181 protein-coding genes and 12 pseudogenes (1 of these 193 cut by a window edge) are annotated in these 230,686 nt (G+C 61.9%); 87 read left to right on the plus strand and 106 right to left on the minus strand.

Annotation, left to right across the window (positions count from 1 at the left end; translation table 11 throughout):
• On the minus strand, positions 1-22 hold the 5' portion of the coding sequence (locus tag AABA86_RS10010) for a LysR family transcriptional regulator (protein WP_338306588.1). The gene continues 902 nt to the left of window position 1, outside the view; 22 of the gene's 924 nt are visible here — the first part of the coding sequence; the start codon lies at positions 20-22; its stop codon lies off the left edge, out of view.
• Between the two features lie 215 nt (positions 23-237).
• On the opposite strand from AABA86_RS10010, the gene AABA86_RS10015 reads away from it, so the two are divergent.
• Genes AABA86_RS10015 through AABA86_RS10025 form a run of 3 tightly spaced genes read left to right on the plus strand, consistent with a single transcriptional unit; the run spans position 238 to position 2,473 of the window.
• Positions 238-948: an SDR family NAD(P)-dependent oxidoreductase gene (locus tag AABA86_RS10015; RefSeq protein WP_212250617.1), complete on the plus strand. Its 711-nt coding sequence runs from the start codon at positions 238-240 to the stop codon at positions 946-948.
• A gap of 19 nt (positions 949-967) precedes the next feature.
• Positions 968-1,201, plus strand: coding sequence for a tautomerase family protein (locus tag AABA86_RS10020; RefSeq protein WP_338306589.1), 234 nt, complete (start codon positions 968-970; stop codon positions 1,199-1,201).
• A gap of 30 nt (positions 1,202-1,231) precedes the next feature.
• Entirely contained in the window at positions 1,232-2,473 is a 1,242-nt protein-coding gene (locus tag AABA86_RS10025; RefSeq protein WP_445083455.1) for a YbfB/YjiJ family MFS transporter, read from the plus strand.
• A gap of 18 nt (positions 2,474-2,491) precedes the next feature.
• Here the strand turns inward: AABA86_RS10025 and AABA86_RS10030 are convergent, their stop codons facing one another.
• The 4 genes from AABA86_RS10030 to AABA86_RS10045 all read right to left on the minus strand — a co-directional run bounded on the left by AABA86_RS10030 (position 2,492) and on the right by AABA86_RS10045 (position 8,272).
• Positions 2,492-3,952 carry a flavin-containing monooxygenase gene (locus tag AABA86_RS10030; protein WP_338306591.1) on the minus strand — a complete coding sequence of 487 codons (1,461 nt, stop codon included), beginning with the start codon at positions 3,950-3,952 and terminating at the stop codon, positions 2,492-2,494.
• 160 nt (positions 3,953-4,112) lie between these two features.
• The gene (gene ahcY / locus AABA86_RS10035) at positions 4,113-5,534 is read right to left on the minus strand and encodes an adenosylhomocysteinase (protein WP_338306592.1); all 1,422 of its coding nucleotides are present in this window, start codon (positions 5,532-5,534) and stop codon (positions 4,113-4,115) included.
• Positions 5,535-5,657: 123 nt separating this feature from the next.
• Positions 5,658-6,854, minus strand: coding sequence for a methionine adenosyltransferase (gene metK, locus AABA86_RS10040; protein ID WP_028143345.1), 1,197 nt, complete (start codon positions 6,852-6,854; stop codon positions 5,658-5,660).
• Between the two features lie 62 nt (positions 6,855-6,916).
• Entirely contained in the window at positions 6,917-8,272 is a 1,356-nt protein-coding gene (locus AABA86_RS10045; protein ID WP_212250627.1) for a hypothetical protein, read from the minus strand.
• Between the two features lie 169 nt (positions 8,273-8,441).
• Between AABA86_RS10045 and AABA86_RS10050 the strand changes: the two genes are divergently transcribed.
• On the plus strand, positions 8,442-10,154 hold the full coding sequence (locus AABA86_RS10050) for a caspase family protein (protein ID WP_338306593.1): 1,713 nt from the start codon (positions 8,442-8,444) through the stop codon (positions 10,152-10,154).
• A gap of 172 nt (positions 10,155-10,326) precedes the next feature.
• Here AABA86_RS10050 and AABA86_RS10055 read toward each other — a convergent pair whose 3' ends face one another.
• From AABA86_RS10055 to AABA86_RS10080, 6 genes are all read right to left on the minus strand, one after another.
• Positions 10,327-11,445, minus strand: a complete 1,119-nt coding sequence (locus tag AABA86_RS10055; RefSeq protein WP_338306594.1) for a cobalamin-independent methionine synthase II family protein — start codon at positions 11,443-11,445, stop codon at positions 10,327-10,329.
• A 24-nt stretch (positions 11,446-11,469) separates the two neighbouring features.
• Positions 11,470-12,186 carry an ABC transporter ATP-binding protein gene (locus tag AABA86_RS10060; protein ID WP_092261064.1) on the minus strand — a complete coding sequence of 239 codons (717 nt, stop codon included), beginning with the start codon at positions 12,184-12,186 and terminating at the stop codon, positions 11,470-11,472.
• Positions 12,179-12,934: an ABC transporter ATP-binding protein gene (locus AABA86_RS10065; RefSeq protein ID WP_212250633.1), complete on the minus strand. Its 756-nt coding sequence runs from the start codon at positions 12,932-12,934 to the stop codon at positions 12,179-12,181. Before AABA86_RS10065 ends, AABA86_RS10060 begins: the two co-directional genes overlap by 8 nt.
• On the minus strand, positions 12,931-13,959 hold the full coding sequence (locus tag AABA86_RS10070) for a branched-chain amino acid ABC transporter permease (RefSeq protein ID WP_338306595.1): 1,029 nt from the start codon (positions 13,957-13,959) through the stop codon (positions 12,931-12,933). Before AABA86_RS10070 ends, AABA86_RS10065 begins: the two co-directional genes overlap by 4 nt.
• A gap of 8 nt (positions 13,960-13,967) precedes the next feature.
• Entirely contained in the window at positions 13,968-14,837 is an 870-nt protein-coding gene (locus AABA86_RS10075; RefSeq protein ID WP_212250637.1) for a branched-chain amino acid ABC transporter permease, read from the minus strand.
• 210 nt (positions 14,838-15,047) lie between these two features.
• On the minus strand, positions 15,048-16,226 hold the full coding sequence (locus AABA86_RS10080) for an ABC transporter substrate-binding protein (RefSeq protein WP_338306596.1): 1,179 nt from the start codon (positions 16,224-16,226) through the stop codon (positions 15,048-15,050).
• 574 nt (positions 16,227-16,800) lie between these two features.
• Between AABA86_RS10080 and AABA86_RS10085 the strand changes: the two genes are divergently transcribed.
• Positions 16,801-17,094: a hypothetical protein gene (locus AABA86_RS10085; protein ID WP_212250641.1), complete on the plus strand. Its 294-nt coding sequence runs from the start codon at positions 16,801-16,803 to the stop codon at positions 17,092-17,094.
• A 72-nt stretch (positions 17,095-17,166) separates the two neighbouring features.
• On the opposite strand, the gene purU is transcribed toward AABA86_RS10085, so the two are convergent.
• On the minus strand, positions 17,167-18,030 hold the full coding sequence (gene purU, locus AABA86_RS10090; protein ID WP_212250643.1) for a formyltetrahydrofolate deformylase: 864 nt from the start codon (positions 18,028-18,030) through the stop codon (positions 17,167-17,169).
• 175 nt (positions 18,031-18,205) lie between these two features.
• Here purU and AABA86_RS10095 point away from each other — a divergent pair, with 175 nt between their 5' ends.
• Positions 18,206-19,045, plus strand: coding sequence for a uroporphyrinogen-III synthase (locus AABA86_RS10095; protein WP_338306597.1), 840 nt, complete (start codon positions 18,206-18,208; stop codon positions 19,043-19,045).
• A gap of 42 nt (positions 19,046-19,087) precedes the next feature.
• Here AABA86_RS10095 and AABA86_RS10100 read toward each other — a convergent pair whose 3' ends face one another.
• The 4 genes from AABA86_RS10100 to AABA86_RS10115 all read right to left on the minus strand — a co-directional run bounded on the left by AABA86_RS10100 (position 19,088) and on the right by AABA86_RS10115 (position 26,729).
• The gene (locus tag AABA86_RS10100) at positions 19,088-19,258 is read right to left on the minus strand and encodes a hypothetical protein (RefSeq protein ID WP_338306743.1); all 171 of its coding nucleotides are present in this window, start codon (positions 19,256-19,258) and stop codon (positions 19,088-19,090) included.
• 135 nt (positions 19,259-19,393) lie between these two features.
• Positions 19,394-20,074: a redoxin domain-containing protein gene (locus AABA86_RS10105; protein WP_212250648.1), complete on the minus strand. Its 681-nt coding sequence runs from the start codon at positions 20,072-20,074 to the stop codon at positions 19,394-19,396.
• A 21-nt stretch (positions 20,075-20,095) separates the two neighbouring features.
• Positions 20,096-23,413 (minus strand): adenylate/guanylate cyclase domain-containing protein, encoded by a 3,318-nt coding sequence (locus AABA86_RS10110; RefSeq protein WP_338306598.1) that lies wholly within the window; start codon positions 23,411-23,413, stop codon positions 20,096-20,098.
• A 181-nt stretch (positions 23,414-23,594) separates the two neighbouring features.
• The gene (locus AABA86_RS10115; RefSeq protein ID WP_338306599.1) at positions 23,595-26,729 is read right to left on the minus strand and encodes a CHAT domain-containing tetratricopeptide repeat protein; all 3,135 of its coding nucleotides are present in this window, start codon (positions 26,727-26,729) and stop codon (positions 23,595-23,597) included.
• A 374-nt stretch (positions 26,730-27,103) separates the two neighbouring features.
• Here AABA86_RS10115 and AABA86_RS10120 point away from each other — a divergent pair, with 374 nt between their 5' ends.
• Positions 27,104-28,366, plus strand: coding sequence for an MFS transporter (locus AABA86_RS10120; protein WP_338306600.1), 1,263 nt, complete (start codon positions 27,104-27,106; stop codon positions 28,364-28,366).
• Between the two features lie 6 nt (positions 28,367-28,372).
• On the opposite strand, the gene AABA86_RS10125 is transcribed toward AABA86_RS10120, so the two are convergent.
• The gene (locus AABA86_RS10125; protein WP_200456135.1) at positions 28,373-29,047 is read right to left on the minus strand and encodes a Crp/Fnr family transcriptional regulator; all 675 of its coding nucleotides are present in this window, start codon (positions 29,045-29,047) and stop codon (positions 28,373-28,375) included.
• Between the two features lie 337 nt (positions 29,048-29,384).
• Between AABA86_RS10125 and AABA86_RS10130 the strand changes: the two genes are divergently transcribed.
• The 6 genes from AABA86_RS10130 (at position 29,385) to AABA86_RS10155 (ending at position 36,723) form a co-directional block, all read left to right on the plus strand.
• Positions 29,385-30,206 carry an ABC transporter ATP-binding protein gene (locus AABA86_RS10130; RefSeq protein ID WP_212250656.1) on the plus strand — a complete coding sequence of 274 codons (822 nt, stop codon included), beginning with the start codon at positions 29,385-29,387 and terminating at the stop codon, positions 30,204-30,206.
• On the plus strand, positions 30,203-32,134 hold the full coding sequence (locus AABA86_RS10135) for a long-chain fatty acid--CoA ligase (RefSeq protein WP_338306601.1): 1,932 nt from the start codon (positions 30,203-30,205) through the stop codon (positions 32,132-32,134). The genes AABA86_RS10130 and AABA86_RS10135 overlap by 4 nt, the downstream gene beginning before the upstream one ends.
• Positions 32,135-32,417: 283 nt before the next feature.
• Positions 32,418-33,311 carry a branched-chain amino acid ABC transporter permease gene (locus AABA86_RS10140; RefSeq protein WP_212250660.1) on the plus strand — a complete coding sequence of 298 codons (894 nt, stop codon included), beginning with the start codon at positions 32,418-32,420 and terminating at the stop codon, positions 33,309-33,311.
• A 3-nt stretch (positions 33,312-33,314) separates the two neighbouring features.
• Positions 33,315-34,388 carry a branched-chain amino acid ABC transporter permease gene (locus AABA86_RS10145; RefSeq protein WP_212250662.1) on the plus strand — a complete coding sequence of 358 codons (1,074 nt, stop codon included), beginning with the start codon at positions 33,315-33,317 and terminating at the stop codon, positions 34,386-34,388.
• Positions 34,389-34,436: 48 nt separating this feature from the next.
• Positions 34,437-35,720 carry an ABC transporter substrate-binding protein gene (locus AABA86_RS10150; protein WP_212250664.1) on the plus strand — a complete coding sequence of 428 codons (1,284 nt, stop codon included), beginning with the start codon at positions 34,437-34,439 and terminating at the stop codon, positions 35,718-35,720.
• Between the two features lie 163 nt (positions 35,721-35,883).
• Positions 35,884-36,723: an ABC transporter ATP-binding protein gene (locus tag AABA86_RS10155; RefSeq protein WP_338306602.1), complete on the plus strand. Its 840-nt coding sequence runs from the start codon at positions 35,884-35,886 to the stop codon at positions 36,721-36,723.
• 65 nt (positions 36,724-36,788) lie between these two features.
• Here the strand turns inward: AABA86_RS10155 and AABA86_RS10160 are convergent, their stop codons facing one another.
• Positions 36,789-37,940, minus strand: a complete 1,152-nt coding sequence (locus AABA86_RS10160; RefSeq protein WP_338306603.1) for an AGE family epimerase/isomerase — start codon at positions 37,938-37,940, stop codon at positions 36,789-36,791.
• A gap of 86 nt (positions 37,941-38,026) precedes the next feature.
• On the opposite strand from AABA86_RS10160, the gene AABA86_RS10165 reads away from it, so the two are divergent.
• The 6 genes and pseudogenes from AABA86_RS10165 (at position 38,027) to AABA86_RS10190 (ending at position 45,187) form a co-directional block, all read left to right on the plus strand.
• Positions 38,027-39,250 (plus strand): phenylacetate--CoA ligase family protein, encoded by a 1,224-nt coding sequence (locus AABA86_RS10165; protein ID WP_338306604.1) that lies wholly within the window; start codon positions 38,027-38,029, stop codon positions 39,248-39,250.
• A 617-nt stretch (positions 39,251-39,867) separates the two neighbouring features.
• On the plus strand, positions 39,868-41,235 hold the full coding sequence (locus AABA86_RS10170; RefSeq protein WP_338306605.1) for a site-specific DNA-methyltransferase: 1,368 nt from the start codon (positions 39,868-39,870) through the stop codon (positions 41,233-41,235).
• The gene (locus AABA86_RS10175; RefSeq protein ID WP_338306606.1) at positions 41,228-41,608 is read left to right on the plus strand and encodes a DUF5681 domain-containing protein; all 381 of its coding nucleotides are present in this window, start codon (positions 41,228-41,230) and stop codon (positions 41,606-41,608) included. The genes AABA86_RS10170 and AABA86_RS10175 overlap by 8 nt, the downstream gene beginning before the upstream one ends.
• A 3-nt stretch (positions 41,609-41,611) precedes the next feature.
• Positions 41,612-43,084: a phage terminase large subunit gene (gene terL / locus AABA86_RS10180; RefSeq protein WP_338306607.1), complete on the plus strand. Its 1,473-nt coding sequence runs from the start codon at positions 41,612-41,614 to the stop codon at positions 43,082-43,084.
• A 602-nt stretch (positions 43,085-43,686) separates the two neighbouring features.
• A pseudogene (locus tag AABA86_RS10185) lies at positions 43,687-44,766 on the plus strand ((Fe-S)-binding protein); the annotation flags it as partial.
• A pseudogene (locus AABA86_RS10190) lies at positions 44,759-45,187 on the plus strand (GlcG/HbpS family heme-binding protein). The pseudogenes AABA86_RS10185 and AABA86_RS10190, both read left to right, overlap by 8 nt.
• Before the next feature lie 671 nt (positions 45,188-45,858).
• Here the strand turns inward: AABA86_RS10190 and AABA86_RS10195 are convergent.
• Together AABA86_RS10195 and AABA86_RS10200 are read right to left on the minus strand one after the other, a co-directional pair.
• On the minus strand, positions 45,859-46,239 hold the full coding sequence (locus AABA86_RS10195; RefSeq protein WP_338306608.1) for a hypothetical protein: 381 nt from the start codon (positions 46,237-46,239) through the stop codon (positions 45,859-45,861).
• A 315-nt stretch (positions 46,240-46,554) separates the two neighbouring features.
• Positions 46,555-47,319, minus strand: a pseudogene (locus AABA86_RS10200) (ATP-binding cassette domain-containing protein); the annotation flags it as partial.
• A 77-nt stretch (positions 47,320-47,396) separates the two neighbouring features.
• Between AABA86_RS10200 and AABA86_RS10205 the strand changes: the two are divergent.
• Entirely contained in the window at positions 47,397-48,434 is a 1,038-nt protein-coding gene (locus AABA86_RS10205) for an IS110 family transposase (RefSeq protein WP_338306609.1), read from the plus strand.
• Between the two features lie 433 nt (positions 48,435-48,867).
• Here the strand turns inward: AABA86_RS10205 and AABA86_RS10210 are convergent, their stop codons facing one another.
• From AABA86_RS10210 to AABA86_RS10235, 6 genes and pseudogenes are all read right to left on the minus strand, one after another.
• Positions 48,868-49,344 carry a nuclear transport factor 2 family protein gene (locus AABA86_RS10210; RefSeq protein ID WP_338306610.1) on the minus strand — a complete coding sequence of 159 codons (477 nt, stop codon included), beginning with the start codon at positions 49,342-49,344 and terminating at the stop codon, positions 48,868-48,870.
• 29 nt (positions 49,345-49,373) lie between these two features.
• A pseudogene (locus tag AABA86_RS10215) lies at positions 49,374-50,064 on the minus strand (helix-turn-helix transcriptional regulator).
• Positions 50,065-50,300: 236 nt separating this feature from the next.
• Positions 50,301-51,658 (minus strand): annotated as a pseudogene (locus tag AABA86_RS10220) (ABC transporter transmembrane domain-containing protein); the annotation flags it as partial.
• Between the two features lie 377 nt (positions 51,659-52,035).
• Positions 52,036-61,770, minus strand: coding sequence for a beta strand repeat-containing protein (locus AABA86_RS10225; RefSeq protein WP_338306611.1), 9,735 nt, complete (start codon positions 61,768-61,770; stop codon positions 52,036-52,038).
• Between the two features lie 767 nt (positions 61,771-62,537).
• Positions 62,538-63,977, minus strand: a complete 1,440-nt coding sequence (locus AABA86_RS10230; protein ID WP_338306612.1) for an HlyD family type I secretion periplasmic adaptor subunit — start codon at positions 63,975-63,977, stop codon at positions 62,538-62,540.
• Positions 63,964-66,090, minus strand: coding sequence for a type I secretion system permease/ATPase (locus tag AABA86_RS10235; RefSeq protein ID WP_338306613.1), 2,127 nt, complete (start codon positions 66,088-66,090; stop codon positions 63,964-63,966). Before AABA86_RS10235 ends, AABA86_RS10230 begins: the two co-directional genes overlap by 14 nt.
• Positions 66,091-66,407: 317 nt before the next feature.
• Between AABA86_RS10235 and AABA86_RS10240 the strand changes: the two genes are divergently transcribed.
• The 6 genes from AABA86_RS10240 (at position 66,408) to AABA86_RS10265 (ending at position 72,749) form a co-directional block, all read left to right on the plus strand.
• On the plus strand, positions 66,408-66,644 hold the full coding sequence (locus AABA86_RS10240; protein ID WP_338306614.1) for a hypothetical protein: 237 nt from the start codon (positions 66,408-66,410) through the stop codon (positions 66,642-66,644).
• A 691-nt stretch (positions 66,645-67,335) separates the two neighbouring features.
• On the plus strand, positions 67,336-68,187 hold the full coding sequence (locus AABA86_RS10245; protein WP_421608477.1) for a YqaJ viral recombinase family protein: 852 nt from the start codon (positions 67,336-67,338) through the stop codon (positions 68,185-68,187).
• A complete protein-coding gene (locus AABA86_RS10250; RefSeq protein WP_338306616.1) occupies positions 68,171-69,313 on the plus strand; it encodes an ERF family protein in 1,143 nt (380 codons plus the stop codon). Before AABA86_RS10245 ends, AABA86_RS10250 begins: the two co-directional genes overlap by 17 nt.
• On the plus strand, positions 69,310-69,888 hold the full coding sequence (locus tag AABA86_RS10255) for a hypothetical protein (RefSeq protein WP_338306617.1): 579 nt from the start codon (positions 69,310-69,312) through the stop codon (positions 69,886-69,888). The genes AABA86_RS10250 and AABA86_RS10255 overlap by 4 nt, the downstream gene beginning before the upstream one ends.
• A 263-nt stretch (positions 69,889-70,151) precedes the next feature.
• Positions 70,152-71,825 (plus strand): recombinase family protein, encoded by a 1,674-nt coding sequence (locus tag AABA86_RS10260; RefSeq protein ID WP_338306618.1) that lies wholly within the window; start codon positions 70,152-70,154, stop codon positions 71,823-71,825.
• Positions 71,826-72,542: 717 nt separating this feature from the next.
• Positions 72,543-72,749 (plus strand): hypothetical protein, encoded by a 207-nt coding sequence (locus tag AABA86_RS10265; RefSeq protein WP_038974429.1) that lies wholly within the window; start codon positions 72,543-72,545, stop codon positions 72,747-72,749.
• A 534-nt stretch (positions 72,750-73,283) separates the two neighbouring features.
• On the opposite strand, the gene AABA86_RS10270 is transcribed toward AABA86_RS10265, so the two are convergent.
• Both AABA86_RS10270 and AABA86_RS10275 read right to left on the minus strand, forming a co-directional pair.
• Positions 73,284-73,421 (minus strand): hypothetical protein, encoded by a 138-nt coding sequence (locus AABA86_RS10270; protein ID WP_338306619.1) that lies wholly within the window; start codon positions 73,419-73,421, stop codon positions 73,284-73,286.
• A 332-nt stretch (positions 73,422-73,753) separates the two neighbouring features.
• Positions 73,754-74,317 (minus strand): D-glycero-alpha-D-manno-heptose-1,7-bisphosphate 7-phosphatase, encoded by a 564-nt coding sequence (locus AABA86_RS10275; RefSeq protein WP_338306620.1) that lies wholly within the window; start codon positions 74,315-74,317, stop codon positions 73,754-73,756.
• 483 nt (positions 74,318-74,800) lie between these two features.
• Here AABA86_RS10275 and AABA86_RS10280 point away from each other — a divergent pair.
• Positions 74,801-75,537: pseudogene (locus AABA86_RS10280) on the plus strand (YqaJ viral recombinase family protein).
• A 1,208-nt stretch (positions 75,538-76,745) separates the two neighbouring features.
• Here the strand turns inward: AABA86_RS10280 and AABA86_RS10285 are convergent.
• The 15 genes and pseudogenes from AABA86_RS10285 to AABA86_RS10355 all read right to left on the minus strand — a co-directional run.
• Positions 76,746-77,318: pseudogene (locus AABA86_RS10285) on the minus strand (IS481 family transposase); the annotation flags it as partial.
• Positions 77,319-77,982: 664 nt separating this feature from the next.
• A complete protein-coding gene (locus tag AABA86_RS10290; RefSeq protein WP_338306621.1) occupies positions 77,983-78,204 on the minus strand; it encodes a hypothetical protein in 222 nt (73 codons plus the stop codon).
• A 564-nt stretch (positions 78,205-78,768) separates the two neighbouring features.
• A complete protein-coding gene (locus tag AABA86_RS10295; RefSeq protein ID WP_338306622.1) occupies positions 78,769-80,727 on the minus strand; it encodes a nucleoside-diphosphate sugar epimerase/dehydratase in 1,959 nt (652 codons plus the stop codon).
• Positions 80,728-81,715: 988 nt separating this feature from the next.
• Positions 81,716-82,627: an arsenate reductase/protein-tyrosine-phosphatase family protein gene (locus AABA86_RS10300; protein ID WP_338306623.1), complete on the minus strand. Its 912-nt coding sequence runs from the start codon at positions 82,625-82,627 to the stop codon at positions 81,716-81,718.
• Positions 82,624-82,860 (minus strand): hypothetical protein, encoded by a 237-nt coding sequence (locus AABA86_RS10305; RefSeq protein WP_338306624.1) that lies wholly within the window; start codon positions 82,858-82,860, stop codon positions 82,624-82,626. The genes AABA86_RS10300 and AABA86_RS10305 overlap by 4 nt, the downstream gene beginning before the upstream one ends.
• Before the next feature lie 700 nt (positions 82,861-83,560).
• The gene (locus AABA86_RS10310) at positions 83,561-84,832 is read right to left on the minus strand and encodes an O-antigen ligase family protein (RefSeq protein WP_338306625.1); all 1,272 of its coding nucleotides are present in this window, start codon (positions 84,830-84,832) and stop codon (positions 83,561-83,563) included.
• Between the two features lie 440 nt (positions 84,833-85,272).
• Positions 85,273-86,448, minus strand: coding sequence for a DegT/DnrJ/EryC1/StrS family aminotransferase (locus tag AABA86_RS10315; protein ID WP_338306626.1), 1,176 nt, complete (start codon positions 86,446-86,448; stop codon positions 85,273-85,275).
• Entirely contained in the window at positions 86,448-87,119 is a 672-nt protein-coding gene (locus AABA86_RS10320) for an acetyltransferase (RefSeq protein WP_338306627.1), read from the minus strand. The genes AABA86_RS10315 and AABA86_RS10320 overlap by 1 nt, the downstream gene beginning before the upstream one ends.
• A complete protein-coding gene (locus AABA86_RS10325) occupies positions 87,064-87,648 on the minus strand; it encodes a sugar transferase (protein ID WP_338306628.1) in 585 nt (194 codons plus the stop codon). Before AABA86_RS10325 ends, AABA86_RS10320 begins: the two co-directional genes overlap by 56 nt.
• Positions 87,645-88,871: a glycosyltransferase family 4 protein gene (locus tag AABA86_RS10330; RefSeq protein ID WP_338306629.1), complete on the minus strand. Its 1,227-nt coding sequence runs from the start codon at positions 88,869-88,871 to the stop codon at positions 87,645-87,647. The genes AABA86_RS10325 and AABA86_RS10330 overlap by 4 nt, the downstream gene beginning before the upstream one ends.
• Positions 88,868-89,953: a non-hydrolyzing UDP-N-acetylglucosamine 2-epimerase gene (gene wecB, locus AABA86_RS10335; protein ID WP_338306630.1), complete on the minus strand. Its 1,086-nt coding sequence runs from the start codon at positions 89,951-89,953 to the stop codon at positions 88,868-88,870. Before wecB ends, AABA86_RS10330 begins: the two co-directional genes overlap by 4 nt.
• 34 nt (positions 89,954-89,987) lie before the next feature.
• Entirely contained in the window at positions 89,988-91,826 is a 1,839-nt protein-coding gene (gene asnB / locus AABA86_RS10340) for an asparagine synthase (glutamine-hydrolyzing) (RefSeq protein ID WP_338306631.1), read from the minus strand.
• Between the two features lie 4 nt (positions 91,827-91,830).
• Positions 91,831-93,138: a lipid II flippase MurJ gene (locus AABA86_RS10345; RefSeq protein WP_338306632.1), complete on the minus strand. Its 1,308-nt coding sequence runs from the start codon at positions 93,136-93,138 to the stop codon at positions 91,831-91,833.
• A gap of 44 nt (positions 93,139-93,182) precedes the next feature.
• The gene (locus AABA86_RS10350; protein WP_338306633.1) at positions 93,183-94,742 is read right to left on the minus strand and encodes a hypothetical protein; all 1,560 of its coding nucleotides are present in this window, start codon (positions 94,740-94,742) and stop codon (positions 93,183-93,185) included.
• A 64-nt stretch (positions 94,743-94,806) separates the two neighbouring features.
• Positions 94,807-95,640 carry a class I SAM-dependent methyltransferase gene (locus AABA86_RS10355; protein WP_338306734.1) on the minus strand — a complete coding sequence of 278 codons (834 nt, stop codon included), beginning with the start codon at positions 95,638-95,640 and terminating at the stop codon, positions 94,807-94,809.
• 299 nt (positions 95,641-95,939) lie between these two features.
• Between AABA86_RS10355 and AABA86_RS10360 the strand changes: the two genes are divergently transcribed.
• The 7 genes and pseudogenes from AABA86_RS10360 to AABA86_RS10390 form a co-directional block, all read left to right on the plus strand.
• On the plus strand, positions 95,940-96,938 hold the full coding sequence (locus AABA86_RS10360; protein WP_338306634.1) for a D-glucuronyl C5-epimerase family protein: 999 nt from the start codon (positions 95,940-95,942) through the stop codon (positions 96,936-96,938).
• 98 nt (positions 96,939-97,036) lie between these two features.
• On the plus strand, positions 97,037-98,455 hold the full coding sequence (murJ, locus tag AABA86_RS10365; RefSeq protein ID WP_338306635.1) for a murein biosynthesis integral membrane protein MurJ: 1,419 nt from the start codon (positions 97,037-97,039) through the stop codon (positions 98,453-98,455).
• Positions 98,456-98,922: 467 nt separating this feature from the next.
• Positions 98,923-100,227 (plus strand): nucleotide sugar dehydrogenase, encoded by a 1,305-nt coding sequence (locus tag AABA86_RS10370; RefSeq protein WP_338306636.1) that lies wholly within the window; start codon positions 98,923-98,925, stop codon positions 100,225-100,227.
• Between the two features lie 3 nt (positions 100,228-100,230).
• Positions 100,231-101,289, plus strand: coding sequence for a Gfo/Idh/MocA family protein (locus tag AABA86_RS10375; RefSeq protein WP_338306637.1), 1,059 nt, complete (start codon positions 100,231-100,233; stop codon positions 101,287-101,289).
• Positions 101,290-101,291: 2 nt separating this feature from the next.
• On the plus strand, positions 101,292-101,873 hold the full coding sequence (locus AABA86_RS10380; protein WP_183232948.1) for an acyltransferase: 582 nt from the start codon (positions 101,292-101,294) through the stop codon (positions 101,871-101,873).
• A 3-nt stretch (positions 101,874-101,876) separates the two neighbouring features.
• Entirely contained in the window at positions 101,877-102,986 is a 1,110-nt protein-coding gene (locus AABA86_RS10385) for a DegT/DnrJ/EryC1/StrS family aminotransferase (RefSeq protein ID WP_338306638.1), read from the plus strand.
• Positions 102,987-103,189: 203 nt separating this feature from the next.
• Positions 103,190-103,935: pseudogene (locus AABA86_RS10390) on the plus strand (IS3 family transposase); the annotation flags it as partial.
• Between the two features lie 52 nt (positions 103,936-103,987).
• Here AABA86_RS10390 and AABA86_RS10395 read toward each other — a convergent pair.
• The gene (locus AABA86_RS10395; protein WP_338306639.1) at positions 103,988-106,348 is read right to left on the minus strand and encodes an FG-GAP-like repeat-containing protein; all 2,361 of its coding nucleotides are present in this window, start codon (positions 106,346-106,348) and stop codon (positions 103,988-103,990) included.
• A gap of 194 nt (positions 106,349-106,542) precedes the next feature.
• Here AABA86_RS10395 and AABA86_RS10400 point away from each other — a divergent pair, with 194 nt between their 5' ends.
• The 3 genes and pseudogenes from AABA86_RS10400 to AABA86_RS10410 all read left to right on the plus strand — a co-directional run.
• A complete protein-coding gene (locus AABA86_RS10400) occupies positions 106,543-106,845 on the plus strand; it encodes a hypothetical protein (RefSeq protein WP_338306640.1) in 303 nt (100 codons plus the stop codon).
• 118 nt (positions 106,846-106,963) lie between these two features.
• Entirely contained in the window at positions 106,964-108,157 is a 1,194-nt protein-coding gene (locus tag AABA86_RS10405; protein ID WP_338306641.1) for a CaiB/BaiF CoA transferase family protein, read from the plus strand.
• A 1,137-nt stretch (positions 108,158-109,294) separates the two neighbouring features.
• Positions 109,295-109,996 (plus strand): annotated as a pseudogene (locus tag AABA86_RS10410) (CoA transferase); the annotation flags it as partial.
• Positions 109,997-110,062: 66 nt separating this feature from the next.
• On the opposite strand, the gene AABA86_RS10415 reads toward AABA86_RS10410, so the two are convergent.
• On the minus strand, positions 110,063-110,935 hold the full coding sequence (locus AABA86_RS10415) for an outer membrane protein (RefSeq protein ID WP_338306642.1): 873 nt from the start codon (positions 110,933-110,935) through the stop codon (positions 110,063-110,065).
• 289 nt (positions 110,936-111,224) lie between these two features.
• Here AABA86_RS10415 and AABA86_RS10420 point away from each other — a divergent pair.
• Together AABA86_RS10420 and AABA86_RS10425 are read left to right on the plus strand one after the other, a co-directional pair.
• Positions 111,225-111,607, plus strand: a pseudogene (locus AABA86_RS10420) (CoA transferase); the annotation flags it as partial.
• A gap of 436 nt (positions 111,608-112,043) precedes the next feature.
• Positions 112,044-112,529: a hypothetical protein gene (locus AABA86_RS10425; RefSeq protein ID WP_338306643.1), complete on the plus strand. Its 486-nt coding sequence runs from the start codon at positions 112,044-112,046 to the stop codon at positions 112,527-112,529.
• 940 nt (positions 112,530-113,469) lie between these two features.
• Here the strand turns inward: AABA86_RS10425 and AABA86_RS10430 are convergent.
• From AABA86_RS10430 to AABA86_RS10440, 3 genes are all read right to left on the minus strand, one after another.
• Entirely contained in the window at positions 113,470-114,972 is a 1,503-nt protein-coding gene (locus AABA86_RS10430; protein WP_338306644.1) for a tripartite tricarboxylate transporter permease, read from the minus strand.
• Between the two features lie 11 nt (positions 114,973-114,983).
• Complete coding sequence (locus AABA86_RS10435) at positions 114,984-115,526, minus strand: tripartite tricarboxylate transporter TctB family protein (RefSeq protein ID WP_212250464.1); 543 nt, start codon at positions 115,524-115,526, stop codon at positions 114,984-114,986.
• Between the two features lie 150 nt (positions 115,527-115,676).
• A complete protein-coding gene (locus tag AABA86_RS10440) occupies positions 115,677-116,651 on the minus strand; it encodes a Bug family tripartite tricarboxylate transporter substrate binding protein (protein ID WP_338306645.1) in 975 nt (324 codons plus the stop codon).
• Between the two features lie 306 nt (positions 116,652-116,957).
• Here AABA86_RS10440 and AABA86_RS10445 point away from each other — a divergent pair, with 306 nt between their 5' ends.
• Entirely contained in the window at positions 116,958-117,311 is a 354-nt protein-coding gene (locus AABA86_RS10445) for a hypothetical protein (protein WP_338306646.1), read from the plus strand.
• A 255-nt stretch (positions 117,312-117,566) separates the two neighbouring features.
• Complete coding sequence (locus AABA86_RS10450; protein WP_338306647.1) at positions 117,567-118,061, plus strand: hypothetical protein; 495 nt, start codon at positions 117,567-117,569, stop codon at positions 118,059-118,061.
• Between the two features lie 40 nt (positions 118,062-118,101).
• On the opposite strand, the pseudogene AABA86_RS10455 reads toward AABA86_RS10450, so the two are convergent.
• Positions 118,102-118,814 (minus strand): annotated as a pseudogene (locus tag AABA86_RS10455) (IS5 family transposase).
• 190 nt (positions 118,815-119,004) lie between these two features.
• Here AABA86_RS10455 and AABA86_RS10460 point away from each other — a divergent pair.
• Positions 119,005-120,440 (plus strand): annotated as a pseudogene (locus AABA86_RS10460) (IS1182 family transposase).
• Positions 120,441-120,791: 351 nt separating this feature from the next.
• Here the strand turns inward: AABA86_RS10460 and AABA86_RS10465 are convergent.
• Positions 120,792-122,186, minus strand: coding sequence for a hypothetical protein (locus tag AABA86_RS10465; protein WP_338306648.1), 1,395 nt, complete (start codon positions 122,184-122,186; stop codon positions 120,792-120,794).
• Between the two features lie 252 nt (positions 122,187-122,438).
• Here AABA86_RS10465 and AABA86_RS10470 point away from each other — a divergent pair, with 252 nt between their 5' ends.
• Together AABA86_RS10470 and AABA86_RS10475 are read left to right on the plus strand one after the other, a co-directional pair.
• Positions 122,439-122,666, plus strand: a complete 228-nt coding sequence (locus AABA86_RS10470; RefSeq protein WP_338306649.1) for a hypothetical protein — start codon at positions 122,439-122,441, stop codon at positions 122,664-122,666.
• A gap of 661 nt (positions 122,667-123,327) precedes the next feature.
• On the plus strand, positions 123,328-125,001 hold the full coding sequence (locus tag AABA86_RS10475) for a hypothetical protein (RefSeq protein WP_338306650.1): 1,674 nt from the start codon (positions 123,328-123,330) through the stop codon (positions 124,999-125,001).
• A 1,854-nt stretch (positions 125,002-126,855) separates the two neighbouring features.
• On the opposite strand, the gene AABA86_RS10480 is transcribed toward AABA86_RS10475, so the two are convergent.
• The gene (locus AABA86_RS10480; protein ID WP_338306651.1) at positions 126,856-127,077 is read right to left on the minus strand and encodes a hypothetical protein; all 222 of its coding nucleotides are present in this window, start codon (positions 127,075-127,077) and stop codon (positions 126,856-126,858) included.
• Positions 127,078-128,653: 1,576 nt separating this feature from the next.
• On the opposite strand from AABA86_RS10480, the gene AABA86_RS10485 reads away from it, so the two are divergent.
• The 5 genes from AABA86_RS10485 (at position 128,654) to AABA86_RS10505 (ending at position 137,631) form a co-directional block, all read left to right on the plus strand.
• The gene (locus AABA86_RS10485; RefSeq protein WP_338306652.1) at positions 128,654-128,959 is read left to right on the plus strand and encodes a hypothetical protein; all 306 of its coding nucleotides are present in this window, start codon (positions 128,654-128,656) and stop codon (positions 128,957-128,959) included.
• A 2,319-nt stretch (positions 128,960-131,278) separates the two neighbouring features.
• Complete coding sequence (locus AABA86_RS10490) at positions 131,279-131,488, plus strand: hypothetical protein (RefSeq protein ID WP_338306735.1); 210 nt, start codon at positions 131,279-131,281, stop codon at positions 131,486-131,488.
• Positions 131,489-131,607: 119 nt separating this feature from the next.
• Positions 131,608-132,072, plus strand: coding sequence for a helix-turn-helix domain-containing protein (locus AABA86_RS10495; RefSeq protein ID WP_338306736.1), 465 nt, complete (start codon positions 131,608-131,610; stop codon positions 132,070-132,072).
• A 1,485-nt stretch (positions 132,073-133,557) separates the two neighbouring features.
• On the plus strand, positions 133,558-136,980 hold the full coding sequence (locus AABA86_RS10500) for an autotransporter outer membrane beta-barrel domain-containing protein (protein WP_338306653.1): 3,423 nt from the start codon (positions 133,558-133,560) through the stop codon (positions 136,978-136,980).
• A 315-nt stretch (positions 136,981-137,295) separates the two neighbouring features.
• Positions 137,296-137,631 (plus strand): addiction module antidote protein, encoded by a 336-nt coding sequence (locus tag AABA86_RS10505; RefSeq protein ID WP_338306654.1) that lies wholly within the window; start codon positions 137,296-137,298, stop codon positions 137,629-137,631.
• A 174-nt stretch (positions 137,632-137,805) separates the two neighbouring features.
• Here the strand turns inward: AABA86_RS10505 and AABA86_RS10510 are convergent, their stop codons facing one another.
• Together AABA86_RS10510 and AABA86_RS10515 are read right to left on the minus strand one after the other, a co-directional pair.
• The gene (locus AABA86_RS10510; RefSeq protein WP_338306655.1) at positions 137,806-138,603 is read right to left on the minus strand and encodes an enoyl-CoA hydratase/isomerase family protein; all 798 of its coding nucleotides are present in this window, start codon (positions 138,601-138,603) and stop codon (positions 137,806-137,808) included.
• Positions 138,604-138,664: 61 nt separating this feature from the next.
• Positions 138,665-139,864 carry a pyridoxal-phosphate-dependent aminotransferase family protein gene (locus tag AABA86_RS10515; RefSeq protein WP_338306656.1) on the minus strand — a complete coding sequence of 400 codons (1,200 nt, stop codon included), beginning with the start codon at positions 139,862-139,864 and terminating at the stop codon, positions 138,665-138,667.
• Between the two features lie 223 nt (positions 139,865-140,087).
• Here AABA86_RS10515 and AABA86_RS10520 point away from each other — a divergent pair, with 223 nt between their 5' ends.
• Entirely contained in the window at positions 140,088-143,099 is a 3,012-nt protein-coding gene (locus AABA86_RS10520; RefSeq protein WP_338306657.1) for an FAD-binding and (Fe-S)-binding domain-containing protein, read from the plus strand.
• Positions 143,092-143,520: a GlcG/HbpS family heme-binding protein gene (locus AABA86_RS10525; RefSeq protein ID WP_166468672.1), complete on the plus strand. Its 429-nt coding sequence runs from the start codon at positions 143,092-143,094 to the stop codon at positions 143,518-143,520. The genes AABA86_RS10520 and AABA86_RS10525 overlap by 8 nt, the downstream gene beginning before the upstream one ends.
• Positions 143,521-144,505: 985 nt before the next feature.
• Here AABA86_RS10525 and AABA86_RS10530 read toward each other — a convergent pair.
• Complete coding sequence (locus tag AABA86_RS10530) at positions 144,506-145,288, minus strand: enoyl-CoA hydratase/isomerase family protein (protein WP_338306658.1); 783 nt, start codon at positions 145,286-145,288, stop codon at positions 144,506-144,508.
• Between the two features lie 168 nt (positions 145,289-145,456).
• Between AABA86_RS10530 and AABA86_RS10535 the strand changes: the two genes are divergently transcribed.
• Positions 145,457-146,848 carry a caspase family protein gene (locus AABA86_RS10535; RefSeq protein ID WP_338306659.1) on the plus strand — a complete coding sequence of 464 codons (1,392 nt, stop codon included), beginning with the start codon at positions 145,457-145,459 and terminating at the stop codon, positions 146,846-146,848.
• On the opposite strand, the gene AABA86_RS10540 is transcribed toward AABA86_RS10535, so the two are convergent.
• Positions 146,845-148,935: a molybdopterin oxidoreductase family protein gene (locus AABA86_RS10540; protein WP_338306660.1), complete on the minus strand. Its 2,091-nt coding sequence runs from the start codon at positions 148,933-148,935 to the stop codon at positions 146,845-146,847. The two genes, AABA86_RS10535 and AABA86_RS10540, sit on opposite strands and share 4 nt — an antisense overlap.
• Positions 148,936-149,170: 235 nt before the next feature.
• Between AABA86_RS10540 and AABA86_RS10545 the strand changes: the two genes are divergently transcribed.
• Genes AABA86_RS10545 through AABA86_RS10560 form a run of 4 tightly spaced genes read left to right on the plus strand, consistent with a single transcriptional unit; the run spans position 149,171 to position 153,454 of the window.
• Positions 149,171-150,145, plus strand: coding sequence for a Bug family tripartite tricarboxylate transporter substrate binding protein (locus tag AABA86_RS10545; protein WP_338306661.1), 975 nt, complete (start codon positions 149,171-149,173; stop codon positions 150,143-150,145).
• A 14-nt stretch (positions 150,146-150,159) separates the two neighbouring features.
• On the plus strand, positions 150,160-150,630 hold the full coding sequence (locus AABA86_RS10550; RefSeq protein WP_338306662.1) for a (2Fe-2S)-binding protein: 471 nt from the start codon (positions 150,160-150,162) through the stop codon (positions 150,628-150,630).
• 2 nt (positions 150,631-150,632) lie between these two features.
• Positions 150,633-152,759: a xanthine dehydrogenase family protein molybdopterin-binding subunit gene (locus AABA86_RS10555; protein ID WP_338306737.1), complete on the plus strand. Its 2,127-nt coding sequence runs from the start codon at positions 150,633-150,635 to the stop codon at positions 152,757-152,759.
• A complete protein-coding gene (locus tag AABA86_RS10560) occupies positions 152,756-153,454 on the plus strand; it encodes a molybdate ABC transporter substrate-binding protein (protein ID WP_338306663.1) in 699 nt (232 codons plus the stop codon). The genes AABA86_RS10555 and AABA86_RS10560 overlap by 4 nt, the downstream gene beginning before the upstream one ends.
• Positions 153,455-153,467: 13 nt before the next feature.
• Here the strand turns inward: AABA86_RS10560 and AABA86_RS10565 are convergent, their stop codons facing one another.
• From AABA86_RS10565 to AABA86_RS10580, 4 genes are all read right to left on the minus strand, one after another.
• Positions 153,468-154,274, minus strand: coding sequence for an SDR family NAD(P)-dependent oxidoreductase (locus AABA86_RS10565; protein ID WP_338306664.1), 807 nt, complete (start codon positions 154,272-154,274; stop codon positions 153,468-153,470).
• A gap of 21 nt (positions 154,275-154,295) precedes the next feature.
• Complete coding sequence (locus AABA86_RS10570) at positions 154,296-155,588, minus strand: TRAP transporter large permease (RefSeq protein ID WP_338306665.1); 1,293 nt, start codon at positions 155,586-155,588, stop codon at positions 154,296-154,298.
• On the minus strand, positions 155,579-156,130 hold the full coding sequence (locus AABA86_RS10575; protein WP_212250135.1) for a TRAP transporter small permease: 552 nt from the start codon (positions 156,128-156,130) through the stop codon (positions 155,579-155,581). The genes AABA86_RS10570 and AABA86_RS10575 overlap by 10 nt, the downstream gene beginning before the upstream one ends.
• 65 nt (positions 156,131-156,195) lie before the next feature.
• On the minus strand, positions 156,196-157,167 hold the full coding sequence (locus AABA86_RS10580; RefSeq protein WP_212250137.1) for a TRAP transporter substrate-binding protein: 972 nt from the start codon (positions 157,165-157,167) through the stop codon (positions 156,196-156,198).
• Positions 157,168-157,459: 292 nt separating this feature from the next.
• Here AABA86_RS10580 and AABA86_RS10585 point away from each other — a divergent pair, with 292 nt between their 5' ends.
• Entirely contained in the window at positions 157,460-158,236 is a 777-nt protein-coding gene (locus tag AABA86_RS10585; RefSeq protein WP_338306738.1) for a cyclase family protein, read from the plus strand.
• 10 nt (positions 158,237-158,246) lie between these two features.
• Here AABA86_RS10585 and AABA86_RS10590 read toward each other — a convergent pair whose 3' ends face one another.
• The 3 genes from AABA86_RS10590 to AABA86_RS10600 all read right to left on the minus strand — a co-directional run bounded on the left by AABA86_RS10590 (position 158,247) and on the right by AABA86_RS10600 (position 160,189).
• Positions 158,247-158,975 carry a Crp/Fnr family transcriptional regulator gene (locus tag AABA86_RS10590; protein ID WP_028142565.1) on the minus strand — a complete coding sequence of 243 codons (729 nt, stop codon included), beginning with the start codon at positions 158,973-158,975 and terminating at the stop codon, positions 158,247-158,249.
• Positions 158,976-159,249: 274 nt separating this feature from the next.
• The gene (locus tag AABA86_RS10595; protein ID WP_283806129.1) at positions 159,250-159,378 is read right to left on the minus strand and encodes a hypothetical protein; all 129 of its coding nucleotides are present in this window, start codon (positions 159,376-159,378) and stop codon (positions 159,250-159,252) included.
• 97 nt (positions 159,379-159,475) lie between these two features.
• On the minus strand, positions 159,476-160,189 hold the full coding sequence (locus tag AABA86_RS10600) for a helix-turn-helix domain-containing protein (protein ID WP_338306666.1): 714 nt from the start codon (positions 160,187-160,189) through the stop codon (positions 159,476-159,478).
• Between the two features lie 153 nt (positions 160,190-160,342).
• On the opposite strand from AABA86_RS10600, the gene AABA86_RS10605 reads away from it, so the two are divergent.
• Entirely contained in the window at positions 160,343-160,660 is a 318-nt protein-coding gene (locus AABA86_RS10605) for a c-type cytochrome (RefSeq protein WP_212250149.1), read from the plus strand.
• A 6-nt stretch (positions 160,661-160,666) separates the two neighbouring features.
• Here the strand turns inward: AABA86_RS10605 and AABA86_RS10610 are convergent, their stop codons facing one another.
• Genes AABA86_RS10610 through AABA86_RS10620 form a run of 3 tightly spaced genes read right to left on the minus strand, consistent with a single transcriptional unit; the run spans position 160,667 to position 163,680 of the window.
• Positions 160,667-161,770, minus strand: coding sequence for an ABC-type transport auxiliary lipoprotein family protein (locus AABA86_RS10610; RefSeq protein WP_338306667.1), 1,104 nt, complete (start codon positions 161,768-161,770; stop codon positions 160,667-160,669).
• A 3-nt stretch (positions 161,771-161,773) separates the two neighbouring features.
• Positions 161,774-162,541, minus strand: coding sequence for an ABC transporter ATP-binding protein (locus AABA86_RS10615; protein WP_212250158.1), 768 nt, complete (start codon positions 162,539-162,541; stop codon positions 161,774-161,776).
• 2 nt (positions 162,542-162,543) lie between these two features.
• The gene (locus AABA86_RS10620; RefSeq protein WP_212250160.1) at positions 162,544-163,680 is read right to left on the minus strand and encodes an ABC transporter permease; all 1,137 of its coding nucleotides are present in this window, start codon (positions 163,678-163,680) and stop codon (positions 162,544-162,546) included.
• Positions 163,681-163,854: 174 nt separating this feature from the next.
• Here AABA86_RS10620 and AABA86_RS10625 point away from each other — a divergent pair, with 174 nt between their 5' ends.
• Both AABA86_RS10625 and AABA86_RS10630 read left to right on the plus strand, forming a co-directional pair.
• Positions 163,855-164,130: a hypothetical protein gene (locus AABA86_RS10625; RefSeq protein WP_028142571.1), complete on the plus strand. Its 276-nt coding sequence runs from the start codon at positions 163,855-163,857 to the stop codon at positions 164,128-164,130.
• Entirely contained in the window at positions 164,131-164,619 is a 489-nt protein-coding gene (locus tag AABA86_RS10630) for a hypothetical protein (protein ID WP_028142572.1), read from the plus strand.
• 11 nt (positions 164,620-164,630) lie between these two features.
• Here AABA86_RS10630 and AABA86_RS10635 read toward each other — a convergent pair whose 3' ends face one another.
• Complete coding sequence (locus tag AABA86_RS10635; RefSeq protein WP_212250162.1) at positions 164,631-167,324, minus strand: bifunctional acetate--CoA ligase family protein/GNAT family N-acetyltransferase; 2,694 nt, start codon at positions 167,322-167,324, stop codon at positions 164,631-164,633.
• Positions 167,325-167,390: 66 nt separating this feature from the next.
• Positions 167,391-168,230: a universal stress protein gene (locus AABA86_RS10640; RefSeq protein ID WP_338306668.1), complete on the minus strand. Its 840-nt coding sequence runs from the start codon at positions 168,228-168,230 to the stop codon at positions 167,391-167,393.
• Between the two features lie 175 nt (positions 168,231-168,405).
• Between AABA86_RS10640 and AABA86_RS10645 the strand changes: the two genes are divergently transcribed.
• The 3 genes from AABA86_RS10645 to AABA86_RS10655 are packed head-to-tail and all read left to right on the plus strand — an operon-like array spanning position 168,406 to position 171,934.
• The gene (locus AABA86_RS10645) at positions 168,406-169,389 is read left to right on the plus strand and encodes a zinc-dependent alcohol dehydrogenase family protein (protein ID WP_338306669.1); all 984 of its coding nucleotides are present in this window, start codon (positions 168,406-168,408) and stop codon (positions 169,387-169,389) included.
• 24 nt (positions 169,390-169,413) lie between these two features.
• Positions 169,414-170,937 carry a bifunctional aminoglycoside phosphotransferase/ATP-binding protein gene (locus AABA86_RS10650; protein ID WP_338306670.1) on the plus strand — a complete coding sequence of 508 codons (1,524 nt, stop codon included), beginning with the start codon at positions 169,414-169,416 and terminating at the stop codon, positions 170,935-170,937.
• Between the two features lie 25 nt (positions 170,938-170,962).
• Positions 170,963-171,934: a CHAD domain-containing protein gene (locus AABA86_RS10655; protein WP_338306671.1), complete on the plus strand. Its 972-nt coding sequence runs from the start codon at positions 170,963-170,965 to the stop codon at positions 171,932-171,934.
• On the opposite strand, the gene AABA86_RS10660 is transcribed toward AABA86_RS10655, so the two are convergent.
• Positions 171,931-173,784: a PHA/PHB synthase family protein gene (locus AABA86_RS10660; protein WP_338306672.1), complete on the minus strand. Its 1,854-nt coding sequence runs from the start codon at positions 173,782-173,784 to the stop codon at positions 171,931-171,933. The genes AABA86_RS10655 and AABA86_RS10660 overlap by 4 nt on opposite strands.
• Before the next feature lie 207 nt (positions 173,785-173,991).
• On the opposite strand from AABA86_RS10660, the gene AABA86_RS10665 reads away from it, so the two are divergent.
• Complete coding sequence (locus AABA86_RS10665) at positions 173,992-174,720, plus strand: CBS domain-containing protein (RefSeq protein ID WP_338306673.1); 729 nt, start codon at positions 173,992-173,994, stop codon at positions 174,718-174,720.
• Between the two features lie 38 nt (positions 174,721-174,758).
• On the opposite strand, the gene AABA86_RS10670 is transcribed toward AABA86_RS10665, so the two are convergent.
• The 3 genes from AABA86_RS10670 to AABA86_RS10680 all read right to left on the minus strand — a co-directional run bounded on the left by AABA86_RS10670 (position 174,759) and on the right by AABA86_RS10680 (position 177,586).
• Positions 174,759-175,217, minus strand: coding sequence for a RidA family protein (locus AABA86_RS10670; protein WP_338306674.1), 459 nt, complete (start codon positions 175,215-175,217; stop codon positions 174,759-174,761).
• 21 nt (positions 175,218-175,238) lie between these two features.
• A complete protein-coding gene (locus AABA86_RS10675; protein ID WP_338306675.1) occupies positions 175,239-176,930 on the minus strand; it encodes a benzoate-CoA ligase family protein in 1,692 nt (563 codons plus the stop codon).
• 137 nt (positions 176,931-177,067) lie between these two features.
• Entirely contained in the window at positions 177,068-177,586 is a 519-nt protein-coding gene (locus AABA86_RS10680; protein WP_212250176.1) for a MarR family winged helix-turn-helix transcriptional regulator, read from the minus strand.
• A 252-nt stretch (positions 177,587-177,838) separates the two neighbouring features.
• Between AABA86_RS10680 and AABA86_RS10685 the strand changes: the two genes are divergently transcribed.
• Together AABA86_RS10685 and AABA86_RS10690 are read left to right on the plus strand one after the other, a co-directional pair.
• The gene (locus tag AABA86_RS10685; protein WP_338306676.1) at positions 177,839-179,014 is read left to right on the plus strand and encodes an ABC transporter substrate-binding protein; all 1,176 of its coding nucleotides are present in this window, start codon (positions 177,839-177,841) and stop codon (positions 179,012-179,014) included.
• 36 nt (positions 179,015-179,050) lie between these two features.
• A complete protein-coding gene (locus AABA86_RS10690) occupies positions 179,051-179,509 on the plus strand; it encodes a cupin domain-containing protein (protein WP_247328833.1) in 459 nt (152 codons plus the stop codon).
• Positions 179,510-179,518: 9 nt separating this feature from the next.
• On the opposite strand, the gene AABA86_RS10695 is transcribed toward AABA86_RS10690, so the two are convergent.
• From AABA86_RS10695 to AABA86_RS10710, 4 genes are all read right to left on the minus strand, one after another.
• On the minus strand, positions 179,519-180,769 hold the full coding sequence (locus tag AABA86_RS10695) for a flavin-dependent oxidoreductase (protein WP_212250180.1): 1,251 nt from the start codon (positions 180,767-180,769) through the stop codon (positions 179,519-179,521).
• Between the two features lie 55 nt (positions 180,770-180,824).
• Entirely contained in the window at positions 180,825-183,176 is a 2,352-nt protein-coding gene (locus AABA86_RS10700) for a bifunctional salicylyl-CoA 5-hydroxylase/oxidoreductase (RefSeq protein ID WP_338306677.1), read from the minus strand.
• Positions 183,177-183,274: 98 nt separating this feature from the next.
• Positions 183,275-184,111, minus strand: coding sequence for an enoyl-CoA hydratase family protein (locus AABA86_RS10705; protein WP_338306678.1), 837 nt, complete (start codon positions 184,109-184,111; stop codon positions 183,275-183,277).
• A gap of 31 nt (positions 184,112-184,142) precedes the next feature.
• A complete protein-coding gene (locus AABA86_RS10710; protein WP_338306679.1) occupies positions 184,143-184,904 on the minus strand; it encodes an SDR family NAD(P)-dependent oxidoreductase in 762 nt (253 codons plus the stop codon).
• A gap of 195 nt (positions 184,905-185,099) precedes the next feature.
• Between AABA86_RS10710 and AABA86_RS10715 the strand changes: the two genes are divergently transcribed.
• From AABA86_RS10715 to AABA86_RS10735, 5 genes are read left to right on the plus strand one after another with little or no spacing between them, the layout of a single operon-like run.
• Positions 185,100-185,915 (plus strand): alpha/beta fold hydrolase, encoded by an 816-nt coding sequence (locus tag AABA86_RS10715; RefSeq protein WP_338306739.1) that lies wholly within the window; start codon positions 185,100-185,102, stop codon positions 185,913-185,915.
• Positions 185,916-185,927: 12 nt separating this feature from the next.
• Positions 185,928-187,217, plus strand: a complete 1,290-nt coding sequence (locus AABA86_RS10720; protein ID WP_338306680.1) for an acyl-CoA dehydrogenase family protein — start codon at positions 185,928-185,930, stop codon at positions 187,215-187,217.
• A 2-nt stretch (positions 187,218-187,219) separates the two neighbouring features.
• Entirely contained in the window at positions 187,220-188,746 is a 1,527-nt protein-coding gene (locus tag AABA86_RS10725; RefSeq protein ID WP_338306681.1) for a class I adenylate-forming enzyme family protein, read from the plus strand.
• Positions 188,743-189,831: an NAD/NADP-dependent octopine/nopaline dehydrogenase family protein gene (locus AABA86_RS10730; RefSeq protein WP_338306682.1), complete on the plus strand. Its 1,089-nt coding sequence runs from the start codon at positions 188,743-188,745 to the stop codon at positions 189,829-189,831. The genes AABA86_RS10725 and AABA86_RS10730 overlap by 4 nt, the downstream gene beginning before the upstream one ends.
• Positions 189,832-189,834: 3 nt before the next feature.
• Entirely contained in the window at positions 189,835-190,827 is a 993-nt protein-coding gene (locus tag AABA86_RS10735; protein WP_212250200.1) for a 3-hydroxybutyryl-CoA dehydrogenase, read from the plus strand.
• On the opposite strand, the gene AABA86_RS10740 is transcribed toward AABA86_RS10735, so the two are convergent.
• The 6 genes from AABA86_RS10740 to AABA86_RS10765 form a co-directional block, all read right to left on the minus strand.
• Positions 190,824-191,870, minus strand: a complete 1,047-nt coding sequence (locus tag AABA86_RS10740) for a peptidase M29 (RefSeq protein WP_212250202.1) — start codon at positions 191,868-191,870, stop codon at positions 190,824-190,826. The two genes, AABA86_RS10735 and AABA86_RS10740, sit on opposite strands and share 4 nt — an antisense overlap.
• Positions 191,871-191,905: 35 nt before the next feature.
• The gene (locus tag AABA86_RS10745; protein WP_445083456.1) at positions 191,906-192,670 is read right to left on the minus strand and encodes an ABC transporter permease; all 765 of its coding nucleotides are present in this window, start codon (positions 192,668-192,670) and stop codon (positions 191,906-191,908) included.
• Complete coding sequence (locus tag AABA86_RS10750; protein ID WP_212250206.1) at positions 192,670-193,455, minus strand: ABC transporter permease; 786 nt, start codon at positions 193,453-193,455, stop codon at positions 192,670-192,672. The genes AABA86_RS10745 and AABA86_RS10750 overlap by 1 nt, the downstream gene beginning before the upstream one ends.
• Positions 193,452-194,297 (minus strand): ABC transporter ATP-binding protein, encoded by an 846-nt coding sequence (locus AABA86_RS10755; RefSeq protein ID WP_212250208.1) that lies wholly within the window; start codon positions 194,295-194,297, stop codon positions 193,452-193,454. Before AABA86_RS10755 ends, AABA86_RS10750 begins: the two co-directional genes overlap by 4 nt.
• Before the next feature lie 123 nt (positions 194,298-194,420).
• Complete coding sequence (gene ilvD, locus AABA86_RS10760) at positions 194,421-196,115, minus strand: dihydroxy-acid dehydratase (protein ID WP_338306684.1); 1,695 nt, start codon at positions 196,113-196,115, stop codon at positions 194,421-194,423.
• A 72-nt stretch (positions 196,116-196,187) separates the two neighbouring features.
• Complete coding sequence (locus AABA86_RS10765; protein WP_212250210.1) at positions 196,188-197,171, minus strand: ABC transporter substrate-binding protein; 984 nt, start codon at positions 197,169-197,171, stop codon at positions 196,188-196,190.
• A gap of 168 nt (positions 197,172-197,339) precedes the next feature.
• Here AABA86_RS10765 and AABA86_RS10770 point away from each other — a divergent pair, with 168 nt between their 5' ends.
• Positions 197,340-198,248: an NAD(P)-dependent oxidoreductase gene (locus tag AABA86_RS10770; protein ID WP_212250211.1), complete on the plus strand. Its 909-nt coding sequence runs from the start codon at positions 197,340-197,342 to the stop codon at positions 198,246-198,248.
• Between the two features lie 25 nt (positions 198,249-198,273).
• Here AABA86_RS10770 and AABA86_RS10775 read toward each other — a convergent pair whose 3' ends face one another.
• The 5 genes from AABA86_RS10775 to AABA86_RS10795 all read right to left on the minus strand — a co-directional run bounded on the left by AABA86_RS10775 (position 198,274) and on the right by AABA86_RS10795 (position 203,312).
• Positions 198,274-198,837 (minus strand): flavin reductase family protein, encoded by a 564-nt coding sequence (locus AABA86_RS10775; RefSeq protein ID WP_338306685.1) that lies wholly within the window; start codon positions 198,835-198,837, stop codon positions 198,274-198,276.
• A 9-nt stretch (positions 198,838-198,846) separates the two neighbouring features.
• Positions 198,847-200,052, minus strand: a complete 1,206-nt coding sequence (locus AABA86_RS10780) for an acyl-CoA dehydrogenase family protein (protein ID WP_445083405.1) — start codon at positions 200,050-200,052, stop codon at positions 198,847-198,849.
• Between the two features lie 150 nt (positions 200,053-200,202).
• Positions 200,203-201,471 carry a CaiB/BaiF CoA transferase family protein gene (locus tag AABA86_RS10785; RefSeq protein WP_338306740.1) on the minus strand — a complete coding sequence of 423 codons (1,269 nt, stop codon included), beginning with the start codon at positions 201,469-201,471 and terminating at the stop codon, positions 200,203-200,205.
• A 241-nt stretch (positions 201,472-201,712) separates the two neighbouring features.
• A complete protein-coding gene (locus AABA86_RS10790; RefSeq protein WP_212250470.1) occupies positions 201,713-202,141 on the minus strand; it encodes a GNAT family N-acetyltransferase in 429 nt (142 codons plus the stop codon).
• Between the two features lie 352 nt (positions 202,142-202,493).
• Positions 202,494-203,312 carry a M23 family metallopeptidase gene (locus tag AABA86_RS10795; protein ID WP_338306687.1) on the minus strand — a complete coding sequence of 273 codons (819 nt, stop codon included), beginning with the start codon at positions 203,310-203,312 and terminating at the stop codon, positions 202,494-202,496.
• Between the two features lie 169 nt (positions 203,313-203,481).
• Between AABA86_RS10795 and AABA86_RS10800 the strand changes: the two genes are divergently transcribed.
• Positions 203,482-204,450, plus strand: coding sequence for a hypothetical protein (locus tag AABA86_RS10800; protein ID WP_338306688.1), 969 nt, complete (start codon positions 203,482-203,484; stop codon positions 204,448-204,450).
• A 3-nt stretch (positions 204,451-204,453) separates the two neighbouring features.
• Here the strand turns inward: AABA86_RS10800 and AABA86_RS10805 are convergent, their stop codons facing one another.
• Both AABA86_RS10805 and AABA86_RS10810 read right to left on the minus strand, forming a co-directional pair.
• Positions 204,454-204,828, minus strand: coding sequence for a hypothetical protein (locus AABA86_RS10805; protein WP_338306689.1), 375 nt, complete (start codon positions 204,826-204,828; stop codon positions 204,454-204,456).
• A gap of 138 nt (positions 204,829-204,966) precedes the next feature.
• On the minus strand, positions 204,967-205,287 hold the full coding sequence (locus AABA86_RS10810) for a hypothetical protein (protein ID WP_445083461.1): 321 nt from the start codon (positions 205,285-205,287) through the stop codon (positions 204,967-204,969).
• Positions 205,288-205,760: 473 nt separating this feature from the next.
• On the opposite strand from AABA86_RS10810, the gene AABA86_RS10815 reads away from it, so the two are divergent.
• The 3 genes from AABA86_RS10815 to AABA86_RS10825 all read left to right on the plus strand — a co-directional run bounded on the left by AABA86_RS10815 (position 205,761) and on the right by AABA86_RS10825 (position 208,214).
• The gene (locus AABA86_RS10815; protein ID WP_212250216.1) at positions 205,761-205,958 is read left to right on the plus strand and encodes a hypothetical protein; all 198 of its coding nucleotides are present in this window, start codon (positions 205,761-205,763) and stop codon (positions 205,956-205,958) included.
• A gap of 134 nt (positions 205,959-206,092) precedes the next feature.
• Positions 206,093-206,437, plus strand: a complete 345-nt coding sequence (locus AABA86_RS10820; protein ID WP_338306691.1) for a response regulator — start codon at positions 206,093-206,095, stop codon at positions 206,435-206,437.
• 241 nt (positions 206,438-206,678) lie between these two features.
• Positions 206,679-208,214, plus strand: a complete 1,536-nt coding sequence (locus AABA86_RS10825) for an FAD-dependent monooxygenase (protein ID WP_338306692.1) — start codon at positions 206,679-206,681, stop codon at positions 208,212-208,214.
• A gap of 122 nt (positions 208,215-208,336) precedes the next feature.
• On the opposite strand, the gene AABA86_RS10830 is transcribed toward AABA86_RS10825, so the two are convergent.
• Positions 208,337-209,089: a hypothetical protein gene (locus AABA86_RS10830; protein WP_212250222.1), complete on the minus strand. Its 753-nt coding sequence runs from the start codon at positions 209,087-209,089 to the stop codon at positions 208,337-208,339.
• 367 nt (positions 209,090-209,456) lie between these two features.
• Between AABA86_RS10830 and AABA86_RS10835 the strand changes: the two genes are divergently transcribed.
• Positions 209,457-210,257, plus strand: a complete 801-nt coding sequence (locus AABA86_RS10835; RefSeq protein WP_338306693.1) for a hypothetical protein — start codon at positions 209,457-209,459, stop codon at positions 210,255-210,257.
• On the opposite strand, the gene AABA86_RS10840 is transcribed toward AABA86_RS10835, so the two are convergent.
• From AABA86_RS10840 to AABA86_RS10855, 4 genes are all read right to left on the minus strand, one after another.
• Positions 210,248-211,885: an AHH domain-containing protein gene (locus AABA86_RS10840; protein ID WP_338306694.1), complete on the minus strand. Its 1,638-nt coding sequence runs from the start codon at positions 211,883-211,885 to the stop codon at positions 210,248-210,250. The two genes, AABA86_RS10835 and AABA86_RS10840, sit on opposite strands and share 10 nt — an antisense overlap.
• A gap of 451 nt (positions 211,886-212,336) precedes the next feature.
• Positions 212,337-212,813: an imm11 family protein gene (locus AABA86_RS10845; protein ID WP_338306695.1), complete on the minus strand. Its 477-nt coding sequence runs from the start codon at positions 212,811-212,813 to the stop codon at positions 212,337-212,339.
• On the minus strand, positions 212,810-213,436 hold the full coding sequence (locus tag AABA86_RS10850) for an imm11 family protein (protein WP_246550575.1): 627 nt from the start codon (positions 213,434-213,436) through the stop codon (positions 212,810-212,812). Before AABA86_RS10850 ends, AABA86_RS10845 begins: the two co-directional genes overlap by 4 nt.
• A 57-nt stretch (positions 213,437-213,493) precedes the next feature.
• Positions 213,494-214,228: a DUF4261 domain-containing protein gene (locus AABA86_RS10855; RefSeq protein ID WP_338306696.1), complete on the minus strand. Its 735-nt coding sequence runs from the start codon at positions 214,226-214,228 to the stop codon at positions 213,494-213,496.
• A gap of 213 nt (positions 214,229-214,441) precedes the next feature.
• Here AABA86_RS10855 and AABA86_RS10860 point away from each other — a divergent pair, with 213 nt between their 5' ends.
• From AABA86_RS10860 to AABA86_RS10870, 3 genes are all read left to right on the plus strand, one after another.
• Positions 214,442-214,906: a GNAT family N-acetyltransferase gene (locus tag AABA86_RS10860; RefSeq protein WP_095425714.1), complete on the plus strand. Its 465-nt coding sequence runs from the start codon at positions 214,442-214,444 to the stop codon at positions 214,904-214,906.
• Positions 214,907-215,180: 274 nt separating this feature from the next.
• Positions 215,181-215,381 (plus strand): hypothetical protein, encoded by a 201-nt coding sequence (locus tag AABA86_RS10865; RefSeq protein ID WP_212250233.1) that lies wholly within the window; start codon positions 215,181-215,183, stop codon positions 215,379-215,381.
• A complete protein-coding gene (locus AABA86_RS10870; protein WP_212250235.1) occupies positions 215,378-215,584 on the plus strand; it encodes a hypothetical protein in 207 nt (68 codons plus the stop codon). Before AABA86_RS10865 ends, AABA86_RS10870 begins: the two co-directional genes overlap by 4 nt.
• On the opposite strand, the gene AABA86_RS10875 is transcribed toward AABA86_RS10870, so the two are convergent.
• The 3 genes from AABA86_RS10875 to AABA86_RS10885 all read right to left on the minus strand — a co-directional run bounded on the left by AABA86_RS10875 (position 215,578) and on the right by AABA86_RS10885 (position 217,110).
• Positions 215,578-215,847, minus strand: a complete 270-nt coding sequence (locus tag AABA86_RS10875) for a DUF6894 family protein (RefSeq protein ID WP_338306697.1) — start codon at positions 215,845-215,847, stop codon at positions 215,578-215,580. The two genes, AABA86_RS10870 and AABA86_RS10875, sit on opposite strands and share 7 nt — an antisense overlap.
• 194 nt (positions 215,848-216,041) lie before the next feature.
• Positions 216,042-216,290: a hypothetical protein gene (locus tag AABA86_RS10880; protein WP_018319193.1), complete on the minus strand. Its 249-nt coding sequence runs from the start codon at positions 216,288-216,290 to the stop codon at positions 216,042-216,044.
• 592 nt (positions 216,291-216,882) lie between these two features.
• Positions 216,883-217,110, minus strand: coding sequence for a hypothetical protein (locus AABA86_RS10885; protein ID WP_212250237.1), 228 nt, complete (start codon positions 217,108-217,110; stop codon positions 216,883-216,885).
• A gap of 130 nt (positions 217,111-217,240) precedes the next feature.
• Here AABA86_RS10885 and AABA86_RS10890 point away from each other — a divergent pair, with 130 nt between their 5' ends.
• Together AABA86_RS10890 and AABA86_RS10895 are read left to right on the plus strand one after the other, a co-directional pair.
• On the plus strand, positions 217,241-217,435 hold the full coding sequence (locus tag AABA86_RS10890; protein ID WP_212250239.1) for a hypothetical protein: 195 nt from the start codon (positions 217,241-217,243) through the stop codon (positions 217,433-217,435).
• Between the two features lie 231 nt (positions 217,436-217,666).
• The gene (locus tag AABA86_RS10895) at positions 217,667-217,993 is read left to right on the plus strand and encodes a nuclear transport factor 2 family protein (RefSeq protein ID WP_338306698.1); all 327 of its coding nucleotides are present in this window, start codon (positions 217,667-217,669) and stop codon (positions 217,991-217,993) included.
• Here the strand turns inward: AABA86_RS10895 and AABA86_RS10900 are convergent.
• Positions 217,971-218,171 carry a hypothetical protein gene (locus AABA86_RS10900; protein ID WP_338306699.1) on the minus strand — a complete coding sequence of 67 codons (201 nt, stop codon included), beginning with the start codon at positions 218,169-218,171 and terminating at the stop codon, positions 217,971-217,973. The genes AABA86_RS10895 and AABA86_RS10900 overlap by 23 nt on opposite strands.
• 177 nt (positions 218,172-218,348) lie before the next feature.
• Here AABA86_RS10900 and AABA86_RS10905 point away from each other — a divergent pair, with 177 nt between their 5' ends.
• The 4 genes from AABA86_RS10905 (at position 218,349) to AABA86_RS10920 (ending at position 221,298) form a co-directional block, all read left to right on the plus strand.
• Positions 218,349-218,669 carry a hypothetical protein gene (locus AABA86_RS10905; RefSeq protein WP_038947871.1) on the plus strand — a complete coding sequence of 107 codons (321 nt, stop codon included), beginning with the start codon at positions 218,349-218,351 and terminating at the stop codon, positions 218,667-218,669.
• A gap of 27 nt (positions 218,670-218,696) precedes the next feature.
• Positions 218,697-219,323: a hypothetical protein gene (locus AABA86_RS10910; RefSeq protein WP_212250256.1), complete on the plus strand. Its 627-nt coding sequence runs from the start codon at positions 218,697-218,699 to the stop codon at positions 219,321-219,323.
• 237 nt (positions 219,324-219,560) lie between these two features.
• Complete coding sequence (locus AABA86_RS10915) at positions 219,561-219,746, plus strand: hypothetical protein (protein ID WP_338306700.1); 186 nt, start codon at positions 219,561-219,563, stop codon at positions 219,744-219,746.
• A 265-nt stretch (positions 219,747-220,011) separates the two neighbouring features.
• Positions 220,012-221,298, plus strand: coding sequence for an NRAMP family divalent metal transporter (locus tag AABA86_RS10920; protein WP_212250258.1), 1,287 nt, complete (start codon positions 220,012-220,014; stop codon positions 221,296-221,298).
• A gap of 12 nt (positions 221,299-221,310) precedes the next feature.
• Here AABA86_RS10920 and AABA86_RS10925 read toward each other — a convergent pair whose 3' ends face one another.
• The 7 genes from AABA86_RS10925 to rocF all read right to left on the minus strand — a co-directional run bounded on the left by AABA86_RS10925 (position 221,311) and on the right by rocF (position 226,070).
• On the minus strand, positions 221,311-221,595 hold the full coding sequence (locus AABA86_RS10925; protein ID WP_212250259.1) for a hypothetical protein: 285 nt from the start codon (positions 221,593-221,595) through the stop codon (positions 221,311-221,313).
• 268 nt (positions 221,596-221,863) lie between these two features.
• A complete protein-coding gene (locus AABA86_RS10930; RefSeq protein WP_212250261.1) occupies positions 221,864-222,373 on the minus strand; it encodes a PRC-barrel domain-containing protein in 510 nt (169 codons plus the stop codon).
• Between the two features lie 397 nt (positions 222,374-222,770).
• A complete protein-coding gene (locus AABA86_RS10935; protein ID WP_338306701.1) occupies positions 222,771-223,193 on the minus strand; it encodes a hypothetical protein in 423 nt (140 codons plus the stop codon).
• A gap of 95 nt (positions 223,194-223,288) precedes the next feature.
• On the minus strand, positions 223,289-223,633 hold the full coding sequence (locus AABA86_RS10940; protein ID WP_018319180.1) for a DUF1236 domain-containing protein: 345 nt from the start codon (positions 223,631-223,633) through the stop codon (positions 223,289-223,291).
• Between the two features lie 126 nt (positions 223,634-223,759).
• Positions 223,760-224,098: a hypothetical protein gene (locus tag AABA86_RS10945; protein ID WP_212250265.1), complete on the minus strand. Its 339-nt coding sequence runs from the start codon at positions 224,096-224,098 to the stop codon at positions 223,760-223,762.
• Positions 224,099-224,418: 320 nt separating this feature from the next.
• A complete protein-coding gene (locus tag AABA86_RS10950) occupies positions 224,419-224,823 on the minus strand; it encodes an MAPEG family protein (protein ID WP_338306702.1) in 405 nt (134 codons plus the stop codon).
• 269 nt (positions 224,824-225,092) lie between these two features.
• Positions 225,093-226,070: an arginase gene (gene rocF / locus AABA86_RS10955; protein ID WP_212250267.1), complete on the minus strand. Its 978-nt coding sequence runs from the start codon at positions 226,068-226,070 to the stop codon at positions 225,093-225,095.
• A gap of 261 nt (positions 226,071-226,331) precedes the next feature.
• Between rocF and AABA86_RS10960 the strand changes: the two genes are divergently transcribed.
• A complete protein-coding gene (locus tag AABA86_RS10960) occupies positions 226,332-226,592 on the plus strand; it encodes a hypothetical protein (protein WP_338306703.1) in 261 nt (86 codons plus the stop codon).
• Positions 226,593-226,606: 14 nt separating this feature from the next.
• On the opposite strand, the gene AABA86_RS10965 is transcribed toward AABA86_RS10960, so the two are convergent.
• Complete coding sequence (locus AABA86_RS10965; RefSeq protein ID WP_338306704.1) at positions 226,607-229,348, minus strand: EAL domain-containing protein; 2,742 nt, start codon at positions 229,346-229,348, stop codon at positions 226,607-226,609.
• A gap of 59 nt (positions 229,349-229,407) precedes the next feature.
• Complete coding sequence (locus AABA86_RS10970; RefSeq protein ID WP_338306705.1) at positions 229,408-230,640, minus strand: FecR family protein; 1,233 nt, start codon at positions 230,638-230,640, stop codon at positions 229,408-229,410.
• Between the last annotated feature and the right edge of the window lie 46 nt (positions 230,641-230,686).

Consider the following 230,686-nt stretch of genomic DNA (forward strand, 5'->3'; position numbering starts at 1 on the left):
TCATCGCATCCAGACGATCCATGCCTACCCGCCGCCCCTTTCAGATTCCGGCCGCAGGCTAGGCGTTCCCCTCCGCGGCGACAACCGTCGCCAGGCGCCGACCCGGCATTCGTACGCGCCGCGAAAGAGTGTCTGCCGGACGGCGTGTCTTCGCGGCCGGGCTACCGCGGCGTACCTCATGACGCAAGCCAGCTGAGTGCTGGCGCAGGTTCTGAAGGTCAACAACAGGAGCCCGTCATGGGTATCGAGCAGAAAGTCGCCATCATCACCGGTGCTTCGCAGGGCATCGGCGCCGCCCTGGTCCAGGGTTTTCGCGATCGCAACTACCGCGTCGTCGCAACCGCACGCTCCATCAAGCCGTCGGGTGACGACGACGTCCTCGCCGTGGCGGGCGATATCGCCGACCGGAGCACCGCCGAGCGTGTGGTTTCGCAGGCCGTCGCCCGCTTCGGGCGCGTCGACACGCTGGTCAACAATGCCGGCATCTTTGTCGCAAAGCCGTTCACGCAGTACACGGCCGAGGATTACGCGGCGGTGATGGGCACCAACGTCGCGGGCTTCTTCCACATCACGCAGCTCGCCATCGCCGAGATGGAGAAGCAGGGTTCGGGTCACGTCGTCCAGATCACGACCACGCTGACCGATCAGGCCAATTCCAACGTCCCCTCGGTGCTGGCCTCGCTGAGCAAGGGAGGCCTGAACGCCGCGACCAAGTCGCTGGCGATCGAATACGCCAGGCGCGGCATTCGCGTGAACGCGGTCTCGCCAGGGATCATCAAGTCGCCGATGCACCCGGCCGCGACACATGCCCAGCTCAACGCACTGCACCCCGTGGGCCACATGGGCGAGATGTCCGACATCGTCGGTGCCGTCCTTTATCTCGAGGGCGCCTCCTTCGTCACCGGCGAGATCCTGCATGTCGACGGCGGCCAGAGCGCCGGCCACTGAGCGTGAGAGGAAGGCCACAATGCCCATCGTCACAATCCAGGTGACCCGCGAAGGAACGACGCCGCGAGCGGCGTCGCTCACCGCGGAGGAGAAAGCCGCGCTGATCAAGGGATCGAGCCAGCTGCTGCTCGACGTGCTCGGCAAGCCGCTCGATTCGACCTTCGTCGTGATCGAGGAAGTCGACACCGACAATTGGGGCTGGGGCGGCCTGCCCGTGCCGGAATTCCGGCGGCGCCGCGCCCAGACCGGATGATCCGCGCGCCATTGAGCGCAGGAGGATGACATGACCAACGCAGATATGAAGCAACAGGTCGAGACCCGGCTGCACCCGCAGCCGGGATCAAACTCAGGGTCAACGTCCCAAAGAACCTGGCGATATGCCGTGGCAGGATTGTCCGCATCACTGGTCGGCCTTGGCCTCGCCCGCTTTTCCTATACCCCGCTGATCCCGGCCCTGATCGCGGCAAAATGGTTCAGCGCATCAGACGTCGTCTATCTCGGTGCGGCGAACCTTGCCGGCTATCTCGCCGGCGCGCTCGCCGCGCGGGCTGTCGCTTCGCACATCGGCGCGGTCCCTGCGCTGCGAACGATGATGCTGCTGGCCACCCTCTCCTTGTTCGCCAGCTCATCGCCGGTATCGTTCACTTGGTTCTTCGCCTGGCGCTTTCTGTCAGGTCTCACCGGCGGCATCATCATGGTGCTGGCGGCTTCCGTCATTCTGCCTCACACCTCACCCGCACGGCGCGGCATCGTCGGCGGCGTGATCTTCGCCGGCGTCGGCCTCGGCGTCGCAGCATCGGGCACGCTGGTGCCTCTCTTGTTGCAACAGGGCCTGCGGCAGAGCTGGTATGGCCTCGGCGCGCTCTCGGCCGTCCTCACGTTCGCGAGCTGGTGGAACTGGCCTACTGACGCCAAGGGCAATGCGGCTCCTTCGCATCAGGCAAAGCCCCATCGAGCCTCGCCCGCCGCCCGTGCGCTGCTGGTCCAGTACGGTCTCAACGCGGTGGCGCTGGTGCCGCACATGGTTTTCATCGTCGACTTCGTGGCGCGCGGCCTTGGCCAGGGAATTGCCGCGGGATCGCACTACTGGGTGCTTTACGGCCTTGGCGCGATCGTCGGTCCGCTCGTCACCGGCCATCTCGGTGACCGGTCCGGGTTTGGACCGGCATTGCGCGCGGCCTTCCTGATCGAGGCGGCCGCTGTGCTGCTGCCGACCGTCAGCACCGCGCCGGTTTCGCTGATCGTATCGAGTGTTGTGGTCGGCGGCTTCACGCCGGGCATCGTGCCCCTGGTGCTCGGGCGCATCCACGAGCTCGTGCCACATTCGGCCGAACAACAGCGCGCGACCTGGAGCCACGCCACTACGAGCTTTGCGCTGTTCCAGGCGGCAGCGGCCTACGGGTTCTCGTGGATCTATGCGCAGACCGGTGGCGACTATCTGGTCCTGTTCGGACTCGGCGGTGCGGCGGTGGTGCTGGCACTGGCGATCGACCTTGGCCTCGCGCTCACTACGCGCAAGGCATAGATGCAGCCCGCGGCGTGATCAGGAATATCGCATCACGCCGTCGTCGATCCGGCCGAAGCGCAAGGAGACGATGTCGAGCGCGTAGTTCTGGTACAGCCGCCACGGCTGCTTCGAGCCCTGCTTCGGCATCTTGGCAACCGAGCGCTGCACGTATCCCGAGGTGAAGTCCAGCGACGGCTGCGCGGTGATCTCGGGGTCGTCGTTGTGCGGCATGCACTGGCGGAAATTGTGCCGGTCCATGTAATTGATGAGACGACAGACATATTCGCAGGTGAGATCGCATTTCAGCGTCCAGGACGCATTGGTGTAGCCGAAGGCCGAGGCCATGTTGGGCACGTCGGCATACATCATGCCCTTGTAGGTCAGCGTGTTGGCGAAATCCACGGCACGGCCGTCGACACTGACGTCGAGACCGCCGACGACCTGGAGCACCAGCCCGGTCGCCGTCACGATGATGTCGGCTGCAAGCTCGCTGCCGTCCTTCAGGCGAATGCCGTCGCGCGTGAACGTGTCGATCTCGCTCGTGACGACGGAGGCGCGCTGCTCGCGGATCGCCTTGAACAGGTCGCCGTCAGGCACCAGGCACAGCCGCTGGTCCCAGGGATTGTAGCGCGGCGTGAAATGGGTGGCGACGTCGTAGTCGGGGCCAAGCGCCATCTGCACGCCCTTGAGGACCAGCTCCTTGACCTTCGCAGGGCGGCGCCGGCTGAGCTGGAAGAAGAACATCCCCCACATCACGTTGCGCCAGCGGATGACATGATAGGCAAGCCGCGTCGGCAGGTTACGGCGGATCTTGTTGGCGACCGGATCCTGCGCAGGGCGCGACACCACGTAGGTCGGAGAGCGCTGCAGCATGGTGACCTGCGCCGCCTTCTTGGCGAGCTCCGGCACCAGCGTCACCGCGGTCGCGCCCGAGCCGATCACCACGACGCGCTTGCCCGCGTAGTCGATGTCCTCGGCCCATTTCTGCGGATGGACGATGCGGCCGGCGAAATCAGCGGCGCCCTTGAACTCCGGCGTATAGCCCGCCTCGTATTTGTAATAGCCCGAGCACATGAACAGGAAATTGCAGGTGAAGCGCACCAGCTCGGTCGCGCCCTCGCCCGTGATGCGCTCGGCCTCGATGGTCCAGCGCGCGTCCGGCGTCGACCACGACGCGCGCTTGACGCGATGGCGGAAACGGATGTGCTTCTCGATGCCGTTCTCGCTTGCTGTCTCGCGCACATAGTTCAGGATCTGCGGCCCGTCGGCGATCGCCTTCGGATCGGTCCACGGCTTGAACGAATAGCCGAGCGTGAACATGTCGCTGTCGGAGCGGACGCCGGGATAGCGAAACAGGTCCCAGGTCCCGCCGATGCAGTCGCGCCCCTCCAGGATGACGTAGCTCTTGGCCGGGCACTTGCTCTGCAGATGATAGCCGGCGCCGATGCCGGATAACCCGGCACCGACGATGAGGACGTCGAAATGTTCTTGTTGCATGGTTTCCTCCGCCGGCGAGGATTGTCGGACCGTCGCCGCTGGCCGTCAATTGGCAATCGGCCGTGCAGCAACTGCAAAGCGAGTTGAATTCCATGCGCCGAAACAACAAAGCCCCGGATCACTCCGGGGCTTTGCGTCGATGCTCGGTCGAACCGGCAGATCAGTAGCGGTAGTGGTCCGACTTGTACGGACCTTCCTGCTTGACGCCGATGTAGTCGGCCTGGTCCTTGCGCAGCTCGGTGAGCTTGACGCCGATCTTGGCGAGGTGCAAGCGCGCGACCTTCTCGTCGAGCGACTTCGGCAGCACGTAGACTTCCTTCTTGTACTTGCCGTCCTTGTTGTTGGCGAACAGCTCGATCTGCGCCAGCGTCTGGTTGGTGAAGGACGCCGACATCACGAAGGACGGATGGCCCATCGCGTTGCCGAGGTTCACGAGGCGGCCTTCCGACAGCATGATGATGCGGTGCTTGTCGGGGAATTCGATCTCGTCGACCTGCGGCTTGATGTTGGTCCACTTCAGGTTACGCAGACCCGCGATCTGGATCTCGTTGTCGAAGTGACCGATGTTGCAGACGATGGCGCGATCCTTCATCGCGCGCATGTGCTCGATGGTGATGATGTCCTTATTGCCGGTGGCGGTGACGAAGATGTCGGCGCGGGGAGCGGCGTCTTCCATCGTCACGACCTCGTAGCCCTCCATCGCCGCTTGCAGCGCGCAGATGGGATCGACTTCCGACACCATGACGCGGCAGCCGGCCTGGCGCAGCGAGGCCGCCGAACCCTTGCCGACGTCGCCGAAGCCCGCGACCATCGCCACCTTGCCCGACATCATCACGTCGGTGCCGCGGCGGATGCCGTCGACCAGCGATTCACGGCAGCCATAGAGGTTGTCGAACTTCGACTTGGTGACGCTGTCGTTGACGTTGATGGCGGGCCACAGCAGCGTGCCGGCCTTCTGCATGTCATAGAGGCGATGCACGCCCGTGGTGGTCTCTTCGGAAACGCCCTGGATGCTCTTGGCAATGGCGGCGAAGTAGCCCTTCGGCTTCTCCTTGAGCTGCTTCTTCAGCAGCGCGAAGAAGACTTCCTCTTCCTCGGAGCCGGGCTTGTCGAGGAAGGCGGTGTCGCCGTTCTCGGCGCGCAGACCGAGATGGACGTACATGGTGGCATCGCCGCCGTCATCGAGGATCATGTTCGGGTGACCGCCGCCGTGCCAGTCAAACAGCTTGGCGGTGTAGTCCCAGTAGTCTTTCAGCGTCTCGCCCTTGACGGCGAAGACGGGAATGCCGGCGGCTGCGATCGCCGCGGCGGCGTGGTCCTGGGTCGAATAGATGTTGCAGGAGACCCAGCGAATGTCGGCGCCGAGCGCCGCCAGCGTCTCGATCAGCACGCCGGTCTGGATCGTCATGTGCAGCGAGCCGGCGATGCGCGCGCCCTTCAGCGGCTGCTTCGGGCCGTACTCCTCGCGGGTGGCCATCAGGCCGGGCATCTCGGTCTCGGCCAGCGAGAGCTCCTTGCGGCCGAAATCGGCGAGCGAAATGTCCTTGACGATGTAATCGGTGAAGCCGGGCTTCGCGTTCATAGTGGGTTCCTGTTTGTTTGGCTCGTCATTCCGGGACGCTCGTGAAACGAGCGAACCCGGAAACCAGCAGTTCGAGATTCCGGGTTCGCCGCTGTTGCGGCGCCCCGGAATGACGCAAGTGACTTAGAGTGCGCGCTTGAGCTGCTCGACGAGGTCGGTCTTCTCCCAGGAGAAGCCGCCCTCGTTGTCGGGCGTGCGGCCGAAATGGCCGTAGGCCGAGGTGCGCGCGTAGATCGGGCGGTTGAGGTCGAGATGGCTGCGGATGCCGCGGGGCGTCAGATCCATCGCCTGCGCCGCCGCCTTCTCGAGCTGCTCCTCCGGCACCTTACCGGTGCCGTGGGTGTCGATGTAGATCGACAGCGGACGCGCCACGCCGATGGCGTAGGCGAGCTGGAGCGTGCAGCGGTCGGCAAGGCCGGCGGCAACGATGTTCTTGGCGACGTAGCGCGCGGCATAAGCCGCCGAGCGGTCGACCTTGGTCGGATCCTTGCCGGAGAACGCGCCGCCGCCATGCGGGGCCGCGCCACCATAGGTGTCGACGATGATCTTGCGGCCGGTCAGGCCGGAGTCGCCGTCGGGACCACCGATGAAGAACTTGCCGGTCGGGTTGATGTGCCAGATCGTCTTCGGCGTGATCCAGTCCTTCGGCAGCGCCTCGCGCACATAGGGCTCGACGATGTCGCGGATCTGCTTGGACGAGATGTCCTCGACCAGGTGCTGATGCGAGACCACGATCTCGCGCACGCCGACCGGCTTGCCGTTCTCGTACTGCACGGTGACCTGGCTCTTGGAGTCCGGACCGAGCACCTTCTCCTTGCCGGAGTGACGGGCTTCGGAGATCAGGCGCAGGATCTTGTGGGCGTAGAAGATCGGCGCCGGCATCAGATCGGGCGTCTCGTTGGTGGCGTAACCGAACATGATGCCCTGGTCGCCCGCGCCCTCTTCCTTGACCTCGCCCGGCTGAAGCGCATCGACGCCCTGGGCGATGTCGGCCGACTGCGGATGCAGCAGGATCTCGATGTCGCAGGTCTTCCAGTGGAAGCCTTCCTGCTCGTAGCCGATGTCCTTGATCGCACCCCGGACGACGCCCTCGATCTGCTCGTTGGTCACCGACTTCGGACCGCGGGTCTCACCGGCGATCACCACCTTGTTGGTGGTCGCCAGGGTCTCGCAGGCGGCGCGGATCTGCCAGGGGTCGATGCCGGCCTTGGGCCCTTCGCGGTAGAACAGATCGACGATCTCGTCGGAGATCCGGTCGCACACCTTGTCCGGATGGCCCTCGGACACGGACTCGCTGGTGAAGAGATAGGACGCGCGCATCAGTAACCCCTTGTTCCGCCGCTAAACCGGCGGGCGTTTGCGATGTTTACCTGTGGATGGTGTCAATCACGCCGGCGCGAGATGACGTAGGATTCGTCGAGAAACCAGAGCCCATTGTACTTCCGCAGCACGTCCCTGGCGGCATCCAGAGTGCGGCCGTTTTGAGTCATTTCTGTCAACCGGTCGTCCTCAATCTGAGCGACATACACCGCCGCATTCCACGCTGCAAAGGCTGTCGAGGTTCCGATGGTGCCGGTTACCTCGTTGGGCAGCGCTTCCATATCATACCTGAAGATCGAGCGGTTATCCGCATATGCATTAAAATTTAAGTCGCGGCCCAACGAACCAAGTTCATACTTAACGGCGCGCAATAGCTCATGACGGCTCACAGCGAAAGGATTTTCTCCGGGCCAGATTGCCTGGATCATTTCCATGCCCGGATCCTGGCCATGGGAGTGGATTCCGATCAGCCGGCCTCCCGGCCGAAGCGCCCGCGCCAGAGGGGCGATGATCCGCTTGGCCCGGAAGTTGACCGAGGACAGGGCCCGGTAGGGCTGGGATGCGATGACGAGGTCGAAATTGGCCTCGGTCTGGCCCGGCCGCGGAATGGTCGAATCCAGCAGAAATCTGTGGTCCTCGCGATAGAGCACTAGGACGACCGGCCGTTCGTACAGCGGCATGGCGGTGCGTGGGCTGATCGCGGCGCGCCAGTTCTGCTCCAGGAACGGTCTCAGCTCCGCGATCTGCTGCTCGAACTCACCTGAAGAGGCGCCCCGCAGCGGGACCTCGTGCCAGACGGTCGCAGCCGCCGCCGCAGGCGATGACGGCGTGAGCCAGGGCGCCTCCGAGTAGAACATGTTGGTGAAGACGAAAACCGACGCCGGATGCTCGAAAATGCGGTCCGGCACCTTCTCCAGCGTCAGGCGCAGGTCCTCGAGGCTGAGCTCCTTGCCGGCGACGTAGAACGGCATGTGCGGGTAGCGCTGATGCGTCGCGCGCAGCACCCGCGCCAGCACCGTGCCGTCGCCGACGCCGGCGTCGAACACGCGCAAGGCCGGCGGGCGCGGATGGATGGAGGAAAGCTCCAGTGCGACCCTGTCGGCGACCACCCGCTTCTCGCTGCAGGTGTGGACGAACAGCAGGTACTTCTGGCGATTCTCGAAGAAACGGAAATTGCCGCGTGGATCGCGCTTTTCGGGCGGCACCTGAAGCCCGCGCGGCGGCGGCACGCCGCCGGCCATCGATGCCGCCATATAGGCCTGGATCCGGTCCAGCGTATCGATGGTGATGCGCTTGCCCTCGCGCAGGCGATGCACCAGCTTCCCATCGTTCACCGCGCGCCGGCCGAACGTCGATTCCGCCATGTCCGCCTTGCGGCAGAACTCGGTGATTTGGCTCAGAATTTCGTCGTTTTTCATGGGTGGGACGCGGTGGGCAGAAAAGTTGGGCTTCGCCTCCTAGCAAAATCTGCCCACTAAGGGAATAGAGGATCAAGGCGTCTCCCCACCGTTCGCGCCGCCGCTAGGCGTGAACCCCTGCACCCCGCCGGGCAACAAACAGGCGCTTCTCTCCGATGGGGCCATCGCCATGCGCCGCCTGCTCGTCGCGCTCAGCCTGCTCGCCGTAACCCTGTGGTCCGCGCCCGCTGTCGCGCAGGCGCGCAACCAGCTTGGGCCGCTCTGCACCACCGACACCACGCCGGCGGATCAGATGATCGACGCCTGCAACAAGATCGTCGCGCTGAAGGTGTTCAAGGGCCCGCAACTCGCGACGATCTATTTCTGGCGCGCGGTCGGCTGGAACAAGAAGGGCGACTACAGCAAGGTCATCGCCGACGTCACCGAGGCCATCCGGCTGCAGCCGAGCCAGGCGGCCTATAATCTCAGGGGCTCGGCCTATTACGACAAGGGCGACTACGATATCGCGATCGCCGATTTCGACGACGCGCTGAAACTCGGACCGCCCAGCGGCATCATCTTCCACAATCGCGGCAACGCCTGGCGCGGCAAGGGCAACTACGCCAGGGCGATCGCCGACTATGACGCCGTGATCAAGGCCGATCCGAAATCCGCGTTCTCATTCCAGAACCGCGGCATCTCGAAGGAGGCGCTCGGCGATTACGACGGCGCGCTCGCCGACATCAACCAGGCGATCCGCTTAGACCCCTCGCTGCCCCAGCCGCTGATCAACCGCACCGCGATCTGGCGCGCCAAGGGCGATCTCGATCGCGCCATCGCCGACGGCAGCGAGGCGATCCGGCTCGCCAGGGACAAGCCGCCGGCCAACATCATGACACCGCCGAACAGCGTGCTGATCTCCGGCTACACCCATCGCGCGCTGGCCTATGAAGCGAAGGGCGACTACGCAAGCGCGCGCGAGAACTACAAGGCGGCGCTCGCGATCGTGGCGTCGGACGCCGGCAGCAAGGCCAGCCAAGCCACCGCAAAGGTGCGGCTGTCGCTGGTGACGGATACGAGCGCCCCGATCCCCCGCGATGCGCCCTCGCCGGCGACGCAGCCGACACCGGCGCCCGTCCCGCAGCAAAAGACGGGCGCAGCGCAGATCCCCTCGCCCGCTCGCGGTGCACGCATGGCGCTCATCATCGGCAACGGCGCCTATGCGCATGTCAAGGCACTGCCCAATCCGGCCAGCGATGCACGCGCTGTCGCCAAGAGCCTGCGCGACATCGGCTTCACCGTGTCCGAGGGCGTCGATCTCGACCGCGCCGCGATGCAGAAGATGACGCGCGACTTCTTGCGGGAGGCCGCGCGGGCGCAGGTTGCGGTGGTCTATTATGCCGGCCATGGCGTCCAGGTCGACGGCCGCAACTACCTCATTCCCGTCGACGTCGAACTCAAGCCCGGCACTGATATGACCGAGGCGATGATCGACATGGACACGATCATGGCGGGCCTCGACGACCAGGTTCGCACCAACATCCTGATCTTCGATGCCTGCCGCAACAATCCCATGGCGCAGCAGGTCGCATCCGCCGGCAGCAGTCGCGGCATCGAGGGCGCTTCGGGTCTCGCTGCACCGACGAGCCTCGGCAGCGGCGCGACGTTAGGGGCCGGCACGCTGATCGCATTCGCGACCGCGCCGGGCCAGGTCGCGCTCGACGGCGAAGGCGCGAATTCGCCGTTCTCCGCCGCGCTGTCTCGCCATCTCGGCACCCCGGGGTTGGAGGTGCAGCAGATGCTGACGCGGGTGCGGGCGGAGGTGGTCTCGAGCACCAAGAACAAGCAGGTGCCGTGGTCGAACTCGTCGCTGCTGGGCGAGGTCTATCTGGCGGAGAAGTGAGGGTGGGCTTGCGCGCTGGTTTTGAACAACGCGCTGTTCGCCCAACACTCAGGTGTCATCGCCCGGCTTGCCCGGGCGATCCGGTATTCCAGAGACTGTCGTGGGATACGGAGAAGCCGCAGCGTACTGGATTCCCCGCTTTCGCGGAGAATGACAGCAGCCACTTGGTATCTCAGTTGCCCCACACTTCCTTCGCGATCTCGACCGCAAGGCTCAGCTTCGCCCACTGCTCTTCCTCGGAGAGAACGTTGCCCTCTTCCGTCGAGGCAAAGCCGCATTGCGGCGACAGCGCGAGCTGCTCCAGCGGGGCGAACTTGGCGGCTTCTTCCAGACGGCGCTTGATGTCGTCCTTCTTCTCGAGCTCGCCGAACTTGGAGGTGATGACGCCGACCACCACGACCTTGTTGCCCTTGGGCAGGAAACGCAGCGGCTCGAAGCCGCCGGCACGGTCGCTGTCATATTCGAGGAAGTAGCCGTCGTAATTGGTGCCGGCGAGCATGGTCTCCGCGACCGGCTCATAGCCGCCCGAAGAAATCCAGGTCGAACGGAAATTGCCGCGGCAGACATGCGTCGTCACCACCATGTCGGCGGGCTTCTCGGCCAGCGCGTAGTTGATGATGCGGGCATAGATCTGCTGGAGACCGTCCGGATTGTCGCCGCGCTCGCGCGCCTTCTGCAGTTCATCCTGCGAGCAAAGATAGGCCCACACGGTGTCGTCGAACTGGAGATAACGGCAGCCGGCGTCGTAGAATGCCTTGACGGCTTTCCGGTAGGTCTTGCCGAGGTCTTCATAGAAGGCCTCGAGATCGGGATAGATGTCCTTGGAAATCGACTTGCGGCCGCCGCGGAAGTGCAGCACCGCCGGCGAAGGGATCGTCATCTTGGCGGTGACGTGGGCCTGGTCGGCGACCTTCTTCAGGAAACGGAAGTGGTCGAGCATCGGGTGGTTGTCGGGGAAGTCGAGCTTGTCGATCACCCGTACCGCGTCGTGGCGGGTCTGCACGCCTGCGAACTGGATGCCGGCGTCAGGATGAAACAGCTCGCAGCCGGTGAGCTTGGCGAGGAAGTCGAAATGCCACCAGGAGCGGCGGAATTCGCCGTCGGTCGCGAGCTTGAGACCGATCGAGGCCTGCTTGTGCACGACCTTCTCGATCTCCATGTCCTCGATCTTGCGCAGATCGTCGGCCGAGATCTCGCCCTTCTCGAGACGGCTGCGGGCTTCCTTGATCTTGGCCGGACGCAGGAGGCTGCCGACCTCGTCGGCGCGGAAGGGGGCTTTGGTTCGCTGCATGTCTTACTCCCTGGACATTTTAGTTTAGTGAGCTGCCGCCCCGGCGACGCCGAGATGGCGTTCCAGGACCGAGGGGTCGGTTTTCAGCGCGGCGCTCGGAGCGTCGTGGACTATCGTCCCGCGCTCCAATATCACAACGCGGTCGGCCAGCCCCAGAATCTTTTGGGCGTTCTGTTCGACGATGATCGAGCAGATGCCGCCGGCCCGCGTGATGCTGCCGATCGCTTTCAAGAGCTCCTCGACGATGATGGGGGCAAGGCCCTCGGTCGGCTCGTCCAGCAGCAGCACTTTCGGGTTGAGGGTCAGCGCCCGGCCGATCGCCAGCATCTGCTGCTCGCCGCCGGAGAGCTGGTTGCCAAAATTGCTCCGTCGCTCCTTCAGCCGCGGGAACATCTCGTAGACCTTCTCGACCGTCCAGGGACCGGGCTGCGCCACCGCGGTCATGTTTTCTTCCACGGTGAGCGAGCGAAAGATGTTGCGCTCCTGCGGCACCCAGCCGATGCCGGCGCGCGCCCGTTGGTCGGGCCGGAGCGAGGTGACATCGGTGCCGGCGAGCGCCACGCTGCCTGAGAAGCGACGGGTGACGCCGACGATCGAATTGATCAGCGTGGTCTTGCCGGTGCCGTTGCGGCCCAGCAGCGCCAGCACCTGGCCCTCGGCGAGGCGCAGGGACATGTTGGGCAGCACCACCGCCTCGCCATAGCCGGCGCGCAACGCCTCGATCGCGAGCAGGTCAGACATTGACCGCCTCCTCGCCGAGATAGACGGCCTTGACCTGCGGATCGCGCGCCACCTGCTCGGGCGGCCCCTCGGTGAGCAGCGCGCCCGAAACCAGCACGGAGATGCGGTCGGCGAAGGAGAACACGAGGTCCATGTCGTGCTCGATCAAGAGCACGGTGACGTCGCGCGGCAGGCTGCCGACGACCGCGAGGATGTCGTGGCGCTCGCTCTCGGGCACGCCGGCGGCGGGCTCATCGAGCAGCAGCACGCGCGGCTTGGCGGCGATCGCGACCGCGATCTCGAGCAGGCGCTGCTTGCCGTAGGGCAGTGTCACGGTCTGTTCGTTCATGACGTCGAGCAGATGGAAGCGCGCGAGCAGATCGGCGATCTCGCCGTTGACGTCGCTGCGCGTCCCCATCCGCCGCCACCAGTCGCCGCCATGGCCGAGCCGCTCGGAAACGGCAAGGCCGATGGTCTCGAGCGGCGTCAGGTCAGGATAGAGCTGGTTGATCTGGAAGGTGCGCGACAGGCCGCGCAGCACACGCTTGTGCACGGGAAGATCGGTGATGTCCTGGCCTTCGAGCAGGATACGGCCCGAATTCGGCTTGAGCACGCCGGTGAGCTGGTTGATGACCGTGGTCTTGCCGGCGCCGTTCGGGCCGATCAGCGCGTGGCGGGCGCCCTGCTCGATCTTCAGGGACAGATCGCGGGTGACGCGCAGGCCGCCGAACTGCTTTTCGAGATTTTGGGTTTCGAGCACGATGGTCATGCGTCGCTCTCCGGCACGGCGACGACGGCCTTGCGTCCCGCAATCTGCCTGATGACCAGATTGGGCACGTACAGCACCCAGCGGTGCAGGCGCTGACGGCCGACCAGCACGATCACGACCAGCACGAGGCCGATCCAGAACTGCCAGTATTGCGGGGTGATGGTGGAGAACACTTCCTGGAGCATGCGGAAGATCACCGCGCCAACCAGTCCGCCGTAGAGGTAACCGGTGCCACCGATGACGAGCACGAGCATCAGGTCGGCGGAGCGCTCGAAGGCAAACACATCGAGCGAGGCGATCGCCGTGGTCTGGGTGAACAGCGCGCCCGCGACGCCAGCATAGAACGCCGCGAGCGTGTAGATCGCGATCAGGCGGCGGTTGACGGGGATGCCGATCGCGGCGGCGCGCAGCGGATTGTTCTTGATCGCGCGCAGCGACAGGCCGAACGGCGAATGCACCACGCGGCGGGCGAACAGGAAGAGCAGGAACAGGACAGCCAGTGAATAGAAGAAGCCGGCCTTGCCGAACATATCGAAGGGAATCTGGCCGAAGATCGACTGCATCTCGATGCCCTGCAGGCCGTCGGTACCGCCGGTGACATTGGAGAAGCGCTCGGCGAGCGCTTCCAGCAGCAGCGCGATGCCGAGCGTCACCATCAGGCGCGTCAGATCGACGCCGCGGATCACCAGGAAACTGGTGGCAAAGCCGAGCACCATCGCGGCAAGGCCAGCGACGATCAGCGCCAGCACGGGCTCGTTCACGATACCTTGAAGCGCGAGAAGCCCCGCGGCATAGGCGCCGACGCCGAAGAAGGCGGCATGCCCGAGCGAGACGATGCCGGCATAACCGAGAATGAGATCGAGCGACATCGCAAACAGCGCCAGCCGCAGGATGTCGGTCATGATCAGATAGCGCGTGGGAAATGCAAAGCCGCAGGCCAGCACGATCAGCCAGAAGGCGACTTCGCCGTAGTGCCATCGCGCGTGGCGCTGGGCGTGATGACCGACGTCGGAGGAAGCGCTCATCGGCGAACTCAACGCGCGGCCGTGCGGCCGAACAGGCCGTTCGGACGCCAGATCAGGATCACGATCATCATGGTGTAGATCACGAAGGGGCCCATCTTCGGCACGTAATATTTGCCGGCGACGTCGCCGATACCGAGCAGGAGCGAGGCGAGGAACGGGCCGGTGATCGAGGACGAGCCGCCGACGGTGACCACGATCAGGAAGTAGATCATGAACTTCAGCGGGAAGTACGGATCGAGGCCGAGGATCTCGGCGCTGAGCGCGCCGCCGAGGCCGGCGAGCCCGCATCCAAATGCGAAAGTGAAGGCGAACACCTGCGGCACGTTGATGCCGAGGCCGCTGGCGGCGCGGGGATCGTCGACGGCGGCGCGCAAGCGGCTGCCGAAACGGGTCTTCGCCAGCACCATCTGAAGCGCGATGGTGAGCAGGCCGCAGATCACGATGATCATCAGCCGGTAACGGCCGATGCCGACGCCGAACAGGTCGAACTGCCCCTGAAGCGCCGCCGGCAGGTTGATGAAGACCCGTGATGACCCCTGGATATAGTCGACGGCGGCGACCGACATGAAGGTCAGGCCGATGGTGAACAGCACCTGATCGAGATGGCTGCGTGCATAGAGGTGGCGGTACAGCGTCCGTTCGAGCGCGATGCCGATCGCGGCGGAGGAGACGAAAGCGAGCGGCAGCGCTGCGAAGAACGGCCAGCCCATCCGGTTGACCAGCACCATGCAGACATAGCCGCCGGCCATGGCGAAGGCGCCATGGGCGAGATTGACGAAGTTCATCAATCCGAGCGTGACCGCAAGCCCGCAGGCGAGCACGAACAGCAGCATGCCGTAGGCAACGCCATCGAACAGGTTGGTGAGGATAGAGGTCATCGCGCGTCGATAATCATCTCAAGTGTAACCGAGGGCTATGCTGCGCTCCCTCTCCCGCTTGCGGGGGAGGGCTGGGGTGGGGGTGCCTCCGCAATGAACGCCCCCAATTTGGAGAGAGCCCCCACCCGGCGCTTCGCGCCGACCTCCCCCGCAAGCGGGAGAGGTGAGCAGAGCGTGCGGCGAGAGCCCGGGATGACGCGCTTGCGCGCGTCACTTCTTGGTCTTGCCGAGATCCTTGACGGCTTCGAAGGTCGCGAACTCGACGTTGTAGAGCTCGCCGTCGACCTTCTCGACCTTGCGGATGTAGATGTTCTGCACGATGTCGCGGGTCTCGGGGTCGATCGAGATCGGGCCGCGCGGGCTCTCCCACTTCTGGCCCTTCATGGCCTCGATCAGCTTGGTGCCGTCGGTGTCGCCATTCGTCTTCTTGAGCGCCTCGTAAATCAGGTGGATGCCGTCATACCCGCTCACCGCCATGAAGCCCGGACGATTGCCGAACGCCTTCTTGTAGGCTGCGACGAAATCCTTGTTCATCTGCGAGGGGTGCGCCGCGGAGTAGAGATGCGCGGTGACCGTGCCGAGCACGGCGTCGCCCATGTTGTTGAGCAGGTCGTCGTCGGTGACATCGCCCGGCCCGATCACCTTGATGCCGGCCTTGTCGAGGCCACGCTCGGCATATTGCTTCATGAAGTTGCCGCCCTGGCCAGCCGGCACGAACACGAAGATCGCGTCCGGCTTGGCATCCTTCATGCGCTGCAGGAACGGCGCGAAGTCGGGATTGGCGAGCGGCGTTTTGACTTCTTCGACCACCTCGCCCCCGCCGGCGGTGAAATTCTGCTTGAAGAAGTTGAGCGCGTCATTGCCCGGCGCGTAGTCGGAGGTGAGCGTCGCCACCTTCTTGATGCCGTTCTTCACGGCCCAGTCGCCGATGATGGTCGAGGACTGCGCCAGCGTGAAGCTGGTGCGCACGATATAGGGCGAGCGCTCGGTGATGATGGAGGTGCCGGCCGCCATCACGACTTCCGGGATCTTGGCTTGCGTCGCCAGCGGCGCGGCCGCCAGCGCGGCCGGCGTCACGCCGAAGCCGGCGATGAAGTTGACCTTGTCGTTGACGATCAGCTCCTGCGCGGCGGTCTTGGTCTTGTCCGGGATCGCGGCGTCGTCCTTGAGGATGATCTCGATCTTCTTGCCGGCGACGGTGTCGCCCTTCTGCTGCATGTAGAGCTTGATCGCGTTCTCGATCTGCTTGCCGGTCGAAGCCTGGCCGCCGGTCATCGGCAGGATCAGGCCGACCTTGACGCTGTCCTCGGCCTTGGCAGACGCAAGGCCTGCAACGCCCGCGATGGCGGCTGCTGCTACGGTGCGTGAAAAAATTCTGCGTTCGAACATCAGATGTCCCTCCCCTTCATTCCTGACCTGTTGTGCGCCAGACCGAGTACCCGGTCCTTGCCGCGCTCTAACCTACGGACAAGCCATGCCGCGCGGCCACATGGCGTCCTCTGCAACCCCGTTGTCAATCGGACGTTGGGCGACCATTCGGCGCAAGCCGCGCGATCGGATCGACGGCGGAGGAGATATTTGTACGATTGTACAAATAAAATGGCCCTGTCAACAAGAAAGCCTTTCGCTGTGCGAGCCGAGTCCCTCCGGGTTGATACTGCACGGTAAGAGCGCCCGGCGGGGACGTGGCTGGAGAAATCCGCCGCCACTTTGCAGAATTCGAACATAAGCCGGACGACGAGATCGAAATTCCCAACTTCGATTGCCCCTGCCGAAAATACGGACTGTATACCGTACCACCTAGAGATACCCAATCAACGCCTAAAATCGCGTATTATTCTACCATTCTGTATACAAAGAAATCCGTCGCCGAATAGGCCAATTTTACTTGTTGAGGACTAGAGTGCGCCGCTGGCGCCCATCGGGCGCCGGTCATCCGCGCCGGTCCAGCTCGACCCAGAAGATGCTCATGCGTATCCGTTTGCCTTCAATCGCTGCCGTCGTTGCCTTGCTGGCTTCCAACCTTGCCGGCTGCGGCACCGTCAACGAAAGACTCTCCGCCGGCATGGGCGACTCCATCCCGCAATGGGCCGGCGGGCTGCCGGCCGATGCCCCGCCGCGAGCGGGCACGCCGCAATACGACGCCTACATGAAGGAGCGCGAACGCAAGCGGCTGCTGCCGGCGGCGGATCGCGAGAAGGAAGAGCAGGCGCAGAAGGGCACGACCGGGACCGCGCCGGCTGGCGCGGTGCGCTAAGGGAGCGAATGGCGAATAGGGAGTGCCGAATATAGCCACCCCTTCTATTCGCTACTCGCCACTCCCTATTCGCTAATCCACAAACACCACGGTCTTGCGGCCGTTGAGAATGACGCGGTCGTCGAGGTGGTAGCGGATCGCGCGGGCCAGCACGCGACGCTCGATGTCGCGGCCCTTGCGGACGAGATCCTCAGGCATGTCGCGATGGCTGATGCGCTCGACGTCCTGGTCGATGATCGGACCTTCGTCGAGATCGCGCGTGACGTAATGCGCGGTGGCGCCGATCAGCTTGACGCCGCGCTCATGGGCCTGGTGATAGGGCTTTGCGCCCTTGAAGCCCGGCAGGAACGAGTGATGGATGTTGATGCAGCGCCCCGAAAGCTGCGCCGACAGATCGTCCGACAGGATCTGCATGTAGCGGGCGAGCACGACCAGATCGGTCCTGGTCTTGGCGACGAGGTCGAGGATCTGTGCCTCCTGCTCGCGCTTGGTCTCCTTGGTCACAGGCAGATGGTGGAACGGAATGCCGCCGAAATCGAGCCCGCCATAGACTTCGCGCGGATGGTTGGAGACGATGGCGGCAAGCGTCATCGGCAGTTCGCCGGTGCGCCAGCGATAGAGGATGTCGACCAGGCAGTGGTCCGACTTCGACACCAGCAGCATCACCTTGCGATGTGCAGCCCGGTCGCGCATCTGCCAGTCCATGCCGAAACGCTCGGCGATCGCGGCAAAGCCGGTCTGCAGTGCCGACAGTTCCACGGCTAGATCGGCCGCGGTGAACACCACGCGCATGAAGAACTTCTTGGTCTCGATGTCGTCGAACTGCTGAGCATCGAGAATGTTCTGTCCGTTGTGGGCGAGAAACGTCGACACCGCCGAGACGATGCCGGGACGATCCGGACAGGACAGGGTCAGGACATATTGATGATCGGGCATGTTGATGAACAGGCTTGGCTCTTGATGAAGGTTTGGGCAAATGAGGCGGAACGGCCCACGATTTGCGCCCTGCTCTATCACCGACGTCCCCTTGCGCCAATCCCAAGACTTGCTTCGACCTGAAGCGCGGAGTCAGGATGAACGGACGATTGCTTTGACTGACCGGAGTACGCCCATGGCCGAGCGCTTGAACGGCTACCGCATCCTGATCCTGGAAACGCGCGAGGAGGCGCAGTTCTCGAAGCTTCTGGCCGAGCAAGGCGCCGATGTCGTGCAATGCCCGATGTTTACCATCCAGGATGCACCGGACCCTGCCCCGATCGAGGCCTGGATCCGCCGCGCCATCGACAGGCCCCTTGACGACCTTGTGCTGATGACCGGCGAAGGCCTTCGGCGGATCATGAAGCTCGCGCGGGCGCGTGGGCTCGACGGCGCGTTTGTCGCGGCCCTCGCCGGATCGCGAAAATTCACGCGCGGGCCGAAGCCCGGCAAGGCGCTGCGTGAGATCGGCCTCGAGGCGCAGCAGACCACGGAGAAGCCGACCACGGAGGGCGTGATCGAGATGTTGGGCAAGCTCGACCTGAAGGGCCGGCGCCTTGGCCTTCAGCTCTATCCCGACAAGGACCATGGCGCGCTGATCGGCGCCCTTGCCGCGCAAGGCGCCGAAATCGACGCCGTGTTGCCCTATGCCTACGATTCCAAGGCGGCGGATGCCAACATCGTCACCGCCATCGACGACATGGCCGCGGGGCGGATCGATTCGGTCGCGCTCACCAATCTCGGCCAGGTCCGCCGCCTGATCGAGGCCGCGAAGGCGCATGGCAGCGAGGCGAAGCTGCGTGCCGGCTTCGACCGGACGCTGATTGCGTCGGTGGGCCCGGCGGTTTCGGGTGAGCTTGCTGCGCATGGACTGCGGACGGACGTCTCGCCGGCCGATGAAGCCTATTTCATGCGGCCGCTGATCTCGGCGATGGCAGCCGCGCTGGCAAAGAAGCTGCCCCGGCAAGGGACGTAAGGGTCCACCCCGGGCACGACACGATGCACGCCGGCATTTCCCTCAGCGCGCGAAGAGGAGCTTCAAACACTGCGATCGCATGCCCGGAAGCGATAGATCGTCACCACTCCCGATGAGCGTTTCGAATTTGGAGATCACGCGGGGGCTCCAGGATCGGGCCCGCTCGATCTCGGCCATCTTGCTTTCGAGGAGCCTTTCCTGAATGTCGGTCATTGTGCGCTCGGACTAATGTGCGCTCGGATTAATCGTTCGTCACGCGCAGGCGTGGTCGCGGAAACGGCGGCACCACCTCGAGCGCACCGAGTCGTGCCCTCTGCGGTCAAGGGCACCACGCCCGCGCGACGATGTCTAGCTCGCCACCTGCGAGGCTGCCGACATCAACTCACCCGGGCTCGGCATCCCGAACATGCGCTGGCCGCCTTCCGGAACTTCTGTAAAGCTCCAGCGCACGACCCCTTCCCGATCGAGCAGGAACTGGCCGAATAGCTGGCCCTGGCCGGTTGCAGCCATGCGCTGATCGGCCTCCATCATCTCGTAGCCATCCTTGTTGTTGAGCTGCTCGGCGGCCGCCAAACGATTCATCGGCCCGGACAATTCTCCGGGAATGTCCACTTGCATGCTCATGACGACATCCATGCCCACCTTGCGCGGCCACTCGGTTTCCTTCTCGGTGAATTCGAGATTGGGCAGGCCGAACGCGCGGTGCGAGACCCGCTCGGGATCGGACGCGGCAAGCAGATTGGGCAACGGGTGATAACGGAAGTAGAGCCGAGCGCGCTCGATCGGCGTATTGACCACCGTCAGACTTTCGACGCCCTTGTCGCGCAGGGCCGCGTCAAGCTGCGCCTGGGCCGCGATATGGCGGCGGCAGAACGGGCAGTGCAGGCCTCGAAACAGGCCGACCAATATCGGACTTTGCCCGCGAAAATCATCAAGCGCGATCTTCCCTTCGCGGGTGATGGCATCCAGCACGATGTTCGGTGCGCGATCACCCGGTTGCAGCGGTCCATCGACATGACGTTCTGACATGGTTGAACTCCTTCACATGACCTAGTCAAGAAATGGCAGTACAATCAGTCCGGCGGGATCAAGCCCGTACCTGGTGCAGACGTCATCGGCCAGCGCGAAATACCGCTCGGCCTCGGGCATGTCGCCGCGATCAAGGTTCAGCGTCGCCAGACCATCATAGCATGGAAAAAGCTGCTGCGGCTCGCCGGTTTCGCTGGCGACCTTGATCGCCTCATTGTAGCAGCGGGCGGCCTGATCGGGCCGGAAATGGCATTGATGGATTTGCCCGAGCACGATCAGGGGCACGGGGAGGTGCTCGCGCTGGTCGAGCGCACGGTCGATCTCGATTGCCTTTTCGGCAGCCGGCACGCCTTCGTCGGTGCATTTGTCCGTAAAGGTGCAACAGGCAACGGCAAAATTGGCGAGAAGACGCGCCTGGAACCCGAGATCGCCAATACGATGGGCGACGTCCAGTCCGCGCCGACAGACCTCCATGGCTTGCGCCGGGTCGACAATCGTGTAGAGCACGCTGAGATTGGTGTAACCGCGGCAGGCCACATTGAGAAGGCCGGCGGCCTCGGCTGCCGCGACACTTTGCTCCACTTCGCGCACCGCATCCTGGTGTCGTCCAAGCCGCGCCAGTGCAACCGCCTTGGTATTGAGAGCCTCGGCAATGGCGCGCGCCGCCTCGAGTCCGGCCTGCTCATCCGCGTCCGCTGGAACGGATCGGGCGTAGCCAAGCGCCTCGTCCGCCCATGTCGCGGCCGCCACGTGATCGCCCATGCGAAACGCGAGACGGCCGCGCTCCTGCAAGAGGTGCGCCCACTCGATCCGTGCATCGGTTCCTCCAAGCAGGTCAGCCGCCTCGGCGTAATGCCTCTCTGCCTTGATCCGTTTGCCGGCGTCCCACAACAACCTGCCAAGCTTGCGAAGGATTCGCGCTTCGCCAATGCGGTCCTCTGCGGCGCGGTGCCCCTCCAGCGCGCTCTGGTAGTGCTCCTCGGCCGTGTTGCGGCGGCCCGCCGCGGCGCAGAGGTCCGCGATCCGCTCGGACAGAACCAGGCGCTCCGGCTCGCACTCCCCGCCGGTCAACAACATGGCGAGGGCCTGCTGGTAGAGACGGATGGCATCGTCATTGGCATAGGTCGCGCGTGCGCGATCGCCGGCCGCGCGCAGATAGCGCGCGCCTTTCGACTTGTGCGCGCTCAGGCTGAAATGACGACCGAGCAGGATGAGGTCCTCGAGCCGTTCGGGTTCGCTGCCATAGAGCCGCTCCAGCGCGGCACCAATCCGTCCGTGGAGCTCGATCCGCCGCTGCAAGAGCAGGTTTTGATAGATCACATCCTGCAGCATGGTCTGCGTGAAACGGTAGGATCGCAGCGAGATCGAATTTGCGCCCGCAACCTCCTCGACAATCTCGGCGTCGCACAGAAGTTCGAGCCCCACTTCGACCTTCGCCGGCCCGGTTGCCGTCGCACCGAGCAGAGCCGCGTCGAAGCGCGGGCCGATCACCGCGGCCTCCTGAGCCAGCCGGCGCACCTCATGCGGCAGCCGGTCCAGCCGCGCCAGCAACAGCGCCTGGATGCTTGCCGGGATGTCGGCGGCGGCCTCATCCGACTTTATCCGCCACTTCGAGCCGTCACGCTCCAAGGTGCCGGCCTCGATGAGACCGCGGATGATTTCCTCAAGGAAAAGCGGATTGCCGCTCGCGCGCTCCAGGATTCGACTGAACAGATTTCCCGGCGGCTCACGCCAACCGTGACTGAAATAGGCCGCGAGCAAGTTTTGTCCGTCGGCGTCACCGAGCGGAAGCAATCGAATGGTCGTGTGGCTGATCCGGCCCGAACCGAACTGATCCAGCTCCAGCATTGGCCGATGCGTAAACAACAGCATCAACCGCGTGCGCTCCAGCCGGTCCATCAGGAACCGCAGCGCCTCGAGGGAGACGGCATCGGCCCAGTGCAGATCCTCGACGATGATCAGAAGCGGTGACAAGGCCAGGCGCCGTTCGAAGACGGTCCGGATCGCAAAGAATATCTGCCGCCGGAGCTGTTCGGGCTCGACGTGCTGCAATGCGGCGTCCGGGCCGCCGAGGCCAAGAACATGGACATAGAGCGGCATCAGCCGCTCTGCCTCTTCGGCCGCAAGGCCAAGCTCCGACAGCGCCTCAGCCAGCCTGGCTTCAGCGGCCGCGGCGCTGGCCTTCTGCGCGATGCCATAGGCGCTGCGCAGCACCGCGGCGAGCGTGCCGTAGGATTGTTCGCCGAGTGGCGAGCAGGCGGCCTGCCGGATCGCCACACCCGCGAAGCGCTCCTCATCGCAGATGCGGGCGACGAATTCGTTCACCAGGCGCGTTTTGCCGATGCCCGCTTCGCCGACCAGCCGCACCAGCTGCGCCGCACCGCCGCACGCGCGATCGAGGCTGCCGATCATGCGGGCAAGCTCGACGTCGCGACCGATCAGCGGCGCACTGAGGCCCAGCGTGTCGAGGCCTCGCGCCGCACGCGGCGTGTCGAGCGGTCCCTTGAGGCGATGGACCAGGACACTGCCCATCTTGCCCTTGAGCGAGACCTCTCCGAGCGATTCATACGAGAACGCATGCCGGGTCAGGCGGTAGGTCAACGGCCCGACCAGCACTTCGTCCGGCGGCGCCATCGACTGCAATCGCTGCGCGGTGTTCACCGTGTCGCCGGTTACCGAATAGGACTTGGCAACGCCCACACCCAGTCCGCCCGCAACCACGTGCCCAGTGTTGATGCCAATGTGGAGCAGCAGCGGTGCGCCGGCGTAGACCTTCGCACGCTCGCTGAGCTGCTCTGTCCGCTTGATCATGTCGAGTGCAGCGCGGACCGCCCGCTCCGGATCGTCCTCGTGCGCTGCTGGAGCGCCGAACAGCGCCAGCAGCGCATCACCGATGAATTTGTCCACGAAGCCGCCAAAGCCTTGCACCGCTTCCGTCAGTTCCTCGAACAATTCGTTCTGAAGCGTCTGCATGACCTCGGGGTCGAGGCGCTCGCTCATCGCGGTGAAGCCGCTGAGATCGGCAAACAGCACGGTAATGGTGCGGCGGTTGGCTTCGCTGTCCAACCTGTCCGGCTGCGGTCGAAATGCCTGGTGAGGGTCGACCGCCGGCGCCAGCGGCGGTGACGACGCTCTGACCGGCGCTGTCGACCGGCCCGGCTGCGCCTGTCTCCCGGCTTCGGGGGCCTCACTGACGAGGGCGCCGCATTTTGGGCAATAGGTGAAATCCGGTGCGCATGCATAGCCGCAGCCGGGGCACGCGTTCGGCTGCTTCGTGCCGCACTTCGGGCAGAAAGCAAAGCCGCTCTGAACCTCGGAACCGCAGCAAGAGCAGTTCATGGGTCAAGACCCCGCGGAAGCCGCGATGACGCGGTCTACTGGGCCTGTCCGATGGGCCCAGTGACCTGGCAAGCATGGGCTCGTCGTCAGGGAAGAGCAAGCGGTGGTTGGTTAACGGCCGCGAGCGCGGCTTCACTCATCCCCGCAACCAGCCGGTTCAGCGCGCCAGCGCGCCGATCGGCTACATGGCGCCGGTCCCCACCAGCACGAAGGGCGCCCATATTGCGGGCTGCGCGGTCTCGCCGCCCTTGCTGATCAGTGCCGAGATCGAGCGACGCAGCGCCTCGGCGCGGCCGATATCGGGATGCGTCTTCATGGCATCGATCGTGCCGGTGGTGATGGCAACCGCGGCGTCGGAGTTCACCGCCCAGTGCGACACCAGCAGCGCGCGCGTGCCGGCATAGAAGAACGCCCGCGCAAGACCGGAGAAGGCCTCCGAATTGGTGGCCTGCCCTCCGGCGGTGTTGCAGGCCGACAGGATCACCCAATCGGCATCGAGCTTGAGGCCGGAAATCTCCGACGACGAGAGATAGCCGTCATCGGTGGACGTCGGCGCCGCTGGCGGGCTGAGGATCAATCCGGGCTCGATCGAGCCGCGCACCTGCCCCGCAAGCGCGCCATGCGTCGCAAAATGCAGGATGCGATATTTCGCGAGATCGCCACTCTGGCCGAGCGCCTTCATCTTCGTCTCGGAGGCGTCGCCAGCGAGGATGACGTCGCCTTTGACGGGCGCAAAGGTGCTGGCCACCGCGCACAGTTCGAGCGCAGTTTCCGGCAGCGGCATCTGCCGCCTGAGCTGCACGATGTCCGCGGTGCCGCCCGACAACGCGTCGACGGCACGCAAGCTTCGTTGTGCAACCTGGGTCGCCTGCGTCGGGAGGACGGCGCAGGTCTGGATCTGGCGCGCCAGCTTGGCACGCGCCACCGCGACATCGCTGCGGCCATCGCCGTCGAGCATGGGGTTGCCGACGCCGAGAAACGGTTTCGACGCCGCGCTCTTGCGTGCGACCTGCCGCAATGCCTTGAGGCTGGAGACGGAGGGCAAGACGGTGGTGGCAGATCGCCTGACCAGCCAGGGTGCCTTCGCGAGGTCCTGGCCGGCAGCCGGCTTCTCGGTCAGCAAGACCTGAAAGGGCAGAGTCGCGAGCGGGCCTGACGGCACCAGGATCAGCTCCTTGCCATCGATGTCGCGCGCGACAGGCCCGAGCAGCGCCTGGTAGAGCGCAAAGGCGCGCTCCTGGTCGAACGGCAATGGCTCATCTGCCCCAAGCGGAGTCTTGCGGCCGAGCTTCTGCGGACACGTGGATGCCTTGTCCAGCCATGCGTCCATATCCAGACCGCAACGCAGGGCGCCGACGGCCTCAGTGAGTTGCTTCTCGCCGAGCTCCACCGAATGCCAGCGTACGTCCGAGCGCGTCACCGTCCAGACGAAGGTGGCGCGCGACGTCGTCGTGAACAGCAACATCGCCTCGTTGGGGCGAAGCTGCTTCTGGGCCTCCTCGATCGCAATCGGCGCCTTGGTGACGAGCGCCGCATAGTCCGGAAACTGCGCAGCGATCGTGCGATCCAATTCCCGGATTTGACCTGAGATGGCCGAGGCTCGGGCACGAAGCGCCTGCTCCGCCGCCGGGTTGCGCGCAGCATCCGCCTGCGAGATCGCCGCCACGAGCATCTTGTCGGTCGCGACCGCCTGCGCGTCGAGATCCTGTCGTTCTCGGACGCGTGCGGCGAGATCCCCGCTGCCATCGGCGATGCGGGCCGACATGCCGGCAATCGCCCGCGCGGCCTGCTCGTCACCGATCCATTGCGCCGCCTCGAACGCCTGCGATCGCAAGGCGGCGGCCTGCCCCGAATTGGCGCTCGCGAGGTTATAGGCGGCTACGATCAGTCCGGGATAGGGATTGGTCTCTTCATGGACCTTTACATCGCCCCGGCTCTCCTGATCGGCGGCGCGGCGGCCGTTCTGGATCGCCACCGCGCGCGCGAACGCGTCGCGAGCCTGCTGCCAATCCTTCAAATCGATATGATGCGCGCCGAGATTGGCGAAGCTATTGGCAACGTCGGGATGCTGCTCGCCGAGAGCGCGCAGACGAATATCCAGCGCGCGCTTCAGCTGCGGCTCGGCCTCATGCGGCCGGCCGGTACTGTCCAGAATGACGGCCAGATTGTTGAGACTGTTGGCGACCAGCGGGTGAGAATTCCCCAGCGCGGCCTCGCGTATCGCAAGCGACCGGCGCGCGAACGGTTCGGCCTCGGTGAAACGATCGGCCTCGCTCATCAGCGTCACCAGATTGTCGAGAGCGATCGCGACATCCAGATGCGCCGGACCGAGCGCCTTCTCGCGGATAGCCAGCGACTTGCGGAACAGCTGCTCGGCCTCCTGCTTGCGATCGAGATGAGCCCAGGCCTCTGCAAGGTTGTTCAACGCCGTCGCCACGTTCGGATGGCCTATGCCAACAGCCTTCTCCTGAATGGCGAGCGCGCGGGTCAGCAGCCCCTCAGCCTCGGCGTCCCGGCCCTCGCGCGAGAACACCAGAGCCAGATTGTTGAGGCTCGCCGCGACATCGGGATGATCGGGTCCGAGCGCCTTCTCCCTGATGGCCAAAGTCCGCCGGGCCAATTGCTCGGCCTCCGGAAGCCGTCCCTGCGCACGGCGGAGCTCGCCGAGATTGTTGAGGGTCGCCGTCAGATAGATGCTGTCCGGACCATGCTGCTTCTCCTGAAGCACAAGCGCTTCGGCAAAACTCGCCTCGGCCTGCTGCAACCGGCCTTGCGCGCGATTGACCTCCGCGATGTTGTTCAGGGTCACCGGGATCATGATGTCAGCCTGACCCGGCGACTTCCGGAACACCACGAGCGCGCGGTTGAACAGGTCGAGCGCCTCGGTCTCCTTCATCTGGCGGTGACGGAGATTGCCGAGCTGCATCCGCGCCAGCGCCGTCGTGAGATGGTCGGGGCCCAGCACGCTCTCGTCGATGGCAATGGCGCGCGACATGTCGCGTTCGGCATCGCCGAGCCGATTTTGGCTGAGCTCGATCTGACCCAGCGTGGCGAGCACCGCTGCGACATCGGGATGATTGGGACCAAGGCTCTTCTCGCGAATGACGAGGGCCCGCCTCAACACGCTTTCGGCCTCAGCGGTCTCGCCTTTCGTCTGGAGCGCCTGACCCAGCACAACCAGCGTGGTCGCGGTCAGGGGCGATTGTCGCCCCGTGCTCTTCTCGGCCTCAATGACGAGCTTCCTGGCAAAGCCGACCGCCTCGCCATAACGGCCCTCCTTCGCCAGCGCCGTAATGCGCTGCATCAGCGCCAACATGTCCTGCGATCCCGCCTGACCCGGCGAGACCATGACGCTTACGAGAAGTACAAAACAAAAAGACTGCGCGGCAAACCTCGGCCACCTTACCCACATGCTGCGATCGCTCCGATCCCCCGCGCCCGCGACCTGTTGGGCCACGGCAAGATGAAGACACTATGACCGCCTCATGCGTCCATGGACGAACCGATCGCAGGAACCAGGGGAAGACATTCGCGCGGACCGGTCACGGACCTGCTGCGGCCGTGCTGATGCAGCCACGCATGGCGGCATGCGGCGGGTCCGATTGACACGCGCGTCGCCAACGCTACGTTGCTGAACGGAAAGAAGAAACAACAAGGCAAGGGAATCGCCGTGACACGCGTCATCGCGTTTTGAGCGCAGCCGCGCGGCCGTCGGCGCTCGCACCATTCCGCATCCGCAACTATCGCTTCCAGTGGCCGTCCGACCTGCTCACCTCCTGGGCGTTCGAGGTCGAGACGCTAGTGCTGGGCTGGTACATCCTGGTCGAGACCGGCTCGGTGCTGCTGCTCACCGTGCTTGCCTCGCTCCAGTTCGTCGGGACATTGGTCGCGCCGGTGTTCGGCATGATCGGCGACCGCATGGGCCATCGCGATCTGCTGGTCGTGATGCGTCTTGCCTATACGGTGCTCTCGTCGACCATCATGGTTCTGGCGCTGACCGGTCGTCTGTCGCCGCTGAGCGTCATGATCATCGTCGCGGTCATGGGCCTGATTCGCCCCTCGGATCTCGGCGTCCGGGGCGCGCTGCTCGCCGAGATCATGCCGGCCGAGCAGCTGGTGGGTGCCATCAGCGTTGCGCGCACGACCCAGGACAGCGCCCGCATCGCCGGCGCGCTGACGGGCGCGGGGCTGTTCGCCGTCCTCGGCATTGGCCTCGTTTACGTGGCGATCGCCTGTCTCTACTTCGCGGCCGCGCTTCTCATGCTGTGCCTGACCCGGCCCAAGAGGACCGTCGTCACGAGCGATCTTCCGGCCAACAGCCATGCGGTGTCGCGGCTGCTGGGAGATCTCAAAGAAGGGATCGTCTACGCCTGGAGTGGCCCGGGAATGCGTGCGGCGCTGTGCGTCGCCTTCCTGGCCAATCTCACCGCATTTCCCTTCACTGGCGGATTGCTACCCTACATCGCCCGGGAGATCTTTCATACCGACCAGACCGGCCTCGGTTACCTCTCGGCGAGCTTTGCGGTCGGCTCGCTGATCGGCTCCATCACGCTGAGCCTCGTCAGCGGAGTGCGCATTGCCCGGCTTCTGATCGGCGCGACACTGGCCTGGTACGCCATGCTGCTGGTGTTCGTCGAGATCAGGACCATGCCGGTGGCGATGGCCTGCCTCGTGCTCGCCGGCATCGCCCAGAGCATGTCGATGATCTCGGCAGCCGTCATCCTGATGCGAACGGCCAGTGCGCACCTTCGTGGCCGCGTGATGGGCGTGCGCATGATGGTGATCTACGGCCTGCCGATCGGATTGCTCGCGGCCGGCAGCCTGATCGACATCATCGGCTATTCCGCGACGGGTTCGCTCTATGCCGCCGCCGGCTTGATCGCGATGCTGGCGATCGCGATCCGCTGGCGCGCCGACCTCTGGCCGGTCCATGCACCCGCCAATGCGCGGTGACCGCGCCTAATCCCCATACCCGCGCAGCCGCTCGATATCGAGGATGGTGACGCCGCCATATTCGAGCCGGAGCAGTCCCTCCTTCTCCAGCCGGTTCAGCGCGCGGTTGGCGTTCTGGCGGGACATGCCCGAGAGTGCGCCGATCTCCTCCTGGGTGATCTCCAGATGCGCGGTCGATTCCGGATAGAGGATCGGGTTGAACAGCGAGGCGATGCTGCGGGCGAGGCGCGCGGTGGCATCCAGGGTGCGGTTGACCTCGAGCATGCCGATGAACTGGCCGAGCCGTTCGTTGAGCTGACGCACCAGAAAGCGGTTGAAGCCGACGCTGTTCTCGAACAGCCACATGAAGGCGCTGCGTTCCATCAGCGCGACGCGGCTGTCGCGTAGCGCGACCACGTCATAGCGGCGCGGCTCGTTCTTGAGCACACTGCCTTCGCCGAACCAGGCCCCCGCAGTCAGCCCGGCGAGGCTGGTCTCCTTGCCGTCCCTGGAGACCCCGCCCATGCGGGCAAGGCCGCCCACCATGCCGGCCCAATAGGCAAAAATATCGCCGCGCATGAACACGGTCTCGCCGGTGCCGTAGGACCGCTCCGTGATTCCGGCGCGCGCGACCTCGATCTCCGCTTGCGTGAGCTCGCGCGACCAGGCGGCCACGCGCTTCAGATGATCTTCTGAAATCATGATCTCGCGGCCAGCCGCACCGTTTCGTCACTCCGCGTTCTGTTGCATTGCAACATGATCATTTCGGCCGCCATCCGACGAAAGATGAAGACCGCTGCCGCCCGGCAAACTTTGTCGCAGAATTGTCAGCCGGGAGACATTTCAAAATAGCGCTTTCCCCTATTGAGGACCACCTCGGACGATGCGGCTTTTGATCCCTGACGGGAACGAGAGTGGCGCGGCTCCGGTCGAGACCATCTGCTGCATGGCCTCACCGGCACCGCCGTACTAGGATCGCTGGGCAGGAACGGACGAAGAGCGCCACTAGAAAGCGCCATCACCGGGAGGGTTTCGTTTGGTGGCTACCAGTCTTGAAGTGCGCGACGTGTCCTTGCGATTCGGTGGCGTCCGGGCGCTGACCGACGTCGGCTTCTCCATCAGGGAAGGCGAGCTGTTCTCGATCATCGGCCCCAACGGCGCCGGCAAGACCTCGATCGTGAACTGTATTTCCGGTCGCTACAAGCCGACCGAAGGCCAGCTGTTCTACCAGGGCCGCGACATCACCGCCCTGACGCCGAACGCCCGCGCCTCGCTCGGCATCGGCCGCACCTTCCAGAATCTGGCACTGTTCCACCATATGAGCGTGCTCGACAACATCATGGTTGGGCGCCACCATCTCCTGAAGAACAATTTCATCACAGGCTCGCTGTACTGGCTCACGGGCGCGCGCAAGGAGGAGCTCGAGCACCGCCGCAAGGTCGAGGAGATCATCGACTTCCTCGACCTCCAGTCGGTGCGGAAGGCGCAAGCCGGCACCCTCTCCTACGGCCTGCGCAAGCGCGTCGAGCTCGCCCGCGCCATGGCGCTGGAGCCGCGTCTCATTCTCCTCGACGAGCCGATGGCCGGCATGAACTTCGAGGAGAAGGAGGACATGGCCCGCTACATCGTCGATCTCAACGAGGAATTCGGGATGACGGTGGTGATGATCGAGCACGACATGGGCGTGGTGATGGACATCTCCCACCGCGTCATGGTGCTGGATTTCGGCAAGAAGATCGCCGAAGGCGATCCGGCGACGGTGCTCGCCGATCCCCACGTCAAGCGTGCCTATCTTGGTGAAGAAGACGAGGTGCTGGTCGATCCGGATGACGCCGCACCCGCGCAGGAGAGCGCGGCATGATGGATTACGCAGGCCGCGTCGCGCAGGCCGACACCTATCCGAAGATGCTCCGGCTCAACGCGAAGGAGCACGGCAACGAAATCGCGTTGCGCGAGAAGGATCTCGGGCTCTGGCGGCTGTTCACCTGGAACGACTACCACACCCGCGTGCGCGACTTTACGCTCGGTCTTCTCGAAATGGGCCTTGGCCGCGGCGACGTCATCGGCATCATCGGCGACAACCGGCCGGACTGGGTGGCGGCGGAAGTGGCGACGCACGCCATCGGCGGCCTCAGCCTCGGACTTTATCGCGATGTGCTAGATGAGGAGGCCTCCTATCTCCTCAACTATGGCGAGGCGCAGCTCGTCTTCGCGGAGGACGAGGAGCAGGTCGACAAGCTGCTCACCCTCGCCGACCGCGCGCCGAAGCTGAAGCACATCATCTATTCCGATCCACGCGGGATGCGGAAATACGACGACCCCAGGCTGATGTCGGCGGAGAAATTCGCCGAGCTCGGCCGGGCACGTGCCACGCGGGAGCCCGAGCTCTACGACAGGCTGGTGGATGCCACCAAGGGCGAGGACGTCGCCATCCTCTGCACGACGTCGGGCACCACGTCCCATCCCAAGCTCGCGATGCTTGCTGCCGGCCGCGTGCTCGGCCACTGCGCGACTTATCTTGCCTTCGACCCCAAGGGCCCGGACGACGAATACGTCTCGGTGCTGCCGTTGCCGTGGATCATGGAGCAGGTCTACGTGCTCGGCAAAGGCCTGCTCTGCCGGATGAAGATCAACTTCGTCGAAGAACCCGATACCATGATGAACGATCTGCGCGAGATCGCGCCGACGTTCGTGCTGTTCGCACCCCGCGTCTGGGAATCCATCGCCGCCGACGTCCGCGCCAAGGTGATGGACGCGACGCCTCTCAAGCAGCGCCTGTTCGACGTCGGCATGAGAAGTGGCCTCTCTGCGCTCGAACAGGGCAAGCGGTCGGGCCTTGCCGACGCGATCCTGTTCCGCGCGCTGCGCGATCGACTCGGTTTCACCCGGCTGCGCTCGGCCGCGACCGGCGGCGCGGCGCTCGGGCCCGAGACCTTCAAGTTCTTCCAGGCCATGGGCGTGCCGCTGCGCACGCTGTACGGCCAGACCGAGCTGCTGGGGGCCTATACGCTGCATCCCGAGGGCAAGGTCGATCCCGACACCACGGGCGTACCTATGTCCGACCAAGTCGAGATCCGCATCGACAATGCCGACGTCCACGGCGTCGGCGAGATCGTGGTGCGACATCCCAACATGTTCCTCGGCTACTACAAGAATCCCGAGGCGAGCGTCGCCGACATCAAGGACGGCTGGATGCTGTCGGGCGACGCCGGCTATTTCAACGCGAACCAGCAGCTCGTCGTCATCGACCGCATCAAGGATCTCGCCGAGACCTCGCGCGGCGAACGCTTCTCGCCGCAGTTCATCGAGAACAAGCTGAAGTTCTCGCCCTATATCGCCGAAGCCGTGGTGCTCGGGGCCGGCCGCGATGCGCTCGCGGCGATGATCTGCATCCGCTACTCCATCATCTCGAAATGGGCGGAAAAGAATCGGCTCTCGTTCACGACCTACAGCGATCTCGCCTCCCGGCCCGAGGTCTATGCCCTGCTCCGCAAGGAGGTCGAGACCGTCAACGCCACGCTGCCGCCGGCGCAGCGCATCTCGCGCTTCCTGCTGCTCTACAAGGAGCTCGACGCCGACGACGGCGAGCTCACCCGCACCCGCAAAGTGCGTCGCAGTGTCATCAACGAGAAATACGAAGGGATCATCGACGCCATCTACCGCGGCGATGCCGACATCCCCGTCGACACCGTGATCCGCTTCCAGGACGGCACCACGCAGCGCGTGCGGACGACACTGCGCGTGGTCGATCTCGGCGGGCACGGGCACATGGCGGAGGCGGCGGAGTGACACGGTCTACCGTCGCGAGCGGTGCTGCCCTTCCCCTCTCCCCGCTTGCGGGGAGAGGCCGGAGCGCGTCAGCGATCCGGGTGAGGATGCGGGTAATCGAGCCTTCGCAAGAGGTCGTCATGCCCGGGCTTGTCCCGGGCATCCACGTTCTTCGTTCTGCGTGGCTAGGCGTGGATGGCCGGGACATGCCCGACCAGGACGCCGTGAAGGCTTTAGCACTCAAACTATCAAGTCATATGCGATTGCCCGGCCGCAAGCGGGGAGAGGCGAAGGACAGCATGACATGAACACCGCCTTCCTCATCCAGCTCCTGGTCAACGGCCTCGTGGTCGGCACGCTCTACGGCGTGGTCGCGATGTCGTTTGTGCTGATCTACAAGGCGACGCAGGTCGTCAACTTCGCGCAAGGTGAATTGCTGCTGGTCGGCGCCTGGGTGTGCTGGGCCCTGCTTGCCAAATATCAGGTGCCGTTCTGGATCGGCATGCCGATGACGCTGGTGTTCATGTTCATGTTCGGCATCGCGGTCCAGGTCCTGATCCTGCGGCCGATGATCGGCGAGCCCATAATCTCCGTGATCATGGTGACGATCGGCCTTTCCACCGTGCTGCAGGCAACGCTGAAATGGATGTTCGGCGTTAACCCGCAGCCGTTCCCGCGCGTGTTCGAGAGCCAGTCGGTCAGCCTGTTGGGCTTACAGATCCAGACCGTCTATGTCATGAGCCTGGTGGTCTCCGTCGCCATGATGATCGGCATGGCCTGGTTCTTCCGCGCCTCCAAATACGGCCTTGCGATGCGCGCCACCGCGTTCAACCAGCAGGTCGCGCAATCGCTCGGCATTTCCGTGAAAAGCGTGTTCGCGATGGCCTGGGCGATCTCGGCGACGGTGTCCGCGGTCGCCGGTGTCGTCGTTGCGGTCGTGAACGGCGTGTCCTCGGGCCTTGCCGCCTACGGCATCAAGGTGTTTCCGGCGGCGATCCTCGGCGGGCTCGACTCCGTCGGCGGCGCCGTGCTCGGCGGCATCATCATCGGCCTGCTCGAGAACGTCGCGCAATATGTCGACAGCGAGTACCTGCACTGGGGCAATCTCTACGAGATCGCGCCGTTCTACGTCCTCATCATCGTGCTGATGATCAAGCCCTACGGCCTGTTCGGCACCCACGACATCGAGCGGATTTGACCCATGGCCGGCCCTGCCCTCATTCCTGCTGGTGATTTCCGCACCTCTTATGCGGCCGACACCACGATCTTTCCGACCACGACCAGCCGCAACTTCGCGATCGCCGGCGTGCTCGCGCTGTGCCTCGTGCCGCAGTTCCTTGGCGGCTACTGGCTCAGCATCCTGATCCAGATCGGCATCTTCTCGATCGCGGCGCTCGGGCTCAACATCCTGGTCGGCTTCACCGGCCAGATCTCGATCGGGCATGCCGCGTTCTTCCTGCTCGGCGCCTTCACCTCGGCCTACATCTCCAACAACGCGCCGATACCGGTGTTCTTCGCGATCCCGCTCGCTGGCGTCGTCACCGCGCTGGTCGGCCTGATCTTCGGCATTCCGGCGGCGCGACTGAAGGGGCTTTATCTCGTCATCGCGACGCTCGCCGCGCAGTACATCCTGCTCGACTTCTTCTCCCGCGCGGAGTGGTTCACCGGCGGCTCGGTGCCGGCGAGCGCGAATCCGTTCTCGATCTTCGGCTACACGTTGCGCGGCGACAAACAGTATTTCTACGTCGTGCTGGCCTATGTGCTGCTCTGCTACATCCTCGTTACCAATCTGATGCGCACACGCGACGGCCGCGCGCTGGTGGCGATCCGCGACCATTATCTCTCCGCCGAGATCATGGGCATCAACCTGACGAAATACCGCACGCTGTCGTTCGGGCTCGCCGCCTTTTTCGCCGGCATCGCCGGCGCGCTCTATGCGCACTACCAGCTCGTGGTGTCGCAGGAGGGTTTCGGCATCGAGCGCTCGATCCTGTTCCTGGCCATGATCATCATCGGCGGCACCGGCTCGATCATGGGCACGCTGATGGGCACCGCCTTCGTGGTGCTGCTGCCGGAGTCCATGGAATTCATCAGCCTGTACCTGAAGGGCGGCGCGATCGACAAGGCTCTGTCGCTCAACACCAACATCACCTTCCTGCGCGAGATCGCGATCGGAGTGATCATCATCGCGTTCCTGATGTTCGAGCCTGACGGGCTCGCGCATCGCTGGCGGCAGATCAAGGCGTACTGGAAACTCTACCCGTTCTCGCATTGAGCGCGGGCAACTAACTTCACTTAAACAATAAACAGGAGGACCCGACCCATGACGATGAAGTCCCTTTTGAGCACCGCATCGCTCGCGATCGCGATCGCCGCATTTTCGGCCGGCGCGCAGGCGCAGATCGCGCTCGGCCATCTCGCCGACTATTCCGGAGGCACCTCCGACGTCGGCACGCCCTATGGCCAGGCCGTCGCCGACACCTTCGCCTGGGTCAACAAGAACGGCGGCGTCGGCGGCAAGCAGCTCAACGTCGACACCAACGACTATGGCTACCAGGTGCCCCGCGCGATCGCGCTGTATAAGAAGTGGTCGGCACCGGACAGCAAGGTCGCCGCGATCATGGGCTGGGGCACTGCAGACACCGAGGCACTGACCGGCTTCCTCGCCCAGGACAAGATCCCCGACATGTCCGGCTCCTATGCCGCGGCACTGACCGATCCGGAAGGCACGAGCGGCAAGGCCAAGCCTGCGCCTTACAATTTCTTCTATGGCCCGAGCTATTCGGACTCGCTGCGCGCGATGCTGATGTGGGCCGCAGAGGACTGGAAGGCCAAGGGCAAGTCCGGCAAGCCGAAATTCGTGCATATGGGCGCCAACCACCCCTATCCGAACGCGCCGAAGGCCGCCGGTGAAGCGATGGCGCAGGAGCTCGGCTTCGAGGTGTTGCCGCCGCTGGTGTTCGCTCTGACGCCGGGCGACTACAGCGCGCAGTGCCTGAGCCTGAAATCCTCGGGTGCCAACTACGCCTATCTCGGCAACACCGCGGCTTCCAACATCTCCGTCCTGAAGGCCTGCAAGACCGCCGGCGTCGAGATCCAGTTCATGGGTAACGTCTGGGGCATGGACGAGAACGCCGCCAAGACGGCAGGCGACGCCGCCAACGGCGTGATCTTCCCCTTGCGCACCGCGGTGAGCTGGGGCGGCGATGCGCCCGGCATGAAGACGGTGATGGAAATCTCCAAGATGTCCGACGCCAGCGGCAAGGTCTACCGTCCTGTGCACTACGTCGCGGCCGTCTGCTCGGCTCTTTACATGAAGGAAGCGATCGACTGGGCCGCCAAGAACGGCGGCGCCACCGGAGACAACGTCGCCAAGGGCTTCTACCAGAAGAAGGATTGGGTGCCGGCCGGCATGGAAGGCGTCTGCAATCCCTCGACCTGGACCGACAAAGACCATCGCGGCACGCTGAAGGTCGATCTCTATCGCACCAAGGTCTCGGGCGCGACCGATGGCGACCTCAACGACCTCATGGCCAAGGGCACGATTAAGCTCGAGAAGGTCAAGACCGTCGAGCTGCCGCGCAAGCCGGAACTGCTGGGCTGGTGAGCCTCACCATCGCCCCAAACACAACTGTCATCCCCCGCCTTGTGCGCCTTGCGCACTGGGGCGGGGGATCCAGTACGCCGCGGCTTCTCAATGAATCTCCGGCGTCTCTGGAATACTGGGTCGCCCGGTCAAGCCGGGCGACGACAGCGGAGAGTTACGAAGCATGACCCAGACCGCAGAAGCTGTTCGAACCACCCCCACCGCCGTCCCAGCGCCGCCCCTCCTCGCCGTGCGCAACATCGAGGTCGTCTATGACGACGTCATCCTGGTGCTGCGCGGCCTCAGCCTCGACGTGCCCAAGGGGGCGATCGTGGCGTTGCTGGGCGCGAACGGCGCCGGCAAGTCGACGACGCTGAAGGCGATCTCGGGGCTGCTCAAGACCGAGGACGGCGAGGTCACACGCGGCGAGATCCTGTTCGAGGGCGAGCGCATCAATGGCATCGATCCCGACAAGATCGTCCGCCGCGGCATCTTCCAGGTGATGGAGGGCCGCCGCATCATCGCCGACATGACGTCGCTGGAAAACCTCAGGCTCGGCGCCTTCACCCGGAGGGACCGCGAGGTCGATGCGGATCTCGACATGGTCTTCAACTATTTCCCGCGCCTGAAGGAACGCACCGGGCTGGCCGGCTATCTCTCCGGCGGCGAGCAGCAGATGCTCGCGATCGGCCGCGCGCTGATGGCGCGCCCGAAGATGATCCTGATGGACGAGCCGTCGATGGGCCTGTCGCCGCTGCTGGTGAAAGAGGTGTTCTCGATCATCCAGAAGATCAACCGCGACCTCGGCGTCACCATCCTCCTGGTCGAGCAGAACGCACGCGCCGCGCTGTCGGTGGCGAGCCATGGCTACATCATGGAGCAGGGCAAGGTCGTGCTCGACGGCACCGCGGACGAATTGCGCGACAACGAGGACGTCAAGGAATTCTACCTCGGCGGCGCCGGCGACCAGCGCAAGAGCTTCAAGAACCTCAAGAGCTTCAAGCGGCGCAAGCGCTGGCTTTGACAAAGCGTTTTCAAGCGAAGTGGGAACCGGTTCGCGTGAAGAAAACGCGTCAAAACAAAAGAGTCTTACTCCAGCACCTGCTCCGCTTCCGTGACTGCGCAGAGAACATGATAGAACGACGACGCGGGAATGGTGTCGATCAGCGACTTGCCGTCGCGATCGAACTGGTCGTACCAGCCGCCCTTCACGGGATGGCTGAGATAATGCCGTTCGAGCCGCACCAGCGCCGCGCGCGCTTCCTCGGCCGCGCCCGCCTCGCCAGATTCGGCCTGCGCGATCCACGCCTTCGCGATCTCGGTCTGCGGCCACAGCCGGCGCGTGCTGCGGCGGATATTGCCGATGTCGTCGCCCTCGTCGATCAGGCAGCCCGTGGCCTCGTCGCGGTATCGGAGCGCGCTCGCAAGCAACTCGGCGCGCCGCTGCCCGGTCGGACATCCCGTGATGCGTTCGAACCCCTTCAGCAGCCAGACCCATTCCGCCTGGTGACCCGGCTCGACGCTGACCGGCTCGATCTTCGACCAGTCCTCCTCGAAATACTCGCCGAGCGCACACTTCCGCTTGTCGTAGAGATTGGCCAGGAACAGCGCGAAGAACTCTCCGGCGCGATTCTGGAACGACAGATCGTGGGTCGCGTCGAAACACGCGATCATCGCCTCGAACAGGTGCATGTGCGGGTTCTGCCGGCGCGGCAGCGACACCGGAAGGCCTTCGTGCACGCCCCCATGCGGCGAGCGGAGATGACCGTCGAGGAAAGCGAGCAGCGCGTCGATCTCGGCACGAACCTGGGCGTCCTGGTCGAGCGCGTAGACGGTCGCGAGCGCAAACAGGATGAAGGCGTGGTCGTAGGCATCGCGCCGGCCGTCAAGCACCGCACCTTCCGGCGTCAGCTGGTGCACATAGCCCGGCTGGCCGTCAGGCGCCTTGGCTGTGGCCAGAAGATGCTCCAGCCCCTTCAGCGCGATGGCGCGGCCCTCGGGGTACCAGCCCGTCTGCGCGGCCTTGGCGTAACAATAGATCTGGCGGGCCTGCACGAACACGCGCCGCGGCGCGGCCGTATCCGCGGTGCCGTCGCGGTGCAGCCGGTCGATGAAACCGCCTGCGGCAGGATCCCAGCCGACGGTCGACCACAGCGGCAGCGCCTCCTCGATCATACGGCCCTTCAGGCGCGCGACGACGTCCGTCGCCTCCTCCGCCGCAATGATTCCTTCGTCCGCCATCGCGTCCTCTCTAGGCCTGGCCAATGGCCGTCTGATACCCACGCCAGCGGCGGCGCGCAACGGATGCCAACACGGAAAGAACAGCCATGACCGCCCACTACGATGCCCGCGAGACGCGCGAACAAGCCGCCCGCGAGGCCGATCTGTTCTCCCGCCTCCCGGAGGTGCTGCGAGCCGCGATGGCCGCCCCGGCCTATGCCGAGCGGCTGAGAGGTCTCGATCCCGCCGCTGTGACCTCCAGAACGGCGCTAGCGGGCCTGCCGGTATTGCGCAAGTCGGAACTGCCCGCCCTGCACAAGGCCTCTGCGCCCTTCGGAGGCTTCGTGGCGGCGGAGCCGGGCTCATTCGCCCGCCTCTTTACCTCCCCAGGCCCCATTTTCGAGCCGGAGGGGCGGCAGGCCGATCCCTGGCGCGGCGCAAGGGCGTTGTTCGCGGCAGGGTTCCGCCCCGATGACATCGTCCTCAACACCTTCAGCTACCATCTCACCCCCGGCGGCTTCATCTTCGACGCGTCGGCGCGGGCGCTCGGCTGCGCCGTGATCCCGGCAGGGCCCGGCAATACCGAACAGCAATTCGAGTTGATCGAGGCCTACCGCCCGATTGGCTACAGCGGCACGCCGGACTTCCTGAAGATATTGCTCGATGCCGCAGCGAGCTCGGGACGCGACGTCTCCTCGATCAAGCGCGCATTGGTCTCGGGGGCGGCGTTCCCGCCCTCGCTCCAGGCCGAGATCAAGGCGCGCGGCATCGACGCCTACCAGGCCTTCGGCACCGCCGATCTCGGCCTCATCGCGTTCGAGACCGAGGCGCGCGAGGGCATGGTCGTGAACGAAGACCTGATCCTGGAGATCGTCAAGCCCGGCACCGGCGATCCCGTAGCGCCGGGCGACGTCGGCGAGATCGTGGTGACGTCGCTCGATCCGCACCATCCCTGGATCCGGCTCGCCCTCGGCGACCTCACCGCAGTGCTCCCGGGCCCAAGCAGGTGCGGGCGCACCAACATGCGCATCAAGGGCTGGATGGGCCGCGCCGACCAGACCGCCAAGGTCAAGGGCATGTTCATCCGCCCCGAACAGATCGCCGAGATCGGCAAGCGTCATTCCGCGCTTGGAAGACTGCGCCTCGTCGTCACACGGCAGGGCGAGACCGACGCGATGACGCTGAAGGCGGAAACGTCGGTTGCGAGCGACGCCCTGCGCGAGGAGATTGCGACAAGCTTGCGTGCCGTGACGAAACTCGGCGGAAGCGTCGAGTTCGTCAGTCCCGGCGCGCTGCCGAACGACGGCAAGGTGATTGCGGACGAACGATGAAACTCCAAATTCCATTCCCTGCGAACAGGGAATTCTGCAGGGAAAATCATTCCAGCGTGCCGGGCCGCGACGCATGAAAACGTGGGAAGTGCCTTGAAATCTTGGGCATTCTCGGCAGAGGAGCGACAAAACTGGAACAGGGAAATGTCCGGTGTAGAACAGGCAATGCACCCGTCCGAAACAGGGACGCGCCAAGGCGCTCAAAGGCAGGCTGATAGGCTCATCACTTCGCCGATTTCAAAATCGGAGCGGCCCGAAGCGATCTAGGTCGATCGTCAGTCATTTCCCCGGCTGGTTCCGCTTGGTCTTCGCGCGGGTGTGGGGCGACCGGAACTTCATCGGCGAGCAGCGTGCAAGCCTGAACTTCCCGAGCCGGTCCACGCCAATTCCGCTTTAGGCGGGCCAAGGGGACGGTGCTGGGTCGGTTGGAAAACCAACCGGCTCGCCCACCCCAACATTGAGGTGATCTCGTTGCGGCTGGATTGGCCTCCTGATCACGGCCACAACCACGCGTTTGAGCCGTCGTCCGGCTCATTTCATCGATGAGAGCGCCCGTCCTTCTGTTACAGAGCCGATATTCCGGTGCTTAGAGGGCCTTTATTTGCGCCGGAGCAGCCATGCCCATCGAAAAGTCGAACTCCCCTAGACTGTGCCTCGACTATCTTCCTGTACAGATGCTGACGAAAAATGCCCGCAATCCCCGCCGCCATCCGCAGCAGCAGATCGATCAGATTACCAAGAGCATCAATACATTTGGAGTGCTCAGAGCGGTCGGCGTCGACGAAAATTTCAAGATCATCTACGGCAACGCGGTCGTCACCGCTGCCCAGCAACTCGGAATATCGGAACTACCGGTCGTCATTATTAGACACTTGTCACCGGCCGAGAAACGGGCTTTCGCCCTCGCCGACAACAAAATCGCCGCCAACGGCACCTGGGATCTGCAACTTCTCAGAGAGGAACTGCAGGTCCTTGTCGATCTGAATTTCGATTTCGACGCGATCGGATTTGACACGCCAGAGATCGATTTGATCCTGGATCAGCCCTCCGAGGACGATGACCGCCTGCCCGAGCTTGGACCTGCCGTGCCGACGGTTAGCAGGCGAGGCGATGTCTGGCGGCTTGGCAGCAACCGGCTGATCTGCGGCGATGCCTTGGACGAGCAAGCCTACAAGACCCTCCTGCACGATCAGCGGGCACGCGCGGTGATCGCCGATCCGCCCTACAACGTTGCCGTCGACGGCCATGTCGGCGGCCGCGGCAGCATCAAGCACCGCGAGTTCGCCATGGCCTCCGGCGAAATGACGCCGCAACAGTTCACCGAATTTTTGACCACGGCCTGTGCGCTCTCCGCCAGATACAGCGTCGATGGCTCGCTGCACTACATATCTATAGATTGGCGGCATTCGTTCGAGCTGTTGACCGCGGCACGACGTGTTTACACCGAGCATAAGAACACCTGTGTCTGGGCCAAGACCAATGCCGGCATGGGCTCGTTCTACCGCTCGCAGCACGAGCTCGTTCATGTGTTCAAGAACGGCACCGCGGCGCACATCAACAACATTGAGCTCGGCGTCCACGGCCGCAATCGAACCAACCTGTGGACCTACCAGGGCATCAACAGCTTTGGCCAGCAACGCGACGAGCTGCTGGCTTTGCATCCCACGGTGAAGCCCGTCGTCATGATCGCCGACGTGATGAAGGACTGCACCCGACGCGGCGACCTTGTCCTGGATCCTTTCGCAGGATCCGGCACCACTGTGATTGCCGCAGAGAAGACTGGCCGCCGCGCCGCTCTGTTAGAAATCGACCCGCTATATTGCGACGTCATCGTACGCCGTTGGCAAAATCACACGGGCCAGGCCGCAATCTGCGTCAGCACTGGCCGTAGCTTTGCCGACCGAGAAGCGGCGGCCGCCGCCCTGACTTACTCGCGGCCGCTTCTGCTGCCTGGCCCCTCTCGCAAGGGAGACGCTCGTGACTGACGATCAAGGGGCGGGATATCACCGCCCGCCTATTTCAGGACGATTTAAGAAGGGACAGTCAGGTAATCCCAAGGGCCGGCCAAAGGGATCGCGCAATCTCAGGACGGACCTGAGCAGCATGATGAAAAGGCGCGTCCAGATTCGCGAGGACGGCGAACCGCGCTTGGTGAGCCGGCAGGAGCTCGTGCTCCTGAGACTGTTTGAACGAGCGGCAAAGGGCGACACCAAGGCCTGCACGCAACTCTTCGGTATGATCATGAAATTCGAGCCAATGGAGCTGTCCCATGCTGAGAGCGCAATCGTGACCGAGCAGGACCAAGAGATTATTGCGGATTTTCTGCGCCGCCATTCCAAAGATGAACATGAAAGGTGAGCAATGCGAACCTGCACCAGAGTCCAACGCGATGCGATTTTACGCAACGACCTTCTTGCGTTCAGCAGGAAGGCCTTCGCTCAGTTGCATTCGGGTGAGCATTCGCCGGAATGGTTTCATGAGTTGATCGCACTGACTTTAAATATGAGCATCGGATTTCCAATAAGGCAAATCATCAACGCACCGCCCCGATCACTGAAGTCATTCCTTGTATCAGCGGCGTGGCCAGCCTTCAGGCTCGGGCAAGACCCCACCCACAAGTTCATATGCGCCAGCTATTCTCAACAGTTGGCGAACTCGCTTTCGGCCAACTGCCGACGAATTATGGAAGCGCCCTGGTACTGTGAGCTATTTCCAACACGTCTCGGCAAGAGCACCGAGGACGAGCTCGTAACAACGAAGGGGGGGTCTCGGTTGGCGATGTCCGTCGGCGGCACCCTCACAGGCTATGGCGCCGACACAATCATCGTTGATGACCCCTTGAATGCAATCGGAGCGACTTCCGACGCGCCGCGCAAGGGCTGTAACGAGTGGTTTGATCGTTCGCTGATGTCGCGCCTAAATGACAAGTCTGAAGGTAGCATCATTGTTGTGATGCAGCGTCTACATCAGCAAGACTTAACCGGTCATCTCATTGAGAAGGGGGGGTGGAATCATCTGGCGCTTCCGGCGCTCGCCGCGCAGGACACAATGATCGAACTGACAAACCGATCTTTCGTTTGGAAAAAGGGCGAGCCTTTACAAAAGAGAGAATCCCCCGAGGTATTGGAGGCCCTCAAGAGCCAGTTGGGTTCCCTGGTGTTTCAAACGCAATATCTTCAGGATCCGGCTCCAGACGAAGGCAATGACCTCAAACGAGAATGGCTTAGATCTTGCTCCATCCACCCGACTCGGCAGTCTGCGGACGAAGTCGTGCTCTCCTGTGATATGTCGGCCAAGGCTGGGGAGAATAGTAACTACTCAACCTGCTTGGCATTTTTGGTCCGCAATCGTAATGAGTACTATCTCATCGATCTTTGGCGAGGAAAGGTTGAGTTCCCTGAGCTTCGTCAAGTCATGCTAGAGCAGCATGCCAAACACCAACCATGTGCCACGCTCATCGAAGATACGGCCATGGGGTCTCCACTGATGAGCGAGCTCAAACGGGGTGGCGTGCAGGGCGTGGTTGCGATCAAACCGATCAAGGATAAGCGCACGCGCATGAGCGGAGAAACCGCGAAGCTGCAGGCCGGCTCCCTCATATTACCCCAAACGGCCCCTTGGCTTGACGATTTCCTGTTGGAGTATGTCTCGTTTCCTTTCGGAAAGACCGATGACATGATGGATGCGTTATCGCAGTTTCTAACCTGGCGCACCGAAGCCGAGCGACGGGTCATCTTCGCGGCAGACTGGGACAATGCGTCGAATGGATCGAGCGGATCGCTGGCAAGGCTTGGGGCTCCTTCGGCAAGTGAAATGCTTCATCTTTTGAGATAACGCACACCCTCTCATCGAGATCACCGGCACGCAAGGCACACTCGCCAACGCTGTCCGGGAGGTTGTCAAGATACGGCCCAGGGCCTGGGCCGCACTTTCCTACTCGGCATCACCAAATCCTGTCTGAACTCAACGCCTGTTCGCCGTGCATCAGATGGATCGCTTTCAATCGCCGGCCGACCGGCAATCTTCCGAGCCAACGCAAGCTTATGATCCTCGCGGATCGCCCAAGGACGCTGCCGTCTCGGACCATCTACGCCGATGCTGTGGCACTATTGAATGAGCAACCTCGACGCGCTGGCTTAAATTGAAGCAACCCGAGGTCCAGCAGACAGATCAGCACACTGGCGTATCCCGGTTGAAATTGTCGAGTCCGCACAACCCGAGCTTCCGGGCGGTCTTGAGCTTTGCAGACCATCGTGCGGCAAAACGCAGGTTTCCAGAACGAAGCTGAGTGGCCGTTGCTCAACTATCCTCTGCTTTGGGAACGCGATGCGCCCGCCTCTGCTCACCAGAGCGGCCCGCTCATTGCGCTCAAGCCCGATGAGCCGCCGCACTTTTGCCGGCGCAAAACACTCCAACAGATCGCCCAACATCGCCTGGCCTGCCGCCATGAATGTCCTGTTGGTGTCGACATGGCCAAGATGGAAATTGAGGTGCTGGCCGCACGCGCCGCCTCTCACGGCCTGACGCTGCGCGACCGGCTGGTTGGATATCTCCGCGCTATGGCGGCCTTGCGTCGCGCTTCGCGCCGCTGGCGAATTTGCGCACCGGCAGCCCGCTGTTGCGGAAGCTGTTCGAGCGCTTTGCCGGCATCAGCGCACGCCGGGGCGCTCCCCGCCTTTCTCGGCGATGTGTTCGTACCGCCGGCCGAAAGCCCTTGGCCCGCAGGCCGGCCGCGAGGTCGTGCTGTTCGCCGATACCTTCAACCGCATCTATGAGCGCGAGAACCTCGACGCCGCGCTCCGCGTGCTCGCGGCCGGCGGCTATCGCGTGCATCTGCCGAAGCCGGGGAGCGGGAGCCGCCCGCTGTGCTGCGGCCGCACATTCCTCTCGTCCGGCCTCGTCGACGAAGCCAAGGTCGAGCTCGACCGGCTGGTCGCGGCCTTCGCGCCGTACGCGGCGCGCGGCGTGCCGATCGTCGGCCTCGAGCCGAGCTGCCTCCTGACGCTGCGCGACGAGCTCGCTTCACTGCGCGAGGACGACGACGCCAAGGCGATCGGCGCCCACGCGCTGACCCTTGAGGAGTTTCTGGTGCGCGAGGCCGAAGCCGGAAGGCTGCAACTAGCGCTCGGCATCGTCGCGGACAAGGCCGTGATGCACGGCCATTGCCATCAAAAATCCTTCGGCGCCTTCAAGCCGCTCGAGCAGGTGCTGCGCCTCGTCCCAGAGCTGAAGGTCGAGACCATCGAATCGAGCTGCTGCGGCATGGCCGGCGCGTTCGGCTATGGCGCCGACACGTATGATGCCTCGATCGAGATAGCCGAGCTGTCGCTGCTGCCGGCCGTGCGACGCGCGGACCCGGATACGCTCGTCGTCGCCGATGGCACCTCATGCCGGCACCAGATCCGCGATGGCACGAAGCGCGAAGCGCTTCACGTCGCGCGCGTGCTGGCCATGAGTCTCGATCGCGCCAAGTCCAACCTCATTTCTCCAGCTGCAAGGAAACCAGCCATGGCTGACCTCACCCTCGACACCGCCCGAAAAATCCTCGACGCTGCCTTCGCGAAGGCCGGCGAGCTGAAGCTGAAGCCGCTGGTCGTCGCATCCTGGACGGGCGCGGCGTGCTCAAGCTCGCGGCCGCGCAGGACGGCACCAGCCTGATGCGCGCCGAGATTACGCATGGCAAGGCCTATGACGCGCTCGCCATGGGCATGGGCTCGCGCGCCTTGTTCCAGCGTGCGCAGGAGCAGGCCTATTTCATCGATGCCGTGAACACGATTGCCAAGGGCGCATTGGTGCCGGTCCCCGGCGGCGTGCTGATCATGGACGGCACGACCTTGCTCGGCGCGGTCGGCGTCTCCGGCGACACCCTCCGACAATGACGAGGCCTGCGCGGTGGCTGGCATCCAGGCGGCGGGATTGAAGGCGAACGCGGGTTAGCCCAAACCGGTCTTGCTGAACAAGTCTTCTATTTGGTGGGCGCACAGCAGTGCTCTGCCAACCAAGTCAGGCACTTTGTGGTCCAGAAGCAGGAAATCGGACTTATCAGCAATCTAGAATGAGTATGGACTTGCGCCTCACGCATCAAGAACGCAGGTAGCAAACACCTTTTACCGCCATTCATTCACGAGGTTTCGGTGGTCGAACCGGTGGTCAAGTGCCCCACTGATGCAAAGCCGAAGACTTGCTGACTAAAAGACCAATGTTTGCCAAACAATTACAGGTGCTTAGATGAAAGAGACCGTGTGAACCGACCTATGCAGATCAATACGTTACGGTCGAATTGTAAATCGAGTCCGCACGGATTGGCGAACCCGCGCCCCCTGCGTCCCGAACGTAAATAGCGCGCGAGAACTTCAACAAGAACAATGAAAATTGCTCGCGGTTGACCACCTTTATCGCCGTTTAATCACGGGGTTTCGGTGGTCAGCCTTTTTTGTGAAACGCCAGCCCCGCTGATTAGGAGTTGATATTTCTCAACAGATATCTGACTAGCCTGAACGCAGATGTGTAAACCATAGCTCCTAGGGAAGTTGTAGATCGCGTCCTTTTGCTGAAAATCCTTCAGCGCCCATGAGCTACGCCCCGAAGGGCGTAGCGCATTGTTCGACTTATGCGTGCCATGACGCCGCCACCGCGCTTTGGAGCGTGGCGTCGTTGGGCAAGGCCTGGACAGTTGGATTGGTCGGGTCAAACCCCGCATGATTAGCCGAATACGTTGCCATGGCTTGCACAAGCTGCGAGATCTGGCTGTCGATCTTGAGGCCGCTGGCCGTGATCTCTTGCACAGAACCTGCACCGCCGGCGAACCAGTTGCCGATTGTCGTACTGGTGCTGGTCCCCAGGAGGTCGATCTTCAAATCATTTCCTGTTTGCTCGAACCACAGGTTCTGATCGGAAATACCGCCGAGGAAGTCGATCTCGTCCTTTGAGCCGGTCGCCGATGACAGGTTGATCTGGGCCTGCCCCGTACTCGATGTGACCTGATACACATTGCTCCGGGCGCCACCATAAGCCATCTCACCGCCCGAGCCGAATTGGAAGATGTTCGCGCCATAATCGTTACCGGTGAGTACGGAGTCTTGGTGCGGCCAGTCGGCACCACCCTGCCCGTGGCGGTCGCGATGATGTCGACATGACCGAAGGTCGCCCAGCCGATCGCCAGCGCAAAGAACAAGATGATGGTGAGGCCGACCGCCCTCCCGACGGGCGACGCCGGCGTCTCCAGGATCTCCAACGCCGCGGGCAGGAACTCGCGCGCATCGCGCTGGCGGCGCCAGAACGCGCGGCTCTTGCGCTCGATCAATTCAGCCGACGACATGGAGCCCCGCCTGGATCTGGTGCAGCATGGCGTAGCGCCCGGCCTTCTTGATCAGCTCGTCATGGCTGCCGTCCTCGACCAGGCGGCCGGCCTCGATCGTGATGATGCGGTCGGCGTGACGCACCGCCGAGAGCCGGTGCGCGATGATGAAGACGGTCCGGCCGGCGCAGATCTTGCGCATGTTGCGCTGGATGATGTTCTCGCTCTCATAGTCGAGCGCGCTTGTCGCCTCGTCGAAGATCAGGACGCGGGGGTTGGTCACCAGCGCCCGCGCGATCGCGATGCGCTGGCGCTGGCCGCCGGACAGGCTGGCGCCGCGCTCGCCGACCACGGTGTTGTAGCCGTCCGGCAGCGCCAGGATGAACTCGTGGGCGCCGGCGAGCTCGGCCGCAGCGATCACCCGCTCCATCGCCATGCCGGGATCGGCGAGCGCGATGTTTTCGCGGATGGTGCGGTTGAACAGCACGTTCTCCTGCAGCACCGTGCCGATCTGGCGCCGGAGCCAGGCGACGTCGGCAACCGTCAGGTCGATGCCGTCGATCAGGATGCGGCCGGCCTCTGGCACGTAGAGCCGCTGGATCAGCTTCGTCAGCGTCGACTTGCCGGAGCCGGAGGGGCCGACGATGCCGATCACCTGTCCCGGCAGTACCTTGAGCGAGACGTCCTGCAGCGCCAGCGAGGTATCCGGCCGGTAGCGGAAATTGACGTGGTCGAAGGTCACCTCGCCCTTGATCGGCGGCAGCGTCGCGCGCGAGCTGGGGTAATCCGATCCCCGCCACTCGCTAATCTTGTGCTGGGGTTGATTCGGCCCAGCAAAGGAGACAAGCGATGGCCCTGTATATCGGACTGGATGTTTCACTAAGAATGACGTCGATCTGCGTCGTCGAAGCGGATGGCTCGCCGGTATGGGAAGGCAAAGCCGAAAGCGAGCCGGTCCCGTTGGTCAAGGTGCTTTCGCCTTGGCGAGACAAAATCGCTCTCGTCGGAATTGAAGCTTGCCCGCTTTCCGAATGGCTTTACGGCGCACTGGTTGAGAGCGGCTTTCAGATGGTCTGCATTGAGACCCGGCATGCCCAGCGCTTCCTATCCTCTCGTCCCAACAAGACCGACCGCAACGACGCGCGCGGCATCGCTGAGATGATGCGCCTCGGACACTATCGATCGGTGCATGTGAAGAGCAAGGCGTCACAGTTGCTTCGAACGACCCTGATCGCACGGAAGAAGTTCGTCGATCACATGCTGGCGATCGAAGACACAGTACGGGGGCTGATGAAGGTGCATGGGTTAAAGCTTGGTGCAGTGCACCGAATTCGGTTTGCGGCGAGGGTCGAAACTCTACTCGCTGATGCACCAGACTTGCGTATGGCCATCGAGCCACTGCTCGAAGCGCGCAACATGATGCGTAAGCACAAAGCTCTTATGGATCGGCAGCTTTCGCAAATGGCTCGCAAAGATGACGTTTGCAAGCGGTTGATGACCGTATCGGGTGTTGGACCGCTCGTGAGCCTATCGTTCAAAGCGACGATTGACGATCCAAACCGGTTCAAGGATTCCAAGGCCGTGGCTGCGCATCTGGGATTGACCCCTCGCGTCTATCAGTCGGGTGAGATTGATCGATCAGGCAATATCAGCGAGTGCGGCGACAAGCTGATGCGGCATGCGCTCTATGAAGCGGCAAACTCGCACATGCGGATTGCCAAAAAGTGGTCGACACTTCGGGTCTGGGGCGTCAAGCTCGCCAAACGTATCTGGTCCAGAAAAGCATGCGTGGCAGTCGCCCGCAAATTGGCGATTATCATGCATCGAATGTGGGTCGAAGAGACGGACTTCCGTTTCGGAAAGCCGCCTGTGATCCAACCCACATAAGGATCGTCCCGGCGTAACGATCTACTCTGCCGAGGACGTGGGGAGGGTCAGTCCGTTTCGATCCCTGTGCGGTGCTCAAGCACGCGCTGTGAGCTTGGACGACCTAACTCGCCGGACCCCATCATGGAGCATGTCGTAGGGCTGACTCCGGACAGAAGCGCGGGCCAGGCAGTGGTGGATTGCGGAACGATAGCCGCATGATGCGGCAACGATCGTTACCCGAATGGGCGAAGACACCGACGAGCGGTGGCTCCGGTCGCGGATCTATGCCCGAGACTAGAGCGTGACCGACCGAAGGGCGGGCCGCCCAAACATCCTTTCTCAGTTTGCCTTAATAGCAGACATCTGAAGGACTGAAGGGGCAGTCAGAAATTTGCAAAAGCGGACATGCCTACGAAGCGGATGATGGCTGACCAGTAGTCTCCGAGTAAGATTAAACGATGGGCAGGGATGGCCCATCACCCTTGCTCCAGACGTTGAAAGTCGCCTCCCATTTGGCGATCTCGTTGCCACGCATGGTCAGGAGTTCGATCCCGCGGCCTTCCATTTGGCGCCCATCGTTTCCGTCCTCCCATTCGGCATCCCAATAACAAACGATGACGTTGCCCGACACGGCGCGTAGCTGTTTCTGCAACCGGTAATTCTTTTGCCGCGCGAACCGTGCTCGCAGGAATGCTTCAAGCGGCGGTCTGCCGTAGGTTTCGGGAAAGTCGGCAAATCGCACCACGACATCGGAAGTGAAGGTTTTCACGACTTCGGAAACGTCGCCAGCGTTTAGCAACCGTTGAGCGCGCTTAAGCACGATTTCGGCGTCGTCAAACGTGAGTTGTCCAATAGCTTGATTTTCTGGCATTTCGGGTTCCTGACGAGCGACCGGCATGGCCGCGTGACAGGCTTGAGCTTGCGACATTCAAGTGACAGATTTCGTCAGTAGCGACATCAGCCAGACTGAGGCAAACCCTGCAGTTCGCGCCATTCCTTGATCAAGGTTCGGCGTCGTCGTGGATATCGTTCCCCGACCTCGGTGAGTTCCGCGATCCGGTCGGTCCGAAAATGACGATAGGTTTCGCGAAGTTCACACCATGCGGCGAGCAATCGAACGCGGGCGCAATACGTAATTGTAATTGGCCATATCCGCCTCTCGGTCGCGACGCCGTCCTGGTCGTGGTAGGCGATCCGGATCTTTTGCTCAGCTCGGATGGCACTTCGAAGAGGTGCCAGGTTAACGCGATCGACCACGGCCGGTGTTATCGGGCCGGCGAGCAGTCCTGACGCATCTATCTCATCGCTACAATTTGCCGGCAAGACGGCCGTAATCTTTGCCAATGCATTCTGCGCAGCCCTCGCAAGTGCCGGATCGGCTGCTCGCGCCACCATGCCCGAGCCAAGCAGGAGTGCCTCGATTTCATCGCTGGAAAACATTAGCGGCGGCAGGGTAAATCCAGGCTGGAGTATATAGCCGATTCCGGCTGCCTTCGATCGGCGCACCTTGGGCGACCAAAGTCTGGATGTCGCGATAGATGGTGCGGAGCGAAACGGCGTGTTCTGCGGCAAGTTGACTCCCGCTCACCGGACGGCGATGTCGCCGTAGCGTCTGGATCAGATCGAGCAGCCGTTCAGATCGTGACATTTCCCATCCTTTCTCAAACGGTCTATTCGTCCACTGGGAGCTATGGGGTCCATCAATAGCGCTGTGACTCGTTTACCCCGAGTCCCGGTTCTCATCCAGCAGTGATGTGAAGATGACCGATGCAGGTCAAAAACGAGAGCTCGGCACCGTACTTGCCTCGACCGTTTCTACCCCCCCAAAACAGACATCGCGGTCGCCGGAGAAAAAGGCTTGACCTTACGGTTCGGATTATAGAAGGGATCGAACATCGGCTCGGGCGCGGCGTTGAGGATGTCGCCGAGCCGGGCGATCGAGACCCGCGCCTGGTGGAAATCCTGCCAGAGCTGGGCCAGCCGCAGCACCGGTTGCGCCACGCGGCCAGCCAACATGTTGAAGGCGATGAGCTCGCCGACCGAGAGATTGCCCTCGATGACGAGATGCGCCCCGAAATAGAGCGTCAGCGCGGTGACGAGCTTGCTGATGACTGCACCGACTGGCTCGCCCAATTGCCGAGCGAGAGCACGTCGAAGCTGGCACTGACATAGCCGGCGAGCTGCTCCTCCCATCGCCGCTGCATCTGCGGCTCGATCGCCATCGCCTTCAGGGTCTGTATCGCGCTGACGCTCTCGACCAGGAAGGCCTGGTTCTCGGCGCCGCGGTCGAACTTCTTGTCCAGCCGTTCGCGGAAGATCGGGGTGACGCCGGCGGAGATCGCGACATAGAACGGGAACGAGCCGACCACGATCCAGGTCAGGAACGGCGAGTAGTAGAACATCACCGCGAGGAAGACGAAGGTAAAGCCGAGGTCGATCACCAGCGTCAGGGCCGAGCTGGTGAGGAAGTTCCTGATGTTCTCCAGCTCGCGCACGCGTGCGACGGAGTCGCCTGCCCGTCGCGCCTCGAAATAGGCGATCGGCAGCGCGATCAAGTGACGGAACAGGCGCGCGCCGAGCTCGACGTCGATCCGGTTGGTGGTGCGGGAGAAGACGTAAGTTCGGAGCGCCCCGAGGACGGTCTCGAAGATCGAGACGACGATGAGGCCGAACACCAGCACGTCGAGCGTGGTGTAACCGCGATGCGCCAGCACCTTGTCGGTCACGACCTGGAAGAACAGCGGCATCACCAATGCAAACAATTGCAGGAAGAATGACGCGACCAGCACCTCGCCGAGCAGCCTGCGGTATTTGTGCATGGCCTGGAGGAATCAGGTGATATCGAACTGGCGCGCCAGATCGGACAGTGACGCACGCCGCGTCATCAGCAAGATGCGACCGGTCCAGCTCTGTTCGAACTCGACTCGCTTGATCACCTGCGGACGATTAACCAGGGGGTCGTGAATGAGAACGTCTTCGGCCCCGGCCTTGCCCAGGATAGCAAAGGTGCCGTCATGCCGTTCGACGATCGCGGGCAAGGATAGCTTGGAAAGGCCGGACCAGCTTTCGCGAACCGCCCTCGCCTTCAGCTTGAGTTGCTTGGCGCAGCGAAGCATTTCCTGAACGCCAACCGACGAGCCGGCGAACTGATGTGCAATCTGCGCGGGATCAACAGCGATCTGATGAAATCGCAGCAGCAGTGCAAGACACTGCAGCCCCGTATCCAGCCTTACGGCTTCCACGCCACTTCTGCCCCTGCCACTACTTTAAATCGCGCTATCGACCAATACACCTTCCTCACGGGCAGGCAAGCATTGCGATGCGCCGTGAGACGGTGGAACTCTCGTAAAATCTTATCGTGCCATCGCCCTGCACTGCATTATTCTGCATGAGTATCGGCAGGGATTGCCTCGCCCCCTCGGCCCCATTTCTCCCCTCTCCTCAGGCGGACGTAACCACGGCCTGATAACCTTCGGCTCCACAATGTGCCAGCGCCGCCCGCAACCGCACGGTAGCGCGCCGATGATCACAGGAGGACTCCCGAGTCCAACGCGGGGAGCGCCGTTTCGAGCGGCCCCGTCCTAGTTTCAAGAACTCGACTACAGAGTTTTGACGACCATCAGCCTGCCGCCGCCGGCCGCCACGTCGCCGCCAACGCTCCTTGAGCCGCTTGATTGTACTGAGATGACAGAGCTTCCGGTGACGTCACGAACCCGCGCTTGTCCGAATAACTCGCCATCGCTTGCACCAACTGGCTGAACGCATTGGACAGACGCGAACTTGGATCAATTGCAAAAGTGACGTCGCCAGCGATGCCGGTTGTACCGTCAGTTCGCGCATAGCTCGACAAGCCCTGAATAGCCGATCCATCGGACAGGACCGATGGGGCACCGATCGGGTTGAGACCGATGGACGAGATTCCGAAATCTGAAAGCCTATGAACCTCGCCGGACTGAGAGAAACCGTCCGCGTCAAGATCTTGCCAAATTCGGAAGTCGTCCCAACGCGCATCGGCGCCGGAAAGTTCACCATCATGATTGCTGTCGAAAACTTGCGCGAGCGCAGTCATATCGGACGTGGTACCGGGCGCCCACGCCGTAAACACAATCTCGTTGGTCTGATCGATGATGCCGTCGGGCCCGGCACTGTCGTTTGCGCCGAGATCGATAGCCAACAGACCGTCCGCCCCGGATATCCACGCGGTACGCTCTCGGCCCTGCCCATCCATGTCAAACGCCGCAGAAGAGCTGGACAATGGCAGGAGATCGATGCCGTTACCGTCAAGGTCAAGAACGACGGGAGACGCTCCGATCACGCCGTCGCCGTTGAGATCTTGATGAAGGACCGGCTCGAGCGCCTTCAAAGACGGAGCGCTCCCCAGCACCTCAGGAGCAGCCGCAAGGGTCGTTAGAAAGTTGCCGTTACTGTCCGTGCTCCAGACCGAATAATATCCCGTGGACGAATTCTTCCATACGACATCGTAGCCGCCACCCGACACCTGCTCGGTCGCAATGACCTTGTAGGCTCCATAGTTGGCGGCAATCACCGCAGAGCCCTGATATTTCAGACTTTGGCCCGTACCGTTGCTGGCGCTTAGCATAAAGTAATAACCGCCATCCAAGGCGGTGATAGTCGAGCCGTTCATTTCGATTGAAGGCAGGCCGATCGCACCATCGCCGTTGAGGTCTTGATGAAACATTGGCTCTAGCGCCTTCAGAGACATTTCTGTCCCGCCCAATTCCGGCGCCGCGGCAACAGTCTTTACGAAATTGCCATTGTTATCCGTATTCCAAATGGAAAAAAGACCCGTCGAGGTGTTCTTCCAGGCAACGTTATAACCGCCATCTGACAATTGCTCGGCGGCGATGACCTTGTACGCTCCGTAGTTGGCGGCGATGACCGCAGAGCCTTGGTACTTCAAGACCGGTCCATTACCAGTGCTGATGCTGTTCAGGTAATAATTCCCGCCGGACAGAAGCAGGCTGGTCGATCCGTAGGATTCAATTGGGGGGACTCCGATGATGCCATCGCCATTGACATCTTGATGGAATGTCGGTTCGAGCGCCTCAAGTGACGGGTCCGTTCCCGCAACCTGCGGGGCGGCCGCGAGCGTTGTCAGGTATGCACCATTACTATCCGTGCTCCAGACCGAGAATTGGCCGCTTGAATGCTTCCAGACGACATCGTAGCCGCCGCCTGCGATTTGCTCAGCTGCAATGACGGTCCACGCGCCCCAATCCGTCGCAAGCACAGGTGTCCCCTGGTACTTCAGGGTGGGTCCAGTGCCCGTATTCAAGCCGATCAGGTAATAATTGTTTGCCGAAAGAACCAGGCTGGTCGATCCCAGCGTTTCGATCGTAGTGGGAACACCGATCGTGCCGTCCCCGTTGACGTCTTGATGGAGCACCGGCTCGAACGCTTCAAGGGAGGCATCGTTGCCAAGCACTTCAGGGGCAGCCGCCAGAGTGGTCAGGAAGTTGCCGTCGCTGTCCGTATTCCAAACGGAATAATGTGGAGCACTCGTCGCGCTCTTCCAGACGACGATGTAACCACCACCTGAAGCCTGCTCCGCAGCAATGACAGACCACGCGCCCCAGTTGGCCGCCGCCACCGGCGAGCCCTGATACTTCAGGACAGGTCCGGCGCCAGTGGTCCTACTATTGAGATAATAGTTGTTATTCGACAGCATCAGGATCGTTGATCCCGCCGCTTCGATCGGCGGTACGCCGATCGCCCCGTCGCCGTTCAAATCCTGATGGAAACTGGGCTCGAGCGATATCAGTTCTGTACTGTTCCCATGCACGACACCGCCGGTCCCGTTGCCGTTAACATTACCGCTGAAGTCGGTGTTCCAGACGGTGTACTCGTCGGTGCCGGGAAGGCGGATGGCAAGCTCGTAACCGAAAGAAGTTTGCTCCACGCCTAGGAGCGTGCGGCCTTCCAGCATGTCAGACGTGAACGGCACGCCGCCGTATTTCAACATTGGTCCGATGCCGTTGGAGTAGAAATAGTAATTGGTCCCGATCTGCATCAGGCTCGTCGAACCGGCTGTATCAATTGTCGCAAAGCCCGCCGCCAAACCAGCACGGGGCGAGAAGTCAAGCGTCGTCCCGTCGGCGAAGACAAACTTTTCGATGCGGTCGAGCGGATCGAGCCAATTCTGCAGAGTAATGCGATCGGTCATTTGGGCGAGGGACAAACCCGCATTGGCTGGGTCTTTGATACCAACGATGAGATCGTTGCCCGACAGCTGGAGGACAATGTCGGACAGCTTGATCCCCGACGCGAAAGCCAACGTATCGACGCCGCCGTTGTAATGGCCGGCGTCCGTCCCTGTTAGGACAGCGTCGTCGAAGATGGTATCGAGACCGTCGCCCCGGCCGAAGGCATAAGTGTCATCGCCTAGCCATCCCCTGAGAGTATCACTTCCCTTGCCACCATGTAGAACGTCGTTATCACGGCCGCCGAAAAGGTCGTCATTGCCAGCGCCTCCGTACATGATGTCGGCTCCGGCTGTCCCGACCAGGCTATCGTTGCCCCCCGTCCCGTACAGGATTTGCGATGTCGTGACGGTGTTGCCGTTTGCACTCGTCGTCGTGACCACCCCCTTCTTGGGCGAGCCGTCCGGGTTCAGATCAAGCGAAGTCGACACTGTACTGCCGTCGACCCGGATGACGGTCGTATTGGTGCTGTCAAACCAGCCGGCATTCGTGCTGTCTGTCTGGTCCGTGGTCACTAGACCGTCGGCACTCAAGGTCGTGACGATACGCTTAGTCGTCTGCCCGCTAGCGTTGACGTAGGCGGCGTTGGTGACGGAGCTGCCGTCGATGCTCTTCTGAGTAGTGGCGCGGAAATTGTAAGTGCCGGCGCCAGTCGTGTCTCCTTGGATGCTCGTGGCATTGCCGTCCGCGCTGACCGTTGTGATCGTCTGGTCAGTGACGGTTCCGGTCGAAGTCAGGTGTTTTGCGACCGTCGTCGAGCTTCCGTCGATCGCGATCGACGTCACCTCGGTGTAGTCGTAATAACCTCTGCCCAGCAGATCCTTCTGCACCGTTTTGGTCAGGCCATCCGCGCTCTCGGTTAAAATAATCTTCTGGCGAAGCGAGCCGTTGCCATTTACTTCGGTAATGGTCTCAACGGAGCTTCCATCAATGTTTTTGACGGTCATGTCGGTTCGGGTGTGATCAATGGTCCCGTTGCCATCAAAATCCCACTGCGTCGCCTTAGTCAGGCCATCCGCACTTGTCTTCACGACCGTCCTGTCCACAGCAGTTCCAAGCGACCCGAGATCCGTGATGGTGTCGATCTCGCTGCCATCGACGGCCGTGACGTTGACTTGCGTCTGATCGACGGTCCCGTTGCCATCGACGTCGCGCGTGATCGTAACGGTCTGGCCATCGGCGCTGGTGACCTTGACGACCTTGTCCTTGATAGAATTGTCGCCGTTGTAATCGGTGACCGTCCGAACCCGGCTGCCGTCGACATTCCTTGCCGTGACGACGGTCCGGCTCTGGTCGGTCAGACCGTCCCCATCGAGATCGGAGACGTCGGTGGTGCTCCAGCCGTCCGCGCTGGTCGTCGTCGTCGACTTCGATCCTAGCACGCCGCCGGCCTTGTAGGCGGAAACGGTCTCGGTGCGGCTGCCGTCGGCGTTCAGCACCGTGACGTCGGTGAGCGTCTGGTCAAAGACAGGATTTTGACCCGAATCCAGCGCTCCCGTCGTATCCCACTGAACCGATGTCGACAGGCCGTTAGCGCTGGTCGTGGCAGCCTTAATCCACAGCGGGCCAGGCGCCATCGTCAGATAGTTCTTCACGGTCTCGGTGCGGCTGCCGTCCGCATTGATGACGATAACATCGGTCTGCGTCGCGACCGGCGGGTCCGATATCATCGGATTGACCTTCAGATCCCATTCGGTGGAGCGGCTCAGCCCGTCAGCCGAGGTCGTGACAACGGCTCTATCCTTGACCGTGCCATCGACATTGAAATCGGTGACGGTCTCGGTACGGCTGCCGTCGGCGTTCAGAACGGCAACTTTGGTCATGGTCTGGTTGAACGTGCCCGCGCCCGCGGTGTCACGCTGGACCGTTGTCGACAAACCATTTGCACTGGTTGTCACAACCACCTTGTCCTTGAGCGTGCCATTGGCGTTGAAATCGGTCTTCGTCGTCACGACGCTGCCGGCCGAATTCGTCACTCTGGCCACTGTCTGATCGACTACGCCGTCGCCGTTGATGTCACGGGACAGCGAGACCGTCTTGCGATCTGCACTCGCCGTCGCAATCGTCTTGCGGATCAGCGCTCCGCTCGCATTGGTGTCCGTCACCGTCTCGGTGGTGCTGCCGTCTGGATGGAGAACGGAAACGTCGGTCTCGGTGAAGTCGAACACGCCGGCCCCTCGCGTGTCCTTCTGAATCGTCTTCGACAGGCCGTTGACGCTTGTCGTCACGACGGTCTTGTCCGCCAAAGCGCCCGCGGCGTTGGCGTCGACGATGGTTTCTGTCCAGCTTCCATCCACATTTTGGGCCGTCACGTCGGTCCGCGTCTGGGTGAATGTCCCCGCTCCCGTGGCGTCGCGCTGAATCGTCGTCGACAGGCCGTCCGGGCTTGTTGTCGTGATAGCGCGGTCACGGACGGAGCCATTGGCGTTGAAATCAGTGACGGTTTTGATCTGGCTGCCGTTCGCGACCACAATAGTTGCCTCGGTCTGGTCGGCCGCGCCGTCGCCGTTGAGATCCCGCGAGACCGACACCGTCTTGCCGTCCGCGCTGATGGTCGTGACCGTCTGGTCCCGCAACGAACCGTTGGCGTTGATATTGGAGACCGTTTCGGTCCGGCTGCCGTCGTCGTTCAGCACCGTAACGTCTGTCGTCGTCCGGTCGAACGTGCCATTTCCGTCGACGTCGACCTGCGTCATCCTCGACAACCCGCCGGCGCTCATGGTGACGGCGACACGGTCCTTGACCGCGCCGTTGCAAGCAAAATGCGTGGCCGTCTCGGTCTGACTGCCATCGGCATTGAGAACCATGACATCGGTGCCGCCGCCATCGAAGACGCCATCGCCATTAACGTCCACTTGCACCGACGTGCTCAGCCCGGTCGCGCTGATCGACGTCACGGTCCGGTCCTTCAGCGACCCGTCGGCGTTGAATTCGCTCACCGTCCTGGTCCGACTGCCGTCGGCATTAAGAACCGTAACGTCGGTGCCGCGGGCGTCGATCACGCCATCGCCATTGGTATCCGATTGTTCCAACGTGCTCAGCCCGCTTGCGCTGACCGTCGTGACAGTCCGGTCCTTCAAGGACCCGTTGGCGTTGGTCTCAGTCAGCGTCGTCGTCGTGCTGCCGTCGGCATTCACCTGCCGGGTCTCGACACGATCGAAATAGCCGTCGCCCTGGCTGTCGGTCTGGACCGTCCTGGTCCGCCGGTCGGCGCTGATCGACGTCACCGTCTTCGCTATCAACGAGCCATCGGCATTGGTGTCGGTAACCGTCTCGGCCGTGCTGCCATCGGCATTGAGCACGGTGACGTCGGTTTCGGTCAGGTTAAAGCTGCCGGCCCCTAGCGTATCCTTCTGAATCGTCTTCGACAAACCGCTGACGCTGGTCGTCACGACGGTCTTGTTCACCAGGGCACCCGCGGCATTGGTGTCGATGATGGTTTCCGTCCAGCTTCCATCCGCATTCAGAACTGCCATGTCGGTCCGCGTCTGGGTGAATGTCCCCGCTCCCGTGACATCACGCTGAATCGTCGTCGACAGGCCGTTCGGGCTTCTTGTCGTGATGGCGCGGTCACGGACGGAACCATTGGCGTTGAAATCCGTGACGGTTCTGATCTGGCTGCCGTTCGCGGCCACAATAGAGGTCTCGGTCTGGTCGGCCGCGCCGTCGCCGTTGAGATCTCGCGAGATCGACACCGTATTGCCGTCCGCGCTGGTGGTCGTGACCGTCTTGTCCCGCAACGAACCGTTGGCGTTGATATTGGAGACCGTCTCGGTCCGGCTGCCGTCGTCGTTCAGCACCGTAACGTCTGTTGTCGTCCGGTCGAACGTGCCATTTCCGTCGGCGTCGATCTGCGTTATCCGCGACAACCCGCCGGCGCTCGTGGTGACGGCGACGCGGTCATTGACCGCGCCGTTGCCAGCAAAATGCGTGACCGTCTCGGTTCGACTGCCATTGGCATTGAGAACCACGACATCGGTGCCGCTGCCATCGACGACGCCATCGCCATTAACGTCCACTTGCACTAACGTGCTCAGCCCGGTCGCGCTGATCGACGTCACGGTCCGGTCCTTCAGCGACCCGTCGGCGTTGAATTTGCTCGCCGTCCTGGTTCGACTGCCGTCGGCATTGAGAACCGTAACGTCCGTGCCGCGGGCGTCGATCACGCCATCGCCATTGGTATCCGATTGCTCCAACGTGCTCAGCCCGCTCGCGCTGACCGTGGCGACAGTCCGGTCCTTCAAGGACCCGTTGGCGTTGGTCTCGGTCACCGTCGTCGTCGTGCTGCCGTCAGCATTCACCTGCCGGGTCTCGACACGATCGAAATAACCGTCGCCCTGGCTGTCGGTCTGGACCGTCCTGGTCCGCCGGTCGGCGCTGATCGACGTCACCGTCTTCGCTATCAACGAGCCATCGGCATTGGTGTCGGTAACCGTCTCGGCCGTGCTGCCATCGGCATTGAGCACGGTGACGTCGGTTTCGGTCAGGTTAAAGCTGCCGGCCCCCAGCGTATCCTTCTGAATCGTCGTCGAGAGCCCGTTGGCATTGGTTGTGACGACCTTCCTGTCCCGCAGCGAGCCGTCGGCATTGTAATCGGTCGTCGTGACCGTGGAGCTGCCGTCGGCATTTCCGACCGTCATGGTGGCTCGGGACGAATCGAATGTCCCGTCGCCGTTGATATCGGCCTGGGTGGTCACCGACAAACCGTTGGCACTAGTGGTCGTTACGGATTTTGCCTTAACCGACCCGTCCGGGTTTCCCCAGGTTAACGTCGACGTCGTGGTGCCATTCGCGTTCACGACATCACTCTCAGTCTGCTCGAATCCACCGTCGCCGTTCCGATCGATGGCTATGTTGCGAGATTTGCCATCCGCACTGACTGTGCTGATCGATAGGCTGAGCATCGTCGCAATTGCGCTCTGTGTCGTGACGGTCTCGGTGCGGCTGCCGTCGGCACCGACCACGGTGACATCGATGACGGTTTGCTCGAAAACGCCATCGCCATTCAAGTCAAGCTTGTCCGTTCTTGAGAGACTATCGGCGCTGAGCGCCGTAATCACTTTCGCGCGCAGCGAGCCATCGGCATTGAACTCCGATTGAGTGGTGCTGGAGCTGCCATCCGGATTGATCTTGATCGACTTCGTCGTGGTGAGATCGACGACGCCATCGCCGTTCAGATCCGTTGCCTCGCTTTGTGAACGCCCGTCACTGCTGGCCCACGTGACCACGCTGGCGACCTTGTTGGCAGCGGCTGTGCCGCTGCCAACATAATTTGTGACCGTCTCGGTATTGCTGCCATCGGCCGCATAGGAGATCGAGTCGGTCTGGGTTGCATTGAGGCCAGGATCGCCGGTCAGCCACAGCTGAACGGTCTTGGATGCGCCATTTGCAGAGGTGGTGACGACGGCCTTGTCCCTCGTGGAGCCGTCCGCATTGAGGTCGGTGATGATGACCGACAGATTGCCGCTGGCGTCGCGAGCGTCCACCTCGGTTTGATCGAACGTCCCCGCGCCGAGCGAATCGCGTCCGATCGTGACGGTTTTCAAATCGGCGCTCGTCGTCGTGACGGTACGGTTGATGACCCGCGTTCCGGCGCCGTTGAAATTGGTGATGGTTTCGGTCGTGCCGCCGTCCGCGTTGAGAACTGAATGATCAGTCTGGAGCTGATCGACGACCCCGTCACCGTTGTTGTCCTTGGCCAACGTGACAGTCTTCCCGTCTACGCTGGTCGTGCTGATGGACTCGCTCGCAAGCTGTCCTGAAGCGCGATAGGCCTTGACGTCGATCGACGTCGATCCGTCGGCATTGTGAAGCGTCGACTGCTGAACGACGAAGCCGTTGACGTCGTATGACAGCCGCACGTCCGCGGCGGCGCCGGTCGTGCCGTCTGACTTTGTGAACGTGGCTTGTCCATAAATGACAGAACCGTCCGGAAGAACGGTTTTCTGGTTGTTAGAGACAAGATCAATCGAGACGATCCCGAGTTCGCCCAGCGTCTTGAGGGAAGTGGTGCCGTCTGCATTCGTGACCAAGACCTTGAAGTCGTTCCAGTGCAGGTCGCCGGCGTCCAGCTTGCCGTCGTGATTGGTGTCGAAGACATGGGCCAGGGCTTCCATGTCGGTCTTGGCTGTCGGATCCCATAGCTTGAAGTTGTACGCTTCGGGAGAATTGACGTCGCCATTGCCCTTGACGTCGAGCACCAGGACGCCATTGCCAGCCCCAGCCCAGGCGGTTCGGTGCTGATAGCCGTCACCGGCCACGTTGAAGAATTTGTTGGATGACCCAAGCTGCGTGATGTGGATGCCATGTCCGGTTAGATCGAGAACGATGGGAGCATCGCCGGCGCTGCCATCACCGCTGCCGCCATTGCCGCTGCCATCCCCATTGCCGCTACTGCCGTCCCCATTGCCGCTGCTGCCGTCACCGCTGCNNCCGCTGCTGCTGCCGTCACCAGTGCTACCGTCGCCGGTGCTGCCGCTGTCGCCCGTGCCGCCGGTGCTGCCGCTGTCGCCGGGGCTGCCGTTGTCGCCAGTGCTGCCGTTGTCGCCAGTGCCGCCGTTGTCGCCAGTGCTGCCGTTGTCGCCCGGGTCGCCCATATTGCCGGGATCGCCCGAGCCACCTGGGCCGTCCGTTGCGGAAGGAGCCGTCGGCGGGCCAACGTCGACAGCTGGGCTTGGGTTATCAGGTGGGGCAACCGGCCCAATTGGATATCCCTGTTGGTCAACTGCGTAACTCGACGGATTTGCAACGAAGCCAGCCACTGCGGGGCCAATTGCGGGGCCAACTACACTTATCCCGGCATGTGCTGCGGTTGCTGCGGCGTTGCTAGCCGCGAAACCGGCAATCGCGCCAGCCGTTGGGTTACCCGTAACGGATGTAGTTGCAGTAGCAGCTACAGCGCCGACTGCAACACCAGCCAATGCTGAAGCGGCGGAGACCGCCGCTTGACCTACATTTCCGTTGGCAGCTTCCATGCCAGCAGCAACCGCGTTGCCGACAACCCCGACATGACCGCCTACTGCAGCACCAGGAGCAGCACCAATACCAACATCGCCCACCGAGCTTGGAGGGCCGTCCATACCGAACCCGAGAGCATTGCCCATTGCGTCTTGAGCTGGAGTTGAGTCGGTCATTGCTTGCAGCCCCCGTTGATCGCCTCAATGAACTTCGATCGTCGAAAGAACACCGCCGACGAACGCAAGACGTTCCGGCATGCGCAACGTCAACGTTCATCTAAACAGTTTGCAGGAAGGTCCCCCTCAACCTGTCGTCGGCCAGCTTCTCTGCGGCAACGCAGGGTGACCGTCGTCGGTAGTGTTTTTTCAATGCAACACAACTTCATACGATGCAACCCAAAAGTGCAACCAATTTCTTTGCGGCGCGATCGCGAGTCTCAACGACGTAGTTGTTTAAAAAAAAGCGATGCGTGGGCCTAGAGATGCCGCCGCTTGAGCCACTCCCAAATGGCCCATGCGAGCAGCAATAGTCCGAATGGGATACCCCAAGCGGTGAGCCAGAAGTATTCGCGCGGAAAGAACGCCGACTGAATTGGAACGACCGAGCACACAGCCGCAGCCCACAGGACAATGTAGAAAACAGTCACGCCACACCGATCTATTAGCGTGCCGCGCTTCGCTCTCGCGAGAACGTGGGGATAAGCTTTGTGAACGGGCATGGCCGATACTCTTCCGTCGATGGAAGCCAGCAGAACTCTAGCACAAATCCGATGATATAGCTCCGCGCAAGCTGGCGAAGACGGTCTGCGGATTCGACAACCGGAGCCCTACGTCTGCCTACAATCCAATTTAGGTTGATCGGTTTCGCTCGCACGGTTCGCGAAAGTCTCGTAGTACGTGAAATCGCCTCGCGATTTGTGAATAGTGAGATTCAACGCTATGCCTCACCTCTCCCTGAGGCTCTCCTGCTTGTACCGCAAAAGCGGCGACAGCGCATACTCGACGATCCGCCGACGCCCGGTCTTGATCTCCACCGTCACCGCCATGCCGGGCGCAAGATTCACCATCTTGGCCTCGACCTGCATCTGCGTGCCATCGAGCGAGACGCGGGCGGCGTAGAGCAATTCCCGGCCGACTGGCTCGCTGGATTCGGCGAGTGCGCCACCCTGCTTCAGAGAGCCCGGCCCGCCCGTCGGCTTGTCCTTGATGATGGCATCGCGCGACACGCTGATGACCTTGCCGTGTAGCAGGCCGTATCGGGTGAAGTTGAACGTATCGATCTTGATCTCGGCGTCCTGGCCGTGTTCGACGAAGCCGATGTCGCGGTTGGAGATCATCGCCTCGACCTCGATGCTGGAGCCCCGAGGCACGATCATCATCAGCTGTTGCGCCGGCGTCACCACGCCGCCGACGGTGTGGATCGCGAGCTGCTGCACCGTGCCGTCGATCGGCGCACGCAAAAGCTGCTCGTCGGTCTTCTGCTGCGCCTTGATAGTATCCTGACGGAACTCGTCGGCCTTCTTCTGGGCGTCGGAGAGGTCGCTCAGGACTTGCCGCTCGAAGCCGGATCGGGTTTGGGCGAGTTGCTGCTCCAGCGCCCGGCGCGCGGCCTCGATCTCGACCAGCTTGCGCTCCTGCACGATGCGCTCGTTCTGCTGGTCGATCAGGCGGGTCTGGGCGTCGATCCAGGCGATGCGGTTGCCATACTGGATGTCCATCGCCTTCTTGCGGATGGTCAGGGTCTCCTCCAGCAGCGGCAGCGTCGCGTCGATCTTGGCGATCGCCGCGGTGACGGACTGCGCCTCGGCGCGCTTCTGGTCGATCTGCTGCACCACCGAGGCAAGCTTCGCCTGCTGCTCGGCGGCCTGCGCCAGCATGGCGGAGCGCGCCCGCGCGATCTCGACTTCGGAGGCGCCGGCGGGTTCCTCGATATCGTGAGGCGTGGCGAGATTGGCAAAGCTGCGGCGCAGCGCCGACAGCCGCGCGACGTCGAGCAGGCTTGCGACGAGGTCCTGCCTCACCCGCTTGCGCTCGGCCTGGGTCACCGTGCGGTCGAGCTCGACCAGCACCTGGCCGGCGGTGACCCTGTCGCCGTCATGGACGTGGATCGCCGAGACGATGCCGGCCTCCAGCGGCTGGATCGTCTTGGTGCGGCCGGTCGGCACCACCTTGCCGGTGGCGGTGGCGATGATGTCGACATGGCCAAAGGTCGCCCAGCCGATCGCGAGCGCAAAGAACAGGATGATGGTGAGGCCCACCGCCCGTCCGACGGGCGAGGCCGGGGTCTCCAGGATCTCCAGCGCCGCGGGCAAGAATTCGCGCGCCTCGCGCTGGCGGCGCCAGAACGTCCGGCTCTTGCGCTCGATCACATCAGCTGACGACATGGAGCCCCGCCTGGATCTGGTGCAGCATGGCGTAGCGCCCGGCCTTCTTGATCAGCTCGTCGTGGCTGCCGTCCTCCACCAGGCGGCCGGCCTCGATGGTGATGATGCGATCCGCGTGACGCACCGCCGAGAGCCGGTGCGCGATGATGAAGACGGTCCGACCGGCGCAGATCTTGCGCATGTTGCGCTGGATGATGTTCTCGCTCTCGTAGTCGAGCGCGCTGGTGGCCTCGTCGAAGATCAAGACGCGCGGATTGGTGACCAGGGCGCGCGCAATCGCGATGCGCTGGCGCTGGCCGCCCGACAGGCTGGCGCCGCGCTCACCGACCACGGTGTTGTACCCATCCGGCAGCGCCAGGATGAACTCGTGCGCGCCGGCGAGCTCGGCGGCGGCGATCACCCGCTCCATCGCCATGCCGGGGTCGGCGAGCGCGATGTTCTCGCGGATGGTGCGGTTGAACAGCACGTTCTCCTGCAGCACGGTGCCGATCTGGCGCCGCAGCCAGGCGACGTCGGCAACGGTCAGGTCGATGCCGTCGATCAGGATGCGGCCGGCCTCTGGCACGTAGAGCCGCTGGATCAGTTTTGTCAGCGTCGACTTGCCCGAGCCGGAGGGGCCGACGATGCCGATCACCTGTCCGGGCGTCACCTTCAGCGAGACGTCCTGCAGCGCCAGCGAGGTATCCGGCCGGTAGCGGAAATTGACGTGGTCGAAGGTCACCTCGCCCTTGATCGGCGGCAAGCTCGCGCGCGAGGGATCGAACATCGGCTCGGGCGCGGCGTTGAGGATGTCGCCGAGCCGGGCGATCGAGACCCGCGCCTGGTGGAAATCCTGCCAGAGCTGGGCCAGCCGCAGCACCGGCTGCGCCACCCGCCCGGCCAGCATGTTGAAGGCGATGAGCTCGCCGACCGAGAGATTGCCTTCGATGACAAGATGCGCGCCGAAATAAAGCGTCAGTGCGGTGACGAGCTTGCTGATGAACTGCACCGACTGGCTCGCCCAATTGCCGAGCGAGAGCACGTCGAAGCTGGCACTGACATAGCCGGCGAGCTGTTCCTCCCAGCGCCGCTGCATCTGCGGCTCGATCGCCATCGCCTTCAGGGTCTGGATCGCGCTGACGCTCTCGACCAGGAAGGCCTGGTTCTCGGCGCCGCGGTCGAACTTCTTGTCCAGCCGCTCGCGAAAGATCGGGGTCACGCCGGCGGAGATCGCGACATAGAACGGGAACGAGCCGACCACGATCCAGGTCAGGAACGGCGAGTAGTAGAACATCACCGCGAGGAACACGAAGGTAAAGCCGAGATCGATCACCAGGGTCAGGGCCGAGCTGGTGAGGAAGTTCCTGATGTTCTCGAGTTCGCGGACCCGCGCCACGGAGTCGCCGGCCCGCCGTGCCTCGAAATAGGCGATCGGCAGCGCGATCAGATGCCGGAATAGCCTTGCGCCCAGCTCGACATCGATCCGGTTGGTGGTGTGGGAAAAGACATAGGTGCGAAGCGCGCCGAGAACGGTCTCGAAGATCGAGACGACGATGAGGCCGAACACCAGCACGTCGAGCGTGGTGTACCCGCGATGCGCCAGCACCTTGTCGGTCACGACCTGGAAGAACAGCGGCATCACCAATGCAAACAATTGCAGGAAGAATGACGCGAGCAGCACCTCGCCGAGCAGCCTGCGGTATTTGTGCATGGCCTGGAGGAACCAGGTGATATCGAACCGGCGCGCCAGATCGGACAGTAACGCACGCCGCGTCATCAGCACGATGCGACCGGTCCAGCCCGCCTCGAATTCGGCGCGCTTGATCACCTGCGGACGATTGACCGCGGGGTCGTGGATGAGGACGTCCTCGGACCCCGCCTTGCCAAGTATCGCAAAGGATCCATCGTGCCGTTCGACAATGGCAGGCAATGAGAGCTTTGAAAGGCCAGGCCAGCTCTCGCGTATAGCTCGCGCCTTCAGCTTGAGCTGCTTGGCGCAGCGGAGCATTTCCTGGACGCCAACCGACGAGCCGGCGAACTGATGCGCGATCTGCGCGGGATCAACCGCGATATGATGAAATCGCAGCAGCAGCGCAAGGCACTGCAGCCCCGTATCCTGACGTACGGCTTCCAAAATCGCCCCTGCCACCACTTCCGATCGTCATATTTTATATTGCACGTTTGTTTCCGGGAAGCAAAACGAAATCTCGCTGAGGTTGTGGATCAGAACTTTCATCGAATTGTTATGGAGCGGCACCGTCAAACGCTTCGCCGCGCTTTATTACCCCTCATACCTCCGAGCCACAGCCAAAGAAGCACTGCCCGCATGTGAATCCTCCTAACCCCACGCTGTGCTCACAATCAGCCAGAAGATTGCCCGGGATTGACTGGACTTCATCAATGATTGGAGCGTGCATCCCGCCGATCACCTCCGAACGGAGTCGTGCGGCGATGGATGCGCAAACGATCGAACCTGCCGTTAAGGCTTGCCTTGTGGAGATTCACACGAAGCTGAAGGAGGCCTGCCGGATCGCCGCGGCGGCCCAAGCCTGTGCGGAGGCCGGCAGCTTCGCGGAGGCAGTGCAGGTCTCGATGGATATCGAGCAGCTCATCTATTATGCCGGACGCCTGCATGATGCCGTATGCCTGCTTGGTCGATTGAGCAGAAGTTGGATCGTTCTATCCTGATCGTCGCGCCATGACGCCGCGTCGCGGCACGAGCGACACCCCCTGGGCTGTTTTCGTTATCCTGGCCGCAAGCATTTGAGGGCACGCCGCTGCGCAGTTCGAGCGGCCCTCTCATAGCGTTCCGGGCCAGCAAGGCGTTTCATTTGCTTCGGGTTTTCTGAGTCCAAGAACGCCACAAGCATCCCATGCCGGATGCCGCGGATTTGGGACAGCCATAGTTTTGCTTCGAGCAGATCTCGGGCGATCGAAGGGCTCGACTGATCCCCAAGGCACGCGAGGACGCTGCCGGCGAGCGCGTCCAAGCCGAGATCATCCTTGTTCAGCCGAGAAAGCCCATGCTGACGCGCATTGCGGCTTGCAAGTGCCTTCCCAACCTCTGTCCTCGGCCCCGTGCTACGCTTGGCGTTGGCGCGATTGGCTTCGATTTGGCGAATTGAAGCCATCTCCGAAGTCCTCGGCTGATGCTGATCTTGGCGACCGGAAGCTCGCTCCAACGCATTGAGCGATCAAGGGTTTTCCGGACCAAAGAACAGCAAATTCGCTGCAGAAAGGACTGGCATTCCCGCGCAAAAGGAGCGTTAATCACTAAACCGGCCGGCGGGCCCTTGGCCCCGGTCTCTCCCTCGCAGTGGCGGGGGTTTTGGTGGTGCGGCGGCAAGCCGCGTCAACCCAGGAGAGACCGGTGAGCACGATTGCATCCGAGGGCGCCGCGGCGCCCCACTCCGTCATCACATTCAACCGCCACGACCGCCGCGCCTTCATCGGCGGCTCGGACGCCCGCATCATCATGGGCCAGGACCAGGACGAGCTCGAGCGCTTGTGGCGGGAAAAACGCGGCGAGATCGCGCCGCAAGATTTGTCGCGCAACCTGATCGTCCAGCTTGGCAGCGCCACCGAAGCGCTCAATCGCAGCTGGTACCAGAACGCCACCGGGCATGCGATCACCGACATCCAGAAGCGGGTGCGGCACCCCGTCCATGCCTGGATGGCGGCTACGCTGGACGGCATCGTCGCGCCGACCGGCGCGGTGTTCGAGGCCAAGTTCATGCTGCCCTGGGCCTTTACCGAAGAGGCGGCGGCCGACAAGCACATGGCGCAGCTGCAGCACAACATGTGGGTGGTCGCGGCGCGCGCCGCCGTGCTGTCGATCATCACCGGCGGCGGCAAATGGGTCGAGATCACCGTGCATGCCGACCCGCTCTACCAGCACCTGCTGCTGACCGCGGAAAAGAAGTTCTGGCGCTGCGTGCAGAGCGGCGAGTCGCCGCTGCTGTTTGGGATCGAAACCCCACGGCCGCGGCTTGCCGCCGTCAAGGTCGTCGACATGACCGCGTCCAATCTGTGGGCCGAATGCGCGGCGACCTATCTGCGCACCCGCGAGGCCCATGGCGAGCATGAGCTGGCCAAGACCGAGCTCAAGAAGCTGCTGCCGGAGGATGCCAAGGAGGCGTTTGGCCACGGCGTTCGCGCCAAGCGCTCCAAAGCCGGCGCCGTCAGCTTTGATCCGGTTGAGATGGAGGCCGTCCATGCACCAGGCCAGTGAGCATATCGGGGCGATCGCAGCGGCGCTGGCCCGCGCGCAAGCCGAACTGACCAACCCGGAAAAGACCCTGACCGCTCAGATCCGCTCCCCGTTCCTGCGCGATGACGACCGCACCTTTCGCTACGCCTCGCTGGCGAGCGGCCTCGACATTGTGCGCAAGACGCTGAGCCAGCAGGAGATCGCCACCATCCAGACGACCCGGGTCGAGGTAACCTCCGGCCACATCCATCTCACCACCCTGCTCGCCCATTCCTCCGGCGAATGGATCTCCTCGGACTGGCCGGTCTGCGCCGCACGGGACATCGAGGCGCCGCATCGCATGGGTGCGGCGCTGACCTACGCCCGACGCTACGCCCTGTTCGCGCTGGTCGGGATTGCCGGCGAGGATGATCTGGACGCCCCGAATACGGCCGCCGGTTCCCCCGCACCAGCTAACCTCAAGGCGTCGCCCGGCAAGGGCGCTCTCAACCGTGCCCCCCTGCTGCGGCCGGGCGAGTCCGCCGCACTCCGGGAGCAGCTGTTGCGCCAGCTGGAAGCGCTGCCTGCCAGCACCGATCTGCTCAGCTGGGCCATGGCGAGCCTCCCGCTCAAGAACAGCCTGCAGGAGCCGGATGCCCGGCACGTCGAGGCAGCTTATCAGGCCAAGCTTGAGGACGCTGGCCGTGCTCAGGCCGAGCAGACCGCCGACTTCAATGGCACGCCAAGCCTGCCAGCAGCGCCTGCTGCTGACGCCGAGGCCGCGCTGCAGCCAACGCTACCTGAGGCCGGGCTCGCCTATCCCAAGGAGCCGTCCCGCAAACGCAGCAAGGCGCACCTGTGCTTTGTTAAGGAGCAGCCCTGCCTGGTGTGCCGGCAAACCCCGTGCGATGCGCATCATCTGAAATTCGCTCAAGCCCGGGCGCTCGGCCGCAAGGTCAGCGATGAGTTCACTGTCCCGCTGTGCCGCGCGCATCACCAGGAGCTGCATCAGCATGGCAATGAACGGGCGTGGTGGGCGAACCTGCAGATCGCGCCGCTGCCGGTGGCGCAGCAGTTGTGGGCGGCAAGCCCCGTCCACGATCCCGCCAACCTCGCCCTGAGCGCCGCGTCGCTTGCGGCAAACCTGGATTCGGAGGCCGCCGGATGAACGGTCTGTTCCAAACCGGGCGCGAGCTCACCGTCACCGAGCTGCCGGTCGAGTTTGAGTTCTTGGCGCCCCCGCCCCTGCTGCTGCCGGGCGAACAGCTCGAACACTACCAGGCACTCCGGCAGGTGATCTTCGCCGATCTCGCGCCGCGGTCCGCCATCGAGTGGCTGCTCGCCATTGACGTCGCCGAGCTGTCCTGGGACATCCAGCGCTACCGCATGTTGCGGCATAGATTGCTCGAGACCTATCGCCAAAAAGCGGTTGAGGCGACGCTGCGGCGCATCGACATGGTCGGAATTGATCCCGAGTTCGAAGCGGAGGCCGAGACCTACACGCTACAAAATGCACTGAGCTGGCGGTGTGACCCCGTCGCTGCGTCCGAGATCGACGCGCGGCTTGCGACTTATGGCTTCGACCAACACGCCATCACCACCGAAGTCTACGTGCAGGCGCGCGAGGTCCTGGCCTTGTTCGAGGGGCTGCTCAACGCCGCACAAACCAAGCGCATGCTGCTCCTTCGCGAGATCAGGAATCAGCGCTTCCTCAGTGGACCGCTGCGCCAACCGCGCGTCTGAGGGAGACCGAGCCAGATCCCCGGCGCGACTGAGACCCGTGCAGAAGCCGGCGGCCCCAGCAAGCGGCGCATTGCGCATCTCGATCAACCGGGCCGGCACGATGCGGCTGCGTTGCTTGGCCGAATGGTCGCGACCGACCGCTAGAAACGAACCAACCCTTCGCAGGCGCAATAAGAGGGCGACACTCTTCCAAGAGATCTTTCTTGAAGAGCTGAATCCCGAGGAGTTCTATGTCGCAGTAACCTGCGTCGGACGAGGTGGAAATGAGTAATGCGCTCATCGTTCACAAAGCCCATCTGCCCAAGTCGCTCCTCGGCGTACGGGCAGCTCAATATGTCCGCATGTCAACCGACCGGCAACAATACTCGATTCAAAATCAGGCCGCCGTCATCGCGGCGTATGCGCACGCCCATAACTTCACGCTAGTCCGCACTTACAAGGACGAGGGCGAAAGCGGGTTGTTGATCAAGAACAGGACTGGCCTGCTTCAATTGCTGGAGGATGTCGAGAGCAACCAAGCCGATTTTGGCCATCTCCTGGTCTACGACGTTAGCCGATGGGGCCGTTTCCAGGACGTTGACGAAAGCGCGCATTACGAGTTCGTTTGCAGACGCGCTGGCATCAAGGTTGCCTATTGTGCTGAGCAATTCGAAAACGACGGCAGCATGCTTGCGAGCATCGTCAAGAACATCAAGCGGGTGATGGCGGCCGAGTACAGCCGCGAGCTTTCAGCGAAAGTCTACGCCGGTCAATGTCGGTTTGCGCGGCTCGGCTATAAACCCTGCGGTCGTGCCGGCTACGCGCTGGTGCGAGAGCTCGTCGATGAAAAGATGCAAACCAGGCGTGTGATGAAGAAGGGGGAGCGAAAGTACATTCTCACTGACCACATTCGCATAAGACCCGGCGACCCGAAGGAAATCGCGGTCGTGAAATGGATATTCGAAAGATTCTTGGACGTCAGATCCGAGACGGTCATCGCTTGGGAGCTCAACCGGAAAGGGCTCGCCTCGAGCACAGGCGTGCCATGGACCCGCGCTGCGGTCGGCATTGTCCTTAGAAACGAGAGCTATATCGGAAACCTCGTCTTCAACCGAAAATCCCAAAAGCTACGGCAGACCGCGGTGAAGAATCCTCCTGAACAATGGATCCGAAGTGAGGGCTGCATCGACCCCATCATTGATCGCGAGGTCTTCTTCAGGGTCAAGAAGATCATCGAGGAACGGCGCGTTGATCTTTCCGAAGAGGAGATGCTCGTCCGGCTGCGCCGGACTCTTTTCAAAGAGGGCCGTTTGACCCCGGCCATCATCGATCGAACGCCGGGATTGCCCTGCTCCGCGACTTGTCAAACGCATTTCGGCAATTTTCGAAATCTCTATCGATTGCTCGGTTACACACCGAAGCGGAATTACGAATTTCTCGACGCTCGCCCTGTCTGGTCCGAGTTGAGGTCAAAGCTTGTCGAACAGGCCGCCGCCGCGATTAAGGCGGCAGGCGGGAGCATCAGTTCGGGCGGCTGGAGCGATTGCCTGCGGGTGAACGGGGCGGCCTGTCTTTCCGTTAGGGTGGCCCGTTGGACCCCTGGTCGAAAGCCAAGCCATGCCCCCCACTGGAGCATTGAGCGCGAGGCGTGCCTCCCTGACGGCTGGATTGCCGCTATCCGGCTAGCCGGGCACAACAAAACCGTACTCGATTACGTATTGTTGCCGACCGACGGCAAAGTAAAGCGCACGATCCGCTTTTCCGAATCAGCGCGAGCGTGGCGGAGAATTTCGCGTTTCAAGACGGTCAGTGGCCTCGTTCACGCCATCGCCCAACGACTAACAAAACCGGATTTTACGTCCCACGCCACGCAGAAGCCAAGGAGCGGGCCGAAAGCGCAGCCACTCAAAACCAGCAACAACCACCGACGACGTCGACGTCCGGCAAACCGTATTTGAGATCTTGTGCCGACGCTCAGGGTCAGCTTTGATGATCGCATTTAGGAAAAGCCTACTGTGAGTGTCCAGTATGAGTGTTAAGTCGATTGTCGCGAAAATCCTAAGGGACGAACTCACCTCCGTGGGCATCCGGTCGCTGACTGTTCAGGAGTCGGAGAGGATCGCTGCTCGCATCTTCGAGCGGATCACTGACCTCGAATTGGAGCTTGCCGCTCGTGATTTCGCTTCGGTAAGCCGTGATCGCGGCTAACCCCCTCGCGCTGTATTGCTTCGACGGGCAGCCATGCAAGTATGAGGGCGCCTCCGAGCCGGCCCGACCTCCGTCGGCAAGTTGCAGAGCGCCGATCGCGTCAGGCTCGAAAGGGCGGGTGGCTACCGACCGGGCTGCTGCCGGGTCAGCAATCTCAGCTATCGGCTGCTGTAAACCACAACGTCGTCGTCGCCGGCCGCAAACTGTGCATGGATGGGCAAAAAACGGGCAAGCCCCCCGTTTAACACTGGCGAGCCGCCGTGCTATGGACAGCAGGCGACCACTAACGCGGTCGCAATCTCAGTTAACTCCCGCCGGCTCCCAAGTCGGCGGGTTTTTCTATGAATCTTAAGACCGATGAGACGCCGGTCCGGACTGGCGGGACATCAACTTGATTTTAAGACCCGTTGTGCAGCGGCGCCCGCTCATATAGATAAGGCCCTCAGCGTCAGTTGCGTTTGAGAGTCATGATTACGTACAAACAGTACTACATCGAGCGAGTTGAGCACGGCCAACGGGGTTGGGTCGCCCGCATCACGCGGGCTGATGGCAAGAACATCCGCACCATTCTGCCGGCTTCTGAACATCCCTACCTTGATACGAAGCCCACCGCTTCCGCAGAGGAAGCCGAGAAGCTCGCCAAGGAAGGCATCGACTTCGGCGGGGTGGTTTAACGGGCCCCTCATCAGCACGTCTGCACCTTGCAGCGATCTCGCCGCAGCGTTTGGACAAATCGCTCGCGTGGTCGTGAGGTGCATCGCCCTTTGATTGAGAGAGCGCGGATGTGAATCATGCACCGCCAACGGCCAATTGTTTTCCAGCCGATCACCTGCGGCTCATAGCGAGATACCCCGCTTCCCCAGCCACGCCAGCGCGGCGGAGCAAACGGCTGAAAGCAGAGCGGTCCAAAACCAGGACCGTCCACGGGCGGCACTGATCGAACGCAGATATAAGAAAGCTCCAAGAAGCTTCCCGTAGTTCCTTCGGAATTCTCCGTTTAGCTTGGCTAGTTCCGGCAGATCGGACAAAGCCTTGCATTCGTCGGCCATTGGCTGGGCTCCATTAGCGGCTGGACCAGCACCTCATAAACCACTGTTTTGCCCGACGGCGCAAGCAAAATTTCGGTTTTTTCGATTCGCTCCTATTGACGACCGCGGGAAGCTCATAGGCTGGTTGCCCACCGAAATGCCGGGCAAGTCGCGAGGCGCCTATCTCAGGCTGGAATCTGGCCAGTGAGGAACCTCATCGGCGGGGCCGGATCGACGAAGGTTCTGCCGCACCACCGCGTAGAGCACAAAAAGGCCGACGGTGATGGCAACGGGCAGCAGTGGGAAAATGTAGTTCATGCACCCTCCAAGGCTTTGAAAATACTAGCATCGGAATGCGAGCTGTCCAATCGGACGAAGTTCCCGGGCTTGCGCGGGCACTTTGAGTCCCGCCTTTACGGTCCCGACCCGCTTGTGATCCTCATACGTTGTGCCGCTGCAACCAACGGCTTCGTCCCAACGAGATAGACCACGCCGATAAGCGTTGCGGCTTGCTATTGCTCAGCGCTGGTTTGCGGGCCGGTACTCTTCGCTGCGTTTGCGCGATTGGCTTCGATTTGTCGCTTTGACGCCAATTTCCCTCCCGGATTTCAGCAACTCGCGATCGATCCGTCGGTTGCGAAACGACGGCATCAATCCTTCGTACCCGCACCTCTGCGGTGCGACAGTATTTGGGGCGGGGGATCGGAGGACAACTCCGTTAACAGCCGAGCGATGAACGAATGGAGGTTTGACCCATCAAATAGGTAGGCCGCGATGCCGGCCGCTTGCGCCGCATCAAGATCACTCTGCTTGTCGCCCACCAAGAAGCTAGCATCGATATCCACTGGGTACCGCTCAAGCAGAGCTTTAATCATCCCCGGTTGCGGCTTACGGCAGCTGCAGTGGACACGGTAACGCTCAATCAAGCCATCGGGGTGGTGTGGGCAAAATTCGAACGCATCGATATGCGCACCAAGGACAGCAAGCTCATTCGACATCCATTCGTGCAAATTGCGAACATGGCGCTCCTCGTAAAACCCCCTCGCAATTCCTGATTGGTTCGTCACCACAAACGCCAGATACCCGGCGTCATTGACCGCTTTGACGGCCTGTTGGGCTCCCTCCACCCACCGGACCTTGTCCGGATCAAAAGCGTAGCCGTCGTCCTCATTGAGGACGCCATCACGATCAAAAAATACTGCCGGACGCTTCAAATCTCACTGGCCCAAGTTGGAAGGATACCCGGCGATCTTCCGACAAATACAGCTTGATTTCAACATCTCCGGCGGTTCGACAGTTCGTTCTCTGCGCCGCGCCTCTCTTTGCTGTTCATGCGTAAATTGGCTTCGTTTTGTCGATTTGATACTCGACCGCCTCCTCTCGCACTTGCCCTAAGCGCTACAACAGCCATTCCTGCCGTTAAAACGAGCAACAATGTTGCTGCAAAAAGGACTGGCCTTCATCCGCGGTTGGAGCGTTACTGAGTCGGCCGGGCGCCAACGCCGATTGTAGCGCCGGTATCTCGCCTCGCGAACGCGGGGCTTCGGGCAGTGCGGCATGTGACGCCGGTTGTTCTTGCGTAGGAGATACCGGTGACAACAGCTCAAGCGAGTGGCGCCGACGCGCCAAATCATATCATCAGGTTCAACCCGAACGACCGCCGCCATTTCATCGGCGGCTCGGATGCCCGCATCATCATGGGAGATGATCAAGAGAGTCTGATCCGACTTTGGCGCGAAAAGCGCGGTGAAACGGAGCCGCACGACCTCTCGGACAATTTGATCGTTCAGCTCGGTACCGCGACGGAGGTGTTGAACCGGCCCTGGTATCAGCGAGCAAGCGGCCACACCATCAAGGACATTCAGAAGCGCGTTCGCCATCCCGTCCACAAATGGATGGCGGCAACGCTGGATGGGGCTGTCGAACAGACCGGCGCCGTCTTCGAAGCCAAGTTCATGCTGCCTTGGGCCTTCACGGAGGAAGCTGCCGCCGAGAAGCACATGGCCCAGCTTCAGCACAACATGTGGGTTACCGCATCCCGGACGGCCGTTCTCTCGATCATCGCCGGCGGCGGAAAATGGGTCGAGATCAATATCCATGCCCATCCGCTCTACCAGCATCTCCTGCTCACGGCCGAGAAGAAGTTCTGGCGGTGCGTGCAAACGGTGAACGCCCTGCCCTGTTCAACATCGAAACGCCGCGCCCAAGGCTGGAGGCTGTCAAAGTGGTCGAGATGTCCATTTTCAATCATGGGCGGAGCTTGCGGCCACCTATCTGCGGAACCGAGACGGACACGGGCAGCATGAGTCAGACAAGACCGAGCTGAAGATACTCATTGCCTGAGGACGCCAGGCAAGCGAGCGGTCATGGCGTCAAAGCCAAGCGCTCAAAGTCCGCCTTTCCCGGGGGAGGGAAGCCTACGTATAGGCACTGAGCTTCTCATTCTCCTCGAAACATTACTGAACGCCGCGCGGCTGCGACTCCTGTTACTAAACGAGTTTGGCAGCCTGCAGAAATCGACCAAAACAGACACGGATCGTGGTTCGTTTCGACGAACCCTATTGACGACGAGTGTTATGCCGGAAGGATCTGCACTCTGAGTGCGCAACAACCAAGACAACACGTCTATTTGATCGAATGGAATGAATGTCACTGAGGGCGGATAGGGACCGCACTTACAGTAACACACCACATTTGGCTCGCTCAGTCATTGGCGCCAGTGTTTAGCGTGTCACCATTTCGAGTCAGCGATGACCTCCATCATGCCCTTGCGGAGGAAGATCAACTCCGTGCGCCTTCTGTCGCAGATCCGGTTTCTCAACGATGACGTGAAGTTAGTGCGAAGCATCAATAGCATTGAGCACGAGAGAAAACCGACAGCTGCGCCAGGCATGAAGGCGTCAGCTAGCGAGGCATGACTTCACCACCTTGGGTGGTAGCGCCTCGGCGGCGGGTAGTATGGATCCGGCAGCGCGTAGCCGTACCCTGGACGATAGGCGGGACCGTGGGGCGTCATGCGGCCAACAACCCCACTTGTCGGATAGCAGCCTCGGCGATTGCAGGCAGATTCCGTAAACACGCCGGTACGCACATCAAAACACCCGTCCATGTTACAAGTCCACTGAACCTGTACCACGCCTGAGTCCTGCTGGATTGGAATCGCTCCTTGGCCTCTTGGAATCCCCCAAGCGCTCGAAACTCCGATTGTGCAGACCAGCATTCCAAGTGCAATCCCAGAGCCGACGTCGCGCATCGAAAACCTCCCTTACCGCAGCCCAAGCATACTAGGGATCAGGCAATCTGAACAACACCTGAATCGACGCTCTGATCGGACATGCCTTCGAAGACAGCCAGCCCGCGAGCTCCGTAAGAGCAAGGCACCTGAGGTCACGGACCGAGGCATCGAACATTACTATCCTGGACGGCTGGATCGAACACAAAGTCGACCCTGGCGTGCTTCAGAGTGAGACGGGACGTTCACCTGGGATCTGCTACTTTGCGAGCGCCGAAGCATCGTGTGAAGATCTTAACCAAGCGCATTAGATGCTCAGTCCCGAAGCGAGGCGGCTTGGATCGTATCTGAAGCGGACGGGTTCGTCAGCCCAGGCTTAGCAGATCCGTTCGTATGGTCTGATGCCGCGGAAGGGTCGTTAGTCGCTTGGCGAAGTTATAGGCACCCAAGAAAGCGGGGACGTTTTCCTTGAGCTGCTGGTGTGTTGGCGTAGTGATATCGGCGCACAATGGCTTCCTGGAGGATACGGTTCATGCGTTCAAAGTGGCCGCTGGTCCACGGGCGATTTGGCTTGGTGCTACGTTGTGCAGCCTGTATAGCGCGGTCGGCCCCGATCGATGTTGCGGCATATCGCAGAACTGCACTCCATTGTCGGTCAGAACGGCCGGGATCTTATACGGGACTGCGGCGATCAAAGCTTCGAGAAGGCCGCCGCCGTTCTGACGTTGGCGACCTCTTGCAAATGGACGAAGGCGAATTTCGAAGTCCGGTCGAATGGCCTCGAACAGGTGCAATTTGCGCCGCTCGGTGCGGACCTCGGCGATATCGATATGGAAATAGCCGATAAGGTAAGCCTTGAACGGCTGCTTGGCCGGCTTGTCGCTACCGGTCTCGGCCAGCCGGCTGAGCCCATAGCGTTGCAGGCAGCGGTGCAAGGACGACCGAGTCAGGCGCGGGATCGTTGCCTGCAGCGCGAGGCAGTTCCCACGCTCCGGGACCAGACACGTAGCTTACGTGAATTCGGCAACAAGCGCGCAGGGACCAACGCCGGAACTTTGAGCGTGGACCGCGGCGACGGAAAACACAATGTAAAGGACCTCCTTTTTGCTTGCCGAACAGAAGGATTGGCGTCGAGGTCACGATGGCCAATCTTTAAGTTTTTGGATGTCTTGAGTGCGATCAAGTACATGGAATGCTGCGCGTCAAAACCAGTTCGGATTTCGATTTGGGAAATTTGCTTTGATTGATAAATGCAACCAGCAAAGTGGGCTCGTCAGGGGAGCGGCCGATTGGGCGCATTTTCCCAACTCTAAGCGTGCACCTTCTCGGCTCTTTCAACTGCAATTGTTGATTGAACAAGCCGTATTTACTTTCCTGTTGGCGGTTTTACTCCCGAAGTCTCTCGGTCACCGACGCGTTCGGCAGTTGCGTGTCGGCGAGGTCACGCTCATGATTACCACAACAACGGGAAGCCGAAGGCATCTATGATCGTGCTCTTAGCATTCCTCCAAGATTCTGGCGAAGCGCATTCGTGTTCCTGAGTAAATAAGCAAGCGCAACGCCACCGGTTCGCTAACCTGCCGAGAGACAAGTCGGCGGGAAGTTGGACAGCCCCCTTATTCTATCCCGTGAAGAGATCTGGCCTCCTTAGCGCGCATTAGCAGCTGCCCGGAAGAATGGTGTCATCTTTTCGAAGATTTCGACGCGAAACCGATCGATCTCCCATGTGAGCGCGTCGTTAAAGCCTGGGGCATGATTGTGAATCGTCATGCGGTCCGCCGCGACCCGTGTGGGGGTACCAGCTATGGTAATCCACCCCGAAAGAACCTTACCATCCCACTCGATTGCAGGTGTTCGATCGATGGACATTGCACCCTCCGCTGCTCTCCGAGAACTAGCATCGTTTTGCTTCGGAAGGTGTGGCAAGCTTGCAACAATCGGCATTCAACCGACATGGTTTAGGAGCGGAGCTGGGCATTGAGAGTATTAAGGGTCAATTCAGAGGAGTTTCTGCGAATGCTCAAGAAGCTCTCCTGATGTCTCCCGCTGTGCGTTTCCATCGCCTTGATGCGCAGCTGTCTTCCACGCAGGCTGGACAGCCTAAACCAACATCAAAAACAAGATTGAACTGATCAGCAAAAGAGCAAGTGTCGCGAGAACAAATTGAACTGTTCTTCCGCGGAACGAGAAACGATCGCGGGGAACACTCTTTTCCCCTGCATTGCGATTTGATTGGGGCCCGGAGCAGTCACATACCGATCTGTGCTCGTGACAGATGCACGCAAGGGAACCGTCTGTGTTGACGACAACCATCCCGATCTCAGCTCGAAAATCTCATTGCGAGTAACACGAACTATTCGCTTTATAGAACTTCGTCAATCGGGCCGACGTTCATGCCGCGCTGTCTTTTCGGTGCGATCAGGGCTCGTGGCACTATTGCCCGCTGACGTGCTGCTTGGTTTGCGCGCAATCTTCACTGCGCTGGGACGATACCGCGCTCAATTCGAATTCGGGGACCGCATCCTTTAGGATAGATCTGATGGTGGCCCGATCCTCGCACGCGATCGCCCGCCTGAGCTCTCCAACCCATTTGCGCAGCATCTGCATCGGCCGTTCGTTCGGCTGCGCAGCCATGATGCCGGGCACACCAATCTCGCGGGTCGGCTCCTCCGAGGCGAACAAGATCTCGTGCAGGCGCTCGCCCGGCCTCATGCCCGTAAACACGATCTCAATGTCGTAGCCCGGCTGAAGCCCGGAGAGCCGGATCATGCGTTCGGCGAGATCGACAATCTTCACTGGCTGCCCCATATTGAGCACGTAGACCGAGACATCAGGACGCGGCGACCCGAGCGCGTGCGTTGCCGCTGTTATGACAAGATCGCAGGCCTCGCGAATAGTCATGAAGTAGCGGACCATGTCAGGATGGGTGACGGTGACAGGACCGCCGGCCTCGATCTGGGCCTTGAACTTCGGAACCACCGAGCCGTTCGAGGCCAGCACGTTGCCGAACCGGACCGAAATCAAGCGCATCGGGAGGTTGGCGCCGCCGCTCGCATCACGGTCGAGCGCCTGGCAGTACATCTCCGCAAAACGCTTGGTTAGGCCAAGCATTGACACCGGCTCGATTGCCTTGTCGGTTGAAATCATCACCATGGCCTCGGCGCCGGCGGCGAGTGCTGCGTCTGCCACGTTGATGGAGCCGAAGATGTTTGTCTTGACGCCCTCGCTCCAGTCGCGCTCCAAGATCGGCACGTGCTTGAGCGCCGCGGCATGAAACACAATATCAGGCTTGAACTCCGCCATCAGGCGCATGATGCGCTCGCGGTCGCGGATGTCGGCGATCCGCCCTTCGATCTGGGCCGTCGCGCCGTGCGCGGCGAGCGCTTCCATAATCGCGTAGAGCGCCGGCTCGGAATTTTCTACGATCAGAAGACGCGCGGCGCCGAAGGCGACTACCCGCTCGCAGATCTCTGAGCCGATTGAGCCACCGCCGCCAGTGACGATGATCGCCTTGCTTCTGACCAGACTTCCGAGGCGCGCATAGTTGATCGTCTCAGTCTGGCGCAACAGCAAATCTTCGACGGCAATGGAAGTGAGCCGCGGCACGTCCCCACTCTCTAGCGACGGTAGACGACTGACGATCACGCCCAAGCGGCGCGCCCGCATCAGCACGGATTCAGGATGCGCCTCCGGCTCAAAGGCCGATGGCGTCATAATCAAGCGGGCGATCGGCTTGTTGCGCTCGGCAAAGGCCGCGATCACGCGCTCCACGTCATCGATCCCGCCGACCACAGGTACGTTGCGAATATATTGCCCACGGTCCGCCGCTGATGGTGACAACACGCCGACCGGCCAGAGGCGCTTAATGGCCCCACTCTCGATACCTCGCAAGAGAACCTCGACATCCGCTGCGCGCCCGATCAAAAGCGTTGGTGAAGCAGCCTCTATCCTGGCGTGACGCCGGATGCGAGTATAGCGGAAGTAGCGATAGGCAAGACGCAAAGCACTCAGAAAGGAGATCTGCAAGAACCAATAGAGGACGATGGTGACTTTGCCGAGGAAGAAGGCCCCATAAACGTTCGGGGCCACGAAGATGTAGTCGAGCAAAAGAAGTGCGCCCGCCAGCAGAGTTGAGACACGCAAGATGTTGAACGCATCGAGCAGCGAGATAAATCGCCATTTCGTTGTGGTCAGGTTGAAGTAGAAGAAGAGGATGCAACTAAAGGCGAGGAAAGGCGGGAGCGTGCGGAATAGGAGCGGCAGACGAGTAAAGAAGTCTTCGCCACCATCAAAGCGCAAATAGAATGCAACGAACAGCGCAGCCGCTGTTGCAAGCAGATCGTGAAGGGCGATCAGTACATTGCGTACCGTAAGATGGGAAAGCCGTGTCATCCGGCACCGATGTTGTCCAGTTTTCATTGAAGCAGACGTGCAGTTAGCGCATATCGTAGATGGCTACCAGTAGGGAGAAGATGGGTTCGTTGAACCAACTCCAACTTGCCGCCTGACGACAAGCTCCGTTTGTCGAAACCACCGCGATCTTCATCCTACTGGATGAAGAGAGTATCATTATACCATTGCATTCGTCGGGAGAAGAAGCGCCAAAAGCCAAAGGCAGAACTACATGATCTCTGTTGAAGCGCTCTTGGCCCGAGACGAACTTGTGGAGCTGCACTGACCTCCTCCTGAATCCGCTACCTGGGCCGGCGTCAGTCCTCACCGAGGAGTTTTTCTTACGAGTAAGCCGCTACCCGAGGAACAAATTTGAACCTCCCGACATGTCTATGCGACCGATCTTAGAGGAGATTGGCTATGAATGCGGTGGAGATGGGCACCCTGATCGTTGTCGCGATTATCGCTCTAGATATCGCTCTCGGATACGTATTGGCCCGCTGGCCAATCGATATTTAACGACAAACCGGCGAGCCTGAACCGAACGAGCTTTCATTTGAGGCCTCAGCGCTGGCATGCGGCTCCAGCCGGGCCATTTTGCATTCGTGCGATCGACGCCCGTGCATCATTGCCTTCAAGCACTCCGCACAACAATCGCCTCATGTTTCTCTGCTATTCTCAGGAGCACGGTGATGGCCAATGCCGACCTGGGCAGAAGGCGACAGAAGAAAGTTATCTGAGTTCGTGAGGCGGATATCACTCGCGCATTTCTTGGTCAATCAAACGTCGCGCTCCCTGAACGAGACATTATGAAGCGGGTGCGCGGCATGTTCTAAGGATAGTCCCGAGGGCTACAAGCTGAGTTCGCAAACCGTGGATCGCTTTGCTGCTGGTACCCTGCCCGCGCGCCCCCCGACCATACAGGATCCAATATCGCGAGACGGCTCGCACGCTGAAGGGCTGCTGCCACTCTCAGCCAGCTAGTCGGCTACGGAGCAAGACGGCGTCCTCGTTCGGATAAGAGATCGTCAATTCGCAAAATTGCTATTAAGTTTTCTATCATCTGCGCCAGGTGTGGCAAGGCATCGCCGGGATCGGCGACATCAATATCGTCAACTTGCCAATATAAGACCCGACTTGCCAGAGCCGGAAAGCGTCGTTCAATCATTGATCGATGCTCCGCCTCTTTCAACCCTATGACTATGTCTGCTTGGCTGAAGTCCGTTAAGCTGCACGGCCGCGGAAGTTCGTGAGCTCCCGTTGCGCTAATCCCCAGTCCTTGTAAAGCTTGGATCACATAGCGAGAGATGGTCCCGATGTTGGCCGGCGATCCACTCTCCGCAGCGCCTCTGGAGAACGCTCGCCAGCGTAAGTTCTCCTGTTCGGAAAGGTGATTGAACAATTCCTCAGCAAACCGGCTGCGGTAATAGTTTCCCGTACAAAGGAAAAGAATACGCTTGCAGCCGTCGGTCATCCGAGAAGCCAGATAACTGTGAAGCACGATGGCGGTAAGAGGAGTAAGCTTGTCTCGAATTCCGCTGACCTTCTCGGCCTCAACGATCACCAGCTTGCCTTCCGTAACATTGAGGCTGGATGCGTTTATGCCGCGTGCAATGAAATAGACACCTTTCACATGCCCGCCGACGTTCTCTGGATCGGGGATGTCCAGAGTGACCAAATGCTGGAAATTTTCCAGCAAGAGCGTCACGCCGATCTCTTCCGTGACTTCGCGAAGGATGCATTCGAGCGGTGTTTCGCCCTCTTCTCTTCGGCCACCGAAAAAAGAAACCCTTCCCGGCTGGGCGATGCTGGGCTTGTCATCTCTCAATTGAAGAAGCAGGCGTCCAGTGTCGTCGATCAGAATCGCAGAGGAAAAGTCTCGAAGACGTGGCGAGGTCATTGGTCGTCCAGCCGTGCGACGTAGGCCTCAGACAGGCCAATCTTTCGGCCCACGTCTTCCAATCCCGCGTATTGTGGGTTTCTGACCGCACCTTCGGGGACGGATGGTAAGTCGAAACAAAGAGCGCGCTTGGCAGTGCGATGGGTCAACTGCGCCAGCACAGGCGCTAGTCGATAACCCCAAACACTTGGGTTCGAATAAAACTCTTCTACTTCGGCATGGGTAAGCATCATGACCCGTCCTGTAAACGCGCCCTCTGGGCGGAGCGCCAATATCGCGCGCGTGTCGATCCTGAGCGCTCCACATAGGCTTACCTAACGTTGGACGGTCGAATCGACTTGGCCACTAAAGGCTTAGGATCCATAAACGGGACATAGAAGAAAACGTTCACTCCATCTGTCAAGCGGACCTTTAGCGCCTCAGCACAAAGACGGATCCGAGAACCTGATAGCTGGCGAATTTTATGCCCATGCCTATGGCGTACTCACCCGGGGGTACGTGGTGGTGTCTTGCCAGTCCTGAGTGTCGTATAAGGTCATCTTAGGAGCTCTCTGGTCGCATGCACCACCATGTTCAACATTGCCAGCTGCGTTGAGCATCCCACCGTCCACCATGTTGCCGCCCATTAGCTCGTCGACAAGGGAATGTCCGCCTACTTTGATCGAATCAACTAGCGGTCGCGCGACGTTGGGGTTCTCGTACTCGGACTATCCCTGCGCCGCCGATCGGCATCCATTATTCGAGTCCGGCACTGCGCATGCCCATCCATAAGCACACTTCTCAACAGCATGCCTCATGCTGCGGCTAGGTCCTTCGCGGGAATGGATACTCACGTTATCGCCTGAAAGCGAGAGCTTAGATGGTCGGATCTTCGACAGCCACGCGGTTGTGTCCCCTCATCCTGCATGTAGCAGCGTGAGCACACCGGTCGGCTTAGTCGCCCCTCTCCTTCAGTCCAGCCGATCCTCGCAGCAGCATCCCGCCAGCAATCCCAACAGTTAAGACATACATCCAGCCTTCTGCGAAGTCGAACAGATGGGAATTGAACAATGAGCTGAGGATGTTCTCGGTCACAGCCACCAAGCCTAGCCAGCTCATCAGTGTCTTGCGACCTATGAACAGCCGCCAATGGATGAACCACATGGCATACAAGACGATGACCCCGATCGATCCCCACTGAACAGCTACATTAAGCGTCTGATTGTGCGGATTGCCGATCACCTCAGCTGCGACGCCGCTCTTTCCGGCTGCATCGCGTTCGAACAGCGTTCTCGTCGAGCCAGTCCCATGACCAAGGATCGGAGCTTCGCTAAAGAAATTGAGTGACTTTCGCCAAAACTCCAGCCGCATGCCTGCAGAAGTAGAAGCGTTGTTATCGCGATAGGCTTGATATTCAGTAACAACTACTTCAGTCCTCAGCCGAAGGTAAGGCGACGCATACCACGCAAGAAGCCCAAAGAAGATGGCGCCAAGCAACAGCACGGCCAAACGTCGTCGACTGAAATAGCGGAGGGCAAAGACGACGAACAGAATAGGAATGCAAACAAAAGCTGTTCTTGAACTCGCGACAAAGATCATATTGGCGATAAAGGCTAAGCCAAGCGTCACAAATCCGAGCGTCAGGATTAGCCGGCGTTGACTTTGAATGTGCACAGCAGCACCAAGCGCACCAAACGCGCACAAGGTGAACTCTTGCCCTTGCACAATATAGTTCTTCACTGGCACTCCTAGCGACTCAGTGCCGAATGCCAATCGTGGATCAAGAAACATCACCCACGACAGCAACATTACGGCTGTGCAGGAGATGAGAAAAGCCGCCGCAACCCACAATGCTTGCCCGGTTTTTTCAAAATGCCGAATCAGAATAGGAATCGCGATAAGTTTAACAGCGGGATTGATCCCCCCATATCGTGCCTGCCATGGAATATCCGTCGCCCACACCGTGCCAACTACAGCTAAAAGAACCAGAAGAATGGGTAGATAGCATGCGGGATGGGACAGCGCCGCGCGAACGTCCGTCCATTCAGCAGTGGGAAACAGCGTCACCAGCCAGATCACGGCAAAGATTGATACAAGCGATGTTGACCATGGCAGGGAGGCGGCGAGCAGCACTATGGCCACGTCTGACGCTCTCATCCAGCGCGCTGAGTCACGCCATGTCGCCTGCCACGATCCCGCCTTGATATCTGCCCCCCTCACGCTCATGCTTCGTTTTTCCTAGTGTGCCTCACCATAGGGCCCAACTATTCTCCGGAGAGGTGTCCGCAAGAAAAATCCCACCGTGACGGGCAGACTGCTCTTGTTCCCGTGGCACTTGGGCACCAGCTCTTAAGTGGACCAAACCAGCCTGTTGATCGCCCCGAACAGCGGCAGGCATTTAGTCAAGATACCGCAGCTTGACGATCTTAGAAACATGTGTGACGCAAAGGACCATTTCGGGCTTCAAGAAAGATCTCGACTCCGCGGTCCTGTCTTGCGGGGCTTCTCAACTGCCACTCTACTGTCAAGTGACCAGCGCAGACTTCCCTTAATTCTTGCCTATGATTTCAACCCAATCTGCTGCACCTGCTCCTCATAGATGCTAACTTGCTAGACCGGCGTTCCATTCAGAGCAAGCAACTGATGGAACGGTCATGATGGAGAAGTCAGGCCGTCGCGCAACCAAGAACTTCATCCAGCACTTGGCAAGTCTTATCGATCTCAGGATCGGTGAGAGTCGGATGCACGAGCAGAGCAATACTGCTCTCCCCGAGTTCTTTGGCGACCGGTAGCCTTTCGGACGGCCGCCAGAGGGTATTGTCAAAAGCGCGCTCCAAGTACACTTCCGACTGCGACCCGTGCAGGCACGGAACCCCCAACAACTCAACTTCACGGATAATACGGTCACGGCTCCATCCGGCGGCCAACGCCTCACGTCGGACGAATCCATAGAGTCGATACCAAGCGTGGCGAGCATAATTTGGAATCGCAGGCAGGCGTACAACGTTATGTTTTCGCAAAGTTGCACTGATCCGTTCAGCAGCCCAGGTTCGGCGCGCCGTCCATTCGGGCATCCGCTTAAGCTGGATGAGTCCTATTGCGCCTTGCATTTCCAGCATGCGCCAATTGGTCCCAAACGAAGTGTGTAGTAGCCGCGGGCCAGGTGGATGTCGGTCTTCATAAACGCATTTCCAACTCTTACCGTGGTCCTTGTACGACCACATGGCCGACCACAGACCCTGATCATTGGTCGTGACCATCCCGCCCTCGCCGCCGGTGGTGATAATCTTATCCTGACAGAAAGACCACGCCCCAACATGACCGATCGAACCTACGCTGCGGCCTTTGTAGGTCGCCCCGTGAGCTTGCGCGCAGTCCTCAATGACCACCAACCCGCGTTCAGACGCCAATCGCATGATCGGATCCATGTCGCATGGCATACCGGCGAGGTGCACCGGAATGATCGCCTTAGTCCGATCGGTCAGCACGCGCGAAATCGTCTCGGCGCTGATGTTTTGTGTGTCGCGATCTATATCGGCGAAGACCGGGATCGCACCAGCGATCACCGCTGACGACACGGACGCTATATACGTTCGCGGTGCTACCACTACCTCGTCGCCCGGTCCCACACCCAACGCCTTAAGGGCAACGTCGAGCGCTAGGGTACCGTTGGCCAAAGCGACCGCATGCCTCGTTCCGACGAACTTGGCAAATTCGGCCTCGAACTCCCGGCAGAGATCCCCAGTCCAGTAATTGACCTTATTGGACGCCAAGACCGACGACACGGCCTCGATTTCTTCCTGGGTGTAACTCGGCCAAGGTGAGAATTGTGTGTTGAGCATCAGAATGCCTTCAGTGGTCTCGCTGGAACACCAACCACAGTCTTATTCGAGGCGATGTCTTTGACAATGGCGCTGCCCACACCCGCAATAACATTATCACCTACCGTAATGTTGTTGCGCACGACTGTGCCGGTCCCCATCCAGCTAGCTCTTCCGATTTTGACAGCACCAGAAAGATGAACGCCCGGAGATAGATGAGCCCCCTCAGCAACATGGCAGTCGTGGTCCACTGTGGCTCCGGTATTGATGATGCACCCATCTCCAATGCGTGCCGAAACGTTCACGACACTGCTGGGCGCAAGATAGCAGGCTTTTCCGATCTCTGCCCGCGGACTGACCACAGCAGTCCTGTCGATGATTGTCACCAGTGGCGCGCCGGCATCCCTCAACTTTGCCAACCAGTCAAGTCGGACCACATTGGCCCCGATGCCAACGATAACACCATCAAAGTCCTCAACCCGCTCAAGCAGCTGGCTGCTCGTACCGGCGACTTCCCAAGCAACGAATATTCCAGTGCGCCAATCGTCGAAGAAGGTGATCTTCCAGCCCGATGCCTCGGCGCTGTCAGCAATGACCGATCCATGTCCGCCTGCACCTAAGATCGCAAGACGCATATCAATTGCCGCCAAATTTCTCGGCAGCGACGGAATTCTCTGACGTGATCCCTTCACGGCAGGCCACCTTCCTGATAGTCATAAACATGATCTTGAGATCTAGTACCAACGCTTGGTTATCGACATACCAAACGTCCAGAGCGAATTTCTCCGGCCAACTGATGGCGTTGCGACCATTAACCTGCGCCCAACCTGTGATTCCGGGCCTGACATCGTGCCGGCGTCGCTGCTCTGGCGAATAAAGTGGCAGATATTCCATTAGAAGTGGCCGCGGTCCGACGATACTCATGTCCCCCTTGAGCACGTTCCACAACTCGGGCAACTCATCCAAGCTCGTGGCACGCAGCTTCTCGCCGAACGGGGTGAGCCGCTCGGCATCGGAACGGCCGGCATAGCCGTCGATTGCGTTGTGCATTGAGCGAAACTTCACCATCTCGAACGATTGTCCATGTAGACCCGCCCGCGTCTGTCGAAAGAAAATGGGCGAGCCAAGCTTTACATAGACCGCAATGGCAATTCCGAGGATAAACGGCCACAGGAATGCCAGCGCCAGCGCCGACAACAGGACGTCCAGTAGCCGCTTCATTTGCCAGCCCTCAAGGCTGTGTCCAGCGCGCCAGCGAACTTTATGCCGAGTCGGTCGAACTCGTAGTTCTCCTCTATGTGCCTGCGATTCGCCGCTCCCATTCTCTGCCGCTCGGCCGGCGGCAGGGCCGACAAGCCTATCATAGCTCGTGCTAGCGCGTGCGGATCGCCAGCGAGGACCGTAACGCCCCCCTTGGCCGCTTCCACCGGATTATTGCCCGCATCGCACGAAAAAATGACCGGCCTTCCGCAGGCCATGAAGTCGAACAACTTGTTCGAACTGATGCCATACTTGAATACGGGCGCATTGATAAGGTTGAATACAAAAGCGTCAGCTTCCGCTGCTAGAGATGCGATCTGCTTCTTGGGCACCGGGTCCTCGAACGATACGTTCTTGAGGTCCAACTGGCGCGCCATCTCGATCAGCGACGGTTTGAGCGGCCCGTCCCCTATCATTCGCAGGTTGATTAGTCTCTCGGTATCGGCTCCTTGTACTAGGCTCATCGCGCGCAGTACGTTGTCAAGCCCGTTGGCCGTACCGTGCGCACCAAAATACATGAAAGTAAAGGTATCCCCCGTCTCCTTAGGCTGAGGTCCGGGAAAAATCTCGAGTTCAATTCCGTTAGGCACCCAAACGATCTTTTCAGCTGCAATGCCGAGCGGCTCGATATATTCTCTGGCATGCGGCAGCAGTACAACAATCTGCGCAGCATTTTTGTAGAGATGCTGCTCTAGCACGCGCAGTGCCATCGTCATGGGGTGGCGCTCGGACAGCCGGCCGAGATCCACGAGTGTTTGGGGCCAGAGATCGCGAACCTCGAACACGAATGGGACGCCATGTCGACGCGCCAACCGCAGGCCAGCCCAGGCCGCAAAGGGATGTACACTCGAGCCAACGATCGCGTCCGGGCGTTCAAGTTGTCTGGTGTGTTCGGGTTTCAGTGCCGACCACGTGTAGCCGATCATGTTGCGGACGCGGTCTACACCATTTCCAGAATAGGAGGCGGTGCGCAGCCACAAGAAAGGAACGCCATTAAACGTGTCCAGACGCATGGTTTCCCCGGGCATCAACCGTTCACGCCCCGTGCCGTGCTCGGTGCTAGCGGCAATCACGCTGGCTGACCAGCCATTTCGCATGAGAGATCGTGCTAACGAGTAATGCCGAGTTCCCCCCGGGCCGCCGGGCTCCTGCGCGTAGTGGTTGAGTATCCAGACCGACTTCATGCTAGGAACCGGTCGATCGAACGTGCAATCCTTTCGGCCGCCCTGCCATCCCCGTAAGGCGCAATCTCTTCGCCCAAGACACCAACCCGCTTCAGGATCGTAGCGGTGATACTGTCAGCATCGATAGGTGGTGCCAGAATATTCCAGCCTGATTCGACCAGTTCCACCCATTCAGTTTCGTCGCGTAGTGTCACGCAAGGCACCTTGTGAAAATAGGCTTCCTTTTGCACTCCGCCCGAATCGGTAGCGATCACTAGAGCTTTCGACTCGAGCATAATCATATCAAGATATCCGACTGGATCGATGGTAGTGACGCGTCCCAGATCGCAGCCCCTCTGCTGGACCACTGCCTTAGTGCGCGGGTGCATAGGCAAGATCACGGGAAATGTCTCGGCTACTTGCCGAAGTGCTTCCATAATTCGGGAGAGTCTTACCGGATCGTCCGTATTTTCTGCTCGATGGATCGTGGCAAGGACATATTCCTTCGCGACGATCTTCAATTTATTCAGGATAGTGCTAGCGTCGATCGCTCGCTTCCCGAAATGCAAGGTGGCATCGTACATCACGTCGCCAACCTGCATCATTTTGGCCATCTCGATACCCTCGCGTTGAAGATTGTTGATTGCGATCTGCGAGGGAGCGAACAACAGCTCAGACAAGTGATCTACCACAACACGATTCTGCTCCTCCGGCATCCGGCGGTTGAATGAACGCAGGCCCGCCTCCACATGCACTACAGGAATGTGTAGCTTGCTCGCAGCAAGCGCCCCCGCCAAAGTGGAATTGGTATCTCCATAGACCAGGACGGCATCAGGCTTGGTGTCTAGGTAGACTTGTTCCAAAGCCGCCAACATGGCGCCAGTCATTGCACCATGCCCGCCGCCTGAGATCCCCAAGTGGTGGGCAGGCCTTGCAATCCCAAGTTCTTCGAAGAAGATGTCGGACATGTTCGCGTCGAAATGCTGCCCTGTATGGATGATCCGCTCGCAGCTGTCAGTAAGCGCAGCGATCGCCAGGGACACTGGCGCTGCTTTGATAAACTGAGGCCGCGCTCCAATTACTGTTACTATAGATGCCATCATGTCTACTCAGGAGATCAACTGGACTAAAGGTAGCTCACATGGCCATGCCTGTGATGTCAAACTGGCGTTCCCAAAGCGCCAAGCTATAGAGCCGCCAACGGTTGCGCAGTGACAATCTAGGCAGCAGCTTACGCAGCCTGGCCTTATCAGAGAGTTCGGCAATCAAGTGTGAGGAGAAGATTGCCTCCGCCATCGGGCCGGAATGCTCCTTCAGCCAGATCGCGTCCGGTGCCTCGAAGCCAAACTTATTCTTGCGCCAGACGATCTGGTCATCCATCCGCCCCTTCATAGCATTGCGCAGAAGCCACTTCGTCCAACCGTTGTTGATCTTGGCCTGCGGCGGCAACGATAGGCAGAATTCGACCAACCTATAGTCGAGGAAGGGAAGCCGCGCCTCGATGCCGTGATGCATAGAGTTCTTGTCCTCATACCGCAGGAGGATTGGCAGATTGGTTTGCGTAATCTCCAGTTTCTGGAGGGCAAATGCGTCGCGACTTGCTGCGGCGAACCCCCTAACATGTTCCGGCATAGTCGGAAACATCCGAAGATAGGCGTGCTCGCGTTTATGTACGTCGTACCGTGTTCTCGAGGCCAAGCCGCCGACAACATATTTGACGATACTGCGATAGGTCATGTTGTCATTGTTGGCGCGAACGGAATGCAGCGCTCGTAACAACGCTAACGGTCCATCGGCTCGCCAGACCGAGAAAGCATATGCCGCGTAGTATTTTTCGTAGCCTAACAGAGTTTCGTCGCCGCCCTGTCCGTCGAGCAATACAGTAATACCTTGTCGCTTTGCTTCGGCCATTACGAAGTACTGCATAGTCAACGACGGGCTGCCAAATGGCTCTTCCTGGGCGTCGACTATTTTAGGGAGAGAATCGACGAAATCATCATAGGAGGGTCGCACCTGATGCCAATCCAATCCGCTGCGATCGACCACGCGTCGTGCAAAGGCCGACTCGTCCGAGCTCGCTAACTCGCTGACCGCGGTAATGGCCGAAAAATTGGCACCACCCGCCGCCCTGTAGGCTTGGGAAGCGATAGTAGCGACGCTCGAACTGTCCAAACCACCACTCAGGCAAGTCCCCACCTTCACGTCTGAGCGCAGCCTCAGCCGAATAGCGTCGGTGAAAAGCTCGATAAATTGAGCTGTAAGTTCGTCGGAACCGACTTTACCCATTCCCATTCGACAAGTGAGATTGTAGTGCCGGAAAACACTGAAATCGTTGGTCGAGAGGTTGTAGCGTGCGGAGTGCCCCGCCGGCAGCCGGAGCACACCTTGAAAGAAGGTCCTTTCACCGGCATCGGCGCTATTAACTAAGAGGAAGTTCTCCACCAAGTCGCGCGCAGCGGTCCGTTCGTGCAGGAAGGGCAACAATTGTCTGATCTCTGAGCCAAAGGCGAAGACTCTAGCATTGGCCACGTAATAGAGGGGCTTAACTCCGAACCGATCGCGAGAGAGGAAGATGGTGTTACTTGTGCGATCGATAATCGCGAACGCCCACATGCCATTGAAACGCTCGACGCACCTCTCACCCCACTGTCGGTAGGCAGCCAGCAACACTTCAGTGTCGGAATTGCTGCGAAACGCATGTCCTTTTTCGATCAGCGATGCCCTAACTTCAATGAAGTTATAGATTTCGCCATTAAAGATGATGGTCGCCAGACCATCGGGAGACGTCATTGGCTGGCCGCCCAAGCTAGAGAGGTCCAGGACCGAAAGACGGCGGTGACCGAGAGCGAAGCTGTGCTCAACCAAATGGTCGGCGCCGTTAGGGCCGCGATGTGCTACAGCATCGGTCATGGCCCTGATAACCGCAAGGTCGGCGGGAGCTCCGCGCCTGTCGATATAACCTGCAATACCGCACATCGTCCTATCCACCGATTTGAAGGTCGGTCTGCCGCTCGCTAGTTAGGAGCACTCCCGCCCGAGCCGAAGTCAAAACTCGACGCGAAGTGGCCAGCCACACCAGTGAAGCAACAATATGCCCGCAGGCTATTGCCGCGGTAGCCGCCGGTGCGCCAAGGCCTTCCGGCAATAGCCACGCCGCCAACGCCAACACCCCAGTTTGAGCGACACTGGGCCAAACAAGGAAGCTGAGACGAGCACTCGCTGAGGCGACGCCGACGAACAGTGCGTTCACGAACATGGGCAGTAGCGCCGCCGACAGGATAACAATAGCGTATTGGAAGTGGGTAGCCTGCTCCAAAGTCAATGCACCGAATAGCAGTTCAGCAAGATAGATGCCGCCGAACCCAGCCGCCGCGGCACAAATTAACGAGACACCCACCATCACGCCAACGGAGCGCATGAAGTCCTGCCGCACCGCCTGCTGGTCGCCTAAGACTACCCATTTGGAATACTGAGCGATCCGCATGCGCACATAGGACATCGTGAACAGATACTGCGGCATTCCAACCATCTTCGTGGCATAGGCTACCAAAGTGACCGCGCCGAAGCCCATGGCCGAAGACAATCGCCTTTCAAGCAACACGGTCAGCGACAACATTGCGACATAGACCACCACATAGATTAAATTCGGCGAGAACGGCCACTGCCGAATGATTCCGGTGTGGGAATCGCGCCGCGTCAATTGCGACCAGATCATCAGGTTGGTGCCGGCGACCGCGACCACCGTTCCGGCAGAACTACCTATGGCCGCCGCAGTCACCGCGTGTCCCAGCCACAATCCCAGGACGGCGCCGGAATTCATGAGAAGGAGTGTTGCCGCAGGCAGCACGAAGCTGCCTCGCGCATTCAGATAGGCTGTGTTGAGCGAAAGAACTGGAATGCCGACTACATTGATCGCAAGCGCACGCAGCACAAGTTCAGCCACAAGCTTGGTATCTGAAGGGAGCGCAGCTCCAATCAGTTCGACAACCTGGGGGGCCAGCAACAGGATCGCCGCCAGCACCGGTACCAATACCATTGCCACCAAGCTAAGCAGGTTGCGATACTCAGCATCGCAACGTGCCTCCGATTGCATGCGCAGATGCACAAAGCGGGGCAGCACAGTCAGCGGGAAAGCGGTGACAAAGACTACGGTGACTGCAAGGGGAATGGCTTCCGCAAAAAAGTAACCCTCGAGGTCAGCGGTGATCGAGAATGCGCGAGCCAAAAGGAAGTCACGTAAAAGCCCCATGCCCTGCGAGATGGCGGCTAGCACCACAAGCGCGCTCACCGTCCAACTATCGTAAGAGGCTATTTTTCCAATCCGATAACTCGTCACGGTCGAGCGGCAACAGCTTGAGGGAGAGCGTGATCTCGGACGTGAACGACCCGACGCTCTACGAAAAAGCAGCTGTGGATCACGGCTAAGATCAAGTTGAACCCGATGAGTTTGTGAACCGCGAATAGCAGCGCGAAGCAGTTCAGGATAATGACCATAGAAAGACAGGCGAAGGCGACTGCATCATCGTCCCGCCGCACTCTATTAAAAAATGATGCGATTAGTCCTATTTGCAGTACAACATTGAGCACCAAGCCAACGGCGCCATTGTAAAGCAGAAGGTAGAGCGGCAAATTGTGGATGTAGGTACGCGGCTCACCGCTCTTAGTAGTAAACGGCGTTCCCGCGCCGATGCCGAAGGCCCAAGTCGCGGGGTTGCCGGCGAGGTAGGTCTGGAGGGCAGGCCGCCACTCGTCTGAAATACGCCCCCCCCCGATCTCGCCTGCCCCCGGCAAGTTCGCGGAGAAGTTGCCCAGCGTCTCGGCTAAAATTTTCGCTGACGTGCCTTCACCAGCGTGGTCGGCATATCGTTGGGCGACGTGTTCGAGCGTTTTGATACCGTGGCTGCGCAGTATGGCGACCATGGACTCGTGAACCGATTCCGCCTTCTCCAAGGTGTGCCTTGCTTGTTCCTCTCCCACTTCTTGTTTCAACTCAGTCTCGATGCGCCGTTTGGCGACATCCGGCTCAACCACAGTCAGCTCGGGGGGGCTACTTCTTTCCATCGCCTGGCGGACCTTGAATGCCGGTGGCACCGAAGCGAAAGGAGGCGACATAATGATGGTACCGACCACCAGCATCGACAATGCGACGCAGGCTGTATTCCGTAGAAGGACTCCGGCCCGACGCTCGACCACCGCCAATGCTGTCCAAAGAGCAATAGCAACTATAAAACTAAGGGCGTACACTATTACTAATGTCCGAGTGAGCGTAACCAGAGCTGCTAGTCCGAATATGCTGGTAGCAATCGTACCCATCGCTGTCGCGTAACGTCCGCGGCCAATCAGAGCCAAGGCTACGCCGTTCCCCGCGGCTGCCAGGGGCAGTGTTACTCGCGCATCAATCATCGTGATGCGACTGACGAGCGTCTCCGTTACGGTGGTAGTGTCTTGCATCATGAACAAAATGATCTGATACAGAGCCTGAATCAGGCCAACCGCCATCACCGCAAGAACCAGTCCAATCATATTGAGGTTTATTCGCCCGGCAAACGCCAAGGGCAGGGACAAAAAGGCCATCAGGTACGGTAGCGTAGAACGAATGACCGCGGTCGGTGGGTCGCCCTGCACCAGGCCGATAAGGGCCGAGAGCAGAAACGAAGCAGCCATAGCCATCATCACGAGGCTCGTACGGGGGATCCCCGTCAATCGCTCCGGCGACATCAGCACGTAAGCCAGCGCGCCAAATCCCGCAATCGCTACCCCGAGAGAGAGTCCCATTTCCCTGAGACCGATGCTCCGTACGACCGGATCAGCTAGAAGGGAAAATAGCAGGGCAACTCCTAGCGAGACGGCAAATAGCGCCAGCATCTTGTCAGAAACGAAAGTTGCTTTCATGCCTTGCATCCCACCTTCGCGGTAGCTTTGTAGTGACATTTAAGGTTGTCTAGTGCTTTGACGATTACGATGGCTTTTTAGCTACGACAAAAATGTAGTTGCTCTGACCAAACCATCCACCTGCGTGATCTATCAGTTCATGGAGCGAGGCCAAGGCAAAACGCAAAGCTCGCCTGACTTTTGACGATCTTTGGCTTTCTGCTCGGTCGCTTCCTAAACCAAGCTCCTGCCTGCTCGATGTTGCTCTGCGGAAAATCCAAGCAAACTTGTTGCCCAGCAATTCCGCAAACGTCTGATAGTTGCCCATGTCACTATAGACGATTACAAGACCCTGTTTCGACACAAGATCAGCGAGCGTCTTGGGCTCAAAATAACTCAAGTGCAAGGAGATAATCCCCACCCACTTCGGACCCATAAACCGGGCTTGCCATCCGCCGAGGTTTGGAACTCGCACCACCAAGTGCCCCCCCGGTTTGAGGCGCCTAACCGCTTCCTGTAGGTCCTCGGCCGGACGCGTGGTATGTTCAAGATAGTCGAACATCGTAATGACGTCATATTGTTCGTCAGCCGGAAGGTCGGACAACCTGCCCACCCTGACTTCGACATCGTGATGCCTAAGCGCCAGTTCCGCTGCCTGACTCGAAAAATCCAGGCCGATCGCACGCCACCCTTGACGATTGGCTACCTGCAAAAAGAGGCCACTGCCCGTCCCCACGTCCAACAGCGCGCCTGGCGGAGAGACAACCTTTGAAATGCGCGCGAGGTGACCTCGCTCAAATTCCCGATAACGGGATTTGTCGCCCTCTTGGGCAGCCTGGGTTCCGATATATCCGCTACTGTACCAATCTTCATAAACGCGCTGCAGGGATTCGTCTGTGAGGCGAGGACTGAGTCGCACCAATCCACACGTGCCACACCGGACGAGCGTATTCCTCACATTTTCGCTTAGGCGATCTCGATATATGTCGTGCGTCAGGGAATCAGAAATTGATAGTACGGGCTCAACCTTTATTTGGCCACAGGCTGGACAGTGCTCAATCGAGGTCGAAGACAGCGTGATTCGGCCGTGGTCATCAGCCATGGAAGGACCATTTGGCGCAGAGGGCGACTGAAAGAAATCGAGGAAATGGTCCAATCAACCAAACTAGAGGCGCGCGCCAGATCACGATCATTCAAACCACCCGGAATTCTTGAACTATGAGCAATGTTACTCAAGTGATGTTTTTGAGGCGAGCGGCCAACTTAGCGGGGAACTATGTTCTTGCACCACTGCTGGGAAGAAGCTCTACCTCCACTTACTGGTATCTACCCGACCCGACCAATCTCAGGTCGGAGGAGGATCTTGCACGGTATCATAACTTCAGCCCGTCCCCATTCTACGTGATCGACTACCGCACCCGAACGACCTATGAATTTACTTCCCCCGACGGAATTCTGCGTCTGCCTTATCCGAATCCAATCGGCCCTCAGATCAACCCCGAAGCCGCCTTCCAATGCGCCCTCGGCTGGCATGATCGCTATGTTCTCGACGGATCTGACGGGGCGCGGGAACGGTTTTTCCTGTATGCAGACTATTTTGCTGAACGACAGACCCCGACCGGAGATTTCAACTATCTTTTCGATTGGTTTGAAAGCACCGCGCCGTGGCACTCAGCTCTGGCGCAGTCAAGGGGCGCCTCGATGATGCTACGGGCCTTCTTGCTATCTGGCGACGACCGATATGTTCGGGCCGCGTTGCTAGCACTGGACAGATTCGATGTTGATTGTTCCGCTGGCGGTTATCAAGCGATTTTCGAGCCAGAGGGGGTAATCTATTTCGAAGAATATCCCAAAGAAAAAAATGCCGTCATCAACGGCTTCATGGCAAGCCTCTTCGCCCTCTATGAAATTGGACATTGGCTTGGTGATCGACGGTGCCGGGACCTTTTCGACGCTGGCATCCGCTCGCTTGAACGGATGCTACCTTACTACACTCTGCCCTGGTGGACCCTCTATGACCGCGGCGCTGACGCGGGAAGAAATGTACACAGTCCTCGATATCAAAAAATGGTAATAAACTACCTTAAAGTATTGTCGGTTTTGTCGAAGAGCCCAACCCTCCGGCACTTTCGCGACCACTGGGGTCGCTTGGATACGCCGCAGAATCGTGCAAAAGCCTACTTTTTCAAGGCGCGGCGGAAGTTGCTATATCGATGATGGGACGTGTGGGCTGGGACCGGCTTCGCCCCAAAAGCTTGGGCGCTACAGCGCTAGTTATAGCTGGACTGACAGTCCTTTCGTCTCTGACGGGCTTCGTGCGCGAACTGTTGATTGGGCGCCGATTTGGCGCTTCCGGCGATACTGACGCTTTTTTTGCCGCCTTCACGACCGTATCTTTCGTTTTTTTGCTGCTGACTGGCGGAGCACTGCAAGGTTCTTTTATGCCAGCCTACCAGAGATTGCGCAGCCGTGGTGATATTGGGGCGGCGCGCTCTCTGCTGGTTTGGACGTCCGTCTTAATTGGCGGATTTGGCGGGTCATTGGCAGTCATCCTCTATCTTGGAGCCGAGCCCCTTATCTCAATCCTGTATCCCGGCTTCGACAGTCGATTGCGCAACACGGGAGCGCTAGCATTGCAAATTCTCTCCCCCATTGCTGCTATTGCCCCGCTAGGCAATCTCGCCCAATCGGTTTTCAACGCTCGCAGCTCTTACTTTGCACCAGCCGCTATGCCTGTCCTTACCAACTTGGTCGTGGTCGGCTTTCTTGTCGTGACATTTGCGGGATTGGGTGTGCAGTCGCTAACCTTGGGCTATCTTGTCGGGTACCTGCCGTGGCTCGCGCTGCTCGCCTGGACCTTCGCCGAACGAGGCACGCATCCTAGAGCAATTGACGCCTCGGTTCAGCGTACCATGCTCACATCTCTGACCCTGCTTGGGATGCTGGCCGTATTCGACCAGTTGAGTAGCGTAGTGCAGCGGTCACTTCTGAGCTGGTTTGAACCGGGCATCCTCTCGACCTTCGCGTATGGATCCAGATTGGCCGGCATTCCCATTAGCGTTATAGTCGGCGCGCTCGGAGTAGTGCTGTTTCCGCGATTTGTAGCGGTCGCCGCCACGAACAAGAACTATGGCAAATCCGACATCATCTACGTAAGCATCGCCGCCACCCTGACCGTCATAGTACCCGTCAGCCTCTTTATGGCTATCGACGCCGGATTCATCGTCCGCTTTCTCTTTTCAGGAAGCGCCATGGACGCTGCGGCCATGGAGAGGTTGGACGTAGTCTTCATTACCTACTCCCTCGCTCTACCTGCGCAGGCGCTTATCATTATCCTGAGCCGCATCTATATGGCAGCAAATAAAAACCACGCTTTGCTCGTCATATCCGCCGCTTTCGGAGCCATCCACATACTCCTGACTTACTTAGCCACTAAGTGGCTCGGCTGGCAGGGCGTGCCCATCGCTACCTTTGCCTATTCTTACCTGTTCTGTACGGTCCTGCTGATTTACTTAACCCGCTTCAACCCCATGAGGACCGCAGTTTACGCTCGCGGCGGCGCTGTCATCTTGATCGCCGCTCTGCTTTCCTCTGCCGTCGGCCTACTAGCTCTCGGCGACGGTGTGGTTTCTTCTGCGGCGGGCGGCCTTGGTATGGCCGGAACCTTCCTCATCTGCTGCCTCACGCTTGGCGAAAAGTCAGTGCTTCAGCTGTTCCGGTACGGCCGAAGCTGACAATTCGCGAAAGTGCATTGACGGTCAGAGCACGCGAGCCCCCCCTCAAGCAACGGCAATATGACGGCACCAATGAGACGTCCGCTCCGATATCGATACCAAGGCCTTCCAGCAAACCCAGAGTCCTTAAGCTCCCGAACATCTATTTGATATTATGGGGCTTCATCGCATGCACAACGCGGTCGGTAGAGCTCATCCACCTAAGATCTGCAAAGGTGTGCCGAACACATTGCACCTCGATCTCTGCAAGAGGGCAGGGCGATGAAGAGATTGAACTTTGTCCTCAAGAAAGCTAAGCCTACCGCGAGATCCAAGCGCTAAGGTGGGATTCACAATCAAAGATTGTAATCCGGCGATATGCGGCCGCCTTGCTTTCTGGTTCCCGCACTTGGACCCGTGAGTTTCCCGCGACGAGCGAAGAACAACTAAGACAAAACCGAAATGTCACTGCGTGCTGTGGATTTAGAATGAACACGGAACTTCTTGCCAGACTGGATCGTAAGACGGGAGTCATCGGAATTGTAGGCCTGGGTTACGTTGGCCTGCCTCTGACACTACGCTATTGCGAGGTTGGCTACAAAGTAGTCGGGTTCGATATCGATCCAATGAAGGTAGAAGCGCTCAAAGCCGGCAAATCCTACATCGAGCATATTCAATCCGAGCGCATTTTTGATGTGGTCGGGCGCACTTTTGATCCGACGACTGATTTTTCGCGAGTGTCTGAAGTCGATGCGTTAATCCTATGCGTACCGACACCGCTGAATAAATATCGCGAGCCAGATCTTAGCTTTGTACTCAACACTATGGATTCAGTGCTGCCCTTCTTGCACGAGGGCATGATAATCTCCCTTGAAAGCACCACGTATCCGGGCACGACGGAAGAAGAACTCAAGCCCAGGATCGAGCAACGCGGCCTCAAGGTCGGCAAGGACATCTTCCTCGTGTTCTCGCCGGAGCGCGAGGACCCCGGTAATCCAAACTTTGGGACACGCTCAATTCCGAAGGTCTGTGGCGGCTGTACGCCAGCTTGCCTTGAAGCGGGTCTCGCCCTTTACCGGCACGTGATAGACAAGGTCGTTCCGGTCAGCTCAACGCAAGTTGCTGAATTGACAAAGCTGCTTGAGAATATTCACCGTTCGGTGAATATCGGTCTTGTGAATGAAATGAAAATCGTGGCGGACAAGATGGGCATCGACATCCATGAGGTCATACGCGCTGCGGCGACTAAACCCTTCGGGTTTGTGCCCTATTATCCGGGGCCGGGTATTGGTGGTCATTGCATTCCGATAGACCCCTTTTACCTGACTTGGAAGGCGCGTGAGTATGGCATGCATACGCGCTTCATCGAACTTGCCGGAGAAATCAACTCGTCAATGCCGGACTATGTGATTGCAAAGGTTGCTGCCGCTCTTAACTGCAGAAGCAGATCAATCAATGGTAGTACGATTCTGGTGCTTGGTATTGCCTACAAAAAGAACGTCGATGACGTGCGGGAGTCGCCCTCGGTCTTTCTGATGGAGCGCTTGCGCGATCAGGGTGCAAAGCTCGCCTACAGCGATCCGCATGTTCCCACATTCCCAAAGATGCGCGAGCATCATTTCGATCTTTCAAGCGTAACATTGAACGCAGAGACACTCGAAAGCTTCGATTGCGTGTTGCTTGCCACGGACCATGATAGATTTGATTACGACCTTATCAACCAAAAGTCGCGACTTCTGGTTGACTGTCGCGGAAGATTTTCAGAGGGCGCCAGTCATATAGTCAGGGCATAAACGATGACGTACTTCACGCCAATCGTCGATCGAAACATCAAGTTCGCGCTTGTAGGTTGTGGGCGTATCGCAAAAAATCATTTCGACGCGCTAAAGCAGCACGCCGATCGGGCAGAACTGGTTGGTGTCTGCGATGTCGTCCCGGAGCCTGTCGAGGCAGCCGCCCGTGAGACAGGTGCGAGGCCCTACGACAGTCTTTCTGAAATGTTGGCAAAGACCGATGCGGATATTGTTGTCCTAACGACGCCGAGTGGGTTGCATCCGCAGCAGACAGTGGAAGTTGCGCGCTCGGGCCGTCACGTTCTGACCGAGAAGCCGATGGCCACTCGTTGGAACGACGGTCTTCGCATGGTGCGCGCCTGTGATGAAGCCGGAGTGCGGCTGTTTGTCGTAAAGCAGAACCGGCGGAACTTGACGCTTAAAATGCTCAAGAACGCTATTCTGAAAGGCCGATTTGGCCGCATCTATATGGTCAACATCAACGTTTTCTGGACTCGTCCGCAGGAATATTACGACGCCGCGCCGTGGCGTGGAAAATGGGAGTTTGACGGCGGCGCGATGATGAATCAAGCGAGTCACTACATCGACCTGCTCGATTGGTTGGTAGGGCCTATTGAAAGTGTGCATGCGTACACCGCTACTCTGGGCCGCAGGATCGAAACGGAGGACACTGGAGTGGTTAGTATTCGGTGGCGTTCGGGCGCGCTTGGTTCAATGAACGTGACGATGCTTACTTATCCAAAGAATTTTGAGGGCAGTATTACGATCCTTGGCGAGAAGGGTACGGTGCGTGTGGGGGGGCTTGCCGTAAATGAGATCCAACACTGGGAATTTTCCGACATCGATCCTGATGACTCAAAAATCAAATCAGCGAACTACGAGACCACATCGGTGTACGGCTTCGGTCATCCTCTCTATTACGATAACGTTATAAAGGTGCTGCGGGGCGAAGCGGCACCAGAGACGGACGGGCGCGAGGGATTGAGATCCCTCGAGGTGCTGATTGCGACTTACCTTTCGGCCCGGGACGGCAAGCGCGTCGCGCTGCCGCTAGAGTACTAATTATGTCGGTCCAGATTCACCCGAGCGCGATCGTCGATGAAGGGGCGGAGATCGGAGAAGGCAGCCGCATTTGGCATTTCGTGCATGTCTGCAGCAAGGCCAAGATTGGCAAGAACTGTTCGCTTGGGCAAAACGTGTTTGTCGGCAACGATGTTGTCATCGGCAATAACGTTAAGATCCAAAATAACGTCTCAGTATTCGATGCCGTGCGAATCGAAGATGATGTTTTTTGCGGGCCGAGCATGGTCTTTACAAATGTGTACAATCCGCGATCCGCGATCGTGCGCAAAGATGAATATCGCGAGACTTCCGTTCGGAAGGGCGCGTCTCTTGGCGCGAACTGCACCATCATCTGCGGCTCGACCATCGGTGAATACGCGTTTGTTGGGGCCGGAGCCGTTATCAATCGGGACGTTGCGCCTTACGCGTTGATGGTTGGTGTGCCGGCCCGACGGATTGGCTGGATATGTGAGTGCGGCGTCCAGCTTCCAAAAATAACGATGGGCAAGGTGGCTTGCAGGTCTTGCAGCAAAGCCTTCCAGATTGGACCTGACGCCTGCAGTTTGATTCCGGAAGGAATATAGAGCATGACCGTTGAGTTTATTGATCTAAAGGCACAACTGCGATCAATACGGATCCCCATCAACCAGCGCATCCAGAAAGTCCTTGATCATGGTCAGTTCATCATGGGCCCCGAAGTTGCCGAGATGGAGCAGCGGCTCGCGACTTTTACTGGAGCAAAACATTGCATCAGCGTGGCGTCAGGGACTGAAGCACTATTGATTGCACTCATGGCATTAGGCATTGGGCGAGGAGATGAAGTCATCACTACGCCGTTCACGTTCGTCGCTACGGCTGAGGTTATCGTTCTGCTTGGTGCGACTCCGGTCTTCGTTGATGTCGAGCCTGACACCTGCAACATCGATCCAGAAAAGATCGAGGCAGCGATCACGTCGCGTACGAAGGCGATCATGCCTGTCTCGCTCTATGGGGCAACCGCGGACATGGATGAAATCAATGCGATCGGTGCGAAGCATGGCCTTCCCGTGATTGAGGATGCCGCCCAGAGCTTCGGGGCCGAATACCGCTCACGCAAGAGCTGCAACGTTTCCGCGATCGGCTGTACCAGTTTCTTTCCTAGCAAACCCCTTGGTTGCTATGGCGACGGGGGCGCTATTTTCGTTTCCGATGATACTTTGGCGAGGGCTATGCGCGAAATTCGTACGCACGGGCAAGAGAGCCGCTATTATCATACGCGAATCGGGGTGGGCGGGCGTATGGACACGCTACAGTGCGCCGTCATTCTTGCAAAGCTTGAGACCTTTGATTGGGAAATTGCTGAACGTATTCGTATTGGCCGAGCTTATCGCGATATGGTCGCGGAGATACCTGGAATTCAGGGCCCGGTCATTCGTAACGATCGAACCTGCGTTTGGGCGCAGTTCACCGTACAAACCGACGAGCGTGATGCTGTGACCGCTTCGCTGAAGGAAGTTGGAGTGCCGACGGCGATTCACTATCCAATTCCGCTACATAAACAGCCGGCTTATCGATCGCTCTGCCGGATCGTCGGCGGGGTCGATGTTTCGAACAGCCTTTCAGAACGTGTTCTCAGCCTTCCAATGCATCCCTATCTCGATGAGAGAACAATGCATACGATTGTTCATGCCCTCGCGAAGGCCAAAAAATCCTTGTGACGCGTTACAAGGCCCTCAACTCCATCGCTGCCACCAGTTCTAAACAGAGCGGAAGTTAGTGGGAGTCGGATTGAGCATAATACGGCTTCAGCTCGAGCTCATGATACGGTGAGCTGCTGCCGGTTTGATGGACACCGAGATTAGGTGTTTCATGAAGCCGGCGGTGGGCAATGAAGCGACGGAAGTCTAGTCGCTAGTTCAAGATCGAGGCGATCAGGCTGGTCTGGGAACGCGCGATGTCGGTGGCGCAAGCCGCGACCTGGACGTTCATGAGAACGTTCTGCGCAAATGGGTGAAGGAGTTCAGCTCCGACCCGGTGCAGGCCTTTCTCGGCCACGGCCAGATGAAGCCGGAGCAGCAGGCGGCTGCGCCGTGAGGTCGCCAAGCTGAAGGCCGAGCGGGATGTCCTAAGAAAAGCCGCAGCCTACTTCGGGAAGCAAGCGACATGAAGTTCGCCTTCGTCGCGAAGCACCGGACGATATGGCTATGCGATCCGCCGGGAGTTGTTGCAGTCGGGCTTCCATGCCTGGCTCAACGTTCTCCCAGCGCCAGATCCTGCAGTGACGAGGAGCTCGGCGGCAAGGTCATGGCCAGCTTCCCCAACGACGGCACCTGTGGCGCACGCCGCGTGACCGGCTCGCCGACGGGCGGATTTTGGCCTGCACCGGATTGAGCGGCAGATGCGCCTGCAAGGCTTGCGGGCGCGGCCGCGATGTCGGCACTTGCCGATGGACAGCGGCGATCGACAGCTCGAGACCGTACCGGCGAACCTCCTTGACCGGCAGTTCGCCGCCGAGCGTCCCAACCAGAAATGGATCACCGACTTCACCTAGTCTAGCGCTGGACTTCCGAAGGCTGGCTCTATGCCGCAGCGTGATCGAGTTCTCATCGCCGCGTGGTGGGCTGGTCGATGAGTGCCACCATGACGGCACAGCTCGTGCCGCATGCCAGAGGCCAATCGGCCATCCGCTCCCAGGCAACGATTTGTACAAACATAGTGATCAGATCAAAAGAAAGTTATGCCCCTCTAGTAACGGAACCCCGTCAGTTGGAGCGGCTGCAAAATGGCCTAAGGTGTCAGCGAGGGAGTCATAAACGCCGGCTTGACCGAAACCCACAATATCAGCCCTACCATCCCCGCTAACATCCGCCACTTCGCGTTTGTAATGGTCGTCGCTGCTCCAGCCTCCGGCGCCTGGCCCGAACGCTGCAAATTGAAAGCCGGGGCTGGCAAAGTGCCCGGCGCCAACAGCCAGCGATATATATACTCCGTCCTGACTGAATCCGACGATGTCGGCTTTGCCGTCTCCATTCACATCCGCCAGCTCCCGCTTGTAGAGATCGTCGCTGCTCCAACCTCCCGCCCCTCGAGCGAACGCGGCGAGTTCAAAGGTAGGAGCCGCAAAATGGCCTAAGCCGGTGGCCAGCGATACGAAGACTCCCGCTTGGCCGAAGCCGACGATGTCGGCTTTGCCATCCCCATTCACATCCGCCAGCTCCCGCTTGTAGAGATCGTCACTGCTCCAACCTCCCGCCCCTCGAGCGAACGCGGCGAGTTCAAAGGTAGGAGCCGCAAAATGGCCTGAGCCGGTGGCCAGCGATACGAAGACTCCCGCTTGGCCGAAACCGACGATGTCGGCTTTGCCATCCCCATTCACATCCGCCAGTTCCCGCTTGTAGAGGTCATCACTGCTCCAACCGCCGGCGCCCGGAGTGAAGGCGGCCAGTTCGAAGCTGAGTGCCCCAAAATGCCCGGAGCCAGTGGCGAGCGATACGAAAACTCCCGCTTGACCAAAGCCGACGATGTCGGCTTTGCCGTCCCCGTTCACATCCGCGAGCTCTCGCTTAAAGAGATCGTCGCTGCTCCAACCACCCGCGCTTGGAGCGAACGCGGCGAGTTCAAACGTGGGAGCCGCAAAATGACCTGAGCCGGTGGCCAGCGATACAAAGACCCCTGCTTGGCCAAATCCGACGATATCAGCTTTGCCATCCCCATTTACGTCGGCCAGCACGCGCTTATGAAGATCGTCGCTACTCCAACCACCCGCACCTGGGGTGAAAGCGGCGAGTTCGACAGGTGTCACACCAACGGCACCACTGCCATTGGGATCTGGATAGCTATCAGCGAAGCGCAAATACTCGACCCCCGTGACAATATCTGTCCCGTCAGGTGCGCCGAAGCGCTGATCGGCTATGGTGAAGGTCTGGGTAGCAGGATTATACGATATGGCATAATTCGCCTCGTTGCCCGAATAGACCGCCGTGTCGGTGCCCGAGCCGCCGATGATGGTGTCGTTGCCCGCCCCGCCGGTGATCGTGTCGTTGCCGCCGCCGCCGTTCAGCGTGTTGGCGATGGCGTTGCCGGCGATGGCGTCGTTGCCGGATCCGCCGATGGCGTTGTCGATGTAGGAGCGTGCGTCGCCGCCATAGAGATAGGCGTTGTAGACGTTGCCCGCCGCGTAATGACCGTCGCCGAGATACGCCAGTTGCACGGAGGAGAACACCGACGAGGCGCCGGGATTGAGGTTGATGCTCAGGTTCGTCGTGTAGTTCGACAGGTCGTAGGTATCGACGCCGCCGCCGTCCCAGACCGTCTCGTAGATGCGGTTGGCCGAGCCGCCGACGCCGCCGCCCGGCGCGAGCTGCCCGACACCGTTGATGAACTCCTGCCCCGTGGTCGGATTCCAGGTGTAGACGGTGCTGCCGCTCTGGGTCGTGAAGTCCGCGCCGTACATCGTCTGCAGCGCGAGGATATCGTTGGCCATATAGGTCTGCGAATATCCGTACGCTTCGTTGGTGTAACCGGACGTGGTCGAACCGCCGACATAGCTGCGATAGCTCATGACGGTGTATTCGCTGTCGTCATGCGCGCCCGGCACCGCCACGTTGGCGGGGCCACCGGCCTCCTGGCTGTGCTTCAGGCCGAGGGCGTGGCCGAGCTCGTGCAGCGCGGTGGTGAAGTAGTAATTGCCGAGCTTGGCCAGCGAAAAATTGTATTGGGTGCCGAACCAGACGTCGCCGCCGGGAGCGTAGTTGCCGGGGTAGTAGGCGTAGGCGGTCGGATTGGCCGCCGGCGACTGCGCGACCATGATGTCGGCACCGTTCGTGCCCGCGTACTGGATATCGGCGTTGGTGTAACTGAGGATCAGCCCGATCGCGTAATTGATCGCCGCCTGGATCTGGGTGGGCGCCGCTGCAAAGCCCGAAATGGTCGGCTCGCCGTTGCCGCCGCTATAGGGATTTGAGTAGTCGCTGGATGCGTCGGGAAAACTGTAAGTAATCGTGCCAGACCATTTGGCACCCGAAAGCAGGCCGTCGATCTCGGCGTTGTTGGTGGCACTGACATTAACAGCGGTAGCCAAAGGACTCTCCAGAGCAACGCGTCGCGTGCGATTCGGGACGAAAGCACATGATTCTAGCGTGAGAGTTAAACGTTTGGTTTAAATTGGGCAGCTCCGCCTGCCCCTCTTCCATAAGACTGTGTTAGCCATCAAATCCCGTAGTCATACGGGGCGCACAGCCTCGGTTCCTGCGGCACCTTAATTTGCAGGGTTTCATGAAACGACATTCAATCATGGCCGGTCTGTTTGGCGCCTTGATGGCGCTTGCGGGACAGGGTCATCAACCCTTCGGAGGACTGCCTGTCATGGTGGAGAAGGCCAAGGCGGACGACAGCGGCAAGGCGGCGCGTGCGCCCTCCATGCCGATGGCCCGCGATCCCGCCGTTGCGGTGGCAGAGGAATACGAGGCCGCACGCCGCAAGGGAACACGGGAGGCGCTCGAGCTCTTCATTGCGCGCCATGGCGACGCCCCCCTGGCCGAACAGGCGCGCACGGAGTTGAAGCGCCTGGCGCGCTGATCGCTCGGACACCGCATCAGGCATGGCATTTCGGCAGGCGGCATCGGCGCCGGGCCGGCTTGTCGCATGGTCTTTCGGCACTATGGTAGGCCCGCAATCTGTCCCGGAGCCTCTCAAAATGCCCTTTCCGCATGCCTCGGAAGCCCTGTCGCGCTTCACCGTGCTCGATCTGACCCGCGTCCGCTCCGGGCCCACCTGCGTGCGGCAGCTCGCGGACTGGGGCGCCAACGTGATCAAGATCGACGCGCTGACCGAGGACGCCGGCGGCGAGCAGCCGGGCGGCCCCCGCCGGGGTTCCGACTTCCAGAATTTGCACCGCAACAAGCGGGCGATGACGCTGAACCTGAAGGACGACCGCGGGCTCGCCTTGTTCGAGCGCCTCGCCGCCAAGGCCGACGTCGTGGTCGAGAATTTCCGGCCCGACGTGAAGAAGAAGCTCGGCATCGACTATGAGAGCCTCGCCAAGGTCAATCCGCGCATCGTCTATGGCAGCATCTCCGGCTTCGGCCAGGACGGCCCCTATCACAAGCGGCCCGGCTTCGACCAGATCGCCCAAGGCATGGGCGGACTGATGTCGATCACCGGGGCACCGGGCGAAGGCCCGATGCGGGTCGGCATTCCCGTCGCCGACCTGACGGCCGGGCTGTTCTGCGCCATGGGCATCCTCACCGCGCTGCTCGAGCGCGAGGTCTCGGGCAAGGGCCAGTGGGTGCAGACCTCGCTGCTCCAGGCCCAGATCTTCATGCTCGACTTCCAGGCCGCGCGCTGGCTGATGGAGAAGGAGGTCGCCAAGCAGGCCGGCAACAACCACCCGACCAGCATTCCGACCGGCGTGTTCAGGACTTCCGACGGCTACATCAACATCGCCACGACCGGCGGGAGGATCTGGGAGCGTTGCGCCCAGGCGATCGGCGCACCGGAGCTCTATGCCCATCCCGACTACGCGACGGCGCCGGCCCGCTCAAAGAACCGCGACGCGCTCAACGCCGAGATCGAGAAGCGCACCGTGACGAAGCCGACCGAGACCTGGGTCTGCGAACTCAACGAGGCCGGCGTGCCCTGCGGGCCGATCTACGCGATCGACCAGATGTTCGAGGACGCCCAGGTCAAGCATCTCGGCATCGCGCAGGACGTGCCGAACGACGAGGACCGCCATATCTGCCTGGTCGGCCAGCCCGTGACGCTGTCGCGCACGCCGAGCAAGATGGTGGCGCGACCGCCGGAATTCGGCGAGCAGACCGACGAGGTCTTGAAGGAGTTCGGCTTCGACGCCAACGAGATCGCAAGCCTGAGAGAAGCCCGAGTGATCTAAGAGTGCTCGATTTTGAGTTACAGGTCCAAAAAAGCGTATCGAAACGCGAGACGCTGTTCGCAGCGCAACGCGCGCAGCTTATTCGTCCGGTGGCAGGAGGAAGTTCTAGAAGCGCTGTTTTGAGACACAGCTTTGAGGTGGGCTGACGGCATGGCGCCGTTGGATGATGCCGACGAAAAGTTGTCCCATTGAGTTCAACCAGAGTAACGCGCGGCTGAGGGACCCACCTCTGATAGGTCTCACCTGGATGGCACCCCAACTTACCGCATAAGCGCGGCAACACATGAAGCCCTGGCTGTTGCCTGCAAGGTCTACTCAGGTCTCCGTGCTGGCGGTCGGCTAGGCGGCGGCTCGTTCAAATCCTGGGCCCAAGGAGCACCAGTTGTAAGTCTTGATTTCGATGAGATTTCGCCAGAGCTCACACAGGACGAAATAAGAAAACCTGCCGTAACCGCAGCGGCGCCCCCCACCATTCTCAGAGAGGTCAGCAGCAAACGGCTAGATCGGAATGGAGCTTCCTGCATCCCAAGCACCAGGTGACTCGATCGATTTAAACTAGCATGACCGTGCACAGGGCGTCGAGCGGCTTCTCCCAGAACCTAGTAGGAGAACCGCATCAACCCGATGGAAGCTGCTTCCAACCTCGACATCTCATGGCCGGCCCCGCCGTTGCGTCATCCGGCAGCCCTGAGCAGAATGGTGGCTCGGCTATTGAACTCGGGAGCAGACTAGGTGGTAAATTAATTCGGGTTTACCGAGGAGAGTGCAATGGTAAGAGAAAGCAAGGATCCGCCTGAGGCTGAGCTTTCATGTGTGCGCGTGTGGCGGCTCGACTAGCACCGCAATCAAATATGCCTGTGTAATCCCCAAAATGCGATCAGCACGAGAGCGATAGCCCCGAGTGTCAGCAACAAGAGAACGGTTTCAAGCATGACGAATCAGGCTCCGCCGCGCAGAGAATATACCCAGGAGCGAAGTTGTCATCGAAGAACGAGTAACTCACGAGCGCGAACCAAACGTGGCGATAGCCGAACAAGCCATGTCGTCCCGCACGGTTCCTTAGCGAGGTAAGAGCATCATTCCAATCAGGTTCGTGACAAGCCCGGTAAGATCCCGCCCAACATCGTAGCCAACAATTTGCGGGTCGGCATTCCCGTCGCCGACCTGACGGCTGGGCCGTTCTGCGCCATGGGCATCCTCACTGGCTGCTAGCGCGCGAGGTGTGGAGCAAGGGGCAGTGGTGCAGACCTCGCTGCTCCAAGCCCAGATCTTCATGCTCGACTTCCAGGCCGCGCGTTGGCTGATAGAGAAAGAGGTCGCCAAACAGGCCGGCAACAACCATCCGACCAGCATCCCGACCGGCGTGTTCAGGACTTCGGACGGCTACATCAACATCGCCACGATCGGCGGATCTGGGCGCGCTGCGCCCAGGCGATCGGCGCACCGGAGCTCTATGCCCATCCCGACTACGCGACGGCCCCGGCCCGCTCCAAGAACCGCGACGCGCTCAACGCCGAGATCGAGAAGCGTACTGTGACGAAGTCGACCGAGACCCGGGTCCGCGAGCTCAACGAGGCCGGCGTGCCCTGCGGGCCGATCTACGCCATCGACCAGATGTTCGAGGACGCGCAATTCAGGCATCTCGGCATTGCACAGGACGTGCCGAACGACGAAGGCCGCCATATCCGCCTGGTCGGCCAGCCCGTGACCCTGTCGCGCATGCCGAGCAAGATGGTGGAGCGGCCGCCGGAATTCGGCGAGCAGACCGACGAGGTCTTGAAGGAATTCGGCTTCGACGCAGACGAGATCGCAAAGCCGCGCGACGTAAAGGTGGCGTGACTCGGGGAAGAAACGACAATGCCCGGCAGGATTGCCGGGCATCACCGGTAGTTCGCGCTGGACGGCTCAGTATTTCGCGACGACGGGCGTCGGGGTGAACGCATAGTTAAAGCCGACCCGCAGCACGTGATCGCGGAAGCTGACGTCCGCCTGATTGGCGGTTCCGACGAAGTAGGTCTTACTCCCGAAATCCATGTAGAGATATTCGAGCTTGGCCGACCAGTTCCGGGTGAATTTGCGCTCGACGCCCGCCCCCACCGTCCATCCGACTCGGGTATCGGTGCTTGTCACCCCGGCTCCAATCGGGAAATTGAACGCGCCGAGCGGAGTGGTGCCGCCGAGGCCTGGCCCGAAGACCTGGATTCCAAGGGTGGTCGCGGACGAATATTTGAACTCGCCGACAGCGAGGCCACCGGTCGCGTACCACAGGGTCTGCGGATCCGAGAGGATGCCGACGCGCCCGCGGAAGGTCGCGAACCATTGCAGGTCGTAGGAAAGATTGCCGGTCAATGTGGCAATAGAGTTGAAATCTGTACCGCCCGGGATGCCAATGATGTTCGAACCGTAACGCGCGCTCGTCGTCGTCACCGTCCGCGACGACCGCTCGCCTGTCGCTTGAATGTCGCCCTCGAGGCCGACGACCCATTTCGGATCCACCTGCCAGTTGTAGCCCAGCTGTCCGCCGGCTAGCCAACCGTCGACATTCTGACCGAACGAACCGAACTGTGGAGCCGGGAACGGCAGTGCGATCGGCGCTACGCTCGTCTCCGCCCTGCCCCAGCTATATCCGACGTTCAATCCGGCATAGAAGCCTGTCCAGCTCCAGACCGGATCAACGACGGCCGGGGCCTTCACATAGGGTTTCGCTGCCAGATCAGCGGCCACTGCGCTGGTCACGACCAACGATGCCGCCACAATTCCCATCACAATCTGCTTCATCGCAATGCCCCGTGAGAAATTAAGAAAGCCACGGGGAGCATAAGCGTCAACGCTGGCCTAAGCTGTCGCACAGCAGCAACATTTGGGAGCAACCACTAGGCCTCAGCGACTGGACTAAGGCGACGCAATGAAGCTAAAATACTGATTAATCTAACTTTTCATGGTGCAGCCGCTTTGCCTCGCCGGCCCCAGCCGACACGGCCGAGCAAGCCCGTCGACCACCGGCCAGAACAGCAGCACGATCTCGAGCGCCGTGCTCGAGCCGATTAGGCCGTTCGACCAGAACACCCCAAGGTTCCCGTTCAAGACCCCTGACGGCTACATCAGCTAGCCACCACCGAGGTCGCGATTGCGCCCCAGGCGATCGGCGAACCGGAGCTCTATGCCCATCCCGATAGCCCTGCCCGCTCAACGCGGCGTGCCCTGCGGGCCGATCTAAGCCAGCGACCAGACGTTCGAAGACGCTAGGTCAGGCATCTCAGCATCGGCCAGGACGTGGCGAACGACGAAGACGGCCACATCCGCCTGGTCGGCCAACCTTTGACGTTGTCACGCACGCCGAGCAGGATGGTGTGGCCACCGGAATCCGGCGAGCAGACCAACCCGGTCTTAAAGGAGTTCGGCTTCGGCTCGGACGGGATCGCAGGGCTCAGGGACGCTAAGGTAGTATGAGTTCAGAGAGAACATTTCCCAGCGCCTGACTTGACGGCTCAAGCTCTCGCTGCTCTTAAAGGCGAGCGTCAAACGAGGACATGGTCGAAGATGATCCAAAATTGGCTCATGGCCGTCTTTACCGGCTTGATGGTTGTGGGGTGCTTCTTCACTGCCATTTTCGTCGATAGTATCTCCTTTAGGATAAGGGAACGACGATCCCGCCTCGCAGCTTCCCGTCGCTGCACTTTCGGGCCTCCAACAGCCGTTCGTTGAAACAAAGATCGGTGTCGATCCGAAGGCCTATCGTCGGCCAATCACCTCTAACGTCCTCTTTGCCGTGGTGGGTCCGAGGATGCTTTCTCGGGCCAAACCACTGCACCTCAGAGGACAACGACGTGATCAAGCCAATCAATGCCATCGTTCCCAATGCCGCGCGTCCCGGAAGTATATAGAGATGATTTTGAGCACCCATGCAATCGTTGGTGGCGCGATCGCCAGCCTGGTTCCATCACATCCGGCAGCCGCGGCGATCGCGGGGTTCGCAAGCCATTTTGCAATTGATGCAATTCCGCACTGGGATTATCCACTTCGCTCAATAAGTCTAGGCAAAGGTGCTAACAATCGCGGCCTGTCCTTCAGCAGCGCGACGCTGACGGATTTTGCAATTATCGGAATTGATGCGTGCGCTGGACTCGGCCTAGCGCTTTGGATGTTTGCAGCGGCCGGATCAATTTGGACGATTGCGATCGGCGCCTTCACCGCGATGTTACCGGACGCCTTTCAATTCGTTCACACCCTTTACCCTCGTGGCTTGCTTCGCGCGCTCCAACGCTTTCATTGGTGGATACACTCTAAGCGCTCGTTGACGGGATTATTTGGCGTGGGTTCGCAACTCGCATTTGCCGGAATGATTGCTGCACTTGCGAAAAGCTTCCATTAAATCCGGCAGTGACTGTCAGCCGCGCTATCCAACGAAGAATGCGGGTTCTCTCAGATCTAAGCGGACAGGCGCTTCATCAACCTTTCGATTTCCGTCAAAGTAGACCCGTTGGTTCGATCCCTGTAGGACCGCGAACTCATCAGGGAGAAGCGCGCAGGCTTTTTAGCAGCGATGCGCGTTGGAAGTCCCGGGCACGTCGTTGAGGGGAAGGCCACGTACGACCACCTCAGTCCGCCGACCCCTTGGGGCAACTCTTGGGGAATAGCCGAGCCGGCGGACTTTCGGGCGGAACTGAGAGTTGCGCCCTCCAATGCTAATTAAACAGGGCCGCATGTCAAACAGCGATATTCGGGGTGAAAAAGCGAGAATTAGGTCGGGATAGTTTCTGTTGATTGTTATTTTCATTGGAGTGAGCTTGTCAAAGTCAGGCAAGGACCGAGCGTGCCTAGAACGTGATCGCCCCTCGTTGCCCGAGCGCAAAACAGAGGAAACGGGAACATGACCAGTCGAAATGTCTCTCACACGGTCTGCCCGGCATGCCAATCCGCTTACCTACGTTCCATAAAAGCCTGTGCCAGGTCTGAGACGGGGCAGTTCTCATGTACCGCTTGTGGCGAGATCATCGCCCGGTGGCATACGCCGTACGTGCCCATTTACATCATAAGCGACCGGGCCCCCTTACTGCCGACAAAGACCGTCGAGCCTCCGCGTAACACAAAGTTCGTTTTTGCGGAGGCTATAGTGAACGAGATTTGCGAACCGAAAACTGAACCACCGATTTTCTACTAACTCGGTCCGTCAAAAATTATAGCGCCCCTCATAACCCGGAGCATGCATCGAAGGCCGACCGAGGTCTCGCGCTCACCACCGTTAGCAAACCAACTTCAAGGCCAAACCCTGAGACCACCGCGCAGATTATCTGCCTAGAGCTTCCGTGGCCTTAGCTCCGCTGCCTTCGTCCCAAGCGCGTGAGAAGCCCGTCGATCATCGGCCAGAACAGCAGCACGATCGCCAGCGTGGTGATCGAGCCGACCAGGCCGTTCGACCAGAACACCTTGAGGTCGCCGCCGGAGCCGATCATCGACAAACGAAAGGCATCCTCGGCGCGGTTGCCGAGCACGAGCGCGAGGGTGAACGGGGCCAGCGGAATGCCGATCTTCTTGAAGACGTAGCCGACGATGCCGAAGCCGAGCATCAGCCAGATGTCGAACATCGCGTTCTGGATCGCGTAGGCGCCGATCGCGCAGGACACCACGATCATCGGCGCCACCGCGGCAAACGGCACGCGCAGGATCGAGGCGAAGATCGGCACCGTCGTCAGCACCAGCACGAGGCCGACGACATTGCCGAGATACATCGAGGCGATCAGGCCCCAGACGAAGTCCTTGTGCTCGACGAACAGCAGCGGCCCCGGATTGAGCCCCCACACCATCAACCCGCCGAGCAGGATCGCCGCGGTGCCCGAGCCGGGAATGCCGAGCGCCAGCATCGGCAGCAGCGCCGATGTGCCTGACGCATGCGCCGCCGTCTCCGGCGCGAACACGCCCTCGATGCGGCCCTTGCCGAAACTTTCGGGATCCTTGGCGAAGCGCTTGGCGAGGTTGTAGCCCATGAAGGAGGCCGCGATCGCGCCGCCCGGGGTGATGCCGAGCCAGCAGCCGATGAAGGAGGAGCGCAGCAGCGTCGCCCAGTATTTCGGCAAGTTCTTCCAGACACCGAGCACGACGCGCAGCGAGATGCTGGCGGCGTGCCCGCGCAGCGCCAGCCGCTCCTCCATCGTCAGCAGGATCTCGCTGATGCCGAACAGGCCGATGACCGCAACCAGGAAGTTGATGCCGCGAAGCAGCTCCGGCGAGCCGAAGGTCATGCGGAGATTGCCCGACACGGTATCCATGCCGATGCCGGCGAGCAGCAGCCCCAGTGACATCGAGATGACGGTCTTGTGCTTGGCCTCGCGCCCCAATCCGACGAAGGAGCAGAAGGTCAGCAGATACACCGCGAAGAACTCGGGCGGGCCGAACTTCAGCGCAAAGGACGAGATCATCGGTGCAAGGAACGTGATCAGCAGCACCGCGACCAGCGAGCCGATGAAGGAGGAGGTGAACGCCGCGGTCAGCGCCTCCGCCGCCCTGCCCTGCTGCGCCATCGGATAGCCGTCGAAGGTGGTCGCGACCGACCAGGCTTCGCCGGGAATGTTGAACAGGATCGAGGTGATCGCGCCGCCGAACAGCGCGCCCCAATAGATGCAGGACAGCATCACGATCGCCGAGGTCGGATCCATCGTGAAGGTGAGCGGCAGCAGGATCGCGACGCCGTTCGGGCCGCCGAGGCCCGGCAGCACGCCGACGAAGATGCCGAGCACCAGCCCGACCATCATCAGCACGAGCGTCTTCCACGTCAGCAGGACGGCAAAGCCGTGGAGCAGGAGACCAAAAGCTTCCATCGCGGAACCACCTAGCGGCCGAAGGCCGCTTCGAGCGGCCCTTTCGGCATGATGACGTCGAAGGCGACATCGAATGTGACGAACATGATCGCCGTGAACACAACAGCGGTGAGCAGCGACTTCCACAGCGCGATCTTGCCGACGAGGCGCATGAAGCCGGAGATCAGCAGGAAGCTCGCGACATAGAGGCCGAGGAACTGGGTCACGAGGCAGAACAGCAGCGTCGGCACAAACACCGCCAGCACGCGGCGGCCTTGCGCGCGCGTGACGAAGGTTCCGGACGCCGCACGCCGCGCCAGCAGCGCCACGACCAGGCCGTAGAGGCTGGCGCCGCCGAGGATGACCGAGAGATAGAACGGAAAATAACCGGGTTCGGGCCCGGTCGAATCCCAGGACGCGCCGGTGCGCCAATTGTCGGTGCCGAGCGTGACGGCCAGCGCGAGCAGCAGCAGGCAGACGAATATCTCGACCGTGCCGGACGAGACGACGGAAGGCGAGTCGTCTTCGGGCGCGGTCGGATCGTCGACGACGATTTCGAGATCGGTTTGGGACATGCTCTGCCAAATCAGTTGCGCTGTCATCATCCGCCTAGTGCGCAATTGCGCGCAGGAGCGGATGATCCAGTACGCCGTGCAGAAGCCGTATTCGAGTTCTGTGCAATACTGGATGCCCCGCCTTCGCGGGGCATGACGCGGAGGATGTGCTTACTTCGCGACGAATCCAGCTTCGGTCATCAGCGACTTGTTGATGGCATCATCCTCCTCGAGGAACTGCACCATGTCCTTGCCGGTGAGGAAGATCGGCTTCAGCGCCTGCTTCTCCATGTAGTCCTTGTACTCGGCGGTCTGCGTCACCTTGTGGAACAGCTCGACGTAGAACGCCTGCTGCTCCGGCGTGACCTTGCCGGGCAGGAACATCGCGCGCAGCATCAGATATTGCACGTCGACGCCCTCCTCCTTGCAGGTGGGGATGTCGGCCCAGGACTGGGTGTCCGTCACCTTGGCTGTGTAGGAGATGCGCTCCTTGTCGAACACGCAGAGCGGACGCACCTGGCCGGCGCGCCAGACTTCGAGATTTTCGGATGGGTTGTTGACGTTGGCTTCGGTGTGGTTGCCGACCAGCTGGGTCGCGGCCTCGCCGCCGGACTTGTAAGGCAGATAGGAGAATTTTGCGCCGGTCTTCTGCTCGAGGAACACGGTCAGCACGTGGTCCTCGCGCTTGGAGCCGGTGCCGCCCATCTTGAACGGCGCGCTCGCCGCCTTCGCGGCCGCGACGAACTCCTTCACCGTCTTGGGGCCCGCGCTGTTGTCCCAGAGCACGAACTGGTCGAGCGCGACCACCGAAACCGGGGTCAGCTCGCGCCAGTTGAAGGGGATCTTGGCCGACAGCGGCAACATGTAGATCAGCGAATAGGCGATCAGCACCTTGTTCGGATCGCCCTCGCTGGACTTCATGTACATCAGCGCTTCCGCACCCGAGGCACCGCCCTTGAGCGAGACCACGATCGGCTGCTTCATCAGATTGTTCTTCTGGATCGCCGCCTGCATCATCCGCGCCATCTGGTCGGAAGCGCCGCCCGCGCCTGCCGCCACCACGATCTCGACGGGCTTTGCCGGCTCCCAACCGGCAACAGCCGGCGTGCCGCAAAGCGCGACTGTCAGCGCAATCGCGGCCTTCATTCCATGTCCCACGGGCGTCTTCCCTATGTTCTTGTTCGGATTGGAAATTCAGAGATGAATTCGGCAACCATTGTGCTGGCGAATTCGAGCAAGTTCAAGCCGTCCGACGTCATCCCCGTTATGACTTTGGAATGAGATCCGAAACGAGACAAGCCTCGCGCAACTGAGCTACAAGCGATCCGCCCGGCTCGGAAGCTCGGAGAAGTAATCAGTGGCCTTGATCAGCGCCAACAGTTATTTAAGGGATGGCTCCTTCGGATGAAGCGTAATTTCCGAATATGCAAAGAAGCTAAAGAGTAATGAGTGATGCCGCGCCTGCTCTACATCAACGAAAAATTTGGTCACGACGCGACGATCATCTTGGACAGCGGAGACGCCTGCTGGATCTCGGTGGGCAAGAAGGGTGTCTTAGTGCGTTCGCACAAGCACAATCTCTGGGGCGGACTGCTTGGAAGCGTCTTTGGTCCAAAGCTCTACCAAGAGCGGAATATCTACCAGGCACTAAATGTTGCGCAGGCTCTCACGGCCATGTTTCGGCCGGTTCCACAAATTAGGTGCAAGGACATGATGCTCGCGGCATTTTGTACAGCAGCCTGGCAGTGCTCGTCACCAGAACGTGTCAGGGCCGTACTAAATGATCCGGAGTTGCTCGCCGCGTAATTGCTACGCTTCACCGAGCCCATTTTGGTACAACGCCGCGCTTGCAATTTTCTGATTTAACCATATTCGTGAAGTATGAATACGCGTAAAAAAGTGAGTTTAGACCTCGACCACGAGCGGCGGAGAACGCGGTGGAAAGTCCAGTGGGGAGTTCCCGCCCGAGCCGCCGGCGGCGCTGCAAGAGCAGCCGCCCTATCGCGTGACGAGCGTAGGGAAATAGCTCGGAAGGCCGCTAAAGCCCGCTGGGCGAGACACTTGCCGCAAGCGACGCATGAAGGCGTCCTTCAATTCGGAACCATCGAGATTGAGGTTGCGGTCCTCGACAACGGGCAGCGCGTGATCACTCAGAGTGGCCTCATGATGGGCCTAGGCCGCATTCGCCCACCCACAGGACGTCAGTATTACAGGAGCGGCGCCCACCTCCCTGCTTTTTTGACAGTGCAGAGTCTCAAGCCCTTCATCGGCGAAGACCTTGCCGCCATAGCTAACCAGATTGAGTTCCGCACTAAGCGGGGCGTCAAGGCGCTCGGTTACGCGCCGAACTTCCTGCCAAAGGTCTGTGAGGTCTTTGCGCGCGCACAACATGCTGGAGTCCTAAAAGCCACTCAGCACAGCATCGCCAGCCGCACCCAAATGATCGCCGAGCAACTCGAACGCTCATGTACGATGCGTCTCATAGATGAAGCGACGAGTTACCAAGAAATTCGCAAGCCACATACGCCGCGGAATACTTATCGGAGCGAGGAATGAATCTAAAGCTTCCCCACATGTTCGGTTCTGCGCTATCAATCTAGGGCGCGGACTCATAACGCGCGGCCAGCCATAGGCGGATAGATGCAAGTTGGACGAAGGCAAGGTAGTTTTCTGCAAGCCTGTCGTAGCGCGTTGCGAGCGCGATAGAGGTACGGGCTAAATTAGATCGGATCGCGGCGATTGCTTTTCGGCGGGATGTTGGCCCACGCGCCCTTCTTCATGGCAAGCTCCCTAATCCAGTCGGCGTCATAGCCACGGTCGGCAAGCAGCATTGATCCGGATTTGAGACGAGACAGCGGTTTTCCGGCAAGTCGAACGTCGTGCGCCTCGCCGGGGTTCAACGCAAGCTGTATCGGCAGACCATTGCTATCGACCACCGCGTGGACCTTGCTTGTAAGACCGCCGCGTGACCTTCCCATCGATTGGCGCTGGTTCCTTGTGATACAGTCCCCATGTTGATGGACGCGAACAATGGACGTATCGATCATCTGCACGGCAGCATCATGGGCACCAGCCAGTACGCTCATGAGCTCGGCCCACACGTCCGCCCGTCGCCAGCGAACGAAGCGATTGTAGCAGGTCGTGTACGGACCGAAGCTTTCCGGCAGGTCGCGCCACGGTGCCCCGGATCGCAAGACCCAGAAGATGCCATTGAGGGCACGACGGTCATTCACTAGTGGCAACCCGCGCGACTTATTCGGCAGCATCGGCTTAATGGCACCACTCACAGTCCGTGAGTTCGTAGCGCATGATTCGACCCCTTCCGATGGATGGCTTGAATCATGGCTCGGCTGGCAGGCTCAAACTGGTCGCTATGCACCCGAAAGCGGACCTAATATGCTCACCCTGAGTCTTGTCGTTCATGACCCTGGCTGTGTGAAAACGCTGCGCTTGAAGTGATTCGCGCGATATGATTCCCGCACGATTTGCGGGGGCTCGGATGAAGCGCTTCGTTGAGGGTGCGGATCGTGGGCAGAGCACGCTGTTTCCTGAATGCGTGGAGGACTGGATCGACGCGGATAATCCAGTTCGCGTCATCGACGTCCTCGTCGACGACCTCGATCTGGCTGGACTCGGGTTTGGCGGGGTCGATCCCGAGGCAACCGGCCGGCCGTCGTACCATCCCTCGATTCTCCTCAAGCTTTACATTTACGGCTATCTAAACCGGGTTCAGTCCAGCCGGCGGCTGGAACGAGAGGCCGGGCGCAATGTCGAGGTGATGTGGCTGCTGGGTCGGCTCGCTCCCGATCACAAGACGATTGCGGACTTCCGCAAGGATAACGGCCTGGCACTACGCAAGGTATGTGCGCGCTTCGTCGAACTCTGTCGTCAGATGGGTCTTCTCACGACGGCGAGCGTCGCCATCGATGGCAGCAAGTTCAAAGCTGTGAACAACCGCGACAAGGACTTCACACGGGCGAAGGTGGAACGGCGGCGTGCCCAGCTGGAGGAAAGCGTCGCGCGCTATCTGAGCCAACTTGACACGGCCGATCGACAGGAGCCGGCGGAGGCGCTGGCGGCCAAGGTGACGAGGCTCACCGAGAAGTAAAGTTGAAGGAGGAAATGGGCAAGCTTGCTGTCTACGAGAAGCAGATGCTTGCTTCGCCCGATCAGCAAATCTCCCTGACTGATCCCGACAGCCGTTCGATGGCCACGAGCGGCCGCGGCTCTGGGGTCGTCGGCTACAACGTGCAGGTCGCCGTCGACACCGAACATCATTTGATCGTGACGCACGAGGTGACGAACAGCGGTTCCGATCGGGCACAACTCGCCAATATGGCCAAGCAGGCGAAGGCCGTTCTAAAGACCGAAACGCTCGAAGCTGTAGCCGATCGCGGCTACTTCAACAGCCCAGAGATCCTCGCGTGCCACGAGGCCGGCATCACGGTAACGCTGCCCAAGCCGCAGACGTCGGGCGCCAAATCCGAGGGGCGCTTCGGTAAGCAGGACTTTGCGTATTTGCCAGGGGAGGACGCCTATCGCTGTCCGGCTGGGGAGCGAATGCCGTATCGCTACACAAACGAAGAAGACGGCAAGATGCTGCGGCGTTACTGGACCACAGCCTGTCAAAATTGTTCACTCAAATCGCAATGCACGACCGGGCCAGAGCGGCGGATTACGCGATGGGAGCATGAGCATCTGCTCGAAGCTGTGCAGGAGCGGCTTGATGCAAACCCACAAGCCATGCGCCAGCGTCGCGAGACAGTCGAGCATCCGTTCGGTACGATGAAGGCCCGCATGGGAGCGACACACTTCCTCACCAAAACGCTCCCAAACGTAGCCGCCGAGATGGCTCTCTCGGTCCTGGCCTATAATCTGACACGGGTCATGAACATCGTCGGGAGCAAGCAGCTGATGGCCGCGATCGTGGCCTGAGACCGAGCCGGTCCTGGCTTCTCACCGCCTTCCCTGGGAAGGGTGTTTTTACACGGCCAAGACCCATAGCAGACCTCAGACATCGAGCTGCCCCTAAGGTAGCAGATCGGATTTGAATGCGTATGCGGCGCCGCCGAACCTGTTTTAGATCGCAGCCAGGGGTGCGAATGCCGCGAAAAGCGGGGTCGCAGCTGGGAGCGCCCACCAAAAGTTGGCGTCTTGGCTACCACGGTCTTCGATGAGGGGAGGCCGCCAGAGCTCTTATGTGATCGAGGCGAGAAAAATATAAGCCACTGCTGGATTTCATGAAATCACGAACTATGCTCGGTCTAAATGGACCAGATAAGCTAACTAACTACTCAAAGCTTCCGCAACGTCAGGCGTTCCTGCTTCTTGACCGCTGGTGGGCGCCTGTTGCGAGTCTTTGAGGAGCCGCAGCGCCGCAGCCGTGACGAGACCCGTGGCGAGCAGGTACACGGGGGATATGTCCCAGCCGGGTCCTTCGAGGACCAGATAGGAGAACAATCCCGCGGCCGACGCGATGAAGCCGACCCAGGCTAGCTTCGGTAGGCGAAATCGACGTTCGCTCCGCCAAAGATCAAGCACGAGGTAGTACGCGAGAAGGCTGTTGCAGAGTGCCGCCGGCAGCACCCCCAGGACGATTCCGGTTTCAAACGCGAGATAGGATAACACGCCGTCGATCTGAGCAATCACCGCGAAGGGCAAATAGCGCGGATTGAGGCAGGCCAGCGCAATCGACGCAAGCTCGAACGCGTAGAAGTACCGCTCGTGCATCTTCGGGAGCAAATACGGCATGAGCATAAGCGATACACATGCGGCCAGCAGAATAAACTCCGGCCCCGCCCGTTGAGAGCGCGCGATGAAGATCGATAAGGCGAGCCCGCTCGCCGCCGCGAGCACCATGCCGACCGCGACCCCGATCGCGTACGGCATTCCTCCAGCCAACACCCAGATGTTCGCTGCGTTCATGGTGAGGCGATTGAATGTGTGAGCTTGGTCCAAATAGACCGCAAACACGGAGACTACCGATCTGCCGGCGACGAGAACCGGAATCGCGAGAACCACATAGATCCCGGGAACGGTAGCTAGCCACGCCAGGTGGATCCGGCGGCGCAAAATCATGCCGAGCACGAAGGGTCCCAGGAACACGCCCTGAGCCTTCACAGAAAACGCCATCGCAAATGGCGCAATGCCATTTCGGTCCCGCATGAAAAGCGCCACGGAAACCAGGGTGAAGAAGGTCCAGATCGAATCGGCCTGCCCCCACAATGCGCCATTGAAGATCACCGTAGGTGCAAGCCAAACCGCGCAGAAGGCCACGCACGCGCGCAGCGGTACCTTTGTCGCTCGCCAGACCATCTGGGCGACGACGATCGCACAGCCCAGCTCGAATACTCCCGAGATCGCTTTCACGAGGGACAGTGGCTGTCCCAGCCAATCAAAATGGGCGGCGATCAGCAGGAGATAGCTATAAACCGGGGTGTAGTTGGTGAAAGGTTCGGCCAGTGCAGCAATACCGTGATCTCGAGCAAAGGCATACCACGGGATCAGGAACTGAATGGCGTCGTCGGTGGCGTGCTCCCGGGCGAGGTAACGGAGCCCAAGGCCTGCAAACCCGGCCCCCATTACTAGGCCGATCGCAAGCGGCGAGTACGTGTGCAACGTCTCGTTAGGCCTGATGCAGAGGCCGGGATCGGCCGACGTGCCAATAGCTTCTTTTTTCACGCGATCGCTTTTGCTTTTGAGTCTTTGAAGGGCGTTGCGACTTCATCTGGCTTTCAACCTAGAGGAGCAATCATTTCCAGTTTCATAAGGAGCGGTTCTGCCATGGGCAATTTCTCTCAGAAGGATTGTTCGGTCAGCAAAGCTTTGGTGGAACTGATGATCGTTTAAAGTGGCCGGAAGCAAGGGACGCGGTTCGCATTGGGCCGCCTCCATGGTCCTCACCCCCCGCGTGCGGCCGTGGAAGATGCGTTGATGCTGGTCGCCGGTAAGCATCAGTTGCGCGTCCTCGTGTGGATTGAAGGCCGCGCCGGTCGCAAGGCCGTTCGCCTGATCTCAGGGGCTACCGGTGAGCCGCCGCGTGTGTCTGCTTATCCCCAGCCAAGCCAGATATTTGACAAGGACATGGAAGCACGACGGCCGCAAAAACCAATTTTCGCATTCTATGTTCAACAGCGGCCAGATACGCCAGCCTGCAAATAGCCCTCAAGCTCCGTGGCGGCCCCAGCATCGGGCGGGGGGCATGATGCTGCGGCCTCCGGACAGGAGGCTATTGCCTCATGGGACTGAGGCCGTCACCGGGAACCAAAGCACGACGCCAACCTGCCGTTCCGTTGTTGCCGAATATTCCCGAATGTGTGTCAAAATTCACACAGGTCTGCTGACAAGCAGAGAGGCCGCAAAGGTCGTACAAGAACGGCCCCTGCGGCCGATACCGCGTCGTTCCGCACGATCGGCGCGGCGGCTGAACCTAAGCATATCGCGCGCCAGCCTCGCCACGATCTTAGCCCGTCATTAGCGAGAATCTGTCAGTGTTGCTCTTGGAACGGGGCCGCGGGGGACAAACCTGCTGACGCTACGAAGATCGCCAGCAACTGCCAATAGTCCGGCCCGCTCAATATCATCGGAAGCCTCGGCCGCAAGCTCTAAGCAAAATCGTTCGAGACGATGAAACTCCTAGAGATCTCGGTTCATCGCCAATCCGCACCCCCGCTGCCAACTTAAATGGATGGATGTTGAGGTCTCATGGTGAAAAAGTCTCTAACTTGTTATGCCGGTGCCATAAAGAGCCCGCCAGCATGATCGTCTGCGCTAGTCCTAGACTGCCTCAATGATCCTCTTTCGATGACATGGCAGGCGTGAGATGAACCGTGAGATTCGAAACTCGAACACTAAAATTGCGATCGCAGTGCCGATTGCAATGCAGGTGGCGATCACGATGGCTGTAGTCCTCTTAGTCGGAACACGGGGATGGGACGACGGCGCGATCACACTCGCTTACTCGAAGACCTTCGCTGCGACCGGCCGCATCGCACTGACGCCGCTTTCGGAACAGGTGGAGGGTTTTTCCACTATCGCGTGGTTCCTAATTAATTCGTTCGTTGCCCTGTTCCAGCCGAGCTTTGCTACTGCCATCGCCGTTGCTCAGGGCATGACGGGGCTCTTCTTCTGCCTTTCGATCCTTCAGATCTGGTTGCTAACCAAGGATCTTAAACTCGATAAATTCGCCTCGGCCCTGTTGCTCTCGACATACGCTGCTCTCGGAATGTCTTTGAGCGAAATCGCGAACGGAATGGAAATGCCGCTCTTGTGTTTCACGGGAGTTGGAGTCGTACGGAATTTATATTTTCGCTCAAATCTGTTGCAGGCCGCAGCATTCGGGAGTGTGTTCCTCCTTACTCGTTTTGAGGCAATGGTCTACTACGCATTCATCCTTGCACCGCTTTTATACGAGCGCCGGACCAAAGACTTCGTGATCCTGGCGCTTACGGGCACGGCAGTGCTGGGTGGGACAGAGGCCCTGCGGCTCTGGCTTTTCTCGGATTGGGTTCCTAACACCATCTACGCCAAAATGCAGCCTCCCTACCACGAAGACAACCTAAGGGAGTTAGTCAAAAAGGTCTCTGCGGCATTCGAGGTCGTAAGGGCGATGCCACTGTTGTTCTCGTCTATAGCTATCATAGTGTATTTGCACTTTGCTCGCTTTTTAGACGCGTTTAATCAGCGAACGGAGCTATTCACCAAGTCGTTATATCTCTTTGCTCCCATGTTCGGAGTAATTGCATTCAACTCTGCAATAGGGACTAATTGGGGTTACGTGGGGCGAATGCAAACGCTCGTTTTCCCGTTTGCACTTCTTCTATTCGGGTTTTGGTCTAAGAAACTCGAGTTGTTTCGCAGTGAACTGCAACGCTCATATGTTTTGATTGCCACAATAGTAACGGTTGTAGTCAGCTGGTGGTCAAGCGCCAAGCCGCCGCTCTCGCAAGCTTATCTGACAATCAGATCACAGGCGCAGTCTGCTCCATTCGGTGTAACGCCAGCATCCTACCGGCTCACCGGACTTGCCGTGGATCGGATCCGGGAATTGACAGGCAGGGCGAGTATTACTTTTCTGACGCCAGACGTGGGTGGTGTCGGCCTTTGTTGCTCACGCGTGAGGATCGTGGATTTAGGCATTCTCGCGAACCGAATCCTTGCCCATCAAGGGTACGGCGCACTAGACGAGGTCATATCTACCGAGCGCCCCGAGGTAATCGAGGCCCATGAGATGTGGGCAAAGATTCCAATGCTCTACAAGCTAGCGTCGTTTACTCAGTCATATGAACCCCTCATCATTGACAACACACGAATGTATGTTCGTCGTGACGTAGCAAAAGAACTGTTGGTGAGCGGCTTTGCTGTAACTTGCAGCCTAGAGGATAAGGACTGCCGGTCGCGGGCGCTAATTGAGCACCGGTATGCGCTTTATTCGACTAAGGATGACGACTTCGAGTTCCTGAAGAGTGGTTATTTTGTCGATGTCACTTCGCGTTGAAGGAGGCATTGCGGCGCTTCGTAGACTTGTCTGCGCCCGCAATTGTCGTTTTCCGCCATCATCCCGCCGAGCGCTGGCGCAGGATACCCCAACAGAATCCCGTTTGAATCGCGGTTCAGTTCTCCGCCTTCTCGTTGCCTCGCTTCGACAGTTGCAGCGCCGGCTTCGGCGGCCGTTTCTTTCGGATCCTTATGGTTGAAGTGCCCGCGGGTCGGGAGCGGGATTAGCGCGCTCTTGCAGACCTGCCAGCGCGAATTCCGACAACCCGACATCGCGTGCTGCGCGGAGCAATGTTTGCACCAAACAAGATCGCGGAGCTCAGCCCTCGACATTCTCTGCGCTGCAGACGCCTCCCCACCGATTTCCTCCGACTCTTCCGCGGCCGCTTGATGCCGTGCTTCCGCTCGAACGCCTTCGTGCCTTGGCCACCAACTTCGCCCGCCGGCGCGCAGGGCGATCGGGATACGAACCCGGCGCGCACGCCCTCTTCAGCTTGAAGTATCGACGGGTCCAACACTGCTGCTCTTCATTGTCGAAGGGATAGAAGGGGACGTCTGGCGGTGACCACTCAACGTGATCCGGAAGGCAGCGCGGCTTCCTGAGATCAAAGTCCCACCAGAGGGCGCATCCGATCCTCGTCGTGTGATAATCTGTCGCCAGAGTGTCGATTGCTTCTACGCCGTACAGCAGGGCGCTAGAGCGACGATGCCGATGTTGAGGAGCTCCTCGAACTCGGAGGCCCGCAGCTTCAGGCGCCTGAGCACATGGTGTTCTTCGTACAGCGGCGGATCTGACATCGCGGCTCCTCCTTGGAGAGGAAGCCGGCCACGGTCGAGTACTGTCTGTCAAATTGTGGGAGTTGTGAGCTTTTCGGGCACAAAAACTTCAGCCGCTTCAAGATGGCAATTGCGCTGTCGGGTTTGTCTGTCTCGAAGATTACCGCCCCGCATGAGAGTAGTTTCCAGCGTGACGAATCAAGCTCCGGCCGAGCCAAGAAGGCTACACGTAGGCGGAAAAATGTCTCCAGCACCTCGCCGCAGATTGTTCGGGCAGCGACGTGGAGCGGCGTCCGCCTTGCGCCACTTTCGGACGATCGGTCTGGGGATGTAACACTTCGGTTACAGCTTTTGCCGACGAGCATTGCTAAGCAATTCGGGGGTAACGGAAGCGCAACATGTCAGCCGATATCACTCAGAGACCAAAACGGGACGAAGACCACCCAAAGGTCGATTCTGAAGCGACTCCTCATCCCTCCGGCCTGAATTTCGCGGAAGCAGCAAAGGCGGATGGTGTTGCTGATCGTTACTTGCCTGGCAAATGGAGCTGGAGGCCTGCGAAGGCTTCATTCGATTGGTAGGTCAATTGTGCTGCGTCGCAGAGGGTCCGCGCGCGCTCGTGGCCATCTACTAACGTCTGCGCTCAGACCAAGCATCGTAGTAAATGATCGCCGCGAATGTGGCTCCCACTGCCAAGACGCCGATACCGCCCGTAATCAACAGCCCTACCAACATACCCCGGTTATTATTCGCGCGGGCATCACGGCGGCAATTCACGAATGATTAACAGCGGGAATGCTGGTTGATCCTCTCAAGGAGCCGACGCTCAAAGGCGCGCTTGGGAGTAGAAAAACTGGCGGTGTCTGTGTGGCTATCGATTATCGCGACGTTGAAGTTGCCGCACTGGCTGATGATCGCGGAGGCGTTGCTAGTAGTCACCGGCTCCATTGGCGCCTACGTCAGCTCCTTAGTTCCCGAACGAAAAGCCAGCAGCTGGCACCGTCTGCCGACGGCCCGCAAATCTCAGAATTGAAACACCCGCCGGCCTTCTCAGCCGGCGGGTTCTCAATGCCTTCGTTCAGGTTTGTTTGCCGCGCATGCAGTTGACGACAAACTCTCGCTTTGCGCGACCTTGTCCCTTCATTATTCCGCCCGCACTCGAGAACCCACGCTCGGTAGCAAGCTGCTTGCAGCTATCTAAACTGCGGACAAAGCCTTTACGAGACATGCCCTGCTGAGCCTGCACAGCGCCGGCCGCCAGTGCTAAAGCGACGAAAGCAAAAGCGATAGGCCTGATCATTCCCAGTCTCCTGCGGTAAAGAGGAGAGGAATGGCATGAGCGCCCGTTTTGCGCGGGATGTCTCACGCCCGATTCAATCATCTGCAAAAAACTGCGGAGCTCCCGGCAAGAACATGAGCCAAGAGATGCCGCACTTATCGCTCTTGTAACATGACGGCCGCAGGGGTCGCTTGTGACAGCCCCCTGCGGCCCGTGCCGCGACGTTCCGCACGATCGGCGCGGCACTGCTGGTGCTAGCACTGAGGCTAGTCAGCCTAAGGCCGCCCGCCAATCCAGGCGACCTTATTAATTGGGGGGCTTGTCTTCCCGGTTGAGCAGTCCCAATCGTCGTTCAAGCTCTTCCTTCTTGGCCACGAGTCTCCTGGCGAGAATGTCGTTGACAACCGTGTGGAGTCGCCACAGCTCTTCGAGAGACATGCTCTCAAACGGCTTCCGTTGCATGAATCCCCCGACTCACGAATTACCCATAGCTTGGGGCTACGAGGGGCAGATGGCAACTCGGGGGTTGGTTGCGCCGAAAGTTACCTACACCTGCGGCGCCGACCCAGTTTATTGGAAGCTGAACGACTCGACCTTGACCGCGAACGGCGCAACTGAGCTTGCGCTAATCGGTTTCGCAGGACACCTAGTTCAGCAATTTGACATTCGAGAAACACGACACGTCGGTGCAGAGCAACAGCGGCATCGAAAATGCGATCGGGAATACTCATCACGACCTCAATACAATTTGACTGAAAAGCATCTCAATAATCATAGCATTACGACAGTAGACGGGCACGATTGCAAGGCGAATTCCTAGGCAGCGCGCCCGCCGTAGTGGCCTTGGGAAAGGAGTACCAGGGCGGACTGGTGCTTGAATCATGGACGGGCAGCCGGCCGAGTGGAAAAATCCGGGGCGCCGAGCCGGACCGTCAGCATTGCCGGCGGCTGGCACGGCCACCGTGCGATGCGCAAAACCATTTAAAGCCCTCGGCGAAGTCGTCCGGAAATAGGCACGTTGGTAGGTTGACGGCATCAGACACGGGGATGCCAACATGTTAGTTCTGATGAACCGCATTTGGCGGCGACTTGCCTACACAATGCTGATCGGTATGAGGTCCAAGCTCGTCCGGCAGTGAGCGTAGAGGCGGCTGTTGTCAGGAGGGCCCCGCCATGCCCAAACAGATCGCAATAGCTCTATGGTCATTGGCGGCTGCCTGCGTGATCGCATTCAGCGTGGCTGCGCTCGTGTCGCCCCACTAGCATCCGCTACAGGCTCGAGCTGGCACAGGAGTGGAATGTGAATAGGCCTGGCTTGTTTTGCTTCGCGGTTTGCGCGGCCCGACGGCTGAGATCTGGCGAGAGCATCTGGACGTTTACCGCACCGCTCTGATGCCAGAGTCCTCGGGTTTCGCGAGCTCAGAGCCTGAAGCAATGGGCCCCTTGATCGGCTAGTCAGGAAGTATCCAGCCTCGCCGCAAAAGGACGATTGATGCGAGGACTTTTCCGCCACCGCGACGCGCAGTAGCCCACTCGCGTTCCGCACCCCAAGGGATTGATAATTTGACTCTCGCCGCCGCCGCCCTTTGATGGCGGCATGCCTCGCCCTCGACGCCACACACAGACCCGTGCCGACGGCCGGCCGCTCAAGATCACTTTCGGCGAAATGCGCGAGATGGGTCTGCGCAGCGTCCTGGTCTACTGCCATTGCGGGCATCACGTCGCGCTGAGCGCCGATCGCTGGCCTGATGATGTTCGATTGTCGGATATCGAGCCGCGGTTCATCTGCGGATGCGGCAATCGCGGTGCTGACGTTCGCCCTGACTTCGACCGTGGTGATGGACGACTTGCCATTGTGCCCCACCGGACTAGCGATCAATCCAAATCGAAGTCAGAGGTGTAAACCGATAATAAACCGGATGGCGAAGAAGGAGCCAGCCGCGACCATGGCTGTCGCACTTATCGCGAAAAAGACTCTCCAGGTCTCGTCCAATCAGCGCCCCTTAGAGAAACGGCCCCCGTGGCGGCCCCAGCATCGGGCCGGGGGCATGATGATGCTGGGGCCTCCGGACAGGCTCTTGCCTCGTGGGACTGAGGCCGTCACCGCCAACATAAGCAGATGTCCGAGCTGCTGTTCCACACATTTGCGCAACATTCCCGGTGTGTGTCCAAATTCACACAGATCTGCCGACAAAAAGTGAAAGGCCTACGACCCCCGCGGCTCGTGGCGCGACGTTCCGCACGATCGGCGCGGCTGATGGACCTAGCACACGCTCGCCAGCTTGCCGAAGATCTTAGCCCGCCATTAGCGAGTATCTGTCAGCTTGCGCCTTGGGGACGGGCCGTGGGGACATACGCGGCTCTGCTCAGAGGTGAAGGCCCGCCAGCCCCGGCGGGCCTTACCCCGCCTTGATGAAAGTTAATCCTGCTGAAAATTGTGAATTGGATCATATTGCCTCCCCGAAATGCTGCGGTACGGTCAGCGTCACCGGGGCTGGCTGCATATTTCACTTAGATCTTTTCACCCGGCATTTTTGACCAACGCGCTGGCCGCAGTGACCCCTGCTGCGGCCATGGTGCAGCCTACGCTCAAGCACTGGAACGTGCTGCTTCCCGCCAATTTCGTCGACATCCCGCGGCGTCTCGATTGAACGGAGGACAACTTTATGCCCAAGGGAAATTGCCTGATTGTTCGTGCTGCCGGGAAACGACTGGACCTGTTACGAGGCGAAGCCGCCCGCATAGCCCAAGGAGCTAACGCTGGCTGGTGGACTGACCGCGCGGAGATCGGCACAAGGTTCTGCTTTGAAGATTCAAAAACAAAAGACTTATTCGCCCTCACCTGCGACGGTCTCGGCATCAGCTGCGAGGACGGCTAGGCCCCAATGAACCCCCCCCCGACCTTGGAGCCGACGGTTCTCTTTGCCGTTGCGTACCGCGGTACTGAGCGGTCGAGGAAGTTCCGCCCCGTTTTGTCCGACCACCCCCTCCTCATGAAGCCATTTTGGCCATCGCATGAAGCGATGTTGAAACAATGCGATCCGATGCTGAGAGCCGTTATCGCCCCTGAAGGAGGGTTGAATGCGTAGCCTGATTTTCGGCTCGTTGCTCGTAGCGCTGGCGACTATCGGATCTTCATCGTTTATTTCGGCGGCACTTTCTGCAGCACGGGATGCGAAGGCCGCAACATTTTCTGAACGGTTCGCGCCGGCAATAAAGGTCCCCCCTAGCACCTAGGCCCGCCGGCCGCGGCCGGATGAGCCAGTGGACAGAGCGGTTGCTTGCAAGTTCTTAGGCGAACCCGAATACCAAATTACCGCGGCGGGCGGCGTGGCTTGACCGGATAGCGAGTGCGACCCGGTTACTTGCGCTATCCTGCAGAAGCTTGGGGACATTCCGGCGTTAGGTCAACGCATCTGTATTTTCCGAATCTACGTTCCATGGTCGCTGGCCTATGCGTCGCGTTCAGGGGTGTAGGTGTGAGCCAGTTTCTGTCGATGCTGCTGCTAACAACAGCCGTAGTTCTGACCGTCTGCTTCGGAGTGGCGGCCTGGCGCCTCTCTGACGAGCGGGAGATCGACATCACAGGCCAGATCACGCGCCAATCCCATGGATGGGAGGGGCCGCCCTCCCGATAGTTCCTGCTCAAGCCCTCCAGCGCTCTGTGGCGCGAAATCGTCGGCCGCACTCCGATGGCATGTTCCTTGCGAAGCCAACCAGTCTACGTCGGTCCTGGCAGGGAGCCGTTTCGCGATGAAACAGAAAGCTCGAGTCTTAAAGCCGCGCAAGCCCACTCTGGCACACATGGTCTCCGATCTGGTGAGATTGCTCAAAGCAATGGAGGACCTTGAGAGATTGAGAGAGAAGGTCCGGCTCGCTGAGAACAACCGGAGATCCCATTAACCGGCACCCTTAGCGGACTCTAGCGGCTCTCGGACCGGCCGCCGGCACTTCTGCGCACGACCCAAGGCGGACATCGCGTCGCGGAGGGCGCCTCGGTGACAATGGTTGCCCCGCTCGGTCAATAGGAACAGATCGCGCTAAGCTAATATGGGTTCCCACTGGATTGTTGTTTCGTGCGTTCGATAAAGGGACATCCACGATGGCCCTCCTGCCGAGCCCTGGGAATAGACTCTTGGCAGCATTGCCATCTGGAGATTTCGACTTGCTCGCGCCTCACCTTCAACGGATGTCATTTGGGCTCGACACCGTATTGGTGCGAATGGAAGAACAGTTCGAACATGTCTATTTTCCAGTTGGTGGAGTTGTAGCGTTCCTGGTCGAGATGTCGGATGGGCACACGGTGGCCTCCACGCTGATGGGCTCGGAAGGAGCGGTTGGCGCTCTCTCGGTGCTCAGTTCGTCACGATCGCCTGTGACGGCTACAGCCTATGTAGCCGGCAGTGCGTTGCGGATACCTCCTCAAAATTGAAGTATGCTTTTGAGCAAAGCGCCGCGGTTAAACACGTCCTGCGACTTCACCTCGGCACACAGCTCTTGCAGCTCCAGAACGTGGCTGCCGGCAACGCAGTGCATCCGGTCGAATGCCGGATGGCACGGTGGTTGCTCGAACTGCACGATCGGGTTACGGGCGACGTAATTCAGCTGACGCAGGAGGCGCTTGCACAGCTTTTGGCGGTGCGACGAACCACGGTGACATTAACAATGAACAAGCTTCGCGGAGCTGGCTGCATCAAACCCGATCGTCGCGGACTGCTGAACCTCGAGCGAGCTCAACTGGAGGGTATTGCTTGCGAGTGCTATGGTGTCATGCGAAGCCGAATTGATCGCATGTGCAGTCAGGAGCTATCATGCGAAGCGGATGGAAAACGGGAAGTTCCAATTTGGCAGAGTGAAGCAGAAGGGCGGGCGGCTACAGCGTGGCACGGAGAAGAAGCTCGCGAAGAGCGTCCCGCAGGTCAGCTGTGGAGGGTAGACGAGACATGGCCGAGGCGCGGCCTAACCGACGTGATTGACCCAAAGCCGACTTTGCGTTGGAGGTCTCGGCAGCTATGATGTCAACCGGTGAAGATAACATATGACACAGCAACGAGGGTCTGTCGTCGATGAGGTTAATGTGTGTGGTTCTGTTGCTTGCCTTGATGCAGTCCGCAGGTGCGCAGCAGCAAAGCTCGAAGATGACTTTGCGTTGCCAAGGAACGAGCAGGTTAGCGGTTACATCCGGAGCAGAGTTGGCGTTCGCGCCCGTCACCAATCTCAGCATCATTGTGAGCGGGGACGATCAAACGGTGTCGTTCCTCGATAACGTCGTACCGATCACGAAGGTCACCCCCCTTGCTAGTCGGATTCAGCAGTCAGTACGCGAATGGGAGGCCGAACGTTTCCGGCCGAATTGATCGGCTTACCAAGAGCGTCGAAATCGATTGGATTCACGAGAACGTCGGCGATAACACCCATTGGGAGCTTACGTGTCGTCCCGCCGGTCCCTTTTCTGATTGGCCCCAACCCCAACTTTGATCGCCTACGGGCGGGATGATGCTCCAACGCGGCGTAAATGGCCATTGGCCAAGTCGCCTGTTGGCCCTTCTCGGAAGTCCGACAACGTCCGTTTTCGCGCCGCTGTTGGAGGACAAGCGGACATCGTGCGCCTACTCTTAGCAGCAGATTTTATGTACGCACCCTAGGACAGGACTTGTTAGCGCCGGGCCATAGCCTGATCGGGCGAGCTGGAAGAGCGAGGTAGTTGGTGGTAAATTTGTCGTAGCGCGTCGCTATCCGATGATGTTGCTCGATCCTGTTGAAGAACCGCTCAGTTGGATTGCCACCGCTATAAGGACTACGCATGAGCTTCCTTCAAGGCGTCCTTGTTGTTTTAATGCTGGCCGGCGCTGGTACAGCCGTGTTCGCCAAGGGTGCGTCGCAGGATCCAAAACCTAAATCGCAATGCCTCGTGAATGCTTCCGAACTACCGTCGGGAGCACCAAAGGTCATGTGTCCAACCCGCAGCTCACCGGGAGGCTTTTGCGCCTGTCCAAGATTCACTAAGGACGGCGAGGCAGACGGACACTTTGTTGGGACGGCAAGATAGCCAACCGCCCCCTCGACAACCGGTATATGTACGCCTGCGCGACGTGCAAAGGCCGGCATTATTGAGATCGCTTAGGCGGCGGCTGTCGGAGGCGCGTCGGGACTGGACAAGGAGGCGCAATGCAGCGGTCTCTTGAAGGACGCCGGCTACTTGCCCTTCCAGTTCGGCGTACGCTTGTTGAGGAAGGCGTCCATGCCCTCGCGCGGTGACGTGCGGCGGACACCACGCACCTGTCTCTGGTCACCTGCGCGGGGAACGAACGTCCGAATATGTTGCCCCGCGGCCACGATGGCTGGAAATGCAGGTCGGGATAGACAGAAACGGGCGCAAATGGATATCCGTTCATTGCAGGCCGTTGCAGCGCCATGAGATCATGGCGTGGGCGCCGGTCCCCGGATACGCGCCTCGGTTGCATGTTTGCGGTGATTTCTTTGCTGATTTGAGACGATCGGATGGCTGGACCGACAATGGCAGGTGGGAGGGTCGGATACGGGCTGCGATCCGTCCTGCGCCACTCGCTGGCGACACTCCTCGCCACCACGGCGCTCGGCGTCGTCGCCGCGCATGCCGTGGACGGCACATGGACCGGCGGCTCGACCGACTGGACGGATCCGACCAACTGGACCTCCAACCCGAGCGTGCCCGACGGCACCGCAACCTTCACCAACACCGGAAGCGCGGCGGTCGACAACAACAACGGTGTCGTCAGCATCGGCACGATCCAGTTCGCGGGCACCTCGCAGGCCTACACGTTCACGATCGGCAACCCGTTCATCGTCAACGCCACGGGCATCGTCAACAACGATACGGTGAACATCCAGACCTTCCAGGTCACCTCCGGCAACAATCTGGTGTTCCAGAACAGCAGCACCGCCAACGGCGGCGCAGGGGCCGTGACCATCACGAACGATGTCGGCGGCAACGTCAACTTCATCCAGAACAGCACGGCGGGAACGGCAAGTCTCATCAACAGCGGCTTGGTCACGTTCGCAGCGTCCAGTTCTGCGGGGAGCGCCCAGATAACCACCAATAACGGCGGGAGCACGAAATTCGCCGGGAGCAGCAGCGGCGGCAGCGCCAAGTTCATCACCAATGCCGGCGGCACGGTCGACATCTCAGGCCTGACCAGTGGCGGAACGACGGCCGGCTCGATCGAAGGCGCTGGCAATTACGTTCTCGGCGGCAACACGCTCACCACCGGCAGCCTCAACACCTCGACCCAGGTCGACGGCGTGATTTCCGGCGGCGGCGGGCTGACCAAGGTCGGAACCGGCACGCTGACGCTGGCCGGCACCAACACCTATACCGGTGCGACGACGATCGCGGCCGGAACGCTGGCGATCTCCGGCTTCGGCAGCATCTCGTCATCCAGTGTCGTCACGGTGGATGCGACGTTCGACATCTCCGGCGCAGCGGTGCCGTTCAACGTCATCACGGCGCTTGCCGGCAGCTCGTCCGGTGTCGTCAACATGGGCGGCAACGGGTTGGTGATGACCAATGCCTCGACCGAATTCGCGGGCGTGATCCAGGGCACCGGTGGGCTCGAGGTTTTCGGTGGAACCCAGACGCTCTCCGGCGTCAACACCTATTCGAACGCCACGCAGATCGATGCCGGCGCCACGTTGGCGCTGAAGGGAGCCGGCTCGATCGCGGACTCGGCCTTCGTCTCGTTCAGCGCAGCGAACGCCACGCTCGACATCTCCCAGACGACCTCCGGCACGTCGGTCCGCGGCCTCGGCTCGCCCGCCGGCAGCGGCATCGTCGCGCTGGGCTCCAGGACCCTCACGATCACGTCCGGCAGCACCTTCGGCGGCGTGATCCAGGACGACGGCATCGGCGGTGGCACGGGCGGCAGCGTCGTGATCGCCAACGGTGCCACTCAGTCGCTCTCCGGCACGAACACCTATACCGGCGCAACGACGATTGCCGCCGGCGGCGAACTGGATCTGGCATCGTCGGGCGGCAGCATCGCAGCCTCCAGCGGCGTCGTCGCCAACGGCGTCTTCGACATCTCGAACCTGACCAACGGCGGCACTTCGATCACATCGCTGACGGGCTCCGGCAACGTCCATCTCGGCAACAACACGCTGACGATCACGGCCGGCAACGGCACTTTCTCCGGCGTGATCGACGACACCGGCTTTCCCGGCGGACTCACGATCACGGGTGGCAGGCAGACTCTCACCGGCGCGAACACTTATGTCGGGAACACCAATGTCAACGGCGGCACGCTCGTCGTGGACGGAGTGCTGTTCGCGAGCGCGGCCTTCGTCAATGCCGGCGGCACACTCGCCGGCACCGGCACGCTCTCTGGCATCGACGTGAACGGCGGCACGCTCGCCCCGGGCAACGCGGCAAACCCGTACGGCACGCTCAGCGTCAGCGGAAACGTCACCTTCACCGCCGCCTCGACCTATCTGGTCCAGGTCTCCTCGGCCAGTGCCAGCCTGACCCAGGCCAACGGCACGGGCGACCTCGGGGGCGCGACGGTGCGCGCGAATTTCGGCACCGGCACGCTGAAGAAGCAGTACGCGATCTTCTACGCGGCGGGCGGCCTCGTCGGCACCACCTTTAATCCGACCGTCGTCTCCAACATGCCGACGGTCAACGCGACGCTGAGCTACGACGCCCTGACGGCGTACCTTAACATCGGCCTCAATTTCACACCGGCGGGCGGCCTCAACGTCAACCAGCAGAACGTCGCGAACACGCTGACCAACTTCTTCAACACCACCGGCGGCATTCCCGCGGCCTTCGCCGCGCTGACGCCGGCGGGACTGACCACCGCCTCGGGCGAGCTCGGCACCGGCATCATCCAGTCGGCGATCAATGCCGACGGCCAGTTCCTGAACCTGATGCTGGACCCGACCGTCGTGGGACGCTCGGGCGGCTTCGCCAAGGCGGGCAGCGTCGCCCAGTTTGCCGAGAGCGATAACGCAGCCTCTTATGCGTCGATGCGGCCGGCCACTGCGCGCGAACGCGAGGCTTATGCGATGGCGACCAAGGCGCCGCTATTTTCCTCGCAGCCAAGCAGCCGCTGGAGCGTCTGGACCGCGGGCTATGGCGGTTCGGCGGAGGTCGGCGGCAATGCGACGGTCGGCTCGCAGGATCTGACGGCGCGGGTCTGGGGCGGCGCGGCCGGCGCGGACTACCGGCTCTCGGTGGACACGCTGGTCGGCTTTGCGCTCGGCGGCGGCGGGCTGAACTACTCGCTCGCCAATGCGATGGGCTCGGGCTCGGCCGATTTGTTCCAGGCCGGCGTCTATGGCCGGCACAATTTCGGACCGGCTTACGTCTCGGCTGCGCTCGCCTATGGCTGGCGCGACGTCACCACCAACCGCACCGTGGCGCCGGGCGGCTTCGACCAGCTCCAGGGCCGCTTCAAGGCCGACACCTTCTCGGCCCGCTTCGAGGGCGGCTATCGCTTCACGACGCCGCTGATCGGCATCACGCCCTACGCTGCGGCACAGGTGACGAACTTCAACCTGCCGAACTATTCGGAAGTCAGCCTCAATGGCGGCGGGCTGTTCGCGCTGAACTACGCTTCGCAATCGCTGACCGATACCCGCTCCGAGCTCGGCCTGCGCACCGACAAATCCTACGCGATGCAGAACGGCGTGCTGACGCTGCGCGGCCGCGCCGCCTGGGCGCACGACTACAATCCGGGCCGCGCCGTCACCGCGCTGTTCCAGACCTTGCCGGGCACCAGCTTCCTCGTGAACGGCGCCAGGGTCGATGCCGACTCCGCGCTCGTCAGCGCCAGCGCCGATATGAAATGGCTGAGCGGCTTCTCGATCGCCGGCACATTCGACGGCGAGTTCTCCGGCAACGTCACCAGCTATTCCGGCAAGGGCGTGTTCAAGTACAGCTGGTGAGGTGACGAAGCTGTTCCAGACGGAACTATACTCTTGGCGGCCTTGACTATATCCTATAGGATACTTATGTTTGAGGTTCAGAAGACTGACGAATTCGATCAATGGTTGGCCGAGATCAGCGAGCGATCGCGAAGATCGCTCCGCATTGAGCGGCTCGCCATGGGTAATGCAGGCGACGTTAAAGCCGTAGGCGCGTGAGTTGGTGAACTGCGCATCGACTATGGGCCGGGTTACCGCGTGTATTACAAGCAAGCAACAGGATCGTGTTGATCCTCTGCGGCGGAGACAGGTCGACCCAGGATCAGGACATCAGACATGCCAAAGCGATCGCAGCCGAGCTCTAAGCAAAGCGCGAAGATAAGAGTAACCAAGTTTGATGCAGCCGACTATCTGAAGACACCGACGGCGATCGCGGCTTATCTCACTGAAGCCTTCGAGACAAATGACCACGCTTACATTTGTAACGCGCTCGACACCGCTGCTCGCGCGAAGGGAATGGGGGATATCTCGAAAGCGACCGGCCTCTCTCGTGAGAGCCTCTACAAGACGTTCAAAGAGACCGCGAAACCTGAATTCGAGACGGTCCGCAAGGTAATGAACTCGCTCGGCGTCAAATTGGTGGCCGAGCCCATCGACGATCAGGCGGCTTGATCGCGCCGTCCTACTTCCCGCCTGCCATTGGGCCGAGACGCCCAAGATCACCCTGACGCGGCCGGCGAGCGTATCGCCAATTGCAATTGCGCGGGGCCACTGACGGTTGATTGGTCAGCCATCGCTTCCGCCGGTTGCCGCACCCAGCATGGCGCAGCCGGCCAAGGACGCGGGCTACTTGCCCTTCCAGTTCGGCGTGCGCTTGTTGAGGAAGGCGTCCATGCCTTCGCGGAAATCTTCGCTCATATAGGCTTTCAGGATCAGGTCCTCGCCCTCTTCGCGCGACAGCGTGCGGCGGATGCGGCGCACCGCTTCCTTGGTCGCCTCCAGCGTGAGCGGCGCGTGGCTGGCGACGAGCCTTGCGGTCTCGTCGGCGCGGCGTTGCAGCGTCTCGACGTCGGGCACGATCTCGTTGAGGAGGCCGAGCGCAAGGGCCTCCGGCGCCTCGACGAGGCGCGCCTTGAAAATCAGATCCTTGGTGCGGGCAGGTCCGACCAGCGCCACGACGCGGCTGATGTTCGACATCGACAGGCAGTTGCCGAGCGTGCGCGCGATCGGAAAGCCCATCCGCGTGGTCTCGGTGCCGATGCGGAGGTCGCAGCAGGCCGCGATGCCGGCGCCGCCGCCGGTGCAGGCGCCGGCGATCGCCGCGATCACGGGCACGCGGCACTGCTCGAGCGTGCCGAGCACGCGGTCGATGCGGGCCTCGTAGTCGAGCGCGTCCTGCGCGGTCTTGAACGCACGGAACTGGGAAATGTCGGTGCCGGAGGCGAACGCCTTGTCGCCGGCGCCGGTCAGGATCAGCGCCTTGATGGAGCGGTCGGCGTTGATCTCCTGGCAGATCTCCGCCATGCGATCATACATGGCGAAGGTCATTGCGTTGCGCGCCTGCGGGCGGTTGAAGGTGATCCGCGCGATGCCGTCCTGGACGGAGTAGAGCAGGTCTTCGTTTGTCGTCGTCGGTGCGTTCATCGCGCGTCTCTTCTTCTCTAGGTCGGTTCAGGCCGGCTGAGCCGCCAGGCTAGCTGAGCCTCTAAGCTACCTGGGCCTTGGTCATCGGCACCGCGTCGCGTCCCTTCAGGACGTCCATGGCCGCCAGGACGCCGCCGCTCCGGTGCGGGATCTTTGCAAGATCGAGGCCCATCTCGACGCCGGCGAGCGTGCCCATCAGCATCAGATCGTTGAAATGGCCGATGTGGCCGATGCGGAAGACCTTGCCCTTGACCTTGTTCAGGCCGGTGCCGAGCGACATGTCGAAGTTTTCCAGCACAACCTTGCGGAAGGCGTCGGCGTCGTGTCCGTCCGGCACGCGCACGCCGGTCAGCGCCGGCGAATGCGCAGCCGGGTCGGCGCACTGCGTCTCCAGGCCCCAGACCTTGATCGCGGCACGCGTCGCGGCGCTGTGGCGCTTGTGGCGGGTCCAGACGTTCTCCAGCCCCTCCTCCTCCAGCATCTTCACAGCTTCACGCAGGCCGTAGAGCAGATTGGTGGCGGGGGTGTAGGGGAAGGTGCCGAGCTTGTTGAAGTTGATGACTTCCTGCCAGTCCCAATAGGAGCGCATGCCGGGGTTGGCCTTGGCGACGGCCAGCGCCTTCTCCGAGACGGCGTTGAAGCCGAGGCCGGGCGGCAGCATCAGGCCCTTCTGCGAGCCCGCGACCGAAACGTCGATGCCCCAGGCGTCATGCTCATATTCCATCGAGCCGAGGCCGGAGATGGTGTCGACCATCAGCAGCGCCGGATGCTTGACGCGGTCGAGCAGCTTGCGCACCTCCAGCGGCGGCGTCACGCAGCCGGTCGAGGTCTCGTTGTGCACGACGCAGACGGCCTTGATCGCGTGCTGCTTGTCGGCGACGAGGCGCTTCTCGATCTCGGCGAGGTCGGCGCCGTGGCGCCAGTCGCTCGGGATGAAGTCGACGTCGAACTTGAACTTGTCGGCGATGCCGCGCCACAGCACGGCGAACTGGCCGGTCTCGCACATCAGGAGCTTGTCGCCGGGCGCGAACACGTTGACCATCGCCGCTTCCCAGGCGCCGGTGCCGGACGAGGGGAAGATGATCACGGGCTGCTTGGTGCGGAACACCCGCTGCATCGAGGCGAGAACCGCAAAACCGAGCTCGGCGAACTCCGGACCGCGATGGTCCAGGGTCGGCATGTCCATCGCCCGCAGCACCCGGTCGGGCACGTTGGTCGGTCCTGGAATCTGTAAGAAATGCCTTCCAGTGTGCACGGTCATCGGCGTCCTTCCCGGTCTTTGAGGCTGTCTTGGCTCTTGAGGCTGTCTTGGCTCTAACGTCGGTTGGCCCGAATTGAGAGCTCCGGCGAGCCGCTCGCATATCACTATTCGCCGGGCTTGTCCCTCGCCCGGCGAGGTCCGCCAATGCACAAGAAGCAGGGCTCGCTTGCCAAGGGCCGTGACGGGAGGCAAGACGGTGCCGGCGAACAGGCGAAAGCGGACCATGGCGGCGGAAGTGGCTGGAAAATCACCGGAATCGGCTGAAAAGGGCGGCCTGGCGGCACGCCTGGCCCGGGAAATCAAAGGTGACGTCCTATTCGACCGCTTCAGCCGTGGCCGCTACGCCACCGACGCCTCGTTCTACCAGATCATGCCGGCCGGCGTGGTGGTGCCCCGGACCATGGACGAGGCCTTGCTGGCGCTGGCGATTGCCCGTGACGAGGGGCGCAAGGTCACCCCGCGCGGCGGCGGCACCTCGCAATGCGGCCAGACCGTCAATGACGGGATCGTGGTCGATCTGTCGAAACACCTGAACCGCATCCTCTCGCTCGACGTCGAAGGCCGCACCTGTGTGGTCGAGCCCGGCATCGTGCTCGACGATCTCAACCGCCAGCTCAAAAAGCATGGCCTCTGGTTCCCGGTCGACGTCTCCACGGCCTCGCGCGCCACCATCGGCGGCATGGCTGGCAACAATTCCTGCGGCGGACGCTCACTCCGCTACGGCACCATGCGCGACAACACGCTGTCGATGGAGGCCGCGCTCGCCGACGGCACGCTCGGCCGTTACGGCGAGGTCTCGCGCGATCTCTCAGATCTCAATGCGAGCGACAGCGCACGCGCCCTGTTCCGCGACATGCTCGATCTCGGCGCTCGCGAGGCCGACGAGATCGCGGCAAGGTTTCCAAAAGTGCAGCGCCGCGTCGGCGGCTACAATCTCGATGCGCTGGTGCCGCGCAATGCGCGCAACAACATGGCGCACCTCCTGGTCGGCTCCGAGGGCACGCTGGCCTTCACCACCAAGGTCGAGCTGAAGCTCTGGCCGGTGATCCGCAACAAGGCGCTGGGTGTCTGCCATTTCGGCAGCTTCTACGAGGCGATGGATGCGGCCCAGCACCTCGTCAAGCTGAAGCCAATCGCGGTCGAGCTGGTCGACCGCACCATGCTCGCGCTCGGCCGCGACATCGCGATGTTCGCTCCCGTCATCTCCGCCGCGATCAAGGGCGATCCGGATGCGGTGCTGGTGGTCGAATTCGCCGAGGAGGACCAAGCGGATAATCTGTTGCGTCTCAAGCAGCTCTCCGAGCTGATGAGCGATCTCGGCTTCGGCTGGAACAACGACAGGCGCAAATGGGGCGGCGTGGTCGAGATCACCGAGCCCGCGCTGCAGAGCGGCATCGCGGATTTCCGCGCTGCCGGCCTCAACGTCATGATGTCGATGAAGCAGGAGGGCAAGCCGGTCTCTTTCGTCGAGGATTGCGCCGTGCCGCTGCCGCACCTCGCCGACTACACCGCACGGCTGAACGAGGTGTTCGCCAAACACGGCACCAGCGGCACGATGTACGCACACGCCTCCGAGGGCTGCCTGCACGTGCGCCCCGTGCTGAATCTGAAGCTGGAGAAGGACGTCAAGGCGATGCGCGCCATCGCCGAAGAGGCCTTCGCGCTGGTGCGCGAATACAAGGGCTCGCATTCCGGCGAACATGGCGACGGCCTGGTGCGCTCCGAATTCCACGAGACCATGTTCGGCGAACGTCTCGTCGCCGACTTCAGGGAGGTGAAGCAGCGCTTCGATCCCGACGGCACGCTCAATCCCGGCAAGATCGTCGATGCGCCCAGAATGGACGACCGCTCGCTGTTCCGCTTCAAGCCCGACTATCGCGTCGGCGAGTTGAAGACGAAGCTCGACTGGTCGGCCTATCCCGGCGCCGGCGGCGGCTTCCAGGGCGCGGTCGAGATGTGCAACAACAACGGCGCCTGCCGCAAGCTCGAGGGCGGCGTGATGTGCCCGTCCTATCGCGCCACGCGCAACGAGAAGGACGTCACGCGCGGCCGCGCCAACAGCTTGCGGCTCGCGATCTCCGGCCAGCTCGGCCCCGACGCACTGTCCTCCGACGAGATGATGGAGACGCTGAAACTTTGCGTCTCCTGCAAGGCCTGCCGCCATGAATGCCCGACCGGCGTCGACATGGCCAAGATGAAGATCGAGGTGCTCGCCGCGCGCGCCGCTTCCCACGGCCTGACGCTGCGCGACCGCCTGGTCGGCTATCTCCCGCGCTATGCCGGCCTCGCCTCGCGGCTGGCGCCGCTGGCCAATTTACGCAACCGCAGCCCGCTGCTCCGAAAGCTGTTCGAGCGCTTCGCCGGCATCAGCGCACGCCGCGCCCTGCCCGCTTTCCGCAGCGACGTGTTTGCGCCGGCGACCGAAGTGGTTGGGCCGGTTGATGGCCGCGAGGTCGTGCTGTTCGCCGACACCTTCAATCGCATCTATGAGCGCGAGAACCTCCATGCCGCCCTGCGCGTTCTGGTGGCCGGCGGTTATCGCGTGCATCTGCCGAAGGCACTGAGCGGCAGCCGCCCGCTGTGCTGCGGGCGCACCTTCCTGTCCGCCGGCCTCGTCGATGAAGCCAGGGTCGAGCTCGATCGTCTCGTGGCCGCGTTTGCGCCCTTTGCCGCGCGCGGCGTGCCGATCGTCGGTCTCGAGCCGAGCTGCCTGTTGACGCTGCGCGACGAGCTCGCCTCGCTGCGCAAGGACGATGACGCCAAGGCCATCAGCGCCCATGCTCTCACCTTCGAGGAATTTCTGGTGCGCGAGGCCGAGGCCGGCCGGCTGCAACTGCCGCTCGGCACCATCGCTGACAAGGCCGTCGTGCACGGCCATTGCCATCAAAAATCCTTCGGCGCCTTCAAGCCGGTCGAGCAGGTGCTGCGGCTCGTCCCGGGCCTCGCGGTCGAGACCATCGAATCGAGCTGCTGCGGCATGGCCGGCGCGTTCGGTTATGGCGCGGACACCTATGATGCCTCGATCGAGATGGCCGAGCTGTCGCTGCTGCCCGCCGTACGGCGTGCAGACCCGACGACAACGCTCATCGTTGCCGACGGCACCTCCTGCCGCCATCAGATCCATGACGGCACAAAGCGCGAAGCGCTTCACGTCGCGCGCGTGCTGGCGATGAGCCTCGATCGTACCGAAACCAATTCCACCTCAACTGCTGCAAAGGAACCCAGCCATGGCTGACCTCACGCTCGACACCGCCCGCAAAATCCTCGACGCCGCCTTCGCGAAGGCTGGCGAACTCAAGCTCAAGCCGCTGGTCGTCACCATCCTCGACGCGCGCGGCGTGCTCAAGCTCGCCGCGGCGCAGGACGGCACCAGCCTGATGCGCGGCGAGATCGCGCACGGCAAGGCCTATGGCGCGCTCGCCATGGGCATGGGCTCGCGCGCCCTGTTCCAGCGCGCCCAGGAGCAGGCCTATTTCATCGACGCCGTGAACACCATCGCCAAGGGTGCGCTGGTGCCGGTCCCCGGCGGCGTCTTGATCATGGACGGCGCGACACTGCTCGGCGCCGTCGGTGTCTCCGGCGACACCTCCGACAATGACGAGGCCTGCGCGGTGGCCGGCATCCAGGCCGCGGGGCTGAAGGCCAATGCGGGGTAAGGTCTCGTAGGGTGGGTTAGCCCTGTGGGCGCGCAAAGCGCGGCCGCAGGGCGTAACCCACCTCTTCTGCCTCCGCGGAAACAGACTTGGTGGATTACGCTGACGCTAATCCACCCTACGACACCTACAAGCCCTTGCGCCACCCGACGGGCGAAACCCCCATCGCTCGGTCAACCGTCACACCCCAAAATATTCGCATTTACAGAATTTCTGATTTATCGCATTCTCGCTCCGTCCTGATCCCGTGACAAGGGGCGGTCGTACGTCGTCACGAACCGCGGATCGGGTTGCGGTGGACGCTGGGCAGCGCCGTCGCGGATGTGAGACGCAGGGCGGGGCGATGGATTGAGCCGACCCCCGTGAGCGTCCCGCAAGCCGCGTTGTACGAACGGCGCTCGATGCCTGCCAGCCCTTGGGCGAAGACGCCCGGGGGTGAAGCGGGAAGCCTGCGTACGGCAAAACCGCGTGGTCCTGGCCGTCGTTGCTACGGTCAAGCCTCTGCGAATGCGGCGTCGCTTCAACCGAGGCGCGTCCGTGACTTTCGCGGAAGTGACGGAGGCAAGACAGAACTCGTCTCCGGGGAGAGCGCGCATAAGCCGTCAAACCATTGCGCGGGGAAGGCCGGATGTTCGGCTGCCCTGTACTTCTCCTGTGCCTTGCGTGTGCATCATTCTTGCACGGGAGTCTTGCGGGTGCCAGCCGGCACCCGGCCTTCCCTGCGCCCTTTCTTCTGAGAGGGCGTGAAGCGAGAGCAAACCCCGGGCGAAATGCGCCGCGGGAAGGCGAAGGCGTGTTTGCTGTTTGAGATGTGAAGTTGGTTGAGCACACCCTCGTGCCCCGGACGCAGCGCAGCGCCCCTTCGGCGGTGCGCTGCAGAGCCGGGGCCCATGCCCCCGCATTCTCCCGTGCCGCCTTCTGGGTCCCGGCTCTGCGCCGCAACGCCAAGAGCGTTGCAGCGCGTCCGGGACACGAGAGCGAGCCCCCCTCACCGTCCCGTCCAGACCGGCTTTCTCTTCTCGCTGAACGCTTTCAGCCCTTCCTTGGCGTCCTCGGTCATGGCGAGCAGCGCGATCTGGCTTTCGGTGTAGGCGATGCTCTCGTCGAACGACATCGAGGCGATGGCGCGCATGGCGTATTTGCCGCGGCGGATCGCGGTCGGGGACTTGTCGACGATGCGGCCGATCAGCCAGTCGACCTTGGCATCGAGCTCGGCGGTGGGAACGACGTAGTTGAGCAGGCCGGCAGCCTGCGCCGCCTTGGCATCGAACGGCTCGCCGGTGAGCGCCCATTCGTTGACGAGGCGCGGCGGCGCAATGTTCTGCAACAGGCTCAGCACCTGCATCGGGAACACGCCGACCTTCACCTCCGGCAGGCCGAAGACGACGTGATCGGCCGCGACCGCCATGTCGGTCATGCAGAGCAGGCCCATGCCGCCGGCCATGCAGACGCCGCCGACCCGCGCAATCGCCGGTTTGGTGGCGTTCTGTGACAAACGTAACAGATCGGCATAGTCGACATTTGGTTTGGAATGATCCATCGCGAAAGCCGCGCCGGAATTCTGCAGATCGGCGCCCGCGCAGAACGCCTTGTCGCCCGCGCCCGTCAGCACGATGACGCGGACGTCCTTGTCGTCGTGCGCGTCACGATAGCCTTTGATGATGCCGGCGATGACCTCGCCGTTCAGCGCGTTGCGTTTCTCCGGCCGGTTGATGGTGATCCAGAACGCCTGCCCGCGCTTCTCTGTGATGATTGCTGTGGTGTCGGTCATGCTACGCTCGCTTCCATGCCATCCGTTTTGCAGCCATTTGCGGCAGGACGGGCGGCGCGCGCAAGGGCAATCTGCAACGCCGTGTCACCATAGCGTGTGGGCGCAAATTCGCTTGGCGATTGAATTGCGGGTGACGGCCGCTATCCTGACTGGAGATTTTGATCACCGATGAGCCATTTCATGCGCGCCGCGATGATTTTGTTGCTGACAGGCCTGCTTGCGCTGGGCGCAGGCCGCGCAAGCCACGCGGCTGATGCTGCGAAACTTGCGCTGGTGATCGGCAACGCCAGATATCCCGACAACGAGTTCGTGCTGAACGACGTCGCCAACGACGCCCAGGACGTCACTGAGGAATTGAAGCGCGACGGCTTCGTCGTCGACCGGCAGAACAATCTCACGGCCGACGCCATGCGGCAGGTGCTGGATCGCTTCTATGCCCGCATCGAACGCGGCGCTGTGGCGCTGATCTTCTTCGACGGTTTTGCCATCCAGTCCAACCGGCAGACCTATTTGCTCCCCGTCGACGCTCAGATCTGGACCGAGCCGGATGTTGCACGCGACGGCTTCAGCCTCGACACCATCCTCGCCGAGATGAACACGCGCGGCGCTGCGATCAAGATCGCGCTGATCGACGCCTCGCGCCGCAACCCGTTCGAACGGCGCTTCCGCCGCTATTCGGCGGGCCTTGCACCGGCGATCGCGCCGAGCAATTCGCTCGTGCTGTACTCCGCCGCGCTCGGTGCGGTCGCGGCCAGCGGCAAGACCGAGCATGGCCTGTTCGTCGCCGAGCTGCTGCGCGAGATGCGCGCACCGAACATCAGCGCCGAGCAGGCCCTGACCAACACCAAGAACGGCGTCGTCGCCGCCACCAAGCGCGAACAGGTGCCGTGGCTGTCGTCCTCGCTGACCACGGAATTCTCGTTCGCAGGTTCGGTGACGCGGCCGCCCGACAACAAGGCCGGCGACCCGGCCAAGCCGGAGCCTCAGAAACCCGAGCCGCAGAAGCCGGTCTGCGAGGCACCGCAGGCAGAGCCGCCCCCGAACACCGAGGATCTCGCCAGGGATCCCGTCATCGCCGATCTCAGCCGCAAGATCGCGGCGAACGCCAATGACGTCGCCTCGCGCTACAAGCGCGGCCAGGTCTATGCGATCAAGCGCGGCTACGCGCTCGCCATGCAGGATTTCGACCTCGTGATCCGCAAGAATCCCAGGGACGGCGAGGCGCTCAACAATCGCTGCTGGACGCGCGCTGCGACCGGCGACCTGCAGGGGGCGCTCGCCGACTGCAATCTGGCGCTGCAGATCGATCCCGGCTTGAGCGATGCGCTCGACAGCCGCGGGCTCGTCAACCTCAAGCTCGGCCGGACCGCCGAGGCGATCAAGGACTACACCGACGCGATCCAGCGCAACCCGCGCTCCTCATCGTCGCTGTTCGGCCGCGGCATCGCCACCCGCAAGAACGGCGGCGACGGTGCCACGGACATCGCGCAGGCGAAGTCGATGAACCCGAACATTGCGAAGGAGTTCGCAGGCTACGGTGTCTCGGAGTGCATCCCCTAGACGGTGGCGGCCTTCCTGATCCAGACCTTGTTGTCGTGGAACGCGGCCCCGCCGATCGGCGCGACGGTTTCGGCACCGGTCAGCATGTTGATGCCGCGGCCGCCGATGTGGTTCTTGTTGGGATGAACGGACTCCGCGATCAGAACGCCGCGCCGTACACCGTCGAACAGCGTCGCCACCAGCGTGGTCTCGCCGCGGGTGTTGCCGAGTGTCACGGCATCGCCGTCGGCGATGTCGAGCGCGGCCGCATCCAGGGGATGGATCATCACGCTCGCCCTGCCCTCGCGCGCCTGCGAGGACGGCGTCTCGTTGAAGGTCGTGTTGAGGAAGCTGCGCGAGGGGCTGGTCGCAAGCCGAAACGGATGGGCCTGGTCGGTCTGCTCGATCACGGCCCAATGGTCCGGCAATGCCGGCATCTTGTCGAAGTCACCCATCGTGACGCCGAACGGCGGATGCGCCCAATCGGCTTTGAAGTGGAATTTCCCGTCGGCATGGGCAAAGCCGTCGAGAAAATGCGAGGTGCGGAAGTCCGGTTGCAGGTCGCGCCAGATGTCGGCTTCGAGGCCGCCGATATCGCCGTGGTCGCTCAGCTTCAACGTCGCGTCGATCAATTCGCGCGGCGTCATCTCGAAGCCCTGATGCCTCGCACCGAGCCGCGGCGCCAGCGCCTGCAAGACCTCGTGATTGGAGCGGCATTCGCCGGGCGGGTCGATCAGCTTCGCACCCACCGAGATGTGCTGGTGGCCGCCGCCGTAATAGAGATCGTCGTGCTCCATGAACATGGTCGCCGGCAGCACGATGTCGGCCATCTCTGCCGTCTCGGTCATGAACTGCTCATGCACCGCGACGAACAGATCCTCGCGCGCAAAGCCCTGCCGGACCAATGCCTGCTCCGGGGCCACCGTCATCGGATTGGTGTTCTGGATCAGCATCGCCTTGACCGGCCCCTTGCCGCGCAAGGCCTCGGCATCGCCGGTCAGGATGCGGCCGATCTTGGACTGGTCGAGCGCGCGGATGTTCTGGTCGACGGCGTCGTGGCCCTCGATGATGGATTCGTTGAAATGCCACAGCGCGTAATTGTTGAAGAAAGCGCCGCCGCCTTCATATTGCCAGGCGCCGGTCACCGCGGGAATGCAATTTGCCGCGTGCATCTGCGTGGCACCGTTGCGGCTGCGCGTAAAGCCGTAGCCAAAGCGGAAGAAGGTGCGCTTGGTCTCGCCAACCGCTTTCGCGAAGGCCTCGATTTCGGCCACCGGCACGCCGCAAATCGCGGACGCCCATTCCGGCGTGCGCGTCATCAGATGCGCCTCGAGCTCGGCCGGGCAGTCGGTGTATTTGTCCAGGTAGGCGCGGTCGGCGTAGCCGTCGCGGAACAGGACATGCATCACGCCGCAGGCAAAGGCGCCGTCGGTGCCGGGCCGCAGGATGACCCTGATGTCAGCCTGCTTCATGGTCTCGTTGTCGTAGATGTCGACCGCCGCGATTTTCGCGCCGCGCTCCTTGCGCGCTCTCGACGCGTGCGTCATCACGTTGACCTGGGTGTTGACGGGATTGGTGCCCCAGATCACGACGAGGTCGGACAGCGCCATCTCGCGCGGGTCGACGCCGGCGATCTTGCCGGTGCCGATCGCAAAGCCGATGCGCGCGACATTGGCGCAGATGGTCTGATAGAAGCGCGAATATTTCTTCACATGCGTGAGACGGTTGAGTCCATCCCGCATCACGAGGCCCATCGTTCCGGCGTAGTAATAGGGCCAGATCGATTCCGCGCCGAACTCGTGCTCGGCCTCGTTGAAGCGATGCCCGATCTCGTCGAGCGCCTCGTCCCACGAAATGCGCGCGAACTGACCGGAGCCCTTCGCACCCGTTCGGCGCATCGGGAATGTCACCCTCTCGGGGTGATGGATGCGCTCGGCATAGCGGGCGACCTTGGCGCAGACGACGCCGGCCGTGTAGGTCTGCTTTTTCGAACCACGGACACGACCGATGCTGCGGCCTTCGACCACCTCGACATCGAGGGCGCAGGCCGACGGGCAATCATGCGGGCAGGTCGAATGGCGGATTTCGATTTTGGCGTGCTGGTTCATGTCCCAGTTCGTAACACCAAAATACCAGCCAGCCGAGCGCATTTATCCGGCAAGGCCCATGCGATTTGCTCAAGGCGCACGCGCCGCGGGTTCCTGCTGCAGGCGCGAAACGCGGCGCAATCACACCGAAAACCACCCGATATTCCCGGCCCAATCGCCTTTGTGAGGCGTCGACAGTCCGCATTCCCTGCCGCTACAGTGCCGGCCAACAAAGAACGATATCAGGGAGGTGGGCATGATGGCCCGAAGATCCGTGCTGACATTGGCGGCCGGCCTGCTCGCTGTAGTCTCCGCAGCCCCCTCATTCGCACAGGATTATCCCAGCCATTCGGTCCGGATCGTCGTGCCGTTCGGCGCCGGCGGGCCGGCCGACGTCGCCGCCCGGCTGATCGGCAACGTGCTCCAGGAGCGTTTTGGTCAGCCCTTCGTGGTCGAGAACCGCACCGGCGCCGGCGGCGTCATCGGCACCGTGGAAGCTGTGAAGTCGCCGGCCGACGGCTACACGCTGCTGATGATGTCCAACACCCAGACCGCGAATGAATCGCTGCTGACCGCGGACAAGCGCAAATACGAATTGATGCGCGACCTCGCGCCGATCGCGCCGGTGAATTATTCCGATCTCGTCATCGTTGTGAACCCGCAAGTCCCAGTGAAGACGCTGGCCGAGTTCGTCGCACTTGCCAAAGCGCAGCCGGGCAAGCTGAACTACGCTTCCTCCGGACAGGGCACGCCCTACCACATGGCGGGTGAGCTGTTCAAAGCCATGGCCGGCATCGATGTCGTGCACGTTCCCTATCGCAACAGCGGCGAGGCGCGCAGCGGCGTGATCGGCGGACAGGTGCAGATGATGATCGACGCGGTGCCGGCGATGGCGCCGAACATCAGCGAAAATCAAGTTCGCGCGCTCGCAACCACCGGCAAGCAGCGTTCGACCGTGCTGCCGAACGTGCCGACAGCAGGCGAAGCCGGTGTAGCAGGCTATGAGGCGACCATCTGGCTCGGCCTGATGGCGCCGGCCGGCACACCGAAGCCCGTGATCGACAAGCTCAACGCCGCCGTCAACGCAATGGTGAAGCGGCCCGACATCGTCAAGCTCTGGACAGAACAGGGCGCCCTGCCCATGTCGATGACGCCGGAACAGTTCGACAAATTCCTGCGCGGCGACATCGAGAAATGGGCCGACGTCGTCAAGAAGTTCGACAAGTCCTGAGGCCGCAGAGCGCAATGCCCACCATCCAATTCCAGCTCAATGGCGCGACCGCCGTCGTCGAAGCCGATTCTGACCAGGCGCTGCTCGATGTGCTCCGCGGCCGGCTCGGCGTCACCGGTCCGCATTTCGGCTGCGGCGCCGGTGAGTGCGGCGCCTGTCACGTCATGGTCGGTGACCGCGCGATGACCTCCTGCGACATGCCGATGTGGTCGGTCGCCGACAAGGACGTCGTCACGGTGGAAGGCCTCGGCACGGCAGAGCAACCACATCCGCTGCAACGCGCCTTCATCTCCGAACAGGCGATGCAGTGCGGCTATTGCGTCGCGGGGATTCTTGTCAGCGCCGCGGCGCTGCTGAAGCGCAATCCGTCACCGACGGAGGCAGAGGTCAGATCCGCGCTGGATCGCAATCTGTGCCGCTGCGGGTCGCATAATCGCATGGTCCGCGCCGTGCTGCGGGCGGCGGCGGAGATGGCTGCGTCATGAGCATGCCATCCCCTGCCCCGAAGCTGCCGGTGAGTCTTGTTGCCAATCCCAAGCTGTCGTCCTGGGTGCGGTTCACCGATGACGGCCGTGTGGCGATCTCGCCCGGCAAGGTCGAGATCGGCCAGGGCATCGTTACGGCGCTGGCGCAGATCGCGGCGGACGAGCTCGACGTCGAGATCGGCCGCGTTGACATGATCCGCACCTCGACGGCGATGAGCCCGAACGAGGGCGTCACCTCGGGCAGCCTCTCGATCCAGCAATCCGGCCGCGCGCTGCGCCAGGTCTGTGCCGAGGTGCGCCAGCGCTTCCTTCGCGCGGCATCGGAACGTCTCGGCGTCGATGCATCGCTGCTCGATGTCGATGACGGCATTATCTCTGGTCCCGGCAATGTCAGGACCAGCTATTGGGAGTTGATGGACGAGGTCTCGCTCGACCACGACGCCACCGCAGCCCCGACAGCGAAAAGTGCCGCCAAGCGCACCATCGCCGGACACGCGGTCCAGCGCGTCGACATTCCCGACAAGGTGTTCGCACGGCCGCGCTTCATCCACGACCTTGCGCTGCCGGGACTGCTGCACGGACGCGTGCTGCGGCCGGATGTCTCGGGCGCCAGATTGGTCGCACTCAATGAGGAGGCTGCGCGCGCGGTCCCCGGCATCGTTGCGATCGTCCGCGACGGCGGCTTTACCGGCGTCGTCGCCAACAACGAGGCGGCGGCGGAAGCCGCACTCAAGGCCTTGCGCAAGGGCGCGACATGGTCGGCCGGCGAGCCGCTGCCGAATGAAGACGATCTGGCGGGCTTCCTGAAGAGCCAGCCCGTCGAGACCACCATCATCGATACCAGGATGGCGGAGCCGACGCGCAAGCCAGTCCAGGCCCTGCGCCGGCAATACACCCGCCCCTACATCGCCCATGCGTCGATCGCGCCCTCCTGCGCCATGGCGCAATGGGACGGCGATCATGTCCATGTCTGGACGCACAGCCAGGGCGTCTATCTGCTCCGCACCGATCTTGCGATCGTGCTGAAGCTGCCGGCCGAGAGCATCGTCGTCGAGCACATCGAGGGCGCGGGCTGCTATGGACACAATGCGGCCGACGACGTCGCGATCGATGCCGTGTTGCTGGCGAAAGCCGCCAACGGACGTCAGGTTCGGGTACAGTGGTCACGCCACGACGAGATGTCCCATGCGCCGTTCGGCGCGGCGATGGCCATCGAGATCGAGGCCGATCTCGACGCCGACAACGAGATCGCCGGCTGGCGCCACGCGATCTGGAGCAACGGCCATGCGGCGCGGCCGGGACGCGCGGCGCAGCCGGCGCTGCTCGCGGCAACAGAGATCGCAAATCCGTATCCCCGCATGATCTCGACCAACCCGCCGGCTGCCAATGGCGGCGGCGGCGACCGCAACTCCGTTCCGCTCTATGACTTCCCGGCCTGGACCATCACCAGCCACCGGCTGCTGACCATGCCGGTGCGCACCTCGGCGTTGCGGACGTTGGGCGGACAAGGCAATGTGTTCGCCATCGAGTCCCTGCTCGACGAGATCGCAGCCCTGCGCGGCGAAGATCCGATCGCATTCCGCTTGCGGCATCTGCGCGACGAACGGGCGCGCGCTGTCGTCAGCGCTGCGGCGCGACGTGCCGGATGGAAGCCGCAGCAACGATCGGGCATCGGTCATGGCGTCGGCTTTGCCCGCTACAAGAATACGGGCGCCTATTGCGCTGCCATCGCCGAAATCGAGGGCGCCGACGACGTCCGCGTCAAGCGACTGACGCTTGCGGTCGATGTCGGCGAAGCCATCAATCCGGACGGCGTCGTCAACCAGATCGAGGGCGGCGCGATCCAGGCGACGAGCTGGGTGCTGAAGGAGCGCGTCCGCTTCGACCGCACCGGCATCACCTCGACCTCCTGGACGGACTATCCGATCCTGACCTTCAGCGAGGTGCCGGCCGTGGACGTCGAGATCATCCAGCGGCCGGAGATCGAGCCGGTCGGCGCCGGCGAAGCCGCGCACGGCCCGGTGACGGCGGCGATCGCCAATGCGGTGTATGACTGCCTCGGCGTGCGTGTGCGAGACCTGCCGATCACACGCGACAAGATCATTGCAGCGATGGAGCGTGCGCCTTGACGACAGTGAACGTTTTGAGCGGAGGCGCGGCACAAGGCCTGGTGCGCGGCGTCACCGACGCTTTCAAAGCGCAAACCGGCCTCGGTATCGACGGCGAATTCGGCGCGGTCGGCATCATGGCGGACAAGCTGCGCGCGGGAACACTGGCCGATCTCGTGATCCTGACGCAGGTGCTGCTTGCGAGGCTTGCCGAGGAGAAGCTCATCGTCCCCTCCTCGATTACGGATGTCGGCCGGGTCGAGACCGCGCTGGCGGTCCGCAGCCGCGATCCCAGGGTGATGGTGAAGACGGAGGCCGATCTGCGCGACGTGCTGCGCGGCGCCGATGCAATTTACGTCCCCGACACCAAGGCCTCGACCGCGGGCCAGCATTTCGCAAAAGTGCTGGATCAGCTCGGCATCGCCTATGAGGTGGCCTCCCGCCTCAAGATCTTTCCGAACGGTGCAACCGCAATGCGGGAGCTCGCGGCATCCGGCGCGGCAAAGCCGATCGGATGCACGCAGGCGACCGAGATCATCGCGACAGACGGTATTGCATTGTCGGGGGCGCTGCCGCCCGGCTGCGAACTCGTGACGATGTATACGGCCGGCGTGACAATGCAGGCAGCGCATCCGACAGAGGCGGCGGCGCTGATCGCGTTGCTGACCGGCGCAGATCGGAAGGACCTGCGCCAGCGCGCTGGCTTTACCGGCTAGAGCCGATGACGCCCTATTTGTGCAGCTGAGTGAGACCGGTCGGCGGGCCGTCGACGGCGGTCCAGCCGCCATCGACGAACAGCGTGCTGCCGCTGACATAGCTGGCGGCATCCGAAGCGAGATAGGCCACCGCGGTCGCGACCTCATCGGCGCTGCTCCAGCGGTTGAACACGGTATGGCCGGCGTAGAGATTATAGATGTCGGGCCGCTGCTTGAACGGGCCGGTCAACGCGGTCTCGGCGATGCTGGGTGCGATCGCGTTGACGCGTACGCCGGCATGGCCGACCTCGGAGGCAAAGCCCTTCACCAGCAGGCCGATCGCCGCCTTGGTCGAGCCGTAGACGCCGAGGCCTGGTTCGATGGTCACCGCGCGCACCGACGAGCAGGCGATGATGCTGCCGCCCTTTTGCGCGACCATGATGTGGCCGAACGCCTGGAAGAACCACACCGTGCCCTTGACGTTGAGGTTGAGAACGCGGTCGAGGTCCTCCTCGGTGTAGTCGAGGATGGTCTTGCGGATGTTGAGCCCGGGCGTCGTCACCGCGATGTCGAGCCGGGGAAATTTCTGCATCACGGTTTTGGCGAGCGCGTTGACGTCCGCCGCGCTCGCGGCGTCACAGCTGGCTGCTTCCGCCCAGCCGCCCTTGTCCCGAATCCCGGCGGCGGTCGCCTCCGCTGCCTCAAGCGCGCGATCGGCGCAGACGACGCGGGCCCCGAGCCCAGCCAGCGCCTCGGCCGACGATTTGCCGATGCCCGATGCGGCGCCGAGCACCACGGCCGTCTTGCCGGTGAGATCAAAGAGCTTGCGATAGTCAGTCACTGATAGCTTCTCCTGTAGCTGCTAGCCCTTGTAACCCATCAGCAGGCGGGGCAGCCACAGCGAGAATGCAGGCACGTAGGTCACGAACATCAGTGCTGCGATCAGCGCGGCGTAGAACGGCATGATGGTGCGCATCACCGCGCCGACCGAGATGCCGCCAATGGCGCAACCCACGAACTGAGTCGTTCCGACCGGCGGGGTGTTCAAACCGAGGGCGCAGTTGATCAGCATCAGCATGCCGAACTGCACCGGATCCATGCCCGCCTTCATCGCAATCGGCAGGAAGATCGGGGTGCAGATCAGGATGGTCGCGGCCATGTCCATGAAGGTGCCGAGCACGAACAGGATGACGTTGATGAGCAGGAAGATGACCCAGGGCTGGGTGGAGACCTTGCTCATCAGGTCGCCGGCGAAGTCGGCCACCTCGTACAGCCCCATCAGGTACTGGAACATGGTGGATACGCCGATCAGCAGCAGCACCACGCCCGTCGTCTTCACGGCCTTGGCGGCGGCGCGCAGGAAGTTCGGCAAGGTCATGGTGCGGTAGATGAAGAAGGTCAGCAGGATCGTGTAGGTGACCGCGACGGCCGCGGATTCGGTCGCGGTGAACACGCCGGACAGGATGCCCGCCAGGATGATGCCGACGATCAGAAGGCCGGGCAGAGCGGCTGCGAACGAGCGAAAAACCTCGGGCCAACCCGGGAACTTGCCGGCCGGATAGCCGCGCTTCACGGCGACCGCGTAAGCGGCGACCAGCATGCACACCATCAGCACCAGCGCCGGCAGGAGGCCGGCGGCGATCAGCGCGCCGATCGAGACCTTGCCGCCGGCGGCGAGCGCATAGATGATCATGTTGTGACTGGTCGGCATCAAGGCTCCCACCAGCGACGCATGGGTGGTGACATTGACGGCGTAGTCGGTGTCGAACCCCTCCTTTTTCATCATCGGGATCATCACCGCGCCCATCGCCGACACGTCGGCCACGGGCGATCCGGAGACGCCGCCGAACAGCGTGCAGGCGACCACGTTCGACATGCCGAGCCCGCCGCGGATGTGACCGACGAGATTTTTGGCAAGCTGCACGATCTTGTCGGCGACGCCGCCGTGCAGCATCAGCTCACCGCTGAAGACGAAGAACGGGATGGCGAGGAACGAGAAGATGTTCATCCCCGACATCATCTGCTGGAAGATGACGGCGACCGGCAGGCCCTCGTAGAGGATGGTGCAGATCGCCGAGAGACCGATCGCGAAGGCAACGGGGACGCCGAGGATCAGGAAGCCGAAAAACGTGGCGCCGAGGATGATCAGTTCCATGAGGGGACGACCTCTTCGCCGCGCAAGAGAGCAATGATATGCTCGATTGAAAAGGAGACGATCAGGACGCCGGAGGCGATCAGCGGGACGTAGCGGATGACCTCAGGGAGGCCGAGATTGGGAATCTTCACGGTCCCCACGGATGCGCCGAGAATCCAGCCGTTATAGGCCATCGCGACGCCAAACGCGGCCACCAGGACGTGGATGACGAGCTCGATCTTCTCTCGCGCGTGATCCGGAAGCATCACCAGCAGGCTGTCCATGCCGATGTGTCCGGCATCGCGCACGCCGACGGCGGCGCCGATCAACGTGACATACAGGATGAGGACCAGCGCGAGGTTCTCCGTCCAGGTCGGGCTCGAATTGAGCACGTAACGTCCGAACACCTGGTAGAACACGACGGTGACGATGACGAGCAATCCGGTCACGGACAGATACATGCCGGCGCGAGCAACGGGGGCGTTGATCCGCGACAGCAAGCCGGTCGCCGGGCGTGCGGCGACCGCCCCCTGCTCGTGGTCTGCGACGTGTGGGTCTGTCATTCCCGCGTCTCCTTGCGAGGGTCCGGTGCCGCCTTCGCGGCGACGCCGGACCCGACGCTGTGGTCTTACTTCGTGTCCTGGATACGCTTGACGAGGCCCTGCAGCTTTTCGTCACCCGCAAACTTCTGGTACACCGGCTTCATCGCGTCGACGAATTCCGCCTTGTTGGCGATCGTCACGACCTGAACGCCGGCGGCCTCGACCGTCTTGCGGGACGCCTGCTCACGCTCATCCCAGAGCTTGCGCATGACGGGCACCGATTCCTTGGCGGCCTTGCGGATCATGGCCTGATCCTCCTTGCTCAGCGTGTCCCAGACCTTCTTGGACATCACCAGAACTTCGGGCGCCAGGGAGTGCTCGGTGATGTTGTAGAACTTGGCGGCCTCGAAATGGCGCGACGACTCGTAAGAGGGCCAGTTGTTTTCGGCGGCATCCACCAGGCCGGTCTTGAGCGCGGTATAGACCTCGCCATACGGCATCGGCGTCGGGTTGGCGCCGAGGCTCTGGATCATGCCGACCCACAAATCGGACTGCTGGACGCGAATCTTCAGACCCTTCAGATCCGCGAGCGACTTGACCGGCGCCTTCACGGTGTAAATGGACCGGGCGCCGCTGTCGTAATAGGCAAGGCCGACCAGTCCCGCGGGCTCCATCGCCGCCAGGATCTCATCGCCGATCGGCCCGTCGAGGACGGTGCGCATGTGCTGGGTGTCGCGGAAGACGAACGGCAGGCACAATGCGATGGTTTCCGGCACGAAGTTGTTGAGCGGCGACGCGTTGATCCGCATCATGTCGAGCGCGCCGATCTTGAGTTGCTCGATGGTATCCTTCTCGGAGCCCAGGGCTCCGTTGGGAAACACCTTCACGCCGAGCTTGCCGCCGCTCGCCGTCGCGAGCTGCTTGCCCATGAACTTGACGGCCTCGACGGTCGGATAATCTGCCGGATGGATGTCGGCGGAGCGGAAGTCGCGTGCGGTCGCCAGCGGCGCTGAGAGCACCAATGCAACGGCTGCGATGATACCGGTGAGTGTCTTCATCTGGGCTTCCTCCTGGGTTGATTATGTCGTTGTCGGCAGGCTGCAGGCCGCCTTGGGTCGCTCCCCTTCAGGTGTGAAGTCAAGCGCCAATGTCGTCCCTAGGGCGCGCGGCATTCCATGTCCAAGCCAAATCCGGCATTGATCGATGCAGCAGTTGCATCGATCAATCTGGCGCAATTCGCGTCGTTGTGGAAGCCGGCGGGACGGCTTGCGTCGCCGGCACGTGACTTGACGCGACCAAGAGAGGCCCCTCAAGATGTCCGAAACAGCGGACTATCTCGAAGGAATGCCCATGCCGCGGAAGCTGATCGATATCTCGGTGCCGCTCAGAAACGACGTGACGGCCGATCCGCCGGGCAACCATCCGACCATCCAGTACATCGATCACCAGCAGGGCCTGCCCCGCATGCTGCAGTTTTTCGACGGTCTCAAGGCGCAGGATTTGCCTGATGGACAGGGCTGGGCGGTCGAGCAGGTCTCGCTGTCGACCCATAACGGCACGCATCTCGATGCGCCCTGGCACTTCCATCCGACCATGAACCGCGGCGAGCGGTCATGGACGATCGACGAGGTGCCGCTGGAATGGTGCTTTCAGCCCGGCGTGAAGCTCGACTTCCGGCATCTGCCCGACGGCTACGTGGCGAGCGCCGATGACGTCGAGAAGGAGCTGAAGCGCATCGGGCACACGCTGTCGCCGCTGGAGATCGTGGTCGTCAACACCAGTGCCGGCGCAAAATTCGGTCAAGACGAATACGTCAATTCCGGCTGCGGCATGGGCTATGAAGCCACCATGTATCTGCTCGAACGCGGCGTGCGGCTGACCGGTACGGATGGCTGGAGCTGGGATGCGCCGTTCCTCTACACCGCAAAGAAATATGCCGAGACAAAAGATGCCGGCCTGATCTGGGAAGGCCACAAGGCGGGACGACACATCGGCTACTGCCATCTGGAGAAACTGCACAATCTCGACCAGCTGCCCTCGACCGGCTTCACGGTCTCGTGCTTTCCGGTGAAGATCGAACGCGCCTCCGCGGGCTGGACCCGCGCGGTCGCCATCATCGATGGCTAAGCGTACGCGCTCACTCGCCGTCGAGGCCGCTCTCGGCGAGTTCGCGCAGCGCATCCGTATCGAGCACGACGATGGCGCCGTGCTCGAGGCGAACCCAGTTGCGGCCGGCCCAGGCGCGCAATTGCTTGTTGATGCTCTCGCGCGTCATCCCCACCATCTCGCTGATCTCCTGCTGCGTGATGGCGAGCGTGCCGCTGCCGGAATCGAACTTGCGCTCCTCGGTGAGACCGAGCAGCGCGCTCGCCAGCCGCCCCGGCAGATTTTGCAGGATCACCTGCTCGACCTGCTGGCTGGTCCAGCGCAGACGGGCGCAGAGCAGCTCGATGAATTTCATCGCCAGCGCCGGCTGGCTCTTCACGAACGGGAGGAAGTCCCGGCGATCGATGATGTAGAGCTCGCAATTGGTGTTGGCGGTCGCATCGGCCGACCTCGGAGCGCCGTCGAGCACCGCGATCTCGCCGAAGATCTCGCCGGGACCGATCAGATTGAGAATGGCGTTCCGTCCATCGGGCGACGAGGAAGAAATCTTCACTGTCCCCGTGATCACCGCGAACAGATTGTTGCCGGGATCGCCCTTGGCAGCAATCGTCGCGCCGCGCTTCACGGTGGTGTGCTTGGCGTAGCGGCAAAGCTGATCGAGCGCTTCCGGCTCCAGATCCGCGAAGATCGGGTGCTTGCGCAGGACCGATAGTTTGTTGCCCGCCGACTGTCGGGGGTCGCCGGTCTTGTCCTGAGGCACGCCGCGGGGCTCCTAAGACTGCGAGGCACTGGGGTTCCTGCGTAGTCAACGTTATCAGGCTTTTCAACCGGAAAGCACGCGCGAGATTTGTGGCAAATGCCGCGAAAATGCCGCGGTCGAGCCGGAAGTCCGCATCCGAAGGATGCGCCGATGCGTTTTGATCGATGCAGAGTTGCAGGCAGCGCAAGCCCGCTTGCGTTAAGGCGCTGGCGACGGCCAAGCCGGGCGAGCGTCGGCTGTTGGCGCGTCTGAGCGGATTAAGAGCTCAGGAGCTTCAGCGCTTGGAATCCGGATCGAGCCGGCCTGCACTGGTTTGCCGGTCTGCCCAAGCCAGGGCTGCGGCGAATGCGACGAAGATCGCGACGACGACGATGGTCACCAGCAACGCATCAGCGGGCATCATGCACCTCCCGGATTGTTTGGGGCATTATTTATTTTGCTGCATCCGTCCGGCGTCATTGATCTCGATCAAAAACGTCGGGGGCGTTGCGGACGGACGATCAGGCTGCGGCCAGCGCCTCGGCTCGGGCAGGATCGAGCAGGCTGATGCCGCCGTGAATGATCTCGATCACGCCGTGACGCTCCAGCTTGGTGAAGGTGCGGCTGACGGTTTCGATGGTCAGGCCGAGATAGTCGGCGATGTCCTGACGGCTCATCGGCAGCGGAACCGTGTCGGACAGCCCCTTGAGCGCGACCTGCCGTTCACGCCAGCCGAGCAGAAAAGTCGCAACCTTCTCGTCCGCCGAGCGGCGGCCGAGCAGGACCATATGGTCGCGCGCCTGGCTCAATTCCCGGATGGCCAGCTCGTTGATCCGCTTGAGCAGCTGCGGCCGGTCTTCGATGAACCGGCCGAAGGGCGCCTTGGCGAACTGGCACACGGTTACTGCGCCGATCGCATCGGCCGAAAAATTGTGCCGGCCGGATATGTTCATCCCCAGGAAATCGCCGGGCAAGGCAAAGCCGACGATCTGCCGCCGGCCGTCGGGCAGCAGCTTGTACAGCCGCATGACGCCTTCGAGGACGTTGTAGAACGAGGTCGTCATGTCCTCCTCGGAGAACACGGTCTCGCCGGAATCAAAATGAACGCGGCGTCCGAGATGCTCGAATTCCCTGAGTTCGGCGGCATCCAGCGACGAACAAACCGCCGCTCCGCGTACGGCGCACTCGCTGCAAAAATGTCCGTTCGGCTCAATCGTGACCACGGAAGGCTTCATCCACCGCTCCCCGCGCCGGCTGCTCCCGACACCGGGCCGAGTCCACCGCGCCGGTGCATTTTACTGCACTGCGCCAAAGCCAATTGACAGAGATCAAATTTGAGTGGCATCCCCGTCATATTCTGCTTCCAGAGTTCGACGGGACCACTTTCCATGCTGCAAGCCGCCCTGCGTCACGGCCTGATTGGGCTGCTTCTGCTCACACCTGCCCTGGCGGCCCCGACCGCCGAACAACGCGGCAAGACCTTCGCACGGGCCAATTGCGCACGCTGTCACGCGATCGACCGCGCCTCCCAAAGCCCGCTCAAGATCGCGCCTCCGCTGCGCACGCTGCACCAGCGTTATCCGATCGAGACCCTTGGTGAGGCGCTGGCCGAAGGGATCTACACCGGTCATGCCGACATGCCGGCCTTCGAGCTCAGTCCGGACCAGATCCACGACCTTCTGTCCTACCTGAAGACGCTGGAATAGACGGCGTCACACCGCCTGCACGGTCCACCCGATCAGCTCCTTGGCGATGCGGGCAAAGGCCGTATCGAAGGCAGCGACGGCCGCGGCCGGCTCGACCTTGTCGAGCTTTTCGCTGGTCTCGACCAGGCGCGATGCCACCACCTTGCCGGTCTTGTCGACGATCCGCGCCGACAGTTCGATCTCCACCCGTGTCTCGCCCTCCGTGGCGATCCGAAAGCGCCGGATGTCGATCAGGAGCTGGTAATCCGCCTGACCGAGGTCGCTCGTGCGCAGCGGGGCGTGGGCGATGTCGTAATTCTCGAAGCTATCGATCAGGCGCGCCTGCACCAGTTTCGGAATGCTGTCGGCCCAGAGGAAATCCGCAAAGCCCGGTCTGTCCCCGACGGGCGCGAACAGCATGCGCTGGGTCTGCAGCATTGCGACCGCACTCGGCTCGGGAATGGCCAGTGACGCCGAGAGCGTCTTGCTGGCCAGCCCGAGGTTCTGCGGCGTGTGAAGGTCGTAGGTAATCTTCTGCGCTGGAGCGCCGCCGCCGGTCATCTTCTCCAGGCCCGCAATAATGCCGTCGAGCTTGCCGGTGTTGCGCGCGAGGCCGTCGGAGAACGTCTTGAAATTCGCAATGGTGTCCTTCAGCGGGCCGGAATTGTCCTGAAGCACCGTGTCGACACGCCGCAGCGCATCGCGCGCCGCCTGCGTCATGCTCTGGCCGGCGCCGGCATCGGCGATCAAGGTCACGGGCTCGCCGGCTTTGGCGACGATCGCGCCGCCTTCCAACGTCACCACCGGCACGCCGGTCAGGCCCTGGAATTCGAGACCGACCCTGGTGTCGGAACGCACCGGCGTGGCGGCCGCAACCGAGATCGTCGCATTGACGAAACGCGGATTATCAGGCGCGAGCCCGAGCTGGGTCACCTCACCGACACGGATGCCGTTGAACAGCACGCCGGCGCCAACCAGCAGGCCTGGGACCGGCCCCTGGAATTGCACGTGGTAGTTCGTGCGCGGCCCGATGCCGCCGGTGTTGTTCAGCCAATAGACGAAGCCGAACACCGCGAGGATCGCGGCCAGCACGAAACTGCCGATCAGCACGTAGGGAGCGCGGGTTTCCATGTCTCATCTCATCTCGTGTTGCAGCATCTGCGAGCGCTTGCCGTGGAAATAGGCGCGCACCCAGGGATGCTCGGATTGCAGCAATTCGCGCATCGGGCCGATCGCCACGATCTTGCCGTCGGCCAGCGCGGCGACGCGGTCGCAGACCGTGGTCAGGCTCGCAAGGTCGTGGGTCACCATGAACACGGTCAGCCCCAGCGTCTTTTGCAGCGTCGTGATCAGCGCGTCGAAATCGCCGGCGGCGATCGGATCGAGGCCGGAGGTCGGCTCGTCCAGGAACAGGATCGGCGGATCGAGCGCGAGCGCGCGCGCCAGCGCCACGCGCTTGGTCATGCCGCCGGACAGCTCCGACGGATATTTGTCGGCGTCCTGGGCGCGCAAGCCGACCATCTCGAGCTTGGCGATCGCGATCTCGTCCATCAGCTCCTGCGACAGGACGAGATTTTCGCGTAAGGGAAACTGGACGTTCTGGCGGACCGTCAGCGAGGAGAACAGCGCGCCTTGCTGGAACAGGATGCCCCAGGTCGTGGCTGCGCCGCGACCGTGGCCGCCGGTGGGCTGTCCCATGACCTCGATGGTCCCGCCCTGGCGCGGGATGAGGCCGATGATGGTGCGCATCAGCACCGACTTGCCGCCGCCGGACGCCCCCACCAGCCCGAGAATCTCGCCGCGGCGAACGTCGAGCGACAGATGGTCGAGCACGGTCTGGCGGCCGAATCCGACCACGAGGTCACGGACGCGGATCGCGAACTCGTCCTGCGATACGTCCATCGTCACATTCCGATCGAGGCAAAGAAGATCGCAAACAGGCCGTCGAGGACGATCACCAGGAAGATCGACTTCACCACCGACGTCGTGGTCTGCCGCCCGAGCGACTCCGCGCTGCCCTTGACGCGCAAGCCCTCGCTGCAGGCCACGATTCCGATCACCAGCGCCATGAACGGCGCCTTCAGGATGCCCACCTCGAAATGGGTGACGGAGATGGCCTCATGCAGCCGCGCGATGTAGATCGCCGGCCCCATGTCGCCATAGAACTGCGCGACGAGACCGCCGCCATAGAGCGCGGCGACCGATCCGATGAAGGTCAGGATCGGCAGCGCAATGACCAGGGCCGCGACGCGCGGCAGAATCAGGACATCGACGGGATCTAGCCCCATGGTCGAGAGCGCGTCGATCTCCTCGCGCATCTTCATCGAGCCGAGCTCGGCGGTGTAGGCGCTTCCCGATCGTCCCGCGACCATGATGGCGACGATCAGCACGCCGAGCTCACGCAGCACCAGGATGCCGACCATGTCGACGGTGTAGGATTCCGCGCCGAACCTGCGGAAATGGAAGAAGCCCTGCTGCGCGATGATGGCGCCGATCAGGAAGGTGATCAGCGCGACGATGGGGATCGCCTGCCACCCGATGCGGTAGAGCTGATACACCAGGGACGTCAGCCGCAGCGAACCCGGCCGGCGCAGCACGCCGATCACGGCCATGAACAATGCGCCGAGCATCTGGAGGAAGATCGTGATGTCCTCCCGCGCGTCGGCCGTGGACTTGCCGAGATCGCCCAGCCTCGCCAGCACCGGATTGGGCGCAGCCGTCGGGGCCGGCGTGTGGCGGTTGACCTGGCGCACCTCATCCAGCAGCCCGCTGAAATGATCGGCGACGCCGACGAATTCGGCCGATCTGCCCGATGTTGCGGCCCTGCGCGACAGCTTTTCCAGGACCCAGGCACCGAGCGTGTCGAGCGCACTGACGCCCGACATGTCCAGGGTGACGACGCGCGAGCGATCGACGTCGGCACCGACCGACCGGGACAATGTCTCGAGCGTGACCACATTCGCGGCGGTCCAGGGCCCTTCGGGGCGCAAGTTCAGCACGTCGCCGGACGGCGTCGCGAGCAACAGCGGTTCGTGGTTCACGCTTCCACCTCATCGGGACAATCGGTCCCCATTCAGACGGTATTTCTAGGCCAGCATATGGCGCCCGGCTTGACCTGTCTCAAGAGCTGAACTGCGCTGCCGATTGACGCAAATCAAGCGCGATCGCGCGCGCGGGTCCTAGGCTTGCGTCCATTCAATGGGGATATCAAGTCCATGTTCGACAGCGACAGGATGAGCGAAGAATTGCGGGCGCTGAAGGTTGACGTCACACGCTTGCTGAGCACCGCCGGGGAGGAGATGTTTGAGAGCTCGAAGGACCGCGCCGAGGCACTCGCCGATCAGATCAGGGCGGCGCTGACCGAGCTCGGCGAGACCGTGGACGAAGAGCAGGCGCAGCTTCAGGGTCTCATTGCGGACCGTCCGATCACATCGCTCGCCTCCGCCTTCGCGCTCGGCGTCGTTGTCGGCTTCATGCTGAGGAGACACTAGGTGAATACCGAGAATGTGGTCAAACATCTGCGCGCGTTGTGGCGCACCGACAGGATCATCGCGGACATCAGGCTGCGCCATCTGCTGGTCGGCCTCGGCTTGCGTGCCTTTGCGGCGCTGATCGCGGCGTTCGGGCTTCTGATGCTGGAGCTGTCGGCCTATTTCGCGCTGGTGCAGATCTGGAGCGCGATTGCCGCGGCCGCCATCCTCGGCGCCGTCAATTTCGCCATCGCAGCCGCTCTGTTCGCGATCGCCGGCCGCGCTCCGTCAGGCCGCGATATCGAGCTTGCCAACGAAATTCACGACACCTCCATCGAAGCCCTTCAGCTCGAAGCGCGCGCGCTCCAGGCCCAGGTGTCGGGCGCGGTGCATCATCCGCTCAGCACGATCGTGCCGGTGCTGGTGCCGTTGATCGCGATCATCATCAGGAATCTGCGGACGACCGCCAAATCGTCCGGCGCGGCGAATTCGGCTGAAGCGCGCTCCTGAAGCAAGCGCGCTCACAGCTTCAATTTGACGTCGCAGATATCGGGCTCGGCCGGATCGGGCTTGACCTCGAAGCCCAGGTGCCGGCACATTTCGAGCATCACGGTGTTCTCCTTGAGCACGTCGCCCGATATGACTTTCAGCCCTTCCGACTTGGCGTAGTTGATGATGAGCTGCATGAGGGCCCAGCCGAGCCCCCTGCCCTTGAGATCGGACCGGAGCAGGATCGCGTATTCGCCGCTCTCGTAGATCGAATCCGAATGGAGCCGAACCACGCCGACCATTTCGCCGGTGGCCTCGTCGAAGGCGATGAAGGCCATCGCGCGCGCATAGTCGAGCTGGGTCAGGCGCGCGATGAACTCGTGGGTAAACTCCTTCATCGGCGCGAAGAAGCGCAGGCGAAGATCGTGCGGGGTGACGTGACGCAGGAATTCGTGGATGGTCGGCTCGTCCTCGGGGCGCATGGGCCGCACGAAGATGCGCCAGTCGTCCTTGAGCTTGAGGCGGCGCTCCCATTGCGACGGATAGGCGCGAACGGCGAAATTGGCCGGGCCGGAGCCGACGAACTTCCGCTGCGGCGGCCCGACCGCGACGCGGGCATCGACCGCAGTCACGCCGGTCTCGTCCGCCAGCAGCGGATTGATGTCGAATTCGCGGATTTCGGGAATGTCGGCCGCCATCTGCGCCAGCTTGACCAGCACCATGGCCACGGCGTCTTGCTTGACCGCGGGCACATCACGATAGGCCTTTAGAAGCCGCGACACGCGGGTGCGGTCGATCAGATCGCGAGCGAGCTGCAAGTCCAGCGGCGGCAGCGCCAGCGCCTTGTCGTTGATGATCTCCACCGCCGTGCCACCGCGGCCGAACACCACGACGGCGCCGAAAGTGGGATCGTCGGCAAGGCCCAGGATCAGCTCGCGCGCCTTCGCCTTGACGACCATCGCCTGGACGATGACGCCGCCGATGCGGGCCTCGGGCCGGAGCTTTCTCGCCCGGGCGAGAATGTCGGAGGTGGCCGCTCGCACGGCCTCCGGCGTCGTCAGATTGAGCACGACGCCGCCGACATCGGATTTGTGGATGATGTCGCGCGACATGATCTTCAGCACCACGGTGCCACCCTGCGCGAAGATTTCCTTCGCATAGGCCACCGCCTGCTCGACATCGGTCGCCGCATAGGTCGGCACCATCGCGATGTCGTAAGCTTCGAGCAGGTGCTTGATCTCGACCGGCTCGAGCCACTCACGGCCATCGGCGATCGCGGCGGTGACGATCTGCCTCGCCCCCCGAGCATCCGGCACGAACGTATCGGGCATCGCGGGGGGAACCTGGCTGAGCTCCTCCACCACTTCGCGGTGCCGGACCAGATACATGAAGCCGCGGACGGCATCGTCCTCGGTCGGATAGTTCGGCACACCGGCACTGGAGAGTGTCTGAATGATGTGCTGATCGGCTCCGACCCAGGCTGCCAATATCGGCTTCGCCCAGCTGCGGTGCTGCGCGCGATATTTGCCGACGAGCTCTGTCACGGTCGTGGCGATCTCGGCTGCCGAGGCGATCGCGGTTTGCACATTGAGGACGAGGACTGCGTCGTTGTCGGTGTCTGCGAGCAGCACCTCCAGCGCCGCTGCGTAGCGCGAGGCGTCAGCATCGCCCACGATGTCAACGGGGTTTGCACCGGACCAGGTCGGCGGCAGGGCCGCATCGAGCTTCTTGCGCGCCTCCGCCGAGATGGTCGCCGGAATGCCGCCGAGTTCGACCAGCCGGTCGATGGCAAGGACGCCGATGCCACCACCGTTGGTCAGGATGGCGAGACGCTTTCCCGTCGGCGATTCGACGCGGCCGAGTGTCTCGGCGCAATCGAACAGCTCGCGCAGGTCGGAGACCCGCAGGACACCCGCGCGGCGGAACGCCGCGTCATAGACCGCGTCCGCGCCGGCGAGCGCACCGGTATGCGTGGCAGCCGCCTTTGCGCCCTGCGCCATACGGCCGGATTTCACCACGACGACGGGCTTCACGCGCGCAGCAGCACGCGCTGCCGACATGAACTTGCGCGCGTCCTTGATGGATTCGATGTAGAGCAGGATCGCGCGCGTCTTGTGATCCATCGCGAAATAGTCGAGCAGATCGGCGATATCGACGTCGATCTGATCGCCGATCGAGACGATGCCGGAGAAGCCGACGCCGCGCTGTGCAGCCCAGTCGACCATGCCGGCAGCGATCGCGCCCGATTGCGAGATCAGCGCGAGGCTGCCCGCCCCCGGCATATGCGCGGCAAAGCTGGCATTCAGGCTGACCCCGGGCATCATGATGCCGAGACAATTCGGTCCGATCAGCCGCATGCCGTATTTGCGGGCCGCCGCGATTGCAGCCTCGTACAGAGATCCCGGTCCGTGGCCGAGCCCGGCCGAGACGATCAGCGCGCCCGCCGATCCGCGACGCCCGGCCTGGTCGATGATACCGGGAATCTCGCGCGCCGGCGCGGTGATGATCACGAGTTCGGGCACGAAGTCCAAGCCGTCCAGGCTCTTCACCGCCGCAACGCCGCCGATTTCGGCATGGCGTGGATTGACGAGGCCGAACTGCCCCTTGAATTCGGCCTTGTGAATGTTCTCCAGAACGGCGCGTCCGACTGAGACCGGACGGGCGCTCGCGCCGACGAGCGCAACTGAACGCGGCGCCAGCAGATTGTTGAGACGATAGGTTGACATGAAAGCAAATGCGCCGGGTCAACGGCGGTTCCGATGGTTGACGATCAGGCCGGGAAAATGGCGAGCCTAGTGCGAGATCATAACCCAGCATGGTGGCTGGCCAATGACGGTCTTTGTCACACCGCCCCACACGATCTCGTTCAGGCGTGAATGATGGTAGGCGCCCATCACGATCGCATCCATGCCATGGGAATTCGCCCAACTTCCCAGTACCTTGCCGATCGAGCTGCCGTTGCCGGTCACCGTTTCGAAGGAGGCATAGACCCCGTGTTCTCTCAGATGGTCGACGAGAGCCGCACCGGATTGCGCGACCGCGTCAGCCTTGTCCTCTGCGACCGTCACCACGCGGACCGAGGTCGCAGCCTGAAGAATCGGCAATGCGTCGCCGACCGCACGCGCCGCGCGGGCAGAATGATCCCAGGCGATCATGACGCTCTCGAATTCCGGCCGCAACTGCGCCGCATGCTGCTCCGGGCAGAGCAGCAGCGGTCGCCCGGATTCGAACAGGAGGGTTTCGATGATGTGCTCCGTTCGGCTGTCGTGCGGCGTCACGGGAAACAGCGTGAGATCGCTGAAACGGGCATGCTCGGCCAGGATCGCCGCGATCTGGTCCGCCGGCACCTTGCCCGTTCGGCTCTGGGCGCGAATGTTGGCGCGGGACGCCGCGTTGGTGAAGGCATCGAGGAGCTGCTGCGTCTCGTTCGCCTCACGCGAACTGCCAGCCTCCGCGGAATCGCGATCATGGGGCAGCATCACCTTCGGCCGCTCGAAAACGTCTTCCTCGAGCGCGAGCGCCGTGATCCTGGCGCCGAGGTCGGCGGCGACGGCGACGCATTTCTCGATCGCAACCAGGGCCGATCCGCGCGGCTGGCCGACAAGCGGCAGAAAGACATCCTTGATGGGCATCGGGATTCTCCTTGGTCGCCACAATAGGCCGGCCTTGGTCGAGACGCTTGATCCTCGTCAAGCCAAGGGAACTCGGTCCGTTCGGGCTGGAAACAGGCGTTGACCGACGTCAAGGACTGGTCGTCCAGCTATTCTATGGATAATTCAGTCGGAGCGGTTCGCCCCGGAGAGACTGATGCGTGCGATGGTGTTGCCGGCCCCGCGAACGCGGCTCCAGATGGAGGAGCGGCCTGACCCGACACCCGGCGAGGGTCAACTCCGGGTGAAGATCAGCGCCTGCGGGGTATGCCGGACCGATCTTCATCTCGTCGATGCCGAGCTGCCCGATATTCGCTATCCGATCGTGCCCGGCCACGAGATCGTCGGTCGGGTCGATCTCGTGGGCCCGAATGTCACCACGCATGCGCCCGGTGATCGCGTCGGCATTCCCTGGCTCGGTTTCACCTGCGGACACTGCCGATTCTGCCGTGAGGGCATGGAAAACCTGTGTGACGCCCCGCTGTTCACCGGCTACACGCGCGACGGCGGCTACGCGACCCACACCATCGCCGACGCACGCTACGCCTTTCCCCTCGGTGAGGTGGGCGACGACGTGGGGATTGCTCCTCTGCTGTGTGCAGGATTGATCGGCTGGCGCTCGCTGGTGCTGGCCGGCCCGGCCGACCGGCTCGGCCTCTATGGTTTTGGCGCGGCCGGCCACATCATTGCGCAAGTCGCGGTTTGGCAGGGACGGTCCGTCTACGCATTCACGCGACGCGGCGATGTTGCTGCACAAGACCTTGCACGCCGCCTCGGCGCGGTCTGGACGGGGGCCTCAGACGAGGTGCCCGGCGAGCCGCTCGACGCGGCCATCATCTACGCGCCAGCCGGCGAGCTTGTCCCGGCCGCACTGCGCGCCGTCCGCAAGGGCGGCCGCGTCGTATGCGCCGGCATCCACATGACCGACATTCCAAGCTTTCCGTACGATCTGCTCTGGCAGGAACGGCAACTGCTGTCGGTCGCCAATCTGACCCGGCAGGATGGCCTCGATTTTCTCAAGATCGCTCCGCAAGCTGGCGTGCGCACCGAAACGACGGCATTTCCGCTTGATCAGGCCAACGAGGTTCTGAACATGCTGCGGGATGGCCGGATTCTCGGCGCCGCCGTGCTGACGCCCTGATGGTGCTTTCGGATGCCCGTTCCCATGAAAGATGAAATGGCGGCCCAGGAGCGGATCTTCCGGACGCTGGCCCGCCACCCCGGCGTGACGCGGATCGACACGCATGGCGCCTCGGTGTTCCTCGACGGGGCGCGCGCGTTGAAAGTCAAGCGTGCCGTGCGGTTTCCCTTTCTCGATTATTCGACGCTGGAGAAGCGCAAGGCGGCGTGCGAGGAGGAAATCAGGATCAACCGGCCGCTGGCGCCGCAGATCTATCATCGCGTCGCGGCGATCACGGAAGAGCCGGATGGATCGGTGCAGGTCGACGGTCCCGGCCGGCCGATCGAGTATGCGGTGGACATGGCGCGCTTCGACGAAAACCGGACGCTCGATCATCTGGCAAAGGCCGGCCCGCTGGATGCGGCCCTCGCCTCGGCTGCCGCCGACGCGATCGTGGCTTCCCACGGCGCGGCGACACGCGCGGACGGCGAAGCATGGGTCGCCTCCGTCCCCGCCCTGATCGCCGGCAACAGTCACGGCCTACGGGCCGGCGGCCATTTCAACGCAGGCGACATCGAAAAGCTCGGCAAAGCCTCGCAGGAGGCATTCCAGCGTGTTCGTCCGCTGCTCGCGGAGCGCGGCCGGGTGGGCTTCGTGCGCCGCTGCCATGGCGATCTGCACCTTGCAAACATCGTCCTGATCGATGACCGGCCGGTGCTGTTCGATGCCATCGAGTTCGACGCGCAGATCGCAACCGTCGACGTGCTCTACGATCTCGCATTCACGCTGATGGACCTGTTGCACCACGATCAGCGAGATGCGGCCAACATCGTCCTGAACCGCTATCTCGCCGCAACGCCGACCGACAATCTCGACGCGCTCTCGGCGCTGCCGCTGTTCATGTCCATCCGGGCGGCGATCCGCGCCCAGGTGGCCCTGGCACGGCTGAAGCCGCCGCATTCCGATGACCCTGGCATCCTTGACCAGGCACAGCGTTATTTCGACCTCGCCAGGACGCTGATCCATCCTGCCGCTCCGCGCCTGATTGCGGTCGGCGGCCTGTCAGGCACCGGCAAGACGGTCTTGGCGCACGCGCTCGCGCCCGTCGTCGCACCGCCCCCCGGAGCCGTCGTGCTGCGCAGCGACCTCATTCGCAAGCAGATGTTCGGGGTCGAGGACACGCACCGCCTGCCGCCGTCCGCCTACACGCCAGAGCACGCGGCCCGCGTCTACGACACGCTGGCTCAGCACGCCCGGCGGGTGCTGGCGCAGGGCCATTCGGCGATCATCGACGGCGTATTCGCCCGCGAGGACGAACGGGACGCGATCGCCGCATTGGCGCGAGAGCGCAATGTGCCGCTGAGCGGCCTGTTCCTGGTTGCGGACCTCGCGACCCGGCAGATGCGGATCGGAAGCCGCCGGGGAGACGCATCCGACGCCACGCAGGAGGTTGCTGCGCAGCAAGAGCGCTATAATATCGGTCACGTCGGCTGGGCGACCATCGATGCATCCGGGACACAGGAGCAGACGCTCCAGAACTGCCGGGACGCAATCGCTAAAAGCAAATAAGGCAATCTGATTGGCGCGGACAAGAATGGCGCGACCCACCACGACCTCGACGGCCGCTCGCGCCAGTCCGGCGGCGAGGCGCAATGCCCTGCCCGGCCGCCTCAGCCCCGGCATGGCCTGCGATACGGCGTTCCGCATCATCGCGCGCCGTCACCTCGATGCCGTGCTCGCCCAGCATGAGGGCACCTGCCGCGGCGATCCCGACGCGCTGCATCAGATCCGGATCGCGTTGACCCATCTGCGAACTGCCATCCGCTTCTTCTCGCCGATGGTCGACGACGCCCTGCGCCCGAATGTCTGGGCCGAACTGAAATGGCTGAATGGCCAGCTCGGCATGGTGCGGGACCTCGACGTGGCGATCGAGCGGATCGTCGCCGAGAGTGGCGACGATCTTGCGGTGGTCGCCGAGCTTCAGCATTGGGACGAGAAGCGCGCCGAGAGCCACCGCCTGCTGGCGCGTGCGCTGCAATCGGCGCGGTATCGCCGCCTTGTCGAGCAGACCTCGATCTGGATCGAGAGCGGCCCCTGGTCGACCCGGCGCAGCAAGGAAGCCATTCGATTGCGCCGCTGCACGCTCGCCGATCACGCCACGGAGCGGCTGACCGAGTGGGAGACGACGCTGCTCAAGAAGGCGCGAAAACTCCGCAAGCTCGACGTCGAAAAACGACACAAGCTGCGGATTCTCAATAAGCGGCTGACCTATTCGATCGAGTCGCTCCAGGACCTGTTCGCCGAGGAATCGCTGACGAAACAGAAATCGATCCTCAAGAAATTGCGCAAGGCGCAACGGTCGCTCGGACGATTGAACGACGATGCACGGGGACGAGCGCTGGCGGCCTCGTTGAACGGCGCCAGCCTCGATGCCAGTAATCGCTTCCGCAACCGCAAGCGGGAAAAGAAGCTGTTGCGGACGGCGTCAACGGCCTACCGCAAGCTGGACAAGACCAAGCCCTTCCGCTGCTCGGATCTCGGACCGAGTTCCGAGCCGGAGGTTTAGGTGTGGACGTAATCCCCCGGCGCATCGGGCAGGCCGGGAGCGTCTCCAAGTCCGATCGGCGGCGGATCGCAGGGCGCACCGGAGCGCGCCGCCAGCCATTTGGCCCATTCCGGCCACCACGACCCTTCAACGCGCGGAGCCAGCTTCAGCCACTCGTCCGCACCGACATAGGGCGCGTCCTCGGCCTTGCTCAGCACTTGATAGCTGTGGCCGGGCTCGTCGGGAGGCGCGACGACGCCTGCATTGTGGCCGCCACTGGTCAACAGGAACGTCACGTCGGCATCGACCTGATAATGGATCTTGTAGACGGATCGCCACGGCGCGACGTGATCGGCCAGCGTGCCGACCACGAACATCGGGGCGTGAATATCGGACAGCGAAACGCTCCTGCCGCCGACGTGATAGCGCCCCCCGGCGAGGTCGTTGTTGAGGAACAGCTTTCGCAGATATTCCGAATGCATGCGATAAGGCAGCCGCGTTGCGTCCGCGTTCCAGGCCATCAGGTCGTTCAGCGGCGCGCCCTCGCCCATCAGATAGTCATGTGACAGACGCGACCAGATCAGTTCGTTGGAGCGCAGCAGCTGGAAGGCGCCGGCCATCTGCGTCGTGTCGAGATAGCCGCGCTGCCACATCATGTCTTCGAGAAAGGCGACCTGGCTCTCGTTGATGAAGAGCGTCAGCTCTCCGGCCTCGGTGAAGTCGGTCTGGGCCGCAAGGAGAGTGACGGTGCCGAAGCGGTTATCACCGTCGCGCTCCATCGCAGCGGCAGCGATCGACAGCAATGTCCCTCCCAGACAATAGCCGAGCGCATGGGTCTTCCGACCCGGCATGATGCGGCCGATCATGTCGAGCGCCGCCATGACCCCCAGCTTGCGATAGTCGTCGAAGGCGAGATCCCGATCTGTCGCATCCGGGTTGCGCCAGGAGATCGCGAACACCGTGAAACCCTGACCGGTCAGATATTTGACCAGCGAGTTCTGCGGCGAGAGATCGAGGATGTAGTACTTCATGATCCAGGCCGGCACGATCAGGATCGGCTCTGGTCGCACCTGCGCCGTGGTCGGCTGGTACTGAATCAGCTCGATCAGCTCGTTACGGTAGACGACCTTGCCGGGTGAAGCCGCCACCGATTTGCCGACCACAAACTGCTCGCTGCCCGCCAAATTTGAGGCGGAGAGCAGGCGCATCAGGTCGCTGCACCAGTTTTGCCAGCCGAAGACGAAGTTCTCCCCGCCACTCTGGAACGCCTTTTCCAGCACCTTCGGATTGGTCGCCGCGAAATTCGACGGCGCCAGCATGTCGAGCATCTGGCGCATCGAGAACTCGACGATGGCTTCATTTGCGTGCGACACGCCGCGCACACCGGTCGTGGCATCGTGCCACCAGCGCTCTCCGAGCAGGAATGCCTGCGCCAGCAGATTGAACGGCGCGGTCTCCCATTGCGGTCCACTAAAGCGGCGATCCCGCCCCTGTGGCTGGATCACGGACCACGGCTTTTGGCCCAGTGACGCCGCGTGCGCGGCGGCTTCCGCCAGCCGACCGGTGTCGCGCAGGATGTTGCGGGAAATCTCCATCTGGCGCTGCGGCGCCGCAGCGAGATGCGAACTCCAATCGAGCCAGGCGAGCGACAGAGCCAGCGGCGAAATGCCGCCGGTGAACCGCGCCAGCATCGCGTGAAACGCGCGATCGAGGGGATAGGGCTCCGATACAGGCAAGGGGTCCGCGGCAGCCGGCGTCCCCGCAAGCTTCTCGGAGCCTACCGTCGGGGCTTCGGGAGCGGCGGCGGGATTGACAGGAAGGGCCTGCACCGCCGGTTCTTCGGCTCGTGGAAATATCTGCACGACGCTCATGGCTCAATGTTCCCGAGGGCTGCTGTTATACGTCGGCGGCAGGATATGGCGAGGCTTCGCAGAGGCGTTGAGCTGCATCAAATCCGGAGCGCGGATCACGATTGCTTAATCAGGACGGACAGGCTTCGTCCGATTGACCTGAGTCAAACCGCACCCTGACACCCGAGCTAGTTTTCACGCATCGAAATTCGACAAGCGGAGTTGTCCATGCGCGCCCACCAGATCATGACCCGGTCGGTCATCTCGGTTACCCCCGACACAAGCATCGTCGAGGCGGCAAATATCATGCTGAAGCGGCACGTCAGCGGTCTCACCGTGGTCGACGATACCGGCAAGCTGGTCGGCGTCGTCTCGGAAGGGGATTTCATCCGCCGCAGCGAAATCGGCACCGGGCGCAAGCGCGGACGCTGGCTGCGGTTCATCCTGGGGCCGGGCAAGTCGGCCAGTGATTTCGTCCACGAGCATGGCCGCAAGGTCGCGGAGGTGATGACCGACTCGCCCGTAACCATCACGGAGGACACGGCGCTCGCCGAAATCGTCGACCTCATGGAGCGGAACAACGTGAAGCGGCTGCCGGTGGTGCGCGGCGACAAGGTCGTCGGGATCGTATCCCGCGCCAATCTGCTGCAGGCGGTGGCGGGGCTCGCCCGTGAAGTGCGTGATCCGACGGCGGATGACGACCACATTCGCAACCGCATCATCGACACCATGGAGAAGAACGATTGGTGCCCATTCGGGCTGAACGTCATCGTCCGCGACGGCATCGTTCACCTCAGCGGCGTCATCACCGAAGAGCGCACGCGGCAGGCCGCGATGGTCGCAGCGGAGAACGTCGACGGCGTGAAGAAGGTGCACGACCATCTGTGCTGGGTCGACACCATGTCGGGCATCTATCTGAACTCGCCCGAGGACGACGATCTCGCCAAGGCGAGCTGACAAGGCAAGCTGACAAGGCGAGCTGAACCAGACGCGGTTCAGCGTGGAATGACGGCGGTGGCCTCGATCTCGACGCGCGCCGCCTTCTCGACGAGGCGCACCACCTGCACCAGCGCCATGGCCGGATAATGTGCGCCGAAGATGGCACGGTAGATCTTGCCGAGCTCCCTCAGGTTGGACAGGTACTCGTCCATGTCGACGACGTACCACGTCAACCGCACGAGGTGCTCGGGCCTCGCGCCGGCCTCGGTCAGGATCGCGGCGATGTTGCTCAAGGTCTGACGCACCTGCGCGACAAAGCCGTCGGCGAGACGCTCTTCGGCATCCCAGCCGATAACCCCGCCAGTGACGACGATGAGCCCCTCAGCGGCCATGCCGTTGGCATAGCCCTTCGGCATCGGCCACCCCGACGGCTGGAGCACCTGCACCCGCGAACGGGCGTCATCGTCGGCTGCTGTCGACAGCACCGCGAGCTGCGGGCCTTTCGGCGTCGTCACGGACAATTCTCCATCCTTGTCTCATTCCGCCGCGACGCCTGAGGACGTCGCCGCGGCCTGCGCCATTTGCCGCAAGGCAAAGCGCTTCAATTTTCCGGTCTCGGTCTTGGGCAGTTGCGTCACGAACTCGATGGCGCGCGGATATTTGTACGGCGCGATCTCGCGCTTGACATGCTCCTGCAACGCGGCCACGAGCTGAGCGTCCGGCGTCACGTCGGGCGCCGCGATGACATAGGCCTTTACGATCATGCCGCGCGCCTCGTCGGGGGCGCCGACCACGCCGCATTCGGAAACCGCCGGATGCGTGAGCAGCGCCGCCTCGACATCCGTGCCCGCAATATTGTACCCGGCCGACACGATCATGTCGTCGGAGCGCGACTGGTACCAGAAATAGCCGTCACTATCCATCAGATAGGTGTCGCCGGTGATGTTCCAACCGTTCTGGACGTATTTGCGCTGCCGCTCGTCGGCGAGATAGCGGCAGCCGGTCGGCCCGCGCACCGCAAGCTTTCCCATCGTGCCCGGCGGCACGTCACGGCCGTCGTCGTCGACGATCTTGGCCTCGTAGCCCGGCACCGGCTTGCCCGTTGCACCGGGGCGGATCTCGTCCTCGGTCGCGCTGATGAAGATATGCAGCAATTCAGTCGAGCCGATGCCGTCCATCAGCTTGATGCCGGTCGCCTTGAGCCAGGCGTCGAAAGTCGGCTTGGGCAGCGTCTCGCCCGCGGAAACACATTTGCGAAGCGAGGAGATGTCGCGGCCCGGCAGCTTGCCGATCATGGCGCGGTACGCGGTCGGCGCCGTGAAGCAAACCGTGGTCTTGTATTGCTCGATCGCCGCGAGCATGTCGTCGGGCGTCGTCTTCTCCAGCACGACGAAGGAGGCGCCGATATGCATCGGAAACAGCACGCCGCCAAAGCCGAAGGTGAACGCGAGCGGCGCCGAGCCGACGAAGCGATCCTTCTGCTCGGCTCGCAGGATGTTGCGGGCATAGCCGTCGCAGACCGCGAGCATATCGCGGTGAAAATGCATGGTGCCCTTGGGATCGCCCGTCGTGCCCGACGTGAAGGCGATCAGGCAGATGTCATCGGCGGCGGTATCGACGGCGCTGAACTCCGGGCTCGCATCCGCGATCAGCGCCTCGAGCGAGGCGGCAGCGCCATTGCCCCAGTAGACGACATGCTTGAGACCGGGCGCTGCGGCCTTCGCCTTCTCCATCTCCTCGGAGAGTTTGCCGTCGCACAGCGCCACCGTGATAGCCGCCTTCTGGATCGGATAGGACAGCTCCTTGGCACGGAGCAGCGGCATCGTCGCCACCACAATGCCGCCGGCCTTGATCACCGCGAGATAGGTCGCAACCATCATCGGGTTGTTGGCCGAGCGCAGCAGCACGCGGCCTCCGGGGACGAGGCCGAGCTTGCCGACCAGGACGTTGGCGATTCGATTCACCAGCGCTTGCAGCTCGCGATAGGTGTAGCTGACGGCGGGACTGATGACGCAGGGGGCCTCGCCATGGCCCTGCTCGACCCAGCGATCGAGGAAATAGCTGACGCAGTTCAGTCGCGGCGGATAGTGCAGCTCCGGCCGCGTGAAGATGAACTCGGGCCAGAGCTCGCGTGGCGGCAGATGCTGCCGCGCAAACGTATCGACATGGGCCGTCGCGGCGTTGCCGTCATGCGAGCCCGACACTTGAATCTTGGCGGCGTTGGCCATCGCACGCTCCTTTCAGCATGGATTGCACCCGGCAGCACGATCTGGAAAACATTTTAGGCTTAAAACAATTTGGCGCAATAGCGGATTTTGGGCATCCCGTGCTTTTTCCTGCGGCAAAAGGGATCGGGCGGCGGTGCTTACGGCCGGCGGCGCGCGGCCGATTTCTGCGCCGACGCCTTGGTCTTGGCGAGCAGCCGCATCAATTCGCGCACGTCCTTCGGCGAGAGGTCGGCGAAGAGATCGGCGATCCAGGTCTCGTGCTCCGCGGCCATCTTGCGGAACTCGGCGCGACCGAGTTTCGTGAGGCGGATCACCTGGACCCGGCGATCCGTCTCCGAGGTCCGACGGTCGAGATGGCCGGATTCCACGAGGCGCTCGACGAGGCCGGTCACATTGCCGTTCGACACCATCATCCGCTTGGAGACATCGGACAGCGTCATGCCGTCAGGCGCCTTGTCGAGCTGCGCCATCAGATCGAAGCGGGGCAGCGTGACGTCGAACCGCTGCCGCAGCCGGCCACGGACCTCGCCCTCGATCAGGGTCGTGCAGGTCAAGAGGCGCAGCCACAGCCGAAGCTCTTCGGCGTGGTCTTCCGGCGTTTCGACGGCCTTGGTCTCGGAATCGAGCATCTCGGTGCAGTCACTCTCGGCGGGCATTGGCGCCGGCACGGATTCCCCAACATTTTGAGCTTCAAATAAATTGAAGCCGGCCGCAAGTCCAAAGCTGCAACAATCGACCGCACGCCAATTTCTTTAGGCTTCAAATAATTGGCGCGCCGCTTGCATGCGCCGCTGCCCGCAGGATGGTGACAGTCTGAGCGCTGCTTGCCGCGGCCGCCATCATCGGCATAAGCTTGGACCAGAGTACGCGGCTTGCAGCGCAAGCCCTGATGTCACGGGGGACAGATCATGAGAATGCAATCAACCTTGGCCGCGGCCGCCGTGCTGCTCGGCACTGCCGCGACCCCGGCCGTGGCGCAGGAGAAGATCAAGCTGGGGGTGATCGTGACCCTGTCGGGACCAGCCGCCGCGCTCGGTCAACAGGTTCGCGATGGCTTCGCGCTCGCGGTGAAGGACCTCGGCAGCAAGATGGGCGGCCGTGACGTCGAGGTCGTCGTGGTCGATGACGAATTGAAGCCGGACGCGGCGGTGACCAAGGTCAAGGGTCTGCTCGAACGCGACAAGGTCGATTTCGTGATCGGCCCGATCTTCTCCAACATCCTGCAGGCGATCCACCGGCCCGTGACGGAATCGAAGACCTTCCTGATCAGCCCCAACGCGGGCCCCTCGACCTTTGCCGGCAAGGACTGCAACCCGTTCTTCTATGTGACCTCGTACCAGAACGATCAGGTTCACGAGATCCTCGGCAAGGTCGCGCAGGATCGCGGTTACAAGCGCATGTACCTGATGGTGCCGAACTATCAGGCCGGCAAGGATTCGGCGGCGGGGTTCAAGCTCGACTACAAGGGTGAGATCGTCGAGGAATCCTACATGCCGCTGAACACGCTGGACTTCCAGCCGGAGCTTTCCAAGATCTCCTCGCAGAAGCCCGATGCTCTCTTCACGTTCATGCCGGGCGGCCTCGGCGTCAATCTCGTCAAGCAATACCGGCAGGCGGGCCTTGCTGACAGCATTCCGGTGCTCTCGGCGTTCACGGTGGATGAATCGACCTTGCCGGCGCAGCAGGACGCCGCCGTCGGCATGTTTGGCGGCGCCAACTGGGCGCCCAATCTCGACAATCCCCAGAACAAGAAGTTCGTCGCGTCCTACGAGGCCGCCTATAACGTCGTACCCGGCACCTACGCCTTCCAGGCGTACGACGCCGCGATGCTGATCGACAGCGCGGTCAAGGCCGTGAAGGGCGATCTGTCGAACAAGGACGCGGTCCAGGCCGCGCTGAAGAAAGCCGACTTCACCTCGCTGCGCGGCACCTTCAAGTTCAACACCAACGGCTATCCGATCCAGGACTTCTACCTGACCAAGGTCGCCAAGCGTCCGGACGGCAAGTTCCAGACCGAGATCGTCCAGAAGGTCTTCGAGAATTACGGCGACCGCTATGCCAAGGACTGCAAGGCAGCGAACTAAGCCGCGCGTCGCGTCAAGGGTTACGGGAGGACTGCAATGAAGAGCGAAATCACCGGCATCACGCGGGCCAATGAAGGGATCCAGGGAATCTCCTGGAACATCCTCGGCCAGACCTATGTGCCGAAGAGCAATACCGAGCACAGCTTCTCATGGCACGCGACATTGCCGCCGGGCACGTTCGTGCCGCCGCACATTCACCCCGACCAGGATGAATATCTCTACATGCTGGAGGGCAAGCTTGACTTCATGCTGGGCAATTCGGAGTCGCAGGCAACCGCCGGCGACCTGATCCGCCTCGGCATGGGTGTGCCGCACGGCATCTTCAACAAATCGGAGCAGACCGCAAAAGTGCTGTTCTGGGTGTCGCCGACCAGAAAACTGTTCGACCTGTTCTGGGGCCTTCACAACATGAAGGAACAGAAGCCGGAGGACGTGGTGGCGATGGCCGCCGAGTTCAACATCCACTTCCTGCCGCCGCCTCCCGGCGCCGGCTAGCGGCAGGTCTCAAGCGCGCACCGCCGCCAGTCCCGGCACGGCGGCGAAGCCCGCCTTGGTGGCATAGCCGCGCACGATGGCCTCGCGCTGGGAATAGCTCAGCACATTGTCGACATTGTCAAAGCCGTCGGGCGCGAGCTGCTCGACGGCGTCGATGACGCCCTCAGGGCCGCCGCGCCGGTTGGAGCGCACAATATCCGCCGTCATCGGCAGGCGCTTCTTCTCATATTCGAGCAGCGCCTGGCGTGGATGCTCGGCGCGCACCAGCGCGTCGGCAAGGCAACGCGCATCGAGGATCGCCTGCGAGGCGCCATTCGAGCCGACCGGATACATGGGGTGCGCGGCGTCGCCGAGTAGCGTGACGCGTCCCGACGACCAATAGGGCAAGGGATCGCGGTCGCAGGTCGGATATTCGTAGAATTCGGGCGTCGCCGAGATCAGGCTCTTCACGTCGACATAGGGCACCGAGAAGCGGGCGACGTGCGGCATCAGCTCCTCGCGGCGGCCCGGCCGCGACCAGTCTTCCTTCCGCGGCGGTGGCGCATTGCCCTCGCCCACCTTCACCAGCACGGCCCAGTTGGTCAGGCGGCTCGCCGGGCTCGATCCCTCCGCGATCGGATAGATCACCACCTTGGCATTGAGGCCACCGGCCACGATCATCGATTTGCCGGTGAGGAACAGCGGCCAGTCGCGCGCACCGCGCCACAGCATCAAGCCGTTCCAGCACGGCGGTCCCTCGTTTGGGAACAGCGTGTCGCGAACGCGGGAATGGATGCCATCGGCGCCGATCAGGATGTCGCCGCGCGCGGTGTGGACATGCGCGCCGGCACGATCGAAGAAGTAAGCGGTGACGCCGCCCTCGTCCTGCGTGAACGCGCCGAGCCTGCAGCCGGTGTGGATCGCCTCGTGCCCGAGCCGCTCCTCGACGGCGCGATGGATGACGCCCTGAAGCCGGCCGCGATGGATCGAGAACTGCGGCACGTCGTGACCGGCGTCGATGCCGCGGGCTTCGCGCCAGACCTCCTGGCCGTGGCGGTTGAGGTAATAGAGCTGGTCGGTGCGAACAGCGACGTCGTCGAGCTTCTGGAGCAGGCCGAGTCCGGCGAGCTCGCGCATGGCATGCGGCAGCGTATTGATGCCGACGCCGAGCTCACGAATGGTGTCAGCCTGCTCGAAGATCTCGCATCCGATGCCACGCGAACGCAGCATCAGCGCCGTGGTGAGGCCACCGATTCCGCCACCGACGATAATCGCCTTCATCGCCCTTACTCCACTCGAAACACGCCAGGCAATGAGGTTAACGTCGCACGGGCGGTTACTCCGCCGCAAGCGGCTTTGTCGCCTCCGCCTTGAGCTCGGCCCGGGTCTTGGGCTTAGCCTTAATGCGCAGCTCCTCCAGATCCTGCCGGTCGCGGACGCTGTTTCGGAAAATCTGATCCATTCCGGGCAGATATTGCGGCGGGCAGAACGCGTCCTTTGCCCCGTACCAGGCCGCCGCCCTCATGGTGAAGAACGGATCGACCAGGTGCGGCCGGCCGAGCGCGACGAGGTCCGCCCGGCCGGCGGCCAGAATGGTGTTGGCCTGGTCCGCCGTCGTGATGTTGCCGACGCACATCGTGGCCACGCGTGCCTCGTTGCGGACCTGATCCGAGAACGGCGTCTGGAACATGCGGCCATAGATCGGCTGCGCATCGCGGACGGTCTGCCCGGTCGAGACGTCGACCAGATCGACACCGGCCTCGGCGAAGGCCCGCGCGATCGCCACGGCGTCGTCACCGGTGACGCCGCCTTCCGCCCAGTCGGTCGCGGAGATGCGCACCGACATCGGCTTGTGCGACGGCCACGCCGATCGCAGGGCCTCGAAGATCTCGCGCGGGAAACGCAGACGGTTGTCGAGCGAGCCGCCGTATTCGTCCGTCCTGGTGTTCGTCAGCGGCGAGATGAAGCTGGCGAGCAGATAGCCGTGGGCACAATGCAGCTCGAGCATGTCGAAGCCGCAGCGCTCGCCGCGCTCGGCCGCCGCGACGAAAGCGTCCCTCACCGCATTCATGCCGGCGCGATCGAGCTCGCGCGGCACCTGACTGTCGGGGAAATAAGGGAGCGGCGATGCGGAGAACACGTCCCAGCCGCCTTCATCCAGCGGGCGATCCATGCCGTCCCACATCAGCTTGGTCGCACCCTTGCGGCCGGCGTGGCCCAGCTGGAGGCAGATCTTTGCAGCCGAATTGCCGTGGACGAAATCCACGATGCGCCGCCAGGCGGCCTCCTGCTCGTCGTTCCACAGACCGGCGCAGCCGGGCGTGATGCGGGCATCGCGGCTGACGCAGGTCATCTCCGTGAAGATCAAGCCTGCGCCACCGATCGCGCGCGATCCGTAGTGCACGAGGTGGAAGTCGGTCGGCACGCCCTCCTTGGCCGAGTACATGCACATCGGCGACATCACCGCGCGATTGGCGATCTCCATCTCGCGCAGCCGGAACGGCTGGAACAACGGCACTGCGGGCTTTTTGGTATCGACGTCAAAGCCGCTGTCGCGAACCTGTTTGGCAAATGACTTTTCGACTTCGGCGACGAAATCGGGCGCGCGGAGCTTCAGATTGTCATAGGTAATCGCCTTCGAGCGCGTCATCACGCCGAAGGCGAACTGCACGGGGTCGAAATCCCAGAAGCGGTCGACATGCTCGAACCAGACCAGCGAGACGTCGGCGGCATGCTGTGTCTTCTCGACCTCCTCGCGGCGGCCGTGCTCATAGAGATCGAGCGCCGCCTCGGTGCTCGGCGCGTTCTGCATCGCGTCGGCGAGCGCGATCGCGTCTTCCATCGCCAGCTTGGTGCCGGAGCCGATCGAAAAATGCGCGCTCGCCTTGGCATCGCCGAGCAGCACCATGTTGTCCTTGACCCAGCGCTTGCTGCGGATCATCGGGAAATTGCGCCACATCGAACGGTTGATGAGCAGCTCGTGTCCATCGAGGAACCAGCCGAAAATCTCGGCCATCCGTGCGGCGGACTGCGTCTCGTCCAGCCCCGTGAGGCCAGCCCGCTCGAACGCCTCGGGATCGGTCTCGAAGATCCAGGTCGAATGTCCGGCCTCATATTGATAGGCGTGGGCGATGAAGGGCCCCCACTCGGTCTCCTGGAAGATGAAGGTGAAGGCATCGAGCGGTTTGGTCGAGCCCATCCAGGCGAACTTGTTGGAGCGGAGGTCGACCTCCGGCTGGAAATGATCGACATATTTCTCGCGGAAGCGACTGTTGATACCGTCCGCGATCAGCACGAGATCGGCGTCGGCGAACCGGGTTTCGTCGTCGATGTCCACCTCGAAGTGCAGGACGACGCCGAGCTCGCGGGCCCGTTCCTGAAGGATCAGAAGCAGCTTGCGCCGCGAGCAGCCGCAAAAGCCGTTACCGCCGACCCGGTGGACCGTGCCGCGGAAATGCACGGCGATGTCGTCCCAGTATGCGAACTCCTGGGTGATACGGCGGTAGCTCGGCAGATCGTGCTTCTCGAAATTGTCGAGCGTGGCATCCGAGAATACCACGCCGAAGCCGAAGGTGTCGTCGGCCCGATTGCGCTCGTACACCGTGATGTCGGCGCCCGGGCGCTGCTTCTTGAGCAGGATCGCAGCGTAGAGACCCGCAGGTCCGCCACCGATGATCGCGACTTTCATGGGAGCCTCGCCAAGTTCACCCGGTCACGAAACTATTTTAAGTCTAAAATAATTTCGCGCAAGTCCCCCTTGCTGGCCGGCTCGGACAAAGACGCCGTTTAGTCGCCCCTGAATACCGGCTTGACCTTGTTGGCAAAGGCCTCGAAGGCGCGCTCGAAATCGGCCGTGGTCATGCACAGGGCCTGGGCAACGGCTTCCGCCTCGATCGCCTCCTCCACCGACATTGCCCATTCCATCGCCAGCATCCGCTTGGTCATGGTGTTGGCGAAGGTCGGCCCTTCCGCAATCTGCCTGGCCAGCAATTGTGCCTGGGCCAGCACCTGCTCCGGCGTCACGATGCGGCTGAAGAAGCCCCAGCGCTCGCCCTCTTCCGCGGTCATAAACCGGCCGGTGTAGAGCAGTTCGGAGGCGCGGGACTGCCCGATGATCCGCGGCAGGATCGCGCAGGCGCCCATGTCGCAGCCGGCAAGGCCCACCTTGTTGAACAGGAAAGCAACCTTGGTCCCGCTCGCCGCGAGGCGCATGTCCGAGGCCATGGCGACGATCGCACCGGCCCCCGCACAGATGCCCTCGACCGCGGCCACGATCGGCTGCGGGCAGGCGCGCATCGCCTTGACGAGGTCGCCGGTCATCCGCGTGAAGGCCGTCAGCCCCTTGGTGTCCATCTTCACCAACGGGCCGATGATCTCGAACACGTCACCGCCGGACGAGAAATTGCCTCCAGCGCCGGTGACGACGATGGATTTGACCTCGTCGTCCAAGGCGCAAGCGCGGAAGAAATCGGTCAGTTCCCGGTAGCTTTCGAACGTCAGCGGATTCTTTCGTTCGGGCCGGTTGAGCGTGACCGTCGCGACGCCGTCGACCACCGCCAGCAGGAAGTGCTGCGGCGAATAGTCCGCGAGCGGAATGGTGACGGGATTTGCTGGTCTGCTCATGCGATCTCCTTGGTGTGTTCGTTCCGCGCCGCTAGATTTCGCCACCAGCCACCGCGATTGCCTGCCCGGTGATCGCACTGGCTCCCTGCCCGCACAGCCAAAGCACGGAATCCGCCACCTCTTGAGGCGCGATCAGGCGCCCTTGCGGATTGTGCTTGGCGAGCTCGGCGATCGCCTGCTCCCGGCTTCGTCCCGTCTTGGTCATGATGTTCTCGATGCTGCCGGCGACGAGGTCGGTGTCGGTGAAGCCCGGGCAAACCGCATTCACGGTCACATTGCTGCCGGCCAGCTCGAGCGCAAGCGAACGAACGAGACCGACCGCGGCGTGCTTGGCCGCAGTGTATGCGCTGACATAAGCATAGCCCTTGAGCCCCGCGGTCGACGCAATCACGACGATGCGGCCATACGGACGATCCTTCATGCCCGGCAGCACGCCGTGGATGGCATGGACGACGCCCATGAAATTGATGTCCATCATGCGCGCAAACAGGGCACTGTCCGACTTCGCGAATGGTGCGGATTCGGCGCTGCCCGCATTGGCGATCAGGATTTCGATCGGCTTTCGCGCCTGGGCCTCGGCGATGGCGGCCTTCAGAGCGATCTCGTTCGAGACGTCGGCGACAGCCGCAAAATGCGCGGCGCCTGCATTGACCGCCTCTTCGAGGACCGCTGAGTTCCGACCGACTATCGTCACAATGGCGCCGGCGCCGACGAGAGACGCCGCGATCGCACGGCCGATGCCGCGGCCACCACCGGTCACCAGTGCGTGCGGCGAGTGCGGCAATCCGGACATGCGCTGGCTCCCTCGGATCCAATGATCGTTCCTCCGATATATTTTAACCTTCAAATTTTTGCAACGAAAGCGGTGCTCGCCGCCGCGACCGTCAGGGCACGAGAGGGCGGCCCGAAAATTGCTTTAAGTATAAAATTATCGCTTCCCATCCCCCACAGGCCTGTTAGCATCAAGGGCCAAGCAAAAGGATGTCGCGTGTCGCAGCCTGCGCCAATGATAACAAAGGACGGACGCTTCGCCTACGAAGCCGCGGGCGATCCGAATGCGATACCTCTGATCTTCCTGCATGGCATCGGCGGCGCAGCGCGGGCCTGGCGGCGGCAGCTTGCCACATTCGGTGGCCGCTTCCGCGCAATCGCATGGGATATGCCGGGTTACGGCGGTTCGACCCCGCTCGCCAGCGTCAGCATCGCTGCCCTGGCGGAGGCGCTCCAGCAATTCATCGAACAACTCGGTGCAGCCAGACCCATTCTGGTCGGTCACTCGATCGGCGGCATGATCGTGCAGAAGTGGCTGGTGCAATCACCGAAACCGGCACGCGCGGTCGTGCTGGCGCAGACCAGCCCGGCCTTCGGCAAGGCCGACGGCGACTGGCAGAAATCGTTCATCGCGGCGCGGCTCGGGCCGCTCGATCGCGGGGAGACGATGAAGTCGCTGGCGCCCTCGCTGGTGAAGGAGCTTGTCGGGGACGATCCCGATCCGAAAGGGATGGAGCTTGCACGCGAATGCATGGGGAGCGTGCCCGAGGCAAGCTATCGCGCCATGATGCTGGCTCTCATCGGCTTCGACCAGCGCAGCGCGCTTGGGGATATTTCCGTCCCCACGCTGCTACTGTCGGGATCCAGGGACAACAATGCGCCCGCGCCCATGATGGCGAAAACGGCGACGTACATTCCCTCGTCCGAATATGTCGAGCTCGCCGGTGTCGGCCATCTCGCCAACCTCGAGCGCCCCGATGCCTTCGACGAGGCCCTCGGCCGGTTCCTGAATTCCGTTACGACCAAAACGTAAGGTGACTGCGCAATGACCATGCAAGTCAGCAAGACGATCGGCACGACTGACAAGGTCGCGCTGGATGCGCCGATCTTCGATCCCATTGCATTCCGCCTCAGCGACGAGCAGGCTGGCATCATTGCGCGGGCAAGAGAAATCGGCCAGAGCGTGTTCGCCGCTCGCGCCGCCACTTACGATCGCGAGGCGACGTTTCCGATCGAGAATTATCGCGACCTGCACCGCGTCGGTCTGCTCGGCATTGCCGTTCCCAAGAAACACGGTGGGCTCGGCGCGAATTATCAGACCTATGCTTTGGCGGCCGCCGAGATCGGCCGCTATTGCGGCGCGACCGCGCTGACCTGGAACATGCACGTGTGTTCGACCCTCTGGTCGGGGCCCCTCGCCGACGATCTCGACATGGACGCCGAGACCCGGGCCGAGCACGAGCGGCGTCGCGCAGTCCACTACAAGCGCATCGTCGAAGATGGCGCGATCTATTCGCAACCCTTCTCCGAGGGTGGAGCGGCCGCCGCAGGCGGCGTCGCCTTCGGCACGGAAGCAAGGCCGGTCGAAGGCGGTTGGATCGTCAACGGCAAGAAGATTTTTGCATCGCTCTCCGGCCACGCCGACTATTACGGCGTGCTCTGCACTGAGATCGAGGAAGGCGAGAAGGCCTCGCGCCGCAACACGCTTTACCTCGCGATATCAGCCAAGTCCGAAGGCATCTCGGTCGTCGGCGACTGGGACCCGCTCGGCATGCGAGGAACGGTTTCGCGAACGCTTCTGTTCAAGGACGTGTTCGTGCCGGCCGACTCTGCACTGATGCCGCGCGGCGTCTATTTCCAGGCCGCGATGCGCTGGCCGCACATGTTCCTGACGCTGTCGCCGACCTATATGGGCCTGGCGCAAGCGGCCTATGATTTCACCGTGCGTTATCTGCGCGGCGAAGTGCCGGGCATGCCGCCGGTCAAGCGCCGGATGTATCCGACCAAGCAGATCGCGGTCGCGCAGATGCAGATCAAGCTCGAACAGATCAAGGCGGTCTGGTTCCAGGCGGTCACCGAAGCCTGCGCCAATCCGAGCAAGGAGCAGGTGCTGCGGGCCTATGCCGCGCAATACTCGGTGATGGAAGGCGCCAACGAGCTCGCCGCGCTCGCGATCCGCACCTGCGGCGGTCAGGCCATGCTTCGATCGCTGCCGCTGGAGCGGATCTATCGCGACAGCCGCTGCGGCTCGCTGATGTTGCCCTGGACCGCCGAACTGTGCCTCGACCGCATCGGACGCGAGGCGCTCTATGAGACCGGCGAGACGGACGACTGACGGTGGACCTCTGCAGTCTGATCGATCGCAACGCGGCGTTCGCGCCAGACAAGACGGCCATTGCCTTCGAAGGGGAACGGCTGAGCTATGCGGCGTTCGCCGCACGTATCGAGCGCACCGCGACGGCATTGAAGCAGGAGCTCGGCGTCGGCCGCGGCGACCGCGTCGCCATCCTCAGTCTGAACCGGCCGGATTACCTGGTTCTGCTTTATGCCTGCGCGCGACTTGGCGCGATGCTGGTGCCGCTGAACTGGCGGCTCGCCGTCGCCGAGCAACTCTTCATTCTCGCCGACGCGGGCGCCAAGGTACTGGTGCTCGAGCAGGCCTTCGAGGGTGTTCTCCCCGAGCTTGCGCCGGGGACGTCCCTCGTCGGCCTCGACTTCACGCCACCTCGCGGCACAGCATTCGAAAGCCTGCTGACGCGCAGCGATGGCGCCGGCCGAAATCCCCACACCGATCTCTCCTGCCCGCTGCTGATCGTCTACACATCGGGGACAACCGGGCGGCCGAAAGGCGCGGTGCTGCGCCAGGAGGCGCTGTTCTGGAACGGCGTCCTGAGCCAGCACATGCACAACATGACGTCCGACGACCACGTGCTGACCGTGTTGCCATTCTTCCATGTCGGCGGCCTCAACATCCAGACCACGCCGGCACTGCAGCTTGGCGCGACCGTCACGGTCCATGCGCGCTTCGCGCCGGAGACCGCGCTTGCAGCCATCGAACAGGAGCGGCCGACACTCACGGTCATGGTGCCTGCGATCATCCAGGCGGTGAGCGAGCATCCTGCCTGGGCGGCCACCGATCTTTCGTCACTCAAAGCCGTCGCCACCGGCTCGACCATCGTGCCTCCGCATCTGATCGAGCGTTTCGTCGCCCGCGATGTGCCGGTGCTTCAGGTCTACGGCTCGACGGAAACCTGCCCGATCGCCGTCTACACGCGGCTCGGCGGCGACCTTTCGCGCGCGGGATCGACCGGTCTTGCCGGCCTGTGCTGCGACGCGAAGGTGGTCGATCATGCCGGCAACGAACTGCCCGCCGGCACGCCGGGCGAGATCGCGGTACGCGGTCCCAATGTGTTCTTCGAATATTGGGGCAACGAGGCCGCAACGCGCGACGCATTGCACGACGGCTGGTATCGCACCGGCGATATCGGCCTGAACGACGCCGACGGCTATTTCTGGGTCCGCGACCGCAAGAAGAATATGATCATTTCAGGCGGGGAAAACGTCTATCCCGCCGAGGTCGAGCGCGTCCTGCTCGAACATCCCGACGTCAGCGAATGCGCCGTGATCGGCCGGCCGGACCCGCGCTGGGACGAGGTGCCGATCGCTTATGTCATCCCCCGATCCGGCTGCCGGCCCGAAGCGAACGAGCTGAGAGCCCATCTCCAGGCGCAACTCGCCCGCTATAAGGTGCCGCGCGAGATCGTCTTCGTCGCCGACCTGCCGCGCACCGCGCTGGGCAAGGTCCAGCATTTCCTGCTGAAGCAGCTTGATGCGCAGTCCCGCGCGCAAGGAGAGGCATCTTGAAGATTGCAGTTCTGGGTGGGGGAAACGGCTCGTTCGCGGCCGCCGGCGATTTTGCGCTGTCGGGGCATGAGGTGCGGCTTTGGCGCCGCGATGCCGGCCAGGTCGCGGCACATCGCGCCGCCGGCTCGCGCATCCTGGTCAAGGATCACAACGGCCGCCACGACGTGACGCTCGCGCTGGTCACGACGGATATCGCCGAGGCCGTCAACGGCACGGAGCTGATCCTGTGCCCTGCTCCTGCCTTCGCACAGACCGATATCGCTCGCCTGCTCGCCCCGCATCTGCGGGACGGTCAGGTCGTCTTTCTGCCGCCAGCGACATTCGGTTCGATGATCTTCGCAGAGGCTGCGCGGGAAGCTGGGAACCAGGCCAAGGCAAGCTTTGCCGAAACCGGTACACTGCCGTGGCTCACCCGCAAGCACGGACCGTTCGAGGTCGCGATCACCATCCGCGCCAAGCGGCTTCCGGTCGGCGTATTCCCGCTCGACCGGGCACCGCATGCGCTCGAAGTCATCGGACGCGCCTTCCCCGATACGATCGAGCCGTGCGGAGACGCGCTGTCCGGGGCGCTGATGAATGCCGGCCCGATCATCCATCCGCCGCTGATCGTGATGAACGCCGGTCCAATCGAGCATTTCGAGAGATGGGACATCCACAAGGAAGGCACGCAAGCCGCGACCCGGCGGGTGACCGACGCGCTCGACGCGGAACGCATCGCGGTCCGCGAGGCACTTGGTTACGGTGCACCGCATTTTCCGCTTGCTCACCATTATGCGAGGGAAGGCGAGATCTGGATGTATGGCCGCGGCTCGCACGACCGGCTGACGGATTCAGGCGACTGGCGCGAGCGAATCGTGCTGACGGAGCATCGCTATATGCGTGAGGACCTGCGGCTTGGGCTGTCGCTGCTCGTCTCCGTCGCCGGCCTGGCCGGCGTGGCCACGCCGCTGGCCAAAGCGCTCCTGTCGATCGGCGGCGCGGTCTGCGGCGAGGATTTTGCGCAAGGTGGCCGAACGCTAGAGACGCTGGGGCTCGACAATCTCAGCAAGGCTGAATTGCAGACGCTGCTTCGCAATGGATTTTGACCGATGACCAACCGGGCCAATATCGTCTGTCTGGGGGCTGGCCGCATGGGACGCGGCATCGCCGTCGCGTTTGCCTACGCTGGGCATCAGGTCACGATGATCGACGTCAAGGCGCGCTCCGCGGAGGAGTTCGCCAAGCTGGAGGCGGACGCGATCGGCGAGGTCGCGAAGACCTTTGCCAGCCTGTCCAAGCTGGGGCTGCTGACGGAGGCCGATGTCGATCCGCTCATCGCGCGCGTCTCGGTGGTGCCCGCCAGCCAGAGCGAGGCAGCGCTATCCGACGCCGGAATGGTTTTCGAAGGAGTCCCTGAAGTCGTCGAACTCAAGCGCGAGGTGCTGGGGTCAGCCTCACGGCAGGTCCGACCCGACACGATCATGGCATCGACGACGTCGACCATCCTCGTCGATGATCTCTCCGGCGCGATCGTGAACCCTCGCCGCTTCCTCAACGTGCATTGGCTCAACCCAGCCTATCTGATCCCGCTGGTCGAGGTTTCGCCCGGCAGAGCCACCGATCCCGCCATCGTCGACGAGGTCAAGGGACTGCTCGAAGGCATCGGCAAGGTGCCGGTCGTCTGCGCGGCGACGCCCGGCTTCATCGTTCCGCGCATCCAGGCGCTGGCGATGAACGAGGCCGCACGCATGGTCGAGGAAGGCGTCGCCAGTGCCGAGGAGATCGACAAGGCGATCCGCTACGGTTTTGGCTTCCGCTACGCCGTGCTCGGACTGCTCGAATTCATCGACTGGGGTGGCGGCGATATCTTGTACTACGCCAGTCGCTATCTCGAAGGCGCGCTCGGCAGCGACCGCTACCGCGCGCCGGACGTCATCTCACGCAACATGCATGAAGGCAGGATCGGCTTGCGCACGGGTGCCGGCTTCCTCGACTATTCGGGCATGGACGTTGACGCCTATCGCGTAAAGCGGCTTCAGGCCATGGTGGATCTGCTCCGCCACTTCGACCTGGCTCGCCCACCCGTGCTCGACCGCAATTAGCCGAATACGTCCTGGAGCACGCCCTCCCGGACCACAGCAACGCCATCGAGCTCGATGGTCGTCCCCATCATCGGCAGATCGAAATGCCCCGCCGTGTAGCGGCCGGCAAATTCGTTGGCGCCGGTCGAGAACAGGAAATTGCCGGAGACAGCCCGAATCTCGGTGCCATTGGTGTCGCGCTGGTCGTACATCGACAGCGCTTCATAGCGCGCACCGGGGTTCATGCCGAAACCGACATGCGAGACGGCATAAGCCTCGCGATCGCCCCAGGCAGCAAGATAGGCGCGCATCATCGCGGCATCGGTGCCCTCGCCTTCCAGCTCGACGACATAGTCGTCTTTCAAGGTCATCTTCACCGGTGAGGCCAGGTAGCGCTTGAAGGTCAGGTTGATGTCGCCGGGCGCCATCACCAGCGTGCCGTTGATGGTCCCGCTCTTGGGGAAACTGACGACGATTCCGCCGGGCCAATGCGCCAGCGTGCCGGGCTTGTCGGTCCAGCCCCACACACCGACCGTGGACGCACCGACCATGTCGACGTCCAGCGCCGTGCCGGCCTTCGACGTCACCCGCATCCGCTTGGTCCCGCGCAGCATCTTGGCCGCCGCCCGAACGCGCTTCTCGAGTGCGCTATCCGGCACCATCCGCTCCAGCGCTTCGGGATGCTCGTTGGAGATCACCAGGATCCGTGCGCCGGCCTTGAGGATCTCGGGCGTCTCCACCGCGTGCATCAGACCTTCAATGGTGCAGTCCACCACAAAGCCGGCCTGCTGAAGCGCGGTGATGACCGGGCCAAGGCGCTGGATCGCCTCGCTCGCCCCCGTTGAGCGAACCGGCACGATGTTGCGGTTACGCGGTGTCGGCATCACCACGTGAAACGGCCGCGCGCCCATGCGCAGCAGCGCCAGCTCCGCCAGATGCACATTCAACGCACGCGACTGGGTTTCCGACAGGATCGCCGCGGTATCGCCGGCCTTGACGGCGCAGCGTTCAAAGATCTCGCAGAATGCGTCGATCCATTTTGCCTCGATGCGATCAGCCAGCATGGTTCACTCCCGGTCTTCTGCTCTTCTTGGTCAGTTCACGCCTCGGGAAAGCCCCGCAGCAGGTACGAGCGTAGCGCCCCGAGCAGGCCATTCAGGATCAGGCCCAGCAGCGAGATCGTGATCAGCGGTACGAACATATCGACGGCCTGGAAAGTTCGCGCCGCGGTCACGAGCGCGTGCCCCAATCCGTCCGTCGACGTGATCATCTCGGCCAGAAACACCACGATGCAGGAAATGACAAGCCCGATCCGGCATCCGGTCAGGATCGACGGCATCGCCGCCGGCAGCACCACCTTGAAGAGGATTTCGTAGCGCGGTGTTCCCGCTGCCATCGCCGACCAGATCAGCTTCTGCTCGACAGTCGACGCACCGTAATAGGTCGAGAGCAGAATGGGGAAGAGTGCGTCCGCGGCCACCAATGTGATCTTCGATCCGTGACCGAATCCGAGCAAAAGCAGGAGTGCCGGATAGAGCGCGACCTTGGGCAGCGGGGCCAATACGCGGACGATCGGCCGAACCACGGCATTGATCGCCGGATTGGCGGCGGCAGCAATGCCAATACCGACACCCAGCACGACCGCAATCGCGAACCCTGCAAACAGCCGGATCAGGGTTGCCGCGATCTCCTGCTGAAACGTCCACGTAACGAGCTGCTGGAGCAGCCGGCTGAAGACGAAGCCCGGCGGCGGCAGCAAGACCGCGGGCGCGAAGCCGAATGACACCAGGCCTTGCCACAACGCGACAACCAGCACGATCGGGGCAATCCCGAGAAGGACGTTTGCGGAGAGAATGCGCGACATCACGAGAAGCTCAGCGGCATGTCGAACTGCGGCTCGGACCAACGCACGAGTCTGGCACGAACCCTTTCAAAAATCGCGTCGAGACAGATTCCCATCGCGCCCACGATGATGATCATCGCAAAGACGGTGTCGTACTGACCCATATCGAGCGCATTGAACAGGATGTTGCCGGCGCCGGACTGGCGGGCGATCATCTCGCTGGTGATCATCGTGATCAGCGCCAGCACCAGTCCCGTGCGGCAGCCGGTCAGGATCTCCGGCAGCGCCGCGGGCAACACGATCCGCACCAAGCGTCGTGCGGGCGAAAGCCCCATCGCGGCACCCGACCACAGCATCTTCTCTTCGACAGCCTTGGCACCCTCGAAGCTGTGATAGATCACGGGGAGGCTGACGCCCAGAAAGATCACCAATGTCTTGGTGACGTCGCCGACGCCCAGCCAAAGCATGATGATCGGCATCAAGGCGGCCTTCGGCACCGGATAAATCACCATCAGGAGCGGATTGAAAAAGGCCGCGACGCCCCGGCTGCGTCCCATCAACAGGCCCAGCGGAATCGAAACCAGCACCGCCACACCGAACCCGATCGCCATGCGGCGAAGCGAGGCCAGGATGTTGATCAGGGATTCCTTGTCGCCGAGAATATCCGGAATTGCCTTGATCGCCTCCATCGCGGTCGGGAAGCTGTCGTTCTTCAGCGCAAGCGATGCAACCTGCCACACGGCCAGCAGCCCGATGCAGGCCAGCACCGGAGCGGCCCGTCTGATCAAGGTGGCCGACGACATCATGATGCCGGCCCGGCTTCGTCGCTTTCATCGAACATGCGCTCGATATCGACGATGTACTTCTGATAGCGCGGGTCGAGCAACAGCTCGTTGCGGCGGCGCGGTCGCGGCAGATCGATGTCGATGACCTCACGGATGCGGCCGGGCGATTTCGACATCATCACGACCTTATCCGAGAGAAAGACCGCCTCGTCCACCGAATGGGTGACGAACAGCACCGTCTTGCGGTCGCGCTCCCAGATGTTGAGAAGGTCGTTCTGCAGCCGCGTCCTTGTGTGCGCGTCGAGCGCACCGAACGGCTCGTCCATCAGCAGAACTTCGGGATGGTAGGCGAGCGTCCGCGCCAGCGCCACGCGTTGCTTCATGCCGCCCGACAATTCCTTGGGGTAGAAACTCTCGTAGCCCTTGAGGCCAACCATCTCGATCAAGGCCCGGCTCTGCGCTTCCGCCTCGGCGGCGCGCACACCTTGCTGACGCGGGCCGTACATCACGTTGCCCAGCACGGTCTTCCAGGGAAACAGGGCAAATTCCTGGAACACCGGCCCGCGATCCGGACCGGGCCCCGTGATCGCATGTCCCTTGATCTTCGCCGAGCCGCTGGTCGGGCTGACAAAACCACCGACGATATAAAGCAGTGTCGACTTGCCGCAGCCGGACGGCCCGAGGATGGAGACGAAGGCGCCCTCCTCGATCGTCAGCGAGATGTCGGAAAGCGCCACGTGATCCTTGCGCGCCGAAGTCTGAAAGACCTGCGAGACGCGGTCGATCTCGATGATCGCAGAAGCCGGCTCTTGTGATGTCACCGGTCTCACCCATTCGCTCGATCTCGCAGGCACTACCGTCATCCCGTCTGTCGCCTCACTCGCGCGAACATTTCTCGACGAACCCGCTGAACGTCCTCCGTCAGCGGCACGAGCTTAGCAAGAAACCTGCCAGACAGGCGGTCGTTTTCGCACCCGTGCGGTGGGTCATTCGAACCACGGCCATTCTGCCGGGCCTTCATGCGTCACGGCTCCACCCGGCGCCTGCCCAACCAGCCGCGCGTACTTTGCAAGCGCGCCCGCCCGGTGACGCGGCGGACGTTGCTTCCAATCGCGTCGCCGCGCTGTGAGCTCCTGCTCATCGAGCAGCACATCCATCCGCCGGTTTGCGGCATCGATCCGGATTCTGTCACCATCGCGAACGAGCGCCAGCGGACCGCCGACAAACGCCTCGGGGGCCACGTAGCCGATGCACATGCCGCGGGTCGCGCCGGAGAACCGGCCATCGGTGATCAGCGCCACCTTCTCGCCCATGCCCTGTCCGTAGATCAGCGCGGTGACGCCGAGCATCTCGCGCATGCCGGGACCGCCGACCGGCCCCTCATTGCGGATCACGAGAACCTCGCCCGCCTTATAGCTGCGGTCACGAACCGATGCGACGCAGGCTTCCTCATCCTCAAAAACGCGCGCCACGCCTTCGAAGAATTGACTCTTCAAACCTGCGACCTTGATCACCGCACCGTCGGGACAGAGATTTCCCTTCAGCACCGCTACGCCGCCGTCAGGCATGATCGGCGCGCGGGCCGCATACACGACTTCTCCATCGGGTGCGTTGGCGGTGCCATACTCTTCGGCAAGTGTGCGGCCGGTGATGGACAAGCAGCCGCCATCGATATGCCCGCTCTGGATCAGCTCACGGATCACGACTGCCGCACCGCCGATGTCGTAGACGTCCTTCGCCGTGTACTTACCCCCGGGGCGCAGATTTCCGATCAACGGCGTCCTGGCAAAGACCTCGCCTACATCATCGATCGTGAATGCAATGCCGGCCTCATTCGCGATCGCCGGCAGATGCAGCGCGGCGTTGGTCGAGCCACCTGTCGCAGCGACGATCGCCGCGCCGTTCTCGAGGGATTTCCGCGTCACGATGTCGCGCGGCAACGGCCCGCCGCGGGCCAGCATCTCCATGATCAGGCGTCCGGCGCGCCGCGATATCTGCGCACGCTCGGCATAGACACCGGGCACCATCGAGACGTTGGGAATGGTCAGGCCCATCGCCTCCGAGACCATTCCCATGGTGTTGGCGGTGAACTGGCCGGCGCAGGCGCCGATCGTCGGCAAGCAGGCACGCTCGATCCGCTCCAGCGTGGCGCCGTCGATCTCACCAGTCATGAAGCTGCCGACAGCCTCATAGGAATCGAGCACCGTCAGCGTGCGCCCATCCACGCGGCCCGGCAGCGAGCTGCCGCCATAGATGAAGATGGAGGGCACGTTACAGCGAACCATGCCCATCATCACGCCCGGAAGCGTCTTGTCGCATCCGCCGTATCCGATCAGCGCATCGTAGGCCAGACCATGGACGACGGCCTCGATCGAGTCGGCGATCAGCTCGCGCGAAAACAACGAGAACTTCATTCCCTCATGGTTCATGCTGATGCCGTCAGAGACCGACACGGTCGAGAATTCGCGCGGCGTGCCGCCGGCCTCCTCGATGCCCGTCTTGGCCGCGGCCACCTGAAAATCGTGGGTCATGTTGCAGGGCGTCTGCTCGCCCTTCATGCTCACGACGCCCACCATCGGCTTGGCAATCGCAGCGTCGTCGAGCCCCATCGCGCGCATGAATGCGCGGTGTGGGGCCCGGTCGAGGCCGTCAGTGGTGACGCGTGATCGCAATTTCTTCATACGTGCATCTTCCCTCGTCCCGGATCATCTGGAACGCCGCCACCACTTCGTTCGGATCATCCGACTGGCCGCCTACTGCAGCGGAGCAACGATCGTCGGATGCTTGAACTGCGCGACATCCAGTTTCGGCAGCATTCCGGTCTCGGCGTAGATGTCCAGCATCTTCTGGATCGCCGGAAAATTCGGCGCTGCACCTGGATCACGGCCAAAATCGTTGTCTTTGAGCAGGTAGGTCTCAAGCACCGGGATGGGCGCCTTCAGCACTTCATTGACGACCTTGAGAGTCTCCTCGCGGTTCGCCAGCGCCTTCTTCATGCCCGAGGTAATATCACGGACATAGGCCTTGACCAGTTCCGGGTTCTTGTCGACGAAATCGGCACGGCAAGCTTCCAGGATATGCACGATGTTCGGCATGGCCTGAGACAGCGAGAAGAGCTTCCTTGTACCGCCCTTTGCCTCAGCCCGCGCCGCGAACGGCTGGTTCATGTTCACCGCATCGACGCGGCCTTGGCGCAATGCATCCTCGGAGACGGCAAAGCCGACCTCGACCAGCTTGATATCCTTGGTTGGATCGACGCCATTCTGCTTCAGGAGCAGGTTGAACGGGCCTTGCGTGCCGCCGCCGATCACGGAAATGCCGACCGTCTTGCCCTTGAGATCAGCGATCGTCTTGATAGGCGAGTCATCCATGACGGCCCAGTAGACCGAGAAGCCGCCCGGCTTCTCGAACACGTGCTGCGCCACGATGTAGGCCTTGAGATTGCCGCCGACCACACCGTTGGCGAGCGACAGCGGCGCCTGCGTCGCGCAGTCCAGCGCGCCGGCTGCCAAGGCCTGCGTCATCGGCGCGGTGCCCTGGAATTGGGTCCATTCGATATTGTAGGTCTTGCCGAGATTGGGAAATTCAGCCGGGCGGCGCATCATCCAGTACTTCGATTCCTCGGCCGGGATCGTCCAACCGACGCGGATCGTCTGCTGCGCCCATGACGGGCTTGCCCCCGCGCTCACGGCGGCCGCCGCCCCCAAAGCCAGGATCCATCTCGAAACGGTTCGCATCGTGCCCACTCCGCTGCTCCGGCGCCGACCGGCGCCACCCAACCCCGACCGGGTTCAAATCTTTCATGGTTCAAACAATCAGGCAAGCCACGCGAGCCGGGCGGTTTTGCCGTCCGATGCGCAATGTATAGTAAAGCGGCGTCGCGCTGCGGCAGAAGGAGGCAACCTATGGCTGATGCGAGCAAGGCAAACCCGCAAGACGCCGAGAGGCTCGGCTATCTCGGCCTTGGCCTGATGGGAACGCCGATGACCCGACGCCTGCTCAAGGCCGGCTATCAGGTCACTGTCTGGAACCGTTCGGAGGGCAAGGTGGCTCCGCTCGCCGAGGCCGGAGCCAGGCGCGCAGTCACGCCTCGTGATCTCCTGACGAACTCCGATATCGCCTTCATGTGCGTGACGGATGCCGCGGCCGTCGAGGAGGTGATCTTCGGGCCTGACGGGCTGGCAGCGGTGCCCGGCGCAGGCAAGCTTGTCGTCGACTTCTCCTCGATACATCCCGACGCCGCGCGCGATCTGGCCAAGCGACTGAAAGCCGCCAATGGCGCCGGCTGGATCGATGCACCGGTTTCCGGCGGAACGAAGGGCGCCGAGGAAGGCACCCTTGCGATCATGGCCGGCGGAGAAGCGGACGAGATCGAGAGGGTACGCCCCTACGTGCTGGCCATGGCGCGCAGGTTCACCCACATGGGCCCTATTGGCGCCGGCCAGACCACGAAACTCTGCAATCAGGTGATCGTGGGATGCGCGATGGCCGTGCTGGCAGAAGCCACGCGCCTGGCCGTCAACGCGGGTATTGACGCCAATCGCCTGCCCGAAGCGCTCGCCGGCGGCTTCGCGGACTCGATCCCGCTTCAGCTTTTCGTGCCGAGAATGGTGCAAGGCATTCACTCGCCACCGCTCGGTCACATTGCCACGATGCTCAAGGATCTCGATACGGTCGCCGACGTCGCGCAGGCGACATCGACACCGGTGCCGATGGCCTCTCTTGCGGGACAACTTTTCAGGCTCGCCAAGGCCGCGCGCGGCGCGGAAGCGGACGCGCTGGAGATTTACAAGCTTTCAGCGGCGGAGCGCTAAGCTGTCGAGCGCGATCTGAAGTCCATCAAGGCGACGTCTTGCGCTCGTCATCCGCGAGGAATCGGCCGAACGCCCCCCGCGCGAAGAGCAGCGGCTCCGTTGTGTTGTAGGTATAGGCCTCGACCGCGCCGAGAAAGATCACGTGGTCGCCGCCATAATAGCGATTCACGGAGCGGCATTGAAAGTTGGCGACGCTCTCCGCAAGCACCGGCGCTCCGCCGAGGCCCGGCGCCCAGTCCACACCTGTGAACTTATCGTCCGACGACTTGGCGAATTTTGTCGCAAGCGCCTGCTGCGAAGCACCAAGCACGTTGACGGTGAAATGGCTGGCGTTCTGGAAGATGGTCAGACTCGAGGAATAGACGACCAGGCTCCACAGGACCAGCGGAGGGTTCAACGAGACGGAGGCGAACGAATTGCAGGTCAGCCCGTAGGGCTTGCCGTCAGGCGCTGCGGCCGTGATGATCGTCACGCCCGTTGCATAGGTTCCGAGCGCGTTGCGAAAGTCGCGAGGATCGATCGACGAGCTGTCGCTCGCGAACTCGTTGGCGGGATCGGGAGCGCCGGGCTGCTGCGGCAGATCATTCATCGGCCGGCCTCACAGCGTGAGATTTTCGGACGGCAGGCCCAGCGCCACGCGTCCATAGTTGGTCCCGGCCGCATCGAAGTTGAATGCGAGATGCGAGTTGATCGCGTGCGCATCGCGAAATTGCCGCTGCAGCACACCAGTTGTGAACAGACCGCGCGCGCCGCTCGCGGCAAACAGCATCGAGACCGCGTCCGTGCACAGGTTTACCGAAAAAGATCCGTCGCGCCGATAACGGGTCTTGGTCGCCATGTCAGGGATATGACCGCGCCGCGCGTCCTCCATGGCATCAAGGCACGCCGACCGCATGACCAGGCGCGCGGCGTCGATCTTCGCCGAGGCCTCCGCGATCTTGATCTGGGTGCTTTGAAAATCGCTCAATTTGGCCCGGTTGTAGGTTGAAATACGATGGCGTGCGACCTCCGTATAATCGTCGAGGCACGCTTGCGCATTCCCCAGCGCAACACCGGAGAGGACGTATGGGAACAGCGAGAACACGGGGAGCGCATACAGCGGATTGGGATTGACCTTGCTTCCCGGCGTCGTGCCGCCAGCGAGGTCGCCGACGGCGACGGTCATATGGTCCGCCACGAAGACGTCCCTGACCTCCACGTCGCAGGACCCCGTCCCGCGCAGTCCCGCAACGTTCCAGGTGTCCAGCACGCTGTAATCGCCTTTCGGCAGCAAAAAGATGCGATACTCGATGCCGTCGGCCTCGTCGTCGGAGTAGACTACGCTTGCGAGCATGTTCCATTCGCAGGAGGCAACGCCGGAGGAGAATGGCCAGCTGCCGCGAAGCTGATATCCGCCGTCCACTCGCGTGGCCCGTCCGGCGGGAAAAATGAACGAGGACGCGATCAGCGCATCCGGATCACGGCCCCAGACCAGATCCTGCGCCTTCTGCTCGAACATGCCGAGCATCCAGTGGTGGCTCGCCAGATTGGCGAGATTCCAGGCCACCGATGCATCCGCCTGTCCGAGCAGCTCAGCGCAGTCGACAAGAGCGACATAGTCGAGCTCGGCGCCGCCAATCCGTGCCGGTTGGAGCATCCGGAACAGGCCGGCTTGATGGAGATCCATCTCGGTTTCCGATGGGAGATGCCGCAGCTCCTCCGTCCGCACCGCCCGCTCTCGTAGTCGCGGCACGAGGGCCTGGGCCTTCGCGATCATCGCCGCATAGGCGCGTTCGCCTGCTTCCGACCCGGTGGGCTGACCCATGCTCGGCTTTCGACCAGGCGCCATTCGTGTCCCTCACTTTCACATATTTATGCGGCCGCTCCTTCGCCAAATCAAGCCAATGCAGCCGGCATCACGAAGCATCGATTCGCTTGCCGCGCGATGCCTGTTGCGAGGAGACTGACAGCCGGCCTAAACCGGCGTCGAGGGCTTTCCCGAGCCAAAGACGCCTTTCCGGCTAAACTCCGTGATCCGACGCTCGTCATAACCGAGCATGCTGCGCAAGACGTCCTCGGTATGCTCACCTAACAGGGGGGCTGCAACGGGATCGACGGGGCCGGTCAGGCTCATGGTAATCGGCGGCTCGATGTTCGGCACCCATTCCGCTGTACGGTGCGGAATGCGGCTCAAGCGATGGCGCTCGCGAGCCTCTGGCGCATTGAACCCCTCCTCGACCGTCCGGAGATAGCCGACCGGAATATTGGCCAGCTTCATTTTCGCCATCCAGTTCTCGAGCGTATCGCTGGCAAAGACCTCTGCAATGGCTGCGCGCAAAAGCTCCTTGTTCTCGGAACGGGCCTTGCGCGAGGCAAACTGCGGATCGGTGATGAGATCTGGCCGGTTCAGCACCTCGACCACGAGCCGGCGATACAGCCGATCGTTGGCGCAAGCCATGTAGAGCGGCCCATCCGAGGCTTCGTAGACGCCGACCGTGGGAGACCCGCTGGGCGAATTGCCGAACCGGCCGGGGTTTTCGCCGTTGATGAGATACGCCATGCCGTAGAAGCCAGTCATCCCCATCGCAACGTCGAACAAGGCCACTTCGACATGCTGCCCGCGGCCAAGCCGGTCCCGCGCCAACAGCGCGAGCAGGATGGCGTTACAGGCAGACATCCCCGTCGCCATGTCCACGATCGGAGGGCCGGTACGAACCGCCGGACCGTCGGCAAATCCGTTGAGCGACATGAAGCCGCTCTCCGCCTGCGTGATGGGATCGAAGCCGGGGCGGGAGGCGAACGGTCCGGAGCGTCCGTAGGCCGAGATCGAGCAATAGACCAGTCGTGGATTGAGCGGGGCGACCGCGTCATAGTCGAGCCCGAACTTCTTCATGACTCCGCTCGAGAAATTCTCCACAACCACATCCGCCTTGCGGATCAGATCCAGCACGATCTCGCGGGCCTCTGGCACGGCAAGGTTGAGCGCAATGCCGCGCTTGTTGCGGTTCAGGCTGAGATAGGCGGCGCTTTCGCCGCCAATTTCCGCATGCTCATAGGCGCGCGTGTCGTCGCCGCCGTCGGGATTTTCGATCTTGATGACCTGCGCGCCAAAATCTGCAAGCGTCTGCGTGCAGGCCGGGCCGGCGACGACACGCGTGAAATCGATGACCAGCAGACCGTCGAGCGCACTCGGCCCTTCCGTCGCGCGCGGCGAACGTTCCGGCAATTGAGGCTTGGTTGGCATCGATAGCGCTCCCTTACATCGGCTTATGGCCGCCGAATTTCCTGCAGGAGCAAACTTAAAGCCCGGCGCCGCCAACTTCGCAAGGGCCTCGCTCGCTTCACCTGAAACGCAAAAACGGCCCGGCAGCTGTCAAGCTGCCGGGCCGTTAGATATTTGAGCGTACGGTGGCTGCGCGCATCTTGCGCAGCCACTCTAGTCCGAGAAGGTCACGTTCCGCATCACGGGAAACCACTCCAATTACTCAGCGCAGCCACTTTCGCCAATAAAGCGTATGCGACCAGGCCCAGGGCGATTCGGGCTCGTACAGCCGATAACCCGCATGGATGAAATTATTGGCAGATACCGGGTTGTCCGTCGTATCGGAGACGATGCTGTCCCATCCAAGACGCCGCCCTCGCGCCTCGATCGCCCGCATCAGCCTGAGCTGAAGTCCCCGCCCCCAATGCCGCTGCAAGACGCCGACCCGACAAAAATATCCGCTGTTTCGTGCATGCGTCGACGGCACGACGCCGGCGAAGGCAACCGCGTCATCATCGTGGTAGCCGAGCCACCACGATCCCGATTCGAACTGCGGCAGGTTTGCCCCACCGAAGAATGTCAGCCGGTGCAGATCGCCGAGAATTTCGGCGGTCTCATCGTCGTCCGCATCGACGATACGAATTCTGTACATGGGATAGCCTATTTGCAGGGGTGATCGGGAGTGCGCAACCGGCGAATCCATGGCGGTCGAGGCTCACTTGCCCAGCACGACCTTGATCCCGAGCCAGACCGCACCCATCAGACCGGTCGCAATGACTGTGATCACCGCCTTGAAGGTGTAGCTCTGCGCCTGTTCCACGCTCTTTCGCCAGCGCCGCAGGTGCTGGAAGTCAGCTCTGAATTTCAATTAGAGATGTGTGGTAGATCAAAATCGCGCGGAGTGCCGCGTTCGCAACAGACGCCTTCGGTCGTAGGCTTCAGCAACGCCTCGAAGTTCTTGGCCTCGGAATTTTCAGAATGGACAATGGCTACGCTCGCTCGCCCTAGGGCAAGCCGGTGCGCCTGCGCCACATCGCAGACCAGTCTTCGGTGTTTGGAGTGTCGGGTTGTCGTTGCAGAGCTTGACTGGCACCAGCAAAAACGCCGCCTCCGGCAGGCGAAGGCCAGGTTCCGTATCGTCCTGCAAAGTCGTTTTGTGGCGAAGACGGAAACGAAGCGTCGGGCGGAATAGCGGGCACCGGTACGGGATCATTCGAGTTGAAAGCAGATCGATCCGATTTTCCGGCAGGCATCCTCCTCAAGACCCGCACATCTTCGGCACGGGTCCGCGGCACCATATCTGCGTCTTGCAGATACCGCTGATACTCCGGAATGTAGGCCGGCGCGGGAATTGGATCGAACGGTCCCAGCACATCGGCAAACGCACCGGGGTCGAGAACATTACCCGCCGGATCCTTGATTTGATAATGGACGTGGTGGTGCCCTGGATTACCGTCCTTATCAAAGACACCGGTATTGCCCATCGTGCCAATCACTTGACCCGCCGCAACCACATCGCCAACCTTCACCTTCCGAGAGTTGGTATGCAGGATCTGGTGCCGCAAGCCGTTGTTGTCTCTGATCGAGATTGTCCCCCATTGATCGTCACCGGCGCGCTCGACGACGCCATTCGCGGGAGACCGCAATTCCGGGTGGTTCGTGTTCAGCCGAGCGCTTTGACCACCAACATAATTGAAATCGATGCCCCGGTGCGGGTTGCTTGCTCCGCGCGGCCTGCCTGTCACCGCGGCGTATGGACTCGTGACATGAGGCGAGATGTCCCCGACAGGCTGAAGAATGCGTCGCATCATGTCGTCCCACATCTTGGAAATCCTTGTGAGAGCGAGAGAGATTCACGCGAATTGACAAGCAGCCGCCCTCGCCGTTTCACCAGCGGGCGACGGCTTGCTCAACTCTCGCTAATTGACTAACTATTTCGCGCGGTGGTTTCGTGGAGGACATACCGCGTGCGCCGACAAATGGGGGGCTGACATGAAAGGAGCTATTCGTCGCGGAAGTCTCTCTGCGGCTGCGACGGTTGCTCTGGCACTTCCTGCCTTCGCACAGGAACAGCCTGCTCCCACATTCGAAAAGTGGCGCCCCAAGGCCGGCGTCTACGCCGAACCTGGCAAGAGCTTCCAGTCGAACTGCGATGAAAGTGGCGGACTGACAATCGATCTCAGCAGGAAATCGGTCAGCGGTTACGAATGGGTCTGCAAGGTCAAGAACATCAACGATCTCGGGCCGGGTTCACTGAAGGTTGACATGGTCTGTGACGATTACAATCTGGCGCAGAACCTCAACCCGCGCGACCCCAACTGGGATAGTAGAAGATTCAACGAGATCATGTTCATCAAACAGCTCGATCCGGCAGCGATCTCCGTTCAGAAGAGCCTGAACGGGAAGCTCAAGGATCCTCCCTGGCGTGCGGCCTACTGTCCTCCGAAGACCCAGCGCGCGCTTACTGAGGCCACGCTGAGAGCCAAGGCAGAGGCCAGGCAGAAGGCCGAAGAAGCCAAGCGGAAGGCCGAAGTGGAGCTCACTCTCAAGAGCGCTCATCCGCAAGATGGCGTCTACGCCGCGGCAGGCGCCGATTTCGAGGAACGTTGCGCGAATTTCAGCGACACGGTCGTTGCGTTCGCCAGGAAGTCGATCGTCACGGCCTCGAACAGATGCGAGATCTTCCGCACCCGGGTTCAGCTTCCCGACACGGTCCGGATCGGCGCCGACTGCACATTGCAGCCGGCTTCAGACAGGGACGCCGTCAGCGTACCGAATGTGGACACGGCTCCGGAACGCGAGAACCTGATGTTCAAGAAGACCGACGACAGGACCGTCATCCTCTGGATCATCAAGGACGGACACTTCACCGGCGATGGCCGAAAGCTGTCCTATTGCGGCGACCAGGTGCAACGCGCCTATGCCAGGCAGCGCCGGACCGGCAAGCAGACCGGGAACTAGGGATCACCGAAACGAAAGTCCGCGGCGGGGTGCTTCCGCGCGGGCCAGAGGCGCAATCCAATCGCCAAACCGCCCGGCAAACGTCGAGCTTTGATCCGGCGTTACGGCATCACGATCTGCAGGACGCTCGGGCACGCCCACCGCTCGACCTGTGGCTTCAAGAGCTAGTCCGGACTGCGGACGCCGCACACGTTCCGACGGCGTATCGTATCCTCCACCGATGAACGCATAGTCCCGCTGGATGCCGCGCAGTGTGTCCGGGATAGGTAGCCGGTGTTGGCTCATGATCTTCGCCCTCGGGTCCTGCGCCAGTGTATCTGCAATATCGGACAGATACTCATCATCGATGCTCGGGAGCAGATAGAGTCCCGCGTTCATGGAGACTGCATTTCATAGACGCAACAAGAACATCGTCAACCGTAGGGTTTACTTCCCCGGAAGTCCGATGGCCTATTGTCCGGACGAGTTGCAGCGCTTGCATGGCGACGGCATGAGCGAGAGCTGATCTTAGCTCGATCAATTACCATCGCGCGGACGAGCATCCTCGCTGCCGATCGTCTCCGGACGCACGATGATGCGCTCGACCCGGTGGACCAATTCCGGCGCACCGTCTTCGCCAGCCTCGACCGGTTGTGCGGCCTTGCCCCAGCCGCGATCGAGAATGGCGTTGGCCGCGGAGAGGCGCACGGCCGGCGTCGCGTCGTCACTGCGCATGATGCCGACGAGAACCCTGAGGGCCGTCCTGGTATGGCCGCGCGCCAAAGATCGGATCTCGGTCAGGGTCCGCGCCCTCGACGTCTTCCTGACCGCCGGCGCACTCTCTGGATCGTTTTCCATATCCTTGCTCACGACAACATCTCCCACAGCACGATTGCGACCAGGCCCGCGAGCGCGAGCGATATCAGATAGGCGGTCATCATTCCTCCCAAAAGAAAAGAAATGCGGCGGCAGATCGCGCAAGGCGAGGCGCGATCGTTTCGGGCGCGAACCCTATCTCCGTGTCTTCCCGGAGACCGCAGCGGCGCGGGCGATTGGCCCCGGCGCCGCGGGCCGGCACGTTCGCGCGTGCACGGCCAGCAATGGTTCGGACGGCGGCGCGCCGATCGGCGCTCCAGGTTTGACGAGTGCGTGGCCGTAATGCGCCGCCGCCGTCCGATCTCGAAAATCGAGACGAAAAAACCCGCGGCGGACGTGCTCCGCGCGGGTGAACCAAACTTCTTTCGATGATGCCATTCTGCCAGTGTTTTGCCCGACGTGTCAAACGAACTTACAGGCCCGGCGAAAGTTAGCCGATCAGGAGGATCGGTTTGATGACACTTGAGATGACGTCACCTGAGACAACGCGAGAATTGCCCGGAGCCAAGCCGCGCATCGACAAGGCGCGCGAGAAGGAGGCGATCGTCGAAGACGCGGGCGAGACAAAGGACGAGGATCGTGATCTCGTTCACGGCGATGGCGGCACCATCGTCATCCCCACCAAACCCGGCGATCTATCGAAGGACGATTAGAGGGACCGGCGCGCGTTTCGATGACGCCGTTCTGCTGGTGTCCTGCCCGAAGTCTCGGCATGCGGCGGGGCCTTTGCGGGAACTTACCCGACAAGAGGCGCGTTGACTGCTTCGTCAGAAGGAACGTTCCCGCGATGAGCCACACTGTCCTGGTTGTTGACGACGATCCCGCCGTCCTCGACGTGATCGTCGGCATGCTGGAAGATCTCGGCTGCGTGGTGATCAGCGCCCAAAGCGGCCCCGATGCACTCGACCGGCTCGAGCAAAACCAGGACATCTCCATCCTCATCACGGATATCAACATGCCCGGCATGGACGGTCATGAACTGGCCGAGCTGGCCAAGCGCGTCCGCCCGGAGCTGAAGATGCTGCAATTGTCGGGTCGCGAGCCCCGGCGCGGCGGCCTTCCGATGATCAGGAAGCCGTTTTCGTTCGAGGAGCTCGCCGACATCATGCAGCGGACCACAGGCGTCTGCTGACCGTCCAATGCCGCAAAAGAAAACCCGCCGCAGATCGCTCCGCGCGGGCTGAACCAAACTCTTCTGATGATGCCATCATGCCGGTGTTTTGCCCGACGTGTCAACGCGGCGAAAGCGGAAGAGAAAGCCCCTTCTCCCAACCCAATATGTGGTGCGCAACGGGCTTGCTTCAAGTCCCCGCCTCTGCCGTAGAACCCCCGACCCAGGAAACATCCAAACCAACCAGCCGAGGGGTCACGACATGCCCGTACTGCTTCCGACGTCCCGTTTACGCCGTCAGCCACAGGGAGCCGACGCGCGGAACCAGATGCCGCCCGGCCATGCTGTGGTGATCGCCGGCGGCGGCCCGACCGGCTTGATGCTGGCCGCGGAGCTCGCGCTTGCAAAGGTCGATGTCGCCATCCTCGAGCGGCGCGCGAGCCAGGATCTCGTCGGCACGCGCGCCGGCGGGTTGCATGCCCGCAGCATCGAGATCCTCGATCAGCGCGGCGTTGCCGATCGCTTCCTGCGCGAAGGACAGATCGTCCAGCTCGCGGGCTTTGCCTGGACGCGGCTCGACATCAGCGATCTCCCCACCAGGCACGCTTACGGGCTGGCGCTGCGGCAGAGCCGCATCGAGCGCATCCTGGCGGACTGGGTCGAAGAGCTCAAAGTGCCGATCTATCGCAATGTCGAGCTCACGGGCTTCGCGCAGGACGAAACCGGCATCGACGTGACGCTCTCCAGCGGCGAGACCTTGCGCGCAGACTATCTCGTCGGCTGCGACGGCGGTCGCAGCCTGGTGCGCAAGGCCGCCGGCATCGATTTTGCCGGCACCTCACCGACGCTCAGCAACCTCATGGCCGAGGTCGAGATGCGCGAGGTGCCGGCGTGGGGCCTGCGGCATGATGGGCTCGGCTTTCACGGCCTCAGCAAGACCGAGAGCGGCCGCGTGCTGGTCGTCGTGACGGAAGCAACGCTCGCGCGCACCGGCGAGCCCTCCTTGCGCGATCTCAGCGATGCCCTCGTCGCGGTCTACGGCACCGACTTCGGACTGCACAATCCCGCCTGGATCTCCCGTTTCACCGATGCGGCACGGCAGGCCGCGACTTATCGCAACGGACGCGTGCTGCTCGCCGGCGATGCCGCGCATATCCATCACTCCGTCGGCGGGCAAGGCCTCAACCTAGGTGTGCAGGACGCCGTCAATCTCGGCTGGAAGCTGGCGCAGGTGGTCCATCGCATCTCGCCGGACAGCCTGCTCGACAGCTACCACGCCGAGCGCCATCCCGTCGGCGCGCGCGTGCTGAAAAACACCATGGCGCAGATCGCCCTGCTCCGCCGCGGCGACGACGGCCTCAAGGCCGCGCGCGAGGTGATCGCCGACCTGCTCGGCATGGACGAGCCGCGCAAACGTTTCGGCGCGATGATGAGCGGGCTCGACATCCGCTATGATCTCGGCGAAGGCCACGCGCTGCTCGGGCGGCGCATGCCCGATCTCGATCTTATCGTCGAAGGACAGAAGCTGAGATTATTCTCGCTGCTGCAGGAGGCACGGGGCGTTCTGGTCAATTTTGGCAAGAGAGGCGGCGTTGCCGCAACGCCCTGGGTGGATCGCATCAATGTCGTCGACGCCGGTTACGACGGCGCCTGGGAGCTTCCGGTCATCGGGCAGGTCGCCGCGCCAGACGCAGTGCTGGTGCGGCCCGACGGCCACGTGGCCTGGGTCGGGAACGAGAACCAACACGGGCTTGAGGATGCGTTGACGCGGTGGTTCGGGCCGCCTGCGGCGGCGTAGCGCCCGTACTCCTGAATTGGGCGCTTAGTTCGGCGGCCCCTGATGTCCGCTCGTCTCTCCAGACGAGCACAAACAGCGGACATCATCGAAGGTCGCCGATGGGCCAGTTGCGATCACACTCCTTACTCGCGCGGAACTGCAGCAGCTTGATCGACGAGATTGGTATTGGCCGCAAGTTTATGCGAGCGCGCAAAAACGATCCGAGACGTGGCAGGTATCTCGGCTTCGGCTCTACCGTCTTGGCCGATGAGGATCAATCCGGCGCCGCCATTTGCTACATTCAGAATAATCGGATCCCCGCTCCAGGTCATGATCGGTTCCATTCCGATGATGAGGAACTCGCCCACGGGCTGGTCGAAATATTGGATGCGCAATTGTGGTCCGACCTCTGCCGGTGCGAGTTCAAAGCCGAGTTTTCGAGCCCGTGAGTATAGGTCAGCTAACGTCACACTATCGCTCGTGAACCCAAGTTGCGTCGGGGAGACGAGTGCAAGCTCCATGTCTGTCTTCTGAGAAGCAGTAATAAAGGACGGTCGGGCAAGGATTTCGCCCGCTTGGCCGCCCACACTGCATCGCATGCTGTCCATTGCATCGCGCAGCTTGAGTGAGTCGGCGAACGTGCCTATTGCAATTGTCTTCCATATCGCAATGTCACGCTCGGATTTAATAAGCCGTTGAGGCGCTTCGGACGCGCGTGTCTTGAATTTCAGCTGTCTCTCCAAAACATCGCGAGCTGCGCACTGGGTCTGCGCCGTACTGCTTGCGAGCTGAAGGATGCAAACTGAAAGGATTAAAACAACTAAGTAGTGGCACGCCGTGCTTCTGTTGTGGCGATTGACTGAAGTGCATTGAGTTATGCTTTTTGGAATGGACATGGCGGAATCACTTTTCCGATCGAGCTGACAGAAAAAGCCCGCCTCCGAGTCAAGGGGAAGAACGGAGGGAAATGACGTCCATGAACATTCCCCGGCCGCTTTTGAAATGCGTCCGGAGGCGGGGCCTATGGCTTCAAGAATTCCAATTTCCAAATTGCAGGCTGCAGTCCGTAAGCCTGATCAAGCCTGCCCATCAGACCTAAGGCACGATGGGAACGAAGCATAGCAATGTGGCTGCATCCGCTCAATATGCCAAAAGTCTGCTACGGGTCACTGGCGCTGCTTCGAAGGTCGGCCGGTTGCTCTCTCCCATTTGTCAACGTGGCTGACGGTAATCGCCCGGAATTGCTGTTGCGCGAACTATTGGATGGAGTCTTCCGGCACCAGCCATGATGAACGTGTCTTCGCAAAACTGGTCGTGGTGGTGAAGTTCGGCGCATGTGTGACCGGCTGCATTAGCGGTGTCATGGCGCGCGATATGGACTTCGAGGTGGACGGTGCCGTTGAAGTTACCATCGCCTGCATTAAAGTATTTCGCTCATGGCTGCTCCTGCGAATGCAGCCAACGCTCTTCATAAATCGCCTCGGAATCACATATCGCCCCGAGGCTTCCGAGAACACTGATCGGGACTCGCTGCACGCTTTCCTCGATCTGCGCTTCCATCGTCACGTTATCTCCGGGATGGACGATGACCCGCTCGATGCGATGAACAAACTCCAACGGCTTGCCGTCTTCACTCGTGATTGTTTGCAACGGCCTGCCCCAGCCCCGATCCAGAATTGCGGTGGCAGCTGCGACGCGTGCATGAGCGGGAGCATCTTTGTTACCCGCGATCTGCACGAGAGCCTTCATGGCGACGCCGGTATGTGTCCGTGCCAAGGATTTGATTTCGGTCAACGTCCGTTGCTTCACCGCTCGGCGAGCGGCCGCTCTCGCGAGAGCGTTTTGGGAAAGCAGGTTGGCATTCACTACGTCAGTCATTTGGAAAATTCCTTCAAATTACCCATGTCAATTCAGGATCGAGACGCAAAAAACCCGCGGCGGCAATATCCGTCGCGGGCGCAAAACAAATTCATCTCGATGATGCTATTCTGCCAGTGTTTTGCCCGACGTGCAAAAGAGGATCTCGAGCGGCGCACACCACTCCGGATTAGTCTTCACTCCTGACGAAGCAATGGCCGTATCCAGCGCGAGAACCACTCCTCAGCGTCGCCATGGGGTTGGCCCGAACCGTCCACCCCGAAGATCGGAGGTGGAACGAGGTAGCTCGGCTCATCGGCGAACATAGCGATCGGCTTGCTCGGCTGCGATCGCCCGCTGTTAGCCGTCGGCACGGCCCAACTGCCAAACCGTTCGTTGAATTCCGTTGAAGGCAGGTACGGGACCGCCGCACTCCCGGACGTAAATACGCTGCCCGCGTTGGACTCGTTGACCCGGGCAAGGCGCCGGACATCTTCGGGCGCGACTGATGCGGCGTAGCCCGAGGCTTCTGATTGAAGCGCCTGCGACTGTTGAGTTGGTCCCTTCGAGGTCTCGTCCTGATCTCCGCGGCGATTCACCGTCGGGGGTACAGCTGTTGTCTGCTCCACACCCACGTTTGCCCACGGGTCCGAACTTGGGCTGCCAACATAGCTATTGGAAGTCGTCTGGTCGCGCTTGAATGGATCATATGGGAGCTGGCCCGTGGAGAATACTCCGCCGCCGGTCCCAGCGGTTGCTAACGTCGGTGCGCTAGCAGCTAGCCCAGCAACGCCCATCCTGGCCCAGAGAGGCAAGAATTCCGGAGCGAACACTGCGGCTGCGGCAAGCCCCGCCCCCTTGTAGAGGCCCGCCGGCGGCGTTGCCTGAGACGGAGGGTCGGGATCTAATATCGGAGAGCGTTCGGAGAATGGAAGTGCCCAGCCGGTTGCCGGATCAAATTTGAGCACCAACGGATCTTGGGGGACAGCCGTCGTCGGAGGTAGTTGTCCGAAACCTTGAGGATTGATTGCCGGAAAACCTGGCAATCCAAACTGGAGAAGCGGATTACTTGGCAAAAATCCTTCCGGTCGATTCAGATCTTCTGTAGCAGGCGGAACAAAGCCGGGCAGTCGCGCATCGAAAGGTGGCACCTCGAAGCCTGGCAGATCAGGGACAGGCCCGACAGCGGCAAAGTGCTGCGAAATCGGTGAACTGTCGCTATATCTCTTCAGGATGGCTATCTTGTCCGCAAGACTGAGGTTGCCGTGAGGCAAGAGGACGGGAGCACGCAGAGCGCCTTCCCGCTCGCCCGCGGAATGAAGTTGGTCGACGGTATCCCGCATTTGCAGAATGCTGTCCTGGTTGTCTTTGGCATAAGTCCTCCAGTTAGCGTACCAATTTTCGATACGCTTGTTCGCATCCTCCCGCGTCATGCCCACAGGGGTATTGGTGAGCAAATGCCCTCGCGCCAACGCGTGCTTGGCCGCGGCGAGAAAGTCACCCATCTCGGCGTCCAATTGATCAAGAGCAGCAGTATCGCCTTGTTGGGCGGCAGCAAAGGATGGGTGTGCCTCGAGTTCACCAAGGAATTTGCAAAACACCTTGTTATAGCTTCCGAGGTGGCCGCCTGTGTGAGGGCTTGATTCCACCTCGTGAGCTGCTTTTTGATCTGACGGCAGATGCATTAGATTCTTGATGCCGTCTAGGTTGAAGCGATCACTCAAGACTTTGAGTGCGCGATGACCAACAAGGCTCCGCGGCAGGATGTGATGGATCTGGAACATGCTACCCTCTGGCGCAGCGCCAAGGCATCGTTCAGCGGCGCGCCGAAACATTCGGCGCCAGGCACGCGAGACGAAAATTGAAGTGTGGGGTTTGTCCGCCCGTGCTGACGGGCGAAAACGGCGGCTAGTGGCCGGCAGCGACGGCGTGACTCACGACTGCCGATGAGTGGACGAAGCGAGCGAGCGCGGCCGCACGGCTGGGCCTGCGCGTTCGTCAAACAAGCTTGCAATATTTCTGAAGTGCTATGGCGTACAGGCGAGCGCTCGATCAGACCGTCCGCAGTTGACGCTCGCGGAGCGGAATTGCCCACCGGCCCAAGAGCATGGGCCCTATAGGTTCTATATTAGATCAGGCAAAGGGGTCTTGGCGCGCCGGCACGAGCCGAGTCCGCTAGAGGAAATTTGCCAGGCCTGAACTGGTCATCGTTGAAGCGAAGGCGGCCGGCGTTTCTCGCCCGTACCGAGAAAGCACAGCCGCCCGCGAGCGAACGGACTTCACTTCTCAGGAAGGCGCGAGCCCAAATCGGCTTTTTGAGGCGTAGTCAAACCGAATTCTCTTCAGGCCCGCGGATTTGCAGGCCTCCTTGAGCTCTTGATCGCATATGACAGTCGCATCTTGGTAGGCCATGCGAAAGATGTGCGCGTTGCCGATATCGGCCTCTCTGAAGACCAGTTTGTAGCCGGGAATGACTTCGTAATATTTCTGACCGTGGTCACTCATGACGGGATCTCGTTGAACATCGTGCTCGCGATGACACCCGTCGGAAACCACGAGCGACCGCGCAACAAAAAAGCCCGCGGGATTCCGCGAGCTTGATCGGATTCTTTCGATGATGCCATTCTGCCGGTGTTTTGCCCGACGTGTCAAACGATCGATCCCGAATGACTGATACAGGCCGCTGTAATCAATTTCGCTCTCGTCGCGGCTTTCTGCAGGCGATGGGCCTTCAACGCCAGCAGCAGTTGCACTTGGACTCAATACTTGGTCGCATCAGTGAATCCGATGCCCCTTATGCCAGCTTCCTTGCACGCCTCCTTCAGGACTTGGTCGCCGACAACCATCGGATAGAAGAGAAGCCTGAAGATATGGGCCGCCCCGACGCTATCCTCTTTGAAGATGAGGCAGCTTCTTTTTCTCAGATTGTAAACCTTACGATCGGGCGTGGGATACTCGATCTCAAGATCCGATTTCGCCTCGTCGACGGCATCGAGTACCCTGATGATGTCACAAAGCCAATACGTTGGCGCCGCATGGCCGTCTCGATAGCGGGTCTCGCATCTGACGAAACGAACCCCCTCCGGATCCAGGGCCTCGAGAAGGCTTTTCATCCGATCCGAAACAAGCCGGTAGTCGTGAAAGAGCTCCCAGTCCACGGGCGCGCGGCCGAGAGATTTGTCGATGACGAGTCGCGGTGCTTCAGGGAAAGGCGGGAAGCCTCGCCCCGGCGGTGGAATGAGTACGTGGCGCCCACCTGCGAGAACCGCGAGATTCTCCATCTCCCAGCCCGGCGCCGTTTGAAACCTGAAGTCCAAACCGACGACATAGAACCTGCGATCCTTTGCCCTACCCCGGCGCTTCTCGGCAGGAGAATCAACCATCATTCTTCTCATCAAATCCAAGTCTAGCGCACGCCGGCGCAGTGTGCCGACGCTGCCGATCTAAACAGAATCATCCGTACAGTAAAACACCGGCAGCCCGCCAAACGCATCAGAGTTCTTGTGACGAACCTGAATGCGTTCGCTCGCACTCGCCCCGATCGTGTCGCCGTCCTTCACCACGCTTCCATGCTCGAGCAGATACACGGAAAGGCCGGCCACTTTGTCGAACAACGCCGGCAGCGCGAGCTCACCGGTCACGAACTCGATCTCCCGGCCGACGAATGCGGACAGTCCCATCGTGACCGCGCCGATCTTGGCATCTGACCGGAACGGAAGAATGTCGATCCACAGCCTGAAGGGATAGTCGGGATACGGCGCGAATGAATCGCGTGACATTTCGCGCCAAAGATCGGTGGGCCGCGCGACCCGGCTGGCCCACACCACGCCGCAACATTCCGGCATCGTGGCAATCAACGCGCCGATCACCGCGCTCGTGACGCGCGCGGCGACCAGCGGTTGCTCACTCTTTCCGAGCATCGATACGACCAGATGACCGCGATGCCGGGCGGCCACCGCCTTGCTCTCCGGCCACGTCGTGGCGGCGCGCGCCCACAGCCCCTGATCATGCGGAATGGGTGCCGGCATCGACATGACGGCAACGAGCTCTTTGCCGCAACGAATGAGCGGCGAGTTTGCTCGAGCCTGCCGTGCACGCCCGTCGTCCATCGTCTCGGTTGCCAACTCCGGATGTCGGGCGTGAAGGACCTCTGCAACCTCTGACATGTCCGGCGTCACCGGATTATCCAATAAGACCAAAGCGAGAAGGGAGCTACTCATCGACTACCCGCGGAAATAATCTTGGACGAGACGCGATCTCAGATTGCTCGCCCAACGGTTGAAGCATTTTGAAGTTTAGAACAAAACGTGAACATTGTCAATCGGCGTTTCTCTGCTTCATATTGTGCGGGCGCATTCGAGTGCCGGCGCACAGCTCCCAAACGGTCCCCCATGTTCTCAATCCACCCCGACGATCTCACCTCTGAACCGACCCGCCGCCTGCTCGCGCTTCATCTCGCCGGCATGCATGCGAGTTCGCCGCCGGGCCACGTGTTCGCGCTCGACCTGTCGGGGCTGCAGGTGCCCGATGTCACCGTGTGGTCGGTGCGCGAGGGCGATGACGTCGTCGGCATCGGCGCGCTGAAAGAGCTGGGCGACGGCGGCGCCGAGGTGAAGTCGATGCGGACCCACCCCGATCATCTGCGCCGCGGCGTCGCGGCGCTGCTGCTGGACCACATCGTGCGCGAGGCCGAAGCGCGCGGGTTGACCCGGCTGAGCCTGGAGACCGGAAGCGGCCCGGCGTTCGAGCCGGCGCTGGCGCTGTACCGCAAGCGCGGCTTCGTCAACGGCGAGGCGTTCGCCGATTACCAGGCGAGCGCCTTCAACCAGTTCCTGCACCTTGCGCTTCGCGCCTGAGCCCGCGCGCGGACGCCTTGGGGGTGTCTTGCAAGCGATCCGAGGGTCGGCTTTGGTCCAAAAGTGAACTCAGGGTTCGTGTCGCACTCAAATTGAGTAAGTGCCTCAAGCGACTGAACTTACACCCGAAAATTTAATTTGCGGGCGTATCTTATGATACAGACTCGGCGCCTCCTGCGGCCTAGGGTTCATCCATCATCGCGAGGCCCTTGGCATTTATCGGTGATGAGAACGCCAAGTCGCGCTCCCGCCTCCTCGAACAGGGAGAAGCGCCATGCTGATGCGCCGTCGTTTCAAACAGACCAAGACTCTCACCCAAAGGCTCGCCGACGAAGCCACGCGCTGTCGCGAGGAAGCACGCGCGCTTTCGCCGGGGCGCCGCCGCGAGATGCTGCTGCGCCGGGCGCGGCAGGACGAAACGGCCATGCAGATCGAGGCCTGGCTGCGCTCCCCCGGCCTGAGAGCACCGACATGATGCAGCAATATCGCGCTTATCTGATCGGCGAGAACGGCGTCTTCCGCTCCGCCGAAGCGTTCGAAGCCCCGTCGGATTCCTCCGCCCTCAGCTTGGCGCGCCAGTTCACACGCCACGGCAAGGTCGAGGTGTGGCAGCTCGGCCGGAAGATCGCCGTGCTGGATTCCGAGGAGTCGCCGCCGCGATCGTTGACGCGTCAATGATCGCCTGATTGCGATCGCGATGCCGGAGTCTCGATCTCGAACCAGAATGTCAGCTGCATGACGGGTCCACTGGCGTCGCGAACGTCGATCGCCATCGTCTGCCTGCCGCCCGCAGGCGGCGCGGAGAGGACGGCATCGCGTGCCATGTCGGCAAGCGACTTGGCCGCCTCGGCCCGAACGGCGCGCGGGCTGGCCAGTTCCAGCCCTTCCTCGTCGAGGGCAATTCCCTTGTCGTCGCGAAGGTCGAAGTAGTAACGCGGCATTGTTGCATCCTTTGCCGTATTAGGCCCGAGAACGGCAAAGGTTTCCAACAAGACGAAAATTCGCTGGGGATCAACGGGTTCCGGGAACACCGTCCAAGGGACGCTGCCAAGGGAAGCTGCCTAAGGAAGCTGCCAAGGGAAGCTGCCAAGGATCGATCCGGCAAGACACGGACTATGCCTGCTTGCGCAGCCCCCTACTCCTCCGCAAGCTTGTGCTCGATATAGGCATCAACCGTCTCGGCGAACGAGCGCTGCACGCCGACCGCCACATCGTGCTGGTCGAGTGCGTCGCGCTGGAGCACGCGCAGGCCGCGCCCGCGGGCGCTGAGCGGCGCCGTGTTCAGATACTGATCGATGGCGCCTTTGGCGAGCGGGATGGCCTTGGGATCGCCCCTGGCGATCAGGAGCCTGAGCAGGCTCTGGCATTCGGCCAAACCTGGCATGGGTTCAGCCTTTCACCTTTGCTGCGATTTCGGCTTCGGCCGCTTCACCGGCTGGGTGTGGGTGCCGAACAGCGCCAGCAGGAACGCAACTTCTTCCTTCGAACCGATCTGGATCATGATTGTCTCTCCTCTTCGCTCCGTTGGTCGGCACGAGCGGGCGCGGAGTTCAGGGCGATCTGGTTTCAGCAATGTTTCAGCCGTGTTTCGTCCGATGGGGTGCTCGGGGCGCCGCCTGCTTGTGTACACAATTGAACATGGCCACCACGGAGTTCATCCGCGCGGCAAGTGAGCGAGGTACCACTTTGGACGCGCCTCGGGGACTTCAGCAGGTGAACGTACCGCTCGCCGGTCGAGACATTCCCGGCCTTCGAAATTCTCCCAATGCGGTTCATATAGAACAGCCCGCGCGGATCGCTCCACGCGGGCTTTTGCTTGACGCTCACGCAACCTCATCCGCAGGGTGAGGCTGTGGGTGCGCTGGGCACCCTCGGCATCCGTTCTCAGTGCATGTGGCCAATCAGATAAACGCCGCCACCGATAACGATCACGGCCGGGACGGCCCAAAGCAAAAGTACAGGCATCGCCAATCTCCTCAGTTCGACGTGCAGACCTTGACGGTCTTCATGCCGGCCTCGGCTTCAGTTCTGGTCTTGTACACGGTGTCACCGCTGACGACCGTCGTTTCCGTGCTCGTCGGCTTCGCCTCCGTGATCGTGCACTTCTTGGTCTTGACGTCCTGCACCACGTAGAACGACTGCGCGAATGCAGGAGCCGCAACCGACGTCAGCACGACAGCGGCAATGATGGTCTTGACGTTCATTAGATCCTCCTCCAGCAGCGCCCTTCTATCCGGGCCTGGATTTGACCAACATCACAAATTGCCACTTGTTCCCGGTAAGGCCCGAACCAACTGCCACCGGCTTGCGTTGGCGCGCAAACCGGAGGCCTCGATGCTGGACATGAGACTTGTGACGACTTCGCTGGCGATGCTGATGGCACTGCTGTCCGTGGCTCTGGCCGAGCCTGCCGGCGATCAAGCCCGGCCTGCCGGTCAAGGCTCCGCTGAGGCTCGTCCGATCCGCGTCATCCTTCCCGCACCTTGGGAGCCGGCCAGGACGCAAGCCGACGCACAATCGTCGAAGTGACGCGGCCGCCTTCCAGTGACTGCGCGTGCCGCTGTTCGGCGCGCGCGACGAGCTGGCGACCAACGCGGTGCTCTACCGTCTTGCTGCGCTTTGACACGAGGAGAACGAGGTTCCCTGCGCGACGATTGCGGTTTCCTGGCTGGAACACGCACTTTCGGTGACGACCTTCACCCCGCATTCACACCCCCGTCCCTAAACCTTCGGCCGACGAAACGGCAGGTAGGTAGGACGATGTCCTTTGACCCGATGGCCGCTGCGGTCGACTGGCTTGATGCCTACCGCGCCGGCGATATCGAGACCATTTTGAAGATGTACGCCGACGAGGCGGTGGTCCGCTGCGGCTGCGGCGGCATGAAGACGATCTCAGGCAGCCAAGGCTTGCGCGCTTATTGGATCGACCGCCTCAGAAATCACCCGGCCTCCAGCCTCGACAACCTCCAGCCGTCGGCGGAGGGCACGGTCATCTCCTATGTGGCGCAAGGCGGCGTTGTGAGTGCGATCCTGACCTTCGACGCATCCGGGAAGATCGCCTCGCTCACATGCGGGCCTTCGAACTAGCGGTTTTCACGGGCTTGCGCTTCTGAATGACAAGCCGCAGGGCGATGCCGTGCTGCCAGGCACGCACTCTCACCGCCGCTTCGCTTCGATTGAGCTCGCTTGCAATCTCGTCAGGCCGCCGGCCCGCATCGGCCAAGGCCTTCAATCGCTCGTGGTCTTGCGCCGTCCATTTCTTCAACAGCCATCCGCAGGGCGCGCATAAACGGAATAAACTGGCAGACGTTCCTAAACTGGTTCGATGCACCCGCGCGTTTCGCGCGACACAGGCTGCGGCACTCTGCATCTTCAAACGTAAGCAACCAATTCGAATCTCACTTGTTGTCGCCGGCACATTCACTTGCTGGAGGACAAAAAAATGCGACGTCTCACTCTACTTGCCACGACCATGTTGCTGCTCGGAGCGGTGCCCGCTGGCGCGCAGTCACAGCCCGCCCAGAGCGGGCCGGGCAACAACGCCGTCAACAGCTCGGACCAGAACAACTCGAACAAGCCGGTCGCTGGCCGCAACAGCTTCACCGAGGGACAGGCAAAATCGAAGATCGAAGAAGCGGGATATTCCAACGTCTCCGGCCTGCAAAAGGACAACGAGGGCGTCTGGCGCGGCAAGGCCGACAAGGCCGGCACCAAAACCGACGTCAGCCTGGACTTCCAGGGCAACGTGAACCCCACCAAGTAACAAGCAAATCGCCAGGAGACCCTCACAATGACCGTCACCATCTCACGTCTTTACGACAATTACTCCGATGCCGAACGCGCCGTGACCCGGCTCGAAGGCGCCGGCGTAGCGCATTCCGATATCAGCATCGTCGCCAACAATTCGGACAATTGGTACGGCTCGCGGTCCGGTAAGGTGGACCGCGATCGCGACGGCGTCGACGATCGCGCTGAAGGCGCCGGGACCGGAGCCGGCATCGGCGCCGGCCTCGGCGGCGCGGCGGGCCTGCTCGCGGGCCTCGGCCTGCTGGCGATTCCCGGCCTCGGACCGGTCGTTGCGGCAGGCTGGCTCGCCTCGACCGCCGTCGGCGCGGCTGCCGGCGCGGCCACCGGCGGCATCGTCGGCGCCCTGACTCAGGCCGGCGTCTCCAAGGAGGATGCCTCGCGCTATGCCGAGGGCGTTCGCCGCGGCGGCACGCTGGTGACCGCGAGGGTGCCCGACCAGGACCGCGCGCGCCTCGATGCGCTTCTCCACGAGAAGTCCGTGAACCTGCAGGATCGCAGCATGGCCTGGCAGAAAACCGGCTGGAGCGACTTCGATGCCGCAAGCCCGCCATTGTCTCCGGAGGACATCGGCCGCGAGCGCGAACTCTACGGCGTGGGCACGCGGCGATAGGCCATCCCACACCCGCCACGACAAAGGCCCCGCGACGCGGGGCCTTTTTTGATGGGAGAAAACGCCATCAGCGCAGCGCCACCACGTCCCGATGCTCCACCCTGCCGATGCTTTGCCAGACAGATCAAACTTTATCTCAAATGCAGCAAAGCGGATTTGGCGAAATGCAATCTCTTCGCGCCATGCTGGGACATGGGCTTGCGCGAATGCAATCGGGAAAGGGTCGGAGAGATTGCCATGTATTACGTCGCCGCTGCATTGCTGGTGCTGTCGGGACTGTTCTACTCCGCGGGCCATCACGAGATCGGCTCGTTCGGCGTCACCATGTGCAGCTATGGCGGCGCATTCTGCGATAACCCGCTGATCGTCTTTTCCGGCGCGGCGCTGGCCGCCGCCTGGGGCATGTTCGTCAGCGTCAAGTAGCGCGGCGGACTTCCTTCATCCCCGACGTTCAAAGTCCTGCCGCGGCGCGAGCAGCCTCGCGGACTGACTTGCGCTGGGAGATGTCGGGCTGCGAGAATTTGGGGCTGCGAGAATTCTTGCGGTGATGGCAATCTACACCTGTTTTGCCCGACAGTCAAGTCGCTTTAGGTTTAACCGAAGTTGTAGATCGTTCGCGCGGCCAGGAACTTTCGTTCTCTGATTGGCATTTGCTATGAAACCACCCTGCCTCGACGAGGTCCCGTTCATGAGCGACAGCGCTCTCACGCCGACGAAATCCGCGCCGACGCTGCTGCAAAGGCTGGGGCCGGGCCTCGTCACCGGAGCCGCCGACGACGATCCCTCCGGCATCGCCACCTATTCGCAAGCGGGCGCGCAATTCGGCTACGGGCTGCTGTGGACGGTGTTTCTGACCACGCCGTTCATGATCGCCATCCAGCTCGTCAGCGCGCAGATCGGCCGGGTCACGGGCAAGGGACTTGCCGCCAACGTCATGCGGATCGCGCCGCGCTGGGCGGTGCTGAGCCTCGTCGCCATGCTCGTTGCCGCCAACACGTTCAACATCGCCGCCGACATCGCCGCGATGGCCGAGGCGCTCTCGCTCGTCATTGGCGGCCTCAACCACGAGCACGCGCTGATCTTCGCGGCGGGCTCGACCCTGCTCCAGGTGTTCCTGCCCTATCGCCGCTATTCGCCGGTGCTGAAATTCCTCACCTTGGCGCTGTTCGCCTATGTCGCGACCGCCTTCACCGTCAAGATCCCGTGGAGCACGGCGCTGCTCGCCGCGGTGTGGCCCGAGGCGAACGTCACCGGCGATTATTTTCTGATGGTCGTCGCCGTGCTAGGCACTACCATCAGCCCCTATCTGTTCTTCTGGCAGGCCTCGCAGGAGGTCGAGGAGATGAATCAGGGCAAGCGCGACAAGCCGCTTCGCGAGCTCAAGCGCGGCGGCAGTCCGGAGCTCGCGCGCATCCGGGCCGACACCATCTCCGGCATGCTGCTGTCCAACGGCATCGCTTTCTTCATCATTCTCACCACCGCATCGGTCCTGCACGCCAACGGCGTCACCAGGATCAATTCGGCGACGGAGGCGGCCGAAGCGCTGCGGCCGCTGGCTGGGGATTTCACCTTCGCGCTGTTCGCGATCGGCATCATCGGCACGGGCCTGCTCGCGATCCCGGTGCTGGCGGGCTCGGCCGCCTACGGCGTCGCGGAGATCTTCGGCTGGCGTGCCACGCTGGAGGCCAAGCCCGACGAGGCCGCCGGCTTCTACACCATCATCGCCGCGGCAACCATCATCGGCTTCGGCCTCGGCTTCACGGGCATCGACTCCATCCACATGCTGGTGTGGAGCGCGGTGCTCAACGGCATCGTCGCCGTGCCCATCATGGCGATGATGATGCTGATCGTCTCGAGCCGCGCCATCATGGGCCGCTTCAGGGCCCGGTCATGGCTGATCGCGCTGGGCTGGCTCGGCACCGCGCTGATGGCGCTGGCCGTGCTCGCTCTGCTCGGCTCGTCGGTGATTGCTTGAAGCGGGACTAAGCTACGGCGTCACGGGGTTGACGGTCGGCGACGTCTTGGGTCCTGGCCGCGACGGCTCGATCGGCGATTTCGGTGTGGTCGGGAGTACCGCGGCACCAGCCGCCCGCGCCGCCTCTCCCGTGGTCGCATACATGGCTATATGGGCAGGCTGGGTCTTGGCGCGGCTCCAGGGGCCGTGATCGACAATCAGCATTGCCGCAATCGTTACGCCAGCCACGATCAGCGCGATCACACCGGGATGGCGGAGGGCGGCCGAGATGGAGCTCGCGAAACGAGTATTTGTCATCGAAAGATCCGCTGTTGTCCTCATGCAGGTTAATTCAATGGCGCCCCTCCCGGTTCCCCGCCTCCTTCGGGACGGGCGGTTCCAGCCGGCAGAGGCCACGATCCTGCGGTCGGGAAATCGACGCGGCCCGGCACCGCATTGCCGAACCGAGTGAATAGCTTCAATACACGTGGCTGAGTGTGAAGCGCCGCTGCAAGCGGCTCCGGTGTGGGCCAAATGAAAAGGGCCTCCAAATGGAGGCCCTCGATCTCGATAACGTTTCGTCCTGTCAGTTGTAGTCCGAATATTTGAACTGCGGGAGCGCCTTCAACTGCTCCTTGTTTCCGCTCATGACGGCGTGATCGGGGACCCAATCGTTGGTATTGCGGCTCGTGGCGTTGGTCGAAGCCGCGCCGGTCGTCGTCTCACGCGACGTGGTCGAAGTGCTGGTCGAGCTGGTCCGCACAGGCTCTTCCACGAACTTCAGCTTGTCCATCGAGACGGCGATATCGTGCTCGCCCATTCCCAGGAAGCCGCCGATGCCGATCACCACCGCGTTGATCTTGCCGCTCTTGTCGACGAGCAGTTCGTTGATGTCGCCGAGCTTCTCGTTGGCTTCGTTATAGACGTTCAGGCCCATGAGCTTCGAGGCGCGCCAATTGTCCTTGAGCATCATCTTATCGGCCGGCTGTGCGGTAGCAGCAGGAGCCGCTCGATCAGCGGGCGGGGTGGATTGTGCCAACGCAGCGCCGCTGATCAGAGTGGTGGTGATCAGAGTTGCGGCAAAAATGGTCTTCATCGATCGTCTCCTCCAGTGAGTCAGCATCCAGATGGATGCCTGGCCGCCAACGCCTGGATATTCCACTTGTTCCCGGTTTGGCACTCAGTGAACGGAGCCGCAAGCCCGGCGGGCCGATCTAGCTCCCGAACATGATGCGCAAGGCGATCACGATGACCGCCGAGACGAGAAAGGAAATCGCCAGCAGCGTCCAACTCGGCCTAGTGCTTCCGCGGGCCACGCGGGCAACGAGCGTCTTTATGTCCGTCAACATTCGTCCTTGGGAAGCCGGTGCAGGTAGGCTATCCCGAAGCTGGCGAGTTCTTCGGCATCGCTTTCGCGCTCTTCCTATCTGCAAAAAAGACCGCGCTCCGAACGGCGCGGCCTTTTCCTTTACATCGCTTGCGAACTTTTCCGCTCACCACCATCCGCCGGACAACGGGTCATGCCGCTCGAGGGCAAGCCGTCGCTCGGCTGCCCTTTTCGATGATTTGGCCGAGCGCTTCGGCTGCGGACGGGCCTCTGCGGAGATGCGGGCGGGCGGTTCTTTCTTAATCTGGTCGAACGGTGCTGCAGGCATGGCGGCCATGGCTTCACGCACTTGCTGCCGCGGTTCTTCAGGAATCGGATCGGCCTGCGCGATCTCAGGCATATCGGCGCGCGGCCGCGTATCGAATACGATCTTCTCCGGTAGCTTCCTTGCCGATGCGATCCGGATGATGGTTCTGTCAGGATCTGCCGTCGCTGCAGGCTCGCCCGGAGCCGGCAAGTACCGGTCGGCGACGAACAGCAAGGCCAGCAGGACCCCGCCGACGAAGACGAAGTATCGAATGATCGGCATGACAGCCGCTCGCAAACAAGAATAAGGGGAAGGTATTGGGCGGGGCCGTGGTTGCGGGAGGCGGGCCGCCTGCTCAGCGACCCGCCGCCCGGGACTTAGTCGATCTCTTGGACGACCGTGCGCGTCGACGGATCGACCAGCATCACGCGTTCGCCCGAGTAGACGTAACGGTACCTGGTGAGCGAGGGGCCCCAATCGGCGGGCACGGCCTCGAGCTCGACCTCGCGCGGCACCGGCTGGCCGACCACGATTTTCTCTCGGGTCTGCACCGGGCGCACCTTGTGTTCGGTCACGTAGGTACGAATCTTTGTGCGGTATTCCGGCTCGATCTGCACGGCGGCGGCATGGCCGGTGCCGGTGGTGGTGACGACGGTCGACTGCGCCAGCGCGCCGGTCGAGATCAGCGCAGCAGCCGCGCACGTCAGCATCAGCTTCTTCATGGGTATCTCCTCACCGCAGGATGCGGCTTGCGAGAACCCAGGGACCGATGACAAGGTTCCAAGATTTTGCCACTTTTTCCCGATCTTGCAGGACCGAATTTGGCCGAAGGGCCCGCGCGGCGTTCGCTAAGGTCGCGGCGTTGGCTGCGGCGGCGCAGCGGGTTGCTGCGAAGGTGCGGCGGGCGGCTTGGGCTGCTCCGCCGGCGCAACAGAATCTCCCCCGCCGTGTGGCACACAGGTGCCCACGTTGCTCAGCAGTCTTTTCGCCTCGAGATCGCGGGCCTTCCTGTAGTCGCTACGCCGGTCGATTCTTGCTGCGGCCACACGGTCCCAGGCATCGAACGCATCGGAGTAGTGCTGTCGCATTTGCGCTTCGGCGGACAGGCAGTCACTGAACTTGTCGAATACGAGATCGGTATTGACGGGGGCGACGCCACCCACGAGGACCACAAGCATCCATTTCATGGTGTCCGCCTACGTTCGCGCCCGCGCATCGGGAACGGTGTTATGTCGGCAAAGTTCCGGCCGGGTCACCAGCCGGTCGCGATGGAAAAAGGCCCCAGCTCGGGGGGCGATTGGGAGCTGGGGCCATGCGTGTCACCCTTTGGGAAGGGCACCAGAAAACTTGGCAAACGTGGGAATGTTCCTGCCCGATCTAATCGCGCGAGGAGTCGGGTTCGCGGCTCGTTCGTACGGTTGCGCGAGAAGAAGCGACCTATGCCGGAAGGCGTTGGGAGGTCAGCTAGGTGCCATAACCGCCCAAATATCAGCTTGTGCCCTAGCCTTTAGGCCAACATCTTCCACGACCAATAGACGCCTATCGCCATCTGGACTGCGAAAGCCGTGAAGCGCAGACTGACCGCGATAGGACCGCTCGAAAGGAGATGGATAATCGACTGCACGATTCGTGCGGCAAGAAACCAAGGCGCCAAGGGATCCGTAATCGCTGTTCTTGATGTCATGATCGCAATCGCCAATAGACCGCCAAAGATCGGCAGACCTTCGACGCAGTTGGCATGAGCACGGGCGAGGCGCTGCATAAACGGCGACAGTCCGGAATTGTCCGGCGTGAAGCCATTGGCTGCCACATCACCCGTCACCACAAGATAAGCTCGGATGCTTTCCATGAGCACCAGCAGCAAGAGCGCCCACGAGATGAAACCTGTCAGCGCGTAGCCGGTATTGGACACTTTTCCCCTCCCAGGTCATTCTTCCCTCTCTTTTACATTAGCTGAAAGCAGTGATCTCCGCTCTGGGTCAAAGGCTGCTCTTGGCAACTTGTCCGATGTGGTTCGGGTCACCTTTGGGAAGCAGACGCCGCGGCGGATTCGACTATGGCCCGCTACGGGCCAAGGGGCGACATAACATTGGTTTCGAAAGGCGCGCCGCCCGCTCCGGATCAATACACGCCAATCAGAACGGCCGACTCGCAAGCTCGTGATCCGCTCGGTCGATTGCATCACTCGCCCGGAGCGATCGCGTTGCTCGGCGTCGGTCGGTCGGTGATCTGCTGGCCGAACAGGCTGCCGATCAGCTCGACCGCCGCGCGCGCGGTCCGGCCGCGCTCGTCCAGGAACGGATTGAGCTCGACGATGTCGACCGATCCCACCACGCCGGAATCATGCAACAGCTCCATGATCAGGTGCGCCTCGCGATAGGTCGCTCCGCCCGGCACCGTGGTGCCGACGCCCGGCGCCACGCAGGGATCGAGGAAGTCGACGTCGAAGCTGACATGCAGCACGCCGTTGCTCGCCTTGACCCGCTCGATGACGCGCCGGATCAAGACGGCGACGCCGAACTCGTCGATCTGGCGCATGTCGACGACCCTGATCCGGCGCGCGCGCATCAATTCCTTCTCGAGCTTGTCGATTGAGCGCGCGCCGAACAAATCGAGCCTGTCAGGGGTGATCGAAGTGCGCGGATCGTCGCCGAGCAGGCCATCGAGGCCGGGCTCGCCACACAGGAACGCGGCCGACATGCCGTGCATGTTCGCAGTGAGCGTCGTCTGCGGTGTGTTGTAGTCGGCATGGGCATCGAGCCAGAGCACGAACAGCTCGCGTCCACGCTCCTGCCAATGACGCGCCATGGCATTGACCGAACCCATGGACAGCGTGTGATCGCCGCCGAGAAAGATCGGCAGCGCGCCGGTTTTCGCGATCTCATGGCCTCGTCGGCTCAGAACGCGCGTCCAGCGCTGGATCTCGCGGTAGTGATTGGCCCTTTCCGGCGGCCTGTCGGTGAGGTCCCCGACTTCGGCCACGGAAAGATCGCCGTAGTCGACGACCTCGAAATCCAGGCTTTCGAGCAGTGTCGCAAGGCCTGCGGTGCGCAGCGCCGCGGGGCCCATCAAGGTGCCGCGCTGCGAAGCCCCCATGTCGATGGGAGCGCCGAGCAAGGCGATGCGCCGGCCTCGATCCGTCACGGTCCGATCGGTCACGGCTGTCTCCTGACATCAGCAAGCCACCGCCAGCCTAACAGAGATTCGCACCCGTCGTTTCCCGGGGAAGGTCCGCCGTGGACGTCGTATCGTCCGGAACAAAATCCCGCGCGCTGAATTGCCCATCCAAGGCCGGCACCCGCCGTAAACCACGGCGCCTGTCGCGGATAGCCAAAGGTCATCAAGACCCGCTGTTCAGAACGAGCGCTCGCGCGGATAGCCAAAGGTGCCGGCCCATCGTCAGGTCTGGAGGTCGCGCACTTGAGCACGGAGATACCGCAATCCACCTCGCAACCCGGCATGGCCGAACGTGCCATCGATACCGCGGCGGACGTCTCCCGCACGGTGGGTGAAGTCGCCGGAGGCCTGCACTCGGCGGTCAACCGCCTGACCTCGACGATCGAGGAATCGCGCAGGCCCGGCGGGACTCTTGCTACCGTCGCGGCGATCACGCGCGAAGCACCGCTGGCCAGCCTGTTCGTCGCGTTCCTCTTTGGCGTCGCGGTCGCGCGGCGGCGATAGAGACGGAGCCCTGCTCAGGCAGCGCTGACCGCGTCGAGCTCGGCCGCCAGGAATTGCTTCTCGAATGCCTCGGCCGGCATCGGGCGGCCGAAGAAATAGCCCTGCCCTTCCGCGCATCCCATGCTGACCAGGAAGTCGGCAGTCGCGCGGTTCTCGATGCCTTCGGCCACGACCGTGAGGCCGAGCTGCTTGCTGAGGCCGATGGTCGAGCCGACGATCGCGGCATCGTCGGAATCGGCGAGCAGATCGAGCACGAACGAGCGGTCGATCTTGAGTCCGTCGAGCGGAAACTTCTTCAGATAGCTGAGGCTCGCATAACCGGTGCCGAAATCGTCGAACAGGACGCGCACCCCGAGCTCCTGAATTCGCTTGAACATGTCGAGCACGCGGCGCTCGTCGTGGATCAGGATGTCTTCGGTCACCTCGATTTCGAGCAGTGACGGGGTAAGCCCCGTCGCTTCGAGCAACGCCGCAACCGAATGCGCGAGATCGCCGGAGTGAAGCTGCGAAGGCGACAGGTTGATCGCGACGCGCACGCCGTTGCCGGACAGTTCCCAGTCGCGCGCCTGACGGCAGGCGGTCTCCATCACCCAGTTCGCGATCCGCTCTGACAGTGCCGAGGTGTTGACCACCGGCATGAACTCTCCGGGCGAGACATAGCCGCGCACCGGATGCCGCCAACGGATGAGCGCTTCGGCCCCGACAAGGCTGCCGTCGATCAGACGAACCTGGGGCTGGTAGAACAGTTCGAACTCGCCGCGATCCGCCGCAAGCGCCAACTCGCTCTCGAGCGTCAGCCGGTTCTCCAGCTCCTGCCTGATCGCAGCCTCGAAGATCACATGGCTGCCGCGCCGCGTCATTTTTGCCTTGCTCAACGCCAGATGAGCATTGCTGAGAAGTTCGTCGGCGCCCTGTCCGCCTTCGCCATGGACCGCGACGCCGATGCTGATCCTGACGCGATGCTGGCGCGTGCCCGTCGCGAGCGGCGTTTCGAATGCACGCGCGATCCGCTCTGCGAACTTCACGATCGGCTCACCGCCATCTGCGGCTTCGCGCACAATGGCGAATTCGTCTCCGCCGAGCCGGGCGACGATCGCCCGATCTCCGGCCTGCCCCTCCAGGCGAATGGCGACCGCCTGCAGCACCAGATCTCCCGCCGAATGCCCCAGCGTGTCGTTGATGCCCTGGAAGCCGTCGAGCCCGATGACGAGCAACGCGACTTCGCGAGGCCGTCGCCCTGCATTCGCAATCATGCCGGCCAGTCCGGCATGCAGCGTGTTGCGATTGGCAAGACCGGTCAGCGCGTCGTGTTCGGCAAGATATTTGACGCGTTCGGCTTCGCGCTTGCGGACCGAGATGTCGCGCAGGATCGCGCCGTACTGAAATCCGTCCGTTCCCTGCCAGCCCGAGAAGCTCGCCTCGACGGCGAAGGTTTCGCCATTCTTGCGCCGGCCCTCGAACTCAACGACGACCGCCCCGCCCGGGACCAGCAGCGCTTGGCGCGCGGCGTCATGCATGGACGGCCTTGCATCGCCGTCCATCGGCACCGCGCATAGCATTTCGAACGGACGGCCGATCATCTCGGCCGGCGCGTAGCCGAAGATCGCGCTCGCGCCGGGATTCCAGACCGTGATCCGGTGATCCTCGTCGGTGCACACGAGACCGTCGCCAAGCGACATCGCGATGCGGTGAAAGCGACTCTCGGCGATGCGTCCCAGGAGACTACGGAAATCGATCTCGTCCAGCGCAATCGCGGTCAGATAGGCGACGATCGCGATGTGGAATAGCGATGTGTCGATGACGAAGGGCCATCTTGCCTGCACGAGGGCCGCGACCAGCTCGATGGCAGCTCCGGAGGCGATCAGGACAGCGACGCGAATTCCCGGTGCGAAGCGGCGCCACGAAAACATCATCAGCAGGCAGATCACGCCCAGACCCAGGATCATGCCGATATCGGATGTCCAGCTCAGCATCCGGCTCTGGAGGATCGATTCTGCGGCCAGCGCCTGGAGGACCGGCCCCGAGACGAGCCTGCCGTTGGGAACGCTGAACCGGTCACCGAGCTCGAGCGCCGTGGCGCCGACGATGATCTTCTTGCCTCTCACCTTGTCGAGAGTCGCGGCATCGCCGCGCAGCGCGTCGACATAGGAGACGCTCGGAATGGAGGTGGCACGAATGCTGAAGTCGATCAGGAAGGGCCGCCGCCGGTTGGCGTCCTGCCCGGCCAGCACGACGGCCATCGACGGCGTCAAGGCATCGCCGAGCTTCTCGCCGAACGGATAGCGGCGAACGAGTCCGTCGGATTCGACCGCGACGTTGACGACGGCCGGCCACGACTGGTTGCTGAAACCCTTCAGCGGGCGATTGATGTGCGCCGCGCCACCATTCGGCGTCGGCTGCTTGAAGGACGGCAGGATCGTCGAGCCGCCGACATCGCGGAGGGCCTGGACGAAGGCCTCGTCGGAAGCCGGATCGGACGGCGTGCTGAAATCGACGTCGAAGGCGATGTCCCCCGCTCCCGCCGCCTCGAGCCTGCGCAACAGCTCCGCGTGCAGCCGGCGCGGCCACGGCCACACCCCGATCTGATCGATAGACGGTGCGTCGATGGCCACCACGACGACATTGCCGCTGGCCGCACGCGATTGCCAGCTGAACCGCAGATCAGTGAGCGCGTTGCGAAGCGCACCATGCCATCCCGTGGACAGCACGATCGCAAGCGCGATCACGACGAGAATATGCGGCCGATAACGTTTCACCCGATCCTCCCGCACACCCGCTTCAACGGATGCGCCCCCTCATCCCCTAGGAAACCGCCTCAGCGCCTGTTGTGGCCGTAGGCATTGCCATGGCCGTTGCCGCCGCCATTCCCATTGCCGTTGTTGCCCCTGCCGTTGCCGGTGGCACCATGGTTGCCGTTGCCGTTGTTCCCGCTATTTCCGTTGTTACCGTTGCCGGAATTGCCATTGCCGCCGGAGTTTCCGTTATTGGCGCCGGGGCTGTCGCTGGATGCACCGGCTGCCGCTGCCGCGATCGCCGCATTCGCAGCCGGCGCGCTGCTGCCGGCAGCTGCACCGCTCGTCGTGGCCGCAGTCTGGACCGAGCTGTTGGATTCCGGCGTATTGGTCTTGCCGTCACTCCAGACCGTCGCGGTGCCGGCGTGGGCGTTCGCGTTGCGCACCTGTCCGGGAGCAACCGCGCCGTGGGCGAGCCCATTCGTGACCTTGTGGACATTCAGCTTGACCTCGCCGAGCGAGCTCGAGATGCGCACGGCGCCGGCCTTGGAAACATGACCTCCAGCCACCTGATGCGATGGCTTCGGCACGCCAGCCGCCTTGGGCCCCTTGTCGATCGGACCGAGCGCATGGATCGCATGGCCGCTCGCGGCATTGCGCGGCGCCGACAGGCCCGATTTCGGGACGGGGACACGCTCGATCGTCGAGGCGCGCGGCTTGCCATGCTCGATCGGATTGAACGTCCCCGCACCGCTCAAGCTGAGACCAGGCTTGCCGTGCTCAAAGACGGTGGCCGCTTGTCCCGGCATGACCTGGGCGACCTGTCCCGTCTTGAAGTCGGAGACTTCGACCTGGCCGCGGAGCACGCCGACCTTGGTGCTATCGGCTCCCACCGTGACGCTGAACTGCGTTCCCTTGACCACGGCGGCGAGATAGGGCGTCTCGACCTCGAAATGCTTGACGTTGCGCTTCTCGACCTCGAGCAGGATCGATCCCGCCTGCTGGATGATGGTGGTCGAGAGCCCCTCCTTCTTCTCGGCCGGCAAGCCGACCACGGAGTTGGGAGAGATCAGAATGGTTTCCTCGCCGCGGACCAGCAGCACCCGGCCATTGCGTCCGGTGCGGATGGTATTGCCAGGCTTGAGCGTCTCTTCCTGGCTCAGCGACACCTGCTGCGCGCCGTCGGTCGCGACCCACACCTCACCGGTGGCCTTGCTGACCGACCAGACGCCATCCTCTGCGGCGAACGCAGCGGAAGCCGTTCCAAGGGTCAGCGCCACCACGAAGGCACACCGCATTCCAATTCTGCCGAGCATGACGATCCTCAGTCCGCGTTACAGCCGGAGCTGAGGGGTATCCGGA

Origin of the sequence: Bradyrhizobium sp. TM233, assembly GCF_036247965.1 — a bacterium.
In the GTDB taxonomy this organism is placed as follows: Bacteria; Pseudomonadota; Alphaproteobacteria; order Rhizobiales; family Xanthobacteraceae; genus Bradyrhizobium; species Bradyrhizobium ottawaense.

Bases quoted from the DNA above. Each gene is read 5' to 3' on its own strand.
- AABA86_RS10385 (WP_338306638.1), top strand. From the start codon at position 101,877: ATGACCGTTGAGTTTATTGATCTAAAGGCACAACTGCGATCAATACGG.
- AABA86_RS10125 (WP_200456135.1), bottom strand. From the start codon at position 29,047: ATGATTTCAGAAGATCATCTGAAGCGCGTGGCCGCCTGGTCGCGCGAG.
- AABA86_RS10850 (WP_246550575.1), bottom strand. From the start codon at position 213,436: ATGATGGTTGATTCTCCTGCCGAGAAGCGCCGGGGTAGGGCAAAGGAT.
- AABA86_RS10435 (WP_212250464.1), bottom strand. From the start codon at position 115,526: ATGTCCCAAACCGATCTCGAAATCGTCGTCGACGATCCGACCGCGCCC.
- AABA86_RS10945 (WP_212250265.1), bottom strand. From the start codon at position 224,098: ATGAAATGGATGCTTGTGGTCCTCGTGGGTGGCGTCGCCCCCGTCAAT.
- AABA86_RS10315 (WP_338306626.1), bottom strand. From the start codon at position 86,448: ATGCTCAACACACAATTCTCACCTTGGCCGAGTTACACCCAGGAAGAA.
- terL (WP_338306607.1), top strand. From the start codon at position 41,612: ATGCGAACCTGCACCAGAGTCCAACGCGATGCGATTTTACGCAACGAC.
- AABA86_RS10805 (WP_338306689.1), bottom strand. From the start codon at position 204,828: ATGAACGCGGGACTCTATCTGCTCCCGAGCATCGATGATGAGTATCTG.
- AABA86_RS10270 (WP_338306619.1), bottom strand. From the start codon at position 73,421: ATGAACTACATTTTCCCACTGCTGCCCGTTGCCATCACCGTCGGCCTT.
- AABA86_RS10665 (WP_338306673.1), top strand. From the start codon at position 173,992: ATGCGCGCCCACCAGATCATGACCCGGTCGGTCATCTCGGTTACCCCC.
- AABA86_RS10530 (WP_338306658.1), bottom strand. From the start codon at position 145,288: ATGACCGACACCACAGCAATCATCACAGAGAAGCGCGGGCAGGCGTTC.
- AABA86_RS10720 (WP_338306680.1), top strand. From the start codon at position 185,928: ATGACCATGCAAGTCAGCAAGACGATCGGCACGACTGACAAGGTCGCG.
- AABA86_RS10430 (WP_338306644.1), bottom strand. From the start codon at position 114,972: ATGGAAGCTTTTGGTCTCCTGCTCCACGGCTTTGCCGTCCTGCTGACG.
- AABA86_RS10360 (WP_338306634.1), top strand. From the start codon at position 95,940: ATGAGCAATGTTACTCAAGTGATGTTTTTGAGGCGAGCGGCCAACTTA.
- AABA86_RS10700 (WP_338306677.1), bottom strand. From the start codon at position 183,176: ATGAAAGTCGCGATCATCGGTGGCGGACCTGCGGGTCTCTACGCTGCG.
- AABA86_RS10915 (WP_338306700.1), top strand. From the start codon at position 219,561: ATGTATTACGTCGCCGCTGCATTGCTGGTGCTGTCGGGACTGTTCTAC.
- AABA86_RS10110 (WP_338306598.1), bottom strand. From the start codon at position 23,413: ATGAACTGCTCTTGCTGCGGTTCCGAGGTTCAGAGCGGCTTTGCTTTC.
- AABA86_RS10660 (WP_338306672.1), bottom strand. From the start codon at position 173,784: ATGAGCGTCGTGCAGATATTTCCACGAGCCGAAGAACCGGCGGTGCAG.
- AABA86_RS10100 (WP_338306743.1), bottom strand. From the start codon at position 19,258: ATGACCGACATTCAGGAAAGGCTCCTCGAAAGCAAGATGGCCGAGATC.
- AABA86_RS10165 (WP_338306604.1), top strand. From the start codon at position 38,027: ATGACCGCCCACTACGATGCCCGCGAGACGCGCGAACAAGCCGCCCGC.
- AABA86_RS10375 (WP_338306637.1), top strand. From the start codon at position 100,231: ATGACGTACTTCACGCCAATCGTCGATCGAAACATCAAGTTCGCGCTT.
- AABA86_RS10540 (WP_338306660.1), bottom strand. From the start codon at position 148,935: ATGAACCAGCACGCCAAAATCGAAATCCGCCATTCGACCTGCCCGCAT.
- AABA86_RS10230 (WP_338306612.1), bottom strand. From the start codon at position 63,977: ATGTCGTCAGCTGATGTGATCGAGCGCAAGAGCCGGACGTTCTGGCGC.
- AABA86_RS10240 (WP_338306614.1), top strand. From the start codon at position 66,408: ATGGATGCGCAAACGATCGAACCTGCCGTTAAGGCTTGCCTTGTGGAG.
- AABA86_RS10690 (WP_247328833.1), top strand. From the start codon at position 179,051: ATGAAGAGCGAAATCACCGGCATCACGCGGGCCAATGAAGGGATCCAG.
- AABA86_RS10920 (WP_212250258.1), top strand. From the start codon at position 220,012: ATGAGCGACAGCGCTCTCACGCCGACGAAATCCGCGCCGACGCTGCTG.
- AABA86_RS10820 (WP_338306691.1), top strand. From the start codon at position 206,093: ATGAGCCACACTGTCCTGGTTGTTGACGACGATCCCGCCGTCCTCGAC.
- AABA86_RS10800 (WP_338306688.1), top strand. From the start codon at position 203,482: ATGAAAGGAGCTATTCGTCGCGGAAGTCTCTCTGCGGCTGCGACGGTT.
- AABA86_RS10835 (WP_338306693.1), top strand. From the start codon at position 209,457: ATGGAGTCTTCCGGCACCAGCCATGATGAACGTGTCTTCGCAAAACTG.
- AABA86_RS10490 (WP_338306735.1), top strand. From the start codon at position 131,279: ATGGAAGAACAGTTCGAACATGTCTATTTTCCAGTTGGTGGAGTTGTA.
- AABA86_RS10170 (WP_338306605.1), top strand. From the start codon at position 39,868: ATGCCCATCGAAAAGTCGAACTCCCCTAGACTGTGCCTCGACTATCTT.
- AABA86_RS10290 (WP_338306621.1), bottom strand. From the start codon at position 78,204: ATGTCCATCGATCGAACACCTGCAATCGAGTGGGATGGTAAGGTTCTT.
- AABA86_RS10080 (WP_338306596.1), bottom strand. From the start codon at position 16,226: ATGTTCGAACGCAGAATTTTTTCACGCACCGTAGCAGCAGCCGCCATC.
- AABA86_RS10680 (WP_212250176.1), bottom strand. From the start codon at position 177,586: ATGCCCGCCGAGAGTGACTGCACCGAGATGCTCGATTCCGAGACCAAG.
- AABA86_RS10510 (WP_338306655.1), bottom strand. From the start codon at position 138,603: ATGAACGCACCGACGACGACAAACGAAGACCTGCTCTACTCCGTCCAG.
- AABA86_RS10735 (WP_212250200.1), top strand. From the start codon at position 189,835: ATGACCAACCGGGCCAATATCGTCTGTCTGGGGGCTGGCCGCATGGGA.
- AABA86_RS10075 (WP_212250637.1), bottom strand. From the start codon at position 14,837: ATGACCTCTATCCTCACCAACCTGTTCGATGGCGTTGCCTACGGCATG.
- AABA86_RS10585 (WP_338306738.1), top strand. From the start codon at position 157,460: ATGCCGCGGAAGCTGATCGATATCTCGGTGCCGCTCAGAAACGACGTG.
- AABA86_RS10615 (WP_212250158.1), bottom strand. From the start codon at position 162,541: ATGGACGTATCGCAGGACGAGTTCGCGATCCGCGTCCGTGACCTCGTG.
- AABA86_RS10595 (WP_283806129.1), bottom strand. From the start codon at position 159,378: ATGATGCCCGCTGATGCGTTGCTGGTGACCATCGTCGTCGTCGCGATC.
- AABA86_RS10880 (WP_018319193.1), bottom strand. From the start codon at position 216,290: ATGCCAGGTTTGGCCGAATGCCAGAGCCTGCTCAGGCTCCTGATCGCC.
- AABA86_RS10045 (WP_212250627.1), bottom strand. From the start codon at position 8,272: ATGAAAAACGACGAAATTCTGAGCCAAATCACCGAGTTCTGCCGCAAG.
- AABA86_RS10260 (WP_338306618.1), top strand. From the start codon at position 70,152: ATGAGTAATGCGCTCATCGTTCACAAAGCCCATCTGCCCAAGTCGCTC.
- AABA86_RS10470 (WP_338306649.1), top strand. From the start codon at position 122,439: ATGCTGGTCGCCGGTAAGCATCAGTTGCGCGTCCTCGTGTGGATTGAA.
- AABA86_RS10685 (WP_338306676.1), top strand. From the start codon at position 177,839: ATGAGAATGCAATCAACCTTGGCCGCGGCCGCCGTGCTGCTCGGCACT.
- AABA86_RS10330 (WP_338306629.1), bottom strand. From the start codon at position 88,871: ATGAAGTCGGTCTGGATACTCAACCACTACGCGCAGGAGCCCGGCGGC.
- AABA86_RS10140 (WP_212250660.1), top strand. From the start codon at position 32,418: ATGAACACCGCCTTCCTCATCCAGCTCCTGGTCAACGGCCTCGTGGTC.
- AABA86_RS10150 (WP_212250664.1), top strand. From the start codon at position 34,437: ATGACGATGAAGTCCCTTTTGAGCACCGCATCGCTCGCGATCGCGATC.
- AABA86_RS10655 (WP_338306671.1), top strand. From the start codon at position 170,963: ATGGCGCGACCCACCACGACCTCGACGGCCGCTCGCGCCAGTCCGGCG.
- AABA86_RS10865 (WP_212250233.1), top strand. From the start codon at position 215,181: ATGCTGATGCGCCGTCGTTTCAAACAGACCAAGACTCTCACCCAAAGG.
- ahcY (WP_338306592.1), bottom strand. From the start codon at position 5,534: ATGAACGCGAAGCCCGGCTTCACCGATTACATCGTCAAGGACATTTCG.
- AABA86_RS10545 (WP_338306661.1), top strand. From the start codon at position 149,171: ATGATGGCCCGAAGATCCGTGCTGACATTGGCGGCCGGCCTGCTCGCT.
- AABA86_RS10825 (WP_338306692.1), top strand. From the start codon at position 206,679: ATGCCCGTACTGCTTCCGACGTCCCGTTTACGCCGTCAGCCACAGGGA.
- AABA86_RS10405 (WP_338306641.1), top strand. From the start codon at position 106,964: ATGCCCTTTCCGCATGCCTCGGAAGCCCTGTCGCGCTTCACCGTGCTC.
- AABA86_RS10605 (WP_212250149.1), top strand. From the start codon at position 160,343: ATGCTGCAAGCCGCCCTGCGTCACGGCCTGATTGGGCTGCTTCTGCTC.
- AABA86_RS10815 (WP_212250216.1), top strand. From the start codon at position 205,761: ATGACACTTGAGATGACGTCACCTGAGACAACGCGAGAATTGCCCGGA.
- AABA86_RS10940 (WP_018319180.1), bottom strand. From the start codon at position 223,633: ATGAAGAAGCTGATGCTGACGTGCGCGGCTGCTGCGCTGATCTCGACC.
- AABA86_RS10890 (WP_212250239.1), top strand. From the start codon at position 217,241: ATGCTGGACATGAGACTTGTGACGACTTCGCTGGCGATGCTGATGGCA.
- purU (WP_212250643.1), bottom strand. From the start codon at position 18,030: ATGCCCGATCATCAATATGTCCTGACCCTGTCCTGTCCGGATCGTCCC.
- AABA86_RS10520 (WP_338306657.1), top strand. From the start codon at position 140,088: ATGGCGGCGGAAGTGGCTGGAAAATCACCGGAATCGGCTGAAAAGGGC.
- AABA86_RS10570 (WP_338306665.1), bottom strand. From the start codon at position 155,588: ATGGAACTGATCATCCTCGGCGCCACGTTTTTCGGCTTCCTGATCCTC.
- AABA86_RS10535 (WP_338306659.1), top strand. From the start codon at position 145,457: ATGAGCCATTTCATGCGCGCCGCGATGATTTTGTTGCTGACAGGCCTG.
- AABA86_RS10210 (WP_338306610.1), bottom strand. From the start codon at position 49,344: ATGTCGCAAGCTCAAGCCTGTCACGCGGCCATGCCGGTCGCTCGTCAG.
- AABA86_RS10875 (WP_338306697.1), bottom strand. From the start codon at position 215,847: ATGCCGCGTTACTACTTCGACCTTCGCGACGACAAGGGAATTGCCCTC.
- AABA86_RS10250 (WP_338306616.1), top strand. From the start codon at position 68,171: ATGCACCAGGCCAGTGAGCATATCGGGGCGATCGCAGCGGCGCTGGCC.
- AABA86_RS10555 (WP_338306737.1), top strand. From the start codon at position 150,633: ATGCCATCCCCTGCCCCGAAGCTGCCGGTGAGTCTTGTTGCCAATCCC.
- AABA86_RS10930 (WP_212250261.1), bottom strand. From the start codon at position 222,373: ATGAAGACCATTTTTGCCGCAACTCTGATCACCACCACTCTGATCAGC.
- AABA86_RS10885 (WP_212250237.1), bottom strand. From the start codon at position 217,110: ATGAACGTCAAGACCATCATTGCCGCTGTCGTGCTGACGTCGGTTGCG.
- AABA86_RS10625 (WP_028142571.1), top strand. From the start codon at position 163,855: ATGTTCGACAGCGACAGGATGAGCGAAGAATTGCGGGCGCTGAAGGTT.
- AABA86_RS10445 (WP_338306646.1), top strand. From the start codon at position 116,958: ATGCCGCGCCTGCTCTACATCAACGAAAAATTTGGTCACGACGCGACG.
- AABA86_RS10910 (WP_212250256.1), top strand. From the start codon at position 218,697: ATGACCGTCACCATCTCACGTCTTTACGACAATTACTCCGATGCCGAA.
- AABA86_RS10810 (WP_445083461.1), bottom strand. From the start codon at position 205,287: ATGGAAAACGATCCAGAGAGTGCGCCGGCGGTCAGGAAGACGTCGAGG.
- AABA86_RS10400 (WP_338306640.1), top strand. From the start codon at position 106,543: ATGAAACGACATTCAATCATGGCCGGTCTGTTTGGCGCCTTGATGGCG.
- wecB (WP_338306630.1), bottom strand. From the start codon at position 89,953: ATGATGGCATCTATAGTAACAGTAATTGGAGCGCGGCCTCAGTTTATC.
- AABA86_RS10160 (WP_338306603.1), bottom strand. From the start codon at position 37,940: ATGGCGGACGAAGGAATCATTGCGGCGGAGGAGGCGACGGACGTCGTC.
- AABA86_RS10070 (WP_338306595.1), bottom strand. From the start codon at position 13,959: ATGAGCGCTTCCTCCGACGTCGGTCATCACGCCCAGCGCCACGCGCGA.
- AABA86_RS10525 (WP_166468672.1), top strand. From the start codon at position 143,092: ATGGCTGACCTCACGCTCGACACCGCCCGCAAAATCCTCGACGCCGCC.
- AABA86_RS10770 (WP_212250211.1), top strand. From the start codon at position 197,340: ATGGCTGATGCGAGCAAGGCAAACCCGCAAGACGCCGAGAGGCTCGGC.
- AABA86_RS10925 (WP_212250259.1), bottom strand. From the start codon at position 221,595: ATGACAAATACTCGTTTCGCGAGCTCCATCTCGGCCGCCCTCCGCCAT.
- AABA86_RS10055 (WP_338306594.1), bottom strand. From the start codon at position 11,445: ATGCAGCGAACCAAAGCCCCCTTCCGCGCCGACGAGGTCGGCAGCCTC.
- AABA86_RS10710 (WP_338306679.1), bottom strand. From the start codon at position 184,904: ATGTCCGGATTGCCGCACTCGCCGCACGCACTGGTGACCGGTGGTGGC.
- AABA86_RS10325 (WP_338306628.1), bottom strand. From the start codon at position 87,648: ATGAAGCGGCTACTGGACGTCCTGTTGTCGGCGCTGGCGCTGGCATTC.
- AABA86_RS10780 (WP_445083405.1), bottom strand. From the start codon at position 200,052: ATGGGTCAGCCCACCGGGTCGGAAGCAGGCGAACGCGCCTATGCGGCG.
- AABA86_RS10895 (WP_338306698.1), top strand. From the start codon at position 217,667: ATGTCCTTTGACCCGATGGCCGCTGCGGTCGACTGGCTTGATGCCTAC.
- AABA86_RS10380 (WP_183232948.1), top strand. From the start codon at position 101,292: ATGTCGGTCCAGATTCACCCGAGCGCGATCGTCGATGAAGGGGCGGAG.
- AABA86_RS10765 (WP_212250210.1), bottom strand. From the start codon at position 197,171: ATGCGAACCGTTTCGAGATGGATCCTGGCTTTGGGGGCGGCGGCCGCC.
- AABA86_RS10740 (WP_212250202.1), bottom strand. From the start codon at position 191,870: ATGCTGGCTGATCGCATCGAGGCAAAATGGATCGACGCATTCTGCGAG.
- AABA86_RS10475 (WP_338306650.1), top strand. From the start codon at position 123,328: ATGAACCGTGAGATTCGAAACTCGAACACTAAAATTGCGATCGCAGTG.
- AABA86_RS10030 (WP_338306591.1), bottom strand. From the start codon at position 3,952: ATGCAACAAGAACATTTCGACGTCCTCATCGTCGGTGCCGGGTTATCC.
- AABA86_RS10840 (WP_338306694.1), bottom strand. From the start codon at position 211,885: ATGTTTCGGCGCGCCGCTGAACGATGCCTTGGCGCTGCGCCAGAGGGT.
- ilvD (WP_338306684.1), bottom strand. From the start codon at position 196,115: ATGAAGAAATTGCGATCACGCGTCACCACTGACGGCCTCGACCGGGCC.
- AABA86_RS10265 (WP_038974429.1), top strand. From the start codon at position 72,543: ATGATTACGTACAAACAGTACTACATCGAGCGAGTTGAGCACGGCCAA.
- AABA86_RS10415 (WP_338306642.1), bottom strand. From the start codon at position 110,935: ATGAAGCAGATTGTGATGGGAATTGTGGCGGCATCGTTGGTCGTGACC.
- AABA86_RS10675 (WP_338306675.1), bottom strand. From the start codon at position 176,930: ATGGCCAACGCCGCCAAGATTCAAGTGTCGGGCTCGCATGACGGCAAC.
- AABA86_RS10830 (WP_212250222.1), bottom strand. From the start codon at position 209,089: ATGTCCATTCCAAAAAGCATAACTCAATGCACTTCAGTCAATCGCCAC.
- AABA86_RS10695 (WP_212250180.1), bottom strand. From the start codon at position 180,769: ATGAAGGCGATTATCGTCGGTGGCGGAATCGGTGGCCTCACCACGGCG.
- AABA86_RS10775 (WP_338306685.1), bottom strand. From the start codon at position 198,837: ATGAATGATCTGCCGCAGCAGCCCGGCGCTCCCGATCCCGCCAACGAG.
- AABA86_RS10705 (WP_338306678.1), bottom strand. From the start codon at position 184,111: ATGAGCAGACCAGCAAATCCCGTCACCATTCCGCTCGCGGACTATTCG.
- AABA86_RS10095 (WP_338306597.1), top strand. From the start codon at position 18,206: ATGGCCGAGCGCTTGAACGGCTACCGCATCCTGATCCTGGAAACGCGC.
- asnB (WP_338306631.1), bottom strand. From the start codon at position 91,826: ATGTGCGGTATTGCAGGTTATATCGACAGGCGCGGAGCTCCCGCCGAC.
- AABA86_RS10640 (WP_338306668.1), bottom strand. From the start codon at position 168,230: ATGCCCATCAAGGATGTCTTTCTGCCGCTTGTCGGCCAGCCGCGCGGA.
- AABA86_RS10610 (WP_338306667.1), bottom strand. From the start codon at position 161,770: ATGGAAACCCGCGCTCCCTACGTGCTGATCGGCAGTTTCGTGCTGGCC.
- AABA86_RS10060 (WP_092261064.1), bottom strand. From the start codon at position 12,186: ATGTCTGACCTGCTCGCGATCGAGGCGTTGCGCGCCGGCTATGGCGAG.
- AABA86_RS10500 (WP_338306653.1), top strand. From the start codon at position 133,558: ATGGCTGGACCGACAATGGCAGGTGGGAGGGTCGGATACGGGCTGCGA.
- AABA86_RS10790 (WP_212250470.1), bottom strand. From the start codon at position 202,141: ATGTACAGAATTCGTATCGTCGATGCGGACGACGATGAGACCGCCGAA.
- AABA86_RS10635 (WP_212250162.1), bottom strand. From the start codon at position 167,324: ATGTCAACCTATCGTCTCAACAATCTGCTGGCGCCGCGTTCAGTTGCG.
- AABA86_RS10970 (WP_338306705.1), bottom strand. From the start codon at position 230,640: ATGCTCGGCAGAATTGGAATGCGGTGTGCCTTCGTGGTGGCGCTGACC.
- AABA86_RS10745 (WP_445083456.1), bottom strand. From the start codon at position 192,670: ATGTCGCGCATTCTCTCCGCAAACGTCCTTCTCGGGATTGCCCCGATC.
- AABA86_RS10935 (WP_338306701.1), bottom strand. From the start codon at position 223,193: ATGCCGATCATTCGATACTTCGTCTTCGTCGGCGGGGTCCTGCTGGCC.
- AABA86_RS10425 (WP_338306643.1), top strand. From the start codon at position 112,044: ATGATTTTGAGCACCCATGCAATCGTTGGTGGCGCGATCGCCAGCCTG.
- AABA86_RS10485 (WP_338306652.1), top strand. From the start codon at position 128,654: ATGCCTCGCCCTCGACGCCACACACAGACCCGTGCCGACGGCCGGCCG.
- AABA86_RS10795 (WP_338306687.1), bottom strand. From the start codon at position 203,312: ATGTGGGACGACATGATGCGACGCATTCTTCAGCCTGTCGGGGACATC.
- AABA86_RS10305 (WP_338306624.1), bottom strand. From the start codon at position 82,860: ATGATGCTTACCCATGCCGAAGTAGAAGAGTTTTATTCGAACCCAAGT.
- AABA86_RS10370 (WP_338306636.1), top strand. From the start codon at position 98,923: ATGAACACGGAACTTCTTGCCAGACTGGATCGTAAGACGGGAGTCATC.
- AABA86_RS10645 (WP_338306669.1), top strand. From the start codon at position 168,406: ATGCGTGCGATGGTGTTGCCGGCCCCGCGAACGCGGCTCCAGATGGAG.
- AABA86_RS10155 (WP_338306602.1), top strand. From the start codon at position 35,884: ATGACCCAGACCGCAGAAGCTGTTCGAACCACCCCCACCGCCGTCCCA.
- AABA86_RS10105 (WP_212250648.1), bottom strand. From the start codon at position 20,074: ATGTCAGAACGTCATGTCGATGGACCGCTGCAACCGGGTGATCGCGCA.
- AABA86_RS10905 (WP_038947871.1), top strand. From the start codon at position 218,349: ATGCGACGTCTCACTCTACTTGCCACGACCATGTTGCTGCTCGGAGCG.
- AABA86_RS10480 (WP_338306651.1), bottom strand. From the start codon at position 127,077: ATGATCAGGCCTATCGCTTTTGCTTTCGTCGCTTTAGCACTGGCGGCC.
- AABA86_RS10025 (WP_445083455.1), top strand. From the start codon at position 1,232: ATGACCAACGCAGATATGAAGCAACAGGTCGAGACCCGGCTGCACCCG.
- AABA86_RS10870 (WP_212250235.1), top strand. From the start codon at position 215,378: ATGATGCAGCAATATCGCGCTTATCTGATCGGCGAGAACGGCGTCTTC.
- AABA86_RS10575 (WP_212250135.1), bottom strand. From the start codon at position 156,130: ATGACAGACCCACACGTCGCAGACCACGAGCAGGGGGCGGTCGCCGCA.
- AABA86_RS10115 (WP_338306599.1), bottom strand. From the start codon at position 26,729: ATGTTGGCGCTGATGCAGCGCATTACGGCGCTGGCGAAGGAGGGCCGT.
- AABA86_RS10580 (WP_212250137.1), bottom strand. From the start codon at position 157,167: ATGAAGACACTCACCGGTATCATCGCAGCCGTTGCATTGGTGCTCTCA.
- AABA86_RS10065 (WP_212250633.1), bottom strand. From the start codon at position 12,934: ATGACCATCGTGCTCGAAACCCAAAATCTCGAAAAGCAGTTCGGCGGC.
- AABA86_RS10050 (WP_338306593.1), top strand. From the start codon at position 8,442: ATGCGCCGCCTGCTCGTCGCGCTCAGCCTGCTCGCCGTAACCCTGTGG.
- AABA86_RS10145 (WP_212250662.1), top strand. From the start codon at position 33,315: ATGGCCGGCCCTGCCCTCATTCCTGCTGGTGATTTCCGCACCTCTTAT.
- AABA86_RS10860 (WP_095425714.1), top strand. From the start codon at position 214,442: ATGTTCTCAATCCACCCCGACGATCTCACCTCTGAACCGACCCGCCGC.
- AABA86_RS10550 (WP_338306662.1), top strand. From the start codon at position 150,160: ATGCCCACCATCCAATTCCAGCTCAATGGCGCGACCGCCGTCGTCGAA.
- AABA86_RS10310 (WP_338306625.1), bottom strand. From the start codon at position 84,832: ATGAGCGTGAGGGGGGCAGATATCAAGGCGGGATCGTGGCAGGCGACA.
- AABA86_RS10015 (WP_212250617.1), top strand. From the start codon at position 238: ATGGGTATCGAGCAGAAAGTCGCCATCATCACCGGTGCTTCGCAGGGC.
- AABA86_RS10750 (WP_212250206.1), bottom strand. From the start codon at position 193,455: ATGATGTCGTCGGCCACCTTGATCAGACGGGCCGCTCCGGTGCTGGCC.
- AABA86_RS10205 (WP_338306609.1), top strand. From the start codon at position 47,397: ATGGCCCTGTATATCGGACTGGATGTTTCACTAAGAATGACGTCGATC.
- AABA86_RS10020 (WP_338306589.1), top strand. From the start codon at position 968: ATGCCCATCGTCACAATCCAGGTGACCCGCGAAGGAACGACGCCGCGA.
- AABA86_RS10515 (WP_338306656.1), bottom strand. From the start codon at position 139,864: ATGACCGTGCACACTGGAAGGCATTTCTTACAGATTCCAGGACCGACC.
- AABA86_RS10650 (WP_338306670.1), top strand. From the start codon at position 169,414: ATGAAAGATGAAATGGCGGCCCAGGAGCGGATCTTCCGGACGCTGGCC.
- AABA86_RS10440 (WP_338306645.1), bottom strand. From the start codon at position 116,651: ATGAAGGCCGCGATTGCGCTGACAGTCGCGCTTTGCGGCACGCCGGCT.
- metK (WP_028143345.1), bottom strand. From the start codon at position 6,854: ATGCGCGCGTCCTATCTCTTCACCAGCGAGTCCGTGTCCGAGGGCCAT.
- AABA86_RS10300 (WP_338306623.1), bottom strand. From the start codon at position 82,627: ATGACCTCGCCACGTCTTCGAGACTTTTCCTCTGCGATTCTGATCGAC.
- AABA86_RS10295 (WP_338306622.1), bottom strand. From the start codon at position 80,727: ATGACACGGCTTTCCCATCTTACGGTACGCAATGTACTGATCGCCCTT.
- AABA86_RS10755 (WP_212250208.1), bottom strand. From the start codon at position 194,297: ATGACGGTAGTGCCTGCGAGATCGAGCGAATGGGTGAGACCGGTGACA.
- AABA86_RS10600 (WP_338306666.1), bottom strand. From the start codon at position 160,189: ATGAAGCCTTCCGTGGTCACGATTGAGCCGAACGGACATTTTTGCAGC.
- AABA86_RS10505 (WP_338306654.1), top strand. From the start codon at position 137,296: ATGCCAAAGCGATCGCAGCCGAGCTCTAAGCAAAGCGCGAAGATAAGA.
- AABA86_RS10495 (WP_338306736.1), top strand. From the start codon at position 131,608: ATGGCACGGTGGTTGCTCGAACTGCACGATCGGGTTACGGGCGACGTA.
- AABA86_RS10085 (WP_212250641.1), top strand. From the start codon at position 16,801: ATGCTCATGCGTATCCGTTTGCCTTCAATCGCTGCCGTCGTTGCCTTG.
- AABA86_RS10255 (WP_338306617.1), top strand. From the start codon at position 69,310: ATGAACGGTCTGTTCCAAACCGGGCGCGAGCTCACCGTCACCGAGCTG.
- AABA86_RS10135 (WP_338306601.1), top strand. From the start codon at position 30,203: ATGATGGATTACGCAGGCCGCGTCGCGCAGGCCGACACCTATCCGAAG.
- AABA86_RS10350 (WP_338306633.1), bottom strand. From the start codon at position 94,742: ATGAAAGCAACTTTCGTTTCTGACAAGATGCTGGCGCTATTTGCCGTC.
- AABA86_RS10785 (WP_338306740.1), bottom strand. From the start codon at position 201,471: ATGCCAACCAAGCCTCAATTGCCGGAACGTTCGCCGCGCGCGACGGAA.